Consider the following 230686-nt stretch of genomic DNA (forward strand, 5'->3'; position numbering starts at 1 on the left):
ACAAACTAGTATATGGTTAGTATATGTATCAAGAAAAAACAAGGAAAAAGCATAGTATACACTACTATGAATCTGAGTTATCTATTCCCTAAGGGATAGAATGTAGCACCTTCTTTAACAGATAAAGGGTTGCTAAGGCTTCGCAGGGTCTATTCCCTCCGCCTTTCTTGATAACATTTAAATATACTTAAGAACTAATCAATACAACTATTGATTTTATAACACAAAGTAAGGATATAGCTTTGTGTTATGCAACTTTATTTTGAATTATATAAATGCATAGTTTTTATAAACACTGCAATTATGATTCTGGTGCTAATTCAATCTCCAATCCATCCAGTTCCTGAGTAATCGGAATTTGACACCCTAAACGACTGTTATCTTCAACATAAAAAGCCTCTGCCAACATCATATCTTCATCGTACCCCATCTCTGGTAACGGATGATCTGATAAAACATAGCATTGACAAGAAGCACACATTGCCATCCCGCCACAAGTTCCTTCAACCGGTAACTCATACGCCTTACAAACCTCCATAATATTCATAGCCATATCGGTTGGAGCCTGCACTTCGTGTACCACCCCTTCTCTATCTTTTATTTTTATCGTGATATCTGACATCTAATAATAACTTGTAAGTAACTTAAATATTTTGATTTCTTATTCAAAGATACTGAACTCATCTTGACTTTTAGATTATTACCAAGAATGAGTTCATTAAAAAGAAGGATTCTGAGATAGAATCCATCTTGTATGTATGCTGGTATTTTATTGTCTAGTTGATAGATTTCACAACTTCTTTTTTGGCTTCTTTTTTAGTTCCATCAAAGCCTTCTACTCCACCAACTGTTGTATATTTCATCACATATTTTTTATCCGGAAAAATACGTTGGTAGGCGCTTTGACACATGATAGCAGCTTCATGAAAACCGGACAGGATTAGTTTCAGCTTTCCTTTATATGTATTCACATCTCCAATGGCGTATATTCCGGGAACATTGGTTTGATAATCGTACGAATTATCGACTTTGATAGCATTCTTTTCGATTTCTAACCCCCAATCTGCGATAGGTCCTAACTTTGGAGATAATCCGAATAAGGGAATAAAATAATCAGTCTCAAAATGAATATCTCCTTCAGTTTTATGACGAATTCCCACGGCGGTTAATTTCTCATCTCCCTTCAACTCCTTTACTTCTGCTTCAGTAATAAGATTTACTTTTCCTAGTTTTGATAATTCTGCAACACGTTCCACAGAATCAAGTGCTCCCCGAAATTCGTTACGTCTATGAACAAGAGTTACCTCACTGGCAACATCTGCCAAAAAAATGGACCAGTCTAATGCTGAATCACCCCCACCTGCAATAACCACTCTTTTATCACGATACACTTCTGGATCTCTAATAATATAGGCTACTCCATTATCTTCATATAGATCAATATTTGGAATCGGTGGTTTGCGTGGTTCAAAAGAACCTAATCCTCCAGCAATAGCTATGACAGGTGCATTATGTTTTGTTCCTTTATTTGTAGTCACAACAAAAGTGTCATCTTCCAGTTTCTCGATCGTTTGCGCCCTTTCGCCCAGTGTAAATCCAGGCTCAAAAGGTTTGATTTGTTCCATTAAATTGTTGACCAGATCTCCCGCTAAAATCTCAGGAAATCCGGGGATATCATAAATCGGTTTTTTAGGATAGATTTCGGCACACTGTCCTCCGGGTTGTGGTAAAGCGTCAATTAAATGTGTTTTAAGCTTAAGTAACCCCGCTTCAAATACTGTAAATAAGCCTGTAGGTCCGGCGCCAATTATTAATATATCAGTTTTGATCATTTTCAACTTCTTTTTTTCCTATTAATCCTTTGGTGAATTCGTTTAATATTTCAACTTTTTGTTCAAAATCACCTTGTATTGTTTTTCTGTATTCGTTTAAATTTTTTACCAGGTCATCTATGTTTTCGGGAATTACTTCCTCGAAAAATTGACGTAACCGCTTTGCTGTAGTCGGTGATTGTCCATTCGTGGATATTGCGACTTTGACATTCCCCTTGGTAACAATTCCTCCCATATAAAAATCACAATAGGGTGGATTATCTGCAACATTCACTAAGATAGCTCTTTTTCGACAATCTCTGTATACCGTCTTATTGACCTCTGGCTTGTCTGTCGTAGCAATCACGATATGCTTACTCTTGAGAAAACGTTTTTTGTAATTTTTGGTTATCAATGTAACTCCAAAACGATCTGCTAAAGTTTTTGTTTCTTCTCTAAATATGGGTGAAATCATAGTTACCTGGGCATCAGGACTTGATTTTAAAAGAAACGTAAGTTTTTCTAAAGCAACATTGCCTCCACCAACAATTAGAACTTCTAATTGCTTAACTTTTAGAAAGATTGGATACAAATTATTACGGCTAGAGTGAGAATCCTCTTGTAGTGTAGTATTTTTATTATGCTGTACAGCTTCTTTCATCACCAACTCCTTACATTACTATCATGATACACTTCTGCTTGTACATTCTGAAGAAATCTATCTTTCACAGACAAAAAACTTCTTTGCGCAACCACTTCTCCTATGACGATTATTGCCGGGGAAGACAAATTTTTATCTTCCACAATATGCTCAATAGAATCAATCGTTCCTATCCCAAACTTCTCGTGTATGGTTGTGCCATTTTGTATAACAGCGACCGGCATATTAGCTTTATTTTGGGCAGCAAAGATACTAACTATTTCACTCAACTTACTCATTCCCATCAAAATTACCACCGTCGCATTGGATTGTGCTGCCAATTGCACATCGCCAGATAGTTTATGAGATTTTGTAGTTCCTGTAATAACCCAAAAGCTTTCTGCTGCTCCGCGTTTTGTCAGCGGAATCCCCTGATACGCAGGAACAGCAAGGGCTGAAGAAATACCAGGCACTACAGCCGTCTCGATACCATGTTTTTGGGCTTCGTCAATTTCTTCGGCACCACGACCAAAGATGAAAGGATCACCTCCTTTGAGACGGACTACGTGTTTGAGGCTTTTTGCACGATCAATAATTAATTCATTGATTTGTGCTTGTTGATACGTATAACAACCTTTACGTTTACCAACAAAAATCTTTTCGCAATGCTTGGGCGCATATGCAAGTAACTCCTCATTTACTAGTGCATCATATAGTACTACATCTGCACTATGTAAAGCATGAATTGCCTTCAATGTGATCAGTTCAGGGTCTCCCGGTCCTGCACCAACAACGGTCAATACTCCTTGACGATCTTTATCCACGTTACCATTTATCTTTATTTTCATAGTCAATTGCTCTAAATTTTAGCTACGCGGTAATTTCTGATGTTCTCAAACTTCTAGCCTTTGCTATAAATTCCTGGGTTGCTTTTATATAAGAAAGTGCAAACTCTTTTGTCGGCGCATTCTCCTTAATTTGATATGCCAGCGATGAAAATGTAGTACTCAAGGAAATTTTACCGGTTGTTACAAACTCTTCATCAAATTGACTTATGATTCCTGCATGGGTATTGGTTTTTTTATTTTCTGCCAATAACAAGGCTTTTGCAGAATTTACCAACGCGCTATACGCGTGATAAATAGCGTCAGAATAAATAGTATCAACTAAAGATTTTTCTGCATTTTCTACTTTCTCTTCACTCTCCAGAAATAATGTTTCTATCAAATCGATTACTACACCTGCACATTCACCAATCCCTATTTCTTTTACATATTTATCTTCATTACCCCAGTCAATAAAATCCTCCTGCGTTAGATTCTCAATATTTGATAAATCGGTAAGTAACTCATAAAAGTATTTCTCTCCTTTCTCTTGATAATAGTCCATAAAAGGAATACCCGAACTATTTTTCTCAAAATCATCCAAAATTCGACGTAAAGCTTCCGGTCCTCTTCTACTGGGAATCTTAACTACTTTATCTGCAAAACGTCCGTTTCCATCACCCATATTTCCACCACCAAGCAACACTTGTAAGGCCGGTGCGACTAATTTATCTTTGGTACGAACAGACATTCCCTGAAAGCCAATATTGGCCATATTATGTTGTCCGCAGGCGTTCATACAACCACTGATCTTGATAACCATGTCATCTTTTTCCAGATATTGCGGGTACTCTAATTTGATTATACGCTCCAATTCCTCGGCGATCCCTGTACTACTTGCAATACCTAAATTACATGTATCCGTTCCAGGACATGCTGTAATATCAATAGCTTTGTTATATCCAGGAGCTGCAAAGCCGAGTTTTTCTAAAATTGTATAGACCACAGGTATCAAATCCTCATGGACATGCGGAATCAAAATATTTTGTCGTAAGGATAAACGTAACTCCCCCGCAGCATATTTATCAACTAAATCTGCGAGCAAGCGTGCTTTGTCAGTATAAAAATCCCCGAGAAGCGCTTTGATACCAATAGCAACGTATCCTTCTTGTTTTTGTCGTATTACATTGGTTGATTTCCAAAGTTCAAACGCTTTTTGGTCTGCAATTTCGACCACGGGAGCAACTATCTTTTTTGGCACTGAGATTTTATATGACTCAGCATCAATCTTCACACTTTTTTGCGGAATAGCAAGTTGTTCTTCTTCAACAAGTGTTCTAAAAGCCTCCAGACCTATATCCTTTATTAGAAATTTCATTCGCGCCTTCGCCCTACTTTTTCTTTCGCCATGACGGTCAAAAACACGTATGACGCCTTCCATCAAAGGGATTATTTTTTCGGTAGCTAAAAATTCATAAAAAACATCTGCATGACGGGGTTGTGAACCAAGACCACCACCTAACATTACTTTAAATCCTCGAACACCATTCTCCATTTTAGCTATAAATCCAAGGTCGTGCATGTAAGAAAGTCCTGTATCTTCATCGGTCCCGGAGAAGGAGACTTTAAACTTTCGCCCCATTTCCTGACTTATTGGATTTCTAAGAAAATATTGAAACACAGCGTGAGCATAAGGGGAAACATCAAACGGCTCGTTTGGATCTATCCCTGCGGTCTCTGAAGCGGTCACATTACGCACCGTATTACCACATGCTTCTCTAAGAGTAATGTCGTCTTTTTCTAACGCTGCCCACAATTCTGGAGTACGATCTAGATCCACATAATGAATCTGAATATCTTGTCGTGTAGTAATATGTAAGCGTCCCCGTGAATACTCGTCAGACACTTCACTAATTCTTCTTAGCTGATTAGACGTTACTTTACCGTATGGTAATTTGATACGGATCATTTGTACGCCTTCTTGTCGTTGTCCATACACCCCTCTGGCTAAACGAAGACTTCTAAATTTTTCTTCGTCCACCTTGCCGTTCTTGAAAAGTTCGATTTTATTGGCTAATTCCAAAATATCCTTTTCAACTACGGGATTTTCTATTTCAGTTCTAAAACTTTGCATTTTGCTTTGATATTTTTCCTTATAAAAGGACGTATGTATGACTTTTGTATATGAACTATTCCTACTTATAAATACATTAAAATACTTTGATTATCAGCATGATATTCTAATCAATAAAACCAACACCTGCAGTAGTATTTGTTTGTGCGTCAATAAGTATAAAAGAACCTGAAGCCTTATTGTTTTTATAACTATCAAAAGCCAAAGGTTTACTTAATTGAATTGTTATACTTCCGATTTCATTGAGCTGTAACGCATTAGTTGATTCATCAATGTTAGAGAAATCGGTGGCAACCTGTCCATGAATTGCTTTGATCTTAGACAGTATTCTGTTACTTCCACTCTGCAGAAAATAATTAGCTCCGGGAACAAGGTTTTTACTATCCATCCAACATACAGTGGCAGTGAGTTGCTTAGCTACTTGTGGCTTCTCCTCGAATTTAACAATCATATCCCCTCTACTAACATTCACATCATCATCTAAAGTCAGCACAAAGGAGCTGCCACGACTTGCCGTATCAAACTGCTTATCAAAAAAATGAATTTCTTTGACTTTTGAAGTTGTCAAAGAAGGCAATACGGTAATATCATCCCCAACAGAGAGATCGCCCCCATATAATTTACCGGCATAGCCTCTAAAATCATGAAATTCATCCTTTTTGGGACGAATAACGGTTTGTACCGGAAAACGCACCTGCGATACTTCGTAAAGATCTTGAGCGTTCAGTTCTTCTAAATGCTCTAGTAAGGTTTCTCCAGAATACCAAGGTGTATTTGCTGATTTTTCAACTACATTGTCGCCTTGTAGAGCGCTGACAGGAATAAACGTTATATTCTGCTCGGCGTAGGCACTCTTGTCAATCAATTTTTGAAACTCTGCTTTTATAGCCTTAAATGTATTTTCAGAAAAATCTACTAAATCCATTTTATTAATGGCAACAATAATATCTTTTACGCGCAGTAAATTATTAATAAAGAAATGTCTGTAGGTCTGTTCGATCACTCCCTTTCTTGCATCCACCAAAATGATAGAAGCTTGAGAAGTAGACGCTCCCGTAACCATATTACGTGTATATTCGATATGACCCGGTGTGTCGGCGATGATATAACTTTTTTTACGTGTAGAGAAATAAATATGAGCCACATCAATCGTTATTCCTTGCTCACGCTCTGCAACCAAACCATCGGTTGCTAATGAAAAATCTAAATAATCGAAACCATTGGCTTTACTCTTAGTTTCAATGGCTTCCAGTTTATCAGTAGTTAATGATTTGGTATCATATAAAATTCTACCAATCAAGGTGCTTTTACCATCATCTACACTACCAGCTGTCGCTATTTTTAATACGTCCATAGCTTTTTATATTAGTACTCTATTGAGTTTGTATTTATAAATATTTGTTGGAGATTTTCTGTTCTTATAGAAAAGAGGATTCTAGAAGTATCCTTGTTGCTTACGTTTTTCCATTGCAGCCTCAGAGCGTTTATCATCGATTCGTGCACCACGCTCAGAAATTTTAGAATCTCTTATTTCGGCCACCACTTTTTGAATGGAAAAAGCATCAGAGAGTACAGCTGCCGTGCATGACATATCACCCACCGTTCTAAATCGAACCATTCGCTCCTCTACCACTTCATCAGATTCCCGATATACAACTGCATCTTCCGCAGACCAAATCATCCCATCCCTAAGAAATGTTTTACGGGTATGAGCAAAATATATTGATGGAATTTCAATGTGTTCTTCTTCGATATAGCTCCAAACATCAAGCTCTGTCCAATTACTAATTGGAAAAACGCGTACATTTTGACCTAACTCAATTTTTCCATTTAGATGATCAAATAACTCGGGGCGTTGATTTTTTTCATCCCACTGCCCAAAATCATCCCGTACCGAGAATATACGTTCTTTGGCTCGTGCTTTTTCTTCATCACGTCTTGCACCACCAATAGCAGCATCAAATTTAAATTCTTCTAATGCATCGAGCAGCGTTGTAGTTTGCAAACTATTACGACTTGCATACTTCCCTTTTTCTTCGACTACTTTGCCTTGATCAATGGCATCCTGAACATTACGTACAATAAGTTCGACACCTAATTCTTCAACTAATTTATCGCGAAACTCTATGGTCTCAGGAAAATTATGTCCGGTATCGATATGAAGTAAGGGAAAAGGAATTTTTGCGGGATAGAAGGCTTTCTGTGCCAAGCGAACTAAAGTAATCGAGTCTTTTCCACCAGAAAAGAGCAACACAGGTTTTTCAAACTGAGCTACAACTTCTCTAAATATATATATCGCTTCACTCTCAAGATGCGCTACATTTAATCGGGTACGTGTATCTGTTTGAGCCTCTAAAACTTTTTTTTCTAATACTTCCATAGTTGGTCTGTTCTTCATCTTGGTTAGTTGGTGTGTATCCCACATTCTCTATTTTCTAATACTTTGGTTGGATCAAAATATTTAAATTCATTAGGTAAATTATTCTTTGACAAGTAGACATCTAGCTCGGCATCGCTATAATGATAAAAAGGGCTCACTTTGAGCACGCCATCTCCCCCGTAACTCAAAATATCTAAACTATCTCTCAACGCGGTTTGACCTTTTCTCAAGTTCGTAAACCAAACATCAGGCACATACTCGCTCATAGCACGTTTAAACGGCTCTAACTTTACTTGTTCCGTAAACTTTTGATGTTTTGGATCATCAATTCCGGGAACTCCTAAAACAACATCACGATGTGCAGTTGTTTGTTTGGGTACGTATAATTTAATATTCAGTCCGAGCTGAGCGATTACTTCCTCAGCATGCCTATATGTTTGAGGCGTATTGTAACCTGAATCGCACCATATTACAGGAATATCTTTTTTAGCATCCACGCATACCTGTAAAATTGACGCTTCATAGGGTCTGAAATTAGTGGTAACAACGGGGCGATCCGCATGACTAATGGCCCATTGTACTACTTCTAAAGGTGTTTTATTCCTAAAACTTTCATTTAATGCTACTAATTCGTTTTCAGTAAATTTCATGCTGTTTCTTTTTCTTTCTTTTTCTATGCAATTTATTTCCCAAGGTGTTTCAGAAAATCAAAAAAAATGGATTCTTCTTGTTTTTGCTAAAGCAATTACTTCCCCCATTTTATCAAGTTCCATAAACGTTCGTGAAAAAAATATAAAATCATTTTTGTAACAAAATCAACGGATGCAATAGATGTTGCCAAAACTATTTCTCCCGTCAATATATAGGATATCAATAAGGTATCTAAAGTTCCAATGACCCGCCAACTAACTGCTTTCGCAATACTACGCACCGGAGATTCTGAAACGCTATCCTTTTGATAGGTAGTTTTTTTTGCAGCTACTTTTTCTAATATCATTTGATCTAAAATCATTCTATTTTTTCATTAACCCTATTATCCTATCGGATTAGTAGGATAACAAATGTAGTATATTTTATTTGAAACTCTTTAGGAAAATAAAAAAAATCGATCCCTACCTCAAAGTATGTAGGAAAAATCGATTTTTCAACTAATTTTGGAGCTTTAAAAATTATTTATGATGAAAAAATCAACTTATCTTATTACTTTATTCTTAGCATTAACTTTTATTTCCTGTAGTAAAGATGATGGAGATTCTGCATCGGAGCCTGAATCTTCTGCTTCACTAATTGCTGGAGATTGGGATCTTACAAACTTTGAAATTGCTGATGGTAAAAGTACGCTAAGCGTTCAAGGCCAAACATCGGTAACGGATTATTCCTCTACCGGTAAGAATTTTGCCAGTGTAATCACTTTTTCTGAAAACCCGAACACACTTGTTAGTAGTGGAAGTTTTGATACGGTTATAGAAATGTCAGTAGATGGAGTCACAACATTTACCCAAGTGGTCCCGGGAGAAGACTATCTTGTCACAGGTACCTGGAAATTAGAAGGAGATGAACTCACTATTACTAATGAAGCTTTGGAGCAAACAGATATTGCAAATGTTTTGACATTGGACACTACTACTTTAATATTTGAAATTAATCTGAACCGAACGTTACAAGTATCTGGTTTCCCTTTTGAACTTGAGGGAACAGCAGTTTATACTTTAAAAAGAAAATAAAATTTACCAATGATATAAAAAAGGTTGGGTTATACTCAACCTTTTTTTATGCCTTGTAACGCCCGATCAATATCTCCAATAATATCATCAATATGCTCTAAGCCAACAGAGCATCGTACCAAGCCGTCAGTAATACCAACGGCATTTTTATCTTCCTGTGCTAATTTACTGTGCGTTGTTGACGCGGGATGCGTGACAATGGTTCGGGTATCTCCTAAATTTGCTGATAACGAACATAGTTGGATGGCATCAAAAAAAGTTTTACCGCCATGTACACCTCCTTTTACTTCAAAAGAAATAATATTACCCCCTAAAAGCATTTGCTTCTGAGCGATTTCAAATTTGAGATGAGACGGTAGAAAAGGGTACTTCACCCAATTAACATTAGGATGTTGTTCTAAAAACTTAGCTAATTCATGCGCGTTCTGACAGTGTTTTTCAACACGCACTGCCAGTGTTTCCAAACTTTTTGATAACACCCAAGCATTAAAAGGGGATAATGCCGGACCTGTATTGCGAGAAAATAAATATATCTCCCGAATTAATTCTTTACGCCCCACGGTAACCCCTCCTAATACTCGTCCCTGACCATCAATCAGTTTGGTAGCCGAATGGATAACCAAATCTGCTCCAAACTTGATAGGTTGTTGCAAATACGGCGTTGCAAAACAATTATCAATAATCAGTAGTAGATTATATTTTTTGGCTATTCTCGACAATAACTCCAAATCTACAATATCAACCCCTGGATTCGTGGGTGTTTCAGCATATAACACCTTGGTGTTCGTCTGAATTAGGGTTTCCATCTCATCTACCTGATCAATAGTATAATAGCTAGTTTCTATATTCCATTTTGGAAAATATTTAGTAAACAAGGTATGTGTAGACCCAAAAACAGATCGACAAGAAACAATATGATCCCCACTACTTAGTAATGCTGCGAACGTCGAAAAAACGGCTGACATACCCGTAGCAAAAGCAAAACCATCTTCAGCACCTTCTAACTGACACATTTTTGCCACAAACTCTGAAGTATTTGGGTTGCTAAAACGGCTATATAAATTGCGTTCTTTTTCTTCGGCAAATGCTGCACGCATTTCTTCAGAATCTTCAAAAACGAATCCTGAAGTTAAATATAGCGGTGTCGAGTGCTCAGCAAATTGTGTTTTTTCATTCTGTATACGCACTGCCTGGGTTTCAAAATTGTCATATTTTAATTTCATACTTCCTTCTTATTGAGCACTGTTTTATATATTATTTTAGCTGTTGGTTCCAGCGTTTTAGAAACTGAACAATATTTATCAAAAGATAATTGGGCTGCTCGCTTTGCTTTTTCAGGATCAATATCTCCTTCAAGAAAAACAGTCACTGTAATTTCTTTGAAGGGAGACGCTCCTCCAATTTTTTCTCTTGCCCCCTCGACCTCGGCACTATAGGATGTGATATCTTGTCGTTGTTTTTTAAGAATAGAAATCACATCAATCGCACTACATCCTGCAACCCCCATTAGCACATATTCCATCGGACTTGGTGCTAGATCATGCCCTCCTGTTTCTGTCTTGTTATCGATGTAGGTCACATGTCCTCTTTCATTACGCAATTCAAAGTGATAATCCTCATTTAATCGTTTCAGTTGTATTTTCATGTGTTTAAATTTTATAGGGAGTAGTACCCAGATGTATAGTTATTGTGAACATCAAAGTTACTCTTTATTATCCTCTTTCTGCCAATCGTAAGATGTCACCAAATACACCTCTGGCAGTGACAGAGGCTCCTGCTCCGGCACCCTGAATTACAATAGGTTGATCCCCATAAGATTCTGTGAATATCTCAAAGATAGAATCTGAGCCTTTTACTTGCCCCAAAGCACTCTGTATAGGGACTGATACTAGCTTAACTTCTAAGATTCCTTTTTCTCGAGATAAATCTCCATGCAATTCTCCTAAATACCGCAATACATGCTCCCTCTTTTGAACATTTTTGATTTGCGCAAATTCTGCATCGAGTATCTGTAAGTTAGAGAGGAAATCTTTAACCTCACCGCCTCGCAACGATTCTGGAATCAAATTTTCAATCAAAACTTCATCAAGTTCATTATGCAAATCCAACTCTCTGGCTAATATTAAAAGTTTACGCCCTACATCATTACCAGACAAATCTTCTCTCGGATCGGGTTCTGTAAAACCCTTATCAATTGCCTCTTGTAATACTATACTAAAGGATTTGTCCTGACTTGAATATGTATTAAACAGATAGCTAAGGGATCCGGAAAAAACACCTTTAATTCTCGTGATATTCTCACCTGAAAGATGTAATAATTTGATGGTATCTATTAAAGGAAGTCCGGCGCCTACATTCGTTTCATACTGATATTGTTTTTGATTTTCTTCTAAGATTTGCCTTAACTTTCTATAAGAATCAAAGCTCAAGGTGTTAGCTATTTTATTAGAAGATACTAAATCAAACCCATTGCAGACGAGTTGTGCATAATGATTCGTAAAAATTTTGCTTGCTGTATTATCAATCGCAATCAAATTCGCTAAATGATGCTTCTTAGCATACTCAATGACATCTGTTACGCTATAGCTCCTCCCATCGTTCTCTATTCGTGTTTTCCAGTTTTCGTCAATTCCATGCTTATCAAGCACTATTTTCTTTGAATTTGCAATGGCTATAATATTTAGACTAATCCCTTTTCGCTTTTGGATTTTCTTTGTAGAGCCCAATATTTGATTAATTAACGCTCCTCCCACCAATCCATGCCCGAATATAGCAAGGTTAATTTTTTTAGCAACCCCAAAAACCTCACTATGCATTACATTTAATGCTTTATACAACTCATTACTTTTAACAACTAAGCTTACCGTCGAGCCCGCTAGGGTATTACTAAAAAGTAAAGGTGTAATTTGATTTTTGATTAATGCGGTATAGGGTTTATGAAAGGTACTAAGTTGTTGTCCAATAATCGAAATAACTGAAACATCTTTTTCAACGGTGATTTTATGCACATCACGTTTATAAAAATCATTCTCAAACTCTTTTTCCAAAACTGTTGCTGCCTGATGGGCTTTATTTGTTTTTACAGCAAACCCAATACTACGCTCTGAAGAGCCCTGAGACACCAAACTCACACTAATATTTTCGGCTGCCAAGACTTTAAAAATTCTTGCATCAACTCCAACTTTATGCAGTAATCCTCGACCTTCGAGATTTATCAATGTCATATCTTCAATTACTGAAAGTGTCTTGATACCGGTATTATTTTGAGAAGCGGTTATTAAGGTCCCCTTATTTGAGCGGTCAAAAGTGTTTAATATTCGCAAAGGAATATTCTTATTAAGCAGCGGTATGATCGTCTTTGCATGAAGAATGTCTGTTCCAAAAGATGCCAGCTCATTAGCCTCTGCAAAGGATAACTGATCGATCTGTTTCGCGTCAGCAACAAGCTCGGGGTTTGCAGTATAAATTCCGCTAACATGTGTATAATTTTGAAGCTCTTCTGCATCCAGATAATTTGCCAACAAGGAAGCGGTGTAATTACTTCCATTCCTACCTAAAGTAGTCGTGTCATTATTTACACTAGAAGCAATAAAACCAGTTACAACATTAACCGTTGTCCCATTATACTGCTTAAAATGTTGGAGGACATTGCTTTTCGAAATTGCATCCAATGGTTGCGCTTCACCAAACCTTGCATCTGTTTTTATTAAGAGTCGGCTATCCGTATAATTTGCATTAATTGCTCTCTCCTTAAGTAAAAAGGTCACCGTCTTTGCGGAAATCACCTCTCCCAGTGACAATACCTGATCTTTTATACGCTCACTATAATCTCCTAAGAGTTGAACTCCATCAAAAATTTTTTGCAGTAACTGAAAATCTTCTTCCAGCAACTCTTCATCTAATATGATATTTTGATAAATTTTAAAACATTCCCAGTCATTTTTATAATCATATCCTTTTGCTGCCTTATCAAGAATCTTTTCTAACTCATTAGTTGCATTTCCCCTAGCGGACAAAACCACCGCAATTCGCTTCTTATTAAGAGCATGTTCGGCAATAATCGAAAGTACTGTATTGATACCCTCACCATTTGCTAAGGATTTTCCTCCAAATTTTAAAATTTTCATTTTTTAATTTTTAAATATTGTATTCAGGCAAATACTCAATTGTTCAAACTCTATAAGAAAAGCATCATGTCCATGAATTGAATCTATAATATGATGTGTAATATTTTTATTCAACGATCTCAATCTTTCTACCGTTTCTACATCCTCCCCCAGTGTAAAAAACACATCCGAATTGATGCTTACTATGTGTATATCACTTGTAAGATTGCTAACAGAAGCTTCAAAATCATCGGTTCCTTTGGTTATATCAATAGATGATAAAATGTAATTTAACATTTTGTAAGAAGCTAAACCGAAACGTGATTTTAATCTTTCTCCATGATGAAATAACCAGCTATCTACCGTATCCTTTCGTTTACTTTCCGTGTTATTTTTAGAAAATTTAGCTTTCATCGATGCCGGTGTTCTGTAAAGCGTCATGGCATGTAATCGGGCGTCATGTACGGGATTTGCAGAATTCAGTAAAATCTGTTCTTGTATGGTGCAGTTCGCCCTTAACCAGTTGGTTGCTTTCCAATCAGTTGCTATTGGGATCAGGTTCTTAATTAAATCCGGTTGCAACACAGCTAATTCCCACGCAATTCCCCCGCCTACAGAGCCTCCAATAAGTGCAAATAACTCAGATACTTCCAAAATTTGTAATCCCTTCGAAAAAATAGAAGCGACATCATATGCTGAAAGGACTTTATAGTCAAGAAAGATATCAGAGTTTTCTTCTAGATAACCATTTCCCGGTATGTTAAATGACAGAACTGTAAATCGATTGGTGTCAATGCACTTTTTGGACCCTACAAAATCGTTCCACCATCCGTCAAATCCGCATACTGTACTATTTCCGGTTAGCGCGTGATTCACCATTACTACCGGAGCGGTATGCAATGGTTTCCCAAATATTTGATACGAAAGATTAAATTCGGGCAATATGATTCCTTTGGACGTTTTGTAACTTTCAATTGTAACACTGTTCAATTTAACGCTTGTTATTTGATCTACTCCACTCATCCTGATCGCTGAAACTTGTTTAAACACTCACTTTTAATTTTCCAAAAGCGACCTTAAGATCTTGTTTAAGATCCTCTATATCCTCTAAACCTATCGATAGACGAATCAAATCTTTGGTTACTCCTGTAGTTTTTTGTTGTTCTTCATCCAACTGTTGATGCGTAGTGCTTGCCGGGTGAATGATTAGCGATTTGGAATCTCCAATATTTGCAAGTAATGAGAAAACCTGTGTTTCATTAGCAATGATCTTGGCCGCTTCAAACCCGCCTTTACTACCAAAAGTGATAATGCCGCTTTGACCCTTTGGCAAATACGTTTGAGATAGCTTGTAAAACTTGTTAGTTGGCAACCCAGGATAATTAACCCAAGCCACTTCATCTTGCTCTTGTAACCATTGTGCCAGTTCTAGTGCATTTTGACTATGCTTCTGTATACGAATAGATAAGGTTTCAAGTCCTTGAAGAATTTGAAATGCATTAAACGGACTCAGTGCAGCGCCATGATCCCGCAATCCTTCTATACGTGCTTTTGCGATAAATGCAGCGTTACTCAAGACTTCGTGATACACCAATCCGTGATATCCTTTTGACGGCTCTGTAAACTCAGGAAATCTACCGCTCGCCCAATCAAATGTTCCTGCATCGATAATTGCCCCACCAAGAGAAGTCCCATTGCCACTTATATACTTTGTTAGCGAATGAATTACAATATTTGCTCCGTGTTCAATGGGATTCAGTAGTGCCGGAGTTGCTACAGTATTATCCACAATAAATGGAATCCTAGCCTGACTGGTCACCTCTCCGATCGGTTTGAGATCTAAAACGTCCAGTTTTGGATTCCCCAAGGATTCCACAAATACCACACGTGTATTCTCCTGAATAGCTGCTTCAAAATTTTCTGCTTCTGAAGGATCTACAAATGTCGTTATGATTCCGAATCTTGGCAAGGTGACATTTAACAAGTTATAAGTGCCTCCATATAAACTATTTGAAGCAACAATATGGTCTCCGGATTTTAACAAGGTTAATAATGTTGTACTGATTGCAGCTGTCCCCGATGAAGTAACTACGGCGCCAATGCCTCCCTCGAGTGCAGCTAATCGTTTTTCCAAGATATCATTGGTAGGATTATTTAATCTGGTGTAAATAAATCCCGGTTCACTAAGATTGAATAAGTTGGCCGCATGGTCGGAATCCTTAAAAACGTATGAGGTAGTTTGATAAATAGGAACTGCTCTGGTGCCTCCATTGGATACTACATCATGTCCTGCGTGTAGCGCTTGGGTTGAAAAATTTTGTGTACTCATGATTTTCTAACTTTTAAATTTTTTAGTTTAGGCATATGCCAAAATAACAAGGACAATATTTTCATTTTAAGACTTTGCACAGTCTAACTGAAAAAATGTCAAAAAAAACTCAAATACAGTCAACACTCTTAAAAGTGTAAACGCGTAGAAAATTAAAAAGAAAGGAAAATCAATTACCAGAAAAGTAATTGTTTCGTGTTATCTATTCCAAAAACGCCTCAACGGTTTGGATAGAATTTAGCACCTTCTTTACGAATAAAGGGTTGCTAAGGTTTCATAGGGTCTATTCCCTCCACCTTTCTTGATAACTTACTAAGTATGTATAAGAAACTTATAGCAAAGCTAGTAATTATTTTTATATATGAGATATAAGTGATCATATTTTATTTTTACTATGTACTCATAAAAATTAATGATACGTTAAATACTTTTGGGTCTAATCATTTTTCATAACTTTGCCCGAATTATTAGCAGGGAAAGATTTGACTGATTGCAACCCTAAAAAGCCAAAATATTTTGGTTACACTGTATTACACAGTATAAAATGCTAAAGCAGTTATCAACCTAAGGTTTGTTGATATGTGTTTTTGAGCAATCGTTTCAAGATCTTCCCATTAAACAAATATAAATGGCATATTTATTTACCTCAGAAAGTGTTTCTGAAGGACACCCAGATAAGGTTGCTGATCAAATCAGTGATGCATTATTAGACAATTTTTTAGCTTTTGATGAAAATTCAAAGGTGGCTTGTGAGACTTTGGTTACTACCGGTCAAGTAGTGTTAGCCGGAGAAGTAAAATCACAAACCTATCTGGATGTACAACAAATTGCTAGAGAAGTAATCAATAAAATTGGATATACTAAAGGTGCATATCAATTTAGTGGTGATTCCTGCGGAGTAATATCTTTAATTCATGAACAATCTCAGGACATAAATCAAGGTGTTGATCGAGAATCTAAAGAGGAGCAAGGAGCTGGTGATCAAGGAATGATGTTTGGATATGCTACCAAAGAAACTGCTAATTATATGCCTTTGGCACTTGATATTTCACACAAAATACTTATCGAATTAGCACAATTACGAAGAGAAGGCAAAGATATTTCATATTTACGCCCTGATTCTAAAAGTCAGGTTACTATAGAATATAGCGATGATAATATACCTCAACGTATTGTAGCTATTGTCGTCTCTACGCAACATGATGACTTTGACAGCAATGATGATGCTATGCTTGCGACTATTAAGGAGGATATTATAAAAATTTTGATTCCGCGTGTTAAAAAACAATTACCGGAATATGTGCAAGCATTATTTAATGATGAAATCACTTATCATATCAATCCTACCGGAAAATTCGTTATAGGTGGACCTCACGGAGATACCGGTTTAACAGGACGTAAAATTATAGTAGATACCTATGGTGGTAAAGGAGCACATGGTGGAGGGGCCTTTTCTGGAAAAGATCCAAGCAAAGTAGATCGATCTGCAGCCTATGCTGCCAGACATATTGCCAAAAATCTTGTCGCCGCTGGCGTAGCTAACGAAATTTTGGTGCAAGTTTCTTATGCTATCGGTGTTGTAGAACCAACCTCGATTTTTGTAGATACTTATGGTACTAGTGCTTTGGACCTTACAGATGGTCAAATCGCAGCACAGGTTAAAGATATTTTTGACATGCGTCCTGCTGCTATTGAAACACGCTTAAAACTACGTAATCCAATTTATACGGAGACTGCTGCCTACGGTCATATGGGTAAAGAACCTCAAATTATCACCAAGGTATTTGAAAGCCCGTATTCTGGTAGAATTGAAAAAGAGGTTGAACTATTTACGTGGGAAAAACTAGACTATGTAGACCATGTAAAGAAAGCGTTTAAGCTCAACTAGCCCTAAGCCAATTCTGATAAAATTAAGAAAATCTTAGTTATTACAAAAGCTGTAATATGCTGACAATTTGTAACTTGTCGCGTTTTACAGCTTTTACATAGTATTAAACCGAAATTATGAAGAATCTATTATTTTATGCGTTTCTGATCATGTGCTTCTCTTCAAATTTTGCCCAAAATATTCAAAATGAATTCTCTGTCATAAAAACTGTAGATTCCCAAATTCAAGCAGAAAATTTTGAAATTTCATCCACCACATCCAATTCTATCCTGCTATGGACTGAAAATAATTCACGTACAGTACAAGCTCCCATTTCTGATGAAGCTTGGAAAATGACACTTCAAAGAATAAAACAGTCTAAAGAAAGATTTGTGCAGGATAAGAGCAAGAGTATTAGCATACGTATATTAGATACCATTATACTTCCCATTCCTGAAGCTTCCCAAGAATCCAGATTATCCGGATGGTAATCAAACATTACTGATTTACCTATCTGGTAATACCATCGAAATTTAGAACCACACCTCAAGTTTCAATAACTTTAACAAGCATTAAGATTAGCGTTAAACTACCGCTAAACTTGAATAACAGATTTTTATCTGCATTCGAATAACCGTAACTTTAGTGAAAAGAGAATTACGCTCATTTGATTTGTTTGAGCCCAAAAAAACTAGTGTTATGAATATAAAAGACAAAGTAATTATTATTACCGGTGCCTCTAGCGGTATTGGTGAAGCAACTGCCATCAAATTAGCTAAAGAAGGTGCAAAAGTTGTACTAACCGCTAGACGAGAAGATCGGCTTAAAGAATTAAAAGATAAGATTGAAGAAAAAGGCTATGAAGCTTTAGTTGTTACCGGAGATGTAACAAATAAAGATGACTATAAAAAAATCGTAGATGAAACGTTGAAACATTATAACACTATTGATGTTATTGTAAACAACGCCGGCTTGATGCCATTATCTTATATTAAAAATTTACATACGGATGAATGGGATAAAATGATAGATGTAAACATTAAGGGAGTTACTAATGGAGTGGCTGCGGTCTTACCCACGATGATGAAACAAAAAAGCGGCCATATCGTCAACATATCATCAAGTGCCGGTCGTAAGTATTATCCCGGTGGAGCTATATATTGTGCTACAAAGGCAGCTGTCAAAATGTTCTCTGAGGGATTGCGACAAGAGCTAGCACCAAAATATGGAATTAATGTGACTTCAATTGAACCGGGATTTGTAGATACTGAACTTACTGATACTATCACAGATGAAGAGATTAAGGAAAAATTAGCTCCAATGATTAAAAAGGTTACTACCCTTGAACCCGAAGATATTGCGGAGGCTATCCATTATGCTATCGCACAACCTAAACGTGCCAATATCAACGATGTGTATATCATGCCGACAGAACAAGAGAGTTAATATAGCATAAACCAAATGTTTCAAATCCGTAGCTTAATTGTTAACCTACGGATTTTTCATTTTTTATCTTGCTGTAAATTAAATATCCTACAAACAAAAGAACACTAATTATAGAGATCCATAACAAAACTATTTTGAGCTGATCCATATACCCCCCGGTAATAGCAATTAGAATAACAAGTGGGGTTATCCCTATCAAAGTTGCTCCTATAAATTTTGGGTAACTGATATCTACGATACCCGCCACAAAACTAATGGCATCATTAGACAAAAAAGGGTTCAATCGTGTAACAATTACAGCCCAAAACCCATAGTTGGCAATAAACTTTTCAATATTCTCTTCAGTAGCAGATCCCAATACGGCTGAAGTAATAAATTTTGCGAAATATTTTCCAATATAAAAACCAACCGTGGATGCTATGCTAACTGACACATATATAAGCACGCTACCCCATAACGGTCCGTAAGCGATTACTGAAACTATCATCAACGCAAGTGAAGGTATTACAATCAAGAACATTTGCAAAATCATTGCTACAATTAAGATAATAGGTCCCCACCAACCAAACGTAGCTATCCAAGAATTTATGTCATCACTGTTACCACTGGACAAAACGCTCCAAGCCTCATCAAAGAATTTAGTAACCTGAGGTATAAAAATATAAGAACCTACCACAATGCATGCAACAATAAATGTTACCAACTTGGTCAAATGTTTTTCAAGCATATTTTAAACTTCGAAGAAAATTCCTGAACAAACATGAACCTCAATAAACTTTCACCAGCATTTTGCCTTTATTCTTACCATCAAACAAATCGAGAAATGCTTGCGGAATTTGGTCAAATCCTTCTACTATGGTTTCAGAAAACGTTATTTTTCCTTCGTTTAACCATGTTGACAATTGACTGATTGCCGGGCCGAACTCTTTTACAAAATCTCTAACAGTGAATCCTTGCATACGTACACTCTTTTTTATCAGAGTACCCTCGTGCCGAGGCCCAGTTGGTGTTTCGCTTTCATTATAAAGTGAAATAGCGCCACAGTTGATAACTCTCCCATATTTATTAATATTATTCATTACCGCATCAAGAATTTCTCCTCCTACATTATCAAAATACACATCTATACCATCAGGACAATGTTTTTTAAGTGCTTTAGACATATCCTGAGTAGTTTTATAATTGATACCCTCATCAAAACCAAATTTATCCTTTATGGTTTTAATCTTTTCATCACTTCCTGCGATACCAATAACATTACAACCTTTAATTTTACCGATTTGTCCAACGATACTTCCCACAGCTCCTGATGCGCCGGATACCACCAACGTTTCCCCTTCTTTCAAATTACCTATTTTTTCTAATCCGAGATAGGCTGTTATACCAGTAAGCCCCAAAACACCCAAATATGCACTTAAGGGCGCAGTTTCTTTATTCACCTTATTCAAACCATTACCAGATGAAGTTTGATATTGTTTCCATTGAAGCATCCCATTCACAAAGTCACCTTTCTCAAAATTAGAATTGTTAGATTCAATCACTTCAGCAACTATCCCGGATTCTACAGGTTCATCGAGTTTGAAGGGTTCTATATAGGATTTTGTATCTCGCATGCGCCCTCTTAAATACGGATCTACAGAAACATATTTAGCTTTTAAAAGCAACTCTCCCTCTTTTGGAGCTGGTTTTTCTTCTTCAATGAAGGCGAAATCAGATGTGGAGGGACGTCCTTTAGGTCGGTTTTTTAATAGTATAGTCTTATTCATTTGAACATTTTTTTATAAAGTTAGTGGATTGTTATTTAAGTAAAAATTAATCCAGTACGCTTTGTTTCGTTTTTCAGAAAACATTAACGGTTGGGGCTTTACAAGGTTCTTCTTATGAAACAACACAAAACATACGTTTCATATTTTATTATAGTTTTAACCTTTGACACATAAGAATTTAGAGGTCTTTAACGCCTTATGCGTTCTGCAATAAGTACCTTTAAATTTATATTTAAAACGAAATGTTATGCATCATTTAGATACTTTATCACAGCAAATGAATTCCTTAAAGGAAGAGGGTTATACAATCGAATTCGATTTAAAAAATAATAAAATATTGGATCACAAATCTGACAAAAGTTATACTATAGATGAGTTCGATGTAGTACAAACATTTAGATTTGAAGGTGCTAGTAACCCTGCAGATAATTCAATTTTATACGCTATAAAAACTACTACCGGTGACAAGGGGGTGCTTTTGGGAGCATATGGAGCAGATGGTGAAGAGGTATCTAAAGAGATGATTGATAAATTACGCGCAATAAATTCCTAAAGATTTTCAGTAAAATTAGTCAAAGTGTTAATATCAGTAAGGATGCAATGTATTTTTTCATTGTGTCCTTTTTATTTACTCAAAAAGTTTTATGATCTTGTAAATTTTCTTCGAAGTAAAAAAGTAATTTTTTCAAACTAAGGAAATCCATTATATTTACGATTTTACAAAACAAACGATCCTTTGCTAAACCCCATAAATAAAAATCTATGCATGTTGCAATAGCCGGAAATATCGGTGCAGGAAAAACGACTCTAACCAAACTTTTGGCCAAACATTATAAATGGGAAGCTCAGTTTGAAGATGTTTTAGAAAATCCATATTTAGAAGATTTCTATAATAAAATGGAGCGTTGGTCATTTAATCTTCAAATTTATTTTTTAAATAGTAGATTTCGTCAAATATTAGAAATCCGAGAAACTGGTAAAGATATCGTCCAGGATAGAACTATTTATGAAGACGCCTATATATTCGCCCCCAATTTACACGCTATGGGATTGATGACAAATCGCGACTTTGAAAATTATAAATCACTATTTAATTTAATGGAAAGCGTGGTTGAAGGACCTAATCTTTTAATATATCTTAGAAGTAGTATTCCTAACTTGGTTTCTCAAATCCATAAGCGAGGCAGAGAATACGAGAACACTATAAGCATTGATTATCTGAGTAGATTAAACGAGCGTTATGAAGCATGGGCGCACGACTACGATAAAGGGAATTTATTGATTATTGATGTAGACAACTTAAATTTTGTTGATAATCCCGAGGATCTGGGAACTATTATAAACCGCATAGATGCCGAACTAAACGGGCTATTTTAATGCAAAAAACTCATCGCATGCGATGAGTTTTTCTTTATATTTCTATTGACGATTAGTTATCGTCTGTACCACCGGTACCTGTATTTTCCTTTACTTCATCCACTCCTTCTTCGACTGCATCACCTACATCGTCTGCAGCATCTTCGATAGCATCACCCATATCATCGGCTGCATCTTCAATATCTCCTTTTTCCTTGTTTGTATCTCTACATGAAGTAAATGCCGTACTAAATGCAAATACAAGCATAAACATTACTAATACTTTTTTCATCTTAATTTATTAATTAGTTACTATTGCTTTTATTAATTATCGTCTCCGATTCTTTCGATTTCTTCGTTAACCTCTTCATTAACTTCCTGGTCTACTTTTTCGGCAGCACGCTCGAGCATACCTTTAGACTCCTCTTCTTTTTCTACTTGAACTTCTTTTTCTTTAACGATAACTTCTTTTTTAGTTTCTCTACAAGAAGTAAAGGCAGTACTTACGGTTAATAAGATTGCCGCAATAAAAATTACTCTTTTCATACAATGGTTGATTATAAATGTTAAAACAAAGATATAATAGCAAGAACATTCATGATTAAAATAAATATATAATGTTTTCACAAAAAATGCTAAAAATAGCATGTCAACGTAGTATGTGCTGACGAGTAATTAAACGGTAGGTCTAGGTGCTTCCAACAGCTGTTTTCTCCGTATGTGATCCATAACTATAGCAGTTGCACCGGTGTTACTATTCACAAAGTGACCAGCAATCATGCCCGTTTTTTCCCGAAATGCTTTATTCATTATAAGATTATTTGCCACCTCTCCAAATTCTTCTTTGGTAGCAACCGAAAATAATCCTGCAAGCTTTTGAAGTTGTTTGGCTTCTCTGAAGTTATCAAAATTCTTTCCGATGAGGATTGGTACGCCAAAAGTAGCGGGTTCTAAAATATTATGTAGTCCCGAAGTACCCATAGCCCCACCCACATATGCTATATCTGCGTAGCTATAAAGCTTGGTTAAGTAACCAATTGCATCAACAATACATACTTGAGCAGAGGCTTCTTGACCTGAAAAAACATGCTTCTCTGAGAACAACACCTGTTTTTGTTGAATCCTAGATTGTAAATTTTTAATTTTTTCAGTTTTGATTTCGTGAGGTGCGATTATAAAGCAAACTGAGGCTGGAGCATTATTTATGAAATCTATAAATATTTCTTCATCCTCGGCCCAGGAGCTACCTATTACAATACACGTTCGTTTTTGTTTGAACTCTTCAATAAACTCAACTGTATTATCCATTTCTATTTGATGACTCACCCTATCAAACCGTGTATCGCCACTCATAGTCACATTATCAAATCCAAAAGACATTAAAATGTTTTGTGAAGGCACATCTTGTACAAAAAAGTGCTCGACCAAGGCTAGTTTATCTCTTAAAAATTTACCATATGACTTAAAAACCGCCTGATTTTGTCTAAAAGTTGCAGATATTAAGAGCAATGGGATCTTTCGTTTATAAAGTCCGGAAATAAAATTTGGCCAAAATTCGTATTTTACAAATATCGCCAGTTCAGGTTGTACATTAGTTAAAAAATGGCTGACATTTTTTGGCGTATCCAGCGGCATATACACAATGTGATCGGCAAGTGTACTTCTTTTTTTTGCTTCATAACCGGAAGGAGAAAAAAAGGATATCAAAATTTTATAGTCTGGGTATTCCCGCTTCAATGCCTGAATAACCGGAACACCTTGCTCATACTCACCTAGCGACGCACAGTGCATCCAGATTACTTTTTGATCATTGAGATGTAAAGCTTCTAAGCGCTCAAAGATTTTGCTTCTACCTTCTGCAAATAATTTTAGCTTAGGAGACAATAAGCCAACCATTGGCAATACTTTTTGAAACATATTTATTAGGATAGTGTACAAGGTATTCAAAACAGCAAAATTAAAGAGATGCTAAAATACATTTCTTTTGTAAAAAATAGCGTTGTTGTTGGTTTCATTATTTTGTACTTTCGTGAAGTTTCAATACACACCTATGAAGAAGATACAAATGGTTGACCTCAAAGGTCAATATGCTGGAATCAAAGAACAAGTTGATTCCTCAATATTAGAAGTTATAAATACCACAACCTTTATAAATGGCCCTGAAGTACATAGTTTTCAAAAAGAATTAGAGGATTATCTTGGTATAAAACATGTCATCCCTTGCGCCAATGGAACCGATGCTTTACAAATAGCAATGATGGGACTTGGCCTACAGCCCGGTGACGAGGTTATTACTGCCGATTTTACCTTTGCAGCTACGGTTGAAGTTATCGCCTTACTACAATTAACACCTGTATTGGTCGATGTGGAAATAGATTCGTTTAACATCGATCCCGAAGCAATTCGTAAAGCTATAACTCCTAAAACTAAAGCGATCGTTCCTGTACACCTTTTTGGACAAGCTGCCAATATGGATGAAATTATGGCTATAGCCAAAGAACATGATTTATATGTTATCGAGGATAATGCGCAGGGTATCGGAGCGAACTATACCGATAAAAATGGTAGAAAAGAAAAAACAGGAACGATTGGTCATGTCGCATCCACTTCCTTTTTCCCCTCAAAAAATTTAGGTTGTTACGGGGATGGCGGAGCCATTTTTACGAATGATGACGCATTAGCTCATACCATCAGAGGCATTGTTAATCATGGTATGTATGAACGCTATCATCATGACGTTGTTGGAGTAAATTCACGATTAGATTCTATTCAGGCCGCAGTACTACGTGCTAAACTACCAAATCTTGATGCTTATAATAATGCCAGGAGAAATGCTGCCCGTAAATATAATAAAGCATTCAAAGGAATTGATAATATCATAACCCCCAAGGTGTCTAGCGGTTGTCAAACTAGTTGCGATGTTATTTGCGACACCTGCGACTGCCATGTTTTTCACCAATATACATTAAGAATACTTAATGCAGATCGTGATGCACTGGTTAAACACCTCAATGCAAATAATATACCTTGTGGTGTTTATTACCCGATACCTTTACACAGTCAAAAAGCATATACCAGTGATCGATATAAGGAAGCTGATTTTACAGTGACAAATCAATTAATCAAAGAAGTAATTTCTTTACCGATGCATACCGAATTAGACGACGAACAAATCGATTTTATTACACAACATATTATCGATTTTATATCTAAATAGAAACTAACACTCACAAGCTCATGACTCGTTTTAAACTTAGATTAACCACGCTTTTAATAGCCTTTTGTAGTTTTACGTACGCTCAGGACTTTTACCTCCATTGTGGTAAAATTCTAGATACAGAAAATGGTAAAATGCTTGCTGACAAAACTATTGTAGTATCAGGAAACACTATCCAGAGTATTGAGGATGGATATAAAAATGCTGATGGCAACATTGAGGTCATTGATCTCAAAAATAAAGTAGTACTACCCGGTCTTATTGATATGCACGTACATCTTGAAAGTGAAACAAATCCTAAACAATATTTAGAACGTTACACAAATAATGATGCCGATGTTGCTTTCAACGCAGTTGGGTTTGCAAAAAGAACTTTACTGGCTGGATTTACAACCGTTAGGGATTTAGGCGGAAGTGGTGTAAATATTGCCCTGAAAAATGCAATAGCCAAAGGTTCAATCGAAGGGCCTAGAATATTTACTGCAGGAAAATCATTAGCAACTACCGGAGGGCATGCGGACCCAACGAATGGTAGTAGTCGTAAATTGATGGGAAATCCAGGTCCTAAAGAAGGAGTGGTTAACTCAGTTGATGATGCCAAAAAAGCAGTAAGACAACGCTATAAAAATGGTGCCGATTTAATTAAGATCACAGCTACGGGCGGTGTTTTAAGTGTCGCTAAAAGCAGCTCTAATCCTCAGTTCACAATCGAAGAAATAAAAGCTATTACTGAGACTGCTAAGGACTATGGATTTCATGTAGCCGCGCATGCACATGGAGATGAAGGTATGCAACGTGCAATTTTGGGAGGTGTAAAAACCATCGAACATGGAACACTTATGAGTGAAGAAACAATGGACTTAATGATTAAACATAACGCCTATCTTGTGCCTACACTAACTGCCGGCAAAGAAGTCTCTGAAAAAGCTTTAATTCAAGGATATTATCCGGACATAATTGTGCCAAAAGCACTAGAAATTGGACCGAAAATTCAAAATACTTTCGGAAAGGCCTATAAAAAAGGAGTAGGAATTGCATTTGGAACAGATGCGGGTGTGTACCAACACGGACAAAATGCTAAAGAATTTGGTTTTATGGTTGAAGCCGGAATGCCAGCTATACAAGCGATTCAAAGTGCTACAATAACAAATGCGCTTATTCTCAACATGGCTAATAAGTTGGGTCAGATTAAGACCGGTTTTTTTGCAGATATTATCGCAGTGGATCAAAATCCTGTTGAAAATATTAAGATATTAGAAAAAATTTCTTTCGTTATGAAAAATGGAAAGATAGTTAAGCAGTAGTCTTTTTTCTTTACTCTAATCGTTTAAAAAGCCATCATTTAAATTCTGAATTTAAATGATGGCTTTTTTAATCTAAAGTTAACTTCAACGACATAAGTACCTCGAGAAATCTTTAAATCTTCATAGAATTAAAAGACAGAAAAGAATAAAAAATTTTGAATAATTCTTGATTAAATCTGTCTGATTTTAGTTTTTTCTGCAAAAATAATAAGCTATCCTGTAAGCATTTCTCTCCTAACATGACAAACCAGGTATTCTTATTAGATTACTAATAAGCTCACCGATCAAAACTAAATCTTTTTAACTCATGAAAATAATTCGTTTTTTCTACGCTTTTATTCTTCTTTTGGGCCTTGCATCCTGTATAAAAGAAGATGTTATAAGTGACGAAGTAAAACCAGCAATTAGGTTTACTAATCCTTTGCAATCACTCGCCTTAGACGACTCCTATTTGTTAAAAGCAACCTTTACAAATACAATTGGTCAGGAAGAATCTAAGATGTTCACATGGTCCAGTTCTAATGACTCTATTGTTACTATAGATATGGAAGGTAAAGTATCCGGCAAGAAAAAGGGAGAATCAATCATTACCGTTTCTACAACTCTCGACACCGAGATTATCGAAGCCAGTACAACGGTTAAAGTCAGTGATCAAACAATAGAGGCCAACGAACCTAAAAAGGGCACTATTGTCTCTACTAGCAGTTATGAACTGCAAGGTGACTTTACGCTAAAAAAAATTCAAGATCAAGAGTTTTTAGAACTATCAATCGCAAACAACTATGTTGCTTCTACAGCTTTACCAGGTTTATATCTATACCTTACCAATAACCCTAATAGTATAAATGGTGCATTAGAAATTGGCCCTGTTACAGTATTTAGCGGTGAACATTCATACAGTATAAGTACGCAGGATGCTACACTTAATCAGTATCAGTTTTTATTATACTGGTGTAAACCATTTTCTGTATAAGTTGGAGAGGGAGAAATAAAATAAGAATATAAAACTATGAAGAAATTTTACCTAACTATTGTAATATTAATACTAGCTATTCAATTTTCTACTGCTTAATGGACAAAGGGAAAAAACAAAGGATACTATAAACTTTCAGCATGGTCTCTGGTTGCTGATCAACATTATACGGATACCGGTGATACAGATCCAAATGCTACACGAGGTCAATTTAACGTTAATTTTTACGGTGAATACGGCGTCTCAGATAAACTTGATATCATCGCTTACATACCCTTTTTTGCCCGGGCTTACCAAAATGATCAGGTATCGGGTACTACAGGGGAAATAATTCAGAAAGGGGAAGCTATTAATAGTATTGGGGATAGTGATATTGGTATACGCTATGCTATTTTAAAAAAGGATCATCTGGCGTTATCGACTACTTTAAAACTGGGTATTCCAATTGGAGAAAGTGCCGGTGGTTCTGACAAAAGCTTCCAGACGGGGGATGGAGAATTTAATCAGTTACTTCAGGTTGATTTAGGAATCCCATTCACCATAAACAGTTTTCCTCTCTATGCAAAGACCTTTGTAGGATTTAATATCAGAACTCAGGATTTTTCAGATTAGCTGCATGCTGGTGGAGAGATCGGGTTTTCTTTTCTAAAAAATAAATTTTGGCTTATTGGCAGGCTAAGCACTGTGCAGTCATTACAAAATGGTAGTAAGTCAGCGCAAAATTCTCAAGGTAGTATCTTCGCAAATAATGTTGAATACACCAGCGTCGGTGGTGAAATAGCTTATTATATTACCAAGAAGCTTGGCATCTCCCTATCGTATGCTTCTGCGATTAGTGACAGAATTATTTATGCTAGTCCTTCCCTATCCGGTGGGATATTTATAGATATTAAATAAAACTTAGGAGACTTAGAATTAAAAAGTGTCAAGAAGTAATGCTCTCGACACTTTATAACTTTATTTAAACCTACCTAAAGCGTTGCAGAAGAAGTTTCCATCGCACGATCTACTTTTTTAACTAATCCAGATAACACTTTACCCGGTCCTACTTCGACAAAAGAAGTAGCGCCATCGTTAATCATGTTTTGAACGCTTTGCGTCCATTTTACAGGCGCAGTTAATTGCGCAATAAGGTTATTCTTTATTGACTCAGGACTGGTAACTGCAGTTGTGCTTACGTTCTGATAAATCGGACAAATTGGATTGCTAAATAATGTCTCTTCAATGGCAGCAGCCAATTCTTCTCTAGCCGGCTGCATCAATGGCGAATGAAATGCTCCCCCGACAGGTAATAACAATGCTCGTCTGGCTCCTTTTTCTTTCATAATTTCACATGCTTTCTCAACAGCCTCATTTTCACCGGAGATCACAAGTTGTCCCGGACAATTATAATTTGCAGCAACCACCACACCATCAACCGATGCGCACACATCTTCGACAATTGCATCATCCAAACCAAGTACTGCAGCCATCGTTGAAGGATTCATTTCGCATGCTTTTTGCATAGCCAACGCTCGTTTTGAGACAAGTCGTAAAGCATCTTCAAATGTCAGCGTTTGGTTAGCCACGAGCGCAGAAAACTCTCCCAACGAATGACCTGCAACCATATCCGGTTTGAAATCAGCACCAAGAACTTTAGTCAAAATAGTCGAATGTAAAAAGATAGCGGGCTGTGTAACTTTAGTCTCTTTAAGTTCATCAGCTGTTCCCTCGAACATAATTTTAGTAATTTCGAACCCTAAAATTTCATTAGCATTTTCAAATAGTTCATTTGCAACTTTAGAGTTTTCATAGAGATCCAATCCCATTCCACTAAACTGAGCACCTTGTCCAGGATATATATATGCTTTCATTATTATTGTTATTAAATTTTGACAAAAATATAAATTCTAAAATGAAAGACCTCATACTTTAAGCATGAGGTCTGATAATATGACATTTCAATAATTACCAAATTACATCTTAAGAGCGCCATCGACGCCAATATCCGCCTCATCTTTAGTAATAGTGGCTATTCCGATTTTAAATAAAGCGACGTATTTATTGTTTTTCGTATTCCCAATAATAAGCTTCCCGAGGGTAAAATTGAATAGCTGTAAGTCGTGGATCCTCTAAACCATCAAACCACACATCAGATTTTTTATCATAGAGCTCTGCTAAAATTTTACGATTTTTAGTAATTACTGCCTCACCATATACACTCAGGTATCTCATATCAGATGGATCACTGTAAATAAGCTGTACCCGTTCGTCATTTTCAATATGCTTATTGTGATCACTATCGGCTGCACTTAGAAACCAAATATTTCCTTGTTCATCCACTTTTTTGGTTGTCATTGGGATAGCATTCAATGGCTTTAGATCCAAAGCAGTTACCATCATGGTAAATTTTATATCTTCAGCTAAATCTCTAAGTTTGGCTTTTGCTTCATTATCACATAGATCTTTTGTACTCATTACTTCCTTTTTAGGAAAGATACGTTTACGTTATACAAATTTGACGTAAAGAAATATTAAAGAATACCTTTTTTGTTGTTAAGAATTAGCTCTGAGTATAGTAATCTATAATTTCAATCACCTGATTATAGTATGCGTCACCAAAAATATTGAGATGCACCAATACATAATAAAATTGATACAGAGGTATTCTGCGCTCCCAACCTATAGCTAGTGGATAAATTTCCTCATAACTATCCATTGCTGAAAAATCAAAACCTCCAAATAATTTCATCATTGCTATATCCATTTCACGAGAAGCAAAACAAACCGCAGGATCTATAAGACAAGGAGAAGCATCGGAGGTTACTAAGAGATTACCTGACCACAAATCACCGTGAATCAAACTAGGTTTTTCTGGTGCAGTATTATTCTCTATCCACTGAAACAGTTTCTCCTTATCACTAAATATATACCCTTTAGATTCGGCCCATGTAAATTGAGGTTGCAACCGTTGCGTTATGTAAAAGGTCCCCCAATCTGATATGGGCTTGTTATATTGTGGTAAGGAACCTATAGAATTATCCTGATGATATCCGAAATTAGGTTGAGAAGTTATATGCAATTTTGCTAGATTTTGCCAAAACCTAATCCAAAAAGAATGGCTTTTGCTTCCGCTTTCCACATATTCAAGTATCAAATATGAAATCTTATTATAAACACCGGTGGTAAGTATAGAAGGAGTAATAAAGGTGCGAGTTTTTCTTATGGTGGAAAGTCCATCTACTTCACTTTGGAACACGTTTTTAATAGCATGGGATAGGTTTATTTTTAAGACATAAGTATTCTTGACACATGTTACCTTGTATACACTATTGGTGTCACCCCCAGAGAGTTGTACTATTTGCACAACTTTGTCAGTTACAGTTTTCTGAATTATCTTTATAATATTATCATCAATCACATATTATTTTTTATTCCTAAAGTAGGTATAATATGTGAATGCATAACTGTGTCTTTCATCCATCGGGTGAAACTCCTCTTCCTGTTTATCCCAAATATCACTAGCTATACTAGGAAAAAAGGTGTCCGCCTCAAAGGTCGCGTGCACACGCGTCAATTCAATTTTTTCAGCATAATCCATTCCCATTGCATAAACCTCACCCCCACCTATGATAAAAGGTTGATTATCATTTTTCGCTATTTGTAGAGCGTCTTCCATACTGTGAACCACAATAGCGCCCTCAGCCTGATACTCTTTGTTTCTCGTTATAACGATATGTATGCGATTAGGAAGCGGATTGGGAAATGACTCAAATGTTTTGCGTCCCATAATGATATGATGACCCGTCGTAAGTTTTTTAAACCTTTTGAAATCATCCGGCAAATGCCAAACCAAGTCATTATTTTTTCCAAGTGCATTGTTCTCTGCAGCCGCAGCAATCATTGTAATCATATAATCATTTATTTCTAAGAATATTTATTTTCTTCCATATTGAGAATCTAACGCCTGATCGTCAGAAACATTTGGTATAGATTGATTAAAACCCATTTCACGTTCCATCTTCTCTATTTGAGCCTTTTGTTTCGCTACCAATTTCAACATTTGCCTATCTGTCCATTCCTTTCCCATAAACTTACTAAACAGCACTACCTTACCCGCGTGAATAAGCAAAATAAATACCCAAATCAAAATAACATACACAAACCAGTCAACATCAAACAACCTAATATCTTTTCCAAATCCAAACACTAGATTTAAAACAATAAAAAAAATTGCTCCAGCCAGAAAAAAAATAAAATGGTGAAGCAGCCTCTTTTTCTCTAAAATGCGAATACGAGCGTTCTCGAACAATTCTCGTTGCTCTGCATCAATATGGGGCATTTCTTTCTTTTTTGAAAACATATAATAGTATCTTAGTAATCTATAGTAAAGATACCGGATTTGTAAAAAATCAGCCTTAATACTTATGAAGAATTTAAGAAAAGAGTTTCCTGTGGTGAATCAATATACCTATTTGAACACCGCCTATTCTGGCCCCTTGTCCACTCAACTAATAAATCATCGACGCACTCAAGATCAACTACAATTAGAACGTGCAAGTTTATATCGGATTGAAAATGACTCGATTTTTTCTACGGTCAAAAGGACAATTGGCTCCTGTTTTGGGGCACAAAATTCAACGATTGTATTAACTCAAAATTTTTCCGTAGGAATTAATACTATTTTTAATGGTTTATCTACAAAGAGCAAGGTTCTACTCTTAGAGAATGATTATCCTGCTATGCAAACCGCAGTGGCTAGTAAGGGTTTTGATACGAAGTATGTAAGATGGGACAAAAATATTCGCGAAAATATTAAAAGTGTAATTGATTCGTATACGCCTGATATTTTTGCGTTTAGCATAGTGCATTATATCAGTGGGGCAAAAATGGATCTTGCTTTTATAAAAGATCTAAAAGAAACATATCCCAATATTTTATTCATCGCGGACGCCACGCAGTTTTGTGGCACAAGTGCTTTTGACTTTGAGAATTCTGGCATTGATATTTTGGGCAGTAGTGGATATAAGTGGTTGTTAGGTGGCTACGGCAACGCTTTTTTTGCCTTTCAGAAAGACACCCTTGAAGCAGTAACACCAACACCTTATAAAAAAAACATATCAATCTCATCGGCACCGGACGATTATAAAAGCTTAGAGGCACGTTTTCAACCTGGACATTTAGATACTTTTAATTTTTCCAGTTTAAACTATTCTCTAAAATTTCTACAAGGTATTGGATTTGATCGGATCGAAAAAGAATTAGAAAAACTAAAGCGTAAGCTCTGGTTCGAATTAGCAGATCTTAATTTAATTGACACTACTAATTTTTGCGTACAGGAACACAGCAGTATCCTTAACATATCAGGCGATAAAAAACTTTTTCAAAGTTTAAATAAAGAAAGAATAGTTTGCTCCCAGCGCGGCACCGGTATTCGTTTCAGTCTACATTTCTTTAATTCTGAGGACGATATTGAGCATGTGATAGCTGTGTTGAAAAAAGTACTATAAGCCTACCTTATTCTACTATTTCAACCCCTCGCCAAAATGCTACGTAGTTCTCGATTTGCTTAGCAAGATCACTTGTTTCGGGGTAAAACCATGCCGCATCTAAATTTTTTTCTCCGTCTACCTCTAGTGTATAATAAGATGCTGTTCCTTTCCATGGGCATTTAGTATGTGTATCACTAGGCTTAAAATATTCTGTGTGTATAGATGATGGAGGAAAATAATGATTATTTTCTATTACTTTGGTTTCATTGCTTTCTGCCACTATCTTATTATTCCAAATAGCTTTCATAAGTTTATTTTTTACTGAAAATATAATTTTTGTATAACATTTGTTCGTCAGAAAAAGATTCACTGATTTGCAGACCAGATTCTGACGCTAACCATGCTACTATTTCGTCATCATATTTCTGTGAGATTTCCGTATGAATACTTTCCCAAGCTTTAAAATGCACTTCTAATTCCAGTTCATTAATTGATACTGTTTGTTTTTTAGTACTAACCAAATAACTTTTTGCGGTACCGCTCTCAGGATCGTATGTTTCCCAATGGTTGAAGGCATCCAGATTGAAATTACCGTTTAATTCTTTGTTAATTCTGGTTAATATATTTTTGTTAAAGGCTGCCGTAACACCGGTTTTATCATTATAAGCATCCAAGACCATTTGAGGATTTTTTTTCTGATCAAATCCCATAAACAACAAATCGTCATCATTCATGCAATTGTTAAGTCTTTTTAAAAACTCAATAGCTCGAGGATGTTTCAAATTCCCAATATTTGAACCTAGTACCATGATTATTTTTTTACGTGAACTCAAACTTTGCAATCGATCTAAAACCTCAAAATACTCCCCTATCTGACCCTGAACCTGAAGGTTAGGTAATTCTTCGTGCAGACTATTTACCAACCCCTCAACAGCGTTTTCACTTATATCGATAGGGTGGTACGCAAATTCTTTATTTGATTTAAGTAGTTCTTTGAGCAATACCTTGGTTTTCTTACCATCACCTGCACCTAGTTCAATAAGATCAAAACCATCCGGATTTTTGCTAAAGCTATTAATTATATCCGTGCTGTGTGTAGTTAAAATAGTATGTTCAGCATTGGTCAAATAATACTCTGGCAGCGCCATGATTTTTTGAAATAAAGCATCACCTTTTTTGTCATAAAAAAATTTTGATGATAAATATTTAGGAAACGCTGTTAAGCCTTCGTGTACTTCTTTGGCTAACGAAGACACGATAATATTCTGTTGGTTAGAATTCATTTTTGATGATTTGATCTTATTTATCTTTAACTAATCGGAAGCCATTAAATTGCCACCGTAATGTTGGATGAAAAAAATTACGATATGTCGAACGTGTGTGATGCTTTGATGTAGCTACTGAGCCACCGCGTAGCACCTTTTGATTTACCATAAATTTGCCGTTATATTCACCCAAAGCACCTGGGGCTTTACTGTATCCGGGATAAGGTAAGTAAGCACTCTCCGTCCATTCCCATCGAGAACCCCATTCAAAAAGGTGTTGTGCAGATTCCCATTCGAACTCCGTTGGTAATCTTTGCCCTTTCCATTGAGCAAAAGCAAAGGCTTCATAGTAAGAAATGTGAGATAGAGGAGCATCTAAAACAAGTTCTTTAAGACCTTGCATAGTATACTGTTTATATTCTGAATCAACCTTGAACCAATATAATGGTAAAGCAATATTATTTTGACCTATCCAATCCCATGCCTCAGCATGCCAAAGTAAAGGCTTGTTGTAACCACCCGCATTGATAAATTCTAAATACTCTCTATTAGTAACTAATGAATCAGCAATGTGAAAGGAATGCAAAAATACTTTATGATTATTTTGTTCGTTATCATAACAAAATCCTTCCCCAGAATATCCTATATCATAAATTCCCTCTTCTATCTTTAGATATTTTGTCTTACCATAGGTTACAGGATTCTCATTAAACGTGTCGTTATATTTGGGCAGGAGTGGATTATTCCCCAGAATATACTTGATATCGGTAAGCAATAATTCTTGATGTTGCTTCTCGTGATGGATCCCTATTTCTATCAAATCATACACTTCCGGATTATCCGTTTCTTCCATAAAACTTTGGAGATGACCGGTTACATAATCTCTATATTCGTAAACTTCTTCGACTGTTGGCCTGGACAAATTACCTCTATCGGTTCTCACTACGCGCTCACCAAAGCTTTCATAATAGCTATTGAAAACAAAATCATATTCCGAATGAAAACGTTTATAATTATCGTTAAATTTAGCTAAGATAAACTCTTCAAAAAACCAAGTAGTATGACCCAAATGCCATTTAGGCGGCGATACATCCACTATCGGCTGAACAACATAATCTTCTGTTTGTAAGGGAGCACAAATCTCTTCTGAGTGCGAGCGCGTTTCTAGAAAATCGGCTAATAAATTCTTGGTAATACTCATAAAAAAAGTGCACAAGCTTTTCGACATGCACACTCAAATTTAAGTATTTTTAAAATGGATCGAGTTCAATCCAGCGTTAATCAGTTGTTAAAAGATGCTTCTATTGAGGCTTAAGAAAAGTAATAGGTACTTTATACACAATAGCTATAGGCTTATTCCCCCATTTGGCAGGTTCCATCTTTGGTATTCTACGTATTATACGAATCCCCTCCTGTTGCAAATATCTATGTGCTCCGGTAACCTCTAAAATCTCCACTTTTCCTTTCTTATCAATCATAAACTCAACGTTCACAGTTCCTTCCAGAGCCTCTTTTCTGGCTACTTCAGGGTATTCAAAATTTTTAATAATATGAGTTCGTAATTGATTATTAAAACATTGAATTGGTGTTTGCCTAGAGCGATCACATTTGGGCCACATAGGTGTTATTCCCTTTTCATTTGCATTTTCTTGGGACAACATAATGCCATCTTGTGAAAAAGCATTCGTTGTTAAAAGTAGGGTTAAGATGAGGAAAAGTTCTTTCATAATTCTTCAGTTTTAATTGGGGTCAAACTGCAACCGCTCCTTTAATATGTGGATGCGATTCATAGTCTTTTAATTCAAAGTCATCAAAAACGAAGCCAAAAATATCTTTCACCTTAGGATTGAGCTTTATAGTAGGTAACTTATAAGGTGTTCTAGACAGCTGTAATTGTAGTTGTTCTATGTGATTATCGTATATATGAGCATCTCCAAAAGTATGGATAAATTCACCCACTTGTAAATCGCAAACCTGCGCGATCATCATGGTAAATAAAGCGTACGAAGCGATATTAAAAGGAACCCCTAAAAAAACATCTGCACTGCGCTGGTAAAGCTGGCAAGATAATTTATTGTCAGCAACGTAAAATTGAAAAAAAGCGTGGCATGGAGGTAATGCAGCTTTTCCTTGTGCCACATTCTCGGAAAAGGATTTTGAAGTATCCGGCAAGACACTTGGATTCCATGCGGAAACTAGCATCCTTCTGCTATTTGGATTAGTTTTCAAAGTATGTACCAGCTCTTTAATCTGATCTACCTCATCTCCATTCCAATTTCGCCATTGATGTCCATATATCGGCCCTAAGTTACCATACTCATCTGCCCAGTCATTCCAAATTTTAACTCCGTTATCTTTTAGGTATTCTATATTAGTTTCTCCTTTAAGAAACCATAACAATTCATGGATTATTGACTTTAAATGCAATTTTTTGGTAGTCACCATTGGGAAACCTTCGCTAAGATCGAAACGCATTTGATACCCAAAAACACTTAGTGTTCCTGTTCCGGTTCTATCTCCCTTTTCATTGCCATTTTCAAGTACGTGCTGTACGAGATCAAGATATTGCTTCATACTAAACGGGGCATTCTTTTTTAGTTATTACCTCTATTTCCAAATATACAAAAATATGAATACCAGACCTTATTATTTATAAGCTATAGAAAGAAAATTATTTTACTGTCTTGACTAGCCAATAATCATTCCTGCAATGGTTGCTGACAATAGCGACGCAATCGTACCCCCGAGCAAGGCCTTCATTCCAAATTCGGAAAGCGCTTTTCTTTGACCCGGTGCCAAGGAACCTATTCCTCCAATTTGAATTCCTATAGAAGCAAAATTTGCGAATCCGCATAACATATAGGTAGCCATGATTACCGATTTATTATAAGTAAGATGAAGAGGGTTTAATGGGTTTTTTAAATCTGCAAGCTGGATGTAACCAACAAATTCGCTAGCCGCTAACTTTATCCCTAATAATTGCCCCATTAACATCATATCTTCTTTTGCTATTCCGATCAACCACATCAAAGGTGAAAATATAATTCCCAAAATAGATTCAAGTGAAAAAGCACTATAGGGAGTGTTCTCTGCTAATACAGTGTTTAAACCTGTCCAAACCCCTATTTTATTAAAACCATAATTGATCATTGCAATAAATGCGATAAAAACCAAAAGCATAGCCCCCACATTTGCTGCTAATTTTAAACCTTCAGTCGTCCCATTGGCGATTGCATCCAGAATGTTTGATCCTATTTTCTCAGAAGAAACCTCAACATTTGTATCAATAGCTTCTTGCTGTGGGTACAATAGCTTAGAAATCACAATTGCCCCGGGTGCAGCCATTACAGAAGCAGCCAATAAATGCTTAGCAAACTCTAATCGCAATACAGGATCTTCCCCTCCTAAAAATCCGATATAGGCGGCTAATACTCCACCTGCAACAGTTGCCATCCCACCAATCATAACCAATAAAATTTCAGATCGCGTCATGCGTTCCAAATATGCTTTGATCATAAGAGGGGCTTCTGTTTGCCCAAGAAATATATTACCAGCTACACTCAGACTCTCTGCTCCAGAAATCCCCATCAATTTGGTAAGTACCCATGCCATACCCCTTACTACTATTTGAATTACTCCCAAATAGAACAACACAGATGTTAAGGCTGAGAAAAAAATTATAGTCGGTAAAACTTGAAATAAGAATATAAAGCCAAAACTATCTACATCCATCATACCACCCAATAAAAATTCGCTTCCTGCTCTGGTAAAATCCAGAATAAGGACAAATATCTTACCTACAAATTCGAAGGTATTTTGTACAAATTCAATCTTCAAAACACCAATAGCTAATAATAATTGAGCGACCAGTCCAATCCCAACTGTTTTCCAATTAATAGCTTTACGATTGCTGCTAAAAAGGAAAGCTATGAATAGTAAAACGAACATGCCTAACACGCCTCTCCAAAAACTTGTAAAAGTAAATCCCTGATTTGGCTGTATAATCGATTCTTCAGTTGAGTTTTCAGACAAAAGCATTACCTCCTCAGCTATAAAAGAAAATTTATCTCCCGCTTTAGTTAGCACTAATGTCGAATCACTTAATGTTGTGATCTTATATCGTATGATTGAGTCCTGAGCTTTTTCAGGAAAAAAAAGTAATACCTTGTTTTGTTTTATATAATCACCACTCAACTCTTCGCCGATAGCGCTATAGGTGTATGAAAAAGCACCTTCTTTAAACTCTAAATGATCTACCGTATCAGTCTTAAATAATTTTTCAACTCCTCTTGAAGCATCTTGTAGTAACCATTTTTTTTCTATTGATTGCGCTGTAGCAATTGCACCAATAAGGAATATAAATAGACCCGTGAGTAATCCTTTTTTCATAAAAAGTTTGATCATTTGTAGTAGAATAGATAAAATATCTAAAGTATAACAACTATTCTCGTTTTGAAATTTCATCTCTTATTCTAGCAGCAAGCTCATAATCCTCACTATGCACTGCTTGATCCAGCATTTTGTTCAGCTCCTCAATTGAAAGGTCTTTATAACTAGTTTCTTTAGCCTCAGGTTCAATATCTTCCGCTACTAACTCATCAACTAAAAAATTCTCGACGTCGCTATCCTCATCTTCCTTTTTAGGATTGACTTTTAGATAAATACCTGCTTGGTCTAAAATATTTTTATACGTAAATATAGGCGCTTGAAAGCGTAAAGCCAAAGCAATTGCGTCGCTAGTTCGTGCATCGACAATCTCTTCAATTTCATCACGCTCACAAATTATACTAGAGTAAAATACACCATCAACTAATTTGTGAATAATTACCTGTTTTACCTTTATAGTGAAGCGGTCAGCAAAATTTTTGAAAAGATCGTGCGTTAATGGTCGAGGTGGTTTAATTTCTTTTTCTAAAGCAATAGCTATTGATTGTGCCTCAAAGGCTCCAATAACTATTGGTAACTTTCGCTCCCCATCTACTTCGCTTAAAATCAGCGCATAAGCGCCATTTTGCGTTTGACTATATGATATTCCCTTTATGTTCAGACGAACTAAACTCATAATGTGTTTTAATAGAAAAAGGCTGTTTGAACAATTGGACTTACACAAAGGTTCAAACAGCCCTCAATCGGGGCACAATTTATGAAAATTATGCGTTATTCGCCTTAAATTCCTTTAATTTTTCAATTAACTGAGGTACGACCTCAAAGGCATCTCCGACAATCCCGTAATCTGCTGCTTTAAAAAACGGAGCTTCAGGATCATTGTTTATCACTACTTTAACTTTACTCGCGTTGATTCCCGCCAAGTGTTGAATTGCTCCTGAGACACCTACTGCGATATATAAGTTAGAAGCTACCGGCTTACCTGTTTGACCTACGTGTTCGCTGTGAGGCCTCCATCCCATATCACTCACAGGTTTTGAACATGCTGTTGCCGCTCCTAATACCTGTGCTAAATCTTCAATCATCCCCCAGTTCTCCGGACCTTTCAATCCTCTTCCTCCAGAAACAACAATCTCGGCATCAGCTATAGATACTTTATCAGTAGCTTTATCTACCGATGTAACCTCTACAGTAAAATCGTTGTCTGATAAGGCAGGATCAAAACTTTCCACCTTTACATCCACCTTGTCCTCATGAAGACCGAAAGCATTATTAGACAATCCGATAACCTTTTTATCTGTGTTAATTTCAGTTATATTAAAAGCTTTGTTTGTAAATGCCGTGCGCTTTACTGTGAATGGAGAAGCGCTTTCTGGTAAGGCAACAACATTAGAAGCATACCCCGCATCCAAATGGACAGCTAATAAAGGAGCGATAAATTTACTATCTGCACTTGAACTGATTACAATAACTTTAGCACCCTCCTTTTCGGCTGCTTGTTTTAGAACATCTGTATATGCCTTGGCGTTAAACGTTCCTAATTTATCATTCTGAACATGTAACACTTTATCCACACCATACACGCCCAATTCTTCATTCTGATCGGCACCAATGCTCACCGCGGTAACGGTGGTTCCAAGCATTTTTGCGATAGCTCTAGCGTAAGAAGCTACTTCAAAGGCTGCCTTCTTAAAATTGCCGCCTTCATTTTCTGTATAAACTAATACTGACATATTATATATTTTTAAAAAACCCTCTTTCAGAAAGATTTATTTTTTCAACAATTACTTATTTATATAACTTTTGCTTCGTTGTGTAGCAAATCAACTAGCTCTCCGATATTATCCGGAGCTATTAGAGTAACCTCTCCCTTAGGTGCCGGCTTCTCAAACTTAACAGCTTTGGTCTCATTCTGCACATCTGCAGGCTCCTTTACCGTAAGTGGCTTCTTTCTAGCCATCATAATCCCTCTCATGTTAGGAATACGCAAATCACTTTCTTCAACCAAACCTTTTTGCCCGCCTATAACCAAAGGCAATTTAGCTTTTGATGTTTCTTTACCCCCATCAATTTCACGTATTGCAGTAGCTGTATCTCCTTCAATTTCAAGACCTATACAGGTATTTATAAAGTTAGCTCCTGTAAGTGCTGCTATCATCCCAGGCACCATTCCTCCATTATAATCAATGGATTCTCTCCCGGCAATAACTAAGTCATAACCGCCTTCCTCGACTACTTTTGCAATTTGTTTTGCTACATAAAAACCATCCGTCGCTTCGGTATTTACACGAATTGCATTATCTGCACCAATAGCCAGTGCTTTTCTCAACGTTGGCTCTGTCTCAACTCCTCCTACATTTACCACATCAACTGAGGCACCTTGTTTCTCTTTGAACCACATTGCACGTGTTAAACCAAACTCGTCATTAGGGTTTATCACAAATTGAACTCCATTCGTATCGAATTTTGTATCTCCTTCAGTAAAATTAATTTTTGAAGTAGTATCCGGCACATGGCTAATACAAACTAATATTTTCATTTTATAACTGGTGTTTTTTTGAGTAATAATTAATTAAGACGAAGGTACAAATAAAATGTCAAATTTACTATGCGTGCATAATAAATTTTTTAGCATTCAACCTTTCTCAAAGGGTATTAATTGCTATTTTTGCCTTTCGAACAGGACAAAAATAATTCTTTATAAATGAAAACGATACAATTCAGAGAAGCAATTTGCGAAGCAATGAGCGAAGAGATGCGCCGAGACGAATCTATTTATCTAATGGGTGAAGAGGTTGCAGAATATAACGGAGCTTATAAAGCGAGTAAAGGAATGCTGGATGAATTTGGTGCTGAACGTGTAATTGACACTCCAATTTCGGAGCTTGGTTTCTCTGGCATCGGCGTAGGTAGTGCTATGAATGGGAATCGGCCTATCATAGAGTTTATGACGTTCAACTTTTCTTTAGTAGGTATTGACCAAATTATCAATAACGCTGCAAAAATGCGTCAGATGAGTGGAGGTCAATTTAATATTCCAATCGTTTTTAGAGGCCCCACAGCATCAGCAGGGCAATTAGGAGCTACGCATTCACAAGCTTTTGAGAATTGGTTTGCCAATACTCCCGGGCTTAAAGTTGTGATTCCATCAAATCCAAAAGACGCAAAGGGATTACTAAAATCGGCTATTCGTGATAATGATCCTGTTATTTTCATGGAAAGTGAACAAATGTACGGTGATAAAGGAGAGGTTCCTGAAGGAGAATTTACTATCCCCTTAGGCGTTGCGGAAATAAAAAGAGAAGGTTCTGATGTTACAATCGTATCTTTTGGTAAGATAATTAAGGAAGCTTACAAAGCTGCAGAAGAATTAGAGAAAGATAATATCTCCTGCGAAATCATTGACTTGAGAACAGTAAGACCCTTGGATCTGGATGCAATCTATAAATCTGTAAAAAAAACGAACAGATTGATAATTTTGGAAGAAGCATGGCCACTTGCCAATATCGCTTCAGAAATTACGTATCAAGTTCAATCAAACATATTTGACTACTTGGATGCTCCTGTAATTAAAATTAATACAGCAGACACTCCAACACCCTATTCTCCGGTTTTATTTGAGCAGTGGCTTCCTAATAAAGAGGATGTAAAAATTGCGGTAAAAAAAGTAATGTATAAATAAAACTAACGACTACCCCCAAGTTTGCCTTAGTTATTCCTACCCAAATTCTTAACAGAAGCTTCGTAGATCTGAAAAAGGTGATTTGTAATTAAAGTATAATTTTATCCTTTTTTAAATATAACAGATGAAATATTGGATCTTAGGGGTTTTTGTGATATTTGTAAGCACATATTCTCTTGCGCAAACCAAAGTAAGTGGTCATGTACGTGACACCAACCAACAACCCATTCCTTTTGCTAACGTAGTTTTTGAAAATTCAACAATCGGAACCATCACAAATGAAAACGGTAAGTTTTATATTGAATCAGATGATACGTATGATGCAATAAAAGTGTCGTTTATAGGCTTCCAAACTCAAACCATTACATTAGATCGCAAAACTAATTATGAAATAGAGATTCTCTTAGAAGAAGAGACGAATTCCCTTGACGAGGTAGTTATATACAAGGGCAAGACTTCAAAAAAGAACAATCCGGCAATTGATATTCTTAGAAAGATATGGGAGAACAGACGAGATAATGGAGTTAAAAAATTTAAGCAATATTCGTATGACAAATACGAGAAGTTAGAATTTGATTTAAACACCATTGACAGCGCCCTTATCAATAGCCGTGTTTTCAACGGAATGGAATTCATATTTGATGATATCGATACGTCAAGAATTTCAGGTAAAACATATTTACCCATCTTTCTTAATGAAGCAATCTCCAAAGTTTATGGAGACAACATTCTCAACGAGACTAAGGAAGTTTTAACTGGTAATAAAAACGCAGGATTTAGCAACAATCAAACACTTATTGCATTTGTAAAAGACCTTTATTCTGATTACAACATCTACGATAATTATTTAAAGTTTTTTGACAAGAGTTTTACCAGTCCGCTATCAAGAACAGGTATTGGCGTCTATAATTATGTGCTTTCTGATAGTGCTTATGTAGATAATAAATGGTGTTATAATATTGTATATTATCCGAGGCGTAAAAACGAACTCACTTTTAAAGGAGATTTCTGGGTTAACGACACCACTTGGGCTGTAAAACAAATCAGTCTTGAGGTGACTAAAAGTGCCAATATCAACTGGGTAAAGGATCTTTATATCGAACAAGAATTTGATGTACTTAATGATTCCACCTTTTTAATAACTAAAGATTACTTTCAGTCAGATTTTGCTTTTAGCAAAAAAGAAAAATCACGAGGTGTATACGGAAAGAGAACAACACTATATGACAACTATAAATTTGACATACCGAAGGATAAAAAATTCTATCAAAGTCAAATTGATCCTTATAACGAGGATGTTTACAACCGAGATGATCAATTTTGGTCGGATGCTCGTATGGAAGCTCTCAACAAAGATGAAACAAAGGTCTACACGCTGCTTGACACTTTACGCACGGTAAAAGCATTTAAGCGTCTTTATAATATAGGTACAATTTTGGCTTCAGGATATGTCGAATTGAATGGATTTGATTTCGGACCTTTATTCTCCTCGTTTGGCTACAATACTATTGAAGGCTTTCGTCTGAGGGCTGGAGGTAGAACTTATTTTACAGCTAATGACCAGTGGAGGATCGAAGGGTATGGTGCCTATGGATTTAAAGATGAAAAATTCAAATATGGAATTTCGGGAAAATATTTATTAGACAGGAAATCGCGACTTATCGTCTCTGCAGGTAATCGTAGAGATGTAGAACAACTTGGCGCCAGTCTCACCAATACAAATGATGTTGAAGGTCGCAGTTTAGCATCCTCATCCGTTATAGCCACAGGTGACAATAATCGCCTAACATCAATTAATCTGACCGCACTTTCTCTGGAAATTGAACCTCGTAAAAATCTAACAATTGGTATCACAGGATCTTTTAGGAAATTGAAACCTGCCGATAGAGATTTATTTAGTTTAGATTTTTATGACCCTGAAACTAATGAACTAAAATCCGAGATTAAGCAAACCGAAATCTCTACCAAGATTACCTATTCCCCGGGACGTAAAACTACCGGCTATGGTGTGGATAGAATTATCGTGAATGACGGAGACTACGCTCAGCTCTTTTTAAATTACAGTGCAGGGCTTAAAGGTATTGCTGAAAGTGATTTTGAATATGAAAAACTACAGTTTTTTTATAGACAACCATGGAATGTTGGTGGGTTTGGGAAGTTAAATAGCTCCTTAGAAGTGGGTAAAACCTTTGGTAATGTACCATTAGGTTTATTAAGTGTGGTTCCGGGAAATCAGACATATCTCTCGATCTATAATACTTTTCCATTACTTAATTTTTATGAATTTGTAACAGATACGTATACATCCCTTCATTTAGAACATAACTTCAACGGCCGAATTTTTTCAAGAATTCCGCTATTAAGAGAACTCAATCTTAGAGAGCTTGTAGGCGTTAGAGGTGTTTGGGGAGAATTATCCGATGAGAACAGATTACTTAGTGAACCCTCTGAGCTACTCCTAATTGCTCCTGACGAGGAAATTTACTGGGAATATAGTGTTGGTGTTGGAAACATTTTTAAAATTTTCAGAATTGATTTTCATTTTAGGGGTAATTACTTTGATAACCCTGATGCTCGTAGTTTTGGTGTTACTGGATCCTTTGGCTTTTATTTCTAAAAAAAAACAATAATTAACTGGTTTCAAATTAGTTAACCTTGCACTCAAACACCTCATAGGTCTGAATATTGCTTATCGTACTTTAAAAAATTAATAATTTTGGATAAAATTTAAGTTTAACCTTTATCCAACCCCCTGTAATTGTTATATTTGCCGCCCATTAAAAGTAGAATAAATATGAGCGCAGCAACACGCGAGAGTTTTGACGTTTTGATCGAAATTCCAAAAGGAAGTAGAAATAAATACGAATACGATTTTGATATAAAGAAAATACGATACGATCGTATGATATTTTCTTCTATGATGTACCCGGCAGATTATGGTTTCATTCCTGAAACTTTAGCCCTAGACGGAGATCCTTTGGATGTTTTGGTATTAGTTACAGAACCTACTTTTCCAGGTTGTGTGATGGAAGTTAAACCAATCGGAGTATTTCACATGGCAGATGAAAAAGGTCCGGATGAAAAAATCATTTGTGTTCCTATCTCTGATCCGATAGCAAATAGCATTTCTGATCTTAGTGAACTAAACCCTCATTTAATCAAAGAAATTGAACATTTTTTCCAGGTTTACAAAGATCTTGAAAAGAAAAAAGTTGATGTTGGGGATTGGGGTAATCAAAGTGCCGCCAAAGATATTATCAAAGCTTGTGTAAAACGCTTTGAAGATTTGGCAGACAAACCTAAAGGACTTTTTAGCATCAGCTAAAAACAGTATATAATTATCCTAAAAGCGCAATATTTTACATAAAATATTGCGCTTTTTGTATTTAAATGAATTTTACTACATTTAAACTTCATTAACTAAATACAAACTATATGCAATCAAACATGATCCTAATCCCCATAGCCTTAGCTATACTGGGATTGCTCTTTATGCTCATAAAAATGTCCTGGGTAAAAAAACAATCTCCGGGAAGCGAAAAAATGCAGCAAATCTCTAAAAGTATCAAAGAGGGCGCCCTAGCATTTCTCTCTGCAGAATATAAATTACTTCTGATTTTTGTACTTATCGCTTCCATCGCACTTTTTGGGATTTCAATGTTTGTTGAAACTACCAGCTGGATGATCGTCCCTGCGTTTGTAATAGGAGCTATTTTTTCAGCGCTTGCAGGTAACATTGGTATGCGAATCGCTACCGAAGCAAATGCAAGAACTGCAGAAGCTGCAAAAACAAGTTTACCGCAAGCTTTGAAAGTTTCTTTCGGTGGCGGAACGGTAATGGGTTTAGGCGTAGCCGGTTTGGCTGTTTTAGGTCTAAGCCTGTTCTTTCTTTTCTTCACCAACCATTTCATGTCATCAACCGGTGATTTCTATGGAAACATGACTATTGTTCTGGAAGCACTGGCAGGTTTCTCTCTTGGTGCAGAATCCATTGCGCTATTTGCACGTGTTGGTGGGGGCATCTATACTAAAGCAGCAGATGTTGGCGCTGATTTGGTTGGAAAAGTAGAAGCCGGAATTCCTGAAGATGATCCTAGGAACCCGGCAACTATAGCTGACAACGTGGGTGACAATGTGGGAGATGTTGCCGGTATGGGCGCAGATTTATTTGGTTCCTATGTCGCTACAGTTTTAGCCGCAATGGTATTAGGTAATTATGTTATTCGCGATATGTCTGCCACCACTCAGTTTACAGATGACTTTAATAATATGGGACCTATTTTGCTTCCTATCGTTATAGCCGGAGTGGGTATCTTAGCATCCATTATTGGAACATTTCTAGTTTCTATTAAGAATAATGATGCTAAAGAAGCTCAGGTACAACGTGCACTAGATATAGGAAATTGGGGAGCTATATTAATAACCGTTATCGCCAGTTACTTTTTGATTCAGTACATGCTTCCGGAGACGATGCAGATGAACTTTTTTGGCGAAGGATCAAAAACAATTCCATCCATGAATGTTTTCTACTCCTGTATTATCGGACTAGCGGTAGGGGCGTTAATTTCTATGGTAACGGCTCATTACACCAGTTTAGGTAAAAAGCCGGTTTTAGACATCGTTAAAAACAGTTCTACAGGTGCTGCTACCAATATTATTGCAGGATTAGCCGTTGGTATGAAATCGACGTTTTTATCTGTTTTGTTATTCGCTGCTGCAATTTATGGATCTTACGAACTTGCCGGATTTTACGGGGTAGCTTTAGCTGCTTCGGCCATGATGGCAACGACAGCCATGCAACTAGCAATCGATGCCTTTGGTCCTATCGCGGATAATGCTGGCGGAGTTGCAGAAATGAGCAATTTGGAAGATCATGTAAGGGAACGAACAGATATTTTAGATTCTGTAGGGAATACCACCGCGGCCGTTGGTAAAGGGTTTGCAATTGCTTCGGCAGCCTTAACTGCTTTAGCTCTATTTGCGGCATATGTGACATTTACCGGAATTGATGGTATTAATATTTTTAAAGCTGATGTCTTGGCGGCATTATTTGTCGGAGGAATGATTCCTGTAGTATTCTCGGCTCTGGCAATGAAATCTGTAGGAAAAGCTGCCATGGAAATGGTTCAGGAGGTCCGCAGACAGTTTAGAGAAATTCCAGGGATTCTCGAAGGAACGGGTACTCCGGAATATGCAAAATGTGTAGATATTTCCACAAAAGCAGCCTTAAAAGAAATGATATTACCAGGATTAATAACCATTATCAGCCCTATTCTTATAGGGGCATTCTTTGGTGCAGAACCGCTAGGAGGTTATATGGCTGGCGTATGCGTATCTGGTGTGATGTGGGCTATTTTTCAAAATAATGCTGGTGGTGCTTGGGATAATGCCAAAAAATCATTTGAAGCTGGCGTGGAGATTGATGGAAAAATGACATTTAAGGGATCTGAAGCTCACAAAGCTGCTGTTACAGGTGACACCGTAGGAGATCCTTTTAAAGACACTTCTGGTCCATCAATGAATATCCTAATTAAATTGACATGTTTAATAGGATTGGTGATTGCGCCGATACTAGGTGGTCATCATTCGGATGCTGAGTTATCTCCCAATCAGGTAATTGAATCAATCGAAGCTCTTAATGTTGCCAATTTTGAAGTGGAGATCAGCGTGATAGAAGATAAAGCTACCGCTACGGTTCTTTATGTAAAAGATGGAAAAAGTTTTAAAGAGACCTATGCAGGTTCAGAAACCTCGGTTAGGGCGGATATTGAAAAACTTAAAAACTCCTTAAAATAAATCAAAAATTGATTGATAACCTCGTCTCTCGACGAGGTTTTTTTATCTTTAGCCCTACAAGATATTTCCATGTTTAGAAGAAAACCTTTACGCATCAATTCTTATTTAAGTTACGGTACACCTTCTCATTTTAGAGCATTAGGAAGAGCTTTAGAGTTTCGAAATGTTGAATTCATCAATGATTTAAATCAGTGGCGTACACTAATTAATATTTATAAGCAATTTGAAAGTGACGAAATTCGTAATACTGAACTCCTTCTAAAACTATCTAATGGTTTAAAATTCTCTACAAAGACGGATAAAGAAGGATATTATGTTTTTGATCGTGATATTGAAAAATTACATGAACTGGCAGATAATCAAGGTTGGGTCAAGTATGTGGCATCCTTTGATGATGATTCCTCACCAATCATAAAGAATAATATTTTTGAAGGTGAAATGATTATACCATCGTCAAAAGCCAACTATGGAATTATAAGTGACATCGATGACACCATTTTACATACAGGAGTTGCATCCTTTATGAAGTGGCGACTCATTAGAAACACATTTTTTAGAAATTTTGATAAGCGTATGCCGCTGGAAGGGACTTCACAGTTCTACAAAAAACTTCAATTGGGTACACTTAAAGAACCATTGAATCCATTTTTTTATATTAGTAACAGCCCTTGGAATTTATATGATTATCTAACAGCCTTCTTAAAACGACATTATTTTCCTAAAGGACCAATATTGCTGCGGGATTTTAGAAATCCATTTGAAAGAAAACCTAAAGTCAAACTTCCGCACAAAGAACGAGAGATTATAAATTTGCTCCGGATATACCCTGATTTAAAATTTGTTTTGATTGGTGACAGCGGAGAAAAAGATGCAGACATTTACACCAAAATTGCTAAGCAATTTCCTGATAGAATTCTAGCAATTTATGTACGAAGTGTAAATCATGCAAAGCGCTTTCAACGTATTCAAAGTATTGTAGACAATTTTAAGACTACGCCAATGCTTCAAGTAAAAACCTCTGAAGAAGCCGAGGAACATGCTCGCAATATAGGACTGATCCTATAAATTTAATTTTTTAGACTTCGAACCTCAGATGTAAGTGTCTTCATTGCTTCTTGCAGTTGCTTCAAGCTAGCACTATCGGTCTGTGAATCTACATTAAAACTCAACTTGCTATTCACTTCCCATAACTCCATGATCTGATGAGATTGTATTGGGTAAGGTAAATATTCAGGATTCAAGGAGACCAAGGTAAGCGTACTTGCATCAGGGCTTTTACGAATCTTTTTTACCAACACACTATCCTCTAAAACAATGACATACATGTTATTATCCGTCACTTCAGATAAATTGGAAATGGCTTTTCCTATGACCCACTCTTTAGGCTCTAAAACGGGCAGCATACTATCCCCTTCAACCTGAAAACCTCGGTATGTAGCATTGCGATATTCAGACAAGGGTATGTTAAACGCCGGCAATTGTTGATACCACTCCACATCCTGCACATTTTGTGGATACCCCGCGGCAGCCTTCACATTCACCAATACAATATTCTCATTATCCTCTGCATCAACAGTCACCACTTTTGGTGCTACATCCACAGCAGATAATTTGATATTTTTTTGTTCACTCTCACCAAACAACCATAAAGGATTTAAACTAAATTCACGTAATAAATTAGCCACCACTCTACCAGAAATTTTCGTTTTTCCACGTTCTATATCTGCCGTAGAATTTTTAATTCCCAGCACCTTGGCGAATTCAGACTGCGTATAATGTTTCTCCTCGCGTATCTGTTTGAAACGCTTAATGGTTTGGTTGGTTGAATGTTCCATAATAAAATATATGTTTTTGGAAATGCTCGTAACAAATATATCAATTTTTGGAATATTTCCAATTTTAACAGTTATAAATTTTTATTTTAATGGAATATTTCCATAAATTTGGAATCTTTACAAAATAGAACAAAATGAACGTAGTATCAACTCATATTCCCGTCAAAGAGCAAGTAGTAAAATATTCCTTGAATAATACAATGGGTGCTCTTGATCAACTAGCCCTTGCATTTACTCAAAAAGGGTTTTCATTTAAAAGAAATTATAAAATAGGCAATTATACTTTTGACTTTTACCATCCGTCGTTGCGTCTGGCTATCGAAATTGATGGGTACGCTCATGAATTCCCAGAAATTGTGAATCAAGATCGTCCTAAAAAACTTCTAATTCCTTCTTTAAATCTTCATGTGCTGCGTTTTACTGATCACCAAATCTTGGTAGATAGTGAAGAAATTTTTAGAGCTATAAAAACGCATAACCCATTGGATAAGGAAATTAATTATGTCGTTTGATCGTATTGAAGAAAAGTTGTCTATCCTGGCGGACGCAGCAAAATATGACGTTTCCTGTTCCAGTAGTGGTGCAAAACGTACAAACGCTACCAAAGGATTAGGAAATGCTACGAATAGTGGAATATGCCATAGCTACACAGAGGATGGTCGCTGTGTATCTTTGTTAAAAATTCTGCTTACTAATCACTGTATTTTTGATTGTGCATATTGCGTAACAAGAAAAAGTAATGATATTAAACGAGCAGCTTTTAAAATTCAGGAAGTTGTAGATCTCACGATTAATTTTTACCGTCGCAACTATATTGAAGGGCTTTTTCTAAGTTCCGGAATTTTCAAAAGTGCTGATTACACGATGGAACGGTTGGTTCAAGTGGCTAAAAAATTACGCTTGGAGGAAAACTTTAATGGCTACATTCACCTGAAATCAATTCCGGGTGCCAGCGATGAGTTAATGAGAGAGGCCGGGTTATACGCGGATCGCCTAAGTGTTAATATAGAAATACCTACGATATCCGGTTTAAAATTATTAGCTCCTGATAAAGACCATAAGGACTTTATCAAGCCCATGCTGAAAGTAAAAAATGAAATTATTCAATATAATACAGAGAGAAAAATCATAAAAAAAACACCGAGGTATGCCCCTGCCGGTCAAAGTACTCAAATGATTATTGGCGCAACAGGAGAAAGTGATAGGGATATTATGTACTCAGCTTCACATTATTACAAAAATTATAATATGAGACGGGTATATTACTCAGGTTATATTCCTATTAGTACCGATAACAGGCTTCCCTCTATAGGTTCCGAAGTTCCAATTTTGAGAGAAAACAGGTTATATCAAACCGATTGGTTGCTTCGTTTTTACGGTTTTAACGTGTCTGAGCTACTTAATGAAGACCATAAGAATTTAGAGTTAGATATTGATCCCAAATTGAGTTGGGCGCTTCGTAATTTACATTTGTTTCCTATCGATATTAATAAGGCCGACAAACGTCTGATTGCTAGAGTTCCAGGAATTGGTATGCAGTCTGTTAATAAAATAATTCAAGCCAGACGTTTTAGAAATCTGGATTGGTCTCATTTAAAAGCAATTGGTATCGCTTTTAATCGTGCTCAATATTTTATAATCTGTAATTCGCGTGAGTTTAATAGAAAAGAATATACTGCTGATCACTTAAAACAATTAATTCTTCTAAACTCTAAAAGCAAGTATCAAAAACACTTTGACCAACAATTGAGTTTGTTTTAATGTTCATTTACTATTAATATGCTAATAAAATTATTATATGACGGAAGTTTTGAAGGTCTCCTAACATGTATATTTATAATCTTTGAAGAACGATTAAACGATTTCTCTATTGAAAGAAATGGAGAAGCTACTTCTGACCTCTTTGGAAATTCACAGGAGGTTTTTACGGATGCAATAAAAGCTGATCGCGTATGGACCGGTTTTAAAAAAAATAGTACAAAGAATCAGCAGCAACAGATTTTAAAAGTATTTCTTAGTGAGATCAAAGGGATGGAAAATACTTTGGCGACCTACTTTATCCATAGTTTTAAAAGTAAGAAAGGTAAGGGAAATGATTATAGTAATCCAACCATTTTAAAAATTAGTCAAGTAGCCAAAATGGTTCACAGAGAAAAACACCGAATGGAGGCTTTCGTTCGTTTTCAGCATACTATAGACGATGAATATGTGGCGTATGTAGAACCGGATTTCAATGTACTACCCTTGATTTCGGCACACTTCAAAGATCGATACGCAGATCAAAAATGGTTAATTTATGATGTCAAAAGACTGTATGGAATTCATTATGATTTAAGAGAAGTCAAGCTAGTGACCATCGACATGCTTACAAAACCTCAGCCTAAGATTCATACAAATTTATTAAGTTCTAAAGAATTTAAGTATCAAAAATTATGGAATACCTACTTTGAAAAGGTAAATATAGCTTCGAGAAAAAACATAAAGTTACATGTGCAACATATTCCTCTAAGGTACTGGAAATACCTTACTGAAAAGACCATGATTCCTTAATTCAACAGTCATGCTTCTTATATTCATAGATGCTATTGTATTCCTAAATAAAGTAGCTGAAGCTCAATTTTTTAATTAATTTTATTATGTATGCGTAATAAAATTTTAAATAAATAAAATAATACACTAGATTTGGCGTTAAATAACCCATTAACTATATCTATCAATTATGAAAAATTTATTTTTAGGAGCAGTAGCTGTATTATTATTATCAGTTACTTCATGTAAAGAAACTGCAAACAAAGCCGAAGAAGCTGGTGAAGCAATCGAAAACGCAGCTGATGAGGCAACTCAAGCAGCTACTGATGCTGTTCAAGAAGCAGATAAAGCTTTAGAAGAAGCTGGTGATGCTTTAGAAGAAGCAGGTGAAAACGCTAGTGATGCTGCAAAAGAAGCAGTAGAAGAAGCTGACAAAGCTATCGAAGAAGCTGGTGATGCTTTAGAAAAAGCTAAAGAAGACACTAAAGATGCTATGAATCAATAGTCATAGTATTTCAATAGATTACAATGAACCATCCTTGTTACCAAGGATGGTTTTTTTATTATACATCAAAACTGCACCCATTCTGTTTTATTGAGAATACTTCCTCTTTTAGATTCTCCTTTTTCATCCTTTTTATAATACCCCATATAGAAAAAGCCTAAACATCGTTCCCCCTCCTCTAAGGTAAGCAGATCTGACAGGTAATCTTTTAGCGCCGGACTACTCCAATAACAACCTACATCATTCACCTCACAAGTTAACCACATATTCTGCACTGCCATAGCAACTGCTGAGACCTCTTCCCATTCGGGAACTCTTTCCTTTGGGTCGCGCTGCATACATATCGCAACAATTGTATCTGTTGCTTTACATTTATCTACTATTTTTTTATATTTAAAGGGAGAGAATTTATCATCAGGAGTAATATCTAAGTAAGTATTAGCTAAAAATTCTCCTAATCTATCCTTAGCTTCCTCTCTAAAAATTTTAAATCGCCAAGGTTCTGTTTTTTTATGGGTTGGTGCCCAGTTTGCATTTTCCAATATTTGATCAATCAATGCTTTGTCGATTGGCTTCTCAATATATTGGGCGGGAAAAACAGAACGTCTTTCCCTAATAATATCGTTAATATCTCGTGTCATCTTTCTGCATTATTTTAATATAGGCAAACTACAGTTTTGAATTATCTTTTGCACTCTTGAAATTAATCTTATGAAAAATTTAATATATCTTAAGCTTCTTCCAAATCAAAATAGATTGATCGATCATTAATTCGCATCCAAATAAATTCTTAAAAAAATCTACCAGGTAATTGTTAAGCTAAAACTTATTTACGTTGAAGCAAATATTGTTGCTTACCCTGCTTAACCAGTTTATAGGTATCCCTTATGTGCGAAGCACCTCGAACATTTAAGGAGTCCGAAAGTATGCTGAGCCAGTCGCTTCGGTGTACGATTGCATTATCTAAAATTACATCTTCCAAATTGGCATTGATAATATTTGTACCCCATAGCTTTGCTTCAGAAAGATCTGCACCTTTTAAATTGGCCTGTGTAAGATTAGTATTGGTTAAGTCTGCACTTAACAATTCAGCCCTTTCTAGATTTGCACGGCGCATTTTAGCATTTTTAAGGGTTGCATCCGACAAATTTATGCCGCTTAAAATGGCATTATTCAACTCTGCCCGCTCAAGATTTGCTGCCGGCATTTGGGCGTTGCTGAAATCAGAAAAATCCAATCTAGCATACTTTAATCGCGCATCTCGCCCCAGATTGACCAATTTTAAATCTGTGTAGTGAAAATCAGCGGAATTTAGAATATCTTGAGAAGATTCAGCACTCAAATCGCTTTTCAATAAGCTAAACAGCAATTGTCCACGCTCAGGACTAATAGGGTCCTTTATCAGCGCACCATCATCAATATAACGATAGGGCTTCATAGCCATACATAAGCTGACTATACGAGCTTCTAAGGTTTTACTAATATTACGGGCACCGGATCCTTTATACTTTAGCTCTTCATTTAGGTCCCCCAATACATCACCCATCAAAAATACTAAGGATGACCTTCGGTCTGCTTCGATCAAACTGGTTTGATTATTAATGTACTTGTTCTGATTATACAATAACGAGGTCTGAAAAATCAGGATCAAAGAGGGAACTACCGTCATAAAAAATGCAAAGATACCGATACGTGTAAACCGATAAATGATATTTGATGATACATCTGCTACGGTGTCCACAGACAACGATTTAGAATGTTTATATTCAACTATTGCGTTTTGTATACTTTTTTTTAATCGGATTCCTAAAAGTGGAATACTTGATTTTTTAAGTAACCAGAAGCCCATCTTTTTTTTGCGCTTTTTTTCAGCTTCAATTTGATTAAGTCTATTCTGGAGAATCTCTTTTTCATTCTCTAATTGTTTAATATATGTTTCTTGGGACACAGATAGTAATTTTGAAGGTTAAGAATAAGGGTTAAAATAGTTCAACGCTTTAAAGATAAACTATATTTCAAAACCAATTTATAAACTCAATCCATATCGATATTAAAATCTTGTTTAATACGTATGGAATAGTGTTTCTTTAATTGTCTCTTATTTTACTAACTGCTTTATATAGTTTTATATAAAAATCTTCTTTTGATCGGCTCCGTCAAAATTGTTGCTTTCTAAGATAACAAAGGTTATCAAGTCTCGAATTTTTCTTCGAAGTTCATGAATATCTAAAATTGTATACTGTTCTTTCATTCAGGTTTTATTAGTATCCAAAAAGTACTAACAAAAAACGCTTCCGATTACTTTATAGAATAACTATCAGATCGATTTCCGACCAGTGACAGAAACCTTCGTTTCTCCGCATTTTAATTAGTATAAATAGTAAGCTGCCTACTTCAAAATCAATAACCTATTTAGTACGAATTTAATCAGACAGGGTTAAACTTTGTTAAAGCAACACTCAGAGCTGAACCCCTTTCTTAATTTTAAAAAAATAGATTAATGAAAAAGTATACAGGATTACACTTGCAATATATCAATGGTTCGTGGGAAGAAAGTAAGAAGTCATCATCCGATATAGAAAACAGAAATCCCTAATCGGGCGATAAAATCGACACCATAAAAGGAGCCACTCAAGCAGCAGTGGACAAAGCTTACGCAGCCGCAGACCAAGCTGCTAAAACATGGAGTCAAACGCTACCTCAAGAACGATCAGAAGTTCTCCATAAGCTTACCCATGTGATGCAAGATCGAAAAGAAGAAATTATCGAATGGTTGATAAAAGAATCAGGTAGTACCTTTACAAAAGCATCCATAGAGTTCCAAACATGTATTAGCATTTAGAGAAGCTTCCTCTTTTCCGTTACGATCTCACGGATTTATCTTTAATTCGGGAATCCCGGGAAAAGAAAGTCGTGTATATCGTAAACCTCTAGGTGTTATCGGTATTATTCGTCCGTGGAACTTCCCCTTGCATCTATCCATGCGTTCTGTTGGCTCTGCTATCGCATTGGGTAATACTATAGTTATTAAGCCGGCATCGCAAACTCCCGTTACAGGAGCAACCCTACTCGCCAAACTTTTTGAAGAAGCAGGACTACCAAAAGATGTGCTTAATGTAGTTATAGGCAGAGGATCTCATATTGGTGATTACTTTGTCAAACATCCAACGCCAAAATTGATATCTTTTACCGGTTCTACTCCTGTTGGAAAAAATATTGGTAAGCTTGCCGGGGAAGCATTAAAGCGCGTGTCACTAGAATTAGGTGGAAATAATGTTTTTATTGTTATGAAAGATGCGGGCATTGAAAAAGCGGTCGATGCAGCGATTTTTGGAAAATTTATACATCAAGGACAAATATGCATGTCCATTAATCGGCTTGTTATCCATGAGGAAGTTGCGGATGAATTTGTTTCTAAATTTGTCAAAAAAGCCAAAGCTTTAAAATCAGGCAACCCCATGGATCAAGAGGTTATTATTGGACCTTTAATTAATAGGGATCAGGTAGCACGAATTCAAAAAGATATTGAGGCCAGTAAGAAAGCCGGCGCAAAAATTATTTTGGGTGGAAATGCAAAAGACGCCTTATTAGAAGTTACCGTTTTAGATCCTGTAACAGATGATATGCCAATTGCAGAAAATGAAATTTTTGGACCGGTTGCACCTATTATTCGCTTCAAAACTGAAGAAGAGGCGCTAAGTATAGCCAACTCCAAGGATTTTGGCTTAAGCGGAGCCTTGCACACCAAGGACATAGAAAAAGGAACAGCCTTTGCCAGAAGTGTAGAAACCGGTATGATCCACATCAATGATCAAACAGTAAATGATGAAGCAAACGCTCCTTTTGGTGGTGAAAAAGGATCAGGATTGGTCGTTTTAGTGGCGACTTTGTGCTAGAAGAGTTTACCAGATTACAATGGGTAACAGTACAGCATGAACGAAGAGATTATGCGCCTTTTGCTTAAAATAAATAGCAAAAGAGACATTTAACATTTCGTTATTAATTCTAATGGAAATTACTTAAAATAAGATCAAGCCTTAAAACGCTTTCGTTCAAAAAAAAGTATTTTTGCAACACACACACACATCTTTTAATTTTTTGTACCCCCTGTATGATTTCTCCTTTAAAGTCTGAAAACGAGAACAGCCGTCTTATTGCATTAAAAAATCTTCAAATACTGGATACACTTCCAGAAAATGAATATGATAACATTACGGAACTAGCTGCTTTTATTTGTAATACAAATACCTCTTTAGTATCTCTCATAGATGAAGAACGACAATGGTTTAAGTCCAGAAAAAACATGCCTCTGTCCGAAACCCACAGAGATCATTCATTTTGTGCGCATGCTATCAACAACCCTCGAGAAACTTTTATCATTCCGCATGCAACCAAGGACGAGCGTTTTCATGACAATCCCTTAACACTCTCAGACACACCTGTCATATTTTACGCAGGTGTTCCCTTGTTGGATAAAGAAGGTCATGCTTTAGGAACCTTATGTGTCATTGACGATAAGCCTAATACCCTTTCGCCTGAGCAAGAAAAAGCGCTCAAGAATTTAGCGTTACAGGTGGAAAAGTTATTTGAATTAAGAAAGGCAAATAATGAACTGAAAGAAACCAAAGAAAATCTGGAAAAACACAATAATTTACTGAAGGATTTTGCGGGTGTAGCATCTCATGATATGAAGATGCCATTGTCTAATATGATCATTACTTCCGATCTATTACAGCAAAAATATGGAGCTAATCTGGATGAGTCCGGATCTAGATATCTATCATACATTAAGAAGTCCGCGTTATCGTTAAGTAATTATATTACAAATATATTGGAGCACTATGAGAGCACTGCATATAACAGAAGTAATGTTGAATCTTTTGACGTAAACACCCTTTTAGAAAATATTGTTGAGCTGTTACATATAAAATATGACTGCGAAGTACACTTACCAGACCTTAATATAGAAGCTACTTGTAATCGAATTGCCCTAGAACAGATTTTTTTAAACCTCATTGCTAATAGTCTTAAATACAACGACAAGGACCCTATTCAAATCTTCATCGATGCCTCCGTGTTCCCTGAGTTCTATGAATTCAGCGTTCGTGATAATGGTATTGGTATAGAACCTAATCAAATAGATTCTATTTTTGAATTATTTACGACCGTTGGTCACTTAGACAGAGATGGAAACAAAGGGCATGGGATTGGACTCTCAACAGTACAGAAACTGGTGGAAACATTAAAAGGAACCATTACTGTTGATTCCCAAATTGGTAGTGGGACGACTTTTACCTTTACAGTAGCAAAATAAAAATATTCTTTTGTTCTTTTATTACCTCAGAATTATTGAGCGACTTTCAGGGGCTGATTTTCCTGTTATCGATTATTTGATACGTTAATCCGAATCTCTTAGTTTTTCTTTCTCTATAATCAGTTCAACTAATTGATTATTATGAGCTTTGAAATAGATAAAAGCACAAAATGAAGACACCGATTGGACATACTTTTTTAATTGATGATAATAAAACGACCAATTTTTTGAATCATTATTTATTGCTAAAACATGGAACGTTTGGAAAAATCCATAAGTTCAATTGCAGCAAAGAAGCTATTTCTTATTTCAAAGAGTATTATGATTTTTTTCGTCGAGATATCAACTTAATTTTTCTGGATATTCACATGCCTCATATGGATGGATGGGAGTTATTGCACTGTTTGCAACAACTTATCAAAGAATATTCACTCAGCCTTAAAGTTGTCATATTAAGCACAGCTAACGAAACTTGGTTTCAGAAAAGACGTCTACAATTTGACTTTGTGGTTGCGTGGATCAAAAAGCCTTTGTCCATTGAGAAATTGGATGGTGTTATGGCGCAACATTTCGCTTTGCGGATTTCTAATAAAAACATTTCAAGAAGTTAACCTATATATGAAGAACTGTTTGGGATGGTTTTAGCCTCTCCAAAAAAATCTATCAGATAAGTATATCTCGTTTTAAGCAGGCTTTTTAGCCAGTCATATTACAATATCACACTAATAAATTTATTTCTTAAACCTTACATAGGTGGCATTAGAGAGCCAACGAAGCAATTTTAGATGCTCAAAAATAATCTTAAAAAAGTGATCCGGTAAGAACCGGACCACTTTGAATGTTTTCACAACGGAATAATCCTTATTGTGAATTGCTTTCAGTATTTCAAAGATAATATAATCTCTGATAATAACAATATGATTTTCCGTAACATAAGAAAAAAATAAATTCTTAAATTAGGGAAAATTTACTTTTCATGAGAAGAATTCTAGGATTAGACCTGGGGACAACATCCATTGGCTGGGCATTTGTTCAGGAAGCAGAAAACAATCAAGAAGAATCTAAGATTATCCAGACAGGGGTTAGGGTTGTACCTCTTAATACAGATGAACAAACTAGCTTTGAAAAAGGACAGAGTATTACCATAAATGCAGATCGAACCCTTAAAAGAGGTGCAAGACGAAACTTGCATCGTTATAAAATGCGCCGCGAGGCGGTTATCAACCTCTTTAAAAAAATAAATTTTATAAATGATAGCTCAACTTTCTCTGAAGAAGGAAAGCAAACTCATAGTACCTACGCCTTGAGAGCTAAAGCTACCGGTGAGAAGCTAGAAAAGGAAGATCTGACAAGAGTTTTTTTAATGCTCAATAAAAAAAGAGGCTATAAAAGTAGCAGAAAGGCCAATAATCAAGAAGAAGGTCAACTTATTGATGGCATGGCTATTGCAAAACGCTTGCACAAGGAGCATTTAACTCCTGGAGAGCTTTCCTATAAGTTACTTCTAGAGGGAAAGAAAAACATACCTGATTATTATCGTTCTGATTTACAAACAGAATTTGATAAAATTTGGCAATTACAAAAAACATTTCATCCTGAGATATTCACGGATGACCATTACGAAGCGATTGAAACACTTAACAAAACTAAAACTGGTCAATATTTTGAAAAATCCATAGGTACTCCTCGAGCAGAATGTAAGGGTAAACGGAATGAAAAAAAGTTACAGTTCTACCGGTGGCGAAATGATGCTGTACATAAAGAACTTGAGCTATCAAAAATTGCTTTTGTCCTGACCGAGATTAAAGGTGAAATTAACAGCTCTAGCGGGTATTTGGGAGCTATCAGTGATCGAAGCAAAGAACTCTATTTCAACGATGAAACTGTCGGTCAAAACCTTTACAAGCAACTTCAAAAAGACCCCAATGCCTCTCTAAAAAACCAAGTCTTTTATCGTCAAGATTATATGGATGAATTTGATGCAATTTGGCAAGAGCAATCAAAACATTACAAAGAACTTACAGAACAGGTTCGTAAAGAATTACGGGATATTACTATTTTTTATCAGCGTAGACTTAAATCTCAAAAAGGTCTTATAAATATATGTGAATTAGAAAGTAGAGAACTCGAAATTCTTGAAAACGGAATCAAAAAAAGGAAGTTAATTGGTCCAAAGGTAGCTCCAAAATCTTCACCTGTTTTTCAACAAGCAAAAGTATGGCAAAGTATAAACAATATAGTCCTAACAAACGAAATTACTAAAGAGATAAAATATCTAGATGACGAACTAAGACAACTCCTCTTTGAAGAACTTAATTGGTTATTTTATTTTAGTAAAGCACAATTACTTAATTTTCTGAAAAAACATTCAGACATAAAGGGCAAGAATTGGAAAGTGAATCTTGAAAAAATTGAGGGTAATAAAACCAATGCCACGCTGCTTGCAATTTACAATCAAATCTTACAAATTGAGGGATATGAAGCCTTAGACTCCAAAATATCCATTTCACAAAATATGGAGCAATTAAAATACTGTTTTGAAACAATTGGCATTAATAGCAAAATCCTCTCAATTGACTATAGTTTAAAAGGAGACGAGTTCGTACAACAACCTTCCTATAAGCTTTGGCACTTATTGTATTCTTATGAGGATGATTCATCCTCTACAGGTATTGAAAGTCTAATAAAAAGATTGCAAGAACATTTCAATTTTAAAGAAGAACATGCAAACCTCTTATGCGGCGTGGCCTTTACACAAGATTATGGTAGCTTGAGTGTTCGTGCACTTCGTAAATTAATGCCTTATCTAGAAGAAGGAAAGATTTATAATGAAGCTTCTGAACTTGCTGGATATAAGCATTCTAATTATATGACAGCAGAGGAAAACAAAGATCGTCAGTTACTTGATAAATTGGAAGTTCTGAAGAAGAATTCTTTACGTAATCCCGTAGTAGAGAAAATCTTGAACCAAATGATCAATGTGATAAATGCAATCATAGAAAATCCTGAATTAGGAAAACCTGATGAAATACGGATTGAGATGGCAAGAGAGCTAAAAAAAACAGCCAAACAACGAAAAGAAATGACCGCTGCTATAGTAAAAGCTACAGATCAACATAAAAAATATCGAGAAAGAATTCAAAAAGAGTTTGGACTTTCTTATGTAAGTAGAAAGGATTTAATAAAGTATAAATTATATCTCGAACTCAAAGCAACCGGTTTTAAAACTCTTTATTCTGGAACATATGTTAAGCCGGAAGAACTCTTCACAAATAAGTTTGATGTAGAGCATATCATTCCACAATCCATATTATTTGATGACTCTTTTTCTAATAAAACTATAGAGCTGCGAAGTGTAAATCTTGAAAAAGGAAAAGAGACAGCATTTGATTTTTGCGAGAGAAAAGGATGTTTAAACGATTTCAAAAATCGATTGGAAGAATGTTATAGCGACGGAAAAGGAGAATTAAGATATGGGAAAAGAAGTAAACTCTTAATGTCTTTCAAGAACATACCAGAAAACTTTCTTAACCGTGACTTAGGAAATACAGCTTATATAGCTCGTAAAGCAATTCAAATACTACAACCCTTAGTGAGACAAAAAATAGTGTCAACTTCTGGTAATATTACAAGTAAGTTAAGAAGCGATTGGGAGTTAATTAATGTACTTCAAGAACTAAATTGGAAAAAATATGAGGTTCTAGGCTATACATATTATGATTATAATAAAGATGGTAAAGCATTACCAAGAATAAAAGATTGGAGTAAACGGAATGATCATAGGCATCATGCAATGGATGCTATCGCTGTGGCATTTACACGTCCTGCTTTTATACAATACCTGAATACCATGCATGCCAAAAGCGGTAAATCGGGAGAAGTAATTGGGATAGAGAAAAAATATACATATCGAGACGCAATAGGCGGACGCAAGTTCAAAAAACCTTACGACACTATCAGAGAGGATGCAAAAGAACACATGGATAAAATTTTAATATCTCATAAAGCTAAAAACAAGGTAGTAACCTCCAATAAAAACAAGATAAAAATTAGTGGTAAAAATAATTATAAGACTAAAATAGAACTGACTCCCAGAGGCCAATTACATAAAGAAACTATTTATGGGCAGTCCCTTGTTTACCTTGTCAAAGAAGAAAAGATTAGTGCGTCCTTTGATGAGGAAAAAATAATGACAGTTACCAAAGCTAAATACAGAGATGCTCTTTTAAAGCGCTTAAACGACAATGAAAATGATCCTAAAAAAGCTTTTACAGGTAAAAATTCAATAACTAGAAACCCCGTTTTTATATCAATAAATCAAAATGTCCCCGATAAAGTTAAAACGCAATCTTTGGTACCGAGATTCACTATCAGAAAAAACATAACACCGGATATAAAATTGGATAAAGTTGTTGATTTAGGTGTTAAGCGTATCTTGGAAACAAGACTGAAACAATATAATGGCAAACCAAAAGTGGCATTTGCTGATCTAGATAATAATCCTATTTGGTTAAACAAAGAAAAGGGAATTACTATTAAAAATGTAACCATTACTGGTGTTAGCAATGCAGAACCACTTCATACTGCCAAAGATCATAATGGAAAACAAATTATAGATCCCTCTGGCAAACCTATACCCATAGATTATGTAAGCACTGGAAATAATCATCATGTAGCTGTTTATAGAGATAGAAATGGAAATTTACAAGAGGAAGTGGTCTCGTTCTATGAAGCGGTCATCAGAAAGAATTTAGAGCAATCGATAATTAAAAAGAATCATGAAAAAGGATGGAAATTTCTCTTCACACTAAAGCAAAATGAGATATTTGTTTTCCCTTCACTAGATTTTGAGCCTTCAGAGGTTGATTTGTTTGATACAAATAATAAGAAAATTATAAGCGAAAATCTATTTAGAGTTCAAAAAATATCCTCTAAAAACTATGTTTTCAATCATCACTTAGAAACTAAAGCCGCAGGATCTGATACCTTTAAAAATAAAAAAGAACTTTCAGAATTAACCTATAAATTCTATCAAAGTGAAAAGTATTTAGAAGGAATAATAAAAGTTCGACTAAATCACCTTGGAGATATAGTGCATATTGGAGAATATTAAGAATCATACCTATAAAATGATCAAACGCACCCTTTTTTTTGCTAATCCAGCTTATCTAAGCACAAAGAATGATCAATTGTTGGTACAGTTTCCTGAAGAAGAAAAACAAAAAGCAAAAGTAGCTATTGAGGACATAGGGTATATTGTTCTTGAGCATCCACAAATCACCATCACCAACGGCTTATTGATGAAACTTATACAAAATAAAACGGCTGTTATTACTTGTGACCAACAGCATATGCCTTGCTCTTTTTTACAACCTCTAGTGGGTCATAGTGAACAAAGCGAGCGTATACGCTATCAATTGAGTGCCAGTCTCCCGCTTAAAAAGAATCTATGGCAACAAACGGTTCAAGTCAAAATTGAAAATCAGGCACGGCATTTATTGGAACGAGGGAGAAATGCCTAAAAGCTAAAACGCTGGGCAAAACAGGTAAAAAGTGGAGATAGTGAATTTCACGAAGCTATTGCCGCAGCGTATTATTTTCAAAAAATATTCGATATCCCGGGATTTAGTCGCAATCAAAAAGGAATCGCCCCCAATAATTTACTTAATTATGGATATGCAATTTTACGTACGGTTACGGCAAGAGCCTTAATCAGTAGTGGTATGTTACCTAGCGTTGGGATCTTTCATCATAATAAGTACAATGCCTATTGTCTGGCCGACGATATTATGGAGCCGTATCGACCCTTTGTGGACACACTAGTTTTTGACATTACAAAAAACAAAGAAAATTTTGAAAAACTAACCAGTGAATTAAAAAGTATTCTTCTAAAAATACCGGCAATGGATGTAATGATCGATGGCAAACAAAGTCCGCTAATGATCGCGATGAGTCGTACTACACACTCACTTTTTGAATGTTTTGAGGGGAGCAGTCGCAAAATTTTATATCCGCAGTATGGAGAATAATCATTTTTCACGCCTTAATCAATACCGTAGTATGTGGGTACTTGTATTTTTTGACCTCCCGACAGAAACTCGGACTGAACGCAAAGTAGCTTCTGGATTTCGTAAAAGATTACTGAATGATGGCTTTGCTATGTTTCAGTATAGTATTTATTTGAGATTTTGTGCCAGTCGAGAAAATGCAGTAGTGCATATAAAACGAACCAAAAACATCTTGCCTAAAAAGGGAAAAGTCTGTATTCTACAAATCACTGATAAACAATTTGGACAGATTGAACTGTATCATGGACAACAGGAAGTAGCCCCTGAAAAACCCTCCCAACAGCTGGAACTCTTCTAGAAAAAGCGCTTATTTTTTTATTCTACATATAGATTTAAATAACAGAATACCAGTATCTTACAACAGGTATCCTGTGAATTCTCCTCTAAAATAAAGAACTGAAAGCAATTCACAACTTTGATCAAGTTCAAATACATCTGTACGGGCCTGTGAATTCTCCTCTAAAATAAAGAACTGAAAGCAATTCACAACCTAGCGTGCTTTACTGCTTCTTCTTTTGTGCCTGTGAATTCTCCTCTAAAATAAAGAACTGAAAGCAATTCACAACTGTAAAGAATTATAAGAAGCGTTTCTGTTCCTGTGAATTCTCCTCTAAAATAAAGAACTGAAAGCAATTCACAACTTCATCAGTTGTAACTACTAATTCCCTTTTCCTGTGAATTCTCCTCTAAAATAAAGAACTGAAAGCAATTCACAACGGAATATGTCGGTTAATATTGATCAAAGAACCTGTGAATTCTCCTCTAAAATAAAGAACTGAAAGCAATTCACAACAAGCCAAGCTGTATATCCTAATCCCTTTAGCCTGTGAATTCTCCTCTAAAATAAAGAACTGAAAGCAATTCACAACCCCCCCCTTGCATATAAACCCCAATATAATCCTGTGAATTCTCCTCTAAAATAAAGAACTGAAAGCAATTCACAACTCCATTACTATTTTAATGATGAGTGTAATACCTGTGAATTCTCCTCTAAAATAAAGAACTGAAAGCAATTCACAACTAAGCAAGATCAAAGCATTAAGAGACAATACCTGTGAATTCTCCTCTAAAATAAAGAACTGAAAGCAATTCACAACTAATAAATCCTGCTTCTGTCGGAATATTAGCCTGTGAATTCTCCTCTAAAATAAAGAACTGAAAGCAATTCACAACTAGGGTAGGTAAAAAAGATGACGATAAATACCTGTGAATTCTCCTCTAAAATAAAGAACTGAAAGCAATTCACAACTCAGAGATTATACAAAAATCAACCTCACGTCCTGTGAATTCTCCTCTAAAATAAAGAACTGAAAGCAATTCACAACACTTTCCGCAGCTTCCTCTTCGATGTCTTTCCTGTGAATTCTCCTCTAAAATAAAGAACTGAAATCGACCTTTTGGGAGATTCAGCGACTCCTAAAACAATAATAACAGGAGCTAAAGCAATTCACAACATTCCTTCTGCGCCCATTGCCAATGCTATCCCTGTGAATTCTCCTCTAAAATAAAGAACTGAAAGCAATTCACAACCAGAAATCATTTTCATGTATTTCTTCATCTCCTGTGAATTCTCCTCTAAAATAAAGAACTGAAAGCAATTCACAACTAATTGGTCACCAAAAATAATTAATTCGATCCTGTGAATTCTCCTCTAAAATAAAGAACTGAAATCGACCTTTTGGGAGATTCAGCGACTCCTAAAACAATAATAACAGGAGCTAAAGCAATTCACAAAATTTACTCAATAGAATTACCTAACTAACAAGAACGTAGATCATCCTCTCATTGCGTTTCATGCCACTCGTAGGTGATCACAAATTCTCCTCTAAAATAAAGAACTGAAAGCAATTCACAACTCAAATTATGCGTATCACCTCCCGTGTCTGCCTGTGAATTCTCCTCTAAAATAAAGAACTGACATCGACCTTTTGGGAGATTCAGCGACTCCTAAAACAATAACAACAGGAGCTAAAGCAATTCACGAAATTTACTCCATAGAATAATCAAACTAACAAGAACGTAGATCATCCTCTCCTTGCGTTCCACTGCACTCGTCGGTGATCACGAATTCTCCTCTAAAATAAAGAACTGACATCGACCTCTTTTGGGAGATTCAGCGACTCCTAAAACAATAACAACAGGAGCTAAAGCAATTCAGAATAAAGTTACTCCATAGAATAACCTAACTAACAAGAACGTAGATCATCCTCTCCTTGCGTTTCACTCCACTCGTCGGTGATCACGAATTCTCCTCTAAAATAAAGAATTAATATGCAAACACTAAAATTTCAGTCACTTCAAAATTAATACCGTATCAAATACTTTATCACCATTGGCTATTTAGAAAAATAGATCTAGAGAATTGCTAAGTAAAGATAGCTTGACAAGTTGAACACTACGATCATTCACAAATACACTCTTAAACTTGCTTCGAATGGCACTGGTGGCATTAGAAAGCCAACGAAGCTGTTTTTTATTAGAAAAATTATAAGTCAATCGATACTTATAAAACAAAAAACCCTCCTGATCAATGATCAAGAGGGTTAAGTACTGAAGGCGGGACTTGAACCCGCACGGGCCTTACAGCCCATTGGATTTTAAGTCCAACGTGTCTACCAATTCCACCACTTCAGCATGGTATATTTTCTCAGAGCGAAAGACGGGATTTGAACCCGCGACCCTCACCTTGGCAAGGTGATGCTCTACCCCTGAGCTACTTTCGCAGTTTATTTAAGAACGTTGCAATACCTGATTGCGGATGCAAATTTAAAACATTTCTATAAACGACAAAGCTTTTTGATGAAAAAGAATAAAAAAAATTACACCTGTGAAGCTTTCTTACTGGTTAACATACGTTTAATTTCATTTAATTTCATCAAAGCTTCTACGGGAGTTAAGGTATCAATGTCAATATGCAGGATTTCTTCTTTGATTTGTTCTAATAACGGGTCGTCCAGATTGAAAAAACTTAACTGTACTTTTTCTTCTTCCTGTAAATTTTTGATCTTACCGGTTAGCTCCTCACTACTATGTGATTTTTCTAGTTTTTTCAACATTTTATTAGCTCGATGTAATACTTGTTGTGGCATACCGGCCATCTTTGCTACATGGATACCAAAACTGTGCTCACTGCCGCCGGGAACCAACTTTCGCAAAAACAACACAGTATCTTTCAGCTCTTTTACAGAGACATTATAATTTTTTATTCGCCCAAAGGTTTCGCTCATCTCATTGAGCTCATGATAATGTGTCGCAAACAGGGTTTTGGGTCGTGCAGGATGCTCGTGTAGAAATTCACTAATTGCCCAAGCAATAGAAATTCCGTCATAGGTACTTGTTCCTCGTCCGATTTCATCAAGTAACACTAAACTGCGATCAGAGATGTTATTCAAAATACTGGCGGTTTCATTCATTTCAACCATAAACGTTGACTCGCCCATCGAGATGTTATCACTCGCCCCTACTCTTGTAAATATCTTATCAACTACGCCAAGATGCGCGGCTTCTGCCGGCACAAAGCTTCCCATTTGTGCGAGCAATACTATAAGTGCTGTTTGTCGCAAAATTGCAGACTTACCACTCATATTCGGTCCTGTAATCATAATCATTTGCTGATTTTGATTATCAAGCTGAACGTCATTAGCAATATAGGGTTCTCCAACCGGTAATTGTTTTTCTATCACAGGGTGACGACCGTTTTTGATATCCAAAGCATAAGAATCATCCAAAACAGGTCGGCAATAGTCGTTTTCTTCAGCTAACTGTGCAAAAGATGCCAAACAATCCAATTCTCCAATCAACGCAGCATTACGCTGTATCGGCTGTATATAATCTGCCAACCAAAGTACCAATTCACTAAACAGTTGCTGCTCAAGTATGAGAATTTTTTCTTCTGCACCTAAAATTTTTTCTTCATATTCTTTCAACTCCTCAGTAATATATCGCTCTGCATTCACCAGGGTCTGTTTGCGAATCCAGGTATCCGGAACTTTATCACGGTGTGTATTACGTACTTCAATATAATATCCAAACACATTATTAGATGCTATTTTAAGAGAGCTTATCCCCGTAGCTTCCGTTTCACGGGCTAGCATCTTATCCAAATAATCTTTACCGGAGAATGCAATGGCTCTCAATTCATCTAATTCACCTACCACCCCATTAGCAATGGTATTTCCTTTTAAAATATTTACAGGTGCTTCTTCGTTTAGGGTACTTTTTATTTTTGTTCGTAAGAGTTCACAGTCATGCAACTGTTCTCCCATTTTTTTGAGTGACTCATTTTTACTCTTTGTTGCCAGTATTTTAATCGGTGCGATGGCTTCCAGAGAGTTTTTGAGCTGTACCACCTCTCTCGGACATACTTTACCGGTGGCGACCTTTGATATCAATCGTTCGATATCACCAATACGCTTGAGTTGTACAGTTAATTTTTGTTTTTCATCGGCTGTTGATTTTAGGTATGCTACCACCTCCTGTCTTCGGTATATTGCATCACTATCCTTTAATGGAAGTGCTAACCAACGTTTTAAAACACGACCTCCCATAGGAGAAATAGTTTTATCAATTACATCCAGTAAGGTAACTGCATTCACCGCTGTCGAATGATATAATTCCAGGTTACGAATCGTAAAGCGATCCATCCAGATATAACGCTCTTCGGCAATACGCTGTAGTGAGGTAATATGCTGAATATTGTGATGCTGCGTTTCGCCTAAATAATGTAAAATTACGCCGGACGCTATGCTACCTTCGGTTAAATGATCCACTCCAAATCCTTTTAACGAAGTGGTTTTAAAATGTGCATTTAAAGTTTCATAGGTATAATCTGTCTTAAACACCCAGTCTTCTAAAAAGAATACGTGATGATCTTCTCCAAAATCCTCCACAAAGTTTTTCTTATTAGCTTTAGAAACTAACACTTCGCTAGGATTAAAGTTCTGTATCAACTTATCAATATACGCTACATCCCCCTGAGCAGTTAGAAATTCTCCCGTAGAGACATCCAAGAACGCAATACCCAACGATTTTTTACCATAATGCACAGCACACAAAAAATTGTTGGTTTTACTGTTTAAAACCTCATCATTTAAAGCTACACCAGGCGTTACCAATTCCGTAACGCCTCGCTTAACAATCGTTTTAGTTTGTTTAGGATCTTCTAATTGATCACAAATAGCAACACGCTCTCCCGCCTTAACTAATTTGGGTAAATAGGTATTAAGCGAGTGATGTGGAAACCCTGCCAAGGCAGTTTCGGTCTCACTTCCATTTCCTCTTTTTGTTAATACTATATTGAGGATTCTTGCAGAGCGTATAGCGTCCTCGCCAAATGTCTCGTAGAAATCTCCCACTCTAAAAAGCAATAATGCATCAGGATACTTAGCCTTAATGGCATTGTACTGCTTCATTAAAGGTGTCACTTTTTTATTCTTACTTGCTGCCAAAAGTTGTATCTTTATTTGAATCCTGCTAAAGTAAGTATTCCGTATTCTTTTAAAAAATTCACTCTTGCTGAGTTATACTTTTTTTATTCACAATAAAAGCAGTTTACCAAAGGGCTTGGAACGTGAGAAATCCATTTTCCTATTCCGACATTTCTATACCCGTATTTTAAATTGCTTCCCTTATTTTTGTAGCATGCATGCAAAAAGAAAATTAAAAAATAGCGAGTTAGATCGCAAGACTGTCGAAGAATTTAAATCCGCATCCAAAACACCTATTATTGTTATTTTGGATAACATTCGAAGTCTAAACAATATTGGATCTGTTTTTAGAACAGGTGACGCTTTTATCATTGAAAAAATATATCTGTGTGGCATTACAGCTACTCCGCCGCATAAAGACATTCAGAAAACCGCACTTGGTGCTACTGACACCGTTTCCTGGGAATATAAAGAGGATACCGTAGCCTTGGTAGAAGCATTGAAAGAAGACAACATCAAAATCCTCGCAATAGAACAGGCAGAACAAGCGATTATGTTGAATGATTTTGCTCCAGAAGTCAATCAGAAATATGCCGTTGTTTTTGGTAACGAAGTTAAGGGGGTACAACAAACCGTAGTTAACCAGAGTGACGCAGTCATCGAAATTCCGCAATATGGCAGTAAGCATTCCTTAAATATTTCAGTAAGTGCCGGAGTTGTTTTATGGGATTTGTTTTGTAAGTTTAAAGCGTTGTAACAACCACTTAACATCTCTATTTATGAAAAATCTTGTGCTTTTTGCTACAATTATCCTGTTCTTTCTTTCGTGTAAACAAGAGAAAAACAACACAGGAGAACAGAAAGATCCCTTGTACTCAAAAGCAAAAGCTATTCATGAAAAAGTAATCACATTGGATACACACTGTGACATCAATGTGGATAATTTTACAACGCTAAAAAACTATACTCAAAATCTGGATACTCAGGTTACCTTGCCCAAAATGAAATCCGGAGGATTAGACGTGGCATGGTTTATCGTGTATACTGGACAAGACAGCTTGACTACCCAAGGCTATGAGAAAGCGTATAAAAATGCAATTTCAAAATTTGAAGCTATCCATAGACTAGTGGAAGATATTGCTCCTAATGAAATTGAGTTAGCCGTAACCTCTGCTCAGGTTCGTGAGATTCATAGCAAAGGCAAAAAAGTCGCTATGATAGGAATCGAAAATGGATATCCCGTGGGTACCGAGATCGAAAATGTACAACGGTTTTATGACTTAGGCGGGCGCTATATGTCATTATCGCATCAAGGACACAGTCAGTTATCAGATTCGAACACCGGTGAGAATGATAGCATCTGGTTGCACAATGGTTTGAGTGAACTAGGTAAAGAAGTTATTGTCGAGATGAATCGTGTCGGAATGATGATTGATATCTCTCATCCATCCAAAGAGGCTATGAGACAAATGATTGAACTCACCAAAGCTCCAATCATCGCCTCACACTCCTCGGCTAGAGCACTTTGTGATCATAGTCGAAATCTTGATGATGAGCAATTGCAATGGATGAAAGAAAATGGTGGCGTGGTTCAAACCGTAGCATTTCGCACCTATTTGAATACTGAAAAATCTGATCTGCGAATAGCCAAAGAAAAAGAAATTGCAAAAGAAATCGCTGATTCGATGGGCGGTACTTGGTTAGAGCGTAAAGAGGTAGCAGCCCTAAAACAGGAAGAAAAAGATGCTTACCTGAAATTCATAGAAAAACTACGCCCTATACATCTGAAAAAGATGAATTCTATGAAAAATCTTCCTCCCAAAGTGGATGTTGTCGATTATGTAAATCACATTGACTACCTGATTGAGAAAATGGGGATTGATCATGTAGGTATCAGCTCAGATTTTGATGGTGGCGGTGGTATTGAGGGTTGGAGCGACGCATCAGAAACGTTTAATGTTACACTCGAACTTGTCAAAAGAGGCTATACCGAAGCGCAAATTGAAAAGTTATGGAGTGGCAATTTGTTAAGAGTGCTGGACGAAGTACAACAAGTCGCTAAAGAAATACAATCCAAAAAATCAGTTTAGGCTAATATTTTCTCTAGAATCCAAATATAATCGGATCGGTTGCTCACAAAATCACGATCAGAGATATCGATAATTTTTACATTGCGATCTTTTTGAGATTTTATGAATTCAAAATAACCTTTGTTTATCTTTTCAAGGTACTCCGGAGCGATGTCTTTTTCGTAAACACGCCCTCTTTTCTTGATGTTCTCAAGTAATCGCTCAGTGTTTTGATATAAGTAAACGTATAAGCCGGGTTTAGGGAGGTTTGAATACATAATATCAAACACCTTTTTATACAGACCATACTCTTCTGGTTGCAGCGTTACTTTGGCAAAAATCAAGGATTTGTAAATATCATAATCACTCACCACAAAATCTTTAAACAAATCTAATTGCCCAATATCATCCTGAAGTCGTTGGTATCGATCTGCTAAGAAGGACATTTCTAACGGAAATGCATAGCGCTCCATATCCTCATAAAACTTTGGCAAAAATGGATTATCTGCAAAGCGCTCAAGTACGAGTTTGGCATTAAACTCTTCGGCAATCTGATTCGACAAGCTCGTTTTACCTGCACCAATATTTCCTTCAATAGTAAGATATTGAAAAGAAGATAGTGCAAATTTAGATTTGGGTGCAAGCAGCGTATCCTCTACCTTTTTAATGATGGATGTGTCCGAAGTGCTTTTTAAGAGTTCACCTATTTCTTTGTTAAAAATTGGGTGTAAAGCGGATGAGGCAATTTCATTTAAAGGTACCAACACAAATTTGCGATCCTGCATTCTGGGGTGTGGTACAATCAAATCGTTTGTAGCTACATTCCCTTCGGTCGACAAAATAATATCTAAATCGATAGTTCTTGCCTCGTAATCTCCTCCCACACTACGATGACGTCCTAATTGTTTCTCAATACTTAAAAGTTTGTCCAGCGTTTCTTGAGTAGTCAAATACGTAGTCACTTCGATACAGCTATTGTAAAAGTCATCGCTCTTAAAACCTAAGGCAGGTGTCTGGTATACTCCCGATATAGTAATGACAGCGCCCACACGAGTAAATATTTCATCTACCGCTTTTTGTAAAAAACTTAGCCTATCGCCCTTATTGCTCCCGAGGGAGATATAAATTGTGTTTGGTTTACTCAAAATGAATGTTCGAAATAATTTAAGAATGCAAAAGTAATGAAACCTTTATCATTTCCACGACTGAATGTACATCCGTTGTCGATCATTTTTCAGTATATATAAGATTTATTTATAAAACGATTTCAAGATGATTATTGTTTTGAATAAAAACTATAAAGCATCTCATTATATTTGTCTTAATTTTAAACGAGTATTATTGGAACTGTCCGTATTATCACAAAAAAAAGCATTTGATGCCTACCGCATCTACCTTATCTTCAGCGCGCTATTTATTGCCTCTCTGGTAGTTTCTAATTTAATTTTTCAAAAATTCTTCTATTGGGATTTTTTTGGCCTGTACACTTTTGAGATTTCTGTGGGCATACTTCCTTATCCTATAACTTTTTTAATAACCGATTTGATAAGTGAAATTTATGGCAAAAAGAAAGCCAACCAAGTGGTTACCGCAGGCATATTTGCTTCTTTTTTTTCATTATTGATCGTTTATGTAGCCGGGGAAGTTCCGGCGACTTCATGGTCTCCAATTGGGAATAAGTTATTCGATCAAGTTTTTGGCGCGACAGCCATAGCTGTTTTTGCATCCATGATGGCGTATCTTCTGGCTCAGTACATTGATATCCAGATTTTTCATTTTTGGAAACGTCTTACCAAAGGAAAACATCTATGGTTGCGAAATAATTTTTCTACCTTTTTGTCACAATTTGTAGATACGGCTACAGTGTTATTGTTGCTTTGCAGTTTTGGCAAAATTGAATGGGACTTGTTCGGAACGCTACTTTTGGGAGGATTTTTATTCAAAGTATTAATTGCTATACTAGATACTCCCTTACTGTATCTTGGTGTTTACCTTCTAAGAAAACGATTTGGCCTTTCTGAAGGTGAAGAATTACTCCTACATTCGAATTCTAACAAATAGTTAACCAATTTAAAATACGTAAGTTTTTAATAAATCGTTATTTTGCTATTGTATATCTTTAACAGCCATATTCAAATATGGTATTAAATTAAAAAGACCCTTCAAGCTTATTGCTAACTAACAGGATTACTAATTGTACTATAAAAATGAAAAAAGCCCTTAAAATAATCGGAATTGTCATTGTTGTGATCATCATTGCTTTAATTTCGATTCCTTTCTTATTTAAAAATACTATCAAAGATAAAGTTCGCTATGCGATAAATAGAGAAGTCAATGCCACTGTCGATTTTAGCGATATTAGTCTCAGCCTATTTCGTAGTTTCCCACAGGCATCAGTCATTGTTAACGAACTCTCAATAATTACAGCTGCACCTTTTGCAGGTGACACCTTAGTATTTACTGATCAGCTAAGTTTAGAAATGTCTGTAAAAGAATTATTCAAAGATGCTTCAGAACCTATTGCTATTAATCAAATTAAAATAGACAAAGCCTTCATCAATATCAAAATCGATTCGTTGGGAAGGTTTAATTATGACATTGCCAAAAAAGATAGTATTGTGGCTTCACAAACACCCCAAGATACTCAGGGAAAACCCTTTATTTTCGATTTGCAAAATCTTGAGATAAACTCAAGTAGGTTTGTGTATGATGATCAAGTAGCAAAAACCCTTTTTACACTTGATAGTTTACAACTTACCGGTAGTGGCGACATATCAGAACAACAATCAGAAGTGACCTTGGAAGCTTATTCAAAAATAGCTATGGCAATTAACGGTGTGGAGTACTTATCTAATAACAACTTGGCACTTGAGGCAGTGGTAGGTATTGATTTAGAAAAACAACGGTATACCTTTAAAGAAAATACCGGTTATATCAATCAATTACCCCTCACTTTTGATGGGTATGTAGAAGTTCATGACAAGGATACCGAAGTTGATATACAATTTAAAACACCAAGTTCGGATTTTAAAAATTTTTTAGCGGTAATTCCACAGACCTATTCTAAAAATCTGGACGGAATTACAACAACCGGTGATTTTATGGTAGATGGTAAAGTGAAAGGAACGGTAGATGAAACCACTATTCCAACCATGGATATTAAAATAACCTCTACTAATGCTTCTTTTAAGTATCCGGATTTACCTAAAAGCGTTCGTAACATTAATCTTAAAACAAGTTTGATGAACACTACGGGCAAGGTAGATGACACCTATATCAACCTGGATCAATTAGTATTTACCATTGATCAGGATGTATTTTCAGCAAAAGGTAATTTTAAAAACATTACAAAAAATATGCTGGTTGATATGGCTGTTAATGGCACGTTGAATCTTGCCAATTTGGAGCAGGCCTATCCTATTCAATTAGAAGAAAAGCTTCGAGGAGTTGTAAAAGCGAATATAATTACAGCTTTTGATATGGAATCGCTGGAAAAAGAAAATTATGAAAAAATTAAAACTAGCGGAAAAGCTACACTTTCAAATTTTGAATATACAACACCTGAGTTACCTGATGCAATAAAGGTAAACGAAGCTTTGGTAAACTTTAAGCCTGGAACCATTACATTGGATAAGATGGATATCGCCTCAGGAAAATCTGATATCAAAGCCACAGGTACCATTAATAATTTACTTGGTTTTATATTCACAGAACAAAAGTTAAAAGGAAATTTCAACGTCCAGTCGAATACTTTTTATGTTAGCGATTTCATGAGTCAGGAAGAAGCTGCCTCTTCAACAACAAAAAAAGCGGCTGAAAAAGAGAGTTCCTCTTCTTCTCCTTCATCTTCGGACTTTAAGATCCCTTCATTTTTGGATGCAACCTTAGCTTTTACAGCAAATACGGTTGTATATGACAATCTCAATCTCAAAAACGCTAAGGGCGTTGTTAAAATTAAGGAAGAAACTGCTTCTCTTGAAAACGTAACCTCAAGCCTTTTTGATGGTGTTATTTCATTAGACGGAAACGTTTCTACTAAATCCCAAACTCCAACATTTGGCATGAAGCTAAACCTGGATAATATAGACATTGCAAAATCATTTGAAGGAATGGAACTTCTAAGAAGCCTGGCGCCCATAGCAAAAGCACTTACCGGTATGCTCTCAACGGATTTAGAACTTAAAGGAAATCTAACCTCGGATCTTAGTCCGCAATTAAACACTTTAAAAGGAAACGCTTTAGCAGAGATTCTCAATGCAAAGGTCAATAGCAGTGAGACCAAGTTATTGTCAAAACTTGACGGAGCATTGAGTTTTATTGACCTAGATAATTTAGATTTAAAAGATATTAAAACCGCACTCAACTTTGATGATGGGAAAATCAATGTCAAGCCTTTTAATTTTGAGGTTAAGGGTATAAAAATAACCGCACAAGGAAATCATAGCTTTACTAACGAGATGAATTATACAGTTGCCTTAGACTTGCCTGCCAAATATTTAGGAGATGATCTTGGTAGCACCATCAGTCAATTAAGTGAAGAAGATTTATCAAAAATGACGGTAGCCTTACCGATAGGAATTAGTGGAAATTTTTCAGATCCCGTTATCAATCTTAACACAAAAGCTGCAGTAAAACAATTAACACAGCAAATTGTAGCAACGCAAAAGGACAAAGCAAAAGACAAACTTGTTAATAAAGGAAAAGGTGTACTTTCTGATGTTTTAGGAGGCGCATCCACAAAAAAGGATTCTACCACAAGCACACCGGTTAAAGTCGAAGATAAGGTGAAGGAAGCAGCTAAAGATATTTTGGGAGGTTTTTTTGGCAAAAAGAAAAAGAAGGATACGGTAAAAAATTAACAGTCATCCCAATGTTCATGGCAAAAAAGAGATCTCATTTATTCTAATACCATGCATCACTTACTAGTAAGTAAGTAAGTCAAAGTTATTACCATTTATTTTTCAGAAAGCATCTCTTCGCAAAATGACGAGATGCTTTTTCTATAGTTATCCACTTAGTATGAGCTTCACAACAATCTGATACAAAATAAACTACACATAGCTACAGATTATTACAAGTATAAAAATCAACATAATTTGTTGTTTGCCAACCAACTAGACCTCCTTAAAATGTAAGAAAAGTAATGTTAATTTATCTTTGAAACACACAAAACATCGATAAACGTACAAATTTTACGGTAAACACGTAAGTTTTTCTGAAAAAAGCTTTGTAATTTAGTAGACCCAAAAAAGAAAAGTTCTTTTTTATATGTAAACCCCAAAATACATATTATGAAACGTTTTCGTTTTATTATCGTTCTGTTTTTAATTCAATCATCATTATCTTATGCTCAAGATTTCAACATTAATGATGATAAATGGGCTCGTGGCTGGACGAATTTTGAACCCAACGCTACAAATTATCCCGATGCAGAGGAGCGCATCCCGAACATCATCGTTGAAAACACCTTTTTAAGAAGTGATATCGTATATAAATTATCAGGTGATGTATATGTAAGTAATGGAGCAACGCTTACGATACAGGAAGGAACCATCATACGATGTGATCATAAAAATATTGGAAATTTAATTATATCAAAAGGTTCAAAATTAATTGCAGAAGGCTCAAAGGTAAATCCTATAGTATTCACCTCTGATAAAGCTGCTAAATCACGCACAAGAGGAGATTGGGGTGGTATCGTAATTATTGGCTCCGGAAAAGTAAATACGGTTTCAGGTAATGGTATCATCAAAGGTAACTACAATCCTCAATTCTCAATGTATGGTGGAAAAGCTTACGATGAGCAAACTTCAATTATGAAGTATGTGCGTATTGAGTTTGCCGGCAATAAAACCAAAAGAACCGAAGGTGCCAACGGGCTTTCCTTATATGCAGTCGGTAAAAAATCGATCATAAACAACATCATGATCAGTCACTCAGGACAAGATTCCTATAGTTTTAACGGCGGAACATTGAAAACTCAAAATTTAATTTCTTACAAAGCTAAAGATGATGATTTTGAAATTTCGGAAGGTTTTAAAGGAACCTTAAATCAACTTATAGCGATACGTCATCCTTTTATCACCTGTGCCATTGGTTCCTATGCACTTGAAATTAACGGATATCACAAAGAACTGGGTTATGTGAATGCAGAGGATATCACTGACGTTACAATCACAAATGCTACATTAGTCAACTTGTCTGACAAATCAAATTATAAGCACACAACTTCAGCCATATCAGCGCGTAATACAGCAAGGGTCTATATTCATAATTCAAAGATTTCAGGGTTTTCTGATGTCGTTCGTTTTGATCGCTCTTACACAGCTTTAGCTATGATTGAAAAATCCTTTATGATGGACAACAGCTTTTTTAATATCCATGGAGATGGTGTTAGAGCCTCTCGAAAAATCAGCGAGAATGTTGTAAATATTCTCAAGTACAATAAGTTTACCAAAGAATTTATCGCGGCCAATGAGCTTTTTCAAGATCCGGATAATAAAGTGATACCTAAATTTCACCTCAAAAAATCATTAAACAACTATATGGTTATGCAGTAATACGTATATTTTCTACTTTTTTTGCCCCTAATCAATACATTTAATTTGCATAACCATATAAATTTTACACCTACCATGCGTCATTTATGCCTATCCTTTATTTTGTTTCATTTTGTAACAGCAATTTTTGCGCAACAAAATAATGATGCTGTTTTCTTTACTCAAAAAGCACACATTGATCAATTTCATACCATTGACGATTTAGAAGAATTAAAAAAAGGAGAGTTGATCGAACTATATGCCGATCGCGTTACGGAAATATTAACCGTACTACCTTTACTTTCTCTATCCTATGAACCCGGAGTGCGTTTATCAGATGTGGGAATTAAAGAAGATTCCCATCATCTTAAAATTTTAAAGAAGGCAAAGGACTCGCAACAAGAAAACATAGAGAAAACCCATGAAACGGTCGAAGAACTAATTCCATACGCTGATACTGATCAAATCGTTTGGACCATATTATATTTTGAAGAAGTGATCAAAAAAATGAGGATGGGAGTTAAGGGTAACTTCTAGTTTTTAGATCCTACATGACGATTAGAGAGAGGCTAACACCTCTCTTTTTTAATTTCTAACCACATTAAAATCATTTTATACCGAAATTCTGTGTATTTATCCAAGTACAATCTATCACATTGTAGTAATTTTGCATCGCTAAATCAAGCGTCATGCAAAAAGATCCTAAAAACCTCAACACTACCTTAGAACTATCAAAAGAAGATATGCGCGCCTATGGGTATAAAGTAATTGACCATATAGTAGCACATTTTGATACGCAAAACGACAAAAAGCCCGTTACGCAAGCCTCAAGAGCAGAAATGGATGATTTGCTAACAGAGGATATTCCACTCTTCCCTTCGCAACCCGATGATGTGCTTGATTTTGTGATGCGAGATATCATACCTAATAGTAATATTGTATCGCACCCAAAATCCTATTCTTTTGTTCCGGGACCAAGTAATTATGTAAGTGTCATGGCCGATACCATTGCCACAGGTTTTAATATTTTCTCAGGAGGTTGGGCAGCATCACCCGCGGCAGCCGAATTAGAAATTGTAACCATGAACTGGTTATTAGAGATTTTTGGTTTTCCGACCAAGCAAGGTGGTGGCATTTTTACAAGTGGTGGCTCGATGGCAAATCTTACTGCTCTGGTAACTGCAAGACGTATAAAATGTAAGGAGGATTTTTCTAAAGCGGTGATTTATTTATCGGATCAAGCGCACTCTTCTAATATAAAAGCTATAAAAGTTATTGGTTTTAAAAAAGAGCAAATCCGAATCATTCCTACAGATCTTGAATTTAAAATATCGCTCAATAAACTTAAAAATGCGATTGCAAAAGATCGCCTTGAAGGACTGCAACCCTTCTGTATCATCGCATCAGCAGGAACCACGAATACGGGAACGGTAGATCCATTGGATGCTATCGCTACAATTTGTGAAGAAGAATCGCTCTGGATGCATGTAGATGGTGCGTATGGCGGTGCTGCGATTTTATCAGCTTCAGGAAAACAAACACTTAAAGGTATTGAACGTGCTGATTCCCTTACCGTAGATCCTCATAAATGGTTTTTTCAGCCTTATGAAATGGGTTGTTTATTAGTTAAAAATCACAATTGGTTGAGTGGTACCTTTAGTGAAAAACCGGAGTATTTACGAGATATAGAGGGTAACGAATCCGAAATTAATTTTTATGATCATGGTATTCAATTGACCCGACGCTTTAGAGCGCTTAAATTCTATATGAGTTTAAAAACATTTGGTTTAGAAGCATTTAAAACCGCAATCACCTACAATATTGATCTTGCCAACTCAGTAGAAAAAATTCTGCGTAAAAGTGCTTTTTGGGAAGTTGTTTCTCCCGCAACCTTAGGTATCATAAACTTTAGATACCATCCTCTGGGACACAATCTAACCGAAAAAGAATTAGATCACATCAATCAAAATATATCTCGACAAGTAGTAGATTCCGGAGAAGCCTTATTGGTCACGACGGTGTTACTCGGTCAGGTTGTTTTACGTATGTGTTTGATTAATCCGCGTACACAGCTCAAAGACATAACCGATACCTTAGCCTTGTGTGAAAAATTTGGTGAAAAGGAAATCGAAAAACTATCAAACAACGTGTAACACTATTCAATCCCAAAATTCACCACATACCCCTCATGGTTACGAACATTAAAAACAGTATTATCTTCAAAAATAAGATATTGCCCTTTGATCCCTTTTAAGACACCTGTATACTCAGGTGTTTTTTCTAAGGTAAGACTCTTTACTTTTTTAGGATACGCTAACACTGGAAAGTGAAGTTCAGTCTCGGTATTATTATCTATAAAATACGGTTGTGCTTCTTCGGGTAAGAATTCTTTTAATTTATGTTTGACAGCATTTAAGTCCTCATCTACCACCTCATTTTTAAGCATGGTACGCCAATTGGTTTTATCACCTACATGATCTTTTAAAGCTACTTCAGCAATTCCGGCTAAATAGCGATTAGGAACTTCGACCACTTCTATCGCTTCATGCGCCCCCTGATCGATCCACCTTGTAGGCACCTGAGTTTTGCGGGTAACTCCTACTTTTATATTACTAGAATTGGCCAAGTATACAATATGCGGTTGTAACTGTACTCTTTTCTCATAGTCCAGATCGCGATCCTCAACATCCAGGTGTGCCGTGCTAAGTTCAGGTCGCATGACCCAGTCTCCTACCTGCGGCTGATTATAAAAATCATCGTAACAGTACCCTTGTCTAAAAATTTTTTTATCCTTACCACAGGCGAGACATTGATAATGGTCAAACTGAATAGTAATTTTTTTATCCAAAAGTTGGTTTATGTGTATAAAATCATTCTCAAACACTAAAAAGTACTGAATAGGATCTCCGATTTCGGTTTTCATTTTGGTAAGTACGCCGGTATACTGCATAAATGGTAAGCTATCTTTTAAATCAGTAAACAAAATGTAATTTTTTTATTACTTTAGATTTTTTGAGGACTGATCATCTTTAAATTAGTAATATTACAGCATAAAGATACATTAAAAAATGCCAATCCCACTAGTCAACTCTATTGCCAGTTGGTTCTTAAAAAAGCGGTTTCATCAGATGGAACTATTTTTAAAGTACCCCAACGAAGTTCAGCAGGAACTCCTTCACATCTTGCTAGAAACTGCCAAAAACACCGAAGTCGGTAAGGCTTACGACTTTAACACTATTAATGACTATGAGACTTTCAAAAATCGAGTGCCGATTCGTTCCTATGAGGAGTACGAGCCCATGATTGAACGTAGCCGATTGGGAGAGCATAATATTTTTTGGCCTACCCCAATTAAGTGGTTTGCCAAGTCCAGCGGAACCACCAATGCCAAAAGTAAGTTTATTCCGGTAAGCCAACAGTCGCTCGAAGATTGTCATTTTGCAGCAGGCAAAGATCTGTTGTGTATGTATCTCAATAACAACGAAAACTCCAAGCTGTTTACAGGCAAAAGCTTACGCTTGGGCGGAAGTAAAGAATTGTATAAAGAAAACGGTACCTCGTTTGGTGACTTATCGGCAATTATTATTGATAATATGCCGTTCTGGGCAGAGTTCAGTTCGACACCCAGTAATGAGATCTCGCTAATGAGTGATTGGGAGACTAAAATGCAGGCGATTGTGAATGAAACCATTCTGGAAAATGTAACCAGCTTGGCCGGCGTACCTTCATGGATGTTGGTATTGCTCAATCAAGCGATGGAAACAACCGGAAAATCACATCTTTTTGAAATCTGGAATAATCTCGAAGTATATTTTCATGGCGGAGTTAGTTTTGAACCCTATCGTGAACAGTACAATAAGATTTTACCTCGTGAAAACTTTAGATACTACGAGATTTATAATGCCTCTGAAGGATTTTTTGCTATTCAGGATCAGAATAGCTCCTCAGAATTATTGTTAATGTTGGATTACGGGATCTTCTATGAATTTATCCCGATGACCACCTACGGTACCGAAGGTGCCACTGCTATCCGTTTGAGCGAGGTTGAAGTTGGTGTCAACTATGCAATTGTTATCACGACGAATGCCGGTTTATGGCGCTATAAAATTGGAGATACCGTGCGCTTCACTTCTGTTGCTCCCTACCGTATCAAAATTACGGGAAGAACTAAGCATCATATCAATGTTTTTGGCGAAGAACTTATTATTGAAAACGCTGAAGCCGCCCTACGCAAAGCTACGGCAGAAGTTCCCTGCGAAATTGTAGATTATACGGTTGCCCCTATTTTTATGCAAGGCAAAGAAAAAGGTGCCCATGAATGGATCATCGAATTTAAGAATGCTCCCGGCGATTTACAAGCTTTTACGCAAAGTTTAGATCTCAATTTGCAAGCAATCAACAGCGATTATGAAGCTAAACGTTATAATAACACGACTTTAAATGAACTCACCATTCATCAAGGACGTAGAAATCTCTTTTATGACTGGCTCAAACAACGCGATAAACTGGGTGGTCAACATAAAATTCCGCGTTTATCCAACACGCGTAAATATGTTGAAGAGCTGTTACTACTAAACCGCACTGCTTAGTTTGTTCATGTATAAAAATTAGTCCTTTTTAGTTAGAAATTAGTCTTTTACCTTCACAAAAACTATCAAAATATACGGTTTCCCCTTCAAAAAGTTACGTAAGAATCCGTCTTTTTTGCCGAAAACTGAGTAGTTCATCGGTCAAAAAAAACGCTTTATCTAAAAATTAAAGAATCTCTTTTTGGCTAGAACGTTTCGTATTAAATTTGTTACCAGTAAGTTATAAAACTGTTAACGTCCCATCTTATGAAAAAGTTGATTACAGGTTTCGCATTTTTACTTTCGGTTGTAGCTGTTAACGCACAAGACGCAGTAACACCTACCACGGCCGAGCAAGCTGTCACACAATCATCTAGCGATATAACAAACAAATCAATCGATCAGGATAAAGTTTGTTATAGTGAAGTCTCCAAAATAGCTTTTTATGAGGCGTTAATCAGTCATAACGAATTGAATATTCATCTTAAGGATAGCGACCGCGTAGCGATCAAAAATACTGAAGAAATTATTTCAAATAGCGGAAAACAAACACTGTATACTGATAACAATTAATTTTTCAGGAATATACTAAGCTAACCAACCAGAATTAGATAGCCGATCTTAACTTTAGATCGGTTTTTTTGTGATAAAAGTGTATTGTATCAAACACATTAGAAGCATAATTCAATTATAAGTATATTCATAACATATTTTACAAAAAAATTAACGCTCTGAATTGTAGATTGTTAATTTTATCTTAATTTTGGTCTCAGTTAAACCAACGCTATTGAAACCAACTTTACTCCTTCTATTTTTTAGTATTTCATTATTAACTTTTGGGCAAGACTTAACTCAGATAGGAAAAGCCCCTTTGTTAAAGGTCAACGGGGGAGTTTCTGCCAACGGGATTTACTATGATGGTTCAGCCAACAGAGAACCTTTTACCTATTTCTTAAATGGTAATCTTAATTTCAATATTAGTGGCATCTATAATATCCCACTATCCTTTTCCTACACCAATCAGGAGTTTGGATATAGCACGCCTTTCAAGATAAACCGTTTAAGCATCCACCCTTCTTATAAATGGGTAGCTACTCATATTGGGGATGTCTCTATATCGTTCTCTCCCTATACGGTAAGTGGTCATCAATTTACAGGCTTTGGAGTAGATCTTACTCCAAACAAACCTTATAAATTGAGCGCTTTTTATGGTCGATTGCTCAAAGCTACAGAATACAATGATGAATTTCCGGAAGCACTACCCGCCTATCGGCGTATGGGATATGGCGCTAAGGCTTCGTATGAACTTGATAGAGTAACGGTTGGAGTCATTGCATTTGGAGCCAAAGATGATGAGGAATCTATTGAACTTCCCGTTCCTTCAGATTTAAATCTTACACCTAAGCAAAATATAGTACTTAGCTTAGAATCATCTATTCAAGCTACCAAAAATTTAAACTTTCATGTAGAAATAGCGCAAAGCGCCATTACAGAAGATACCGAGGATCAAGGCAGTTCGAATAAAGGTAATGCCATGAATATTCTGATTAATGATAATAGCTCTACTTCATATTACACAGCTTTGAACGCAAATTTCACCTACGCCATTGGTAAAGGTACTGTTGGTGCCGGCTACGAACGTATCGATCCTGAGTATCGTACTTTTGGTGCTTATTATTTTAATAATGATCTCGAAAATATAACATTAAATGCATCCCAAACCTTATTTGGTGGAGTAGTTTCATTGGCGGCTAACGTAGGACTGCAACGTGATGATTTGAAAGATAAAAAAGATACGCAATCCAATCGCGTAGTATCGTCATTTAATAGCACCATAAATGCTTCCGATCGGTTCAATATTGCTGCCAGCTATTCGAACTTTCAATCATACACCAATATTCGTAGTGTATTTGATGAAATCAATGAGGTCGATCCTTTAGAAAATCTGGACACCTTGGATTTTAGACAGATTTCTCAAAATGCTACCCTTCAACTGGGATATATCCTTTCGCAAGATCCACAAAAACAACAAAATGTGGCACTGAGCTTAACCTATCAAACCACAAAAGATGAACAAGGCACGGCTGCAAGCACCAACACCCAATCGAATTTTTATAACGTCGGCGCCAACTATAGCATTGGCTACCCGGAGCATGCACTTACCATTAGTAGCGCATTGAACGCTGCTTATAATGAACTGGAAGAGAACAGAGGCTTAACTATAGGTCCTACTATTAATGCGAATAAACAATTCTTCAACAAACAACTTAGAACCGGACTTTCTGCTTCTTATAATGAGACGCTCAACAATGGCACTTCTCAAGGAAGTGTAACCAGTATAAGAGCCAATGCCGGTTATACGTATAAAGAAAAGCATAATGTTATGCTGAGTGCCCTTTCGCAATTGCGCAAAACCGAAACAAGCGACACCAAAAATGATTTTACCCTTACTTTTGGCTACTCGTATTCATTCGATATCAAAAAGGCTGAGATTCGTTTTCAGAAGCGCACTAAAGCTCAGGGGAACCAAGTGCTCGATTCAATATCCAAGCAAAACTTCACACGCTTTAGATATCGTGATAAGATTTATGAAGGCAACCCGGTAGTCATCGTAGAACAATTAGAGACTCTTACCAAAAAAGAATACCTTGACGAGGAGAAAGCTTTTTCAAAAGAGCTGATCAAAAGCCAGTTAGCAAACCTTAAAATAAAAGCTATCAAATCCGTTGATTTAAAAAACCTGGCGCTGGATTATCTTGATAGCCTATATGTGCGCAAAGATTTTATACCTACCTATCGCGAATCGCTATTATTTGTAACCTTAACACTTAAAAAAGAGCTGTTTGAAAAAGAGGAGGTAATGAAGGAGCGTTTTAGTTATGCCAAAAGTCAAATGGAGCAACACAAATTGCATACTGTACCTAAAGATGAACAGATAGTTGCAACAACAGATGAGCAAACTCTTTACAATGAACTTCAAACCAAGTATACCGAAGAGGCTGATCGTATGGAAGCGTATTTATATTTGAGAGTTGCTGTAGAGGAGCTGCGCAAAGCGGTATTATCGCAAGCAAAATCACACCAACCACTACTCCAACTACAGGCTCAAACAGCTGAATCTGTGTTTGATATCGCGCAAAAAACTAAGAATTTAGAAAAAATTAACATATATTTAGAGGAACAAATCATTGCCTTTTTTGATGATCGTTATCAAAACGGAATCGATTAAGCTTTGATGCCCCCAAAGAAACCTTATGAAAAAACAACTACTCTTTTTCCTATGTCTGCTTCAGGTTGCACTTGTATTTTCTCAAAATTATCCTGTACGTGTTACGCCGCAAGGTATTCCTCCTTATCCAAATAGCTTATCCGCATATGATAATACCGATCAGTTAAGAAGTCCGATCAACCTGCTGATAGAGTTTAACGATTTGACCGCTGCAAGTCGTGCCGTGCAGTTAAAAATTTCTATCGAGGGCACCAACATTACAGCAACAAGTAAAGCTGTGATCACAGGTGTCCCCAATATAATACTCGATGCCGGATTTCCATTACGTCTAACCAATGCAGAGCTTGCCCCCTATTTTGCCTTACAAAATTTACAAGGCGTTTCTGCACAGCAATACAATAATACACTGCCCGACGGTCTCTACCGTATTTGTTTTGAAGTTTTTGATGCTTTTAACGGTAACAAGTTATCCAACACAGGCTGTACAAACATCTTTTTAGTGAGTAGCGATCCTCCGTTTCTTAACAGACCGGAGAACCGCACGAATCTAACCGAACAGAATCCTACCAATATCCTCTTTCAATGGACACCAAGACATGCCGGAGTCCCAAATGTATCTTATGAATTTAGTCTGGTAGAAATTTGGGATCGCTATGCCGATCCTCAAGCAGTATTTTTAGCCTCTCCGCCGATATATCAGGATATTACCACCGCGACTAATTTATTGTATGGTCCTATACAACCACTCTTACTACCCGGTAAACGTTATGCTTGGAGAGTACGGGCGATAGCTACCAATGCCGGTGAAGAGGTATCTGTTTTTAAAAATAACGGCTATAGCGAAATCTTTTGGTTTGATCACGCCAGTGATTGTACACCGGTCACGGCTGTCCAAGTACAGGATGCTACGCTAACCACGGCAACTATCAGTTGGATTGGACAACCAGAGCATCTAGATTATACTATCAAGTACCGCGAAAAAGACGGCAACCGTTGGTATACTAAGACTACGCCTCGAGATTATATTACCATAGAAGAGTTTAGGCCGGATACTGTGTATGAATTTGTGGTGTTGGGTAATTGTGATAGTGAGAGCTATGGCGAATCTCCGCTAAAAGAATTTAGAACCCTCACCCAAGAATTGGCAGAATATACGGATTGTGGCATCGCACCAGAGGATGTGGATCTATCCAACCAGGAATTGCTTACTGAGCTGCGTAAAAACGATGTCTTTACCGCAGGAGATTTCCCGGTATATGTCAAAAAAGTATCCGGCTCAACCACCTTTAGCGGAGAAGGATATATTAGCACCCCCTGGCTGGCAACCGTACGTATCCCGGTGACCTTTGATAACATTAAAATAAATACAGATAAGAAACTGGTCGATGGATTTGTCATTACTACCTATGACCCTAATTGGGGGAGTATTCTGGATGCAGATGCGGTGATCGAAGAGGCTACCGGAGATCCGGGAGACAAAAACGTGATCAAAGTTGATTTTGATATTATTGATGTTCAAGTCAGTAAAGATGGTAAAACAGTTACACTGATAGGTAGCGACGGACAAGAGGTTGTACGCGAAGGCGGCAAAGATGTTGTATATCAAGATAGCAAAGGTGAGAACTGGGAAGTTAGCGCAGATGGTACGGTAAAAAATAGTCAACAAGCTGATGGCGGTCCTGCAACTAAGGAAACTACCGCAGGTATGGGCGGCAGTGGTGTGAACGAAATAACCTCGACCGATGTACGTGTTGATTTTGAAAAAGGAAACGGTTATTATGCCTTTGATCCCTATCCAACGGTCACCACCGGTACGTTGAAGGATGCCTATACTACGATCGATATTGCGGGTGGTGGCACCTATTACCCTCCGTACAAAGCAATCTCCAACCTGCCCGGACATCCAACAGATATCCTTCTTGCTACAGCTACCTTTCAAAATAGCGAGTATACTACCGAGGATATTGTTTTTAAGACTAAAGAGGGAACAGAGATCCCGGCCGAATGGGTGGATACTACAGCGACACTTACGTTAGAAAAGAAATTTGATTTTGTTAAAGAAGAGATCATTGCTACCGTAAAACCTAAAGATACTACTCAACAATATACAATCGCAGGTACGGCGAATTATTGGCATTTGGCCTCGCAAGAAGTAACTGATATCAACGTAAAATTAATTTCTGTAAATGGCGCCAGTTTAGATGGTATTAGAGAGCGTATCAACCAGATTTATAATCCTGCAGGAATTAATTTTGAAGTGACTGAGGCTTCTACTTTAGCTATATCAGACCCGACCATTGATGTGGGTAACAGCACCTTATTATCCCAATATACAGACGGAGAAAAAGCCTGGATTGAACAGTTTAAGGCACTCGGTACCTATGAACGCGACACCTATTACTTATTTGTAACGGACATCCCTCCTACAGATGCTGATACAGATGGTTTTATGCCATTAAAACGGCAGTTTGGATTTGTATTTGCCGGACAGGACAAAGGTCGAACGGCGGCACACGAATTAGGACACGGAGTTTTCGGACTAGAACACACCTTTACCGAATATAACACCGATCAAGCAGCTACCAATCTTTTGATGGATTATGGCAATGGTACAGCGTTTACCCATATGGATTGGGAAAAAATGCACGCGCCAGGTTTACAACTTTATTGGTTCCAGGGGGATGAGGATGGGGAAAACAGAATTAACGATGGTATTGATATTCTTGGTAATATAATTACTAAAGTCGAATACGATAAAAGTAAAATTAAATTAATTGGTGTTACAAGTAATACGTATCCTTATTTGAGAGGTGGCTATCGTTCATTTTCAATTGATAAAGAAGAACTAATTGATGAATACAAACCAAAAACTAAAGGAAATAAAGTTGTTTATGTAAATTCAGAAGGAGAACTAATGCCATATTCTGTGTTAACAACTACTTCCGGTGTAGCTAAAATTAAAGTACTGAATGATAATTGCTCCTACAATGCCGCTGAATTATACTGGGAAAAAGATCAAATCTCTGGTGTTGAAAAAATTATTAATAAAATAAAACAAGAGATAACAAATCAAAAACCTAAATGGAAATCCTATCCTCTTTATAAACCAGATCCCTCTTGTTTGGTTGTCAATTCGCTAACAGACTTAATAAAGAAAGACCGTGACCAGTCAAAATGTTCCCCAGAGTATATTAAAGAAGGAGTAGAAAAGCTCGGTAGTCTTTTTTCAAATCCAGATTACGAAATCGAAGACCTGGTTAGCTTAATAGCTGAAGAAGGATTGTGCATTTCATCCATTAGAGCAGTTATAACTCAGGATAAATTTTCTGCTATAAGTAAAATTGGAAATTCTGACGAATTTTTCTGGGAAAATAAGGAAATAGCCATTTTAAGATTAATGGCAGCAATTAGTAGTCAAGATTATAAAGAATTCATTTCACTATTAGGAGAAGACGATAATCAGCTCTTATTAAATCTCATTGATAAGATTCAGGATAGAAGTATTAACCCTTGGGATGGTGATAATTTCACCTCGTTTATTGGAGCTTTATGTAGTATATACGCAGTTTATCCTGATGTATGGAAAAGTAAAGTTGCAAATGAAGAAAATAATAAAATTTTTGGTCAGATTATATCTTTAAATCCTTTTGAATTTAAATATGAGAGTTATGGTAATTCTATTCCATTGCTAACCGCTTTGAATAAAGCAAGATTTGAAGGAAAGTTTAATAGTGTAAAGGATATAGAAATAACAAGATGGAAATATTTCTTACCTTCTAGATCTATACCAACGTGGGCCAAAGATACAGATTTTGAACCTATACTTCTAGACCCGTTAGATCCAGTAATTATCTATACTGATAATAATCTACTTCTTGTGTCCACTGTTTTAGACTCTTCAGCAGAAATAGGAAATAATATATATATAGTTCCTGCCTTATTCTTAGAGTTTAAAGATCAAAAAGAATTTAACGATGCAGTAGAAAAAGGTTCAATAATTACTCTTGACGTAGCAACTATTTTTCTAAGTGGTGGAACTGCTTTGGCAACAAAAGTACATTGGGCAAGAAGAGTTTGGGCTTCCATGGAGGTAGCTGGTGCTATTGGTAGTATTGCAACCAACACTATTCCTAACTTATCACCAGAAGCAAAAAAAGCAGTTGATGCCTATAACATAGCAATGTCTCTAATAGGTTTTAAAAACTTAGGTAAAGGAATTTATAATTATTCCAAAACATTACCAACTACTATTAAAGAAGCCTTTAAAAACAATAAAAATATAAGGGCTATAGTATTGGCGAAATACTTGGACTGGAAAACAGCTACAAAAAATCTAGACAATCTTAGCTCTGCAGAAAGAGAGTTGATTTCTGATCAGGCTAATGTATGGAAGTCCCTAGGTTTTGTAGATGATATTGATGATTTATTAAAAAGAATTGATGACTTCAAAACTCGAATTAAAGGGCTTAATGAAGGTCAAGGTTTACCCAACTTAGTCAACAAATTTGACGATTTAGATGATATTACAAAAAGTAAGTTCTTAGGTGATTTTGAAAATGCTTCTGATTGGGCACTTAATGAAATTAACAAAAGTAGTTCTTCCGCATTTGAGGGATGGAAAAAATATGCCTCAGAAATTAAGGGAAGACGTCAATACACCGCTCCAAATGACAAAGATATCTCAGATGTAAAAAAATCATTAACTGACCCTCAGGAAATTAGGTTGGTAGAAAACGTTGATGATATTGAGATGCCATTTAAAGACTCGTCTTTTGTGTGTGCAGGAGGTTACCATCCAAGCATTGATAGTGGAGAAATTATCACCCATTATAATCTTAAGGGAGTAGAAAACGAATATGTTGCAACACAGAAGTATAAAACTTTCTTAGAAAATGAACTAACATCTTTTATAATATCAGAAAAAATTGATCTTTTAAACTTGATAAGAACGGACAAAAGTAAAGGTGGAGAATTGTATAAAAAAATATATGAAATAATTCCAGAAAAATTTAGTAAAATAGATGGTGCTAGCCAAGCAGGAAGTCACGCCGAAGTTAGAGTTTTTAATGAAATTCTTAAAAAAATGACTGCCAATGGTATTCCACTTAATGATACTGAACTAAGTAAAATCAGAATATTCATTAAAAATAAAAATGGAAGAAACATGTGCCGTTGTCCACATTGTTATTATTTAATTGGTGATAAGGTAAAAATCATTGGAAATGAGTAGCAATTATTATAAGTTTCAAAGAAAAAACGAATTAGTTTTTAACAACCTGAATCTTCATGAGTCAGTTTCGCCAAAGAAATATTTGGACACTTTGTTCTCTGGCGTTCTAGAAGAGAAATATAATAGTGGCGAAATGATTTCAAGGAGGACTTATGTTGCAGGCTATTTATATGGTTTATATATCTACGAAGACTCCTTTGAAAGAGTATATGGTTCGATGTGTTTTGAATACTATAATGGATATTTATTAAGGTATTATAAGAATACTAACAGCGTTTCTTTTGAAGTTTATGATATGGGGTTCCCATTGGAATCTGTTTATAACGATAAGGGTAAAACAATAGAAGCTAGGAAAATTGAAGTTAACGACACATTTCAGAATAAAAATATTGCAGATTTTAATTCTATTGTTGAAGATATGGAAAAAACATATGATGTAGCCATAGACGATGCGGACTCTATATTGGGATGGACACTTTCGAATTACGTTACTGATGAGATAAGCATAGAAGATCTTCAAAAAGGAATTTGGAAAATTTATAGAAAGGATAAAATGGAAAAAGGCTTGTATAACGACGATTTTTTAAAGTTCTATTCTGAACAAGAAAAACTCAAAAATAGAATAATAAAAGAAGATCAATTTGAGAATAAAGTAAAGCTTATAGCTGGAGTGGATGTAGCTTATAATGAAATGGAACAAACAATGGTCGGAGCGATTGTCGTTCTAAATATTGATACACTTGAGGTAATAGAACAAGCTCATCATAAAATGAATATTACATTTCCGTACGTGCCAGGTTTGTTTTCTTTTAGGGAAGTTCCTCCCATAATCGAAGCCTTTAATAAATTAAAAGTAAAACCAGACTTAATAGTTTGCGATGCTCAAGGAGTTGCTCATCCAAAAAATGTTGGAATGGCGACACACTTAGGAATCCAATTGAATATTCCCACTATTGGATGTGCAAAAAAAAGACTTGTTGGATATTATGATAAAGAAAAGCTTGGAAGTAAAAGAGGAGATAGGCAATCTTTAATCTGGAATAGTGAAGAAGTCGGAGTTGCATTAATAACTCAAGATGATATAAAACCAATGTTTGTTTCAATTGGTCATAAAATTAATCTGGGAACAGCTGTCGATTGGGTGCTTAAATTAACTCCAAAATATAGATTACCTGAGACAACAAGACAAGCCGATCAACTAGTTAATAAAATTATCAAAAACAGGACTGAGTTTGATTTTTTATATGATAATGATTCCGAATAAAATTCTCGCTAGCACCCCCCGCTCGTGCCGGTAAGAGTAAGAAGATTGAGATAAAATAGAATAATAAAACCATGAGCAGAAAATATAAATTCCATAATCCATCAGCAGCGTATTTCATAAGCTTCGCTACTGTGTATTGGATGGACGTGTTTACGCGTCAGGAATACTTTTCTGAATTAGCTGACAGCTTAGCGTATTGTAGAAAAGAAAAAGGAATGGAAGTTTTTGCATATTGTTTTATGCCAAGTCATGTGCATTTAATTTTTAGATCATCGAAGGAAGATCCTTCTGGTTTACTAAGAGATTTTAAAGGATTTACTGCTAAAAAATTAATCAAAACTATACAAGAAAATCAACAAGAGAGCCGAAAAGAATGGTTACTATGGATGATGGAAAAAGCTGGAAAAAAGAATAGTAATGTAACAAAATATCAATTATGGCAACAACATAACAAACCGATTGAATTATGGACAGATAAAGTCATACAACAAAAGATCGATTATATTCATAAGAATCCTGTAGAATCAGGTTTTGTAACTGATGCTGTAGATTGGAAATATAGCAGTGCAAGAAATTATCAAGATGATCATACAATTTTAAAAATTGACAGCGATGGATTTTTACTTGGATTGGCATAACAATATAGAAGTCGGCACGAGCGAGACGCTCGCGCTAGCGGGGGAATGTAATTAACATTAAAGGTCAGACTGCTGAAGTTTTTGAAGATTTTATTGAGCTAAATTTAAACCTATCTCAAGTTAGTGGAAAAGGAGTAGGTAAAATAATTTTTGAGGATGCAATAAGATATTATGACAACACTGGGATTCCCAATAAGGGCTTTAGAGGGCGGTGGGAAGGAAATGATCCTCAATATAATAATGGAAGTTCTGACAATTTTAAGAAATATTGGGAGTATAGGGAAACATTGGCTGATGTGGAAGCGGCTAAAAAGACCTGGTCAGGAAAACGTGCTGTTGAAAATGGTTACGAAACCGCAAAAGTAGTAGAAGAGTCAGAAAGTTTAATTTTGGTAGAATTCACAAAATAAGCCTATGAGCAGAAATTGTTATAATGAGCTGGATATTTTTTTTGAAGCAACTAAGAATCGTTGTTATTTGATTTTTCAACAATTATATATTCTTAGAGAAAACATCCAAAAGCATGATGAAATAGAAGAAAGTATAATCAAGTTAAAAAGCCTCTTTTTTGAAGAGAGAAAAAAATTTTCTAGTGATAGTTTTTCGATTAACGATAAAAATTCTATAAATGAAAAATGTGATCTTTTTTTTGAATCCTATTGGATTTCTAGAGGACAAGTAAGTAAAGGCAATGTAAATTTCTTTGAATATTCAATTGAAAACATTGAACACTTAGGAGTAATTGAAAATTATTTGTCAAAAATGAGAAGAACAATGGAAATTGCTTGGTACGGCTTTTTACAACAATATGGAAGGTTAATTATAAAATCTTCCAAGGAAATATAACAATTATTTTTTAATCTATCGAGAATAAATGAATGACCTTTTAACCATATTGATCATATCCAGTTTAATGGGAGTTTTCTTTACCTACAAGGTATTGAAGGGAATCATAAACCATATAGATTTTAAAAATGGTACAATGATAAAGGCAAAAGTTATTAAAACAGAGTGGATAAAAACACCACTTATTAAGTTTAGTTATTTATTCCCTGACAAGCAATTGAGAATATTATATCGTTTTGTTTTAGATAGTGATATATATGAAAAAGAAGATGATGATATACATTTTGCATTTAAAAGATTTGGTCCGAAACCTATACCAAATAAGAATGATGAAATAAATGTATTTGTTCCAAAAAGTAAAAACCCAAATAAAGTAACATTTAATGAAAGTAGTAATACAATCAAGCCTATAATTGGGTTTGCTTTTTTAGCCATTCTTAGTTTTGGCATTACATCATTAATCATTTACAATTGGAAATAGATTTATAAAGATTCAAAAAATAGTTAACTAAGTGTTAAAACTATTAATCAATAGCATGACCAATCCCTCTGGCGCTCGTTTAAGCAAAGCGAAAACGAGTGACAAAACAAAAAAAAGCGTTTGTAACGCGATAAGTGATGAAAAATAATTAAGTAAAAAAGGCACTCGTTACAAACGAGCATCAGAAAAGAAAAAGATAAAAAACCAACATACCAACAAAGCCCAATACGCATGAAACACTTCTACCTACTTATACTTACCTTACTTCTTACGTACACTACGTTTGCCGGTATTGGTGATAAAGAAAAAACGAAATCCAGCACAGCCACAACCACTACGCCAGTATTACCGCCGGTGCAGTTACAACGGTCTTTTGGAGCGTTAGATCTGGCAGTGGACACCCAACTTAAAGAGTTGTCCGCAGCGCCAACGGTTCGTGATTTTGCACAGAGCGAATTATATACCCGCTTTGAGATGGATACGACGGTCAACGCCTTACGATCAGAAGCAAAAACAGTGATTGATGAGTTGGTTGCAGAAAATAAGTTTTTGGAGAGTTTAACCGATTATTTAACCGGAGAAACTCCGGTTACCCTCCCCATAGGAATCAAAAAAGAGATTGGTAGCTCTGAGTTTATTATGGGGGTGAGTAAAATCAAATTGGGTAAGGACTATTCGGAGTTAGAAATTTTTGTACGTCTTAAACTGCCTCAAATTGATGAAACCGGGCAACAAAAAGAATTATTTTTCGGTGCCAGCGGCGTAAAACTATCCCACAAAGGTGGGTTGTTTGGTTCGGCAGATTTAGTGCTACTGGGTGATTTTCCGGTACGACTACAGGGTAAAAGTGTATTGATGGTCTTACAAGGTGGGTATGATCTTAAAACCAGTAACCTTAATAAAAAAACCTATGTAACCATTGATTGCAATGGTTTTAAAGAATTAGGAATTGCCGCAAATGTAGAGTTTTCCAGAGAAAAAATACTCCCTGTTACCGCAGCTAATGAGATTGACCACTCCACTATTGGTAAAACCAACATAAAAAAGAAAGTTACTACTAGCTTTGAACTCGTAGCCAGTGACTGGAACGATATTTTGGTAGAGATCAACTTACCAAGATTTCAAATCCCTTCTTTAAAAAATACCATTTTTGAGGTAAATACCGCCGTATTGGATTTTAGTGACGTACGTAACTCAGCTGCTATAAAATGGCCGGAGGGCTATCAGGAAAAGTATATGATTTCGGGAGAAGAGGATATCTGGCAAGGAGTATATGTCGAATCTTTGACTGTGGTACTTCCCAAACAATTTGAAAAACAAAATAACAGCGAACGTATCAGCTTTGGTGCCGAAAAATTGATTATTGATAATAACGGAGTGTCGGGTACTTTTTCTGCCAATAACGTCTTACCGTTGGATAAAGGAACCGCCGGAGGATGGCAATTCTCGGTAGATAGTTTTAAAGTAATATTTGTAGCCGGCACCTTTGCCGGTGGTGGTTTTGGAGGTAAAATGGTACTTCCTGTTTCTACTTATCAAGGAGGAAGTTCTGATAAAAGTGACACCACTGCCTTAGACTATACCGCATTAATTGACGCATCAACTAATGAATATACCTTGACCGCCAGTCCGACAGAATCTTTAGGATTTGACCTCTTTAAAGCGCGGGCAACCATTACCGAGAATAGTATCATTGAGCTTAAACTAGACGATGGTAAATTTCGCCCAAAAGCTGTTTTACATGGAAATTTAGCGATTAAGGGCTCCAACAACGGATCCAGATCATCAACCGCAACCGCCGATTTTGAGGGTATTCTCTTTGAACACTTTCAACTACAAACCGTTAGTCCAAAACTAAAAATTGGCTATGCGGGCTATAAAGGCGAAGTAAAAGTAGGGAGTTTCCCTGCATCGATATCAGAAATTGCGATTCGAGCCGATGGCGAAATTGCAGCATTGGACTTTACTATTGCCATCAATTTGATGGATAGTGATGGTGGTTTTAGCGGTGCAACAAGCCTCTCTGTAGAAGGTGAGCTCGGTGAAAATCAAGGCCTGGAAAAATGGAAATTTAAACGTATTAGATTACGCCGTATTGACATCGCTGCCGATGTCGGTTTTTTAATCGAAGGCTTTGTTGAGTTTAGAGAAAATGATCCGGTTTATGGCGATGGTTTTAGCGGACAAGTTAAAGCTACGTTTAAAGGAGGTATTGCGGTTACTATTAATGCAACTTTTGGTAAAACAACCTTTAGGTATTGGTATGTAGATGGATTAGTAGAAGGGCTGCACTTAGTTATACCCACCGGGTTTGTCGTCACCGGATTTGGCGGCGGCGCTTCGTATCGTATGCGTAAAGATGGGTATAGTTCCAATATGGGCATCGGTACTTCTGGTGTAAAATATGTTCCTGATGAAAACAGTGGTCTGGGCGTTAAAGCGATGATGTTATTTGAAGTCACAGGCGGTGGTAATGCTGTCAACGGTGGTTTTGGATTCGAAATTGCCTTTAACCGTCATGGCGGTATCAATAGAATAAGCTTGTATGGCGAAGCGCATATGCTGCAAACCCCGGGCTACGATGATGCAGGTGATGAAATGGGCGAAAATCTTGGAGGTATTGTAGAAAATGAATCTCAACTTCCTGATGGTGTTGAAAATCAACTGAAGGAATCAAACTTAATCGAAGCTTCTAAAGCAATATATCCGGCTACTATGACCGGTCAAAAAGGGTTAAATGCCTATGTCGCTATAGAATTTGACTTTACGCAAGATACTTTTCACGGTACTTTTGAATTATACATTGATGTTTTTGGTGGAGTGTTCAAAGGTGTGGGTGCCGGCGGACGTGCCGGTTGGGCAGTAGTTCATTTCGGTCCGGGCGAATGGTATATCCATGTGGGAACCCCCACTGATCCTATTGGTTTAAAAGTAGGAATTGGTAGCGTAGCTCTTAGGGCCGAGAGTTACTTTATGATGGGAGATTATATGCCGGCTTCTCCTCCACCTCCAGCTCAGGTTGCTAAAATTTTAGGTATGGACGCCGCAGAGTTGGATTATATGCGTGATGAAAATGCCTTACGCGGGGGACGCGGAATCGCATTTGGATCCAGCTTTGATTTTGATACCGGCGACATGACGTTTTTGTTCTTGTATGCACGTTTTAATGCAGGATTTGGTTTTGACATTATGGTAAAAGATTATGGAGATACCATCTGTAGAGGCAGCGGTCAGATCGGTGTCAATGGATGGTATGCTAATGGTCAGAGTTATGTCTACCTACAAGGATCGATGGGTATAAAATTTAAACTTTTTGGAAAACGTAGACGAATTCCGATTATCGAAGCCGGTGCCGCAACGCTGATGCAAGCAAAACTACCTAACCCGGTTTGGATCAAGGGCTATCTAGGTGGTTATTACAACGTCTTAGGAGGTCTCATAAAAGGACGCTTTAGATTTGAAATGCAGTTTGGAGAAGAGTGTGATATCATTAGTGGAGGATCACCCCTTGGTGATATCAAAATAATTGCTGATGTGAAACCTAGAAAAGATATGCGCGATATCGATGTATTCGCTGTACCGCAAGTATCTTTTAATATGGCGGTAGGGAGTACCATTCGTATTGAAGATGAAGAGTATAAAGTGCATGAATATCGTTTTAAACTAGATGATTTTTGGTTAAAAGATAATTCCGGACGTATTTTGAGAGGTGAACAATCCTGGAATGAATACAATGACTTGCTCAGTTTTACTTCGACAGAAGTATTACCGCCGGAAGAACAACTAAGTTTATTTGTATCGGTAGCCTTTGAAGAAAAAATAAATGGCAGATGGACACCGGTAACACATAACGGGGAGCTTTTAAAAGAAGAAGAAAGTTTAAGTTTTACGACGGGTACAGCCCCTGATTACATTCCGTTAACCAATATTGAGTATTGTTATCCGGTAATTGAACAGCAATACTTTTTACCAAAAGAACATCCAAATGGGTATATCAAATTAAAACGAGGACAAGGGTATCTCTTTCAATTACAAGCCGGATGGGCACAACGTGCTTATCTTATTGACGACAATGAAAAAGCTACAGAGAGTAATCTATCGTATAATGTAGGACAAAAGCAAGTTAATTTCAGCTTACCTGAAATGTCAAACTCGATGCAGTACCAAGCAGTGCTTCTCACCTTACCCCCTGCGGCAGCCAAAGGAAGTGTAAATAGTAATTATAAAAGTAAAGATGTAGGTAACGGAAACACTGTAGAAACCAAAAGCAATACGATTGAAGGATTAACTACCAATCCTGAGACCATAGAAATGCTTAGCTATAGTTTTGCTACCAGCGAACACGATTCGTTTAGCGCAAAAATGAAAGATAAAAAGTTTCGTTCTCCCTTACGTGAAATAATTTACGCAGATGTACACAAGCTAAAAGCAGTGGTGCGTAAAAGTGAACCTTTTGATAAAGTTGAATTATCAGGCACTCAATATTCAGGTGGTAAGGCATTGGTAAAAGTAGAAGCCATCCTTTCGAACAACACCTATTATGAGGAAGAGGTGTATCCACTAGTTTATAAGGATTATCCGATCAATGATTCATTAACCGTGGATCGGGACATCTCCCTCATGGGATTACCTCCCAAAAAAGGGATGGATCAATTAACCTGGTATCATTCGTATCTCGAGAGTCAGCCAAGCAGTGACTACTTGGATACCCGAATGCCACATACCTATAATTTACCCATTTATTTTAAAAGAGATTTTATTGATATACAATATAAGGTGGTGAATGCCTACTTAAATGATCCGGACACCTATGCGACACAGGTTGCAAAATATGATTACATCATCAATGGTCGTTTTCCTTATATAAAGAAAGGCAACTACAACTCCAAATACCAATATGTACTGCCGGGCGGAAAAGCAGGAACGCGAAGCAACTTTATGTATGTGAATCCAAATTAATTAAATAAACATGTCAATTTTTAAATTATCATATAAAACATCCGTCCTTCTTGTCCTTTTAGTACTGGGTACTCAGTACTTCACATTTGGCCAGACCAAAGAAGCTACGCACGAAGTAAAAGTGATCTCCAGACCTCAAGAAGATCGAATCATGTTACGATGGGTTGCCAATACACCCATCTCATGGATCAAAGGAAATCGTTACGGGTATACATTAGAGCGTTATACCATTTCGCGAGATCGAAAAACGTTGCCTAAACCGGAAAAACTAATTATAGGACAAAATTTTAAACCTGTGCCGATGATGGAATGGGAAAGTTTATCCGAAATTAATGATTTTGGTGCTACGATGGCACAAGCCTTATGGGGAGAAAGTTTTGTAGTACAAGGCGGGGGTGGTATGGCTTCGATAATTAATAAAGCCGAAGAAACACAACAACGTTTTGCTTTTGGATTGTACGCAGCAGATCAAGACTTTAATATCGCACAAAAAGCCGGATTAGGGTATATTGATACTGCTGTAAAGCCTAATGAGAAATATCTTTATAAAGTAATCGCCAATACACCAACTACGGAGTTAAAAATAAAAGAAGGTGGTGTGTTTACAGGTATTATAGATTATGAACCTTTACCGGAACCTGTAGATTTTGTTGGTATTTTTCAGGATAAAAGCACTCTGTTATCGTGGAATTCTACCTTGTTAAAGAACACTTATAACAGTTATATTATCGAACGCTCAGAAGACGGCGAGCGGTTTAGCAAACTAGGAGATCTACCATATACAGCTATTCAAAAAGAAAAATCTGAAAATGATCGAACGATCTATATTGATTCTATCGCTAATGACAAAGCATATTTTTATAGAATTAAAGGCGTATCCTCTTTTGGAGAAGTAGGCCCTATGTCCAATGTGGTAACCGGAGAAGGAAAGAAAGTACTAAAGTTTGTACCCCATTTACTCTCAAAAACATTCAAATCTGAAAGTGAAGTTGAACTCACCTGGGAGTTTCCTGAAGAAGGAAATGTAGATATAAAAGGATTTACCTTAAAACGATCCGATACAGATCGTGGAGCCTATATTCCTGTAGTCGAAAACATTCCTCCTACTGCTCGTAAAATTAGTTATACAAAACTTCGGGCTTCAAATTATTTTAAAATTACGGCGAATGGTAAAAATAATAATTACCGTGATTCTTTTACCATGCTGGTACAACCCGTAGATTCAATTCCGCCGGCGAAACCTGAAAAATTAGAAGGTCGTGTAGATAGCACGGGAGTTGTTACCCTACAATGGAAGGCAAACAATGAAGAAGATTTGCTGGGATATCGCGTTTTTCGCGGAAACTTAGCTAAGGAAGAGTTTTCTCAGCTCACACAATCTCCGCAAATGAATCCGACCTTTGTGGATACAGTTAATATAAAAAGTCTAAACAGTAAGGTGTTTTACAAAATTGTAGCGGTGGATCAACGCTACAACCTGTCTCCGGCTTCTGAGGTATTAGTGTTGAAAAAACCGGATATCATTCCGCCGACCCCACCGGTATTTAAAACCTTTACTACAGATGAGGGAACCGTAGAATTAAGCTGGGCAAATAGTTCCAGTGATGATGTAGCTGCACATTACATTTATCGCAAACAATTAAGCGATCCTACTTGGCAATTAGTTTTTCAAGCCGATGACCTTACAGACCGTTCCTATGAGGATACCAATGTTGAGGAAGGGAATTCGTATAGTTATATTATTATTGCCAGAGATGAGAGCGGCTTAGAATCTCAACCGGGATCGCCGGTTTCTTTGCGTGTTTCTAGTACTGGGCCAAAAAATAGTATTCGTGGTTTATACGGGGCGATAAATACTTTTGAAAAATCAATTGTTTTGAGTTGGGGAGCAAAAGGAGAGCAAATTACCTCGTACGAACTCTATCGTAAAGTAAATGACGCCCCCCTTACCTTGTACAAAGTTTTACCCAAAGGCACCAAACTATTCACCGATACGAAGCTCACCATTAACTCTACCTACACCTATAGGATTCGTGCGATTTTTGAAGATGGAAGGTATTCTAAGTGGAGCTCGGTTAAATTAAAATATTGATGGTATGAAGAAGGTAGTATGTTTTTTAGTGTTTTTATTGTTTTGTTTGAGTGGAATAGCACAAGATTACACCTTAAACTTGAAAGGCACAATAAATAATAGTAGAACTAAAGGAGGAAGCGTAAATATTGTCATTAACAATTCTTCTCCTAATTTCCGAACATATCAAAATAGTTTTAATGAGACAGTAATAATTTCAGGTTTTAATAATTTAGATTTAATAGAATCTTCATATGAAAATATTGGAGGATTGCCGGTGGAATGTCAGTCAAGAAATACAGATCTTAACAACACTCTCGAACATTGTATACGAGGCATCCAATCTGTTTCAGGATGTGCAACATCAGCAGAAGTTACATTAATTCCAAACATGAGAATATCTCGAGGTTCCTTAGGAGTATCTCCAGATGCTAGCACCTTATGTATGGGCGATCAATTAATATTAAATGGTTTACCTACCTCTGGTAATGGACGTTTTCCTATTGAAGCTTATCATTGGGAATATTCGTTGGATAATGTAGATTGGACAAGTGTACCTACTAATTATAATAATACTTATAGCCTATCGGCGACCATGCAGGAGATTATAGGAGCTAATCATCGAAATTATTTGCGTAAAAACATTTATTTTAGATTAGGACGCGGCAGGGCGTTTTCCTCAACCTATACGATTTTATACTCTCCATGTGCTCCCCTTTTAGAACTGGTAGAGCCCAAAGATGTAAGTTGTCCGGGAAATGATGATGGATGGTTTGGCTTATACTTTGATGAGTTAATTGACACAAATGATAGTATCGATCTTTCATTGTATCCAATAGAGAGCAACGGTATTTTAGGTCCTCAACATCAAACAGAGATTAAAAGAGGTCAGTTTAGACAGGTAGGAACACGTTTTGTGTATGATTGGAAACCAACGGTTATTGATACATCTTATGAAGTATTTGCTAAAACATACCGTATCAGATATCAATATCGAAAAAATGGAAACCAACCGCAGGGCTTTGAAACCTATCCAAGTGATATAACAGTTGGTACACCCAACCCATTAACTTTTTCTACCACTTCTTCTGATGCACCTTGTGTAAATGGCCAGGGATCAGAAACCAAAGGAAGTATTACCATTACAGTACCTAATCAAGCCGGAACTCCGCCCTATCGATATATAATTGATGGCGGAAATGAGGTTGCGTTTTCGGGAAATACTGTTACCATTGATAATATTGATGTGGGAACTTATACGATTCAGCTAACAGATGCCGGTGATTGTGAAGGAACATCTGGAGGCAATCCGTCTACTACAGAAACCATCAGGCCTGCCACTCCTATTGTTATAAACGGACTTACCAAGGATGCTACTTATGCAGGACGTGCTAATGGAGCTATCATCGCAACTGTGCAAGGCGGCACTCCCGTGAGTAGCGGACCTACCTATACGTACAGCTGGCGTAGTGATCCTGTGGTTACTATCCCGCCTGCAACTACGGCAAATCCCGATACCGCTACCTTTGAGATCTATCTTGAAGATTTGCCTGCAGCTACCTATACGCTCGACATTACCGATGGGAAAGGATGTACTGAAAGCTCCGAATTTATTGTAAGTGAGCCTCCACCACTAGTTTTTGATACACTACTTAAAACCGATGTGATTTGTGGAGATAATAATACTTCTAATGATGATGGTACGATTAGCGCCAAAGCTATCGGAGGGATTCCGCCTTATCAATATCAACTACTACGTAAAAACGAACTAGACGTCTTTGAAGCTTATGGAGCGCCTGTACTCCTTGATGAAACGCAAACTTTTGAAGCAACCATGCTTTCCGGTGGCAACTATCAAGTACAGCTTGCTGATAATACGGAAGATCCGCAGAATACCAATCCTGTGGTATTGTCAACCGAAATCGAGATTATACAACCGCAACCTTTCTTTATTCAAAACATCACGCTGGAGGAAGCTCGTTGTATCGGACAAGCCTCAGGAAGTATGACTTTTGATATTCTGGGGGGAACCGGTACCTATACTCTCGAACTTCTTAAAGAGGGAGATCCTGCTTTTCAACAAGTGTTAGAGAACATTCCTCATAATAGCACGGGCGTTACGGTGGATGATTTAAGTCGCGGAGTGTATACCTTAAATATTATTGATGAAAATCGATGTGCACTGATCAATCCCTTTTTAGAACGTATTGTAACCATCAGTGATCCTTCGCTGCTCTATACTATTGACTTGGGCGATAACAAAGTATTATGTAAAGATCAAACCCATACAGTCGATGCTTTTATTACCGATCCAATGGCTCGCTATGTATGGCAGGCTGATAACGGGTTTAGCAGTCAAAACTCACAAATCACTATAGACAAAACCGGACTTTATAGTGTTACGGTAACTACAGCGCTAGGGTGCGAAATAAATAGTAGTATTGATGTAGTCGTATTAGACCAGGCTATTCTACCGGAATTTGTCGTGCCATCTGACCTTTTTGCTACAGAAAGCTTTATCCTGGTCGATGTAAGTAACCCCTTGCCGGATACCGTAGAATGGCTATTACCCAAAGAAGTGATCATTACAGAAAGTACAGAAGGTTATGCAGAAATTGCTTTTGAAAAGGCAGGGACGTATGAGCTGATCATGAAAACAACCATTGGCGCATGTGAAGCTTTCGCTACGAAAACTATCGAAGTACATGCCGCTTCTTTTGATAAAAAAAATAATGGAAACGCCGAGCTAAGTCTCTACCCTAATCCCTCACAAGGAGATTTTACAATCGACCTGACCTTTGAGAAAGAAGCACCGGTGGATATCAAACTGTTCAGCATGGTAAATAATTCGTTGCTTTACTCCGCATCCAACACAGGGAGCAAAGCATATACCATTCCGATCAATCTTAAAGGAAACTTAGCAACAGGAGTCTACCTCTTACTTATACAATCTCCTGAAAAAAATTATGTACGAAAGATTGTGGTGGAATGAATTATAAATTATCACCTTCAGCGTCAATTCAAACAGAACAGAAACGAGTGACGAGATATCATTATACGTTTGTAAAGCACAAAAAAATGAGCACTTCTCGTGAACGACCCTTTAAAATAAGATTAAATCATTAGAATACCCCCTGTTATACTAGCTGTATATAGCACATAAGTAATGCGAAGCGTTACATTACTGCTTCAAAGCAGTTGATTAAGGGCTAAGAGGCTCCAAAATTGAGTAAGAAAGCGATAATTTAAGCCTCCAAGGGCTGCTATATATTCAAATAACCGCTTGTTATAAGGCTAACACCCTTAATTGTGATCCATCGAAGTATTTAATCGATCCTTATATCTACCTCATTAAGGGGTAACACCTATTGACGCATGGCTAACTCTCAATTGCAGAAGGTCTTTTAGCCATCAATTAAGAATGTATCTACTGTAAAACAAAAAAACGAAAGCTCTGGCTTTCGTTTTTTTAAATGGGTATAATATAGTTAAATCAAGTACTTAAGAAACTGCTTTTAGTTTTTTAATTGTTGATTTATTTAACTTCTTATCTGCGTAATCTTTAGTTACTCTAAATTCTGTATCCTTGCTATCCGGCATTTCATACATAGCATCTGTAAGGATTGCCTCGCAAAGCGAACGTAATCCACGCGCACCAAGCTTATACTCCACTGCCTTATCAACAATATAATCTAAAGCACCATCAGTAACGGAAAACTCAATATTATCCATCTCAAACAGTTTTTGATATTGTTTGATGATTGCATTTTTGGGTTCTGTTAGAATAGAACGCAAAGTTTCATTATCCAAAGGATTCATATGCGACAATACAGGCAAACGTCCAATAATTTCTGGAATCAACCCAAAATCTTTTAGATCCTTAGGAATAATATATTGCAACATATTATCTTTTTCGATCACATCTTCACTTTTTGAAGCGCTAAATCCAACCGCTTGCATATTAAGACGTTTCTGGATGATCTTTTCGATCCCATCAAAAGCTCCTCCAGCTATAAAAAGTATATTTTCGGTATTTACCTCGATAAACTTTTGATCCGGATGCTTACGCCCACCTTTTGGCGGAACGTTTACTACAGTTCCTTCCAAAAGTTTCAGTAAGGCTTGTTGCACACCTTCTCCCGATACGTCACGTGTAATACTTGGATTATCACTTTTACGTGCTATCTTATCGATTTCATCGATAAATACAATACCTCGTTGCGCTTTTTCCAGATTGTAATCTGCTGCTTGCAAAAGACGTGTCAAAATACTTTCTACATCTTCCCCCACATACCCGGCTTCAGTAAGAACTGTAGCATCAACAATTGCTAAGGGTACATTTAACATTTTGGCAATAGTTTTGGCAATCAGCGTTTTTCCTGTACCGGTTTGCCCAACCATGACAATATTACTTTTCTGGATTTCGATATCATCATCAGTTACCGGTTGTAATAAGCGTTTATAGTGATTATAAACCGCTACAGACATTACTTTTTTAGTAAACTCCTGACCGATCACATAATCGTCCAAGAACTTTTTGATAGCCATTGGCTTACGTAGCATGAGTTCACTACTCAGCTCTCCTGTGTCTTCATCTTTAGCCTCTTCAACCACAATCCCGTGAGCCTGCACGATACAACGATCACAAATGTGAGCATCTAATCCTGCAATAAGCAGATTGGTTTCAGGCTTTTTCCTCCCGCAGAATGAGCATTCTAAGTCTTCTTTCGGCATAATGTATTATTTCATTATTAGTGGTACTTTACTACTGTAACTTACACAACGTAGCAAAATAGCGCATATTTGTTAATCTCTGGTAAGAATTTCGTCAATCATACCGTATTCTAATGCTTTGTCTGCCTTCATCCAGTAATCTCTATCACTATCTTCATATACCTTCTCATAGGTCTGACCAGAATGTTTTGCGATAATTCTATACAACTCTTCCTTCAACGTTAGGATTTCTCTTGCTGTAATTTCTATATCACTGGCTTGACCCTGAGCTCCTCCAAGCGGTTGATGAATCATCACACGACTATGAGGCAATCCGGAACGTTTTCCTTTTTCACCGGCACAAAGTAATACAGCTCCCATAGAAGCAGCCATACCCGTACAAATTGTTGCTACATCAGGTTTTATAAACTGCATCGTATCATAAATTCCAAGACCTGCATACACACTTCCTCCGGGAGAATTGATATAGATTTGAATATCTTTTGCAGAATCTACACTTTCCAGAAACAATAGCTGCGCCTGAATAATATTAGCAACCTGGTCATTGATTCCTGTGCCCAAAAAGATAATTCTATCCATCATAAGACGAGAAAACACATCGAATATCGCAACATTCATTTGACGTTCCTCGATAATATTTGGAGTCATCCCTACAGGATACATACTACTAACTATTTGATTGTAATAGTTACTATTTATCCCGTGATGCTGGGTGGCATATTTTTCAAATTCTTTTCCGTAATCCATAGTATTTTTTTGAGTAATTTATTTTTAAAAAAAGGCGCAAACCTATACCGGTTAAACGCCTTAAATATAAGTATAAATTCTTATAGTTTGGTCGAAGAATTATTTGTAAACCTCCTTAACAAACTCATCAAAAGTAACCTCTTTTGTCTTTAATTTAGCATTCTCTTTGTAAAACGTTAACATTTTCTGACTCATTAATTGTTCAGAAATACGTTTTACCTCATCCTGATTTGACAAAATACGTGCAGCAATATCTTCAAGCTCTTTATCCTCTGGAGACATTTGACCGAATTGTGCCATTTGAGACTTAATTAAATCCTTAGCAAACGCTTTTAATTCATCAAAGGTAACCTGTAGGTTATTCTCATTAATAATTTTCCCTTCGATCAGTTGATAACGCAATCCTTTTTCGCTCTTTTCATACTCATCTTTTGCTTCGTCCTCTGATAAAGCATTCTCCCCGGTTACCTGAATCCATTTTTTCAAAAACTCAGCCGGTAATTCAAATTTAGTATTCTCGAGCATACTCTCTGTCACAGCATTCAACAATTGTTGATCAGATTGCTGCTCAAACTGACGTTCAGCATCTGCTTTGATTTTGTCTTTAAGCTCTGAAACGGTTTTTACTGTCCCAGGACCATATAGTTTATCAAACAACTCCTGATCTAACTCAGCAAGCTCTTGCGTATTAACCTCAGTTACTGTAAATGTAACCTCAATATTCAAATCATGTGCTTTGTCATGGTCTATTTTTAAAGCAGCGATAAGATCGTGATCATCTTCAAATAAACCTTTAGTCTTAACCGTAATCACATCGCCTACCTTAGCTCCGATAAATTTGTCCAGATTTTTCTTTCCTTTAATTTTATCAAGCTCTACAGTCGTAGTATTCTCAATAGCCTCTTCTTCATTCGCAAAAGTACCGGATAAAACATCACCAGCCTCAGCAGCATCCTTAGCAATCAATTTTCCGTATTGTTTTTGCATAGTAGTTACCTGATTATCGATCATCTCCTCTGTAGGGACGATCTTATAATGCGTGATAGCCTCTTTACCATTGATATTCACTTCAAAATCAGGAGCTAAGCCTAATTCAAATTGAAATGAATAATCATCTGCATCCCAATTAAAATCTTCTTGCTCCTTAGGTAAAGGATTTCCTAAGACGTCAAGTTTTTCTTCGGTAAGATATTTATTTAATGCATCCTGCAATAGTTTATTTACCTCATCAACCAGCACTGCTTTACCGTACTGCTTCTTTACAAAGCCCATAGGCACATGTCCTTTTCTAAAACCAGGAATGTTAGCCGTCTTACGGTAGTCTTTCAATATTTTTTCTACTTTATCACTGTAATCAGCTTTAGCAATATCTACAGTAACTACAGCATTTAATTCGTCTAATTGTTCTTTTGAAATATTCATTATCTCTACTTTTTCTACTTAAAAATCGGGATGCAAAAGTAATACTTTTTTATATCCCAACAAAGTTTTAACTAACTGAATAACAGTTGCCTTTATTCTTTATTTAGAAGTGAATATAAAATAGATTGGAATATTGAGAGTAACACGCTAAAGATCAATGCCCACAACCACCCACTCACATTAAACCCTCCAATAAAGTGATCTGCGATTAGAATTATTGCGGCGTTTATTATTAACAAAAACAACCCAAGTGTCAGAATCGTAACCGGCAAGGTCAATACTACTAAGATGGGTTTGAGTACAGCATTGAGGACTGCCAAAACTACAGCTACGATGATAGCACTTACATAATTTACAACCATAACGCCCGGAAGAATCTCTGCCAGTATCATAACAGCTAACGCACTAAGAATAATTTTTAATATAAATTTCATGATATTGAATTTAAAAAAAACGAAAGATACAAAATCTGTCCAATAAAAAAACCTGCTAAGAAAGTGTCTTAGCAGGTTTCATTATAAACTTAAGGAACGTTTTAGTTCACATCATTACTCACGGTAACCGTACCATATGTACCGGCTTTTACCTTAGGTACATTTGTTTTGTACTTTTTCTTTAACACATCTAATATACCATTAGCCAATATTGCATGTGCACGCGGTGTTGGATGCACACCATCCAATGAAAAGGCGCCACCAGTTGCAAACTGTGAAGTGATTACACCACCATCATAGGCAATACCACCATTTGCTATTTGTGATAAAGCAGCATTAGCATCGTAAAACGCCAAGTCGTTAGCATCTGCGATTGCTTTTATCGTTGCGTTAAACGAAGCTTGCGCTGAAGAAACTAACGCTTGTTCTTCTGGCGTTAATACATACTGATCTGTTAATGGAAGCGTTACTCCATTCACTGAAAATTCACCTGCCATTTCCTCTGTCAATCCAAGACCTACTAATTCTGCTAACCTATCAGTGTTAACCTGTCCGATAATGCTAGAGCTAGTTAAAACTAGTAAATCTGCACTTGTAGCTTGACGCGCCTGACCAAACTGAGCTGCTAAGATCGGAGCTAATGGTCCGAACGAAGGTGTTAGCACCTGTGTAAGCTGAGCTGTTAGATCTGTAAGATTTTCATCTTTAACCACCACAGCACTAGCAGCAGTTTCAGAAAATACTATTGATCTTTCTGGAACACCTAAAAAGGCAAATGCTTGATTCAAGCCAGCATAAGTTTCATTAAGCGTCGGTATTTGAGGCCCAAAATTAGGGTCTAACGGACTTAAAGGCGCAAAAGGAACTGTTGTAAAATAAGGAATAGAAGTTACATCAGGTATATTTAATACCACACCTTCAGCTCCATTGGCTGTTAAACCAGCAACTAACTGACTGTATACACTCCCAAAAACATTGATATTGGTAATATCGTTACTCCCATAAGTTGTCGGATCCAGGTTTCCTGTTTCATTATGATCTACACCCACACCTCCTGAGGTTGCATACCCAAGAATATCATTATTACCAATCCAAAGACTAAAAAACGTTGGGTTTTGTGATACAGCATCTCCAATAATAGAAGCGTTTGCACTTGAGGCAAAACGTGCATAATACGGATTTGCTAAACCTGCTGCTACTCCGGCAACATTCCCATAGCCTTCAGCCACTAAATGAAAGCTTTTTGCTCCAGGGGCTCCAAGATTATTAAAGGGCCCGGTTAAAGTAGTCGAAACATCGGTCGAAGCCTGTCCGCCCGTATACACAGCAGGACCAGGGTTTCCTTCGGCATCAAAAGCCAACACCAATCGATTGGGTTGAATTTGAGTTCCGCCCAAAAGCAATCCTCCTGTATTATCCGCCATTAACGGCTGTTTGAATTCGCCACCACCGGCAAACTCGAATTGCTGTGCCAAAATATTCGGATATGAATTTTCCTGACCTGTAATATACAATGAGGCATCAGCATAACCGGCTGTTAGAGAATTTCCTAAAGCTACATAGTTTGAGTAATCAGCCTCTCCACTTACATATACGTCTGATTCTTCTATCGGATTGTCAAATTCTGGCTCACAAGCCACTATTCCAAGCGCTAGAATAGCAAGATATTTTATATTATTTTTCATCATCTTCTTAATATTTTCAATTACAATTTATACGTTAATCCTAAACCAGGTGAGAATGCACTTGACTTATAAGTACCTTCAAACGGAACTGCCTGTCCATTGGTATCTGCATTAAAGTCATAGCTCGCATCAACTTCTTCAAATCTCAAGTAGAAAAATGAGGCATCGATTGCTAGTTTAGGTGTGATTGCAAAACTTAAACCTCCTGTAAATCCATCTGAATCATTACGTGGTGTTTCCGGAGCGAAATATCCAGGGCGCACAGGTGATTCATCACGATAGTATCCAGCTCGTAAAGTAATTTTTGAAGTTGCCTCGTACTGTAAACCAAAACGGTATACTGAAGAATCCTTATAGTTACGTGGATTTTTTGAATCCGGATTAGCATCCGTATTTTTGAAATCTATATCTAATGATTCATACACACTCCAATATTGTCTGTTAAAATCAAAAGCAAATAACCATTTGTCACAGAATTCATACGCTAATCCAACCGTTAACTCAGCAGGTAAAGGTAATTCTGCATCAAAAGTAGTAGTCCCGTTAGATGCCGGGACAGCCGGAGAGTTAGGCACGTTTTCAAAAACAGCCTCTCCGTCTTCAGCTTTTAAAATGATTTCACTACGATACGAGAATCCTAAACGTAGTTTTTCTGATGGGTTAAACATGGCACTCACGCTCCATCCCCAATTATTCACTCCGCTATCATCAATGGTTACTTCAGATCTGTTTCCATCAATATCCGTTAGCGTTCTACTTAGATTACGGTTAAAATTCACCGAACCGGTCACAAAAATAGGTCCTCCACCAATACTAAAGTAGTCTGATAATTTAAACGATACTACTGGCTGAATATAAACTGCCGCAAGATCAATATTGTTTACTAAATGTGATCCTGACCAATCATCTGGCCAAATTACTTCACTTCCGTAAGGTGTATACACACCTAAACCAAGTGCCATCCAATCATTCACTTTGTAAGAAGCATATACGTTAAAAGGTGTTCCTACAGAATTATCTGTTTCTGAAGAAATACCCAGGGCTTCATTTTGATAAATAACATCGGTAAATACCCCACTGGCACCTACACTAACATTTAATTTGTTTTCTAGATATACAAGACCCGCAGGGTTAAAAAACACTAATTCAGCGCTATTCACAACAGCCACTCCTGCATGACCCATGGCCATAGCTCTCTGTCCTTGCACACTAACTCTATATCCGCCGGCATAGGTAAGCGAGCTTACCAAAACGAATAGAACTAATAATAATAGTTTTCTCATAATTGATCGGAATTGTTTTTTTGAATTTTGTAAAATAATAGTTTCAAATTTAATAGAAAATACCAATTATCCAACGAAATCAACAAAATATTATGCATACATAGCTTTTTAAAGCTATTTATTGACAAATTCCAATACTTCAATTAAAAAATCTTTGGGGTTCTCGGCATGCAACCAATGTCCTGACTTTGAGATTTCTTTGATAACTGAGTTTGTAAAGTGTTTTTTAATACCTTCCTCATCAATGGGCAAGATATAATTGGAGCGATCTCCTTTAAGAAATAAAGTTTCTCCTGGATACTTGTATGCTGTCGGAAGCTCCTTACCAATCTCATTAATGTTTTTGGTAAGTGCTTCAAGGTTCATTCGTAACCCTAATCGTTCTTTTGACTTCCAGTATAAATTCTTTAATAAAAATTGTCTTGTCCCCATTTCAGGAACAAACTCACTTAACATAGTATCCGCATCCGTTCTACTGGTCAACGCTGTCGTACGAAGGTTCTCTAATCCCATCAAAATATCCTGATGATGCTGCGGGTAAAATTTAGGCCCTATATCTGCAATAATCAACTTGCGTATTCTCACATGCGTTTCACTCGCAAAAAACATAGCCGTTTTTCCTCCCATGGAATGCCCCAATAAAATTATATCGTTCAGTTCGTTGTCATCACAATATTCTTCGAGATCCTGAGCTAAAATTGGATAACTAAATTGATCACTATGGGGGCTTCTACCATGATTACGTTGGTCTATTAAATGAACCTCAAACCCATGACCAGCAATTTTCTTCCCTAGTGTTTTCCAGTTATCCCCCATTCCCAGGAAGCCATGCAGAATTATAAAAGGCTTTCCGGATCCGATGATATTAGCGTATAATTTCATACCGTATTTGGTTTACAAGTTTATAAGTGAATGCGCACCCTTATTTGAGACGGTGTAAATACATATTAATTACATTTTCTATCCCAAGATATAAAGCTTCACAAATTAAAGCATGTCCGATGGAGACCTCTAAAAGTTGCGGGACATTTTCTTTAAAGAATTTAATGTTATCCAAAGACAAATCGTGTCCTGCGTTTATACCTATCCCCAGTTCAATCGCTTTTTCTGCACAAATCGTGTAGGGTTCCACGGCTTCCTTATTCCCTTTTTTAAATTCTTCTGCAAACATTTCGGTATATAACTCTATGCGATCTGCACCAGTCGCTTTGGCTCCCTCAACCATTGCAATATCGGGATCAACAAATATGGATGTTCGAATGTCATTACGCTTAAACTCCTGAATAACTTCTTTTAAAAAGGATACGTGTTTAATTGTGTCCCAACCTGCATTACTCGTGACCGCATCAACTGCATCAGGCACCAACGTTACCTGAGTTGGTTGTATTGCCAGTACCATATCCACAAATTTTGGAATGGGATTTCCCTCAATATTATATTCTGTAGTCACAATAGGTTTCAAATCGTAAGCATCCTGATACCTGATATGACGTTCATCGGGTCGGGGATGGATGGTAATACCTTCGGCACCAAATCGCTGTACGTCTGTTGCTACTTTTAACAAATCGGGAGTGTTGCCTCCACGCGAGTTACGCAATGTGGCAATCTTATTTATATTAACACTTAACTTTGTCATAGTTTTTGATGTAATTATGGTAATTAACAAAAATACAAAGTTGAAGCCGCCACGGTTACATTTTTTTGATTATTTTGCATGAAATAGCGCTATCAAATATGAAAACAGAATTTTACATAGTGAAGGAAATTGCCCCGCTGTCTACCACATCAACTGTAAAAGAAGCGCAGCAGTTATTTAATCAACTCACCTACACCCATTTTCCTGTTGTAAAGAACTCTATTTATTTGGGTTGTGTATCTGAGACGGATATTCGTTGTTTTGAAGTTGACAAGTCATTGGATTTCTATCAATACGCCTTGGAGGGTTTTTACACCAGAGAAGATGCAAATTGGCTGGATATCTTAGAACTCTTTGCACAAAATGACAGCAATATCATGCCTGTACTTGATCAAAATAATGCATTTTTGGGCTTTTACGAACTTAATGATATTATGAGCATGTTTAATGAAACCCCATTCTTAAGTGAACCGGGTAACATTCTGGTAGTAGAAAAAGGAACTAAAGACTATAGTTTTAGCGAAGTTGCTCAGATTATAGAGTCCAATAACGCAAAAATATTAGGTCTTTTTATTTCCAGTTTCACGGATGATCGTGTTCAGGTTACAGTTAAAATTAATGATACCGACCTCAATAATATTGTACAAACCTTTAGAAGGTATAGTTATGAGATTGTTTCAAAACATAGTGAAGATAGTTTTTTGGAAAATTTAAAAGAGCGTTCTAAGTACCTTGAGAAATATTTAAACATTTAATTTTTAAACACCCTTCGCATAATGAAGATTGGTATTTACGGTCAGTTTTATCATCCTAATTCGAGTATTTACATTCAGCAATTATTAGAAACATTAGACAAAAACAATGTAGAGGTTGTCATTGAAAAAAACTTTTTGGAGCTTATTCATCTTCATGAAGACATTGATAAATCGTATTCACATTTTAGCACCTTCGAAGAGCTGGATCATAGTTATGATTTATTTTTTAGTATTGGTGGCGATGGAACGATTTTAAAAACAATTACCTACGTGCGTGATTTAGGGATCCCCATTGCAGGTATAAATACGGGGCGCTTAGGCTTTTTGGCCACCATTCAAAAGGAAGAGATCAAAGATAGTATAGAGTTGATACTTAATCAGCGGTACTATATCTCTCCGAGAACTTTGGTGACTATAAAAACCATACCCGAAACAGAGGAATTTGGTGTTCTTAATTTTGCAATGAACGAGATCGCGGTTAGTCGTAGAAACACCACCTCGATGATTACAGTACACACCAGTCTTAATGAAGAATTTTTAACTTCTTATTGGGCAGATGGTCTTATTGTATCCACCCCAACCGGATCCACAGGTTATTCCTTGAGTTGTGGCGGACCGGTGATAATGCCTGATGCAGAGAGTATGGTTCTTACCCCTATCGCACCTCACAATCTTAACGCCAGACCCTTAGTTATACCTGATAATACAGAAATCAAGTTACAGATATCAGGTAGAGAAGATGACTACTTAGTGTCCTTAGACTCGAGAATCCATACGCTACCCAATGATACTACGGTAATCATTAAAAAAGCCCCATTCAAGATAAATATGGTAGTTTTGGAAGATGATAATTTTCTAAAAACGTTGAGAAAAAAAATGCTTTGGGGAGAAGATAAACGTAATTAGACAATAAACTGAACTAAAAAATGTTTTAAAATCATACTATTTAGCACAAATTCTTGTGTCGTTGAGTTTATTGTTATATTTGCAAACTTTTGAAAATCTATGAGATACTTACTAGTCCTTATTTTCATGTCGTGTTTTACACACTTAAGTCTAGCTCAAACCTATGAGGTTGGCCTCATGGCGGGTGGCGCTAATTACATCGGTGATGTCGGAGCTTCTACCTATATTGCTCCTAATGCTATTGGTATTGGAGCCATCGGAAAATGGAACCGGAGCAAAAGACATGCCTTTAGAGCATCTTTTTTATACGCTAGATTACAAGCCAATGACACAAAAGGTGATGATCGCCGGGCACAACGCGGCTATAGTTTTTCTAATACAGTAAAAGAACTCTCAGTAGGAATGGAATATAACTTTTGGGAATGGTATCTTTATGATGGCAGACCCCAGTTCACCCCCTACTTGTATACAGGTATCACCGCCTTAAACTACAACAATTTGGCACTTAATACAGATGACCAAATCAATAAAATAAACGACGCCTGGACCTTTGCAATTCCTATGGTGCTTGGTATAAAGAAAACGTTAGGCCGTAAATTTGTTTTAGGAGCAGAAATTGGAGCGCGCTATACGTTTACAGATAATCTTGACGGAAGTAATCCTAAAGATGATATAGGAGCCAGATTTGGTAACCTTGATAATAATGACTGGTATGTATTTACAGGATTGACATTGTCATTTACCTGGGGAAGAATGCCATGTTACTGTGTTTTTTAAAAATGATTACAAAAGAACAACTATCCTCTAACATCCCTAAACACGTCGCCATCATCATGGATGGCAATGGACGTTGGGCCAAAAAGAAGGGGCTTTTTAGAGCAATAGGTCATGAAAATGGCACGAAAGCGGTACGAGAAGCGGTAGAAGGCGCTGCAGAAATTGGAGTAGAAAATCTTACACTATACGCCTTTTCTACAGAAAACTGGAACCGACCTAAACTTGAAGTAGACACCTTAATGAAGTTGTTGGTGAGCGCATTGAAGAAAGAAATAAAAACGCTTCAAAAAAATAATATTAGTTTATGCGCTATCGGGAACTTAGAATCCTTACCCGATAAAGCGAGACACGAATTGCTCGAAGTTATTGAAAAGACTAAGGATAACAACCACATGAAGCTCACCTTAGCACTCAGTTATGGAAGCCGAGAAGAGCTTATAAAAACTATCCAAGAAATAAGCATTAAAGTTAAAAATAATGTAATTTCGCCACATCTCATAAATGAAGCCGTCATTAATGAGCATTTGTATACTAAAAACTTACCAGATGTTGATCTGTTAATTCGCACCAGCGGAGAACAACGCATCAGTAATTTTTTACTTTGGCAGATTGCTTATGCAGAACTGTATTTCACAGAAATACTTTGGCCGGATTTCAAAAAGCCACATTTATTTGAAGCTATTTACAATTATCAACAAAGAGAAAGAAGATTTGGAAAAACTAGTGATCAGCTTAGTTAACAAGAAGACAAAAAAATTACCGGTTACGTATTTTGTATTACTTACCTTTTTATTAAGTACATTATCATTGTCAGCACAAAGCTTACCCGGAATTAACGGGAAAGAATACACCATTGGAGACATCACAGTCACAGGAACTACTACCTATAATGAAAATACGGTAATTACCTTTACCGGTTTAAAAAATGGAGAACGTATATTCTTGCCCGGTGACCGCATTAGTAAAGTCATTAAAAAATTATGGGATTTAGAACTTTTTAGTGATATTAATTTGTTTATCACTAAAATAGAAGGTGATGTGGCGTATCTTGAATTAAATATTCAGGAAGTGCCGGAACTCAACAATGTACGTCTTGAAGGTGTCAAAAAACGTAAAGCTGAGGATCTTAAAAAGGACAATGGCCTAAATAAAGGTATAAAGGTTACCGAAAACCTTATTACCACTACGCGTAATTTTATCATTAACAAATACAAGAAAGATGGTTTTCTCAACACTAAGGTAGTTGTTAACACCACCCCCGTTGAGGACACAGTGCCAACTAACAAAGTGAATATGCTTGTAAGAATTGATAAGGGCGACAAAGTTAAGGTCGATAACATCAATATTGTTGGTAATGAGCAGCTAAGTGACGCTAAGTTAAAGCGTGCAATGAAAAATACGAAAGAGAAAAAGTTTTGGAGGTTATGGAAGCGTTCAAAATTCATTCAGTCCGATTATCAAGACGATAAGGATGCTTTAGTTTTAAAATATAAGGAGAAAGGCTACAGGGATGCCCGAATCATTTCTGATACACTAATTGTTGAAGATGATGATGACATCACCCTTAATCTTACCGTAGAAGAGGGAAACAAGCATTACTTTGGAGATATTAGATTTTTAGGTAATAGTGTTTACACAGATGCTCAACTGGCGAGACAGCTAGTTATACAAAAAGGCGACGTGTACAACGGCGTATTGCTTGAAAAACAAATTGCGGACAATACAAAACCCGATGCAAATGATCTCACGAATTTATATCAGAATAACGGATATCTTTTCTCAAGTATAGATGCGGTAGAAACCAAAATTCAAAATGACACTATTGATTTTGAGATCCGTATCAGAGAAGGTAAACTAGTACACTTTGACAAAATTACCGTTACCGGAAACGATAAAACCAATGATCATGTAGTATATCGTATTTTGCGAACTAAACCGGGAGAACGATATAGCAAGGAATTGGTAGTGCGTACTGTTCGAGAAATTGGTCAACTGGGATTCTTTGATCCGGAGCAATTGGAGCCACAATTTCAAAATCCGGATCCTAATGCAGGAACTATTGACATTAATTATCCAGTAGTAGAAAAAGGAGCCAGCCAAATAGAATTACAAGGTGGTTTTGGTGGTGGTGGATTTGTTGGAACGCTCGGATTAGCTTTTAATAACTTCTCCATTAAAAATATTTTCAATAAAGAAGCTTATAGCCCATTACCGATGGGAGATGGACAAACGCTGCGTTTGCGAGCACAGGCCAGTAGATTTTACCAAACCTATAGTTTATCTTTTATAGAGCCTTGGCTCGGGGGCAAAAAACCATATCAGTTTTCTACTTCGTTTTCTCATACGATCCAGTTTTTATTTGATCAAAGAACACGAGACGTAAGTAAAGATCAAAAATTCTTTATTACAGGTGGATCAATTGGTATTGCAAAACGTTTAAATTGGCCGGACAACTACTTTACCTTGTCACAGGCAGTAAGCATACAGCACTACAATTTACAAAATTACAATACAGGCTTATTTACCTTTGGTAATGGATCAGCGAATAACTTAGCGTATACTATCGGTATTAATCGAAATAACACCTCGGTAAACCCAATTTTCCCAACTGGTGGATCTGAGTTTAATCTGGTCGCTAAACTAACACTGCCCTACTCACTTTTTGATGGAGTAGATTACAGTGAATTGGCTGAAGAAAGAAATACAATTGAAAGTGAACAGGACGCTCTAAGAGACCAAGGAAACACTGAGCAAGCTAATATTGGTATTTCCCTGTTGCAAGATAGAATCGGAGAAATCGATCAGGAGCGTTTTAAATGGTTAGAATATTATAAAATTAAATTCGATGCTTCCTGGTACACGGCCTTGTTTAGAATCGGAAATCAACCTTTAGTACTTAAAACAAGTGCCGAATACGGTTTCCTAGGAGCTTATAATAACAATAGAGGAAACGTTCCTTTTGAACGTTACTATTTAGGTGGTGATGGTCTTGGAGCTACGAGCCTGGATGGTAGAGAAGTTGTAGCCCTAAGAGGGTATCCAAATCAATCTTTAATACCATTGAGTCGAGCTAATTCGACTGATTTTGAAAATGATGGGGCAACAATCTATAATAAATATTCGTTAGAGCTACGTTATCCGATAACCTTGAAGCCCTCGGCTTCAATTTATATGCTTGGTTTCTTAGAAGGTGGTGCGTCTTATGATAGCTTTAGAGGATTTAACCCTTTTCAACTTAATAGATCTGCCGGAGCAGGACTAAGAATTTTTATGCCTGCCTTTGGACTTTTAGGTATTGACTTTGGATATGGATTTGATCCAATTCCAGGAACAAATGACTCAAATGGATGGGAAACACATTTCATTATCGGACAGCAATTTTAAATTTGGCATGATTATTTCAATAACACAAACCAAACTATGAAAACTAAAGTTCTCGGATTAGCGACAGTAATTATCTGGTTATGTTTTTCTACACCTGTACAAGCTCAAAAAGGTGTTCGTATCGGTTATATTGATATGAATTATATTTTAGAAAATGTTCCTGATTATAATGAAGCGGCTGCAGAACTTGAGTCTAAAGTGCAAAAATGGAAAGTTGAGATCGAAGCTGAGCTTAAGGTGGTAGATCAAATGCGAGTTGATTTAAATAATGAACGCGTGCTATTGACTAAGGAGTTGATTGAAGAACGCGAAGAAGATATACTGTTTAAGGAAAAAGAAATTTTAGAATATCAACAAAAACGTTTTGGACCTAATGGTGATTTATTCTTGCAAAAAAGAAGGTTAGTGCAGCCAGTACAGGATCAAGTATTTGTTGCTGTTCAAGAAATTGCAGAAAATAAAAAGTATGATTTTATTTTTGATAAATCTTCAGATTTATTAATGTTGTACTCTGCTGATCGTTGGGATGTAAGTGATCAAGTACTGTTAAGGATCAACAGAGCGGCTAAAAGGAAACAACTAACAAGTAAAAGGGAAAAACAAGCCGTACAACAAGCTGATGATCGAAGTGTCGAACAGGAAAACGAGGTGAGTGACCGTGAAAAAGCGATTCAGGAAAAGCAGGAAGAACGAGAAAAACTGATTGAAGAACGCAGAGCACTGCGTGATTCATTGAGAAATATAAAGAAAAAAGAGTTTGAAGCGAGACGTGCAAAATTAATTGAAATGCAAGAACGCAAAAAAGATTCTTTACGGAATCTAAAAAAAGATAATAATAACGATTAGAAAATAAATTTTAAATTAAACACCCTTAATATTACTAGAAATGAAACAATTTAGAACCTTATTAGTAGCTTGTGCATTGTTTATTGGAGCAACAAGTTTTGTGAATGCACAGTCTAAAGTAGCACATATAGCGTCTCAAGAATTAGTTGAAGCCATGCCTGCTTTTAAAGCTGCCAAAAGCGAAATAGAAAAATTGAATAAAACCTATGATGCCGAAATTAGAAATATGGTGTTAGAACTACAAAATACCATCAAAAAATATTCTCAAGAAGCAGAAACCAAAACTGACGAAGAGAATATGAAGAGACAACAGGAAATTCAAACTACAGAGAAAAGCATCAACGATTATAGAACTAACGCTTTACAAGATCTTCAAAAGAAAGAGATTGAGTTGATGAAGCCTATTTATGAAAAAGCGCGTACTTCTATTCAAAAGGTTGCTAGAGCTCAAGGCTTTCAATATGTGTTAGATTCTACTACTGGTACCGGTGTTATCATGGCAGACGGAAAAAACTTAATGGCAGATGTTAAAAAAGATTTAGGTATTTAATCATTTTTATATCTCCATAAAATTTTGAAAAAACAGTGACATTGCGTTCACTGTTTTTTATTTTTGGACAAACCCTATTTTATTATGCAGTATCCCATTGGTATTTTTGATTCCGGAATCGGTGGAACCTCGATATGGAAAGCGATAACCACATTGCTTCCTAATGAGGATACTATATATTTGGCCGATAGCTATTACGCACCCTATGGCAAAAGAAGTAAAGATGAAATTGTAGCGCTTAGCATAAAAAACACGGAAAAGCTGATTGCCTTGGGTGCCAAAATGATAGTTGTAGCATGTAATACAGCCACTACAAATGCTATCGAATATCTACGTACTTCGTATGATGTACCTTTTATTGGTATTGAACCTGCCATCAAACCGGCTGCGCTGCGCACTAAAACAAAAAATATAGGTATCCTTGCTACCAAGGGAACTTTATCCAGTGATCTGTTTGCTAAAACCTCAAACAAATACTCTGATACGATTAACATCCATGAAATTACTGGCTCCGGCTTGGTAGAGCTTATAGAAGAGGGATCTATCAATTCACCCGAAATGGAAGTCTTACTTCACTCCTATACCGATTCTTTTATCGAAAAAAATATTGATTGTCTCGTTTTGGGATGTACCCACTACCCTTATTTGATACCGCAGCTAAAGAAGTTGCTTCCTGACCATATAGATATCATTGATTCGGGAGAGGCCGTAGCAAGACAAACTAAAACTATCTTAAACGAGCATACACTACTATCAAAATCAGCCTCGTTTGAAAGGAACTATCAGTTTTATACGAATGGCAAAGTTGAACCGCTTACACAAGTTCTTACTGCGTACACAAATAAAGTAACAATTGAATACATGAATTTTTAAAACAATGCGTCTTTAATGTACAGGCAAGTCTTAATTAACCGCAGGACAATTACAGTTCCATCGTTCTTTTCTTTTACCAAAATCATAGCCCAAGGTCAATTGATGAAACCCTCCATCTGATAAGACGACAGAATTAGATTGATAACTATAGGTGTACCCAAACATAAATTTCTTATAATTTCCGCCTATAAAAGGAGTAATATATTGCAATTTCTGATTTTGAACGGTACTGCCATCTGAAGAAAATTGAGCACCATCTAAACTTCTTCGATACGATAAACCACCCCATACTTTAAAAGTTTCAAAACTATGATACAGCTTCAAATTTGTATCAAATGAGCTTTCCATAGTGCCATCGGTTGCCTGATATAAAATAGAAGGTTCGATTTGCCAATCCGGCATAAAACCAAGTTCAAAAACATATCCCAAAGAAAAAACATAACGTCTTTGATTATTGGATTCTCTTATGGGAGTAGGGTTATCAAAAATTTTGCGAGTACTCGGCAAAACATTCTTTACGGTAAAATGCGCATACCATTCTAAAAAGTGATAAGAGAAACCAAGATCTATATTAAAATATCCCTCTTTTTGCTCGCGATCAAGTACAACAGGATCAGGATCAGATCCTAATGGATCCTGTAAACCTCTTAAGTCGACATTAGATTGAATAAAAGCGGTGCTCAATCCAAAAGACAGCATATTGAGGTCTGTTCGATCCCTGGAGAACAGTAAGTGATAGGCCATGGTTGTATAGATTCCTGTTTGCGAAAAATTGCCATTGGCATCCTTATAGATTAAAGCACCAAAGCCAAGCTTATCCCCTGATCTAAAATTTGCGTTTAGTGTTTGCAAATTTGGTGCGTTGTCTACATCAAACCATTGTTTACGCGCAGTCAATCTAATTTTATTAGCATTAGAAGCTCCGGCCATTGCCGGATGCACAAGATATAAGTTATCAGATAAGTAATCCGTGTATACCGGTATTCCCTCTTGCGCACAAAGTATACGACAAAAAATGATACCTATAAAAAGGATAAGCGATCTTATGTTCATTGTATAATAAAATTTGGGGGCGTACACAAAATCTATCACAAATTCTTATACATACGTATAGTTTCAAGATGAAATCGCATTACGTATCAAATATATAAATTTTTACTTCAACTCGCTTTATAAAACTCAGAACATACTTAATATGTATGAAATAAAGAATACATAACCAGATCATTACTGTATTAAACTTTGATTTCTTAACGTTCATCAACTAAACAAGCACTCTATTATTTAGCTAAGTCCTTATCTAATTTAGTAAATTTGCAAAAATTAAAGTCATGGAAAAAAATTTTGAGATAAAAATTGAAAGTACCTCAAACCCAAGTATCATAAAATTTGAAGCTAACTATTTTTTGACGCAACATACAAGTTACGAGTTTGACAATATAGACCAAGCGAAAAATGCCCCGCTTGCGCAGCAATTATTTTATTTACCCTTTGTAAAAAAAGTATATATCTCACAAAATTTTATTGCTATAGATAAGTACGACATCGTAGCCTGGGAGGATGTGCAACAAGAAGTAGCAGCCCAAATTGAAGATTATTTAAACAGTGGAGATCCGTTGATCATTGAAGATGCTGCTACGACAACTAAAAAGTCTCCAATTACTGTCTACGCAGAAAGCACCCCGAATCCTGCTGTTCTTAAATTTGTAGCCAATAAAAAACTGATTGGATCTGTACACGAGTTTAAAAACATTGATGAGGCAACCGATGCACCGCTCGCTAAGGCACTCTTTCATTTTCCCTTTGTAAAAGAAATTTTTATTGATGAAAATTATATTTCCATTAGCAAATATGACATGGCGCAATGGGAGGATATTACCCTCGAGTTACGAGAGTTTATTAAAACCTACTTAGAGGACGGCAAAGAGGTTCTTTCTGCTAATGCCACAGTTTCAAAGAAAGAATCAGAAGCAGTGGCTGACAGTTCCTTTGAACAGCTAGACGACGTGTCCAAAGAGGTAGTTAATATAATAGAGGAATATGTAAAACCGGCGGTAGCAAGCGATGGTGGAAATATTATGTTCGATTCCTATAATCCAGACACCAAGGTGGTTAAAGTTATTTTACAGGGAGCTTGTAGTGGTTGTCCTTCATCTACTTTTACACTCAAAAACGGTATCGAAAATATGCTGAAAGAAATGCTAAACGGTAAAGTGGAATATGTAGAAGCAATAAACGGTTAATCAACCATAAAGCTATGAACCACTAGCTGCTATAATTGTGTAATTATTTTATTAACCCAATAAGATCTTGTATCTTAGGGTAACAATAAATATTAATTAAATTTTCACACAATGGCAATAGTTAAAGTAATCGAAGTGCTTTCGAGCTCAGAAAAAAGTTGGGAAGATGCGACTAAGAAAGCAGTCGCACAAGCGTCAAAAACTGTCAAAAACATTCGTTCGGCTTATGTAAAAGAACAAAGTGTTGTGGTTGATAATAGTCAAGTGACACAATTTAGGGTGAATGTCAAGATTTCTTTTGAGATTAGTTAATCAGGAAGCATCCAACAAATGCATTAGCACCTCTTCTCGAGGTGCTTTTTTATTTCAGCTTATACGTTGCCTCGTAACAGTCTCTATCATTAGGAACAATTGAAGCTCTTCACTACCATAGACCTTTTAATTTGAATGAAAATTTAAACATTCCTACTTCGTAATTTCCTGTAAATAAGCAAAAAAACATTGTATAGGTGGTTTAGCCGTAAAAATTCGATGCGAAATACTCATCAAAAAGTATTATAATTGAATTATTTGATAAATAAACTACGTTTTTTTATCAAATAATTATTTTTTTAACAAAAATTTAGTGATGTTTTTTGTTTGAGTTGATTTTAGTTAGTTTTACTCTATTCCTAAATCACTTATTATGAAGAAATTACTACTCCTCAGCTTTGTACTATGTTCTTCCATACTGCAAGCACAATTGCCAACCTCCTTGATAAAACCAGTTCAACGTGTATTTATTTTTGATGATTATGAAGGATCGCTCTACATTAATTCTTCACTAAAAGATGCAAGTGTCATAGATGAAAAATCAGGCACCTTTCAAGCCAAACTCCGTTATAATATATATAATGATGCCATAGAATATAAAGTTAATCAAGATCTTTTTGAACTCGATAAGCGGGTTTCTATGAATGTTCGTATAGATGACGATTATTTTTATTATTGTAATTTTGAAACCACTCGTGGTCAAGAACGTTCAGGGTATTACATTTTAGTAGATTTAAACGATTCCTATAGAATTTATAAACGCTATAGTCTAAACATTACTGAACCACAAAAATCAAAAGCTTATGCACCGACTGTGCCTGGCAAACTTACACCTGAATTAACGTATTATCTTGAAGAGAAAAATATGATTTTGGAAATTCCAATAAACAAAAAGGAACTTCTAGCCGTGTTTAGTGATAAAGAAGACGGCCTAAAATCATACATAAAAAAAGAAAAGATTCGGCTGCGTAAAGAAGAAGACCTTATACGCTTGGTTTCTCGCTATCACGCCTTGAAAAACATGGATACTAGCCCGTCACGAAGTCTTTTAAGTAATAGGGATCGAAATAGGTGACATCCTCAAAATCTTGTTGTTTAAATTTGCTATAACTTTGTAATGCCATCTCCTTTGTTGACGGCATTGCATTTTTAATAAAAATAGCATTGGGATGATCGCAAATCTCAGCAAATTTTGCCACTCCACTGCCTATAAAGCATACTATTCCTTCATTTAAATACCCGAGATAAGAAGTTGGATCTAAAATTTCTGCACGTGTTTCTCTTATTTCATGATAATCATGCGTATATACCGAAGCATATACCTCCATGCGTCTTGCATCTATCATAGGAATGATTGTGGATACTTCTTTTTTATCGGCAACCTGAAGTGCTAATAATGCTAAGGTGGGAATCGCTATAAGAGGAATGTCAAGTGCAAAACACAGTCCTTTTGCTGCAGCCACACCTATGCGTAATCCAGTGTAAGAACCTGGTCCTTTACCCACTGCAACGGCATCCAACTCTGAAGCTTTAACCCCTGTCTCCGTTAATACTTCCTCAATAAAAACATGAAGACGTTCGGCATGCGAATAACCACCGTCTATATCTTCGCGTATAGCTATAACTTTTCCATTTTTAGTTAACGCTACAGAACAATTAGTAGTTGCAGTTTCTAAGCAAAGTATGTATCCCATTCCACAAATTTAGACTACAAAGATATTGAAATAGGAGAAAGTATTACTTGGTATTTTCTTTGTTTTCAATCTTTACTTTATCTCCATTTTTGAGAGATTTTGTCACTAAAGTATAAGGCCCTGTAATTACTTCATCTCCTTCACCTAAACCACTTGTAATTTCGATATTTGAGTCGTCCTGAATACCGGTTTTCACAACTCTTAGCTTAGCCACCTCTCCTTCTTTAACAAAAACACACTCGAATTTTTTATCACTGTCTGAAGTGAGCGCTTTATCGTTAGAAGGTTTTCCTGAAGTAGTATCGTTCTTTATAACGATTGCGCTTATCGGAACTCCAATACTCTTAACACGTTGATCTGTTATTATATCAACCGTGGCGGTCATTCCCGGTCGAAAAGGTGAATAGAATTCTGATTTTCCTTCCGTTAAATCCTGATAAGATGATTTTAAAACACGCACCTTTACTTTAAAATTGGTCACCTGATCAGCACTCAGTGTATTTTCAGCAGAGTTAGCGATTTCAGTTACCAGGCCTTTAAATTCTTTCTTTAGATACGCATCAACTTCAACGATGGTTGAGTCTCCAACTTCTATCTTAACAATGTCATTTTCATTAACATCTACCTCAACCTCCATATTGTCCAAATTGGCCACACGCATAATTTCCGTACCGGCCATTTGCTGTGTTCCTACCACACGCTCCCCTAGCTCGACATCTAATTTAGAGATGGTCCCACTCATCGGTGCGTAGATCGTTGTACGATCCAAGTTATCCATAGCTTCATTAACCGTAGCTTGTGCACTACGCACACTATAAAATGCAGATTGCTTTGCGGCTTCTGCCACTTCATAAGCCGATATACTACGATCCCATTCTGCTTTTGATATTACACCTTTGTCGAACAATGCCTTGTTTCTCTCATAATTTGCTTGCGCCTCCTTCAAACTAGCTTCTGCTTGTTGCAACCCTGCTTTTACATTGAGTAAGGCAGCTTGTGAACGATTTAATCCTGATTGAATAATGTCCGGGTTTATTCGAACTAATAAATCCCCCTTATTAACCTGCTGCCCTTCAGTGACCGGTAAATCAATGATTTCACCAGATACTTCAGAAGACAGTTTTACTTCCACTTCCGGCTGAATTTTACCGGTTGCGGCAACAGTTTCAGTAATGTCAATTCTGCTGATTTCTGTAACCTCTACAGTTTTATAATCGCCTCCTTTACCGAACCAACCTGCTTTTTTTCCGTAAATCAACCCTCCAATAAGTAGGATTACAATAATAACGATGAAAATGATGGTCTTTTTACTCATAATTCTGTAGCTATGATAATTATAATTTTATATCGGCTAGTTTGATTCCAAAATATAGTTCAAGTACTTTAATCTTAAATATATAATCAAACTTTGCTTGTACTGCATTACTCTGTGCGTTTTCTAACCTAAATTTTGACTGACTAAAATCAAAGGCATTTGTTAAGCCTACATCATAGCGATCCTTGGCATATTCGTATGCTCTTTCTTGAGCATTCACTGCCACCTGAGAAGCTTCAAATGCTTCTGCAGCTCCCTTTGCATCCAAATAAGCCTGATACACATTACTATCCAGATCTAAGGCAGCTTGCTCAAATTGAAAAGCAGTACGTTCAACATTTATCTTACTACGTTTTACATTATTTCTGGCAGCAAAACCATTAAAGATAGGTACTGACAACGAAAACCCATAGGATATTCCGTCATTTAAATACAATTGTTCAATAAAAGGAGTGGGTCCAGACTCAACCAATAGTAAATTTGGTCTACTTGAAAATACTGACTCTCCTGTGCTCCCAACAAACCCGATCTCTTCTGTAGTTACGGGATTATCCGGATCAATACCACCACTTGAAAAGGTGTTATTACCCACTTCACTGGTTCCATAATTAAAAGATCCATTTAATGTAGGATAATACGCCCCTCTTGCAATTTGCAAATCCTTTTCGGCTAATATTTTATTTTGTTCGGCTATTTGAACTTCGTATCTAGATTCTCTAGCTGTGGAACGAATCTCTTCGATGGATTTATTTAAAATTTCTGCGGAAGGCACTAAATATTCCTGTTCGGCTATATCAAAATTTTCATAATCCTTAATCAACAAAGTTTGTGCAAGACTTACTCTTGCAATTAAAACTGCATTTTCTGCCTGCACAATTCGCGTTAATTCATCAGCTGAAGTTGCCTGAATCTCCAAAAGATCCCCCTGAGGTAATACTCCTGCATCTACCAAATCTGTGGTTCGTTTTAACTGTTCCAACGTAATTTCATGCTGCTTTTCTATGACTTTAAGGGACTCCTTATTCAGTAACACCTGCAAATAACTGTTCGCCACAAACAGTGCTATATCATCTTTGGATTTACCGAGGTTATATTGGCTTAAGACACTATTTATTTTTGCTCGTTGTAATTGATAAATATTTCGTAATCCATCGAACAACGTTACGCCAACGTTCACTCCGTAACTTGATGTTCTAAAAGTTTGTGTACTGTTTACATTCGTAATTGGGTCGGTTGCCAAACCTGATCTCCACGTATTTGAGGCAGAAGCGTTAAGTGATGGAAGAAAATTACCAATTGCATCGCTTTTTTCAATATCAGCAGCTGCTGCATTGAGCTCAGACTGTTTAATGGTAATATTATTTTCTAATGCATATTCTACACATTCTCTCAGTGTCCATTGTTTTTCTTGTGCTTGAGAAGCAAAAAGCCCAAGAACACCACAGCATAAAATTAAAAGCTTTATTTTCATAATATCTATTTGTATCGTATTTAATGTTGTTGTTACATGAATTTGAAAAATTAATTTGAAAACTCTGGTTTTTTAATTTGATTCCACACTTTTATTTCATCATCCTTGGTTATTCCACTTTTAACCTCAACATTTATCCCGTCACTAATACCGAGCTCTACCTCCTTTTTCTCAAACTCTTGTTCCCCCGTTGCCACTTCGACAAATGGTTTTTGCGTTTTTGAATCATACTGTATCAAGGCTTCTTTGAGTGCTACTACACTGTCTACCTTAGCCAAAATAATTGAAGCATTTGCACTAAGTCCTGCGCGTATAAACGTTGTATCTCTGTCATCTAACGTTCCTTTTATTTCAAACTGAATGGCTCCGTTCTCTTCTTTTCCTTTTGGTGCAATATAGTCTAAGGTCGCATCAAATGTTTTGTTTTCTATAGCTCCTATAGTAATTTCTAACGGCAATCCTTCTTTAATTTTACCAACTTCACTTTCATCTACATTACCTTCAAATATCATATGACCTACATCTGCAATAGCAGCTATAGTTGTTCCGTCGTTAAAGTTATTAGATTCAATTACTTGGTTCCCTACTTTTACCGGAACTTCTAGCACCATTCCAGCGACCGTAGAACGAATCATAGTATTAGCAGCACTGCCTAAACCTCTCGCTGTTCCGGTTTTTACAATTTGATAATTTTGTTTTGCTGATTCATACTCTTGCTCTGCTTGTTTGTAATTTACATCCACTGCATCAAACTCGTTAGCAGAAATGACACCTTTATCAAAAAGCTCTTTTTGTCTTGCATAGACTTTCTTCTGATTCTCCAGAAGAATTGACGCCGATTGCACAGCATTTTTTGCGCTTTGCAAGGAGGAAACATTTGGAATTACTCTAATTTTGGCAATAAGATCTCCTGATTTGATGATCTCTCCCGCTTCTATATAAATCTCATCGATAATTCCTGAGATATTAGGCTTAATAAGTACTTCTTCTTTAGGAACTATACTTCCGGTCGCTACTGTCTTTTTAACTATACTTTCTGTCGAAGGCTTTTCTGTTTTATAAGTCACCGGATCTTCTTGGTTTTTTTGATACAACCAATATAGTGAGCCCATAAAAACGGCGGCCACAAAAAGCAATATTAAGATGGTAATTGTTTTCTTCATGATGATGTACTATTTATTTATTCTTTAAATATGATTTAGGTTACTCTGTGCGCAAGGCATCTATTGGTTTTGTCCTAATTGCCACCTGCGCCGGTATGAGTCCCGCCAATAGTCCGCTTGTGATCAAAATCAACAAAGCAATACATACAACCATAAGATCTACACTTGGATTGGCAAACATTGTTTCATTAGTATCCGGCATGCCATCAAGTATTGCATTGACCACATAAATAACTCCTGTCGAGGCCGCTATCCCTGCCATTCCCGATACAATCGTCAAAAAAATTGATTCTAATAATATTTGCCCCCGTATAGCCCATGGTGCCGCACCCAATGCTCGTCTAATACCTATTTCTTTGGTGCGCTCTTTTACCACAATAAGCATAATGTTACTAATTCCAATAATACCCGACAGTAGCACAAGCGTACCTACAAAATATGCTACTCCTTTCAATGCCACAAAAAGTCCATTTACCTTATTAAACTCTTCATAGAGATCAAAATTCCCCACAGCGCGGTCATCGTCAGGGTCTATTGTATGATTTGTCTTCACAACTTCGATCACATCCTTTTTTAAGCTCGTAATGGAGTTATGATCTTCGGCGGTTATAGCCATCCAACCTACACGGTCTCCTGAATTGAAGGCTTGAGAAAAAGAAGTAAAGGGTACAAAAATTTCTTTTTGTCCTTGTTCTCTATCTCCGTTGTTAGACTTCTTAGTATAAGTACCTATAACCATAAAACTAACTCCTTGTATTTTGATATAATCTCCTATAGGATCCTCGTCAGGTTTAAATAGTTCTTTTTTTACACCATCTCCAATGATGGCCACTTTTCTCTTTTCATCGATATCACCATAATTCAGAAATCTCCCCGAGGTGATAGTAATCGGATCCTGTTTTATGATTTCTGGAAAATCTCCATACACGTTGAATGCACCGGTATTCAAACCTCGTACTACATTATTAGCACCTCCAAAACCTCCTAGTTGATTACGCGGAGAGATATAAAGTAAGCCCGGAACTTGCTGTCGTATAGAAGGGACATCGGTAATCTTGAAGTTGTACCTTCTCCCTTTTGGTAAACCCTTATACGGCTTAGAGATTGTTTGTGTCCACATAAACATGGTATTGGTTGCAATGTCCCCAAAACCTTTCTTAACTCCATTTTCCAAACCTTTACCTGCCGCTAGAAGAATTACCAAAATGAAAATTCCCCAAAACACTCCAAACGCAGTCAATACAGTTCTAAACCAATTGGCAGTTAGCGCTTCAATAATTTCGTTCCACTGATCTTTATTAATCATCTTATTCGTCTCTAAGTGCTACAATGGGTCTAATTCGTGCTGCTCGCCAAGCCGGAAAGAAACCGGCAATCGCTCCTGCCAAAATTAAAATGATAACCGTAGTTAATGCTACATTAAAATTCACAGAAGGATTTGCTATAAATTCGGTCTCTACAAAGGGTCCTACAAGTTCCAAGAGTAAAAGTCCTCCAATGAGTCCTGTGAAACCGGCAATAGCTGTTACAAAAATAGCTTCGTGTAAAATCATTCCAATAATGGAAATCGGATAGGCTCCTAATGCCTTGCGAATGCCAATCTCTTTGGTCCTTTCTTTTACTATAATCAACATAATATTGCTTACCCCTACTACACCGGCTATGATTGTACATACACCAACCCACCAGAAAAAGGCTTTGATCATAAAAATCAATGCATAAAAACGTTTAGCGTTTTCTAAAGAATTATTAACACCTATAGCGCGCTCATCTTCGGGTGCTATGACATGTTTTGACTTAAGATAGGCAGTCATCGAAGCTACAAACTCTTCGGATTTTGCAACCGTAGCTTCAAAATTGTCTTCAGGTTGAAGTGTATAGGATAGATTGCTTATCGTTTGCCCCCGATTGAATACTTGTTGCGCAGTGGTAGATGGAATAAACACACGATCTTCTTCACGCTCTCCTCCTTTATCAGAATACACACCTACTACTTTGAAAGGGATATTATTTAATTGAATAAAAAGTCCCGTGGGATCCTCAATCGTTTTGAATAAGTCCTTTTTAATTTTATAGCCAATAATAGCGACTTTACCTCGCTCCTCTATATCGTTCTGATTTATATATCTACCGGATACCATATCCTCATTCTCAATTAGCTGAAAATCAGGGAAAATTCCTTCGATCGAATAACTACCTGATTCCTTTTTATGAGAGACTACAGCACTCCATATCCTTACTCTTGAGGATTGAAACTCGATTTGATCTTTATGCTTACGCTGAATAAAATCATAATCATCATTTGTTAACGTAAACATACGTCCGGGATTTAACCCTTTGTACTCAACTGAAGTAGGTCGTGTCCAAACCCAAATACTATTGGAGGCATCATCTTCGAACTCTTTAGAAATACCATTTTGCATCCCTTGCCCGACTCCAAGAAGCACTACCAGTATAAATATACCGGAAGCCACAGACAGACCCGTCAAAAAAGTACGTAGTTTATTCTTGCGAATTGTGTCAAAAATCTCTTGCCAGCGCTCTATATTAAACATAAGACTTTGCTCTTACTTGTTCAACTCGTCTATCGTCAATGATCAATCCATCCTTTAAATTCACGATCCGTTTGGTCATTTGTGCTATATCCGGTTCATGAGTAACAATCAGAATAGTTTTGCCTTCATCATTAATCCCTTGTATTAACTCCATAACCTCATAAGATGTTTTGGTATCCAAGGCCCCCGTTGGCTCATCGGCAAGTAATACTTTGGGGTCAGATGCCAAAGCTCGCGCAATTGCTACTCGCTGTTTTTGACCCCCTGATAATTCGTTTGGTAAGTGTGTGGCCCAATCTGCCAGCCCAACTTTCTCTAAGTAGTGCATAGCACGCTCATTACGTTCTTTGCGCTTTAATCCCTGATAATATAATGGTAACCCTACATTATCAATTGCATTCTTATACGTAATTAGATTAAAGGATTGAAAGATAAAACCCAGAAATTTATTGCGGTAGCGGGCTGCTATTTTTTCATTTAGATTCTTGATTTGTACGCCATCCAAGGTATAGGAACCCTGATCAGCCTCGTCCAGCATTCCGAGGATATTAAGAAAGGTTGACTTACCTGAACCTGATGAACCCATAATGGATACCAGTTCCCCTTGACTCACCTTAAAATTAATTCCTTTTAACACATGGAGCGAATTGCTCCCCATTTGGTAAGACTTATGAAGATCTGTAATTTCAATCATGGTTAGTAGTTTTTGAGCTATAATAAACAACTTACACAGTAAAGAACCTAATATTCAGTTTACTGCCAAATGCAAACACAACTCGTTTTCCTACTATAAGACCTATCTATTAAAATTAAGTTACAGTCATAAATGTTATAGAAATGTTAAACCGTAGTGTTTTTACTGTTTTTTTTGCTTCGATATATAAAATAGCCTACTCCCGCAATTAAAATATAAGGGATTATCATAAGGTATACGATACCGTTATTAATTCCTTCAGCAGCTTTTTGACCTTCTTCACTTTCTAAAACCGCACGACACATAGCGCATTGCGCATAGGCGTCTGTAAATGAGACATACACCACAAGGATCCAAACGATATATTTTTTGAAACAAATCATCATTGTGCGTAATAAGGAGAAATCATCAGATATACTACAACCCCGGTGATTGCCACATATAACCATATCGGGAAGGTAATTTTTGCTATTTTACGATGCAACTGAAACCTACCGGTTATAGCACGTACATACGTTACCAAAACAAAAGGAATAACTACAATGGACAATAAAATATGGGAAATCAATATAAAATAATATACATAACGTATTGCTCCGATTCCTCCATACACGGTGGAATCACTAGTCATGTGATATGCGACATACATAACTAAAAACAGTACTGAACAACCAATCGCAAGTTTCATCAAGCGCTCATGAAGTACGATCTTTTTATTTTTAACGGCCCACAGGGCTGTAATTAGAAGTATTGCTGTAATACCGTTAATCGTAGCATAAATTGGAGGTAAAAAAGTTAAAGGCGCTACATCAAAACCAAGTTTTCTTAAGTTAACACTAAATAGTAGTGCTACGGCTAAAGGAATAGCAATGGAAAGTAGTATAATCCACCCCTTATATTTACTACCTGCATCTTCTGTTATCTTATTCATCTTTTTCTAGTAATTTTTTAATATCCTCTAACAAGATAGAAATTTGTTCTTCTTCACCATTTTCATCTTCCTTCACCTCAATACCGATAGTCCCTCTATAATAAATCAACGGATTCCCTGAAGCATCGTAGCGAGATCGGATATATCCATCTTGATCAATCAATGCAAAGAACCCATTATGTTCAAAACCTCCAGGTAAATTGGGATTTTCTGCGGCATAGATATTAAAGCCTGCATTCGCAAGGTCGTAAATCTCCTCACGACTTCCTGTTAGCAAGTGCCAATCAGGATCAGTAATACCGTAATTTTCGGCGTATGCTTTTAATTTCCTAGGTGTATCCTGCTTTGTATCTATGGAAAAGGAAGCAACCCCAAAATCTGGATATTCCTTCAGTTGGTTTTGTAAGAATACGAGGTTTCGACTCATCTTAGGACAAATAGTAGGGCAACTTGTAAAGAAAAAATCCACCACATATACCTTACCCTTGTAGTCATGATTAGTAATTAGTAGACTGTCTTGGTTTAAAAGCGCGAACTCGGGAACTCTTCTCGGTTCTCCATTAATCTTAAGATAAGCCAATTTTTGGTTTGCTGTTGGGTTATCTGCACTCATTCTATCATTTTTTACAATAGAAGTGCTTTGCACCCGACTTACAATCCTAGGAATAAATATAATTCCGAAGAGCAGTATTATAAAGGATATTCCGACATACGAGTATTTTTTCATCCGTTCTTTTATTGATTTTAGCTTGAGTAGATAGTTTGCTACTACAAGCGTTCTTACTTAACTTACAAATTGTGTTTTTAATTAGATGTACGATCGGCTTTATACTTCTTTAAAGCTAATCGGTATTCTGCCAAGATAACTTTGACATCATCGTTCATAACGTTTGCTAAATCTGCTACCGAACTGGTATCATAACCATATACCTTCTGCTCATCATCTGACCCGTCACGACCCCTCAAATTAGTGTCTTTATCTATAATATACACAAAAGAAGATCCTAAGTTATCGTCGAGTACATAAGGTGACTGTAAAGTAGCGTAGAAGCGCTGAATCTGTTCTGGTGTCCCGAACAGAAATTTCCAGCCTTCAATATCCGCAATAACCCCTAACTCTTGCATAAGATTTTTGGCCGCCTTCTCACTTCCAAAAGGTAAAATCATTACAAATTGAAAGTCTTTAAAACCATGATTCTTTTTATAGATTTTTTGATTCAGGTTAAAGGCATATCCTTCTTTGTTTTCAATATTTCTACCTAAAAAGCCTAAAACTGTGATTCTATCTTTTAACTGTATCAGAGTTCCATCCAGACTTTCAAACCCATCCAAATTACCGACCTGATCATGTAAAACAGGTAGTTTAGCAAAATTATGAACGCCAGAAGCAAAGAAAAGATAAGCTACCAATGGAAGGACAAACAATACACCTAAAACTAAGAATTTTTTCATTACCATCTACTTAAACACGTGTGCTACAAAAATAAAAAAGACGGTTCAAACGAACCGTCTTTTTGCTATATATTTGAACTATAATTAGTCTATGAATTTAAAAATCCCAACTTTTATGTCCGCTTTTAAAAACTTCATAGATGTAGTCTCCTTCTGTAAGCAAAATAAAAATTAAATAACATACAAGAAAGATCCCAGTCCAAACTACGGATCTACGTAATCCAGCTGTCTCACCTTCCATATGCATAAACGCCCATGTAATATAGTAGGCTTTCCATATTGTAAGTATGATAAAGATCCAGTTAAGAAGCTTCATGCTAATTACTGTAGTCTCAACTAAAAAAGCAGGTTTAATAATCCCTAAGATTACCTCTACAATTGTAATTGCCGACAGTAACCAAAAAACGTTCCAGATTCTTTTTGTATTCGATTCGTGATGTGCTGTATCGTGTGCCATAAGACGCTAATGCTTTTAAATATATTATACCAAGTAGAAAAATGTAAATACAAATACCCACACTAAATCTACAAAGTGCCAGTATAACCCAACCTTTTCTACCATTTCATAATTTTTTCTTCTCTCGTAGGTTCCTAAGATCACATTAAAGAAGATAATGATATTGATAATTACTCCGGAAAAAACGTGAAATCCGTGAAATCCTGTGATGAAAAAGAAAAAATTTGCAAACAAGGGTGATCCATACTCATTGTGTCTCAAGTTAGCACCTTCAACAATACCTATTACATCCTTATTCAATTTATCCAAAGACGCTTCTCGAGATAAGATTGTTTTTTCACCAGATTCTGTTAATATTTGAGTACGAATCAACAAGTCTTTGCGTTGCATAAACCCTTGCTGAATCTCTTCTACCGTATAACTTGGCAGACCCTCACCGGATTTATACCAGATCCCATTTTTGTTCTCATGTTCAACTCGAACACTTGGCAAGGTCACTGCGATATCTTTGAGCGCTACGCGATGTCCCTCATTATCTACAAATTGTAAAATCTGACCTCCTTTAGTTTCTACCGCACCGTATTCACCTTTTATAAAATTTTTCCATTCCCATGCTTGAGAACCCACAAATATTGCTCCTCCGATAATCGTAAGAAACATATAGATGATAACTTTGTTTTTCTTCATATGATGACCCGCATCAACTGCAAGCACCATAGTAACAGATGAAAATATCAAAATAAATGTCATCAATGCAACATAATACATCGGCGCATCTACACCATGTAAAAACGGAAAGTGATTAAACACCTCATCAGCGATAGGCCAAGAATTTATAAACTTAAATCTTGAAAAACCATAAGCAGCAAGAAAACCAGAAAACGTGAGTGCATCTGACAGGATAAAGAACCACATCATCATTTTACCGTAACTCACCTTTAGTGGCTCATTACCACCACCCCAAGTTTTATCATCTGTACCTGTTTTAATAACAGTTGTCTCCATAAAAAGAATTTGGTATTGTTAAATTTCCCACAAAAGTAAGCAATTTTATTATCTAAAGAAATATAAAAAGAAAAAGAGGTAGACCCATAAAAAGTCAACAAAATGCCAATACATAGCACCGAGTTCTAAACCAAGGGTTTGAGCGGGCTGATACTTTTGTTTAAAATGATTATAAATAACTGTAAAAAGCACCAACAGACCTCCAACAACGTGTGCAAGGTGTGTTATTACAATCGCATAAATAAACGAGGTAGTCACCGTAGACTCGCTACCGGTAAAAAAATATCCTTGCGCTATGATATCTTCAAATCCTTCAAATTGAAGAATAATAAAAACAACTGCCAACACCAAAGCTCCTAGTAAAAGTCCCGTAGCTAATGCTCTGTTCGATTTCTTAATTGCTCTGATCGCTATATGTAAAAACAAACTACACACCACAACAACCATTGTGCTATAAATAAATGCTGACGGAAACACTAAGTCCGACAACCAATCATTACGGCTTTTACTAACAACATAAGCACTCGTAAGACCTGCGAATACCATCCCCATGCTCACCATCGCAAACCACATCATGGTTTTTTTTGAACGATTAACTTTCTCTTTTAAGGTTCCTTGTGTTAAATCCATGTACGTAAAAATTTATCTGCAACATATATAATCTGCAACAACGTGATATAAGACACACTTGCTAACATCAATTGCTTAGCAGTTTTTGCATCTCTAATCTTATAAAGTTTAATGGCATATTTAAGTAAAAACACTCCCAGAAGTAAAATTAAGAGCGCTGAAACCGGAGTGATGTACAATGATCCTGTAACACCAAATGCAGGAATCAACGAGGTTACGACAGTCCACAAGGTATACACCAAGACTTGTACCGCTGTACCTTTATCACGTTTTCCGGTAGGAAGCATAAAAAACCCACCCTTTTTGTAGTCATCGTACAAAAACCAACCAATAGCCCAAAAATGAGGAAACTGCCAAAAAAATTGTATCATAAAAAGTGTCCCAGGCTCTATGCCAAATTCATTGGTCGCTGCCACCCAGCCTAACATAAAAGGAATCGCTCCAGGGATCGCACCGACAAATACAGATAGCGGTGTTTTGGTCTTTAAAGGGGTATAAAGACTCACGTAAAAGAATATAGAAATCGCTCCAAACATCGCTGTTTTAGGATTGATAACATACAGAACAGTTATTCCCAAAATTGTAAATATCGAAGCAATGATAAAAGCCGTGCTTACTGACATCCTACCAGATGGAATCGGTCTGTTCTTAGTTCGATCCATTAATGCATCCAAATCCCGTTCAATAATTTGATTGAAAGCATTTGATGCACCTACCATAAAATAGCCACCGATAGCGAGGAGTGATAACGTTTGCCATGATATTGTCTGAACACCTAGCAGATAGCCTGCGAGCGAAGAAAATACCACACTCAATGCCAAACGCATTTTTGTGATTTCCTTAAAATCCTGAACTATAGAAACTTTTGCTGTGTCGATCTGGGGTATACTCAAATTTTGCACGTTATCTTACTGCTTTTCTTAAAGTTGTGCAAAGATATATCTTAAAAGCATTTTAGACAACTTATCCCTCGGCAATATTCTTCTTTTAACAACTTGTAATTCAGTTAGTACTTGAAGTGGCACCATATATCCCAACTTCCTATAAAATCTCACCTTACTGATTTTTAATTTTAGTATCTTCAAAATCAATACATAATTCTCATAAAGCAATACGTAATGAAGTCTCTATAATTTATTAGCTTATTCGCTTGCACTGTTCTTTTGAATGCGCAAGAGAAAGAAGTCATTATCAAAATCGACTCTTTAGCACAAAACATATATATGATTACCGGTCAGGAAGGTAACATTGGCGTCCTAAACGACGAAAAAGGTTTATTTATTATAGATAATCAATTTGCGCGATTATCAGAAAAAATTCTGCGTTCTCTGAAATCAATTAGCAATCAACCCGTAACCATGGTGGTCAACACTCATTTTCAACGTGATCATACCGGCGGCAATGAAAACATGACCCGTCAAGGAGCAACAATTTTTGCACAAAAGAATGTTCGCACAAGATTGCAAAGCGCTCAACAAGAAAAGCAACTGAATACACCTCTCGTACTTCCCATAATTACATTTGACCAAGGGCTTCAGCTTTACTTTGATAAAGAGGCAATACAAGTTTATCACGTAGATCAAGCACATACCGATGGCGATGCGCTAGTATATTTTACAAAAGGCAATGTTTTACATATGGGTGACACGTTTTTTAATGGCAAATACCCATACATTGATTTGAAATCAGGTGGAACTATCAAGGGATATATAAAAGCCTCCGAAAGGGCTCTATTATTAATTAATGATTACACAAAAATAATTCCCGGTCACGGTAAGTTAGCACAGAAAAAAGACTTAGAAACTTTTTTAGATATGCTTAAGGTTTTGTCCAGCAAGATTCGAAAAGAGATTAAAACAGGAAAAACACAAGAACAGATTATTAAGGACACTTCTATAACAGCAAAATATGACGCAAAAGGATATGGTGATGGTTTCATTAATTCAGAACGGATTAGAACTACCATATACAACAGCCTGCATTCAGAAAACTAAAGCGGATCATGATTAGGTAGATGAGCCAAGTGACCATTTGAGTATATTATATAATACACTTAGCCCATCAAACTTTCTTCTGATAAGATTACATATGTACTTTAAAAACTATCGGTATTTGATAGTTTACGCTAACAGGAATACCTCGTTGTCTGCCCGGAGTCATTTTAGGTAAGAGCTTGATAATACGCCTAGCCTCCTTTTCAAGTTTTGGATGTGGCGCACGTATTAGCACATTCTTAACCACTCCATCTTTACCAACTTCAAATTGAGTATAAATTCTTTGCACACCCTTTAAACCATATTTTTCTCCAATACTGGTGTCAAATTTCCGGGAAATAATTTTACCTATTTTTTCAGAAAAACAACTACCTTTTTCTTCATTGCTTAAAAGTGTTTCGCATCCGGGAAAAACAGGAACAGCCTCCACTTTAATAAAAGGAAAACTTTCAGGTTCATTATCGGGTTCATCTGGAAGCATTGCAGAAGTAAGCGGCTGAGTCGTCGCGGGTTCATTTATAAATTCTTTCTCCACAGTACTCACCACCTGTTTATCATCAATTACCTTAAATTTTTGTGGATCAATTGAGATAGCACGCTTTATTAAATTTTTCGCAGGTTCCGGCTGCTTATACACCTTGAATGCAATCGAATTCCATTCTGTTGAAGGTTCTTCTCTTGTATAGGATGCAGTTTCTGATGGTATAACCGGAACAGCAGCATACATTTCGAACATTAAATACGTAAATAAGAGACTTGCGATAAGTCCGATCTGAAAGTTAAAAAGTGAATTTATTCTGATATTTACTTCTTTTTTGTTGCTCATAATATAAAATTTTAACACTTATACAAAAGCTTTACCAATAAGCATACCACAAAAAAAATCCCGTCTACAAAATTGTGACGGGATCTTCAATATATAAAAATTTTTTCTTAATCCTGAACCTGGAATACTATAGGAAGTGAGTATAATACACCTACCGATTTACCTCGCTGCTTACCAGGAGTCATCTTCGGTAACATATTTACCACACGTTGTGCTTCTTTTTCAAGTCTCGGGTGCGGCCCACGTGCCTGAACACCTACGATATTTCCTGATTTATCAATCTTAAAACGTACATAGATTCTGTTTACACCAGAAAGTCCTAATTCACTACCAAGATCTGTATTAAATTTACGGTTAATAAAGGTTTTCACTTTATCACTCATACATTTCTTCTTAGCGTTGTTTCCACTTTCGCCTTCACAGCCAGGAAAAACAGGAACATTTTCAATTACGGCAAAAGGAACATCTGCTATCACCTCATCCTCTTCAACATCAACAACTTCTTCTACTTCTACAATTTCTTCTTCCTGATTCGTTTCAGTAGATTCAATTATAGTTTCTTCCACCTCTTCTTCATCCTCTACAACATCAATAATCTCTGGCGCTGGTGGCGGCGGTGGTGGCGGTGGTGGCACACTCATATCTTGAGTAATTGGCACATCCTCCTCTTCAAGCTGATCCATGTCAACCTGACCTATATCGATGTTACTTTTATCATACGTCTTCCACTCTATACCTTGCCAGGTAATGAAAAGCACCAAAATAAGACCTAGTTGTAAAAACAACGTACTTCTTCTGGTTAAATCTGCTTTAGGATTTTTCTTCGGTTCCATATTACAATATTATTATAGGGTTGCTAAAATAGCTAAATTCTTTTAACTTTTCCAAGTCCTAAGACGTTTGTCATGCAAAAATTAAAATTTTTAACATTTACGGATAGCTCGTTAAAACATTCACTAAACCGTATACACTTCCAAATCAGCACGTGATACAATTAAATTCTTACCAACGTATTCTTCAATATTCTTATAAATATAACCGCAATAACAATGCCACTGGTGTTAGCTACAATATCAAATAGCTCCACGTATCTGTAGGTTGTAAACACTCCTTGAGACACTTCCATCAAAACTCCATATACAAAACAAAGCACTGAAGCGTACAACAGACTTTTAACAAAGCTCAATTGAAATTTCTCTGAAAAATAAAAAAACACAAACCATATCCAAGTAAAAACAAAATAAGCAATACTATGTGCAATTTTATCGCTATTCGAGACAGTCATCATTGGGGCGCTAATATTACCTAGCGATAGGTATGTTAACACCAATGTAGCTGCAGCAGCTAAAAAACTAAGGTTCTTATGCCCCAACAAGTTCTTTATACGCATCTGCAGTCATTAAACCATCAACTTGCGAGGTATCGGATATTTTTATTTTAACCATCCAACCAGCGCCATAAGGATCACTATTCACAGTCTCAGGATCGCTTTCTAATGCATCATTAAACTCTATAATTTCACCAGAAAGAGGTAAAAATAAATCGGATACAGTTTTTACAGCCTCTACTGTTCCAAAAACTTCCTCTTGATCCAATGTCTCCCCAACAGTCTCTACTTCTACATAGACGATATCACCTAATTCACTTTGAGCAAAATCAGTAATACCTACCGTAGCTACATCATTTTCTATTTTGATCCATTCGTGATCTTTTGTGTACTTTAATTCGGAAGGAATATTCATTCTAGTATAGTTTTTTATGTAATTAGTATTTCTGGACGAAAATAATTGTAATTTCTTTAAAAAAATAAAAAAGTACTGAGAAAAAGATGTTAGTTACCAAAATTATATCGCAGGGTAAACCCACCTCGTATCGTTGTTTGTGGAAATGCTGTAGATATGGAGTATTTTGAAAAGGTATGATCATAAAAGAACAAAGCGGTCAAATTCTTACTCAGCGCATAATCCGTGGTGAATTTTATTCCATAAATATCTTGTCCGGCTGTTACCTGCGTATTATTAACATCCAAATATCTGATAATCGTTTCATTTTGTCGCAGCGATAAATCCGCTCTAAAATTAAGGTCACTTTTAATGACTTGTTTTCGCCCTGCAATACGCGTAGTAAAAGTTAAATCACTTAATCGATATCCAAGTCCAATAATATATTCATTCCCTCGTATTTCTGTCAATAAATTATTGTCAAAACTCAAGGATAGTGCACGATCCTTTTTCCATTCGGCCAAAATTTTAATCGAATTTCGCATTTCCATGTCAAACCGCATCAAAGGACTAAATTGCTCTGTTAAATTTACGTTTGCATATAATTCGGGGTTTTTGAAGTTTCCGGATTGATCTGTTTCTTCGGGCGCACCCGCATTATAATCCAAGTTGGTCTGAAACTGATTTATAGTATAATTTGCCCTATAGCCATGCGTTAATGAAAAGCGCTTAAATCTTTTTTTGAACCACTTTAAGTTCATTAATCCGGTATATTTAATATCCCAGTTAGGTAATGGCGTATCTCTAAAGGCACCTTTTTGAACTTCGTTAGCGTCTGTTCCTGCATAGGCTGCTAAAAAAGCCGGCAATAATACTGCTTGATTTGTTTTTCCAAATCCGGCAGGATAACGATAGCCATCAGCCTCTGCTTCCTCCTCTGGCTCTCTCGGTATGTTTTGTCCTTGATAATGATCCCGCGCCAAACGTTCTGCTATGATCCTGCGATTACTTCTAAATTCATCAAAAGACTCTGAAGTAAATTGATCACTCTTGTTAAAAGCGGTTTTAATCAGTAAAGTTGAAATTGTAAAATTACCAAATGTATTTGGGGCTAAAGATTTGTATTCCAAATCTTCATTCACATCTACACGAAAATTCTCACTATAGGTTTCAGAATAATTACGTCTAGCACTGATATCTATTTTTAAGTCCTTAGCCAAGTCTACAGTTGCCTGAACATTAAATTCTCTTCCCTCTACTTCTCTATATTGTTGATTGAATTCCTGATACAATGTCAGCCATCCATTGCGTGCAGCCAGATCCCGTATCTCTGATTGGCTACCAAAGGTAAAGCCTACTGTAGGTTTCAAAGTACCTGCAAACCCCGGTTCTCTCAAATATCCGGGCAAAAATATACCATTATCTTGTTGATAATTCACGTTGATTTTTCGAACAGCCGTCACTAAGCCTATCAATGTATTATATGCCTTATTCCCAACACTTAACTTACGCTTCTTAGGTTTTTCCTTAGGATTCAAAACGGTTGCTGCCTGTTCAGATTTCTTTTTGTTTTTTGTCTTTTTCCTATTAGACTTCACCTTTGTAAGCCCGACGTACTTATAAAAAGATCGCATATCTAGGGATCCATTTACGGTATGTACATTAGCATTTTGAATGGAATTCCCTAAGTCAGGAATATTATCCAAAGAATTAAACACTTCACTGCCCTTGGTCCATTGAAAATCTCCGGTATAAGAATAGGTGGTTCTTAGAAACTTAAAAATTGGAAGTTTGTTTAATGGTATTTCATAATTGACCTGTAACTGCTGACTATGCGTATTCGGGTCTCCTATATCCAAAAATCCGCTCCAAAGGCCTACAGAGTTATCTACAGCATTAGTTTCTTCGTCAATAAAGTTTTTTACAATCCGATTATTTGCCGAAGTAAAACTAAAATTGAGTGATTTTGTAAGGTTATGATTGATACCATACTGCCAATCGAACAAATAATTACGTTGATACAGCGGATCTATCCCTATACTCTCTGCTGTCAATGTAATATCGCGGAAAGTTTGTTTGTTGTACTGACGGTTTATATTAGAATTGACTGAAATACTTGTGGGTAGTAAATTTAAGTTGAAGTCTTTTAACAAATCAAAATACTTACTTTTCCCTAGAAATTTCACTTGTTTGAGGGGTGTAATTTCTTTTGGCTGAAAACTAAAATCATAGGTTCCACCTACTCGTACATTTTGATCTATTGACCTTTCAATCTCGTAATCACGATGGTCTGTTTGATTGTAAGTTCCTGAAAATGCCAAGTTTTCCACATCATAGGGCATGGGTTTAGCATCACCGGTACGTTCTTTACGTAAACCAATAACACTAAAACTTTGTCTTTTGGTATAATTTGTATTGACATTGAGAATGGAATCACGGGCTTGATCAGATACAGCATTATCCAAATTGGATTCTAACTCCAGATCTTCAAAAAAGTTATCAAATTGAGGTGTAATTAACTCTTCTCCTCGACTATAATTAAACGGTACTTGAATACCCCATTTTTTAGGCAATAGCTGTCCTACGTTGATGTTAGTAGTTAAATCATATTGTTTATGATCTTCGCGACTACGCTCATTAGGTCCTTGCTCAATACTTCCAAAACCTATAGTACTTATCTTACCGGATGCACTTAGTGTAGCAAAATCAGCAATGTTTGCATCCATACTACCAACTGCTGCCCAACCACCTTGGTTTTTAAGGTCACTCAAACGCATTTCATTAAACCAAACCGTTCCGGATTGAGTCTGTCCGCTTTGATTCTTAATCCCCACCATCATCACACGTATGTTTCCAAAACTCGGATTTCCTTTGATTCCCGCTTTTAAATTCGTGCCTTCTACATCAAAAATATTGAGCTGATTATTCTGAAAGCCACTACCATTGGCAAAAACTCTAGCTTTGATGTCCTGTAATGCGGATAATGGTAAATTGAGTCTATTAGCCTCTGGCCATACCCCATTAGGAGTGTTGTCACTGCGCGAGGATACTTGTAAAGGAAGTTCTATTTGATAGAAGTTATCTGTAAAATCATTCCCCATTCGTATAAAAGCAGTTAAATCACCATCATCGAGTGTTGCGTTACCGGGAACATTTTCTGCATGCAAGAACATCTCCAGATTTTCATACTGACGCATGTCAACATTAAAATTCTTGTAAACCCCACGTGCGTCGTTATTCTGCAATCCATTTACAGTTAACGCTAAGGCCTGTTCGTCTTCTCGTATGGTTGTATTATTATTTAACAACTCTTCGCGCTCAACCCCCGGAGGCGTTGTATAATTAACGGTTTGTTCCTGGCTAACTGACGTTACAATTATTTCGCTATCCCCAAAAACGTTTAATCCGCTGGTGGGATCATTGGTCGTATTTCCTATTTGCACGTAACGTCTGTAATCACCGCGAACCAGGTCTAAGGTTCCAAAACGTAAGATCGTTTCTTGTTCAAAATCAGTTAAAAACAAGCGCATAAAGCGAATGGATCTGAAATCACTAATATTAAATGCTTGCGTTGGTTCATAAATAGGAACTTTAAAACGCACCCATCGTGTTCGTAAGCGCTGTCCATTTAACACCTCAACTTCTCCCTCCCGGACATCTGTGATAAAACCCGTGTTATTATCAGCACCAATATCCATCCCCGGGAAAATCGGAATTTCATATTGATAATAACTATTAATCGTGTTCATGGTATTATCACGATTAATATCCTCGGCGGTAGGAAAGGTGGTATTCCCACGATTATCATTCGTAACTTCTGTAGGAGAGTTCCCCTCAACCCCATTATAATCCAGGTAACGCTCTAAAATTCCGCCTTCGGCTTGTAAAAAATAGGTGTAATTATCTCCCGCAGGATCAGATAAGCTACTATAATCGCTAAACTCCTCTTTGGATTTCTCATCAGAATCTCCTAATCCATCAAATCCAACATCCTGATTCACTCGTGCCTGACCTTCACTATCAAAGGCATAGATCAATGATTGATTTACAGGAACACGCCCATAGTCTGTAGCTACTGTGGCGTTATCCAAATCGTCTGAAGGAAGTCCGTTTTCGTATTGTTTACGACCATCTGCTAACACATCTTCACTAATATTACCTAGGTTAAAAACAATCGTTCCTCCTGGATTTGTTTCATCATCGATAAAAGGATCCATCAACCAGAATTCAATGAATTCAACATTGGATTGTTCAAAATTGGTAGAGGTGAGCTGTCTTGTAATACCTCCAAAATTTTCTTTTGGATCGGGCTGCGCACTTGTACTGTTTGGTGCGTAGGCCGGATTAAAGTTATAAGGGCCTCGTATCGTTGGATTATATTGTAAATCTAAGGTAAATAGCGCGAGAGTTTGACCCTGTACTATATCGGTCTCGGGAAAAATTTCATTATTGAATACTCGACGTGTCGCATTAGAAGCCAGATCCTGATCCGAGATTCCGCTAGGTCGACCACTACTATAAAAAATCGGATCAATAGTATACCAAGCCAGTTTTGATCTTTTGTAGCCTGTTGCCAACACCTCGCTCGGATTGGCCGGGTTTATTGGATTGTTCTCAAAGCCTAAGGGAACACTGGATAGCTCCCAGGAGATTGGCGAAGAAACATCAATCATAGTCTGTGCTCCTTCAAAATCATCGATATAGGTAGTAACCTTACCATCAAAATCAGCCCCTTTTGGCGCACCAGCTATCAAATAGGCTCCCTCACCTCGAATAGAAACATTAGATGGTACGTCTGTATCAATATTTGGCAACTTATTGACCATTCTCGTCAAAAAAGGAACTTCGGTAGCGTAGTTGAAATTAAAGCCCAAAATTGTGTTATTTATAGGCTCATAACTATAACTGGATTTCTGGGTAATAGGACGTTCATTTAAATTGAGATAGGTACCACCAATCAATAATTCGTCACTAAATTTATGTTCTATATTCAATCCTGTAAAACGCTTTGTTTGCTGTCCGAATACTGCATTGTTTTCTGTAGAAACCTGAATAGGTGTATTTGAAGCCAGTAAGGCTTCATCCAGAATATTAACACGCCCCAACTGATAATTTACAGTGTAGTCCACACCCTCTTGCAGGACTCTACCTCCGGCAGTTACCGTCACGGAACCCTGCGGAACATTAAAAGCTCCTAAAGGAATCCCACCTTGCCCTGAAGATTTATAACTTCCTTTTAATTGAAAATAATTTTTGTTGGCAGCTTGTTGTTCTGCAATTACCTTCGTTTGTGTATATAATTCTCTAAAAACGTACTGTTTCTGGTTGGGATTATAGCTATCTGGATTACTATAATTTGAAGTTGACCCTCCATTTTCTAACTTATCAAATAAATGAGATCCAAAAGGTTCTACCGTGGTAAAAACGATTCGGCCATTTTCAGTATCCACAGTAATCCCCGGTACGTAATCAAAAAATCCATCCCCTCCTGCTACCGGGTCATTATTTGGATTGAGACGATCCAGGTTAAATACTTTAAGTAGCGTTGTCTGTGCCACATCATCAGGTAGTGTAGTCCCTTCTACGGGTCGTATAAAGTTGACCGGTGACGGACTGGTATAGAGGATATTCATCCTGAAATCATTCTGTTCCAAACGAAAGGCTCCTGTGCTATAAATATTCTTCATCATTAAATCCCAAATGGGACGATTGATATTGACAATGGAGCTCTTAAGCATTTTTACCACCAAATTCTGACTGGAACCCGCATCATTCGAAGCGTCGGTATTTTCTCCTACCGTAGCTTCTATTCCGCCACCATTAGCAAATTCACCTACCTGATACACCTTATTTCCGACTGTATATTGAAAAGCAATTGCTAATACTTCATCATTATTGAGTCGTTGATTTAATGAAATATATCCTAATTGTGGATGCACCGTATACTCATTCGGACTCAATTGCCTTGCGTTTTCTAAAGTAACAAAATCAAACCCTTCTTGAAAACCTGAGATCGGACCTATAAAACTCTGATTTACTGTAGCAGTTTGTCTTATCGCAGGAGTGACGGGACCGCTCCCACTTATAGTTAATGGATTTAGATCATTGTTGGTGTTATCCGGATATGCTCCCGGCGCGGTATTAAAAAGAGATGATGGGATCGTCGAATTACCCTGAGCCGGGCCTTCTCCCAAATCTTCGAGTGCTACGATGTTTCGAGCATTTGAAATGTTTTGTGAACTTGTAGCTCTATTTGTTATCCATACTTCGGTACGTGTAATTTGTACATTACTATTGATGAACGGATAGTTACGCAAGGACTGATCGTAGGTATCCCTAAAATAATGAGCTAGAAAAAAATGTCTATTTTCATCATAGTCCAACGCAAAAAACTCAAAATCCTCAACAGTTCCGCCACCTTCAACATTTACAGATCTTGTTTCAGAGCGTTGTTCTGAGAAAACTCCTGTGATTGTCGTCTTCCCGAATTGCAAGCCCATTTTGACACCAAAAAGGCTTTGTGCTCCTTGTATAAGCGAACTATTCAAGGGCATACTTACATTACCGACTTCTATACTTTGAATAATGTCATCTTCGGTCGGAGTATATTCTAGTTTTAGCTGATTCTGAAAATCAAAAGTGGATTCAGTATCATAATTAGCCGTTATCTGGAGCCGTGTTCCTATCTTACCCAACAAGCTAAGACTTATTCGCTGATCAAAATCAAATGTGAAATTACTTCTATTGCGTGGAGAAAATGCAGGGTTATCTTGTTTGGTATAAAGCATACCTAAATCCATTTCTACCGATCCTTGCGGAATGATTTCAATCTCATTTCCTCCAAAAATTGATTCGAAAAAATTAGAGTTGACATAAAAAACAGGAAGTAAATTTTTTCTCTTTTCTTCACTGCCTTCCTTTCTGCCACTGAAGGCGTCTATCTTATCTCTAAAGTATAGTCTTCGCTGTTCTTCGTTTACTAAAGCTTCATACTCATCTGGAGTTAAGAACCGAGGATAACGCACATTAAACTGACCAAGCATCTCTCTATATATATAGCGATTAGTTACCGGATCGTATTCATATTTGGAAACAATGCTGTTGGGATCATCTAATGCGATACGACCAAGAGAAAAGGTAGTACTAGTAGAATCTCGTACCGTTTCAGTTTCTTGCCCAAAAATTACTCCCGCATATATAGCTATTATCCAAACAAACCTTCTTAAAAAACTAAAATGTAGATTCTTAAACACACTCAATGTTTTATAATTTTTTCAAAGCTTGCTTAATGATATTTTCAACTGTTTCTTGTGGGGCTTCTTTGAGTACACGGTCTACTGCTTTTTCGGCAAGTTTTCTATTAAATCCTAGGGTTTCTAAAGCTGATAACGCTTCATCTTTGTTTGTATTGCTTTGTGAAACAGAAACTTCGTCTAAATTGTAAACTTTAAGAATTTTATCTTTGAGATCAATAATAACTCGTTGTGCTGTTTTAGCTCCAATGCCTTTTACTGACTGAATAGTTGCCACATCGCTGGATGCGATAGCATCTTTAACCTGATCCGGATGCAGAGAAGATAACATGGTTCTGGCAATACTGGCTCCAATACCGGAAACGGATATCAAGAGTCTAAAAATCTCACGCTCCCCTTTTTGATAAAATCCATAAAGGGTATGAGAATCTTCTTTTACCTGAAGGTGCGTATATAACTGAAGCACTTCTCCTTCAGGCAATAGTGAATAAGTATGTAATGAGATATGCAATAAATATCCAACACCATTGCATTCAATAACGACATCAGTAGGGTTTTTCTCTACTAGTTTCCCTCTCAGGTGTGTAATCATCAGGCTGTTTTAAGATTATTGAACCAAATGTAATAAAATTAATTGTCAATAATGACGAATCCCAAATATTGAGTCAATCTCCACAAAAAAATAACAAAAACAGCAATGCTCACTAAACTTTACACATCCTGTTGAGATACGGTTATGAATTAGATAAAAGTTCGTGATTGCGATCTCTTTTTTCTTTTTCTTGTGCATCGATCACCGCCACTGCAGCCATATTTACTATTTCTTCGACACTCGCTCCCAATTGCAAAATATGCACCGGTTTACGCATACCCATCATAATGGGACCAATGGATTCAGAGTTGTTTACTTCTTTAAGTAGCTTGTACGTACTGTTAGCAGAATCGAGACTTGGAAACACCAGCGTATTCACCTTCTTCCCATTGAGTTTTGAAAATGGGAATTTTTCTTTTCGCATCTTTCTATTGAGTGCAAAATCCATTTGCAACTCTCCATCAACTAATAAGTCAGGATAATATCTATGTAAGTACGAAACCGCCTCCTTAACTTTGGATGCATTTGGGTGTTTTGAAGATCCAAAATTCGCATATGAAATCATAGCCATGACTGGAGTAATTCCAAACATTTCAACCGTTTTGGCAGTCATCTGAGCAATTTTTGCCAGTTCTTTTGAGCTTGGATCAATATTAATAGAGGTATCACTTATGAATAGCGGTCCTTTGTTGGTCATCATAACGTTCATGGTGGCAATTCGGGTAGCTCCTTTAGCTAAACCTACAAGCTCTAGCATAGGTTTTACTACCGATGGATAACTACGTGAATATCCTGATAATAAAGCATCTGCATCTCCTTCATTCACCATCATAGCTGCAAAGTAGTTACGCTCACGCATTAGTTTTTCTGCGTCATATAAGGTTATTCCTTTACGGTTATTTGTCTCCCAGTATTTTTTTGCATACCTATTTTTACGTTCTATTTCTTCATCTGCTTTCGGATCAATAATGGTGATATCATTCGGATCAAAATCCAGCTCACTCATAAGCTCCAAAATGATGTCTTTACGCCCTAATAGTATTGGAAAAGCAATCCCTTCTTCCATCACGGTTTGCGCTGCTTTGAGTACATCTAAATGATCTGCTTCTGCAAATACTACTTTTTTAGGATTGGTTCTTGCTCTATCCAACAGGAGTCTAACAAGCTTGTTGTCGTTACCCATTCGCTCCAGCAATTCATCCTCATACTTTTCCCAATCATATATTGGCTCAGTAGCCACTCCACTCTCCATGGCAGCTTTAGCTACCGCCGGAGGTACTTTGGCAATCAATCTTGGATCAAAAGGCTTCGGTATGATATAATCTCGCCCAAAATTAAGACGTGTCTCACCATATGCGATATTTACTTGTTCGGGAACGGGCTCTTTGGCCAAGGCAGCTAATGCTTTTACCGCTGCCATTTTCATTTCTTCATTTATCGAAGTGGCACGTACATCCAAAGCTCCTCTAAAAATAAAAGGGAAACCCAATACATTATTCACCTGATTAGGGTTATCACTCCTTCCGGTAGCCATAATCAAATCCTCTCGTGTTTGAATGGCAAGGTTATAATCTATCTCCGGATCCGGATTTGCCATCGCAAAAACAATGGGATCCTTTGCCATAGACAACAACATCTTCGGCGTTACCAGATTTGCCATGGAAAGACCTACAAAAACATCGGCGTTAACCATAGCATCTTCCAGTGAATGTAAGTCTCTAGAGGTAGCAAACTCTTTTTTCTCTACAGAAAGATGATCTCGATCCGAACGAATGACTCCTTTGCTATCGGTCATTACAATATTTTTTGGATCTGCTCCTAAAGCTTTATATAACCGCGTACATGAAATTGCCGCTGCTCCAGCTCCGCTAATGACAATTTTTGCTTCTTCTACTTTTTTATCAGTAAGTTCAAGAGCGTTGATCAAAGCTGCTGCAGAAATAATTGCAGTTCCATGCTGATCATCATGCATCACAGGAATATCCAGCTCTTCTTTGAGACGTCTCTCTATTTCAAAAGCTTCTGGAGCCTTAATATCCTCTAAGTTGATACCACCAAACGTGGGTGCTATGTTTTTTACAGTTTCAATGAATGCGTCAACATCTTTGGTATCAACCTCAATATCAAAAACATCTATGTCTGCAAAGATCTTGAATAAAAGACCTTTACCCTCCATTACCGGTTTTGAGGCCTCCGGTCCAATATCACCTAGTCCCAAAACTGCTGTACCATTAGAAATTACCGCCACAAGGTTTCCTTTAGCCGTGTATCGATACACGTTTGAAACATCCTTTTCAATTTCTAAACAAGGCTCAGCAACTCCCGGAGAATACGCTAATGAGAGATCTCTTTGCGTTGCATATTTTTTGGTAGGTACTACTTTTATTTTGCCCGGAGTTGGTTTTGCGTGATATATTAAGGCTTCTCTTCGTTTACTTTCAATACTCATAGTCTATAAGGTTTATTAAAAGACAGTACAGCATTCTCTTTTACATCGCTACTAACAAGCTTTCTGTAATCGAAGCATGCTAATAGTTCTTTACCATCTAATATGGAATTCACAAAGGTACAAGTCTCTGCGAAATGTCATAATGAAAATGATTATTCTTTGACAGGATTATGTTTTTCCTTTTAAAAATTCAATATTTCGTTGCAAACCAGAAAATTTAGTGCGCTTAACTGCGGATTTTTGAAAGACCTTAGAAAAGACCTCCTGCGTAATTTCCTCCCAGTCTTTTTTTGTCATTTCAAGTAACTCAGGTTTGGGGTTAAATAGTGGCTCGCTATGAGGCTTTGAAAATCGATTCCAGGGACAAACATCCTGACACACATCACAACCAAACATCCAATTATCCATAGTATCCTTAAACTCGCTAGGCAGTGCATCCTTTAACTCAATAGTGAGGTATGAGATACATTTACTCCCATCCACAACATAGGGGTCAACAATTGCTTGTGTAGGACATGCATCAATACATTTTGTGCAGGATCCACAATGATCTGTCGTTTGGTGATCATAATTTAATTCTAAGTCAACGATCAGTTCTGCAATAAAATAGAAAGAACCTACTTTTTGGGTAATCAAATTACTATTCTTCCCAATCCACCCTAAGCCACTTTTTGCCGCCCAAGCTTTATCAAGCACAGGAGCAGAATCTACGAAAGCGCGACCCTTAACTTCTCCAATATTTTCTGCAATAAACTCGGTAAGTTCTTTTAATTTTGTCTTGATTACGTGATGATAATCCTGACCATAGGCATATTTTGAAATTTTAGGAGCATCAGCATCTTGCTGCGTATGCGAGGGAAAATAATTGAGCAATAATGAAATTACACTTTTTGCATCATCTACAAGCAACGTAGGATCTAATCGCTTATCAAAATGGTTCTCCATGTACTGCATTTGTCCATTCATGTTATCAGAGAGCCATTTTTCCAGACGCGGTGCCTCTTCTTCCAAAAACTCAGCTTTACTGATTCCACACGATAAGAAGCCCAAGCGTTCTGCTTCAGCTTTGATCATCTCTGAATATTGGTTTTTTGATGCATTCATGAAAAACGACTGAGAAATTAGTGCCTTGCCGGCAATCTAAAAGAGTCCGCCCTGAACACTTCCTTTGTTTCTGCCTAGGTGTTTATAAGCTGCTTCTGTAACTTCCCTTCCTCTGGGGGTTCTCATTATAAAACCTTGCTGAATAAGAAAGGGCTCATAAACTTCTTCAATAGTTTCTGCACTTTCGCTAACAGCAGTTGCAAGCGTTGTTATACCAACAGGACCTCCTTTGAATTTATCAATGAGCGTAAGCAAAATTTTGTTGTCCATTTCATCCAACCCATGAGCATCCACATTTAATGCCTTCAAAGCGAATTTGGAGATTTCTATATCAATGCTACCATTTCCTTTGATTTGAGCAAAATCACGAACTCTACGAAGTAACGCATTGGCAATTCTTGGCGTACCTCTGCTTCGTCCGGCTATTTCTATGGCAGCTTCCATCGTGATAGCAACATTGAGTATATGTGCACTACGCTCCACTATAGTAGATAATAACTCGGTAGTATAATATTGAAGACGAGATTGAATACCGAATCGAGCACGCATAGGCGCTGTAAGCAATCCGGATCTGGTTGTAGCTCCAACCAGTGTAAATGGATTTAAGTTAATTTGAACTGTGCGTGCGTTGGGACCACTCTCAATCATTATATCAATCTTATAATCCTCCATCGCAGAATATAAATATTCTTCAACAATAGGACTTAATCGATGAATTTCATCTATAAAAAGCACATCACGACCCTCTAAATTAGTTAGTAGTCCGGCTAAATCCCCCGGCTTATCCAAAACAGGGCCCGAGGTAACTTTTATACCCACTCCTAATTCATTAGCTAAAATATGAGCTAAGGTTGTTTTACCAAGACCGGGAGGACCGTGAAACAGGGTGTGATCCAAGGCTTCGTCTCTCAAATTAGCCGCTTGTACAAAAATTTGCAGATTTTCAAGTACCTGATCCTGTCCGGCAAAATCTCCAAAAGACAAAGGTCTCAGAGCTCTTTCGATATCTAAATCGTCTTTTGAAAAGTTATCAGCTGAAGGATCAAGATTTTGATTCATGTATAATTAAATTTCTAACGTGCTTCTATTTTTAACTAATAACAAAGATAACACACTAATCCAGAAAAATCCTTTTGATTCTATATTTAGTCTACATCAATCATAAAACGCGTATGCAATAGTCTAGTATATTTATTCCTACTGAAAAACCACTTATGGCATAGTTAATAGCTAAACTATCAGAAGTCATTCGGTTTATCCAAAAACTACCTTCTTAAGCTGTTTGACAGATCTAAATAAATTCTGGCTTGTCAGATTTCCTTATTCCTTGAGCCCTTATTAAGAATTTTAGATAAAATAACATAGCTATTACATCTGTAGAATATATAAAGGCATCTAAAAAGGAATTATTGTAGTAAAGTTCCTGAACAGGAAGCATTGCATTAACCATAGTACAACCTATTGCTGCTATCAATATATAGTAGCCATGTGAATATTGGTTTCTTATATAAACCATGAAACAGCAACCTAAATAATAAAATAAAGAAGCAATTATTAAAATAGCAAATCCAATGGAGTTTTTGAGGACATCGATCACCAAGCTAAAAATTGAAAACGTTAGATATAAAACCAGAAATGTCCCTATCAAAACGGACGGGCTAAACACCTCTTTGTACCTAATTTTGCTGACTGACACATAGCTTAATAGGAGATATGAAGATAGAATATAGTATAGAGGGAGAAGAACACCTATAAAATTAAAATAACGATCAAAATCGCTAAGAACCAATATGTCATTTATTATTATAATAGTTATGATCAAGGGGTACATAGAATTAACTTTATGTCTATGTTCGAAATAGAGCCAAATGAGAGCAAGAGATGAAAGAGTTTTAGCATATATCAATTCTGTGCCCTCAAAAAACAAACCAACTATAAAAACGGAAACAATCGATAGGTAACAGGTAATATATGCTGGGGAAAAGATTTTCAATATAGAATAGTTGTTTATAACCCTAAAATAGGATATATCTTCATCTTATCAAATAAATAATTTGCTACAGCCGTTCTCATCAAAGCGATAATGCAACTATAGAGTAAAAAGAAAAAGCCTTTTCAAGATATTGAAAAGGCTTTTGTATAAATTTTATGCAATTCTAATGATGCATTTCTTCTTCGTCTTCTTGCAAGGGTGTAATCTGACTAACGTAATCCTGTCCAGCAATTACATATTCTCCGTTTTCCTTCGTCTTGCTATAGTCATATGGCCATCTGTAAACAGTTGGTAAAGCTCCTGGCCAGTTACCATGAATATGCTCTACTGGTGTTGTCCACTCCAAAGTATTCGATTTCCATGGATTTTGAACTGCTTTCTTTCCGTAAAACATAGAACTGATAAAGTTGTATAGAAATACTAATTGAGCCGCTGCTGTAATAAGTGCAAAAACGGTAATTAAAATATTAGTATCAGCTAAATCATCAAAGTATGGAAAGTTAGAATTTGTATAATAACGTCTTGGTAGTCCAGCCATACCGATAAAATGCATAGGGAAAAACACACCGTAGGCTCCAATAGCAGTTACCCAAAAGTGAATATATCCTAAGTTTTTATTCATCATTTTACCATACATCTTAGGGAACCAATGATATACCCCGGCAAATAAACCGTATAATGCTGAGATACCCATTACCAAGTGGAAATGTGCTACAACAAAATAGGTGTCATGCACATTGATATCCAATGTACTATCTCCTAATATGATTCCTGTTAGACCTCCAGTAATAAAGGTAGATACTAAACCTATAGAGAATAACATGGATGGATTAAGTTGTAGGTTACCTTTCCATAAGGTGGTGATATAGTTAAACGCTTTTACCGCCGACGGAATCGCAATTAATAGGGTTGTAAATGTAAATACAGAACCTAAGAAAGGGTTCATCCCTGACACAAACATATGGTGACCCCAAACGATCGTAGATAAGAATGCAATCGCTAGTATGGAAGCAACCATCGCTCGGTATCCGAAAATAGGCTTACGTGCATTTGTTGCAATAATTTCTGAAGTAATCCCTAGTGCAGGTAAAAGAACAATATATACCTCAGGGTGTCCAAGAAACCAAAATAAATGTTCAAAAAGAACCGGTGAACCTCCCTGATTATGTAGAACCTCTCCTTGAATATAAATATCACTTAAGAAAAATGAAGTTCCAAAACTTCTGTCCATTATAAGTAATAACGCAGCAGATAACAATACCGGGAAAGAAACCACACCAATAATAGCGGTCACAAAAAATGCCCAAATCGTTAAAGGTAACCTGGTCATAGACATTCCTACCGTACGTAAATTAATTACAGTAACTACGTAATTAAGAGATCCCAACAAAGAAGAAGCGATAAAAATAGCCATAGAAACCAACCAAAGCGTCATTCCTGTACCAGAACCACCAATAGCTTGTGGTAAAGCACTTAGCGGTGGATAAATTGTCCAACCTGCTGATGCAGGACCTGCCTCAGCAAATAACGAGAGCACCATTATAATACTACTTAAGAAAAATAACCAATAAGAAACCATGTTAAGGAATCCCGAGGCCATATCACGCGCACCAATCTGTAATGGAATAAGTAAATTACTAAAAGTACCACTCAATCCTGCTGTTAATACAAAGAATACCATGATCGTACCGTGAATTGTAACCAACGCTAGATAAATACTTGGATCCATTACTCCATCGGTTCCAAATTTACCAAGCAATACTTCATAAATAGTAAATTGATGATCCGGCCATGCTAATTGCATTCTAAACAATAGTGACATTGCAATACCGATAATCCCCATGATTAATCCGGTGATTAAATACTGCTTAGAGATCATTTTATGATCTTGGCTAAATATGTACTTTGTAATAAAAGTCTCTTTGTGATGATGTCCGTGATCATCTCCATGATCATGTACGTTTGCTATTGCTGACATATCGCTATTTTTTTAATAAAATATATAAATTTTTCTTTTTCTTTTCTAGTTACTGGCTTGTGCAGAGATTTGCTCTTTGAACTGAGTCTGTGTTGCCAACCATGCATTATAATCCTCTTCAGATTCAACAATAATCTTCATCTGCATGTTGTAGTGTGATGTTCCACAAATTTTATTACATAATAAGTAGTAATCAAACTCATAGTTCTCTAAAGCTTCATCACCAGCCGCTGTAAGGGCTTTGCTTTTTTCTCTACGAATTTTATTAATCGTAGCAACCTTTTCTACCATAAATTCGCTTGTACGCATTTCTTCGGTAGTTAAGGTCGGTGTGTATGAAAACTCCGTAATCATACCCGGAACAACATTCATTTGCGCTCTAAAAAATGGCATATAAGCAGAATGCAATACATCCTGAGATCTCATTTTAAAAATAACCTTTCTGTTTACCGGTAAATGTAGTTCATTGGTAATCTTATCATCCATAGCATACGTATCAGACGCATCAAGACCCAAGGTGTTAACTCCTTCGATAAAACGAACATTTGCCTTTCCAAGAACATTATCCTCACCAGCGTATCTTGCTCTCCAGTCAAACTGATAAGCATACAGCTCAATTATTAAAGGATCGCCATCTTCCTCATCAATATTCATGATATCAGTCCATGTGAATAGCCCGTAGATGATTAATCCCGCTAAAACAATTACAGGAATAATTGTCCAAATAAATTCTAATTTATCGTTATCAGCATAAAATAACGCTTTATTATTTTTATTTCCTCGATACTTATAAGAAAAGAAATGTAACAATCCCTGAGTGATAATCTGAACAAACATAATCAACACCATTGATATCAACATCAGCTTGTCATAATCCTCACCATGCGCTGAAGCAGACTCCGGAAGAAAAAAACTATGATATTGTGTAAAACAATAAATGGTAAGTACGTATAAAAAGATAACAAAACCCAACATCAATTTACCTTGTAAATTATTGTCTTCATCATTTGCTACCTGAGAACCATCGGCTCTTTTACCTTGAGACAATTTGAAAATCTTGGACATTTGCCAAAGTGTAATTCCAAAAAGCGCTACAACTACTATAATTAAGAATACAGTCATTTTTCTCTATCTTCTTTTATACAATTCTATTTTTAATAATGAAAGTGCTTACTTTCTTTGATATAAGGATTTCCTTTGGCCAACAGCGGAGCTTTTGTAAGTGCTCCAAAGACAACGAATAGGAACAATCCTAAAAACAACAGTACCGCACTAATCTCACTTAAACCAATGAACCAGGATTCTCCAACCGTAGCCGGCATAACCATATTAAACACGTCTATATAATGTCCACATAAAATCATGATTCCAGCCATTACAACAAACCAGTTAAGACGTTTGAAATCGCTATTCATAAGAATCAATAATGGAAATATAAAGTTCATTATTAACATACCAAAAAATGGTAGTTTATAGTCTTCAATTCGTGTTATGAAATAGGTTACCTCTTCAGGTATATTTGAGTACCAAATCAACATAAACTGAGAGAACCAAAGGTACGTCCAGAAAATACTAATCCCAAACATAAATTTAGCCAAGTCATGTATATGGCTATTATTAACAAACTCTAGATACCCTCTTGATTTCAAGTAAATAGTAATTAATGCGATCGTCGTTATACCAGAAACAAATAAACCTGCAAAAACATACCATCCAAATAGCGTACTAAACCAATGTGGATCAAAACTCATAATCCAATCCCATGACATCATAGATTCGGTATAAATAAAGAATACCAAAAAGCCGGCAGATATCTTAAAACTTTTCTTATACCATTTGTTATCTACAGCATCTTCATCTTGCTTTCTAGAATATTTAACAGCAAACTGACGGTATAAAATCCAACCACCCATAAAAATAGCTGCACGAATGATAAAACCAGTACCATTAAGCCATCCTGATTTACCCTGTATTAGAGCATCATGTGCTACAACTTCGGGATCTGCCCATACAAAAAGATGGTTTACATGGAAACCGGATAAAGCCAGTATAACAAACAAAATCAGTCCTCCAGGAACTAAATAGGCAGTTATCGCTTCCATCACCCTAAACAAAACAGGTGACCATCCAGCTTGTGCTGCAAATTGAATAGCATAAAAAGCAAGAACTCCCAGAGCAATCATAAAGAAGAAAAAGGCAGCGATATACAATGCAGCCCATGGCTTATTTTGCAATTGATGAAGAATATGCTCGTAATGAGCATCACCTTCATGAGCATCCTTATCTAATGGTGCTTCTGCATGAATCGTATTCCCTGCGTGCACCTCATTCTCGGCAGCAACACTTTCTCCATGACCTGCGCCATGATCATCGTGTGATGCCATCATTTCCTTTACTTCTTCTATAGAACCTGGGGTCGTTGCAAATCCAGCAACAAGCCCTATAAGTCCAACAACAACTAGAATGATAGAAAATAATCTTAGTCTATTTGATAGCGTATACATATTTATAAAATATCGTTATTCTTAAATTTAGTATTTACTAGTGTGCACTAGCTGTGTTTTCTTCTGGTCTTGCCTCAACAGCAGGAATAAGATTTTCTTGTATCTCCACTCCTTCTGTATCAATACGTGGAGCACGACCTTCTAGCTCTGCTTTAAGTTTCTCAACATACTGAACAATCTGCCAACGTTCATTTTCATCTGTCTGTGCGGCATAAGATCCCATTGAGTTAATTCCGTAGTACATTACGTGATAGATGCTCCCTTCGGTAATAGCTCTTCCAGCATCATCATAACTTGGTACTCCAAGGATTTTTTCTCGCTGTACCAACGTTCCTTTTCCATCACCCTTATCTCCATGACAAATCGCACAGTAGATCGTATACAATTGCTGTCCGGCAGCTTCATTTTCTTTTGTATACGGCAAAGGATTTTTCAGCTCAGTTTTTGCGCTCTGATATCCATCATTTGAATTATCATAGTCGTAGGGCATCCATCCTCTCGGCACAGAACCATCAACTGGTAACTTCGCCTCTTGTTCATTTTCAAAAACAGTATACTCTCCATAAGCTTCATATCCCACCGATGTATACATGTTTGGCATGTACTGATAATTAGGTTTTGAATCTTTCTGACAAGAAACACCTGCGATCAATACAAATGCAACTGCTATATTTTTTATGATACTCTTCATGTTAATTGTGCTTATCAATTAAACTAACCTCTACAGCTCCTGTATTACTCAAAAACTTCGACAACTCCTCTACATTATGTCCAGTTGTATCAACTTCCATCAAGAAGTGATCATCTGTGGTTCTAACATCAGGATTCTCTGCTTGTTTGAATGGCCACAATTTACTTCTCATAAAAAAAGTTATAACCATTAAATGCGCAGCAAAAAACACTGTAAGTTCAAACATGATGGGTACAAAAGCCGGCATATTTTCAATATAACTGAAGCTTGGTTTTCCTCCGATATCCTGAGGCCAATCTTCAATCATAATATAGTTCATCATAGTAATGGCAACTGTTAGCCCCACACATCCATATAAGAAGGAGGTTATAGCTAATCTTGTTGGTGCAAGACCCATGGCCTTATCTAAACCGTGAACCGGAAAAGGCGTATACACCTCTTCAATATGGTATTTTGCTTCACGAGTCTGCTTTACTGCTTGCATAAGCAGATCATCGTCCTTATATAAAGCGTGTATTACTTTTGAAGACATACTCTAGTTGTTTTTTAATTTTAATGCCTGACCTGCCCAATCATCTCTTTGTGCTCTACCTGGGAAAGCATCTATGATACTATCTAACAAGTCGTATTCTCTAGCGGTCATTCTACTTACTTGATCGTACGTATAAATTCCTAACTGATGCAGTTTTTGTTCCATTATTGGTCCAATACCGCTTATCTTTTTTAGATCATCAGGAGTTTGCGTTTTTGGATCATACACTCCAATAGTTTGCAGCATACTATCAATTTGATCTTTTTGCATTTCAGTATCCACTAATGCATCAGCGTTAACTGTTGGTTCATGACCTTTGTCATTTAGCATAGTATCATCTGTATTCGTTGCAGAATTAGATACCGGTTGACGTGTTATTGAATCAAAATGATCTACATCATCCCCATGCTCTGCTCTCAATTTCTTATACTTTTCACCAGACGATTTAAGTATAGATTTCACCTCTGCTTGTGCTATAACAGGAAACGTTCTAGCGTATAATAAGAATAATACAAAGAAGAACCCAATTGTTCCAATAAAGATTCCTACATCAACAAAGGTTGGCGAAAACATCGTCCATGATGATGGTAAATAATCTCTATGCAATGATGTAACGATAATCACAAAACGTTCGAACCACATTCCAATATTTACAACTATTGAAATAAAGAAAGAGAACATGATACTTCTTCTCAATTTTGGAAACCACATGAATTGTGGAGAAAACACGTTACAAGTCATCATTGCCCAATATGCCCACCAATATGGTCCGGTTGCTCTGTTTAAGAACGCATACTGTTCATACTCTACTCCAGAGTACCAGGCAACAAATAATTCAGTTATATAAGCCACCCCCACAATAGATCCGGTAATCATGATAACTATATTCATCAACTCAATATGTTGGATGGTTATATAGTTTTCAAGATTTGAAACCTTTCTCATTATAATTAACAAGGTATTTACCATTGCAAAACCAGAGAAAATCGCTCCTGCCACAAAGTAAGGAGGGAAAATTGTGGTATGCCATCCCGGTATAACTGAGGTTGCGAAATCAAATGATACAATTGTATGTACAGATAGTACCAGTGGTGTTGCCAAACCGGCTAATACCAATGAAACTTCTTCAAAACGTTGCCAATCTTTTGCTCTACCGCTCCATCCAAAAGAAAGGATACCGTAAATCTTTTTATTAAAAGGTGTAATCGCACGGTCTCTGATCATTGCAAAATCAGGTAAAAGACCCGTCCACCAGAATACTAAAGAAACTGATAAATACGTAGAGATCGCAAATACATCCCAAAGTAATGGCGAGTTAAAGTTCACCCACAAAGAACCAAATTGGTTAGGAATTGGCAGTACCCAATAGGCCAACCAAGGTCTCCCCATGTGAATGATAGGAAACAAACCTGCCTGTATAACCGAAAATATGGTCATGGCTTCTGCAGATCTGTTAATCGCCATTCTCCATTTTTGACGAAAGAGTAAGAGTACCGCAGAAATCAGTGTTCCGGCATGACCAATACCAACCCACCAAACGAAGTTAGTAATATCCCAAGCCCATCCTACTGTTTTGTTTAATCCCCAGGTTCCTATACCCGTTGATATTGTATAAGTTATACAACCTAAACCCCAAAGGAAAGCAATAAGCGCGATAGAAAAGACTATCCACCAAGATTTATTTGCTTTACCCTCAACTGGTGCTACTACATCCACAGTTACGTCGTGGTACGTTTTATCGCCAGTTATTAAAGGCTTTCTTATAGGTGCTTCGTAATGAGACATAATCCTTTATAATTGAATTGATTCTTGATTAATTTAATTAAGCTTCTGTTGTGTTTCTAACTTTTGTGTGATATATCACATTAGGCTTAGTACCAACACTTTCTAACAAATGATACATACGATCATCCGCTTTAAGCTCTGCTATTTTACTATCCTTATCGTTTATATCACCAAATGCAATAGCTCCAGAAGAACAAGCTGCCGAACAAGCGGTCTTAAACTCACCATCCTTTATAGCTCTACCGTCTCTTTTGGCATCAAGAATAGTTTTTTGTGTCATTTGAATACACATTGAACATTTCTCCATAACACCTCTCGAACGTACAGTAACATCTGGATTTACAACCATTCTTCCTAAGTCATTGTTCATGTGGTAATCAAACTCATCATTACCATTATACAAGAACCAGTTGAAACGTCGAACCTTATACGGACAGTTGTTCGCACAGTATCTAGTTCCCACACAACGGTTATATGCCATATGGTTCTGCCCTTGTCTACTATGTGACGTAGCTGCTACAGGACATACAGTCTCACAAGGAGCATGGTTACAATGTTGACACATTACCGGCTGAAAAGCCACTTGTGGATTATCTGAAGGTAATTCCATTTCTCCGAACTCGGATAAGGAACTTCCTAAACCTGAAATATTATCTTTTTTAGTATCATCACCTTCAAAGCTATCCTCTGAAGAATAATAACGGTCAATTCTCAACCAGTGCATATCTCTCGATTTACGCACTTCGTCTTTACCTACAACAGGCACATTATTCTCTGCGTGACAAGCAATTACACAAGCCCCACATCCTGTACATGCATTAAGATCGATAGATAAATTAAAATGATGTCCTACGGAGCGATCAAATTCATCCCACAAATCCACCTCTGGAGAGGTAACTTCATATTCAATATGATTTTTACTTACTTCCGGAACTGCATTCCAAACATGCTTATCCTTTGTATTAAAAATCTCTAATGTCGTTTCTTTTATAATATCTCCACGACCCATTAAAGTATTGTGCAATTGTACACAAGCAAACTCATGCACTCCTTCTGCAGGAGTTACGGTTACCGTCTGGGTATCGTTTTGATTTACATATAGCGGATAAGCGTTTACTCCTACCTGCATTTCTTCTTTTAAAGCTTTTGACTTACCATAACCTAGTGCTAAACCTACAGATCCTCTAGCTTGTCCGGGCTGAATAAGCACAGGAACAACAACTGAACCAACACCATTTAATTCAACTTTTGCGTAACTCCCGTTAAGTGCACCATTTGCCACATGTTCATTCATCAAACCTAACGCATCTGCATCAGCTCTAGAAACTGTCAAATAGTTATCCCACGAAACTCTCGAAATAGGATCCGGCATTTCTTGCAACCACGGGTTATTAGCCTGTTGACCATCTCCTAAAGATGTTTTAGTATACAACGAAAGCTCCATTCCAGAAGTTTGTGCAGCTGACAAACGTCTAAAGGCAGCACCTGCATTTAAAGAAGCTCCTTCTGATGTCGCTACCTGATCTCCCTCAGTTGATGCAATCGCATCTGTAAGCGCCTGTTTAGGCATCGCCGGAGTAACCAATACCCCATCATGAAGTGCTTGATTCCAAGATGTGTTTCCTAAAACTCCGGTCCAGGTATTTTCGATATAATCATTATATTCCATTGTATTACCCAACCATTTCAACAAAGTAGATTGAAACTGTCGTGTATCAAACAACGGACGTATAGTAGGCTGTGTTAAGCTGTAACTCCCTCTCTTTAACTCTACATCGCCCCAAGACTCCAAATAATGTGGGGTTGTAGCGATATAGTTACAAAGTGAAGCTGTTTCATCATCGTGCATTGTAAATGCTACCGAAACATCGACTTTTTCTAAACCTGCTTTAAACTCTTTTGCGTTATATAAAGAATACATCGGATTCACACCAGCAATAAGAATTCCTCCTACTTTACCAGCATTCATATCAGCTACAAGTTGTGCAACCGCCTTTGTACTTCCTTGTCTTATTTTTCTTGGTGTGTCCTCATTAAATGCTTTTGTATTAAGCGCTTTGTTAATAGCCAAAACCACCATCTGTGCATCCACATCAGCAATTCCGGAGACAACCACCGCATTACTACCTGCTTTTTGCAGTTGCTTAGCAGCACTTACCACCGCTGCATCTATCTTAGGCCCTAAAGCACTTTTTGACCCAGCACCTGTAACATATGCATACAATGCAGCCAATACTTGCTTTTGTTGCGTTGGAGTAACCGGCACTCGCGTGTCAGCGTTAGCTCCACTTAGCGACATATTGGATTCAAACTGGATATGCTTTGACATTTTTCCGTTTTTTGGAACACGTCCTTTTGCATAACCACCATCATATCCACCACCTTGCCAATCTCCTAAGAAATCTGCCCCAACACTTACTATTGTTGAAACCTTTGAAAAATCATAATCCGCCAAAGCACGCACTCCATAAACAGCCTCATAAGCATCTAACGCTTCTGAAGATGAGATTGCATCATATACAACATGTCGTGTGTTCGGATATTGCGCTTTAAATTCTGAAAGCAAACGATCAGTAGAAGGACTTGCAAATGTTTGTGTCAACACTGCAATATCTTTTCCTTGAATCGCTTTTAATTTTGCAGGAATCTCTTTATCCAAGACGTCCCAAGAAGCACCTTTTCCCTCTGCTTTTGGACCTTGTAAACGTGTATTATCATACAATGACAATACCGAAGCATGAACTCTGGCGTTCGCACTTCCATTGGTTTTTGCAAGATCATTATTTTCTATCTTGATAGGTCGACCTTCTCTAGTTTTCACTAAAACGCTAGCAAAATCGTACCCATCAGCTATTGTTGTCGCATAATAATTTGCTACTCCCGGCACAATTCGCTCAGGTTGTACAACGTAAGGAATGGATTTTACCACAGGCCCCTCACATGCTGCTAAAGATGCAGCTGCTGTACTAAAACCTACATATTTAAGAAAATCCCGACGCGTAGTCGATGAATTTTCCAACGAGGATTTGTCCCCCAAAAATTCATCCGTAGGTATTTCATTTACGAATTCATTTTGTTGTAGCGTCTCAACAACAGAACTATTTTCATTTAGCTCTTCAACACTTTTCCAGTATTTCTTGTTTGATGACATATATATCTAATATTAGCTTCTTACTGTTGCCGAATTCACATTCGGTAAAATTTTAATTAATAGTGACATTTACCACATTCTAACCCGCCCATCTGAGCTGCAGTTAACTGATCAATACCATATTTCTTAGAAAGTTCCTCATGAATCTTTTCATAATACTCATTACCAGCCACCTTGACATTAGTCTCACGGTGACAGTTAATACACCAACCCATTGTTAACGGAGCGTGTTGATACATGATTTCCATTTCCTCTACCGGTCCGTGACATTTCTGACATTCAACACCAGCTACCATAACGTGCTGAGAGTGATTGAAATATGCGAAGTCAGGTAAGTTATGGATTCTAACCCATTTTACCGGCTCGGTTTTTCCTGTATACGATTGACTGGTTTCATCCCACCCTACTGCTTTGTACAGTTTTTGGATTTCCCCGTCGTAAAATTCTTTAGAATACTCTTCGGTTGCTGTAGTTTCCGCAACTTCACCAATAGATTTATGACAATTCATACACACATTAAGCGAAGGTATACCAGAGTGTTTAGACACTCGAGCAGAAGAGTGACAGTATTTACAGTCTATTTCATTTTCACCTGCATGAATTCTATGTGAATAGTGTATGGGCTGAATTGGCTCATATCCTTGATCAATACCAACTTGCATAAAGTATCCATATACAAAATACCCACTAGTTAATAACAAGAATACCACAGAAACCAATACTAAGAATTGATTTTGTATAAATGCCTTCCAAATAGGAGTTCTTTGCGTAGCAGTTTCTTCATAAAGTTCTACACCATTTGCCGCAGCAAAATTACGAAGGGTCTTATTTACCAAGAAAAGAATAACAACTAACATCAAAAACACTACTGCCAAAGCTACTAGTACAATGTCAGTTGACACACCTGAACCAGAAGAGACGGCAACCGACTGCACACCACCTTCTGGTGGCATAGGAGCTGCTTTTGGCACCATTACATATGCCAAAATATCATCGATATCAGCATTTGATAATTGCGGAAAAGCATTCATCGCTGTTTTATTATACTCTTCATAAATAGCTACTGCCTGAGGATCACCAGCAGCAATCATCGCAGCACTATTTTTTATCCAAGAATACAACCACTCTCGATCTCGCCTATCCGTAACACCATACAGCGCCGGACCGGTCATTTTTTTATAACGTTTGTGACATGCTGCACAAAGCGAATTAAACAATTCTTTACCCTTGGCCACATCACCGCCATCAGAGGTTTCTTCTACAGCAGTGTTCGCTACAGCAGCTTCCTCCTGTGCAAATGCAGGACTAAATAAAGTGAATAAAAAAACAGTTCCTAGGATAAGGAGTCTGGAGGCTGAATGTCGGTATTTCACCTGTTTCATATTATAAGTAGAATTATCGTCAAATTTTTGGTACGGTTTTTTCTTAATTAGATAAAAAATACTACGGACCAATGCTAATTAATTCGACGACAAAAGTACTATAATAAGTCGATTTTGGAAATGTTAGCGATCTGTTAAGTATTAATTTATAACAATTCTAAATAATAATTTTTTATAAAATTGAGTTATTAAACTTTACCTTTACCGCAAATATATTGTAATGAGAATTTTAAACAAAAATAGCTATATAACCTTTTCGGGAATTTGTCTTTTAAGCAGTTTTAATCTAATGGCTCAGGACACCTTGAGAACGAATCCGGACGTTGAAAATCAGTTAAAACTACTTGTAGAAAATCAAATTGAGCGTCCTCAAGGTCAAATTACAATCAATCAAGATCCCAAAATAACACATCTATTGGATGTGAAATCAAAAATGGATAAAGACGGTGCCTTCAGTGACCGTTATAAGATTCAATTATATTACGGTAACCTGAATCAGGCCAATGATATTAAAAAATCTGCTGACACAGCGTTTCCCGAATGGAGAACCTCCATTAAATGGGAAACTCCTAACTACAAAGTGTGGCTAGGCAATTACAGAAGCCGTTTGGAAGCAGACAGAGCCCTTATGCAAGTACGCAAGGAGTTTCCATCAGCTTTCATCTTCAAACCAGAAAAATAGGCAATTAACCTAACCCTGATATTACAAACAAAAAAAACCCGGTAGCATTTATGCTACCGGGTTTTTCATATCTATTTTAACCTGTCTATTTCAATTTCTTTTTGACAGCTACTTCTTGATAAGCTTCTACCACATCACCTTCTTTAATATCATTGTAGTTCTTAATTTGTATACCACAATCATATCCTTTACTTACCTCTTTCACATCATCTTTAAATCGCTTTAACGATGCCAACTCTCCAGTATAGACAACTACACCTTCGCGAATTAGGCGGATTCCAGAGTTTCTAAAAATCTTACCGCTTTGAACCATACAACCTGCAATCGTTCCCACTTTAGAAATTTTAAAGGTCTCACGAATCTCTGCCGTACCTGTAATCTCTTCTTTCATTACCGGCGATAACATACCTTCCATAGCGTCCTTAAGATCATTAATCGCATCATAAATGATAGAATACATTCTGATATCGATTTCTTCTTTATCTGCTAACATTCTAGCATTACCTGCTGGTCGAACATTAAATCCGATTATAATTGCATCCGAAGCTGATGCTAATAATACATCACTCTCGGTGATGGCACCAACTGCCTTATGAATAATATTTACATGTATCTCCTCGGTAGATAATTTCTGGAATGAATCGGTCAATGCCTCAACAGAACCATCCACATCTCCTTTAAGAATAATATTTAATTCTTTGAAATCACCTAAAGCGATACGACGTCCAATCTCATCCAATGTAATATGACGTTGCGTACGTACAGATTGTTCTCTATGTAATTGCGCTCGTTTTGCCGCAATATCTTTGGCTTCTCTTTCATCTTCAAGGACACTAAACTTATCCCCTGCCTGCGGCGCCCCATCGAGTCCTAATATAGAAACTGGTGTAGACGGCCCAGCTTCCTTCACGTTTTTACCACGCTCATCCTGCATTGCCTTTACCTTACCACTATTACGACCCGCCAGTACGTAATCTCCAATTTTCAACGTTCCGTTTTGAACTAAAATTGTCGACACATAACCACGTCCTTTATCCAAGAAAGCTTCCACCACAGTACCTGCCGCCATACGGTCAGGATTCGCTTTTAATTCTAAAATCTCTGCTTCAAGCAATACTTTTTCCAGTAACTCTTTAACACCAAGACCCGTTTTTGCAGATATATCATGGGATTGAATCTTACCTCCCCAGTCTTCTACCAATAAATTCATAGAAGCTAACTTCTCCTTTATCTTATCCGGATTAGAGGTTTGCTTATCAACCTTATTGATTGCAAACACTATAGGAACTCCAGCAGCCTGCGCATGACTAATTGCCTCTTTTGTTTGTGGCATCACATCGTCATCTGCTGCAATTACAATAATAGCAATATCTGTTACCTGAGCACCACGAGCACGCATCGCTGTAAATGCTTCGTGACCCGGTGTATCTAAGAATGCCATTTTCTGACCGTTCTCAAGTTGCACTCCATAGGCACCAATATGCTGCGTTATACCACCGCTCTCACCAGCAATAACATTCTCTTTACGAATATAATCCAACAAGGATGTTTTACCATGATCCACATGTCCCATTACAGTAACTATAGGTGCACGTGTTTGTAAATCCTCCGGAGCATCTATAACCTCTTCAATTGATTCCTCAATATCCGATGTAACAAAATCAACCTCATAACCAAATTCATCTGCAACGATAGATAATGTTTCGGCATCCAGACGCTGATTCATGGTTACCATGATACCCAACGACATACAGGCAGAAATCACCTTTGTAGTTGACACATCCATCATCGTAGCCACTTCAGACACAGTAACAAATTCAGTTACCTTAAGAACTTTATTCTCCTGTTCTTGCTGCGCTACATCATCCTCCACTTTTTGACGGTGTTGATCACGTTTATCACGACGATATTTAGCTGCTTTAGATTTTGAGGTTTTACCTTGAAGTTTTTCAAGGGTTTCTCTAACCTGCTTTTGAACTTCTTCTTCGCTAGGCTCTTCTTTAACAATCGGAGTACGTTTCCCTTTTACAGGACCGCGACCTCTTGCAGGACCTCTGTTAGGACCTCCTCCTCTATTACCAGGTCCAGAACCACTGCCTGTACCTTGCTTACTTATACGACGACGACGTTTCTTAGGATCTCCCGAAGTCTTATCAGTCTTATCATCCTTCTTCTTAACAGGCTTTTTAAACTGAGAAAGATCAATCTTTTGACCTGTGAAATTAGGGCCGTCTAATTTTTTATACTTGGTTTCTACCAACTCAGATTCTGAAGAAGCTGTTTCTTCAGACTCTTCCTCCGCTTTTGCTTTTGGAGCTTCAGGACCCTTTTCAGCTTTTTTCTTTTCCAAATCAATAGGAGCTTGCTTTGTAATCTTAAGACCTTTTTTGACAGGCCTATTAGATACAACCTCAGGTTCAGAAACTTTCTTTTCCTCTTTCACTGGTTCAGATTTCTTCTCAACAACCGGAGCCTCTTTTTTACTCTCCTCTTTTTGAGCAGATTCCTCAACTTTTTCGGACTGATCGGAGGCATCTTCTTTCTTTTCAAGTTCAATTTTACCGACTTGCTTAGGTCCGCTTAACTGAGCTTTGGCTTTTATTACTTCTCGGGCTTCTGCTTGCTTACGCTTTTCCTCCTGCTCATTTTCAATCTGTACACGCAGCGCTTCCTTCTCTTTCTTCTTTTCTTCACCAACCTCTTTAGAAGCGACCTTTTTACTCTTATCGGTTTGAAACTCATCAAATAAGAGCTGATAGATCTCTGAAGAAATTTTTGTGGTAGGACGCGAGTCTATCTCATGACCTTTTGAATTCAAAAAGTCAACGGCCCGATCTAGCGAGATATTGAATTCGCGTAATACCTTATTTAATCTCATTGTTTTTGCTTCAGCCATAAATGCCTTTTATTTTATGCTCAAATATAATTTAATTGTATTTATTAATCTTCGAATTCTGATTTTAATATTCTAAGAACTTCGTTTACAGTTTCTTCTTCAAGATCTGTACGTTTAACCAAGTCGGCTGCGTCTTGCTCAAGGATACTCTTTGCTGTATCCAAACCAATTTTGGCAAATTCCTCAATTATCCAAGAATCAATTTCATCAGTAAATTCTGTTAATTCTACATCTTCTTCAACACCTTCTCTAAATACGTCTATTTCATAACCCGTTAGCTGTCCTGCTAATCTAATATTATGTCCACCTCTACCAATTGCTTTAGACACCTCTTCTGGTCGAAGCATCGCTTGTGCTCTATTGTTTTCTTCATCAATTTTGATGGAAGTAACTTTTGCCGGACTTAACGCACGGGTAATATATAATTGTACATTATTCGTATAGTTAATAACGTCAATGTTTTCATTTCCTAATTCACGTACTATTCCGTGAATACGAGAACCTTTCATCCCAACACATGCTCCAACAGGATCAATTCGATCATCATAAGAGTCCACAGCAACTTTGGCTTTTTCACCCGGAATACGTACAACCTTTTTAACTGTAATCAAACCGTCAAAAACTTCAGGAATTTCAGATTCAAAAAGTTTTTCAAGAAACAATGGAGATGTTCTGGACATTATAATTGCAGGTTTATTACCCTTCAATTCTACCGACTCAATTACACCACGCACATTTTCTCCTTTACGAAAGAAATCTGAAGGAATTTGTTTTTCCTTCGGAAGGATGATTTCATTTCCTTCGTCATCTAATAATATAATGGCTCTATGACGAATATGGTGCACTTCTGCTGTATATATATCGCCTTCTAAATCCTTAAATTGTTTGTAGATATTGGTATTGTCATGCTCATGAATTTTAGAAATAAGATTCTGACGTAGCGCTAATATAGAACGTCTTCCTAAATCTATAAGCTTTACTTCTTCAGAAACATCTTCACCAACCTCAAAATCAGGTTCAATTTTTCTTGCAGCAGTAATAGATATTTCTTGATTATCATCTTCTACCTCACCATCAGCAACAACAACACGGTTTCTCCAGATCTCCATATCTCCCTTATCTGGATTAATAATAATATCGAAGTTATCATCGCTTCCAAATTTTTTCTTCAAAGCGTTGCGAAACACATCTTCTAGGATCGCCATCAGGGTCACACGATCTATTAATTTATCATCCTTAAATTCTGAAAATGACTCTATTAATGCGATATTTTCCATATCAATTATATTATTAAAATGTTATCATAACTTTAGCGTTCTTAATCTCGTCGAATGCAACACGCTGCTCTTTTACAACAGTCACCTTACCTTTACCTACAGGCTTAGGTTCTCTTGCTTTCCATGTCAACGTTATTGACTCATCATCTGTTGCAATCATTTTACCTTCTATTGTATCCTTTTCGGTAACAACTTTTACGGCTCTACCAACATTTTTTGGATATTGTCGTCGGTGCACGAGTCCTTCACTCACCCCAGCTGACATAACCTGTAAGGAAAAATCCTCTTCTTCACGGTCAAGATTATGCTCAATAGCTCTACTTACTTCAATACAATCTTCTACTGTAACCCCCTCATCGCCATCAATGACTATTCCGATTTGATTATCAGCATTAATTTCACAACTAATCAAAAACAACTGCTCATTTTGTTGCAGTGCTTCTTCTAATAAGCTATTTACTTTCTCTTTTAACGACATACATAGATAAAAAGAGGGGACTTTTCGTCCCCTCAATTTGGTTTTTTAATTTCAACGCTGCAAAGATAGTAATAATATCTTAGATACAAAATCTAGTTGATAATCAATTTATTTGTAAATTTAAGTAATCATATAGCGCCCCCAAAACGCCAGACTAATTATCTCACATTATGCAATAGCATCTTATGTATTCTCTTTGCTGGTGTAATGTGTAAATTTTATTTATTAATCTTTTAAATACTATTATTATGATAAGAAGTATACTGGTTCCCACTGATTTTTCTACGCAAGCTGAAAGCGCTTTACGAGTTGCTGCGCAAATTGCAAAAAAAACAAATGCAAAAATTTACCTACTTCATATTTTGGAACTACCGCTGCATTTGACAGATTTGATGTCAACAGGTAATCCTGCACCAGCTCCCGAAGCGGTTTTCTTTATGAAACGCGCACATCAAAAGTTTGAGGAGATTATGGAGCAACCCTATCTAGAGGGTCTAGAAGTTATCGAAACAGTTAGTTTTGAAGGCATTCTAGATGGTATCATTGACGCAAGTGATAAAAATGAGGTTGACATCATTGTCATGGGCTCTCACGGATCCTCAGGATTTGAAGAATTGTTTATAGGCTCCAACGCCGAAAAAGTAGTAAGAACTTCAAAAAAGCCGGTACTAGTCATCAAAGAGGATTGCAATATATTTGAAGTCAATGACTTTGTGTACGCAACTAATTTTGATGACGAGGATAAAAAAAATCTAGTGGCTGCCAGTAAATTTGCTAAACAAATAGGCGCAAAACTTCATTATGTCTGGATCAATACCGCCAACGGCTTTAAGACAACTTATGAGATTGAAGAGAAAATGAACAACTTAATTAAAGGGTTAGCTATAGAAAACTACAGTTTGAATATTTACAATGATGACTCGGTAGAAAAAGGTATTTTACATTTTGCAGCGTCCATGAAAGCCGGACTTATTGGCATCAGTACGCATGGCAGAAAAGGAATTTCTCATTTTATCAATGGTAGTTTAAGTGAGGATGTCGTAAATCACGCTAAGCGTCCTGTTCTTACGTACCAAATATAAAATTCATTTTCACCCAAACAATTCAGCAAAGGTTTATTACACATAGAACATTTGCTGAATTTTCTTATTTTATAACATTTTATTGGCAAATTGACAGAAAACGGGTTAAAATGATCCTAATTTTGTGCTGGTTATAATTTTTTTAACAACACTCTCTTCTAAATTTATAGTATTAAAAGCTACAAATATGAAGGACAACCACACAAACCAGATTCTTAGCGAAATGAGAAAATTGATCTCATCCAGCCTAAACATGCCGCTAAAAGAAAAAGAAACTTTACAAGCTGTACATATTAGTGTATTAAAAATGTATTTCAATGCTAAAGAAGTAATCTACAATCCTGAGACCTCCGAAATACAGTTACAAATAAATGATCCTGAATCTAACGATATTTTTGTAAAGCTGTCCTGCGAAAATCTAGAAGAACTCCTATACTCCTGCCTATTAGATGACGCTAAAAGCATCTATTTTTATCGTAACATGATTTCTTATTGCAACATGAAATACTCTGCGTAATAGCAAATCAAGCAGTGACGGATTGCTATAAAACCTAATAAAGACAGACCCCATATAAACAAAAAAAAGAGTAACTAAAACAGTTACTCTTTTTTGTTGGTCTACTAGGGCTCGAACCTAGACTCTTCTGGACCAAAACCAGACGTGTTGCCAGTTACACCATAGACCAATACCTCATTGCGGGTGCAAATTTAAGACATTCTTTTTCCTCTGCAAACATTTTTTTAAAAAAAATTGAAAAATTTTATAGAAATCAATAAATCCTCCTAAAATCAAAATAATGGTGATTGGTTAATCGTTAAGAAAAAAATTAAGGTGTGACTATTTTTATTACTAAATTCGCCTTTTTGTTACTAATCTATTTGACTGTATGAATTCTTTTAACTTTGCTAAATGGAATAAAATTTTAGGGTGGTTGGTTTTTGTTATCTCTCTATGCACCTATTGGATGACAGTAGAACCCACCGCAAGCTTCTGGGATGCAGGAGAATACATAGCAACATCATCAAAGCTTCAAGTGGGTCATCCTCCCGGAGCACCATTATTCCAAATGATTGGGGCGTTTGCGTCCATTTTTGCTTCAGATCCAACACAAATAGCCTTAATGGTAAACCTCACGTCAGCATTTGCCAGTGCTTTTGCCATACTTTTTATGTTTTGGTCTATCACCTTATTATTGCGTAAACTAATTGTAATCGAAGAGAAGTTTACTACAAGTAAGGGAATGGCAGTCTTGGGCAGTGCATTTGTGGGTTCACTGACCTTCTCTTTTACAGATAGCTTTTGGTTTAACGCGGTCGAAGCCGAAGTGTATGCCATGGCAACCTGTATTCTCTCTTTACTATTCTATCTCGGATTATTATGGGAACGTGACATCCACAAGCCCAGAGGTAATAAATGGCTTATTCTAATTTGTTTTATCGTAGGACTTTCATTTGGAGTGCATTTTATGGGACTACTCTCTATACCTGCCATAGGTCTTCTTTATTACTTCAAAAACTATAAAGAGGTAACTATTAAAAGTTTTGTTATAGCGAATATTGTAGTTGTTGCAATCCTGCTATTCATTTTTAAATTATTACTCCCATCAACACTCAAATTTTTTGGTGCGGCCGAAGTGTTTTTTGTAAACTCTATGGGAATGCCGTTTAACTCGGGTACCATTATTGCCGGATTACTAATCATAGCTGCATTCTATTTTGGTCTTAAATACACTCGAAAAAAGGCATATACTCAAATCAATACCTTACTATTATGTATCCTCTTTATTTTGATTGGATTCTCAAGTTGGATCATGCTCCCAATTCGAGCTAATGCTGGTACTGTAATCAATGAAAATAACCCAAATAACGCCAGAGAGTTGTTGGCATATTACAATCTGGAACAATATCCGGAAACCCATTTGTTTTACGGACCTCAATTTACCGAAATTTACGGTCAGCTTGATGAGAATCAACCTTACGTGGATGACAAGCCAAAATATGAAAAGGACGAGAAATCCGGGAAGTATGTAATTGTAAATGACTGGAAAAATGCCAAACAAAACATTGATGATGCTCACAAGGCCTTTTTACCGCGTATGTGGAGTACCGAGCATATCAAAAACTATATGGAATTCACCGGACCCATTAAATTTACTATTAAACCGGAATATCAGAACGAACAAGAATTATTAAGTGCTGTCACACAGTTTAGAAGAGAATACGCACGCGGTAAGCTGGATAATGACGACTACGATAAATTTTTAAGATCTTTCGGATCCTATATTAATGTCCAAAAACCTTCGTTTGCTGATAATGTACGTTACCTCTTTGAGTATCAAATCGGGTACATGTACTGGCGATATTTTATGTGGAATTTTGTTGGAAGACAGGATGATGTACAGGGTGAATATACTGACCTGCATGGTAATTGGCTAAGCGGTATTAAATTTATTGATGAAGCCCGATTAGGGTCGCAGGATAATTTGCCTAGTGATGCGCTTAAGAATAAAGCGCGTAATACCTATTATTTTTTACCACTCCTTTTGGGTATACTTGGCTTTGTTTTCCAATTGAAAAGAGATAAAAAGAATTTTTGGGTACTGTTTATTTTCTTTTTATTTACCGGACTCGCTCTAAAGATTTACCTCAACGAACGTCCATTCGAACCCAGAGAGCGTGACTACGCACTAGTAGGTTCCTTCTATGTATTCGCTATTTGGATAGGTTTTGGGGTATACGCATTGTTCGACCTGCTTAAAGGTTACCTCAAACCAAAAATTTTGGCACCGATCGTAACCATGGTATGTTTGCTTGCGGTGCCCGTAGTACTAGCCGCCCAAAACTGGGACGATCACGATCGTTCTAATCGTTATACAGCACAGTCTATGGCCAAAATGTACTTGCAATCCTGTCAAGAGGATGCCATTTTATTCACCATTGGTGATAATGATACGTTTGCTCTATGGTATGCTCAAGAAATTGAAGGGTATCGTACTGATGTAAGAACAGTTAACACCAGCCTTTTTGCAACCGATTGGTATATCGATCAGATGAAGCGTGCTGCATATGACAGTAAGCCGATACCATCACAGCTAACTCATGATTTTTACAAATGGGGTAATAATGATGCTATTTACTATAAGCAGGTAACTACAGACACCATGCTTATTAAGAACTGGATTCGCTGGATAGAAACCGACGATCCAAGAACCAAAGGAGATTTACAGAGTGGAAAGAAAGTTAATACCTTCCCTACAAAACATATACGCATACCTGTAGATAAAGAAGCGGTTTTAAGCAATGGTATTGTAGCTGCAGAAGATGCGGATCTTATTGTTCCTTATATTGACATTCATCTTAAAGGTGATTTACTTTTCAAAAACCGCCTTTTAATGTTAGATATCATCGCAAACAATAATTGGGAACGTCCAATTTACTTCACCGGCGGTAGCTTTGGAGATGATGATTATTTATGGATGAAGGAATATTTGCAACTGGATGGAGTAACTTACAAACTTGTTCCGATTCGAACTAAAATAAATCCGCGTAATCCATACGAAATGGGTCGTATTGATAGTGAATTGATGTATAACAATGTGAAAAGCTGGGATTGGGGTAATAGTAATGATCCCAACATCTATCACGATCCTGAAACGCGACGTAACTCAATTACCTATCGCAGTAACTTGGCTCGCTTGGTAGAACAACTTATAAAAGAGGATAAGCTTGACAAGGCTAAAGAAATCCTAGATTTAGGAATGGAAAAAATGCCTATTGAATATTACGAGTTTTACACCTTGCTCGAACCGTATGTTACCGGTTATTACCAAGTGGGAGAAACAGAAAAAGCCAGAGCGCTTTGGAATAAAATAGCAAAGAAATATCAAGAACAACTCAATTACTTTGGAAGTTTAACCCTTGAAAAGCAATATGAATATGCCGAAGAGATTGTGTTGAATGTAGAACGTTACAGAAGCGTAGTTGATTTACTTCTTATGAATCAGGATAAGCAATTGATCGAAGAGAAAGCGCGTGAATTTAATGAGTACTTAAAGTTGTTTTCAAGATTATATTCGAGCGAAGATCAGTATAGTGATGAGCAACATTTGGATCTAGAGAAACAAGAACAAGACTTGTTACGAGAAAACACCAATGCCGAAGAAGCTTTAGACTCTCTTGACAGTATAAGGTAAAACTAACAAAGCCGGTGTTTTCTTAAAATATCGGCTTTTTATTGAAACATCGGTGCATTTAATCCCCTCTAAAATACCGGAATTCCTTCAGTCATTATTTCCAAATTATTGTGTGTTGAACAAACCTGTCGAAGGAAAAAAAGAAATATTTTTAACCTTTGATGATGGTCCTGTTCCGATCGTAACCGAATTTGTTCTTACTCAATTAAAAGCCTATAATGCAAAAGCAACTTTCTTTTGTGTCGGTGACAATATCAAAAAGAACCCTGACGTCTTTAAAAAAATTTTAAGCGCAGAACATACAGTGGGTAATCACACCATGAACCACATGAAAGCCTGGTCTTGCAATCATAGTGCTTATATACAAAATGTGAACGCTTGCGCACAGGTTATTGAACAACATTCTTTCAACACAAAGGCGCAAACACTTTTCAGACCGCCATATGGTCAAATTAGTCCTGCTAAATTGAAGAAGCTACATGAGATGGGATATAAAATTATACTTTGGGATGTGTTATCAAAGGATTACAACTCAAAAGTTACACCAGAACAATGTGTGTCTAATGTAGTGCAGAATGTTCAGAATGGCAGTATCGTAGTTTTTCATGATAGTTTAAAAGCGTTCACGAACTTACAATATGCTTTACCAAGAGTTCTTGACTTATTAAGCAAACAAGGCTATAGTCTTAGATCACTTACCCATGCAAATAGTTAAAGAAATTCTTTCATCAAGCCTATTAGTGTATTAGCATCCTGCTCCCCACTTTGACGCCAAACCATCTCCCCGTCTTTGTAGATCATTAGGGTCGGTAATCCTTTTACGCGCAAGGCGGTTGCCAATTCCTGATTCTTGTCAACATCTATCTTAATAACCTTTCCTTTATCCCCCAACGCAGCAGCAACATCACGTAATACCGGATGCATTGCAGTGGATGGTTCATTCCATTCTGTATAGAAATCCAATAACACAGGAATTTCCATACCAATTAAATCTCCGAACTTTGACATCTTCAAAAACTTTGTGTTCAACACTTGATCCCTTTGATCTTTACACTATGGTAAATATACTATTTTCTTAGCAACTAAACAGGCTTAGCACCCTTACGCAATTCGATTACGGTAACTTCTGGCCAGATGCCAACTCTCCCGGGAAAAGCATGATAACCAAACCCACGATTTACATTTAGATAACGTCCGGTTTCCGAATATATTCCCGCCCATTGCTTATAAACATATTGTACCGGACTCCATTTGATCCATCCGGGGATCTCAATACCAAACTGGAATCCATGTGTATGTCCACTTAACGTTAGATGATAATGGTCGGTATGGTTTTTAACTTCATACTCCCAGTGAGAGGGATCATGACTCATTAAAATCTTAAAGTCATCACTTTTAATAGTTTTTGAAGCCACATCCAGATCACCAGCCTTTTTAAAATTATGTCCCCAATTCTCTACCCCTACCAACGCTATACGACTCCCATCTTTTTCAATATACGTACTATCATTGAGCAACAATTTAAAGTCAATTTTTTTATGCACATCTTTTATTGCTTCAAAATTAGCTCGTTTATCAGCTTCATTATCCCAAGTCACATATTCGCCATAGTCATGATTGCCCAACACCGAATACTTCCCATAAGTCGGCGTTTTTAATTTTTTAAAAGTCGGGATCCACGCATCCATTTCGGCTGCGACCGTATTTACAATATCTCCGGTAAAAAGTAATAAATCTGATTCTTGCGCATTTATCAGGTCCACCGCATATTCGATTTTGTTTGAATCATCAAAGCTACCGGAGTGAATATCCGAAATCTGAGTTACTTTGAATCCATCAAAAGATTCTGGTAAGTCTTCAAAAAACAGCGTATGCTTAATCACCTGAAAATTATATTTTCCTTTCCAAATACCATGAAGCAGACCTGCAAACGGAATCGCGGCAATACCTAATGCTATCTGACTCACGAATTTACGACGATCGGGAAGATACTGCGTTGCCTGACCTTCAAAAAAGGTATTAGTTAAATACGTATATCCTGCTACACATACCCTGATAATATCTTCTCCAAACATAAAAAGTACCATGATCAATTTGGGTACTAGTGTCAACAACAATAGACCACTGGCACGCAATGTGTATTTTGTAGGACCTACGCTACGATCATAATTTGCAAAAATATAGATAGCATACGCGACAATTATAACAGAAATAGCAAGGTATAGGATTTGTATCCAGTAATTTCTTGTTATGGTTTTGATTGCCTGATAGGCATAAATTTCAATGAGTAAATATAAGCTGATAAGAATGAGCCAACGCATAAGGTATATTTCGATTTAGAAGAACAAAACTATCTTTACAATTTCAATTCACTTCACAATTAAGGGAATATTAACGTGTTCAAAAACATTTTTAAAAAAAAATTATATTCTTACGACTATTTTCTATTCGAATCTCCAAAAAATAATTGCATAGCATTATAATAAATTTGTACCTTCGTTTAACACTACTTAAGATCGATACCGATTATAATATTTAAAGTAATTGATAACATTGTTATCAATTTTATTTTGGGGCGAAATGCCGTCATTTTTGACGGCATTTCTTTTATTTATCCACTAGGGAACCCATTATAATTTTTCTTCTTTTTATATTGCATCTCTAAAATTAAGCTTACACTATCATGTCACAAAAACGCCTTTTCCTTCTGGATGCTTACGCTTTAATATTTCGTGGGTACTATGCCTTAATAAAAAACCCACGTATCAATTCAAAAGGACAAGATACCTCCGCCGTTATGGGATTTGTCAATTCTTTATTCGATGTAATTAAAAGAGAACAACCGGATCATCTTGCTGTTGCTTTTGATAAAGAAGGCAGTAAAGATCGTGTGGAGATGTTTCCCGATTATAAAGCGAATCGTGACGAGACACCAGAAGCTATTCGTATCGCAGTTCCAATAATTCAGCAGATTTTAAAAGCCATGCATATCCCTATTATTGAGCGTGCAGGGATTGAAGCTGATGATTTGATCGGAACTATTGCAAAACAAGCAGAAAAGGAAGGCTATAAAACCTACATGGTTACTCCTGATAAAGATTACGCACAATTAGTCTCTGAAAACATTTTTATGTACCGTCCCGCACGTATGGGTAATGGTATTGAGATTTGGGGTATCCCCGAAGTCCAGAAGAAATTTGAAGTTGAGCGACCAGATCAAGTAATCGACTATCTGGGGATGATGGGAGATGCTGTAGATAATATTCCGGGATTACCAGGAGTAGGTGACAAAACGGCAAAAAAATTTATTGCTCAGTTTGGCTCCATGGAAAATCTGCTTGCTAATACCGATCAGCTAAAAGGAAAAATGAAGGAAAAAGTAGAAGCTAATGCTGAGCTTGGGCTACTTTCGAAAAAACTGGCTACTATAATCATTGATTGTGATGTCACTTTCAACGAACATGATTACGAACTCTCTGAGCCGGATACAGATAAAGTACAAGAAATTTTTGAAGAGTTGGAGTTTAGACGTCTAACCGATCAATTCATAAAAATATTCTCTGGTGAAGCAGGAGCCTCCACACAGGTGAGCGGTACAGCTACGGCAAAAAAACAAGCTAAGGAAGCAGGAGCAGGACAATTTTCACTTTTCGGAGATACTGCAGCCCCTACAACCGAGATTGAAACTTATTCTAGCAGAAAAACGATCGAGAATACTCCTCATTTTTATCAAAGTGTAGCTCCTGGAATGGCCATAAATCTGTTTGTAAAAAATCTTTTGAAGCAAACGCAAGTGTGTTTTGATACTGAGACTACCGGACTTAATCCGTTGACCGCAGAATTAGTTGGTATTGCCTTTTCCTGGGAATCTGGCAAAGGTTTTTATATCCCTTTCCCCGAAGATCGACAAGAAGCACAAAAATTAATCGAAATACTACGTCCCTTTTTTGAATCAGAGGACATTGTGAAAATCGGTCAAAATTTAAAGTACGATATTAAAGTATTACACAAATATGACATTCAGGTACACGGTCAACTTTTTGATACGATGCTTGCACATTACCTCATCAATCCCGACATGCGCCATAATATGGATGTGTTATCTGAAGCATACCTTAATTACACCCCGGTATCCATCACGGATCTTATTGGTAAAAAAGGAAAGAATCAGCGCTCGTTTAGATCGGTTCCCGTAGAGAAGCAAACTGAGTATGCAGTTGAAGATGCAGACATCACTTTTCAGCTCAAGGAGCATTTTGCACCTGAGCTAGAAGAAGCCAAAACCTTATCATTGTTCAACGATATTGAAATTCCTCTCTTACGCGTACTTGCATCAATGGAGATTGAAGGTATTAATCTTGACGAAGAATTTTTAAACAGTCTTTCTCAAGAACTGGACAACGATATTAAGTTGCTAGAAGAAAGTATCTATAAAAAAGCCGGAGAAGAATTTAATATTGCTTCGCCTAAACAACTTGGAATTGTATTATTTGAAAAGCTGAAGCTTGTAGATAAGCCGAAAAAGACCAAAACAGGTCAATACTCAACTGCCGAGGATGTATTATCATACTTAGCAAAAGATCACGATATCATTCAGAATATTTTGGAGTATCGTGGCCTTAGTAAATTAAAAAGTACCTATGTAGATGCCTTACCTACTCAGGTAGACCCTACCACCAAGCACGTACATACAGATTATATGCAAACCGTAGCTGCCACCGGTCGTCTAAGTTCGAACAATCCGAATCTACAGAATATTCCCATTCGAACAGAACGCGGGAGACAAGTGCGAAAAGCTTTTATACCACACAATGAAGAGTATAATTTACTCGCAGCAGATTATTCACAGATTGAATTGCGTATCATTGCTGCATTGAGTGAAGAAACCACGATGATCGATGCTTTTAAGAATGGAGAGGATATTCATGCGTCAACCGCTGCCAAAGTATTCAACGTGCCGCTGGAAGAAGTAACCAGAGAGCAGCGAAGTAATGCTAAAACTGTGAATTTTGGAATTATCTACGGAGTTTCAGCTTTCGGATTAAGCAATCAAACCGATTTATCGCGTAGTGAAGCCAAAGAGTTGATCGACACGTATTACAAAACTTATCCAAAACTACGCAACTACATGAGTGAACAAGTAGATTTTGCCAGAGAAAATGGATACGTACAAACAGTTTTGGGCAGACGCCGCTACTTAAAGGACATTAACTCAAGAAATGCAGTAGTACGTGGTGCGGCAGAGCGTAATGCGGTGAACGCCCCTATACAAGGTAGCGCCGCCGACATTATCAAAATTGCTATGATTAATATATACAATAAACTATCCCAAGGCAATTTTAAAACAAAAATGCTTTTACAGGTACATGATGAATTGGTTTTTGATGTATACAAACCAGAGCTAGAAGAAATACAGACCCTTATTAAAACAGAAATGGAAAGCGCCTATACCTTATCTGTACCCTTAGATGTAGATCTGGGATTGGGTGACAATTGGTTGGAGGCACATTAGGCTTACCATATATATACTCCGATTAGAACTGTAGTTTCTCCTGTTAGTAAACCTAATATAGCTTACGAATAGGAGAAACTATATAATCCATATTATAGAGTTTAGCACAATACTCTAATACACTATAGTTGATATTTTAAAACAAATCGACTTACTCCTTCATATCATTGATTGCGTAAAAATGCATTCCTAGCATTCATAAAATTCGAGAAGACAACTTTTGTACATCCCTAAAACTGTAAATCATCAGGGGAAAAACCCCCTGTCCTCTTTTCATTTTCAAAAAAAATTGAATTTAAAAAAATAAAATTTTCGGTTCGTTAAATTTAAAAATAAACCAAAATAAATACTTGAAAAACAATGTTTTAAACTCTTATAAAACATTGTTTCGTTATTCATAAAACGTCTATTTATAACATATTCAAAAAAACTCGATACTATAAATTTTTGTCAGTTTAAGTGGTGGACATAGTTTTGACGCCATATTTAAACCTCTAATTTATTAATTTAATAAAATCAAAAATGAAAAAAAATTATTTTAAAATCTTATTAGTCTGTGCATTAAGTATAACCCTTGCCAACTGTGATGGTGAAGACGGCGCTAACGGACTAGACGGTACAAACGGTATCAATGGAGAAAATGGTGCTAATGGAGAAAATGGAGTTAACGGAGAGAATGGCGAAGGTTTTGATGACCTTGTAAAGTATGGAAATATCACTGTTAGTTTAGAAGGGAATCGACCAGATGGAGAAGCTTTCATCAAAGAAGAAGACTTTAGATTCACTGCTGTTGAAGGTTCGGATATACAAGGATTTAATTCTATTGTAAAAAACCCTTCTTCATTTAATTTCTCCGTAGTACGCTTTCTAAGTGCACCAGATGATGTTTTTCAAGAATCTTGGGCAGAAATAAATCTAACAGTTAATAATCCTGGTGAAGCAACAGAAAGCCTTGATTTGGATTTTCAATTGCTTAACTATGCTGTTATAACAGAGGATAATAAATACTTTACTATGTCTGATTTTTTCTCTGAGACAAGCACAGGTGTTACTAACTTTACCGTTAGTGATTATGCTTTCAATGAGGAGACAAATAATTTAACTCTAACGTATTCTCTGGATGTGGCTGCAGCAAATAACGACACAGGAAACGATCTTTCAATATCTGGAACGGTTGATGTAATCGTATTAGAGAGAATTTCTCCTCCTGCTCCATAATTAGAAAACATTTTTTAAATCACAAAAAAGGCAGCAAGCATATCATGCATTGCTGCCTTTTTGAAATCATTATATAGAGAACCGCTACTCTATAATATCGCTCGCATCTCCTTATAAAAATCATAATAATTTAGAAACGTAGGTACCACAGGCCCATTATAGGAGTTAGGTGCATTAAAAAGCACACACATGGCAATGTTATTAGTAAGATCAACGACCAATTGCCCTTTGTACTGATTTACATTTCCTCCGTGATACACAATCGTCCTCCCATTGTAATGTAACACCCGCCAACCTTTAGCATAAAAAGAATCACTAACCCCTTGCCATAAATTCACATAGGTATCATCTTCACTCGTACAAATTACCGGATTGAATATTTCAGCCAAACTTTCCCTACTAATGATGTCCGGTCGGTTACCCAATAAAATTTTGAGATACTCCCCCATATCGGTGATCGAGGCATTAATTCCACCGGCAGCTATAACATTATAATAATTTTGGTGCAAACTGGTCAAATAATACTTTTTTGAGTAGTGATTATAACGATGTGGCAACGCTACATTATTATGGTTTTTGATGGTGTTGTAATCCGTAGACGCATCTTGCATACCCGCCGGTGAGAAAATTCGTTCTCTTAGCAATGCATCAAACGACACATTAGTTCCGTGTTCCATTGCCTTTTCTACCACAGAAAACATAGCGTTTTGGTAAGCATAAGCCGTCCCCTCTTTCGCAACTACTCCATTTTTCCTGAAGCTTGCTATGATGTTTGGCAATGACATTCCCCGATGGATAAGTTTCGTATTTGTATACTTATATAAGCCGGTGGTATGAGACAAAGTATGACTAATAGTTAAACGCTTAGCTTGTGCTTTATCTCGTAAGGTGAACGAAGGTACTGATTTTCTTATTTTTTGATTCCACTTTAATTCTTTACGGTCTACCAAATTCCCCGCCAAAACCGAGGTCACCCCCTTAGATAGGCTCGCTATCCTAAAAACAGTATTAACATCTACAGAATCCTGCGTGCCGATCTCCTTGACGCCAAAACCTTTTTTATACACGACAGTAGAATCTTTGACAATCACGACGGCTGCTCCCGGACATTCAGAAATATTAAAGTTTGTAGTAAAAAATTTATCATAATGCTCTAAGAAGAAGTCTAAAGATTTTTTGTCCTGGTCTACTGCATTGGCAGCAGGATTTTCTTTGAATTCCGGTAGTTGTTCTTTGGAGGTGCATCCTAATAGTAAAACAATAATACCTAAGGTTGTAAAAAGCTTCATAGCAAGAAAATAAATGTCCCGCAAAATACAGCTAATAATATGGTTTTTAAAAAACTTTAACCCCTTCTTTTAAGCTAAGTTTAAGTTCCTATTATAAAGCTCTTTTAATTATAATCATAGGACATACCTTAAAGAAATCTATCACGAGAGCTACAATATGAAACGATAGGTCACTTTCAAAACAAAAGTATTTTCAGGCTTTTGACCTAAAATCTGATTATCTAAACTTTTAAACAGCTTATTACCAGCATCACCATCGCCGTTTATTCCTTGCGACCAAACCAAGAATATTTCTGAACCGGGAATATACTCCCATCGCAACACCAAATTGGATCTAAATTGTACAAAGGCAAAATCAGGATTATCAAAATCATAATCCTCTAGTCCGTCACGATTTTCATCAATACTATAATCATCATCTCTAGTACTTACTTGATCAGGGCTATATAATGTTATCCGGTCACTCAATTTTTTTGCCAAGGGATTATTTACGTAATTAAAATTTGAATAGCGTCCTCTGGAGATAAAAGGTTGTCCATAGTATTGTATGGTCAGATTAGGATTTATGGTATAGTTTATTCTAATACTGGCGCTCAGTGTATTTTGTTCAATATTTCCCGTTATATAGCGCGGAGTTTCCCCAAAATCCTCTGTAGCTACATATTGAGTCTTATCTTTATTTATTTGAAATTCGGGGTTAAAAGAAACGCTTAAGGCATCCAAGGGTTGATAATTGAGTCGCACAACAAATCGATCGTAGGTATAATCATTATGTGCAGCTCTGGATCCATCATAACCCACTGTAAAATGGAACTTTTTACGACGGTCTGAACCAAAAAATAAAAAAGCATAATTATCATCCGAGAAGCGCCATCTTGGTCCACCTCGCAATACCGTATTACCATAAATTCTGGGTTTATGTCCTAAACCTACCTCAGTCCACCAATTATTTTTATAATTAATAAATCCAAACAAACGATATTGTATGCGATTGTAATTCCCCTCAAAATCAAATGTAGCAAATTGATTGAAAGCAACCTCTGCTCTTCGATACAACTTGGTGGGCTTTAGAAACAAATACCGTAGGTTAGAAAACTGCTGAATTTCGTCTGCTTGCCGCAGAAACCCAATATCGTTCAATTCCAACTCCGGTGAACGCCAATAGAAGCCACCATCATAACGCCAGTTGCCCCCTCCCGATTTCCCTGCCGTAAGCTTACCTCCGGTTCCGGTAAGTGAAGTTCTTGAAGAATCAACCTCCACATGAGAAGCATCTGATCTTTGAAAAAGATGGGTAATAGAAGTTTGTGTTTCGGTTATTGCTTCTTTTGATCCGGTGACATGACTTGCTACGATATTACCTTCAATAAAATATTTTCGATCCTTCCAATTATGTCGAAAATCAAAACCACCGGTATACGCACTTTGACGTAAAGAAGATTCCAAAGCATTCTCACGAAGCCCCACTAATTCCATAGATTCGTCTGAGGCCGGATTATCAAGATCGATAAGCAATTGATCGCCCAAATCCCTATGCACACCTGTAAAAATCCCCCCAACATAAGTATTACGTTCGTTGAAATCTTTTTGTAATCTACCGACAAAATAATTAGTAAGTGGTTCTACTACCGCTTCTCTTCGATTGCCCAATACATCCTCAACTGTAGCTATTTCACGCGAAGTAACACTTTCCAAAACCCCAATCGACCAACCATCCTTAGTTTTACCACTAAACTTTGCTGCACCGAGGATCGTTGAATTCTTTGGAACATCTGCAAAATCATCGTCGGTGGTAGAAATATTTCCCTGAGGACTACGACCGATTCGACGAGAATAAAATAGATTATCAGCATTATTCGCAAAGCGATAGTCAAAAATATTTTTGTTCTCGACAAAAAACGGACGCTGTTCTTCAAAAAATATTTGAAATCCATCCAGGGCAATGGCCGCCGGATCAGCTTCCACTTGTCCGAAGTCCGGATTAACGGTAAGATCCAACGTCAAATCATTAGTTATACCAATTTTTGCATCGATCCCGGCGTTCAGTTTAAAATCTTCACCATCCCGAAAACTATTTCCATCCTCTGCTTCGTAGGTATCCAACTGCGTAACGCCAAACGGCTGAATTTCTAATTGTTTTTGTGGCTCAATATTAAGTAAACCATGCAACTCTCCAAATTCACTCACCCAACCCGGCGCATCTTGCGGTATACGTTGCCAAACCGAGCGCTCTTCTTTTCTAAAAAGTCTACGTGTCACCTGTAAGCCCCAGATTTGTTCTTTGCTTTTCCCAAATTTCAATTGACTTAGCGGTATTTTAATTTCTGCCCACCAGCCCTCATCATCGATGGTCGTTGCCGTATACCAAATAGGATTCCAACTCCCATCCCAATTGTTTCCATTTCTGGAAATAAATTCATCCCCCTTTACTCCCGCAGCAGTTATGGTAAATGAAAAACCGGTACGCTTATCATGATAGGTATCTAAATTAATTTCTACCCAATCTCCTTGAAACCCATCCCGACGAGACAATCGTTTTTCAATTTTATCCGCTTCGGTATCCAGACATCTAAAGCCCACATACAAATGCTTCTGATCATATACTATTTTAAACTTTGTTTGCTGACTTGGCGGCGTGTTTTCATCCGGTTCTTTTTCAATGAAATCGGCTGTCCATGGTACCAGATCCCAAGCTGCTTCATCCAGAACACCATCAATAGTAGGTGCATCTTGATCTTGGATCGAATTCGTTTGATAGATGCGTTTAACTACTTTTATAGTGTCATTAGATTGTGAGAAACCACATATAGATAAGAAAAAGAAACAGTGAATTAGCGTATTACGTAACATAATGATTTTTTGATTGATGCTATTATGTAGTAAAGACAACAAGGTCGTAAGGCTGTCACATATAACTTCAGTGTTAACAAAAAATTAACATTAGATTGAGGCAAAATTTAACGATCGTACTATTTTCTTTTATTTCAAATTAAGAGCACTGATTACCAACAACTCAACTTCTTAAAATATTATGAGACACCTATTTGCTATATAAATATATAATTGTACATTTGCACCCCTATTTTATGATAGGAATGGAATGTTTAATAAGTAAAATTAATTAGTGTGGACACATTAAGTTACAAAACAGTATCTGCAAACAAAGCAACCGTTACAAAAGAATGGTTACATGTTGATGCTGAAGGACAGACTTTAGGCCGTCTATCTTCTGTAGTTGCAAAACTATTGAGAGGAAAACACAAGCCTAGCTTCACACCACATGTTGATTGCGGCGATAACATTATCGTGACAAACGCAGAAAAAATCAACTTAACTGGTAAAAAGTGGACTGATAAATCGTATATCCGTCACACTGGCTATCCAGGTGGTCAAAGAAGTCTTACTGCTCAGGAATTGTATGACAAAAACCCAGAGCGTTTAATCGAGAAAGCGGTAAAAGGAATGCTGCCTAAAAACAAATTAGGAGCTGAATTATTCCGTAATCTTAAAGTGTATGTAGGTGCAGAACACAATCAAGATGCTCAGCAGCCTAAAACTATTAACTTAAACGAATTTAAGTAATGGAAGTTATTCACAAAATCGGTCGTAGAAAGACCGCAGTAGCTCGAGTGTATCTTAAAGAAGGTTCTGGAAAAATCACGATCAACAAAAAAGATCTTAATGATTATTTCACTACAGGTACTTTACAATACAAAGTGAATCAGCCTATCACATTGACTAGTAATGACGATAAATTTGACGTTACAGTAAATGTATATGGTGGTGGTATCACTGGTCAGGCAGAAGCTGTACGCTTAGCGCTTTCAAGAGCTATGTGCGAACTAGACGAAGAAAACAGGTTAATCCTTAAACCAGAAGGTTTATTAACGAGAGATCCAAGAATGGTTGAACGTAAGAAATTCGGTCAGAAGAAAGCTCGTAAGAAATTCCAGTTCTCTAAACGTTAATTTATTAAAAACAGTATTTGTTGTTACTTTAATGCACTATACTTTGCCGTATAGCGTGTTCCTTACAAAAGGAAAAGGTTAGTTTAGCATCTAAATGCTTGAGGCCGTACCACTTGGTAGCCACTCAAACATTGCTAATTCAACAGAACGTAAACTATTACAAAAATGGCAAACAATATCGAAGTAAAAGAATTACTTGATGCAGGTGTACATTTTGGTCACCTTACCAGAAGATGGGATCCTAACATGGCCCCATACATCTATATGGAGCGTAATGGCATCCACATCATAAACTTATATAAGACAGCTGCAAAAATCGACGAAGCAAGTGAAGCTTTGAAGAAAATAGCTGCATCCGGCAGAAAAATCCTTTTTGTCGCTACAAAAAAACAAGCAAAAGAAATCGTTGCTGAAAAAGCAAATAAAGCTAGCCAACCTTATATCACTGAAAGATGGCCTGGTGGAATGCTTACTAACTTTGTTACTATCCGTAAAGCTGTTAAAAAAATGGCCTCTATTGATAGAATGAAGAAGGACGGTACTTTTAATACGCTTTCTAAAAAAGAACGTCTTCAAGTAGATCGTTTAAGAGCTAAATTAGAAAAGAATCTTGGTTCTATTTCTGATATGACTCGTCTACCTGGAGCATTATTTGTTGTAGATATTACTCGTGAGCACATCGCAGTAAAAGAAGCTCAAAAATTAAACATTCCAATTTTCGCTATGGTGGATACCAATTCTGACCCACGTCAGGTTGATTATGTAATTCCATCTAACGATGATGCTTCTAAATCTATTGATAAGGTAATGTCTTTCGTATCTGACGCGATTGTTGAAGGTCTTAGCGAAAGAAAAGCTTCTAAAGACACTCCTAAGGATTCTCCAAAAGAAGCTTCTAAAGATGCTCCAAAAGAGGCTCCTGCAAAAGCTAAAGCTCCGGCCAAAGCTGTTGCTGAAGACGCTAAACAAGAGGAAGAATAGACCGTCGTTAATTTGAGATTTAACGATTATACGTAAAGAAGTCTTCTGATCTCTTAACGGTGTTTCAACACCTGATTTGATCACGAAAAACTAACTTTACCATAAAATTGATGAGTCGTTTAGTTCTTTACTTTTGTAGTACTGACTAAACGACTCTTTTTTTTAAATAAAACATAAAATTATAAAGATATGGCTAAGATTACCGCCGCAGAAGTAAATAAATTACGTAAGGCCACAGGTGCCGGAATGATGGATTGTAAAAAAGCTTTGGTTGAGGCTGACGGAAATTTTGATACAGCAATCGAGGTATTGAGAAAAAAAGGTCAAAAAGTTGCAGCTAATCGTGCAGACAGAGAATCTTCAGAGGGTGCTGTTATCGCAAAAGTAAACGGAGACAACACTAAAGGTGTAATCGTTTCTTTAAACTGTGAAACTGACTTTGTTGGGAAGAATGACACTTTCGTTGCACTTGCAAATGAACTTGCAGATCTAGCATTAACTGCTTCTTCAAAAGAAGATTTATTAGCAAAGGATTTTAACGGTATGTCTGTTCAAGATAAATTGACTGAGCAAACTGGTGTGATTGGTGAAAAAATAGAAATAGGTGACTTTAGAAGTCTGGAAGCTCCTTTTGTCGGATCATATATTCACGCTGGTAACAAAATCGCTGTCCTTACAGGTTTATCTCAAAGTGCTGATGGTGCAGAAACTGTTGCAAAAGACGTATCTATGCAAGCAGCAGCAATGAATCCGGTAGCATTAAACGAAGATGGTGTTGATCAGAGCGTAGTTGATAAAGAAATCGAAATTGCTAAAGATCAATTACGTCAGGAAGGAAAACCTGAAGCTATGTTAGATAATATCGCAAAAGGTAAAATCCAACGTTTCTTCAAAGATAATACCCTGGTTAATCAGGCATTTATTAAAGACAACAAACAAAGTGTAGCCGATTATGTAAAAACACTTGGTAATGACGTAACGGTTGTTGCTTTTGAGCGTGTTGCATTAGGATAGACACAAAACAATTTACGCTTCTATGAAGCATTTAAAAAGCCGCCTTGTTCTACAATGCGGCTTTTCTTCCTTTTAAAATACATCGAAAAAACATATCCCTTTTTCTTCAATAGCTCAGAGATCTCTGCCCTATTATCCCAAAAAACCAAATACTTAGCCTCAAAAACAATCATGCAGTGCTACTCATGATGTCTTCAAGAAAAAAGAAATAAATTTTTTCAACATACCTCTCTATCTCCCTCATTCTCAATTTCCCTATAGCAAATATAGTGATAAACAATACAAAAATAAGGGGAAAAAACCCCTAATTTTGTGGGAAATAACCCTATTTGCCTTACTCAAAATATTCCATGAACACCTTTGAGCGTTAAAATATTTTGATAATTGAGAATATCATTATATTTGCATCTCACTCACACTCAAAAATGAAATACAAAAGAATATTATTAAAGCTATCCGGTGAAGCTTTGATGGGAGAACGTCAATATGGCATCGATCCTAATCGCTTAGCCGAATATGCTGAAGAGATTAAGCAAATAACTGATAAAAATGTAGAGGTTGCTGTGGTAATAGGTGGCGGAAATATTTTTAGAGGTGTTGCCGGTGCAAGTAAAGGTATGGATCGCGTACAAGCTGATCATATGGGAATGTTAGCCACCGTCATTAACGGTCTGGCGCTACAAAGTGCATTAGAGGATGCAGATATTCCTACTCGCTTACAATCCGCTGTTAAAATTAACGAGGTAGCTGAGCCTTTTATCCGACGAAGAGCTATTCGTCATCTTGAAAAAGGTCGCGTGGTTATTTTTGGTGGAGGAACGGGTAATCCTTATTTTACTACAGATTCAGCAGCAGTATTGCGAGCAATTGAAATAAATGCTGACGTTATTCTAAAAGGAACTCGCGTTGATGGTATTTACACAGCTGATCCGGAAAAAGATGCCAAGGCAACAAAATTTGATTTTATTTCGTTTGATGATGTTCTGAGCAAAGGTTTGAAGGTTATGGATACTACGGCTTTTACCTTAAGCCAAGAAAACGAACTGCCGATAATTGTTTTTGATATGAACAGAAAAGGGAATCTTTTGAAAATTATTTCTGGTGAACCCATTGGAACCAAAGTCAATCTATAAATTTTAAACTCATTATCTCATTATTCAAATAAAGCATTAAAAGATGAATGAAGAAACCGACTTTATTATAGCTTCTGCCAAAGAATCAATGGAAGCTGCACTTGTACACTTAGAAAAAAAATTATTAAACATCAGAGCTGGCAAAGCATCTCCCGCTATGCTTGGTGGTGTTATGGTAGATTACTACGGATCCCCCACCCCATTAAATCAAGTAGGAAACGTATCTACTCCCGATGCCCGTACAATTACAATTCAACCATTTGAAAAATCCACTATTCCGCAAATAGAAAAAGGGATCTTGATTGCAAACCTTGGGTTTAACCCAATGAATAATGGCGAAAGTGTTATTATCAGCGTTCCACCACTTACTGAAGAACGACGCCGTGAGCTTGCTAAGCAGGCCAAAGCTGAAGCAGAAGACACAAAAATAGGTGTTCGCAACGATCGAAAACACGCAAATAATGAAATTAAAAAATTAGAGAAAGACGGGCTTTCTGAAGATTTAGCAAAAAACACAGAGGTTGATATTCAGCAACTAACTGACAATTATATCAAAAAGATAGATGACATGCTCATGGTTAAAGAAAAAGAGATCATGACGGTATAAATATTAAAAGAATCATAATCCAACCCAAACCCCTATTTCACATAGGGGTTTTTTGTATATTGACCCCGATTAAGAATATAATTCCCTAATGCAAATAAAACTTTTTAGTTTATTTTTTTTCTGTCATTTACTGGCTTTTTCGCAGTTACAATTATCCGGAAAAATTCAAGACAGCAAAACCAATGCGCCTCTTCCTTTTGCTACCATCTCCATAAACAATGTAGCTAACATCATGACATCCTCTGACGGTTCATTTACAATTCTAGCAACCCTACCAGTAACCCTTACAGTTTCTTATTTAGGATATTTAGAAAAAAAAGTAACAATCACAGATCCGTCTATTACGTATCTTACAATTTCAATGTCCTCAAAGACCGAAAAACTAGGCACCGTATCTGTAAACAGTGAAGGGAACAGAGCCCATACTATCATATCCAAAGCAATAGAAAATAAACTTATTAATGATCCTAAAAAATCTATTGATGCGTACACTTTTAAATCGTACGAGAAGTTCAAAATTACAGAAGACAGAACTGCTCGCCTCAAGAGTCGCGATACTGCAGATGCTGCCATCGAGAACATCTTTAATAAAACGCATTCCTTTCTGAGTGAAAAGGTTACAGCACATTACGTTCAAAAAAATGTGCCGGAAAAACAAAAAGTTCTCGGCACAAAGATGGCAGGTTTTGAACAACCCGTGTATCCTGTGCTAGGAAAGACTATTCAATCCTCCTCACTGTATGGAGAAGAGTATACCATTTTTAATGAGCGTTTTGCAGGACCATTAAGCAAGAAGTCCTCTAGGCTATATTATTATAAAATATTAGATACGCTTGATGGAAATCACCCAGCTTATGTTGTGTTATTTCAACCCACAAAAACTTCATCAATCGCTCGATTAGAAGGTTTGCTATACATAGACACCACGACATATGCCATCCAAAAGGCAATCCTCGAACTCAAAGGAGAACTGGACATTAAGGCAACTCATCTGTACAAGAAATCAGAAAATAATGGATTGTGGCTTCCTGAAAACAATAGTATTAGTATTAAGTCAGGAAACGGAAAACAGAAAATTTCATTATTTGGAGGCAGAATATCAGTAGGAAATTTAGATCAAAAAAATAACCAACAAAGCAATGACGATTTCTTACTCTCTAAGACAGACTTTTTTGATTATAACTTTGAACCAAGCAAGCTTGAACTTGCCACGCAACCTGCTATTCTAGTTGACACCGAAGCAGAAAACAGAGATAACGTCTTTTGGGAAAGCTATCGTACAGCCGCGATTACTGAAAAAGATTTAGCCTCGTTTCCAGTAATTGACAGCATCGTAAAAGCTCAACATATTGAACGCAGGATCAATGTAATTCAAAGTTTTAACCAAGGTTTTTATCCCCTAGGATTTTTTAATTTAGACCTTACCTACCCAATTAAATATAATAATTATGAGGGTTTACGGCTTGGACTTGGCGGTATTACAAATTCCTCTTTTTCTCAACGCTTTAGAATCGAAGGATATACAGTATATGGTTTTATCGATGATCGATTTAAGTATGGAATTGGTGGTGGTATCTTACTTAATAAAAAGCATGGCGCTTGGCTAAATTTTAATTTTAAAGATGACTTAAGCGAGGTTGGGAGTTTTCAATACTTGACCGATCGTCGCGTTTATTCGCTCTTCGAACCCCGCCTTGTAAATATAGACTTTTATTATAAGCATCGCACATACAGTACTAGCTTGCAATACGAATTATTTCCCAAGCTCCTTTCCGAAACTCAAATTTCACTAAGTGAGATTGATCAAACAAAAGATTATCAATATAAAAAAGATGACATTTGGCGTTCCAGTTATAAGAATACCGAAGCTAAAATAGCATTGCGCTGGAGTCCTTTTAGTAATTTCTTGAAGACTCCTAGTGGTACCAAGGAAATCTATGATGGATATCCCAAATTTACTGCACAATATACGCAAGGTATATCTGATGTATTTGAGAGTGATCTTACCTATTCTAAAGTTGGTTTAAAAGCAGAATATAACATTGACCGTTTAAACTTGAGTACAACAAGCTTCTTGTTAGAGGGCAATCTTGGTTTTGGAGAACTCCCGCTCACCCATTTGTTTCATGCCTATCCTAATGCCCCAACCAAAGAAACAATCTTACAACGCTTTTCTGTTGCCGGTAGACGCAGTTTTGAAACGATGTATTTTAGCGAATTTTTTAGTGACAAACTGGCAACCTTTCAAATGAGACATACGTTTCAGCCAATACGTATTGCCAGTTGGCTGCAACCGGAGCTCGTATTAATCTCTCGACATGCTATTGGCACGGTACGAGATAAAGAATTACATCAAGGCATTGAATTTAAATCTTTAGAGCATGGTTATCAGGAATCCGGATTCGAAGTTAACAAACTGATTGCCGGTTTTGGACTAAGTTTTGCATTTCGTTATGGCGCCTATTCCCTCCCCCAGTTTGAAGATAACATCGCTTTCAAGTTCACTTTTTATCTTAAGTTGTAAGTTAACTTCTTCAAATGGTTTTTAAATTATAAAATTTCAAAAAAATTAAACGCTCAATCCTTACATTTGCACAAGCAAAAAAAGGAGATGGCAAAATTATTTAGTTTCGGTTTTTGGAATGCTTTAGCAGGAGTTATACTTCGTAACAGACTGGTAATCTTTTTAGGAATCATTGGTATAACTGTGTTTTTAGGGTTTCAATGGAAAAATATGCGATTTTCCTTTACAGAAGCTAATCTATTACCAGATGACCATGAGGTAAACGTACAATATCAAAAGTTCTTAGATACGTTTGGCGAAGAGGGAAATCTCATCGTAATGGCTATACAGGACAGTACACTATTTACACCATCAAAACTAAAAGCCTGGAATGAATTCAACGATTCTTTTAAAAAGTATGAAGAGATTGATCTTGTAATCTCGCTTAGTGATCTTAAAAAATTAGAAAAAAAGGATAACCCAGCCAGATTTGAACTTGTTGACTTTATAAATGACACTTCATATACAGAAAAACAGGTTGCTCGTTATGAGCAAGAATTATTTGCTAAATTACCTTTTTATGAAGGGCTAGTTTACAGTAAGAAGTCAAAAACTGTTCAAAGTGCTCTGTATCTTAAAAAGGATATTGTAAATACAATTGTTCGAAAAAAATTCATAGAAGATGTTCTCAATCCTAAGGTAAAAGCTTTTGAGGCCAAATACAATATGGATGTAAAAGTTTCTGGTATGCCCTATATACGTACCATGAACTCTCAGAATATAATGGACGAAATTCAAGTCTTTATTCTAGCTGCGCTTTTAGTTACTTCGTTGATATTTTTCTTCTTTTTTAGATCCGTCAGAGCAACAATCATTTCTATGACCGCTGTAGTCATTGGAGTAATGTGGGCCTTTGGTCTCCTAGGATTGTTACAATATGAGATTACCGTTTTAACCGCGATCATCCCCCCACTGGTAATCGTTATTGGTATTCCAAATTGTATTTTTCTTATAAACAAATATCAACAAGAAATTAAAAAACACGGTAATAAAGCTAAGTCGCTACAAAGAGTGATTACTAAAGTTGGCAACGCAACGCTTATGACCAACGTAACAACGGCTGCCGGCTTTGCTACTTTTGCTCTGACAGAAAGTAAGTTATTACGGGAGTTTGGTATCGTTGCTTCTATCAATATCATAGCGCTTTTTATTCTCTGCTTGTTAGTGATTACCATCATTTATAGTTACATGCCACAACCCAAAGAACGCCATCTCAAACATTTGGGGAAACGTTGGATTGAAAGTCTTGTAGATTGGATGGAGCATATGGTAAAAACCAGAAGAGTAACCATTTATATTGCTTCAATTATAATTTTGATTGCAAGTATCATAGGTATTTATACCATAAAAGTCTCTGGAAGTCTATTGGAAGATATGCCTAAATCAACCGGTTTCTTCCAGGATATCGAATTTTTTGAAGAAGAATTTGATGGTATTATGCCTTTAGAAATTCTTATCAATACCAAGAGAAAGCAGGGTGTTTTGAAACTACCTACTTTAAAGCGAATGGCAGAACTGGAAATTTTACTCGAAGAGACTCCGGAGCTATCAAAGCCAATTTCTATTGTAAGTCTCGTTAAATATGCAAAGCAGACCTATTACAATGGAAACCCAAAATATTATCAAATACCCACAAGTCAAGAACGTAATTTTATATTGCCCTATGCCAAGAGTTTTGAATCTGAGGCGGGAATCATGAAAAGTTATGTTGATTCTACAGGTCAATACGCACGCATCACAACATTTATGAAAGATGTTGGAACAGAGCAAATGGAGCGTATTGAAACTACCTTAGGACCCAAATTGGAAAAAATCTTTCCAAAAGACCGATACGAAGTTACGTTTACAGGTAGAGCTTTAATTTTTCAAAAAGGAACAAATTACCTTGTCTGGAATTTAGTGTTCTCCCTTGGATTGGCTATAGTTTTAATTGCATTGTTTATGGCTTGGATGTTCCGTTCTTTTAAAATGATTGTAATTTCGCTTATACCTAACTTACTACCATTACTTATGACGGCAGGGCTTATGGGATACCTTGGGGTACCTATTAAACCATCGACTATTCTAGTTTTTAGTATTGCGTTCGGTATATCAGTGGATGATACCATTCATTTTCTTGCCAAATACAGACAAGAGCTCAAGCAAAATCATTGGAGAATACGCAAATCTGTTTTTGCTGCTGTACGAGAAACAGGCGTAAGTATGTTTTACACCTCAACAGTACTCTTCTTTGGTTTTTCGGTTTTTATGATTTCTAGTTTTGGAGGCACAAAGGCTTTAGGTGGATTAGTCTCGACTACTTTATTGTTCGCCATGTTATCCAACTTACTGTTGCTCCCTTCTCTTTTACTTTCATTAGAAAGAAGTATCGCTAACAAAAAGACACTTAAAGAACCTTCTTTACGTATCATCCCGAATGAAGAGGAAATTAATTCTGACGATGATTTTAAGGAGTCAAACTAGCTTAACGATTATTTTCTCTAGTTCTCATTCTTTTGATAATAATAAATAGGCTCGTTCGATACCATCAATTGTTATATAAAAAAGCCCCGTTAGATAAATCTAACGGGACCTTTGTAAGATAGATTACCCCAAAACCTATCAAACTAACTTAACGTAAACACAAACTCGTTATAGTTTTTTTAATTCCTTTATTGTAATTGCATTTGCAAGATAGCGCTGTACGTTCGTTCCTGAAATACCTCGCATAGGGGAAAAACCCCCTTTTTGTATTTAAACCAGATCAGGAGATAGCAATGTATTCGAATTGAAAGATAACCGACTGATCAGCAGGTTGTTGGAAAGTTAAAATAAAGAGGTATGTACAAGCTTTTAACCTAAAAATTTATTATTAAGCGCCTTATTTAGACTAAAAGCATAGAATTCTACTTTCAAATAACATCATTTTTACGCTTTTTCCATAATTGAAAGCGATGTTTTCCATGGATTTTTTTGAGAAGATACAATTTGGAGCTGCTTAGATATATATGATGATTATGGATAGCACATAACATATAGATCAACCTCATAAATTCATCGGGTATTTTGCTAAAATTCTATAGGCAACAGTCCGATTAAAAATTTATCTTTGCGTCCCTTAAAATTGCTTAATAATTAAAGCAATTGATTTTTGTAGAAAGAAATAGAAACGTGATAAGATGAAACATTCTAAAGTAATAGAAGTACTTAAAAGCGATAAATTATTACAGCCGGTGGTTGTTAAAGGATGGGTACGCTCTTTCAGAAACGATCGATTTATAGCTATCAACGATGGATCAACAATTCATACTATTCAATGTGTACTAGAAGATGACACCTTTGACAAGGCATTAACCGACCGTATTACGGTTGGAGCGGCTGTAACGGTTTCGGGTACTTTGGTAGAAAGTAAAGGCTCAGGACAACGTGTGGAGATTCAAGCAAATAGCATTACAATTGAAGGAGATGCTGATCCCGAAGAGCTAAAACTCACCATATTATCACCAAAAAAACATAGTTTAGAAAAATTACGGCAGCAAGCACACTTACGTGTGAGAACCAACACTTTTGGCGCTATCATGAGAGTTCGTTCTAAATTGTCTTTTGCTATCCATGAGTATTTTCAAAAAAACAACTTTTATTACGTAAATACACCCGTAATAACAGGAAGTGATGCCGAAGGTGCTGGAGAGGCATTTAAGGTAACCAATTTTGAACTAAATAAAGTACCTACCACTCAAGAAGGAGGTATCGATTATAGCAAAGATTTTTTCGGAAGAGAAACCAATCTAACCGTATCCGGTCAGCTTGAAGCAGAAACCTACGCAATGGGGTTAGGACAGGTATATACGTTTGGTCCAACCTTTAGAGCCGAGAACTCTAACACTTCCCGCCATTTAGCTGAATTTTGGATGGTAGAGCCAGAGGTAGCCTTTTGTGACCTTGACGGCAATATGGATCTTGCTGAAGATTTTATAAAATATGTACTTCAATATATACTTGATAACTGTCAGGATGATCTTGAGTTCTTAGAAAAACGCTTGGTCCAAGAAGACAAAAGTAAACCCCAGGCAGAACGTGAGGAAATGTTATTACGTGATAAATTAAAATTTGTTTTAGAACACAATTTTAAGCGTGTAAGTTACACTGAAGCAATTGATATCTTAAAGAACTCTAAACCGAATAAGAAAAAGAAATTTAAGTACCCTATAAACGAATGGGGTGCTGACCTACAGAGCGAACATGAACGCTTCTTGGTAGAAAAGCATTTTAAGTGTCCCGTAATTCTTTTTGACTATCCGGCAAAAATTAAGGCTTTTTACATGCGTCTGAATGAAGATGGAAATACGGTGAGAGCTATGGACATTCTCTTTCCCGGGATCGGAGAAATCGTTGGAGGCTCTCAACGTGAAGAGCGCTTGGATGTTTTAAAAGAAAAAATGGCTGCTTTGAACATTCCCGAAGAAGAATTATGGTGGTATCTGGATACCAGAAAATTCGGAACTTGTGTTCACAGTGGATTTGGATTAGGATTTGAGCGCTTAGTACTATTTGTAACAGGTATGTCTAATATTAGAGATGTAATACCGTATCCTAGAACTCCTTTAAATGCAGAGTTCTAACATTTAATTACTATGTTTCTTTGATAAAATCTCAAGAATCAGCGCTTTTATCACATGATAGCTATCTGACTCTTGAGATTTTTTTTGTCTTATTTTCATTAGTTTATCCGAATGTGGAAGCACTCTGTTGAGTTCTAAATATTTTAAAACATCTTCAAAATAGCGGTCCAGAATCGGAATTATGTACTTGCTGTTGCTATGCAGTTCTTTGATTCTTACAAATTTTTTACTATAGGCAAGAAAAATTTGAGGATACTGTGAAAAAGTTAGCAGCGCATCGCAAAATGCCTGATATACGAGATGCTCTTCATTATTGTTCTCAAACCTCAAATCGTCAATATTTGTTTTCTTTAAACAATAAAATTTTACAGCTTCACTAATAAAATCAAAATAATCTACAGTTGTGTAATAGTATATTTCTAACCCGAAGTTCGTACTTATAATAATCACCTCATCATCAATACTATCGCTAAGAAAATCCTCTAACCTCAGAACACCAGCATTTTGCAATAACAAACGTCGGTGCGAATTGGACACCAAGGTAACCCGTACCGATTTAATGGGCTTTATATTGCTTATGTTTTCCACTAGGAAGTCGTAAGAAGTTTGGAAAAATCAAGTCCTTGATTACGCGCGTGCATAGCCGCTGTAAACCCCTGATTATCCTTTAATTCAGGGTCTGCTCCATTTGCCAGCAGAAGTTCAATAATTTCTTTCTGACCAAAAGTCGCTGCATAAATAAGAGCCGTAGCATCATTATAATTTTTTTTATTAACGGATGCCCCAGCAGTTAATAACATTTTGACTATAGCCTTATGTCCTTTAAAACTAACACCCATTAATGCAGTATTACCAGAAGCATCCTGAGCATCGAGATCAGGTTGCAGCGTCAGTAAATAGCTTGTGATATCTTCAAGTCCGTAGTAGGTGGCTAATAGAAGCGGTGTACTCCCTCGTTGATCTTTTTCATTAATAAGTTCCGGATAAGAACTCAACAATTGTTTTACTACAGGTAATTCTTCTGATCTAATAGCGTTAAAAAGTGCATTTGCATTCATATATTACGAAATTAAAGGAAGCCATATGTCTCAATCAAATGAACTTTATGGCTTCTCCATTATATTATTATTTTTTTATTGTACCTCTGAAGGAATCACATTGGAATTAGGATCTGGATTACTTACTTTATGTTCACGAATAGCGTTTTCAACGCCGGCACCATAGGCAGGATCAGCAGCATAAAAATGCTTTAGCTGTCGTTCCACGATATGGTCAGATACTCCGTCAATGGCCAATGCAATATTCTGAAAGAGTCGTTCTTTCTGATCCTCATCAAAAAGTCTGAACAAATCCCCAACCTGTTTAAAATCTCCTATTTGATCCTGATCTTCATAGCGATTAATATCTCCATTTATACTTAGTGGTGGTTCCTCAACACTTGGGACCTCGGTCGGACCGTTTTTGGTGTTTGGTTCATAGTACGCATCAGGATTGTCACTGTTATTATCAAAAAATCGCATAGGTCCGTCTTTATGATAGTGATTTACTTCAGATTTAGGAGCATTAGCGGGAAGTGCTTCATAATGCGTACCCAATCGATATCGGTGCGCATCTGCATAAGAAAACACACGCGCCTGTAACATTTTATCCAAAGAAAAACCAATTCCCGGAACTTTATTCGAAGGAGAATAGGCGGCATTTTCTACATATTGGTAATAGTTATCAGGATTTTTATTTAACTCAACCTCTCCGACTTCAATGAGCGGATAATCACCATGAGGCCATACTTTTGTCACATCAAAAGGATTATATGGTGTTTTTTCAGCATCTTGTTCCGGCATTACTTGCACCATCATTTTCCATTTAGGAAAATTTCCCTCTTCAATTGCTCCAAATAATTCTTCCTGATATTTTTCTCGAGTTTTTCCGATAATATCGGCAGCTTCCTCATTAGTATAAAATTCATGTCCTTGCTGCGTTTTAAAATGAAATTTCACCCAGAAACGCTCTTCGTCATGGTTCCAAAAGGAATACGTATGGGACCCATAACCATTCATATGCATAGGTGTAGTCGGTATCCCACGATCAGACATCAAAATGGTAACTTGATGAAGACTCTCCGGCACCTGAGACCAAAAATCCCACATAGCTTCGGGTGATCTTAAGTTGGTTTTAGGATGACGTTTTTGCGTTCGGATAAAGTCCGGAAATTTCCAGCCATCTCGTACAAAAAAGACTGGAGTGTTATTACCCACCATATCCCAGTTACCTTCTTCTGTATAAAACTTTAAGGAGAATCCTCTAACGTCCCGCTCTGTATCTGCAGCACCTGATTCTCCAGCTACAGTCGAAAATCTTGCAAGCATCTCTGTCTTCTTCCCAACTTGAGAAAAAATCTTAGCTTGAGTATATTTGGTTATATCGTTAGTAACGGTAAATGTTCCTAATGCGCCCCACCCTTTTGCATGGACCACACGTTCGGGTATACGCTCCCTGTTTTGATGGGCTAATTTCTCGATCAGTTGATAGTCTTGTAATAGTACAGGCCCACGCTTGCCTGCTGTCAACGATTTTTGATTATTAGGTACCGGAGCACCTGCTGACGTGGTAAGTTTTTTATTGCTCATAATATAGAAGTGATTTAATTTCAGTATAATAAAGATACGATATTACATCCTGCATCTTCAATAAATAAAATTGATTGTTTTGATGTATAAATAAACCCTATCTATTTAAGATAATTTTAAGATTAGAAAAATTTATGGTGTTGATAATTGATATGCTGCTCTAAGAAGTATGTAATTATTCAAAAAATGACTTACTGAATTTGAAAAATTCGTATTTTTGCATAAGCACTTATATAAATACTTATGATTGATGCACTACAGTATATTGGCGAGCTTGGCCTTGGCTCGAGACTTAAACGACTTAGTGAAACTCTGATGCGAGAAACTAACTTAATTTACGATGCTTATAATATTGATTTTGATCCTTATTTATTTCCTGTTTTCAAAATACTTATTGACAATACATGTGTTACGACTACAGAGCTACAAGAACAGCTTCAATATACCCAACCTGCCATTACACAAGCGTTAAACAAGCTAAGCAATAAAAAATTAGTTGTTTACTCAACTGATAAAGTAGACAAAAGAAAGAAGAATTTTCGCCTAAGCAAGAAAGGAGTAGAACTGCATAAAGAACTCACTCCAATATGGCAAGCTATTGACCAACAAATTAAATGGCTTACACAAGGGAGTGCTACTAACTTATTACATCATATTTCATATATCGAAAACCAATTATCCAAAAAATCACTCAGCAAAAGAGTCTTAGAAAATTTGTAAACCATGTCCAATACCGAAAGAATTATTGAAATTATACCATTTGAATCACAATATGCGGCTGATTTCGCCAAATTGAATATAGAATGGCTGGAAAAATATTTTATTGTAGAGCCACATGATCAAGAACTATTAGAAAATTGCGAAGCCACTATTATTGATAATGACGGCTATATTTTCTTTGCTAGAATAGATAATGTAATCGTAGGCACTTTTGCATTAATAAAAATGAAAAGTGGGGGGTATGAGTTAGGCAAAATGGCGGTCTCCCCACAATATCGCGGACAACAAATTGGCCAACGACTCATGACACATTGCTTAACATTTGCCAAGACTAAAAAATGGAACAAGCTTACCTTGTATTCAAGCACCAAATTAGCAAACGCACTACATATTTATAAGAAATTTGGGTTTAGAGAAGTTCCCTTAGAAAGTAACGCTCCTTACCTGCGCAGTGATATCAAAATGGAACTTGAATTCTAGTTTTTACACAGAGCACAGATCTCATGAAAAACAAGCGTGTTTTACCTAATTAATCAGGGGGGTTAATTCCCCCCTCCCTCGACATCTATCCTACGTAATTAGGACTCCCCTATCGAGCAACAACTATTGAAAATCAACACCTTGCGTGGTTGGCAATTAATGTAATTATAAATTATATTTTTAATTACAAACTAAGAGTGGTACATTTATTTAACATAATCACCTTAATATCAATAAAATGAAACAATCCAATCTAATCGGGTATCCAATCGTGATCATCTTAACGGCTATAATTACTTTTTTTACGCTTAACAATTGTAAAGGTCCAGATCGACCAATAGCCAACAAGCCCACTGAGATAATTTCTTTTAGTGATGCTTTAGAACTCTATCAAACCTATACTGATAATCGTTCTTGTGTTATTAAAGCTTTTGAAGGCAAACGTGATAGTACGTTAATCAAATTATGTCCTTCAAACCGAAAAGCGAATGAAAAGTTTAAACCTTCTCGATCGTTCTTTTTGAGTAAAAAGTTTCTAGATCAATATATGGCATATGTTAAAAGTATAACCCCAGATTCTGTTGACATCACTGGATATCGAATGTACCTTGGTAACTATCCGGATAAAGAAAAGTTTGAAAATGGAAAACCGATTCCTGATCCTAGAAGAAATACATTTTTTATGGCTCCCACCACCATAACCGGAAGTGAAAGTATACATCGTGGCTTTACGTTTGTCGATAAAAATAAAGATGGCACCCCAGAACTGGTGTTTTTAGAAAACGAGTTAGCTGATCCAAAAAATCCTATACGAGGAATGAATAGATCAAAAATAAATACAGCAAGTTTCTTCTCGTTTGCAAATATTTTCCAGGAAGAGTTGAGCACTATTGCAAATGATTTGGGTAGCCATCCATAAATTTATAAACCTTATAATTATACAGTGAAAAATGAAAATCTACTATTGATTATGTACATTGGTATGTCATTCGAATTGATAACCGCCATTGTTGGTGCGTTCTATTTGAAAAGTTACAAAAATAAATCATTGAAGTATTTTATAATCTTTATTTGGTATACATTCATTAATGAAATTTTTACCGGTATATATCTGAAAAGGCACTTAAAAATCGAGGAAGCTGATATACTATACAACTTATATTACTTAGTTTACTTTTTCTTTTACTTTTACCTATTTAGAAATTCAATTTCGAGTCGAAAATACAAATTGACCATCAACATTTTCCTGTATATCTATTTAATTTCTTTAATATTTAATGGCTTTTTCATGAACTATTTTACTGAAATTCAAATACTACCACATGTTATTGCCTCGAGCTGCTTGATTGTTGCTATAGTATTTTATTACATAGAAGTGCTGAAATCGGAAAGAGTATTAAAAATAGAAAAAAGTCTATTATTTTGGATCAGCATAGGCGTTTTGGTTTATAGTATAGGTCTCATCCCGTTTAGAATTTTGAGAAATTATTACACCAATTTAGTGGATGACATGGTACCATTATTAGCCACCTTTATACTTACAATCTTTATGAACACCTGTTTTATAATTGGATTCACATGGAGCGACAAGAAACAGCTATATTAATCGCTAGTATCGTACTAGTTTTTATCATTATTGTGATGATTTTTTTGTTTCTTATTTTTCAAAAAAGGAAAAACATTCTATTACTGCAGCAAAAAGAAGCTTCAAAAAAATTTGAAAAAGCCATAGCACAAACTCAAATAGAAATACGTGAAGAAACGTTACGTAATATAAGTTGGGAGCTGCATGATAATATCGGACAATTACTCACACTAGCCAAAATACAGGTAAGTGTAGCGCATGAGCAACCGGAAAAATTAAAGGATGTTACCGAGACGATCACAAAAAGCCTTGTGGAGCTCAGAGCTTTGTCAAAGTTGATCAATCCTGACGCGATAAAACAATTATCACTAACGGAAGCTATAGCTTTAGAAATTGAACGATTTAACCGCTTACAATTTATCAATGCAGCAATGACCAGTACGCCGGAAATCCGAGCCATGGATCCAAAGGTAGAGATCATAATTTTTAGAATTTTACAAGAGTTTTTCTCTAACACTATAAAACATTCAAAAGCTTCTAACTTAAGGGTCGATGCAATTTTTGATAAAGAGAAAGTGCAAATTACCGCCTCTGATGATGGCATTGGATTTAGCAACTCTAAACAAAAAACCGATCAGGGCATCGGACTTTGCAATATTAGAAGTAGAGGTAAATTAATTGATGCTGCCATCGAAATTAGATCCGAAGTAGGTAGAGGAACCATTTTAAAGCTCGAATATTACTATAAAGAGAACCAAGTATGACACACTAATTACCACAACTCAACATACCCCAATATCGACAACAACCTAGATTAAATCATTGTTCTTAAGAACACAATTATCATAGCATGAATTATTCTGTAGTCATCGTCGAAGATCACGTACTGCTTTCACAAGCCCTTGCCGGACTCGTGGATGGATTTTCAAAGTTCAAAGTACTTTACGTTTGTAAAAACGGAAAAGAATTGGTAACCCGCTTAAAAGATCCAAAAAACATTCCTGACATTGTACTAATGGATATTAATATGCCCATAATGAATGGCATAGAAACGACACAACATCTTAGAGAGCAGTATCCTCAAATAAATGTATTGGCTCTTTCTGTTGAAGAAGACGAAATCACAATTCTCAAAATGCTAAAAGCGGGAGCGAAAGGGTATTTATTGAAAGATACTGAAAAAAGTATCTTAGAAAATGCGTTAATTGAAGTTCAGGAAACTGGTTTTTATCACACAAAAAGTGTTACTGATTTACTGTTGGGCTCGTTACATCCTAAAAAAGACAAACAAACTGTTCTTAAAGAAAGGGAAATAGAGTTTATAAAACATGCATGTACCGAAAAAACGTATAAAGAAATTGCTAGCGACATGTGCTTAAGTCCTAAAACGATCGAAGGATATCGTGATTCTATTTTTGAAAAACTAAATTTAAAAAATCGAACAGGTCTAGTAATTTATGCTATTAAACACAAAATTTTTACACCTTAACATCTTGATATAAATTTGAATAAAAACTCAAGGCTATTTGAATGAATACCATTTGAAATTTAAATATTCTTCTTAACAACATTTTATGACAACTGAAGCATAGAAGATCTTTAAATTGAGGGGTTTTACTTATTTTTGTATTTGAAGAATTTTACTTTATGCTTAAACAACAATTAAATTTTAAATTATCTCAAAAACTATCTCCGCAACAGATTCAGTTGATGAAGTTGATACAGCTCCCTACGCAAGCTTTTGAACAAAGGTTGAAACAGGAAATGGAAGAGAACCCTGCGTTGGATAGTGGTAAGGATTCTGTTGATGAGTATGAAGATTCGTACAGTGAATCAAATGCAGATGATGATTATGGTAATGAAACCATCGAAACCGATATCAATGTTGATGAATATTTAAGCGACGATGAGATTCCTAATTACCGATTAAGCTCGAATAACTATAGTGCTGATGATGAAGAAAAAAATGTTCCTTACGCTTCAGGAACTACCTTTAATCAATATCTTTTAACCCAACTAAATACCTATCGCTTAACCGATGAAGAAACACAGATCGCTGAATTCTTAGTTGGTAGTATTGATGAGAGCGGCTACATACGCAGAGCATTACCTGATATCTTGGATGATTTAGCCTTTACCCAAAACATTTATACGTCTGAAGAAAAGATAGAAGAAATTCTACATATTGTACAGCAGCTCGACCCGGCCGGGGTTGGAGCTAGAGGATTGCAGGAGTGTTTAATTCTGCAATTAGAAAGAAAAGAGTTGACAATACCCATTAAACTGGCTATTGATATCTTAAAAAAATCTTTTGACCATTTTAGCAAAAAGCATTATGATAAATTGATTGCCAAATTTGACGTAAGCGAAGAACAGTTAAAAGAGGCTATAGAGGAGATCGAACATCTTAACCCTAAACCCGGTGGATCATACTCTGGTAACAACCGGATGGTGGAGCATGTAGTTCCTGATTTTACGATCAAAATCGTAGACGGTGAACTAGAGCTGACTTTAAATGGACGTAATGCTCCAGAGTTACATGTATCTCGCGAATATAATAATATGCTTCAGGGATACAAGGACAGCAAAGAGAAGTCCAAATCTCAAAAGGATGCAGTCATGTTTATTAAGCAGAAATTAGATTCTGCCAAATGGTTTATTGATGCTGTAAAACAACGACAACAAACCTTATTTGTTACCATGAGCGCTATCATGCACTATCAGAAAGAGTTCTTTTTAAGTGGTGACGAACGTAATTTAAAACCTATGATTCTCAAAGATATCGCCGATGAGATAGGGATGGATGTGAGTACAGTTTCTCGTGTTGCCAATAGTAAATATGTCGACACTCCCTACGGAACGAAATTAATTAAACAATACTTCTCAGAATCGATGACCAACGACCAAGGTGAGGAAGTATCCACCCGAGAGATCAAGAAGATTTTGGAAATCACTTTGAGCGAAGAAGATAAACGAAAACCGCTTACCGATGAAAAATTAGCTCAAATACTTAAAGAAAAAGGGTATCCGATCGCCAGAAGGACTGTTGCTAAGTACCGAGAGCAACTGGATATTCCAGTGGCCAGATTACGTAAAAAAATCTAATGAATTTCTTTAAAACCGTATCATATCTGTTTCATCCTATTGTAATGCCTATCACGGGTGCAATTATATATTTTATAGTGGCTCCGCGTTTTCTCCCTGAAGAAGTAATTCAATCTAAGATTTACGGATTATTTATCATCACAGTATTGATACCAATTGTATGCTATTTTCTGCTCAAAACTATAGGCGCGGTAACATCAATCAATCTAGACACTACAACACAAAGAAAAATACCTCTTGTTATTCAATCAGCGCTTTTCCTTTTGGTTCTTAGAACGATTGTGGACAGCTATAATTATCCGGAACTTTATTTCTTTTTTGTAGGCACTCTGTTTTCTGCGCTTTGTGCTTTTTTTATGGCCATGTTTAACGTCAAAGCCAGCCTGCATATGATAGGAGTCGCATCGGTAACCATGTTTTTAATAATTTTGAGTATTCATTTCGGTGTCAATCTAACTAACAGCATAGCCATAGCTTCTATCAGCACCGGGTTGGTAGCTACTTCACGACTTTTTTTAAAAGCACATAATCCTCTGGAGCTTACCTTAGGTATATTTATTGGTGTATTTCCACAAATACTTCTAGTGAATTTTTGGCTATAAAATATAAAACATTAACCCAATTTTTGCCACCTCTATTCCCACAGGTTCCTCTCCTATCCGGGCATTCTTGTCAAACAAACTGTTTAAACTATAATAAAAGTGAAAATTAAAGGTGTTCCACCCAAAGGTAAAGGTTGCCCCAGCTCTAAAACGATTAAGCTCATCAATTTTGGTTTGACTCACCGAATTATCAGTTTGCTGAAAGTTTGAATTAAAGTAAAACAAATACCCTAACCGCAAACCTGTATACACCCTGTAGAACTTGTGAGACTTGGCAGTAGAGGTACGCCATCTTAATTCTAAAGGACTTTCTATTAAATGTGTGGTAAATCGGTTGGAATCATAAGAAACATCATCCAACGAGGCAAAAATAGTTTTTTCATTTTCCTCCTCTTCTCCTATAAATAACGTTTGACTAAAAGAATTAACAGAGTATCCTAACCCCAAACCAACAGCCAAATTACGTCGTTTGTTTATAGGCATATCTCTTGTATAGCCCAAATGCAATCCTCCAGAAAAACCGGATTGACTCACTCCTTTGGGCCGATTAAAGAGTAAATTAAAAGTAAAACCAACATAGAACTGATCTTCGCGGTACAAGGAATCAATAACCCGTTCGTCATTAGGCAAACTCTCAATAGTTTGCTGTTGACCAAAGATACTTTCTGTTGTAAGTAAACAAATACCGATAAGAATAATACGTTTTATCATTAGTACGAAGATAGCTGCTTTCCTTTATAATTAAAAGGTTAGTGCCCTGTAATACTAAAAGAAATATCTGGCAACAAAACAGCCTACAGGGTATAAACCAAAAAATCCTGTTCTACGAATAAAACAGGATTTTCTTACTTATAAAAAAGTGTTACTTTAGATTATCCATTGCTGACCCAGTTCTGGTCGTATAGTTAATCTTTAATGCTTGTACTTCTCTCAATTCTTTTTTAATGTCACCTACGAGACCCATGTTGGTATCACCATCTACTTTTAGTGCAGTTGTCAAAAAAGGAATAAGCTCCTCTCTTTTAGCTGCTCTTTCAGCAAGAATAAATGGTTTGATCTCACTTACATCGGCAAACTTATCATTCAACTGAATTTTAGCTTGTGTACCTGCAGTCGATCTGTATCTTGCGCTAGGCTTACCAGCGTAAATATACATTACCAAATCTTTTTTATCCAACTTCTCTACCTGATCAGCGGTTGGCAGTCTATTCTCAATCAACAAGGTGTTTTCACGCATTGTTGTGGCCACCATAAAGAAGAACAATAACATAAATACAATATCTGGTAACGATGCTGTAGAAATAGCAGGTAATTCACCGCTCTTTTTCTTTTTAAATTTAGACATAGTTGTTTGTTTTTATGTTATTCAATTATTTCTTAGGCTCTGCTTCTGAAAGCTTTTCCGGATACAAAGCTTGAATAGTCTTAATCTGCTCTTTCAAATTTTCTTTGGAACCAGAATAGTTAACATCCTTCAAATCTTTTTCCATTTGGACAAAGCTCTTACCAAAACGACGTTGTGCTTCTCTGTTTCTTAACTCAGTATACGCCGCAACCAATTCATTTTGAACTGCAATATAGGTTGCATATGTAGTCTCACGGTTATTTCTTAGAGAGATAACTGCTTTATCCGGATTGTCGGATGAACTAGGGTCTTTAGCTCCCTGGCAATAACGACACGCATCATCTCCTTGTCCACCACCGTTATCTAGAAAGGCAATTGCTGCTTTACGCAAATCCTTCAATTCCATCGGTGTTTCCTCCACCAATAAATCATTATTTCTGTTCAACTCAACAACAAAAATGTTTTTCTCCTTCAACACAGGAGGCTCAACATCTTCTAATTGTGGAGGCGGGAGTTTTCGGCTAATACCGCTATCTGTTTCGATAGTCGTAGTAACCAAAAAGAATATAAGAAGTAAAAATGCAATGTCAGCCATTGATCCCGCATTTACCTCTGGTGCTGCTCTTTTTGCCATAATTTTTATTTACCTATTAATTTCTTTAATCCCGAGATCACCATTAAACCAACAGCTATTACAGCTAAAAAGTAAAAGGCATATAATCCCGTTCCTACCCATCTAGATCCATTCTCAGAAAGAACTTCACCATCTTTCAAAGGTGTTTCAATACCTTCAGCTAACACAAATCCTATACCGATTATTACTACAAAAGCTACAATGCCAATAGCAGTATTCTTAAGTCCAGCCGGATTTTTAGCTAGTGCCGTCAACACAGTAATTAATGTCGCGATAATAGCTATTACGAAGATAACCAATGTAAGACTGTAAAGCGGATTTACCGCTGCACCTGATACATCAAGAGGTAACTCACGAGCCTCAGACACACCATTGTCATTCATTAGGCTATCAATCGTGCTGTTCATAAGAAACCAAAGGATAATTCCCACAGCTCCAATTGCCAGAACAGCATATGATAATATTTTTGAAATTTTCATGTGACTATTTTTTTATGGGACACCAAAGGTGCCCCTTGATTCAGTGAAATAAGTAATGCTCCAGACACTCAAAACTAGTGTCTAATAGAGTGTACTACTTATCTTTTATTCTTATAAGCTACCAACATATCGATCAAAGTAATCGAAGCGTCTTCCATATCATTAACAATACTGTCAATTTTTGCTACGATGTAGTTATAAAAGATCTGAAGTATAATTGCAACAATAAGTCCAAATACTGTAGTCAAAAGTGCCACTTTAATACCACCTGCCACAAGAGAAGGTTGCATATCACCAGCTGCTTCAATTTTATCAAAGGCTTGAATCATACCGATTACCGTACCCATGAAACCAAGCATTGGTGCAAGTGCGATAAATAACGACACCCATGATACATTCTTTTCTAATTGTCCCATTTGAACACCACCGTAAGCAACAACAGCTTTTTCTGCTGCGTCAACGCTTTCGTCTGCTCTGTCTAAACCTTGATAATAGATAGATGCAACAGGACCTTTTGTATTTCTACAAACTTCCTTAGCCGCTTCTACACCACCATTGTTTAAAGCATCCTCAACATTTTGCTGAAGCTTCTTAGTGTTTGTAGTAGAAAGGTTTAAAAAGATAATTCTTTCAATTGCAATGGCAAGTCCAAGAATTAAACATAATAATACAATCCCCATAAACTCTGGTCCACCTTCAATAAAACGTTTTTTTAATTCCTGGTGGAAGGATAATTCTTCGGAAGTGTCTTCTGCCACTTCATCTTGTACTGTTGCAGTAGCTATAGGTGCAATAAATAATTGCATGTTTGTCGATAATAACTGAGCAGGAACAGTAGCCGCTTTTACATTAGCAAAACACATTACTGTAGCGATTGCCAGAATAGAGAATAATCTTTTCATTGCGCTGATTCTTAATTTTAATTAGTTAAAGGGTTAAAGATAAAAAAATAATATAAATTCTATTAAAATTTTGATAATAATGCAGAGAGGAAGGGATTCGAACCCTCGATACGCTTGTGACGTATACACACTTTCCAGGCGTGCGCCTTCGACCACTCGGCCACCTCTCTATGAAATTTTTCCCAAAATTTGGTTGGCAAATAACAAAAAAAAAGTTAGCTGATAAAATTTGAGGCGTTAATTTTCTGACATTTCCCCACGCAGAGAAGTTTCGAATATGGTTTTAAGGACTTTAGCCGGAATTTCCTCTCCTAGCAAATACATCAATTTTGCTACTGCAGCCTCCGTAGTGCAATCATTACCCGATATCACACCTGCTTTTTGGAGTGCAACACTTGTGCTATATTTACCCATTTCGACAGATCCACCGGCACATTGCGTGACATTTACCACGGGAACACCCCGCTTAATTGTTTCAGAAATTAAATCTATAAACCATTCTTTAGTCGTGGTATTTCCAGAACCGTAGGTTTCTAGAATAATTCCTTCTATTGCTTTTGAAGCGAAAATTTCACTCAAAATCGACGATTTTATCCCCGGAAACATCTTTATAATAAGCACATTATTGTTAAAATGTGTGTGGTATTGTAATTTCTTACGTCGATTTGCTGCCCGAAGAACAGAATAATTCACCTTTAAATGCACTCCTGATTCTACTAAAGCAGGGTAATTATAAGATTTAAAAGCTTCAAAATGCTCTGCATTAATTTTAGTCGTTCTGTTTGCTCTTAATAATTTGTACTCAAAATATAACCCAACCTCGGTTATAACCGGTTTCGATTTTTCCTGCAAAGCAGCGATCTGAACAGCGGTAATCAAATTCTCTTTGGCATCTGTTCGCAAGTCCCCGATTGGAAGCTGTGATCCTGTAAAAATTATTGGTTTTGCCAGGTTTTCAAACATAAAGCTAATAGCCGAAGCTGTATACGACATCGTATCACTACCATGTAAAACTACAAATCCATCATAGGCTTCATAATTGTGATAAATTAAATCTCCCAGAACCTTCCACTGTTCAACGTCCATATCAGAAGAGTCAATGGGTTCTTTAAAGCTAAGAGTTTCTATTTTACATTCCAGCTGCCTGAGCTCCGGTATTTTTGATAAAAGTTCATCAAAATTAAAGGACACCAACGCTCCTGTCTCAAAATCCTTTATCATACCTATAGTACCGCCCGTATAGATAAGCAGTATTGTTGGTGTAGTTATCATATCTATCTTATTATACTTCCTTATTTAACTTTCCAAGCAATTTTATATTCCAAATATTTCTTTAGAATTGAGTGTGGTTTGCTTCGCAATCTCTTTTATTGATAACTGATAAATATCAGATAAACGATCGGCTACCTCCACCAGGTAAGAACTCTCATTTCGTTTACCTCGATAAGGAACAGGTGCAAGATAAGGTGCGTCTGTCTCCAATACCAGATGTTTTAGATCAATTTGATTAAGGAATTTATCGATTTTTCCGTTTTTGAAGGTAACCACACCTCCGATTCCCAGCTTTAGATTAAGATCAATTGCTTGCTTGGCATGTTCCAGTGTTCCTGTAAAGCAATGAAAAATCCCTCTCAGCGCTTCAGATTTTTCTTCTTCCAAAATTTCAAATACTTCATCAAAGGCATCACGACAATGAATTACTATCGGTAACCCAAACTCCTTGGCCATTCGAATCTGTTCTCTAAACCCTTCTTGCTGTTGTTTCAAAAATGAGGTATCCCAATATAAATCAATCCCAATTTCGCCTACAGCATAAAACTTAGCGCCCTCATCGCTCCCATTACGAGACATTAAAGCCTTTTTAACCTGAGCTAGTTCATCTAAATAATTTTCTTTTACATGTGTAGGATGAAGTCCTGCCATCAAAAAAACATGTTCAGGAAAACGCTTCTCGATAGCAAACATTGCTTCGGTATACGTAGAATCAATGGCAGGTACAAAAAATCGCTGAACGCCACGATCTATAGCACGCTGCATCATTTCTATCTGATCCTCTTCAAAAGACTCGCTATATATATGTGTATGTGTATCTGTTAAAACCATGCGGTAAAATTAATTAATTTACTTGCCAGAGCAGCAGATTTCATCTAAATATTAATTAAATCGATCCTTGCCAAAAGTAATAATCTTATTTTTACTAAAATTCTACAACAATTCATGACTACGTTACGGAAATTCTTAGTTAACCAGGGGTATACCAAAATTAAACTTACACTAACCAAAACTAATCACTTTGAAGCAAAGGCTATTTTGAACACGGTGGAAGGAAACTTCATAATTGACACTGGCGCTTCTAATTCGTGCGTCGGTTTTGAAGCATCAGAAAAATTTGATTTATTCACGCAAGAAAGTGAAATTAAAGCTGCCGGAGCCGGAGCTAATGATATGCTTACACAATTATCGAATAACAACACACTCAATTTAGGTAAATGGAACACCCGCAAAGTGTCTTTGGTACTTTTTGACCTGTCCCATGTAAATCAGGCTCTAGTGACACACAATGCCGATCCCGTGGATGGGATTATTGGTGCAGATATTCTTAAAAAAGGAAAGGCCATTATAGATTATGCGAACAAGGCCCTGTATCTTAAATAAACCAACTACATACCTGTCCTAATGGCCTCTACAGGATCCAGACGTGAAGCGGAGATGGCCGGCAGAATACCGGATATTAATCCGATAATTGAGGATACCAAGGTACCTAACGCTATATTCCAAGGCGATAATATAAATTCAAAATCTCCCGTAAATTGTGACGCGGCTAAGGAGATAAGATATACCAGAAATAGTCCGATTAATCCACCTATCAATGAAAGAATTACCGCTTCAAACAAAAACTGAAACAAAATAAATTTATTTTTTGCGCCCAGTGATTTTTGAATTCCAATAAGGTTTGTTCGTTCTTTAACACTCACAAACATAATATTTGCAATACCAAATCCCCCAACAAGTAAGGAAAAACCACTAATCATCAAACCGATTATATTCATTTGTCCTGTAATATTATCGATAAAGTCTGTAAATCCTTGTAATTGATTAACAAAAAAATTATCAATTTCATCGGTTTTTATTCCCCGAAACGCACGTAGTCTTTGCGTTACACTCGCCACAAATTCTGCCACGTCAGTGCCGGACTCCGGTTTAATAATTATTGCGGGAAATGTAAATTTATTGTTATTCCCATAAATTCGTCGCACCATATTTACAGGAACAATTGCGGCTGTATCTTTTGAATTACCAAAAAGCCCTGCTCCTTCCTTTTTTAGAACGCCTAGAATGGTAAATTTTCTTCCGTACAAACGCACCTTCTTACCAATAGGATTCGTATCACCGAATAATTGCTTTGCGATTTCATCTCCCACTACCATAACAGGTGATCCTGCCATGGATTCTTGCTCGTTATAAAAACGACCGTCAACAACCTGCAATTCCTCAATATTATAATAATCGTGAGAGACCGGCACTATTTCTACGTTGCTTATACTCTTGTCTTGATGTTTAATCGTTTCCGGTCCTACATTCAGCACAAAGCTTGCAGCTTTTAAATCTGGAAGGTTGCGATTCAAATATTGATATTCCTCATACGTAACATCAGGAAATTGCTCTCTTTTCCATTGTGGAATATTAGAAGGCCCAAATGAAAAACGCATAAGATAAATCGTACTATTGTCTAAAGAACTAATACTACCTTTAATTTCTTTTTCCAGAGAATCCACTGCAGCTAAAACGCCAATTATCGAGAAGATTCCGATAGTAACCCCTAACAGTGACAAAAACGTACGCAATTTATTATTAGTAAGTGCACTTACCGCAAAATTAAAGCTCTCTTTTAAAATTCTTAAATAAATCAGCATAATCCGCGTTTTAGCAATCAATTATCAACACATACATGATAGGACGTTGAAGATAAAGTTTTGTTACAATCTCTACAAACAAATCCCTGTATGAGATTGTTAATATGAGAACTAAATTGCTATTTTTGCGTTTTTACTAACTAAATGTACTCATGAGCAACACAACACTTGCAAAATCAGCATTAATTTCTGTCTTTAGTAAAGACGGACTCGCTCCAATTGTCAAAAAACTAGACGAACTTGGTGTGACTATTTATTCTACCGGAGGGACTGAAAAATTTATTAAAGATCTTGGTATACCTGTGGTTCCTGTAGAAGATGTAACCTCCTACCCTTCTATTCTGGGCGGAAGAGTAAAAACGTTGCATCCAAAAGTTTTTGGTGGTATTTTAAATCGTCAAGACAATAGCAGTGATGTGGCAGAATTAGAGCAATATGAAATTCCGCAAATCGACATTGTAATAGTTGACTTGTATCCATTTGAAAAAACAGTAGCCTCAGGAGCATCAGAACAAGATATTATTGAAAAAATAGATATTGGTGGTATTTCTCTTATTAGAGCTGCTGCTAAAAATTTTAAAGATGTTACCTGTGTTTCATCCATGAATGACTATAAAGAGTTTTTGGATATTTTAAACGAAGGAAATGGTAAAATTTCACTTACTGAACGAAAACGCTTTGCAGCTAAAGCATTCAATGTTTCGTCTCATTATGACACCGCTATCTTTAATTATTTTAATACAACTGAAGAAATAGCTTCCCTTAAGTTAAGTGAGTCTGAAGGAAAAACACTTCGTTATGGTGAAAACCCACATCAAAAAGGAACTTTCTTTGGCGATTTTGACGCAATGTTTGAAAAGTTACACGGGAAAGAGTTGTCCTACAACAATCTTTTGGACGTAGATGCAGCTGTGAATCTTATGAGCGAATTCAAAGGAGAAGCCCCAACCTTTGCTATTTTAAAACATAATAATGCTTGTGGTCTTGCGCAACGCAACACTATTTTTCAAGCCTATACCGATGCCTTAGCCGGGGATCCTGTATCAGCATTTGGTGGCATACTGATATCAAATACCGAAATTGATCGTGATACGGCAGAAGAAATTCATAAACTATTTTGCGAAGTTGTAATTGCACCTTCTTACAGCAAAGATGCGGTCTCAATTTTACAAGGTAAAAAGAATAGAATTCTATTAATTCAAAAAGACATTAAACTTCCAGAAAATCAGGTGCGAACCTGTCTTAATGGATTTCTGTTACAAGACAAAGATCTTAAAACAGATACTGTTGAAGATCTCAAAACCGCTACCAAAATAACTCCAACCGCCAACCAAACTGATGACCTGTTATTTGCCTCAAAAATTTGTAAGCACACAAAATCAAACACTATTGTTTTTACTAAAAACAAACAATTATTGGCAAGCGGAACTGGACAAACATCTCGTGTAGATGCGTTAAAGCAAGCTATTGAGAAAGCTACTTCTTTCAATTTTGATCTTAATGGGGCGGTTATGGCCAGCGATGCCTTCTTTCCGTTTCCTGATTGTGTTGAAATTGCAGATCACGCAGGGATAAAAGCAGTCATTCAACCCGGAGGTTCCATCAAAGATCAATTAAGTATTGATTACTGTGATGAGAATGGAATTGCGATGGTTATGACAGGAACGCGTCATTTTAAACATTAATTTTAGTACATTTACTCCAACTCTAACCCTTTTTAATACAGTATATGGGATTTTTTGACTTCTTCACCGAAGAAATAGCTATAGATTTAGGTACCGCAAACACCCTTATCATACATAATGATAAAGTTGTTGTAGATAGTCCATCTATAGTCGCCCGGGATATCATGTCGGGTAAAATAATTGCCGCTGGTAAGCAAGCCGCGATGATGCAAGGTAAAACCCACGAAAACATAAAAACTATACGCCCTTTGAAGGATGGTGTGATAGCAGATTTTGATGCTAGTGAAAAAATGATAAGTATGTTTATCAGGGATATTCCGGCATTGAAGAAAAAGCTGTTTACTCCTGCATTGCGGTTAGTTATTTGTATTCCTTCGGGAATTACGGAAGTGGAAATGCGCGCCGTAAAAGAAAGTGCAGAACGTGTAAATGGTAAAGAAGTATACTTGATCCACGAACCTATGGCTGCTGCTATTGGTATTGGTGTAGATATTATGCAACCCAAAGGAAATATGATTGTTGATATCGGTGGGGGTACTACTGAAATTGCAGTTATAGCACTTGGTGGAATTGTGTGCGACAAATCTGTCAAAATTGCGGGAGATGTTTTTACCAATGACATCATTTACTACATGCGTACCCAACACAATCTTTATGTAGGAGAGCGCACTGCTGAAAAGATTAAAATTCAGATTGGTGCTGCTACCGAAGATTTAGAAATTCCGCCAGAAGAAATGAATGTTCAGGGTCGTGATTTACTTACTGGTAAACCGAAACAGGTGCAAATATCTTATAGAGAAATCGCAAAAGCTTTAGACAAATCTATCTTACGTATTGAAGATGCTGTCATGGAAACCTTATCGCAAACACCACCAGAGCTTGCGGCAGATATTTATAATACCGGAATTTATCTAGCGGGTGGAGGTTCGATGCTAAGAGGTTTGGATAAAAGGTTATCTCAAAAAACAGATCTCCCTGTATATATTGCAGAAGATCCGTTAAGAGCCGTTGTACGAGGAACAGGAATAGCGCTTAAAAATTTAATCAAATTTAAAAGTGTATTAATAAAATAAAAAAAGTAAATATATACCTTATTGTAAATTCTATCGTTATCCTGCTTCATTATGCAGGATAACGATTTTGCATACATAGGAATTTAACGTATAATATTAAGAGACCCCCTATCATATGCAGCAGATCATTAACTTTTTATTACGCAATAAAAATTTTCTGCTTTTTATATTTTTATTGCTTGTAGCTATCGGCTTTACTATACAGTCACATAGCTATCATCGCAGTAAAGTTATAAGTTCTACAAATTTTGTAAGTGGTGGTCTTTATAAATGGCAGCATTCAATTGGAAAATATTTTAATCTCATAAGTGTAAATGAACGTCTGCTTATAGAGAATGAATATCTGCGAAATCAACTTACCATAGCAACCGCGGATACGAGTAGCTCAAAAATTATTGACACAAGTACTTTTGCTACGCCATACTCCTACTTTCGCGCAAATGTCATTCGAAACGATTATCAAAAACGAGATAATTACATTTTGATTGATAAAGGTGCAAATGACAGTATTAAAATTGATATGGGCGTTATAACTGATAAAGGGATTGTTGGAATCATAGAAGACACGTCTGCTAATTATGCAAGAGTGATCTCTATCCTTAATAGCAACTCCAGAATTAATGCAGGTCTTAAAAACTCTGATCAATATGGCTCCTTACTATGGGATGGCAAAGACCCTAATATGGTTCAACTGGCAACCATCCCAAAACAAGCGATTATTAAAAAAGGTGATACTATCATTACTCATGGACGTTCTACAATATTCCCCAAAGGCATTGGCATTGGTGTGATAAGTAACTACACAATGAATCAAAATAATAGTTACTACCTCATTGAGGTAAAATTATTTAATGATATGACAGATATAGGGTACGTATATGCAATTGAAAATCACAATGCTGAAGAAATTAAAACATTACAAACTCTTGATGAATGAGTAACTCTATTTTAGTCCATATCGGAAGGTTTATAGTTTTAATATTGGCGCAGTCCCTCTTATTAAATAACATTAATTTCTTAGGATATCTCAATCCATACATTTATATTATTTTTATCCTTCTAGCACCAATTAACATTAACAGAAGCCTTTTTTTGATTACCAGCTTTTTCCTAGGGCTTTGTATAGACATTTTAGGAGACTCAGGGGGTGTACATGCTGCTGCATGCCTAGTTGCAACTTATGTGCGTCCTTTCATTTTGAGAACTGCTTTTGGGCTGAGTTATGAATTTCAGACGGTGAAATTGAGCAAGTTACGTTTTGGGGAACGCTTTATGTACGTAACTTTAACAGTTGTTGTTCATCATTTGGTATTGTTTTCGCTAGAAGTTTTTAACTTTATGCATATACTAATAATCCTTAAAAAAGCTTTATTTACTAGTCTGTTCACAATTTTGATGACGATGCTGATATTGGTTTTATTCCGAAAAAATGATACATGAGAAAATTGTTGCTTTATTTAATAATTATAACCACAGGAATAATTTTTATTGCCAGGTTATTCTACCTTCAAATTTATAATACTTCCTATGCCTCATTATCAGAAGATAATGCAATTAAAGTAATTTATGACTATCCGCAACGGGGAGCGATTTATGATAGAAATGGTAAGTTACTGGTTACTAATCAACCTTCCTACGATGTGATGGTAATTCCCAGAGAATTGAAGCCATTTGACACCTTGGAATTTTGTTCTGTTTTGAATATTTCAAAGGATAAACTTATTCGCAGACTTCAGAAGGCCAGATCTTATTCTCCCAGAGTTCCTTCTATAGTAATCCCTCAACTCACAAAAGATGAGTACGCCTTTCTTCAAGAAAAAATGAGGAAATTTGAAGGATTCTATATTCAAAAACGATCGCTACGTGATTATCAAACCTACCATGCATCCAATGTTCTTGGCTACATAGGCGAAGTAAACGATGCTGCTATTAGAAAAGATCCATATTATCTTTCTGGGGACCTTATCGGGATCGATGGGGTTGAGAAACAATATGAACAGGAACTCAGAGGTATTAAAGGAGTAAAAAGAATACAAAAAGATCGTTTCAATCGAGATATAGGTCCCTATAAAGAAGGTAAGTTTGACACCTTGCCCGTCAATGGTAAAGATCTTCAAATTACTATTGATATTGCTTTGCAAAAATATGGAGAACGCCTGATGGTCAATAAAAGAGGTGGTATTGTCGCGTTGGAGCCTAGTACCGGAGAAATCTTAGCACTGGTAACAGCACCAAGCTACAAACCGGAATTATTAGTTGGACGTAAGCGTTCCAGAGAGTTTACTAAGTTATTTTATGACACTATCGGAAAGCCTCTTTTTGACAGAGGAGTGAAAGGCGAATACCCCCCAGGATCCCCATTTAAAACAATTAATGCCCTTATAGGTCTTCAAGAAGGTATTGTTGATACTCAGGAACGATTTTCCTGTCATATGGGTTATTACTATGGAAAAACCAATAGACGATTGGGCTGTCACTCACACCGTAGTCCGTTAAATATGATTCCAGGAATTGCCCATTCTTGCAATGCGTATTTTGCCAATGTGTATCGACGAATCATTGAAAAATATGATACCCCTCAAGAGGGAGTTGATAACTGGAAAAAGCATGTTGAAAGTTTTGGCTTAGGTAATTATCTAGGTAATGATTTATCAGCAGGTCGTCCGGGGAGGGTTCCCAGCGCCGCGGATTATAATAAACAGTATGACTACCCTACATATAAGTGGTATGCAACCGGTACTATATCTAATGCCATCGGCCAAGGAGAAGTGCTCGCTACCCCCATTCAACTAGCAAATATGACAGCGGCTATTGCAAATCGCGGGTATTTTCACACCCCGCATATTATAAAGGCAATTGACAATAAACCAATCGAAGATAAAAATTATACGGTTCCAAAGAAAACCTCTATTGATAAAGAACATTTTGAACCAGTTATTGAAGGTATGCATCAAGTATACACACAAGGAACCGCTAGCTTTTTGCAAGTTGAAGGTATTGACATTTGTGGTAAAACAGGAACTGCAGAAAATTACACTAAGATAAACGGAGAACGCGTTCAACTTACAGATCATTCTGTTTTTATTGCCTTTGCACCTAAAGAAAATCCCAAAATAGCGCTTGCTGTTTTTGTTGAAAATGGATATTGGGGTGCTCGGTATGCAGGAAGAATTGCTTCTCTTATGATAGAAAAACATTTAAAAAACAGTATATCGAGAAAAGATCTTGAAGACTGGGTGCTTTCACATAGTTTAGAAGATGAATATGCCAAGCCCTACAGTAAAGAACCTTTTAAAATTAATCAATAGATGGCAAAATCGAGCATCGCCTCAATCGATTGGCTGACTGTATTTTTATTTACCCTCCTAGTGCTTTTTGGTTGGTTAAACATTTATTCTGCTTCTTACGGGGATGAATTTGCTTCTTGGACCGATTTTTCAAAAGTATATATTAAGCAGGGATACTGGATTGCCTTAAGTTTACTATTAATTATAATCACCCAAGCGATTGAAGCTAAATTTTATGAGCGTTTTGCCAGTGTGATATATGTATTTTCACTTGCTTCACTTGTCGGTCTTTTTATTTTTGGAAAAACTATATCCGGAGCAACTTCCTGGTATAATCTTGGATTTATGAGCATTCAACCTTCGGAATTTGCAAAAGCGGCTACTGCCTTAGCTCTCGCAAAGTTTTTGAGCGATATGCAAACTAATATACGATATCTCAATCATCAACTGAAAGCATTTCTAATTATAGCGTTGCCAGCTTTAATCATTATACCACAACCAGACCCTGGCAGTGCTTTGGTTTATAGTGCTTTTTTATTTCCATTATATCGTGAAGGTCTAGCAGCAACCTATTTAATTATTGGCGCATCTGCAGCATTTTTATTTGTATTAACCTTGTTATTCGGTCCGATCTGGGTAGTTGTAGGTCTAGCAGTCGCCATGTTTATGTTTTTACTAAAGAACCGAAAACGAAAACCGAAATATTCGAGATATTTATTAGTCCTTTTAGTTGTCACAGGGTTTTGCTTTTCAGTAAACTATATTTTTAACAACGTATTTGAACAACGGCATCGTGATCGATTTAATATTGTTTTGGGTAAAGAAGTTGATGCCAAAGGTATTGGATATAATACAAACCAAAGCCAGATCGCTATAGGAAGTGGCGGCTGGACTGGAAAGGGATGGAAAGAGGGAACCCAAACTAAAGGAGGCTTTGTTCCAGAGCAACATACTGACTATATCTTTAGTACTGTAGGTGAAGAATGGGGCTTTCTTGGTGCCACTGCCGTAATTTTATTATTTATTTTTCTCCTTGCCAGACTATTGTTTATGGCTGAGCGTCAAAAGTCTACATTTAGCAGAATTTATGGATATAGTGTTGTTGGAATTCTATTTGTCCATTTTGCGGTAAATGTTGGTATGGTTACAGGATTGTTACCTACTGTGGGTATACCCTTACCCTTTTTTAGTTATGGTGGTTCAGGACTATGGGGTTTTACACTACTGCTCTTTATCTTTATTAAACTGGATGCAAACCGGGTTAACGAATGGTAACTATTTTATAGACTCCAACTTTTTCTATCAATTGAAGATTCCAATATTTCTTCCATTGAATTATCCATTTTTTCAAAAAAATCTATACCGGTACGCATCTCTATTTGATCAATAGTAGTTTGATAATGATTTAAAGCCTTAGCTACGTCTTTATTAGGAATAATAAAAGCTGCCAAGCGATACGTATTACCTTCTTCACGAAGAATTATTTTATAAAAATAACGAGGAACAGATACTGCTTCATATCCAATACTTTCCAGACCCTCATCTAAAATACCTCCTGTGATTACGATGAGTGAATTATATTCCTTCGTCCAATAGCGCACTCGTTGTTCTAATTGATTCCAAATTCCCTGATTAAATTCAGGCAATTGAGGTGCGATATTCGAAGTTAGAAAAGTCTCCTCAAAGGCTTTATACGAAAATTTGCGATCCCCTGCAGGACATAAATGCCCTCTATCATACCCGGATTTCTTATAATTTCTCCAGTCTGCTGAATGGGTACGTACTTTAGGATCCTCAACAAAGTAAGGCCGCTTATACTTATTTGGACTCAATTGATTACGGTTTAACCTATATAAAACCCACTCCGCTTGTTCATGATCCTCGTGGTAGGACAGCGTGTAAAAATCATGGTTAATAATTATTCCGGTAGTAGAACTGGGAAGATATGGTGAAATAGAGTCTGACGTTGCTGTTACCTCTTGATCAGATACGACTAAGCTATCAAGCCAATACTCAATATAATAGAAACCTATGGCACATAATAGTACTAATGCAGGATATATAAATTTTCTTAATTTCAAAACTAGTTCAATTAAAATTTGGTAGCCAAATATAAGTCAACTGTTTAAATAGTGGCGTGAATAGAAAAACTATGTTTTAAAAGATTATGCCGTCTTTAAAACTATGACGAATAATAAACTTAATTAAGAAATAGCGAAAGATTTTTTACCAATTCTCAATAAAAAAGAAAATTATGATACATTTAACTATATGTAGTGCATAACGTTAAATAAGCTAGTTTGAAGGTATTTTCATCAGTTACCAATTCATGCCTGACAACAATGAAATCAAGCATTGCCAAACAAATTACGTGAATGCCATAATTGTTTCAGGTAATAACAGTCGTTCGCTTTCAAAAACTTCTTTTACATTTACAAAACAATTAGCATTTGCTTTCATACACAAATCATCTTCATTTCATAAGGGATTAAATAATGGGTATTCAACCTCATTTATTTAAGAGCTTAGTTTCAAACTAACATTATTTTAGATTAAACAGAAAACAGACATAGGTATGAGTGTCTTTAACTGTTCATACAACTATAAACCTAAATCTAATTAATGATGTTAAAAAACATTTTACAACTAAACGGAGTTCAGGAACTGAACAAAGAGCAAAAAAGTAAATTATCAGGAGGTGGAAGAGATCCAAGACCACCTGTAACAGAAGGCGTTTGTGTAGACAATCAAGGATACTTTTATTTTAGACCATGTACAGAAACTTGCGATGACGGTACAGTTCCACAAGATTGTCCGATATAATATATAACACTAAAAGAGGTATGTACAATACCTCTTTTTTTTATCTCTTAAATGAAAAAACTGCCTTTTTTATTACGGAATTCACTTTCAAATCATACGTCTTTTCTTTACCAATTTTTCACTTGAAAAATGTATCTTAGAATATCAAAAGTTTACTCTAAAACCAATGGATAAACTCTAAAATCTATGACTAATACTATCGAACAGATCACCAATTCTTTACTTATTAAAAATAAAATAAATGGTTTTGATAAGAAAGACTTAGAATTACAACTGCAAATACACCCAAACTATCCAAGTTTTCAATCCATTACTGACACTTTAGATTACTTTACTATAGAAAACATTGCTGTCGAAGTTCCTCCGAATGCATTGGATCAATTACCTAAAACATTTGTCACAATACTGGAGCATGATGATAAGACGGAAATAGCTTTGATTGTTAAAACTGACAAAAAAATTACAATTAAGCACACGTCTGTATCTCAATCTAGTATGAGCTACGAAGAATTCAAGGAGATATGGATTCCTAAAATAATCGCCGTCGAAGAAGGTGAGCCAGAACAAAAAACTAAAAAGCATAGCAACTTTTTGAAACAAGCTATTCTAGCTGTTGCCGGTATTGCTATTGCAGTTCAGTTATACGTCTTACAATTAACACTGCTAGATGCTTTGATTATTGGACTTAGTGTTGCCGGCGGAATTTTAAGCTTCTTTGCAGTAAGAGAAAGTCTTGGTTATAAATCTCAAGTGCTGCAATCTTTCTGCACAACCATCAAACAATCCAATTGCAACCAAGTTATTACCAGCAAGAAAGGTGAACTTTTACCAGGCATTTCCTTTGCAGATACCGGTATCATATTTTTTACAATTTTAAGTACTTATATTCTACTGTTTGGTGTAGATAGTATTCTTATCATTCCATCGCTGCTTGGATTTCCTTTTATTCTATACTCCTTGTATTCACAGCAATTCATTATTAAACAATGGTGTATGCTTTGTTTGGGGATTAGCGCAATAACAGTTCTTTTGAGCGGAATTCTGTTTTTAAATTATGCATTTCATTTCAATCTAGACGATTTACTAGCTCTTACCCTAATTTCTTCTGTAATTTCTCTGATCTATTTAAACTTGAAAAATTACATAAAGGAAAACAGAACTCTCAAAACCAACAATCTCAAATTACACAAATTCAAAAGGAATCCTGAGTTGTTTGAACAACTCTTATTCAAATCGTCCCCTGTTCAACAGCAAACCTTTAATCATGAAATTATACTAGGTAATCCTAAAGCTCCTTTTGCGATAACAAGCTTAACAAACCCACTCTGTGGTTTTTGTAAAGCGGCATTTGAAAGTTACATCAAAGTGCTTAAAGCTTCAGGAGAAAACCTTAAAATTATAGTAAGAATGCCTGTTAATACTGAAAAAATTGAAGCTCCTGCAAGCAGAATTGCGTATCGTTTACTAGAAATATACGAAAAAGAAGGTCAAAAAGGTTTCATTGAGGCATACGCCAACTGGTTTGAAAATCGAACAATCGAAACATGGAGTAAAAAATACGGGCTTCCGGAATTTACTGCTCAACACACCGAACTCTTAAATAAACAAAAAGAGTGGGCTACAAAGAATAACCTAAATTATACTCCGGCGACCATCATAAATAATAGACTCTATCCTAAAACCTATGATTACGAAGAGTTTTTTTACTTTACACAGCATCTTCTGGAGAACTACGAGAGTGAGCCAATAGAAACTCGTGAAGTTGTCAGTGCTACCTAATAATATCAGACATAAAGCTTGAGTGCCCTTAATAGTTCAAGTACTATTATAATTACCTTAAAACTGTAAGTATGTTAAACAAAATCAAAAATTTGAATGGAGTCCAAAAATTTAAAAAATTTTAAAAATCTAAAGTACTGGGAGGACGAATACCAACACTAAAAGAATTCTGTTGCGGTCCTCGATCTCAAGGTTGGTGGATACAACAATATCCTTTTTTAGGCAATGATCCATATTATACATGCGGCATTGACACTTGCGGAAATCAATAATTGAACTGATCTTCACTATCTTATATGAACGTGGTAAGCTTTGTCAGTTATCTAAATACTTCACTTTCCACGTTTTATTAGTTTAAAATTAACCCTTCACATCAAGGGCATCTCTCAAAGCATTCCCGATCAGCATAAAAGCCATAACTAGGCTCATGATTCCTAATCCGGGAATAACGGCCAAATAAGCCTTACCCAAAATTATGTATGAATAATGATCCTTAATCATTGCTCCCCAACTTGGCATTGGAGGTTGTGCTCCTATTCCCAGAAAACTTAAACCACTTTCCAACAAAATTGCACTTGCAAAATTTGCAGCTGAAATAACGATCACCGGAGCCAAACTGTTAGGTAACACATGTTTTAAAATAATACGTTTATTCGTATAACCCAGCGCTCTGGCAGCAGTTACATACTGCATTTCCTTTATACTAAGCACTTGACCTCTTACCACGCGCGCAACCTCCACCCACATCGTAATACCTACGGCTATAAACACTTGCCAAAAGCCTTTACCTAATGCTAAGGTAATTGCGATCACTAATAGAAGCGTCGGTATCGACCAGGTTACATTAATCAACCACATGATTGCCGCGTCTATCTTACCCCCATAATACCCGGCTACCGCTCCAAGTGATATTCCTACAAGAAGTGAAATAAACACCGCCACAAAACCAATAGAAAAGGATATTCTTATTCCGATTAGCATTCTACTTAATAAATCTCTGCCATATTTATCAGTTCCTAATATAAAAGTTTTTTCTTTTATATAAGTTCTAACAATTGCTTCGTTCGATAAACCAGAGGGAAAAACATCAAATGGAACTACTTTTGTCAAACCCTGCAATTCCCCTTCGCTATAAGGAACAATTTCAATTCCTTGCTCACTAATATTATAACTTTCGATGGGGAGTTCAGAATCAGTATTGCTAATTCCGAAAAAAAAATTATTTAAAAAAAAGTTTTCCTCCCTGTTCTTTGATGGAACGGTAAGTATTTCTACTGTAAACCCCGGTGCTTTTGAATGAATAGATAAATGCATTTGATTAGCATTCTTAGAATTGTCCGGAGCAATAGCATAGGCAAAAATTGCAATTAAAGCACAGATGATTATAAAGGATAAACTAAAAACGCCCCAAAGATTGTTTTTAAATCTTTGGAGCGCCTTATTACTTAAACTCTTAGACGGTTTTGATGCCATTCAGTATTATTAATTCTTTAAAGATAAAGTGGTAGTAGATTCATGCTTTATCGTATTGACTTTCATGTCTTCTAAAACACTTATAGCCTCTTCTATATACACATCTTTACTCAAACTTTGATGCCATCTGTTTCTCTTCTCTTTAAGCACTGTATCTTTATTCATCAATTGCTGCTCATATGGCAACGACTCATAGGTGAGATTTGTTTTATAATCGCTAATAGCCTCAAAACGTTTCGCCTGACTTTCATTTTCTTCTATATTCTTTTTATACTCTTGATAGTTTAAAGAATATCTGTTAACATCACGCTTTTCTCTTACCCATTTAGCATTCTCTTCAATCAGCTTTAACTGACTATTTTGCTGCATACGTGCTTTACTATTATCAATAGTTTTGTCAAAATTAATATATCCATTCCACGGCGTATACTCAGCAGCTGCAATTTTATCCCACGGTAGAGGGTTTTCCTGATCCTTCTCGCCGATGTCGATATAGCTATAACGATCTGGTACTACAACATCACTTTTAACACCTTCTAATTGTGTAGATCCACCATTTACTCTATAGAATTTCTGAGTGGTTAGTTTGAGAGCCCCTAAATCTCCAAAATCATTGCTACGCATCCAACGATTTAAATCCATAACATTTTGCACGGTTCCTTTACCATATGTTTGCTTACTACCTATTATTATAGCTCTCTTATAATCCTGCATTGCAGCCG

Annotated in this window: 192 protein-coding genes, 4 tRNA genes, 1 pseudogene, 1 CRISPR repeat array and 2 riboswitches (1 of these 200 running past the window's edge); of the genes and pseudogenes, 91 read left to right on the forward strand and 106 right to left on the reverse strand. The window is 36.6% G+C overall.

Annotated features, from left to right (window positions below; translation table 11 throughout):
- Positions 1–74: 74 nt before the first annotated feature.
- Positions 75–177, reverse strand: a riboswitch (SAM riboswitch).
- Positions 178–301: 124 nt separating this feature from the next.
- The 9 genes from BD809_RS03230 to BD809_RS03270 form a co-directional block, all read right to left on the reverse strand.
- The gene (locus BD809_RS03230) at positions 302–622 is read right to left on the reverse strand and encodes a 2Fe-2S iron-sulfur cluster-binding protein (protein ID WP_148781521.1); all 321 of its coding nucleotides are present in this window, start codon (positions 620–622) and stop codon (positions 302–304) included.
- Between the two features lie 154 nt (positions 623–776).
- Positions 777–1832 carry an NAD(P)/FAD-dependent oxidoreductase gene (locus BD809_RS03235; RefSeq protein ID WP_148781522.1) on the reverse strand — a complete coding sequence of 352 codons (1056 nt, stop codon included), beginning with the start codon at positions 1830–1832 and terminating at the stop codon, positions 777–779.
- Complete coding sequence (locus BD809_RS03240; protein ID WP_148781523.1) at positions 1819–2472, reverse strand: precorrin-2 dehydrogenase/sirohydrochlorin ferrochelatase family protein; 654 nt, start codon at positions 2470–2472, stop codon at positions 1819–1821. The genes BD809_RS03235 and BD809_RS03240 overlap by 14 nt, the downstream gene beginning before the upstream one ends.
- Positions 2472–3299: a uroporphyrinogen-III C-methyltransferase gene (gene cobA, locus BD809_RS03245; RefSeq protein WP_148781524.1), complete on the reverse strand. Its 828-nt coding sequence runs from the start codon at positions 3297–3299 to the stop codon at positions 2472–2474. The genes BD809_RS03240 and cobA overlap by 1 nt, the downstream gene beginning before the upstream one ends.
- 22 nt (positions 3300–3321) lie before the next feature.
- The gene (locus BD809_RS03250) at positions 3322–5409 is read right to left on the reverse strand and encodes a HEPN domain-containing protein (protein WP_148781525.1); all 2088 of its coding nucleotides are present in this window, start codon (positions 5407–5409) and stop codon (positions 3322–3324) included.
- 106 nt (positions 5410–5515) lie between these two features.
- The gene (locus BD809_RS03255; protein ID WP_148781526.1) at positions 5516–6763 is read right to left on the reverse strand and encodes a sulfate adenylyltransferase subunit 1; all 1248 of its coding nucleotides are present in this window, start codon (positions 6761–6763) and stop codon (positions 5516–5518) included.
- An 81-nt stretch (positions 6764–6844) separates the two neighbouring features.
- Positions 6845–7789 carry a sulfate adenylyltransferase subunit CysD gene (gene cysD / locus BD809_RS03260; RefSeq protein ID WP_211356695.1) on the reverse strand — a complete coding sequence of 315 codons (945 nt, stop codon included), beginning with the start codon at positions 7787–7789 and terminating at the stop codon, positions 6845–6847.
- Positions 7790–7812: 23 nt separating this feature from the next.
- Positions 7813–8439: a phosphoadenosine phosphosulfate reductase domain-containing protein gene (locus tag BD809_RS03265; protein ID WP_148781528.1), complete on the reverse strand. Its 627-nt coding sequence runs from the start codon at positions 8437–8439 to the stop codon at positions 7813–7815.
- Between the two features lie 95 nt (positions 8440–8534).
- The gene (locus BD809_RS03270; protein WP_211356686.1) at positions 8535–8801 is read right to left on the reverse strand and encodes a DUF2061 domain-containing protein; all 267 of its coding nucleotides are present in this window, start codon (positions 8799–8801) and stop codon (positions 8535–8537) included.
- 166 nt (positions 8802–8967) lie between these two features.
- Here BD809_RS03270 and BD809_RS03275 point away from each other — a divergent pair, with 166 nt between their 5' ends.
- Positions 8968–9513 carry a lipocalin family protein gene (locus tag BD809_RS03275; protein WP_148781529.1) on the forward strand — a complete coding sequence of 182 codons (546 nt, stop codon included), beginning with the start codon at positions 8968–8970 and terminating at the stop codon, positions 9511–9513.
- Positions 9514–9548: 35 nt separating this feature from the next.
- Here the strand turns inward: BD809_RS03275 and BD809_RS03280 are convergent, their stop codons facing one another.
- The 5 genes from BD809_RS03280 to BD809_RS03295 form a co-directional block, all read right to left on the reverse strand.
- Entirely contained in the window at positions 9549–10736 is a 1188-nt protein-coding gene (locus BD809_RS03280) for a trans-sulfuration enzyme family protein (protein WP_148781530.1), read from the reverse strand.
- Positions 10733–11158: an OsmC family protein gene (locus tag BD809_RS03285; protein WP_148781531.1), complete on the reverse strand. Its 426-nt coding sequence runs from the start codon at positions 11156–11158 to the stop codon at positions 10733–10735. Before BD809_RS03285 ends, BD809_RS03280 begins: the two co-directional genes overlap by 4 nt.
- Before the next feature lie 67 nt (positions 11159–11225).
- On the reverse strand, positions 11226–13640 hold the full coding sequence (gene thrA, locus BD809_RS03290; protein WP_317130844.1) for a bifunctional aspartate kinase/homoserine dehydrogenase I: 2415 nt from the start codon (positions 13638–13640) through the stop codon (positions 11226–11228).
- Between the two features lie 3 nt (positions 13641–13643).
- Entirely contained in the window at positions 13644–14669 is a 1026-nt protein-coding gene (locus tag BD809_RS15985) for an alpha/beta fold hydrolase (protein ID WP_317130845.1), read from the reverse strand.
- Positions 14662–15948 (reverse strand): O-acetylhomoserine aminocarboxypropyltransferase/cysteine synthase family protein, encoded by a 1287-nt coding sequence (locus BD809_RS03295; protein WP_148781532.1) that lies wholly within the window; start codon positions 15946–15948, stop codon positions 14662–14664. The genes BD809_RS15985 and BD809_RS03295 overlap by 8 nt, the downstream gene beginning before the upstream one ends.
- 195 nt (positions 15949–16143) lie before the next feature.
- Positions 16144–16259, reverse strand: a riboswitch (SAM riboswitch).
- Positions 16260–16576: 317 nt separating this feature from the next.
- On the opposite strand from BD809_RS03295, the gene metK reads away from it, so the two are divergent.
- The 3 genes from metK (at position 16577) to BD809_RS03310 (ending at position 19261) form a co-directional block, all read left to right on the forward strand.
- Positions 16577–17836 (forward strand): methionine adenosyltransferase, encoded by a 1260-nt coding sequence (gene metK / locus BD809_RS03300; protein WP_148781533.1) that lies wholly within the window; start codon positions 16577–16579, stop codon positions 17834–17836.
- A gap of 116 nt (positions 17837–17952) precedes the next feature.
- Positions 17953–18306, forward strand: coding sequence for a hypothetical protein (locus tag BD809_RS03305; RefSeq protein WP_148781534.1), 354 nt, complete (start codon positions 17953–17955; stop codon positions 18304–18306).
- 208 nt (positions 18307–18514) lie between these two features.
- Positions 18515–19261 carry an SDR family oxidoreductase gene (locus tag BD809_RS03310; RefSeq protein ID WP_148781535.1) on the forward strand — a complete coding sequence of 249 codons (747 nt, stop codon included), beginning with the start codon at positions 18515–18517 and terminating at the stop codon, positions 19259–19261.
- A gap of 40 nt (positions 19262–19301) precedes the next feature.
- Here BD809_RS03310 and BD809_RS03315 read toward each other — a convergent pair whose 3' ends face one another.
- A complete protein-coding gene (locus BD809_RS03315; RefSeq protein ID WP_148781536.1) occupies positions 19302–19988 on the reverse strand; it encodes a TVP38/TMEM64 family protein in 687 nt (228 codons plus the stop codon).
- Between the two features lie 40 nt (positions 19989–20028).
- On the reverse strand, positions 20029–21027 hold the full coding sequence (locus BD809_RS03320) for an NADP-dependent oxidoreductase (RefSeq protein WP_148781537.1): 999 nt from the start codon (positions 21025–21027) through the stop codon (positions 20029–20031).
- A 247-nt stretch (positions 21028–21274) separates the two neighbouring features.
- Here BD809_RS03320 and BD809_RS03325 point away from each other — a divergent pair, with 247 nt between their 5' ends.
- On the forward strand, positions 21275–21580 hold the full coding sequence (locus BD809_RS03325) for a phosphoribosylpyrophosphate synthetase (RefSeq protein WP_148781538.1): 306 nt from the start codon (positions 21275–21277) through the stop codon (positions 21578–21580).
- 209 nt (positions 21581–21789) lie between these two features.
- Positions 21790–22404, forward strand: coding sequence for a deoxynucleoside kinase (locus BD809_RS03330; RefSeq protein ID WP_148781539.1), 615 nt, complete (start codon positions 21790–21792; stop codon positions 22402–22404).
- Between the two features lie 52 nt (positions 22405–22456).
- Here the strand turns inward: BD809_RS03330 and BD809_RS03335 are convergent, their stop codons facing one another.
- From BD809_RS03335 to BD809_RS03345, 3 genes are all read right to left on the reverse strand, one after another.
- Complete coding sequence (locus tag BD809_RS03335; RefSeq protein WP_148781540.1) at positions 22457–22675, reverse strand: hypothetical protein; 219 nt, start codon at positions 22673–22675, stop codon at positions 22457–22459.
- 32 nt (positions 22676–22707) lie between these two features.
- Entirely contained in the window at positions 22708–22929 is a 222-nt protein-coding gene (locus BD809_RS03340; RefSeq protein ID WP_148781541.1) for a hypothetical protein, read from the reverse strand.
- Between the two features lie 129 nt (positions 22930–23058).
- The gene (locus BD809_RS03345) at positions 23059–24300 is read right to left on the reverse strand and encodes a 3-deoxy-D-manno-octulosonic acid transferase (RefSeq protein WP_148781542.1); all 1242 of its coding nucleotides are present in this window, start codon (positions 24298–24300) and stop codon (positions 23059–23061) included.
- Positions 24301–24433: 133 nt separating this feature from the next.
- Between BD809_RS03345 and BD809_RS03350 the strand changes: the two genes are divergently transcribed.
- The 4 genes from BD809_RS03350 (at position 24434) to BD809_RS03365 (ending at position 28774) form a co-directional block, all read left to right on the forward strand.
- Complete coding sequence (locus BD809_RS03350; protein ID WP_148781543.1) at positions 24434–25600, forward strand: DegT/DnrJ/EryC1/StrS family aminotransferase; 1167 nt, start codon at positions 24434–24436, stop codon at positions 25598–25600.
- A 20-nt stretch (positions 25601–25620) separates the two neighbouring features.
- Positions 25621–26904: a metal-dependent hydrolase family protein gene (locus tag BD809_RS03355; protein WP_148781544.1), complete on the forward strand. Its 1284-nt coding sequence runs from the start codon at positions 25621–25623 to the stop codon at positions 26902–26904.
- Positions 26905–27211: 307 nt separating this feature from the next.
- Positions 27212–27877, forward strand: a complete 666-nt coding sequence (locus BD809_RS03360) for an Ig-like domain-containing protein (RefSeq protein ID WP_148781545.1) — start codon at positions 27212–27214, stop codon at positions 27875–27877.
- A 684-nt stretch (positions 27878–28561) separates the two neighbouring features.
- Positions 28562–28774 carry a hypothetical protein gene (locus BD809_RS03365; RefSeq protein ID WP_148781546.1) on the forward strand — a complete coding sequence of 71 codons (213 nt, stop codon included), beginning with the start codon at positions 28562–28564 and terminating at the stop codon, positions 28772–28774.
- Positions 28775–28848: 74 nt separating this feature from the next.
- Here BD809_RS03365 and fabD read toward each other — a convergent pair whose 3' ends face one another.
- The 5 genes from fabD to BD809_RS15820 all read right to left on the reverse strand — a co-directional run bounded on the left by fabD (position 28849) and on the right by BD809_RS15820 (position 32219).
- Entirely contained in the window at positions 28849–29730 is an 882-nt protein-coding gene (gene fabD, locus BD809_RS03370; RefSeq protein ID WP_148781547.1) for an ACP S-malonyltransferase, read from the reverse strand.
- 187 nt (positions 29731–29917) lie between these two features.
- A complete protein-coding gene (locus tag BD809_RS03375; RefSeq protein WP_246131415.1) occupies positions 29918–30334 on the reverse strand; it encodes a pyridoxamine 5'-phosphate oxidase family protein in 417 nt (138 codons plus the stop codon).
- A gap of 85 nt (positions 30335–30419) precedes the next feature.
- Complete coding sequence (locus tag BD809_RS03380; protein WP_246131416.1) at positions 30420–31277, reverse strand: fructosamine kinase family protein; 858 nt, start codon at positions 31275–31277, stop codon at positions 30420–30422.
- A gap of 3 nt (positions 31278–31280) precedes the next feature.
- Complete coding sequence (locus BD809_RS15815; RefSeq protein ID WP_246131417.1) at positions 31281–31769, reverse strand: dihydrofolate reductase; 489 nt, start codon at positions 31767–31769, stop codon at positions 31281–31283.
- Positions 31770–31793: 24 nt separating this feature from the next.
- On the reverse strand, positions 31794–32219 hold the full coding sequence (locus BD809_RS15820) for a 2TM domain-containing protein (protein WP_246131418.1): 426 nt from the start codon (positions 32217–32219) through the stop codon (positions 31794–31796).
- A gap of 64 nt (positions 32220–32283) precedes the next feature.
- On the opposite strand from BD809_RS15820, the gene BD809_RS03390 reads away from it, so the two are divergent.
- Positions 32284–33366 (forward strand): aminotransferase class V-fold PLP-dependent enzyme, encoded by a 1083-nt coding sequence (locus tag BD809_RS03390; RefSeq protein WP_148781548.1) that lies wholly within the window; start codon positions 32284–32286, stop codon positions 33364–33366.
- A 7-nt stretch (positions 33367–33373) separates the two neighbouring features.
- Here the strand turns inward: BD809_RS03390 and BD809_RS03395 are convergent, their stop codons facing one another.
- The 9 genes from BD809_RS03395 to BD809_RS03435 form a co-directional block, all read right to left on the reverse strand.
- Entirely contained in the window at positions 33374–33655 is a 282-nt protein-coding gene (locus BD809_RS03395; protein WP_148781549.1) for a DUF427 domain-containing protein, read from the reverse strand.
- A 4-nt stretch (positions 33656–33659) separates the two neighbouring features.
- The gene (gene egtD, locus BD809_RS03400) at positions 33660–34631 is read right to left on the reverse strand and encodes an L-histidine N(alpha)-methyltransferase (protein ID WP_148781550.1); all 972 of its coding nucleotides are present in this window, start codon (positions 34629–34631) and stop codon (positions 33660–33662) included.
- Between the two features lie 16 nt (positions 34632–34647).
- Positions 34648–35814 carry an ergothioneine biosynthesis protein EgtB gene (gene egtB / locus BD809_RS03405; protein WP_148781551.1) on the reverse strand — a complete coding sequence of 389 codons (1167 nt, stop codon included), beginning with the start codon at positions 35812–35814 and terminating at the stop codon, positions 34648–34650.
- A 100-nt stretch (positions 35815–35914) separates the two neighbouring features.
- Positions 35915–36340, reverse strand: a complete 426-nt coding sequence (locus BD809_RS03410) for an energy transducer TonB (RefSeq protein WP_148781552.1) — start codon at positions 36338–36340, stop codon at positions 35915–35917.
- A 22-nt stretch (positions 36341–36362) separates the two neighbouring features.
- A complete protein-coding gene (locus BD809_RS03415) occupies positions 36363–37187 on the reverse strand; it encodes a thymidylate synthase (RefSeq protein ID WP_148781553.1) in 825 nt (274 codons plus the stop codon).
- 114 nt (positions 37188–37301) lie between these two features.
- Entirely contained in the window at positions 37302–39002 is a 1701-nt protein-coding gene (locus BD809_RS03420) for a NupC/NupG family nucleoside CNT transporter (protein ID WP_148781554.1), read from the reverse strand.
- 52 nt (positions 39003–39054) lie between these two features.
- Positions 39055–39675 carry a bifunctional nuclease family protein gene (locus BD809_RS03425; protein WP_148781555.1) on the reverse strand — a complete coding sequence of 207 codons (621 nt, stop codon included), beginning with the start codon at positions 39673–39675 and terminating at the stop codon, positions 39055–39057.
- An 88-nt stretch (positions 39676–39763) separates the two neighbouring features.
- Entirely contained in the window at positions 39764–40732 is a 969-nt protein-coding gene (locus tag BD809_RS03430; protein WP_148781556.1) for an electron transfer flavoprotein subunit alpha/FixB family protein, read from the reverse strand.
- Positions 40733–40791: 59 nt separating this feature from the next.
- A complete protein-coding gene (locus BD809_RS03435; RefSeq protein WP_148781557.1) occupies positions 40792–41538 on the reverse strand; it encodes an electron transfer flavoprotein subunit beta/FixA family protein in 747 nt (248 codons plus the stop codon).
- A 165-nt stretch (positions 41539–41703) separates the two neighbouring features.
- Between BD809_RS03435 and BD809_RS03440 the strand changes: the two genes are divergently transcribed.
- From BD809_RS03440 to BD809_RS03460, 5 genes are all read left to right on the forward strand, one after another.
- Complete coding sequence (locus BD809_RS03440) at positions 41704–42681, forward strand: pyruvate dehydrogenase complex E1 component subunit beta (RefSeq protein ID WP_148781558.1); 978 nt, start codon at positions 41704–41706, stop codon at positions 42679–42681.
- Positions 42682–42805: 124 nt separating this feature from the next.
- On the forward strand, positions 42806–45298 hold the full coding sequence (locus tag BD809_RS03445; RefSeq protein ID WP_148781559.1) for a DUF5686 and carboxypeptidase-like regulatory domain-containing protein: 2493 nt from the start codon (positions 42806–42808) through the stop codon (positions 45296–45298).
- 177 nt (positions 45299–45475) lie between these two features.
- Positions 45476–46006, forward strand: coding sequence for an inorganic diphosphatase (locus BD809_RS03450; protein ID WP_148781560.1), 531 nt, complete (start codon positions 45476–45478; stop codon positions 46004–46006).
- 110 nt (positions 46007–46116) lie between these two features.
- Positions 46117–48477: a sodium-translocating pyrophosphatase gene (locus BD809_RS03455; RefSeq protein WP_148781561.1), complete on the forward strand. Its 2361-nt coding sequence runs from the start codon at positions 46117–46119 to the stop codon at positions 48475–48477.
- A gap of 69 nt (positions 48478–48546) precedes the next feature.
- Entirely contained in the window at positions 48547–49542 is a 996-nt protein-coding gene (locus tag BD809_RS03460; protein ID WP_148781562.1) for an App1 family protein, read from the forward strand.
- Between the two features lie 2 nt (positions 49543–49544).
- Here BD809_RS03460 and BD809_RS03465 read toward each other — a convergent pair whose 3' ends face one another.
- Positions 49545–50312 carry an XRE family transcriptional regulator gene (locus BD809_RS03465; RefSeq protein WP_148781563.1) on the reverse strand — a complete coding sequence of 256 codons (768 nt, stop codon included), beginning with the start codon at positions 50310–50312 and terminating at the stop codon, positions 49545–49547.
- A 134-nt stretch (positions 50313–50446) separates the two neighbouring features.
- Between BD809_RS03465 and BD809_RS03470 the strand changes: the two genes are divergently transcribed.
- The 4 genes from BD809_RS03470 to BD809_RS03485 all read left to right on the forward strand — a co-directional run bounded on the left by BD809_RS03470 (position 50447) and on the right by BD809_RS03485 (position 53346).
- Positions 50447–50824, forward strand: a complete 378-nt coding sequence (locus BD809_RS03470) for an endonuclease domain-containing protein (RefSeq protein WP_148781564.1) — start codon at positions 50447–50449, stop codon at positions 50822–50824.
- A complete protein-coding gene (locus tag BD809_RS03475; RefSeq protein ID WP_148781565.1) occupies positions 50814–52073 on the forward strand; it encodes a putative DNA modification/repair radical SAM protein in 1260 nt (419 codons plus the stop codon). The genes BD809_RS03470 and BD809_RS03475 overlap by 11 nt, the downstream gene beginning before the upstream one ends.
- An 18-nt stretch (positions 52074–52091) precedes the next feature.
- The gene (locus BD809_RS03480; protein WP_148781566.1) at positions 52092–52862 is read left to right on the forward strand and encodes a TIGR03915 family putative DNA repair protein; all 771 of its coding nucleotides are present in this window, start codon (positions 52092–52094) and stop codon (positions 52860–52862) included.
- A gap of 169 nt (positions 52863–53031) precedes the next feature.
- Positions 53032–53346, forward strand: coding sequence for a hypothetical protein (locus tag BD809_RS03485; RefSeq protein ID WP_211356687.1), 315 nt, complete (start codon positions 53032–53034; stop codon positions 53344–53346).
- A gap of 65 nt (positions 53347–53411) precedes the next feature.
- Here BD809_RS03485 and BD809_RS03490 read toward each other — a convergent pair whose 3' ends face one another.
- From BD809_RS03490 to BD809_RS15935, 3 genes are all read right to left on the reverse strand, one after another.
- Positions 53412–53987, reverse strand: a complete 576-nt coding sequence (locus BD809_RS03490; protein ID WP_148781567.1) for a nitroreductase family protein — start codon at positions 53985–53987, stop codon at positions 53412–53414.
- Positions 53988–54172: 185 nt separating this feature from the next.
- A complete protein-coding gene (locus BD809_RS03495; RefSeq protein ID WP_148781568.1) occupies positions 54173–55294 on the reverse strand; it encodes a pentapeptide repeat-containing protein in 1122 nt (373 codons plus the stop codon).
- 177 nt (positions 55295–55471) lie between these two features.
- The gene (locus BD809_RS15935) at positions 55472–55597 is read right to left on the reverse strand and encodes a hypothetical protein (RefSeq protein WP_262712874.1); all 126 of its coding nucleotides are present in this window, start codon (positions 55595–55597) and stop codon (positions 55472–55474) included.
- A 357-nt stretch (positions 55598–55954) separates the two neighbouring features.
- Here BD809_RS15935 and BD809_RS15940 point away from each other — a divergent pair, with 357 nt between their 5' ends.
- The 7 genes and pseudogenes from BD809_RS15940 (at position 55955) to cas2 (ending at position 65026) form a co-directional block, all read left to right on the forward strand.
- Positions 55955–56188, forward strand: a complete 234-nt coding sequence (locus BD809_RS15940) for an aldehyde dehydrogenase family protein (protein ID WP_262712879.1) — start codon at positions 55955–55957, stop codon at positions 56186–56188.
- 52 nt (positions 56189–56240) lie between these two features.
- Complete coding sequence (locus tag BD809_RS03500) at positions 56241–57242, forward strand: aldehyde dehydrogenase family protein (RefSeq protein WP_317130854.1); 1002 nt, start codon at positions 56241–56243, stop codon at positions 57240–57242.
- 215 nt (positions 57243–57457) lie between these two features.
- Positions 57458–58660, forward strand: a complete 1203-nt coding sequence (locus BD809_RS03505) for a GAF domain-containing sensor histidine kinase (RefSeq protein WP_148781569.1) — start codon at positions 57458–57460, stop codon at positions 58658–58660.
- A 170-nt stretch (positions 58661–58830) separates the two neighbouring features.
- Entirely contained in the window at positions 58831–59271 is a 441-nt protein-coding gene (locus BD809_RS03510) for a response regulator (RefSeq protein ID WP_148781570.1), read from the forward strand.
- Between the two features lie 365 nt (positions 59272–59636).
- The gene (cas9, locus tag BD809_RS03515; protein ID WP_148781571.1) at positions 59637–63773 is read left to right on the forward strand and encodes a type II CRISPR RNA-guided endonuclease Cas9; all 4137 of its coding nucleotides are present in this window, start codon (positions 59637–59639) and stop codon (positions 63771–63773) included.
- Positions 63774–63789: 16 nt separating this feature from the next.
- Positions 63790–64689 (forward strand): annotated as a pseudogene (gene cas1 / locus BD809_RS16020) (type II CRISPR-associated endonuclease Cas1).
- The gene (cas2, locus tag BD809_RS03525) at positions 64679–65026 is read left to right on the forward strand and encodes a CRISPR-associated endonuclease Cas2 (protein ID WP_148781572.1); all 348 of its coding nucleotides are present in this window, start codon (positions 64679–64681) and stop codon (positions 65024–65026) included. Before cas1 ends, cas2 begins: the two are co-directional and overlap by 11 nt.
- Positions 65027–65096: 70 nt before the next feature.
- Positions 65097–66054: a CRISPR direct-repeat array (repeat unit 46 nt; unit sequence CCTGTGAATTCTCCTCTAAAATAAAGAACTGAAAGCAATTCACAAC).
- 1222 nt (positions 66055–67276) lie between these two features.
- Here the strand turns inward: cas2 and BD809_RS03530 are convergent.
- The 3 genes from BD809_RS03530 to mutS form a co-directional block, all read right to left on the reverse strand.
- A tRNA-Leu gene (locus BD809_RS03530) sits at positions 67277–67362 on the reverse strand.
- Between the two features lie 17 nt (positions 67363–67379).
- A tRNA-Gly gene (locus BD809_RS03535) sits at positions 67380–67451 on the reverse strand.
- Between the two features lie 96 nt (positions 67452–67547).
- Positions 67548–70139, reverse strand: a complete 2592-nt coding sequence (mutS, locus tag BD809_RS03540; RefSeq protein ID WP_148781924.1) for a DNA mismatch repair protein MutS — start codon at positions 70137–70139, stop codon at positions 67548–67550.
- A gap of 229 nt (positions 70140–70368) precedes the next feature.
- Here mutS and BD809_RS03545 point away from each other — a divergent pair, with 229 nt between their 5' ends.
- A complete protein-coding gene (locus BD809_RS03545; RefSeq protein WP_148781573.1) occupies positions 70369–70911 on the forward strand; it encodes an RNA methyltransferase in 543 nt (180 codons plus the stop codon).
- Between the two features lie 22 nt (positions 70912–70933).
- Positions 70934–72244, forward strand: coding sequence for a dipeptidase (locus BD809_RS03550; protein ID WP_148781574.1), 1311 nt, complete (start codon positions 70934–70936; stop codon positions 72242–72244).
- Here BD809_RS03550 and folK read toward each other — a convergent pair.
- Entirely contained in the window at positions 72241–73368 is a 1128-nt protein-coding gene (folK, locus tag BD809_RS03555; RefSeq protein ID WP_148781575.1) for a 2-amino-4-hydroxy-6-hydroxymethyldihydropteridine diphosphokinase, read from the reverse strand. The genes BD809_RS03550 and folK overlap by 4 nt on opposite strands.
- Positions 73369–73495: 127 nt before the next feature.
- On the opposite strand from folK, the gene BD809_RS03560 reads away from it, so the two are divergent.
- The 5 genes from BD809_RS03560 (at position 73496) to BD809_RS03580 (ending at position 80915) form a co-directional block, all read left to right on the forward strand.
- Positions 73496–74284: a queuosine precursor transporter gene (locus BD809_RS03560; RefSeq protein WP_148781576.1), complete on the forward strand. Its 789-nt coding sequence runs from the start codon at positions 73496–73498 to the stop codon at positions 74282–74284.
- 146 nt (positions 74285–74430) lie between these two features.
- Positions 74431–77082, forward strand: a complete 2652-nt coding sequence (locus tag BD809_RS03565) for an AsmA family protein (protein WP_148781577.1) — start codon at positions 74431–74433, stop codon at positions 77080–77082.
- 432 nt (positions 77083–77514) lie between these two features.
- Complete coding sequence (locus BD809_RS03570; RefSeq protein WP_148781578.1) at positions 77515–78783, forward strand: hypothetical protein; 1269 nt, start codon at positions 77515–77517, stop codon at positions 78781–78783.
- A 45-nt stretch (positions 78784–78828) separates the two neighbouring features.
- Positions 78829–79299 (forward strand): hypothetical protein, encoded by a 471-nt coding sequence (locus BD809_RS03575; RefSeq protein WP_170251741.1) that lies wholly within the window; start codon positions 78829–78831, stop codon positions 79297–79299.
- A gap of 152 nt (positions 79300–79451) precedes the next feature.
- Positions 79452–80915: a pyridoxal phosphate-dependent decarboxylase family protein gene (locus tag BD809_RS03580; protein WP_148781580.1), complete on the forward strand. Its 1464-nt coding sequence runs from the start codon at positions 79452–79454 to the stop codon at positions 80913–80915.
- A 2-nt stretch (positions 80916–80917) separates the two neighbouring features.
- Here the strand turns inward: BD809_RS03580 and BD809_RS03585 are convergent, their stop codons facing one another.
- Entirely contained in the window at positions 80918–81712 is a 795-nt protein-coding gene (locus tag BD809_RS03585; RefSeq protein ID WP_148781925.1) for a DUF2797 domain-containing protein, read from the reverse strand.
- Positions 81713–81830: 118 nt separating this feature from the next.
- Between BD809_RS03585 and BD809_RS03590 the strand changes: the two genes are divergently transcribed.
- The 12 genes from BD809_RS03590 (at position 81831) to BD809_RS03640 (ending at position 105040) form a co-directional block, all read left to right on the forward strand.
- Complete coding sequence (locus BD809_RS03590; RefSeq protein ID WP_148781581.1) at positions 81831–83351, forward strand: GH3 auxin-responsive promoter family protein; 1521 nt, start codon at positions 81831–81833, stop codon at positions 83349–83351.
- 246 nt (positions 83352–83597) lie between these two features.
- Positions 83598–83903 (forward strand): hypothetical protein, encoded by a 306-nt coding sequence (locus BD809_RS03595; RefSeq protein WP_148781582.1) that lies wholly within the window; start codon positions 83598–83600, stop codon positions 83901–83903.
- 214 nt (positions 83904–84117) lie between these two features.
- Positions 84118–86559 (forward strand): TonB-dependent receptor, encoded by a 2442-nt coding sequence (locus BD809_RS03600; protein WP_148781583.1) that lies wholly within the window; start codon positions 84118–84120, stop codon positions 86557–86559.
- Positions 86560–86584: 25 nt separating this feature from the next.
- Complete coding sequence (locus tag BD809_RS03605; RefSeq protein ID WP_148781584.1) at positions 86585–91789, forward strand: fibronectin type III domain-containing protein; 5205 nt, start codon at positions 86585–86587, stop codon at positions 91787–91789.
- A complete protein-coding gene (gene nfi, locus BD809_RS15745; RefSeq protein WP_211356689.1) occupies positions 91782–93053 on the forward strand; it encodes a deoxyribonuclease V in 1272 nt (423 codons plus the stop codon). The genes BD809_RS03605 and nfi overlap by 8 nt, the downstream gene beginning before the upstream one ends.
- A 71-nt stretch (positions 93054–93124) precedes the next feature.
- Positions 93125–93691: an REP-associated tyrosine transposase gene (locus BD809_RS03615; protein WP_148781585.1), complete on the forward strand. Its 567-nt coding sequence runs from the start codon at positions 93125–93127 to the stop codon at positions 93689–93691.
- 287 nt (positions 93692–93978) lie between these two features.
- Positions 93979–94101, forward strand: coding sequence for a hypothetical protein (locus tag BD809_RS15945; RefSeq protein WP_262712875.1), 123 nt, complete (start codon positions 93979–93981; stop codon positions 94099–94101).
- Positions 94102–94105: 4 nt separating this feature from the next.
- Complete coding sequence (locus tag BD809_RS03620) at positions 94106–94537, forward strand: hypothetical protein (protein ID WP_148781586.1); 432 nt, start codon at positions 94106–94108, stop codon at positions 94535–94537.
- Positions 94538–94673: 136 nt separating this feature from the next.
- Positions 94674–95018, forward strand: coding sequence for a hypothetical protein (locus BD809_RS03625; protein ID WP_148781587.1), 345 nt, complete (start codon positions 94674–94676; stop codon positions 95016–95018).
- 231 nt (positions 95019–95249) lie between these two features.
- Positions 95250–99977 carry a hypothetical protein gene (locus BD809_RS03630; RefSeq protein ID WP_148781588.1) on the forward strand — a complete coding sequence of 1576 codons (4728 nt, stop codon included), beginning with the start codon at positions 95250–95252 and terminating at the stop codon, positions 99975–99977.
- A 10-nt stretch (positions 99978–99987) separates the two neighbouring features.
- Positions 99988–102069 carry a fibronectin type III domain-containing protein gene (locus BD809_RS03635; protein ID WP_148781589.1) on the forward strand — a complete coding sequence of 694 codons (2082 nt, stop codon included), beginning with the start codon at positions 99988–99990 and terminating at the stop codon, positions 102067–102069.
- Positions 102070–102073: 4 nt separating this feature from the next.
- Positions 102074–105040, forward strand: coding sequence for a T9SS type A sorting domain-containing protein (locus BD809_RS03640; protein WP_148781590.1), 2967 nt, complete (start codon positions 102074–102076; stop codon positions 105038–105040).
- Positions 105041–105549: 509 nt separating this feature from the next.
- On the opposite strand, the gene clpX is transcribed toward BD809_RS03640, so the two are convergent.
- The 8 genes from clpX to BD809_RS03680 all read right to left on the reverse strand — a co-directional run bounded on the left by clpX (position 105550) and on the right by BD809_RS03680 (position 113989).
- A complete protein-coding gene (gene clpX, locus BD809_RS03645; protein WP_148781591.1) occupies positions 105550–106782 on the reverse strand; it encodes an ATP-dependent Clp protease ATP-binding subunit ClpX in 1233 nt (410 codons plus the stop codon).
- Positions 106783–106854: 72 nt separating this feature from the next.
- Positions 106855–107529, reverse strand: a complete 675-nt coding sequence (gene clpP / locus BD809_RS03650) for an ATP-dependent Clp endopeptidase proteolytic subunit ClpP (protein ID WP_148781592.1) — start codon at positions 107527–107529, stop codon at positions 106855–106857.
- A 99-nt stretch (positions 107530–107628) separates the two neighbouring features.
- Entirely contained in the window at positions 107629–108951 is a 1323-nt protein-coding gene (gene tig, locus BD809_RS03655; protein WP_148781593.1) for a trigger factor, read from the reverse strand.
- A gap of 92 nt (positions 108952–109043) precedes the next feature.
- Positions 109044–109385, reverse strand: a complete 342-nt coding sequence (locus tag BD809_RS03660; protein ID WP_148781594.1) for a phage holin family protein — start codon at positions 109383–109385, stop codon at positions 109044–109046.
- 101 nt (positions 109386–109486) lie between these two features.
- Positions 109487–111073, reverse strand: a complete 1587-nt coding sequence (locus tag BD809_RS03665) for a G-D-S-L family lipolytic protein (RefSeq protein ID WP_317130848.1) — start codon at positions 111071–111073, stop codon at positions 109487–109489.
- Between the two features lie 17 nt (positions 111074–111090).
- On the reverse strand, positions 111091–112353 hold the full coding sequence (locus BD809_RS03670; RefSeq protein WP_148781595.1) for an OmpP1/FadL family transporter: 1263 nt from the start codon (positions 112351–112353) through the stop codon (positions 111091–111093).
- A 114-nt stretch (positions 112354–112467) separates the two neighbouring features.
- Entirely contained in the window at positions 112468–113235 is a 768-nt protein-coding gene (locus BD809_RS03675; protein WP_148781596.1) for an alpha/beta fold hydrolase, read from the reverse strand.
- A gap of 40 nt (positions 113236–113275) precedes the next feature.
- Positions 113276–113989 carry a pyridoxine 5'-phosphate synthase gene (locus BD809_RS03680; RefSeq protein ID WP_148781597.1) on the reverse strand — a complete coding sequence of 238 codons (714 nt, stop codon included), beginning with the start codon at positions 113987–113989 and terminating at the stop codon, positions 113276–113278.
- Between the two features lie 98 nt (positions 113990–114087).
- Between BD809_RS03680 and BD809_RS03685 the strand changes: the two genes are divergently transcribed.
- From BD809_RS03685 to murI, 8 genes are all read left to right on the forward strand, one after another.
- On the forward strand, positions 114088–114744 hold the full coding sequence (locus BD809_RS03685) for a CBS domain-containing protein (protein ID WP_148781598.1): 657 nt from the start codon (positions 114088–114090) through the stop codon (positions 114742–114744).
- A 21-nt stretch (positions 114745–114765) separates the two neighbouring features.
- Positions 114766–115650, forward strand: coding sequence for an NAD kinase (locus BD809_RS03690; protein ID WP_148781599.1), 885 nt, complete (start codon positions 114766–114768; stop codon positions 115648–115650).
- A 99-nt stretch (positions 115651–115749) separates the two neighbouring features.
- Complete coding sequence (gene porG / locus BD809_RS03695) at positions 115750–116427, forward strand: type IX secretion system protein PorG (protein WP_148781600.1); 678 nt, start codon at positions 115750–115752, stop codon at positions 116425–116427.
- 2 nt (positions 116428–116429) lie between these two features.
- Positions 116430–117167, forward strand: a complete 738-nt coding sequence (locus tag BD809_RS03700; protein ID WP_211356690.1) for an isoprenyl transferase — start codon at positions 116430–116432, stop codon at positions 117165–117167.
- Positions 117100–119811 (forward strand): BamA/OMP85 family outer membrane protein, encoded by a 2712-nt coding sequence (locus BD809_RS03705; protein ID WP_148781601.1) that lies wholly within the window; start codon positions 117100–117102, stop codon positions 119809–119811. Before BD809_RS03700 ends, BD809_RS03705 begins: the two co-directional genes overlap by 68 nt.
- Positions 119812–119847: 36 nt before the next feature.
- Positions 119848–120657, forward strand: a complete 810-nt coding sequence (locus BD809_RS03710) for an OmpH family outer membrane protein (protein ID WP_148781602.1) — start codon at positions 119848–119850, stop codon at positions 120655–120657.
- 40 nt (positions 120658–120697) lie between these two features.
- Positions 120698–121207 carry an OmpH family outer membrane protein gene (locus tag BD809_RS03715; RefSeq protein WP_148781603.1) on the forward strand — a complete coding sequence of 170 codons (510 nt, stop codon included), beginning with the start codon at positions 120698–120700 and terminating at the stop codon, positions 121205–121207.
- Positions 121208–121291: 84 nt separating this feature from the next.
- Entirely contained in the window at positions 121292–122080 is a 789-nt protein-coding gene (gene murI, locus BD809_RS03720; protein WP_148781604.1) for a glutamate racemase, read from the forward strand.
- 30 nt (positions 122081–122110) lie between these two features.
- Here the strand turns inward: murI and BD809_RS03725 are convergent, their stop codons facing one another.
- On the reverse strand, positions 122111–123133 hold the full coding sequence (locus BD809_RS03725; RefSeq protein WP_148781605.1) for a PorP/SprF family type IX secretion system membrane protein: 1023 nt from the start codon (positions 123131–123133) through the stop codon (positions 122111–122113).
- A gap of 278 nt (positions 123134–123411) precedes the next feature.
- Between BD809_RS03725 and BD809_RS03730 the strand changes: the two genes are divergently transcribed.
- The 3 genes from BD809_RS03730 (at position 123412) to BD809_RS03740 (ending at position 125710) form a co-directional block, all read left to right on the forward strand.
- Positions 123412–124323: a NifU family protein gene (locus tag BD809_RS03730; RefSeq protein ID WP_148781606.1), complete on the forward strand. Its 912-nt coding sequence runs from the start codon at positions 123412–123414 to the stop codon at positions 124321–124323.
- A 111-nt stretch (positions 124324–124434) separates the two neighbouring features.
- A complete protein-coding gene (locus BD809_RS03735) occupies positions 124435–124635 on the forward strand; it encodes a dodecin family protein (protein ID WP_148781607.1) in 201 nt (66 codons plus the stop codon).
- Between the two features lie 373 nt (positions 124636–125008).
- The gene (locus BD809_RS03740; RefSeq protein WP_148781608.1) at positions 125009–125710 is read left to right on the forward strand and encodes a hypothetical protein; all 702 of its coding nucleotides are present in this window, start codon (positions 125009–125011) and stop codon (positions 125708–125710) included.
- On the opposite strand, the gene tsaB is transcribed toward BD809_RS03740, so the two are convergent.
- The 15 genes from tsaB to cyoE all read right to left on the reverse strand — a co-directional run bounded on the left by tsaB (position 125664) and on the right by cyoE (position 138895).
- The gene (tsaB, locus tag BD809_RS03745) at positions 125664–126329 is read right to left on the reverse strand and encodes a tRNA (adenosine(37)-N6)-threonylcarbamoyltransferase complex dimerization subunit type 1 TsaB (protein ID WP_148781609.1); all 666 of its coding nucleotides are present in this window, start codon (positions 126327–126329) and stop codon (positions 125664–125666) included. The two genes, BD809_RS03740 and tsaB, sit on opposite strands and share 47 nt — an antisense overlap.
- A 43-nt stretch (positions 126330–126372) precedes the next feature.
- Entirely contained in the window at positions 126373–127644 is a 1272-nt protein-coding gene (locus tag BD809_RS03750) for an efflux RND transporter periplasmic adaptor subunit (RefSeq protein WP_148781610.1), read from the reverse strand.
- 19 nt (positions 127645–127663) lie between these two features.
- The gene (locus BD809_RS03755) at positions 127664–129115 is read right to left on the reverse strand and encodes a TolC family protein (protein WP_148781611.1); all 1452 of its coding nucleotides are present in this window, start codon (positions 129113–129115) and stop codon (positions 127664–127666) included.
- A 50-nt stretch (positions 129116–129165) separates the two neighbouring features.
- Positions 129166–130278 (reverse strand): efflux RND transporter periplasmic adaptor subunit, encoded by a 1113-nt coding sequence (locus BD809_RS03760; RefSeq protein ID WP_148781612.1) that lies wholly within the window; start codon positions 130276–130278, stop codon positions 129166–129168.
- Positions 130279–130318: 40 nt separating this feature from the next.
- Positions 130319–131584, reverse strand: a complete 1266-nt coding sequence (locus tag BD809_RS03765) for an ABC transporter permease (RefSeq protein WP_148781613.1) — start codon at positions 131582–131584, stop codon at positions 130319–130321.
- Between the two features lies 1 nt (position 131585).
- Positions 131586–132833, reverse strand: a complete 1248-nt coding sequence (locus BD809_RS03770) for an ABC transporter permease (protein WP_148781614.1) — start codon at positions 132831–132833, stop codon at positions 131586–131588.
- On the reverse strand, positions 132826–133527 hold the full coding sequence (locus BD809_RS03775) for an ABC transporter ATP-binding protein (RefSeq protein ID WP_148781615.1): 702 nt from the start codon (positions 133525–133527) through the stop codon (positions 132826–132828). Before BD809_RS03775 ends, BD809_RS03770 begins: the two co-directional genes overlap by 8 nt.
- 146 nt (positions 133528–133673) lie before the next feature.
- On the reverse strand, positions 133674–133910 hold the full coding sequence (locus tag BD809_RS03780; protein WP_148781929.1) for a hypothetical protein: 237 nt from the start codon (positions 133908–133910) through the stop codon (positions 133674–133676).
- Positions 133910–134458, reverse strand: a complete 549-nt coding sequence (locus tag BD809_RS03785) for a DUF420 domain-containing protein (protein WP_148781616.1) — start codon at positions 134456–134458, stop codon at positions 133910–133912. Before BD809_RS03785 ends, BD809_RS03780 begins: the two co-directional genes overlap by 1 nt.
- Positions 134451–135185 carry an SCO family protein gene (locus tag BD809_RS03790; protein WP_148781617.1) on the reverse strand — a complete coding sequence of 245 codons (735 nt, stop codon included), beginning with the start codon at positions 135183–135185 and terminating at the stop codon, positions 134451–134453. The genes BD809_RS03785 and BD809_RS03790 overlap by 8 nt, the downstream gene beginning before the upstream one ends.
- A 77-nt stretch (positions 135186–135262) precedes the next feature.
- Entirely contained in the window at positions 135263–135910 is a 648-nt protein-coding gene (locus BD809_RS03795; RefSeq protein WP_148781618.1) for a hypothetical protein, read from the reverse strand.
- 97 nt (positions 135911–136007) lie between these two features.
- Complete coding sequence (locus BD809_RS03800; protein ID WP_148781619.1) at positions 136008–136367, reverse strand: cytochrome C oxidase subunit IV family protein; 360 nt, start codon at positions 136365–136367, stop codon at positions 136008–136010.
- A gap of 24 nt (positions 136368–136391) precedes the next feature.
- Positions 136392–137372, reverse strand: a complete 981-nt coding sequence (locus tag BD809_RS03805) for a cytochrome c oxidase subunit 3 (protein WP_148781620.1) — start codon at positions 137370–137372, stop codon at positions 136392–136394.
- Between the two features lie 48 nt (positions 137373–137420).
- Positions 137421–138002, reverse strand: coding sequence for a cytochrome c oxidase subunit 3 (locus tag BD809_RS03810; RefSeq protein WP_148781621.1), 582 nt, complete (start codon positions 138000–138002; stop codon positions 137421–137423).
- Positions 137993–138895 carry a heme o synthase gene (gene cyoE / locus BD809_RS03815; RefSeq protein WP_148781622.1) on the reverse strand — a complete coding sequence of 301 codons (903 nt, stop codon included), beginning with the start codon at positions 138893–138895 and terminating at the stop codon, positions 137993–137995. Before cyoE ends, BD809_RS03810 begins: the two co-directional genes overlap by 10 nt.
- A gap of 330 nt (positions 138896–139225) precedes the next feature.
- On the opposite strand from cyoE, the gene BD809_RS03820 reads away from it, so the two are divergent.
- Complete coding sequence (locus BD809_RS03820; protein WP_148781623.1) at positions 139226–139996, forward strand: MBL fold metallo-hydrolase; 771 nt, start codon at positions 139226–139228, stop codon at positions 139994–139996.
- Between the two features lie 88 nt (positions 139997–140084).
- Here the strand turns inward: BD809_RS03820 and BD809_RS03825 are convergent, their stop codons facing one another.
- The 17 genes from BD809_RS03825 to BD809_RS03905 form a co-directional block, all read right to left on the reverse strand.
- Entirely contained in the window at positions 140085–140822 is a 738-nt protein-coding gene (locus tag BD809_RS03825; protein WP_148781624.1) for an energy transducer TonB, read from the reverse strand.
- A gap of 107 nt (positions 140823–140929) precedes the next feature.
- The gene (locus BD809_RS03830) at positions 140930–141655 is read right to left on the reverse strand and encodes an energy transducer TonB (protein ID WP_148781625.1); all 726 of its coding nucleotides are present in this window, start codon (positions 141653–141655) and stop codon (positions 140930–140932) included.
- 161 nt (positions 141656–141816) lie between these two features.
- Positions 141817–142212, reverse strand: coding sequence for a VanZ family protein (locus BD809_RS03835; RefSeq protein WP_148781626.1), 396 nt, complete (start codon positions 142210–142212; stop codon positions 141817–141819).
- Positions 142184–142564, reverse strand: coding sequence for a glycine cleavage system protein GcvH (gene gcvH, locus BD809_RS03840; protein WP_148781627.1), 381 nt, complete (start codon positions 142562–142564; stop codon positions 142184–142186). The genes BD809_RS03835 and gcvH overlap by 29 nt, the downstream gene beginning before the upstream one ends.
- An 89-nt stretch (positions 142565–142653) precedes the next feature.
- Complete coding sequence (sov, locus tag BD809_RS03845) at positions 142654–149796, reverse strand: T9SS outer membrane translocon Sov/SprA (RefSeq protein ID WP_246131419.1); 7143 nt, start codon at positions 149794–149796, stop codon at positions 142654–142656.
- Between the two features lie 10 nt (positions 149797–149806).
- Positions 149807–150388 (reverse strand): Holliday junction branch migration protein RuvA, encoded by a 582-nt coding sequence (gene ruvA, locus BD809_RS03850; RefSeq protein WP_148781628.1) that lies wholly within the window; start codon positions 150386–150388, stop codon positions 149807–149809.
- Positions 150389–150530: 142 nt separating this feature from the next.
- Entirely contained in the window at positions 150531–152837 is a 2307-nt protein-coding gene (locus BD809_RS03855; protein ID WP_148781629.1) for an NADP-dependent malic enzyme, read from the reverse strand.
- A gap of 168 nt (positions 152838–153005) precedes the next feature.
- Entirely contained in the window at positions 153006–153941 is a 936-nt protein-coding gene (gene queG, locus BD809_RS03860) for a tRNA epoxyqueuosine(34) reductase QueG (protein ID WP_148781630.1), read from the reverse strand.
- 36 nt (positions 153942–153977) lie between these two features.
- Positions 153978–155000, reverse strand: a complete 1023-nt coding sequence (ruvB, locus tag BD809_RS03865) for a Holliday junction branch migration DNA helicase RuvB (RefSeq protein WP_148781631.1) — start codon at positions 154998–155000, stop codon at positions 153978–153980.
- 1097 nt (positions 155001–156097) lie between these two features.
- Entirely contained in the window at positions 156098–157912 is a 1815-nt protein-coding gene (locus BD809_RS03870; RefSeq protein WP_148781632.1) for a cytochrome c oxidase subunit I, read from the reverse strand.
- 45 nt (positions 157913–157957) lie between these two features.
- Positions 157958–159034 carry a cytochrome c oxidase subunit II gene (locus BD809_RS03875; protein WP_148781633.1) on the reverse strand — a complete coding sequence of 359 codons (1077 nt, stop codon included), beginning with the start codon at positions 159032–159034 and terminating at the stop codon, positions 157958–157960.
- Between the two features lie 32 nt (positions 159035–159066).
- Positions 159067–160416, reverse strand: coding sequence for a quinol:cytochrome C oxidoreductase (locus BD809_RS03880; RefSeq protein ID WP_148781634.1), 1350 nt, complete (start codon positions 160414–160416; stop codon positions 159067–159069).
- Positions 160417–160453: 37 nt separating this feature from the next.
- Positions 160454–161107, reverse strand: coding sequence for a c-type cytochrome (locus BD809_RS03885; protein ID WP_148781635.1), 654 nt, complete (start codon positions 161105–161107; stop codon positions 160454–160456).
- Between the two features lies 1 nt (position 161108).
- Complete coding sequence (locus BD809_RS03890; RefSeq protein WP_148781636.1) at positions 161109–161639, reverse strand: DUF3341 domain-containing protein; 531 nt, start codon at positions 161637–161639, stop codon at positions 161109–161111.
- Positions 161640–161642: 3 nt separating this feature from the next.
- On the reverse strand, positions 161643–163424 hold the full coding sequence (nrfD, locus tag BD809_RS03895; protein ID WP_148781637.1) for an NrfD/PsrC family molybdoenzyme membrane anchor subunit: 1782 nt from the start codon (positions 163422–163424) through the stop codon (positions 161643–161645).
- Between the two features lie 37 nt (positions 163425–163461).
- Positions 163462–166575 (reverse strand): TAT-variant-translocated molybdopterin oxidoreductase, encoded by a 3114-nt coding sequence (locus tag BD809_RS03900; RefSeq protein WP_148781638.1) that lies wholly within the window; start codon positions 166573–166575, stop codon positions 163462–163464.
- Positions 166576–166631: 56 nt separating this feature from the next.
- Positions 166632–167957 carry a c-type cytochrome gene (locus tag BD809_RS03905; protein ID WP_148781639.1) on the reverse strand — a complete coding sequence of 442 codons (1326 nt, stop codon included), beginning with the start codon at positions 167955–167957 and terminating at the stop codon, positions 166632–166634.
- A gap of 220 nt (positions 167958–168177) precedes the next feature.
- Here BD809_RS03905 and BD809_RS03910 point away from each other — a divergent pair, with 220 nt between their 5' ends.
- Positions 168178–168639 (forward strand): SPOR domain-containing protein, encoded by a 462-nt coding sequence (locus BD809_RS03910; RefSeq protein ID WP_246131420.1) that lies wholly within the window; start codon positions 168178–168180, stop codon positions 168637–168639.
- 85 nt (positions 168640–168724) lie between these two features.
- Here BD809_RS03910 and infB read toward each other — a convergent pair whose 3' ends face one another.
- From infB to rimP, 3 genes are read right to left on the reverse strand one after another with little or no spacing between them, the layout of a single operon-like run.
- The gene (gene infB, locus BD809_RS03915; RefSeq protein WP_148781640.1) at positions 168725–171535 is read right to left on the reverse strand and encodes a translation initiation factor IF-2; all 2811 of its coding nucleotides are present in this window, start codon (positions 171533–171535) and stop codon (positions 168725–168727) included.
- 44 nt (positions 171536–171579) lie between these two features.
- Positions 171580–172812 (reverse strand): transcription termination factor NusA, encoded by a 1233-nt coding sequence (gene nusA / locus BD809_RS03920; protein WP_148781641.1) that lies wholly within the window; start codon positions 172810–172812, stop codon positions 171580–171582.
- 13 nt (positions 172813–172825) lie between these two features.
- Positions 172826–173290, reverse strand: coding sequence for a ribosome assembly cofactor RimP (gene rimP, locus BD809_RS03925; RefSeq protein ID WP_148781642.1), 465 nt, complete (start codon positions 173288–173290; stop codon positions 172826–172828).
- A gap of 248 nt (positions 173291–173538) precedes the next feature.
- Here rimP and BD809_RS03930 point away from each other — a divergent pair, with 248 nt between their 5' ends.
- Both BD809_RS03930 and BD809_RS03935 read left to right on the forward strand, forming a co-directional pair.
- Positions 173539–174372 carry a universal stress protein gene (locus tag BD809_RS03930; protein ID WP_317130849.1) on the forward strand — a complete coding sequence of 278 codons (834 nt, stop codon included), beginning with the start codon at positions 173539–173541 and terminating at the stop codon, positions 174370–174372.
- Between the two features lie 187 nt (positions 174373–174559).
- Positions 174560–174889 (forward strand): hypothetical protein, encoded by a 330-nt coding sequence (locus BD809_RS03935; protein ID WP_148781643.1) that lies wholly within the window; start codon positions 174560–174562, stop codon positions 174887–174889.
- Between the two features lie 96 nt (positions 174890–174985).
- On the opposite strand, the gene BD809_RS03940 is transcribed toward BD809_RS03935, so the two are convergent.
- Positions 174986–175058: transfer RNA gene (locus BD809_RS03940), tRNA-Gln, on the reverse strand.
- Between the two features lie 201 nt (positions 175059–175259).
- On the opposite strand from BD809_RS03940, the gene BD809_RS03945 reads away from it, so the two are divergent.
- Both BD809_RS03945 and BD809_RS03950 read left to right on the forward strand, forming a co-directional pair.
- A complete protein-coding gene (locus BD809_RS03945; RefSeq protein WP_148781644.1) occupies positions 175260–178565 on the forward strand; it encodes a glycosyltransferase family 117 protein in 3306 nt (1101 codons plus the stop codon).
- A 112-nt stretch (positions 178566–178677) separates the two neighbouring features.
- A complete protein-coding gene (locus BD809_RS03950; protein ID WP_246131421.1) occupies positions 178678–179280 on the forward strand; it encodes a polysaccharide deacetylase family protein in 603 nt (200 codons plus the stop codon).
- Here BD809_RS03950 and BD809_RS03955 read toward each other — a convergent pair.
- Together BD809_RS03955 and BD809_RS03960 are read right to left on the reverse strand one after the other, a co-directional pair.
- A complete protein-coding gene (locus BD809_RS03955) occupies positions 179277–179573 on the reverse strand; it encodes a thioredoxin family protein (RefSeq protein WP_148781646.1) in 297 nt (98 codons plus the stop codon). The genes BD809_RS03950 and BD809_RS03955 overlap by 4 nt on opposite strands.
- Positions 179574–179647: 74 nt before the next feature.
- Positions 179648–180886, reverse strand: coding sequence for a metallophosphoesterase (locus BD809_RS03960; RefSeq protein WP_148781647.1), 1239 nt, complete (start codon positions 180884–180886; stop codon positions 179648–179650).
- A 359-nt stretch (positions 180887–181245) separates the two neighbouring features.
- Between BD809_RS03960 and polA the strand changes: the two genes are divergently transcribed.
- Complete coding sequence (polA, locus tag BD809_RS03965) at positions 181246–184077, forward strand: DNA polymerase I (RefSeq protein WP_148781648.1); 2832 nt, start codon at positions 181246–181248, stop codon at positions 184075–184077.
- 522 nt (positions 184078–184599) lie between these two features.
- Positions 184600–185295 carry a collagen-like protein gene (locus tag BD809_RS03970; RefSeq protein WP_148781649.1) on the forward strand — a complete coding sequence of 232 codons (696 nt, stop codon included), beginning with the start codon at positions 184600–184602 and terminating at the stop codon, positions 185293–185295.
- 89 nt (positions 185296–185384) lie between these two features.
- Here the strand turns inward: BD809_RS03970 and BD809_RS03975 are convergent, their stop codons facing one another.
- Complete coding sequence (locus tag BD809_RS03975) at positions 185385–186584, reverse strand: serine hydrolase domain-containing protein (RefSeq protein WP_148781650.1); 1200 nt, start codon at positions 186582–186584, stop codon at positions 185385–185387.
- A gap of 150 nt (positions 186585–186734) precedes the next feature.
- Entirely contained in the window at positions 186735–189434 is a 2700-nt protein-coding gene (locus tag BD809_RS03980; protein ID WP_148781651.1) for a DUF5916 domain-containing protein, read from the reverse strand.
- Between the two features lie 276 nt (positions 189435–189710).
- On the opposite strand from BD809_RS03980, the gene rplM reads away from it, so the two are divergent.
- The 9 genes from rplM to asnS all read left to right on the forward strand — a co-directional run bounded on the left by rplM (position 189711) and on the right by asnS (position 201451).
- Positions 189711–190166, forward strand: coding sequence for a 50S ribosomal protein L13 (gene rplM / locus BD809_RS03985; RefSeq protein ID WP_148781652.1), 456 nt, complete (start codon positions 189711–189713; stop codon positions 190164–190166).
- Positions 190166–190552 (forward strand): 30S ribosomal protein S9, encoded by a 387-nt coding sequence (rpsI, locus tag BD809_RS03990; protein ID WP_148781653.1) that lies wholly within the window; start codon positions 190166–190168, stop codon positions 190550–190552. The genes rplM and rpsI overlap by 1 nt, the downstream gene beginning before the upstream one ends.
- Before the next feature lie 165 nt (positions 190553–190717).
- Complete coding sequence (rpsB, locus tag BD809_RS03995; protein ID WP_148781654.1) at positions 190718–191533, forward strand: 30S ribosomal protein S2; 816 nt, start codon at positions 190718–190720, stop codon at positions 191531–191533.
- A 189-nt stretch (positions 191534–191722) separates the two neighbouring features.
- A complete protein-coding gene (gene tsf, locus BD809_RS04000; RefSeq protein ID WP_148781655.1) occupies positions 191723–192547 on the forward strand; it encodes a translation elongation factor Ts in 825 nt (274 codons plus the stop codon).
- Between the two features lie 425 nt (positions 192548–192972).
- Positions 192973–193680 carry a UMP kinase gene (gene pyrH, locus BD809_RS04005; protein WP_148781656.1) on the forward strand — a complete coding sequence of 236 codons (708 nt, stop codon included), beginning with the start codon at positions 192973–192975 and terminating at the stop codon, positions 193678–193680.
- Positions 193681–193723: 43 nt separating this feature from the next.
- Positions 193724–194287 carry a ribosome recycling factor gene (gene frr / locus BD809_RS04010; protein ID WP_148781657.1) on the forward strand — a complete coding sequence of 188 codons (564 nt, stop codon included), beginning with the start codon at positions 193724–193726 and terminating at the stop codon, positions 194285–194287.
- An 88-nt stretch (positions 194288–194375) separates the two neighbouring features.
- Entirely contained in the window at positions 194376–196811 is a 2436-nt protein-coding gene (locus BD809_RS04015) for a DUF5686 and carboxypeptidase-like regulatory domain-containing protein (RefSeq protein ID WP_148781658.1), read from the forward strand.
- 87 nt (positions 196812–196898) lie between these two features.
- On the forward strand, positions 196899–199313 hold the full coding sequence (locus BD809_RS04020) for an efflux RND transporter permease subunit (protein ID WP_148781659.1): 2415 nt from the start codon (positions 196899–196901) through the stop codon (positions 199311–199313).
- Positions 199314–200008: 695 nt separating this feature from the next.
- Complete coding sequence (asnS, locus tag BD809_RS04025; RefSeq protein WP_148781660.1) at positions 200009–201451, forward strand: asparagine--tRNA ligase; 1443 nt, start codon at positions 200009–200011, stop codon at positions 201449–201451.
- 3 nt (positions 201452–201454) lie between these two features.
- Here asnS and BD809_RS04030 read toward each other — a convergent pair whose 3' ends face one another.
- From BD809_RS04030 to BD809_RS04040, 3 genes are all read right to left on the reverse strand, one after another.
- The gene (locus BD809_RS04030; protein ID WP_148781661.1) at positions 201455–202039 is read right to left on the reverse strand and encodes a hypothetical protein; all 585 of its coding nucleotides are present in this window, start codon (positions 202037–202039) and stop codon (positions 201455–201457) included.
- Positions 202039–202509, reverse strand: a complete 471-nt coding sequence (locus BD809_RS04035) for an ankyrin repeat domain-containing protein (RefSeq protein WP_148781662.1) — start codon at positions 202507–202509, stop codon at positions 202039–202041. Before BD809_RS04035 ends, BD809_RS04030 begins: the two co-directional genes overlap by 1 nt.
- A 75-nt stretch (positions 202510–202584) precedes the next feature.
- Positions 202585–204078 (reverse strand): catalase, encoded by a 1494-nt coding sequence (locus BD809_RS04040; RefSeq protein WP_148781663.1) that lies wholly within the window; start codon positions 204076–204078, stop codon positions 202585–202587.
- 243 nt (positions 204079–204321) lie between these two features.
- Between BD809_RS04040 and BD809_RS04045 the strand changes: the two genes are divergently transcribed.
- The 8 genes from BD809_RS04045 to BD809_RS04080 all read left to right on the forward strand — a co-directional run bounded on the left by BD809_RS04045 (position 204322) and on the right by BD809_RS04080 (position 210570).
- On the forward strand, positions 204322–204798 hold the full coding sequence (locus tag BD809_RS04045; protein ID WP_148781664.1) for a MarR family winged helix-turn-helix transcriptional regulator: 477 nt from the start codon (positions 204322–204324) through the stop codon (positions 204796–204798).
- Positions 204799–204801: 3 nt separating this feature from the next.
- Positions 204802–205278 carry a GNAT family N-acetyltransferase gene (locus BD809_RS04050; protein ID WP_148781665.1) on the forward strand — a complete coding sequence of 159 codons (477 nt, stop codon included), beginning with the start codon at positions 204802–204804 and terminating at the stop codon, positions 205276–205278.
- Between the two features lie 238 nt (positions 205279–205516).
- Positions 205517–206197, forward strand: a complete 681-nt coding sequence (locus tag BD809_RS04055) for a hypothetical protein (RefSeq protein WP_148781666.1) — start codon at positions 205517–205519, stop codon at positions 206195–206197.
- A 369-nt stretch (positions 206198–206566) separates the two neighbouring features.
- Complete coding sequence (locus BD809_RS04060) at positions 206567–206884, forward strand: hypothetical protein (RefSeq protein ID WP_148781667.1); 318 nt, start codon at positions 206567–206569, stop codon at positions 206882–206884.
- On the forward strand, positions 206857–207627 hold the full coding sequence (locus BD809_RS04065; RefSeq protein WP_148781668.1) for a sensor histidine kinase: 771 nt from the start codon (positions 206857–206859) through the stop codon (positions 207625–207627). Before BD809_RS04060 ends, BD809_RS04065 begins: the two co-directional genes overlap by 28 nt.
- 86 nt (positions 207628–207713) lie before the next feature.
- Positions 207714–208352, forward strand: coding sequence for a response regulator transcription factor (locus BD809_RS04070; protein ID WP_148781669.1), 639 nt, complete (start codon positions 207714–207716; stop codon positions 208350–208352).
- 158 nt (positions 208353–208510) lie between these two features.
- Entirely contained in the window at positions 208511–209968 is a 1458-nt protein-coding gene (gene rpoN, locus BD809_RS04075; protein ID WP_148781670.1) for an RNA polymerase factor sigma-54, read from the forward strand.
- On the forward strand, positions 209968–210570 hold the full coding sequence (locus tag BD809_RS04080; RefSeq protein ID WP_148781671.1) for a hypothetical protein: 603 nt from the start codon (positions 209968–209970) through the stop codon (positions 210568–210570). Before rpoN ends, BD809_RS04080 begins: the two co-directional genes overlap by 1 nt.
- On the opposite strand, the gene BD809_RS04085 is transcribed toward BD809_RS04080, so the two are convergent.
- From BD809_RS04085 to BD809_RS04120, 8 genes are all read right to left on the reverse strand, one after another.
- Positions 210565–211281 carry a porin family protein gene (locus BD809_RS04085; protein WP_148781672.1) on the reverse strand — a complete coding sequence of 239 codons (717 nt, stop codon included), beginning with the start codon at positions 211279–211281 and terminating at the stop codon, positions 210565–210567. The two genes, BD809_RS04080 and BD809_RS04085, sit on opposite strands and share 6 nt — an antisense overlap.
- Before the next feature lie 151 nt (positions 211282–211432).
- Positions 211433–211915 (reverse strand): ExbD/TolR family protein, encoded by a 483-nt coding sequence (locus BD809_RS04090; RefSeq protein WP_148781673.1) that lies wholly within the window; start codon positions 211913–211915, stop codon positions 211433–211435.
- 25 nt (positions 211916–211940) lie between these two features.
- A complete protein-coding gene (locus tag BD809_RS04095) occupies positions 211941–212549 on the reverse strand; it encodes an ExbD/TolR family protein (RefSeq protein WP_148781674.1) in 609 nt (202 codons plus the stop codon).
- Between the two features lie 5 nt (positions 212550–212554).
- The gene (locus tag BD809_RS04100; protein WP_148781675.1) at positions 212555–213028 is read right to left on the reverse strand and encodes a hypothetical protein; all 474 of its coding nucleotides are present in this window, start codon (positions 213026–213028) and stop codon (positions 212555–212557) included.
- A 98-nt stretch (positions 213029–213126) separates the two neighbouring features.
- Positions 213127–213930: a MotA/TolQ/ExbB proton channel family protein gene (locus BD809_RS04105; protein WP_148781676.1), complete on the reverse strand. Its 804-nt coding sequence runs from the start codon at positions 213928–213930 to the stop codon at positions 213127–213129.
- 82 nt (positions 213931–214012) lie between these two features.
- Positions 214013–214100: transfer RNA gene (locus BD809_RS04110), tRNA-Ser, on the reverse strand.
- Between the two features lie 67 nt (positions 214101–214167).
- Positions 214168–215202: an asparaginase gene (locus tag BD809_RS04115; RefSeq protein ID WP_148781677.1), complete on the reverse strand. Its 1035-nt coding sequence runs from the start codon at positions 215200–215202 to the stop codon at positions 214168–214170.
- A gap of 42 nt (positions 215203–215244) precedes the next feature.
- Complete coding sequence (locus BD809_RS04120) at positions 215245–216033, reverse strand: TatD family hydrolase (RefSeq protein WP_148781678.1); 789 nt, start codon at positions 216031–216033, stop codon at positions 215245–215247.
- 114 nt (positions 216034–216147) lie between these two features.
- Between BD809_RS04120 and BD809_RS04125 the strand changes: the two genes are divergently transcribed.
- Complete coding sequence (locus BD809_RS04125; RefSeq protein WP_148781679.1) at positions 216148–216585, forward strand: retropepsin-like aspartic protease; 438 nt, start codon at positions 216148–216150, stop codon at positions 216583–216585.
- Positions 216586–216590: 5 nt separating this feature from the next.
- On the opposite strand, the gene BD809_RS04130 is transcribed toward BD809_RS04125, so the two are convergent.
- A complete protein-coding gene (locus tag BD809_RS04130; protein ID WP_148781680.1) occupies positions 216591–217844 on the reverse strand; it encodes an ABC transporter permease in 1254 nt (417 codons plus the stop codon).
- A 152-nt stretch (positions 217845–217996) separates the two neighbouring features.
- On the opposite strand from BD809_RS04130, the gene purH reads away from it, so the two are divergent.
- The 6 genes from purH (at position 217997) to rodA (ending at position 225164) form a co-directional block, all read left to right on the forward strand.
- Positions 217997–219529, forward strand: coding sequence for a bifunctional phosphoribosylaminoimidazolecarboxamide formyltransferase/IMP cyclohydrolase (gene purH / locus BD809_RS04135; protein ID WP_148781681.1), 1533 nt, complete (start codon positions 217997–217999; stop codon positions 219527–219529).
- 44 nt (positions 219530–219573) lie between these two features.
- On the forward strand, positions 219574–220602 hold the full coding sequence (locus BD809_RS04140) for a rod shape-determining protein (RefSeq protein WP_148781682.1): 1029 nt from the start codon (positions 219574–219576) through the stop codon (positions 220600–220602).
- Positions 220603–220717: 115 nt separating this feature from the next.
- Positions 220718–221539, forward strand: coding sequence for a rod shape-determining protein MreC (mreC, locus tag BD809_RS04145; protein WP_148781683.1), 822 nt, complete (start codon positions 220718–220720; stop codon positions 221537–221539).
- Positions 221536–222042, forward strand: coding sequence for a rod shape-determining protein MreD (gene mreD / locus BD809_RS04150; RefSeq protein ID WP_148781684.1), 507 nt, complete (start codon positions 221536–221538; stop codon positions 222040–222042). Before mreC ends, mreD begins: the two co-directional genes overlap by 4 nt.
- A complete protein-coding gene (gene mrdA / locus BD809_RS04155; RefSeq protein ID WP_148781685.1) occupies positions 222039–223910 on the forward strand; it encodes a penicillin-binding protein 2 in 1872 nt (623 codons plus the stop codon). The genes mreD and mrdA overlap by 4 nt, the downstream gene beginning before the upstream one ends.
- Complete coding sequence (gene rodA / locus BD809_RS04160) at positions 223911–225164, forward strand: rod shape-determining protein RodA (protein WP_148781686.1); 1254 nt, start codon at positions 223911–223913, stop codon at positions 225162–225164. It abuts the gene before it with no gap.
- A 5-nt stretch (positions 225165–225169) separates the two neighbouring features.
- Here rodA and BD809_RS04165 read toward each other — a convergent pair whose 3' ends face one another.
- Positions 225170–225970: a DNA/RNA non-specific endonuclease gene (locus BD809_RS04165; protein ID WP_148781687.1), complete on the reverse strand. Its 801-nt coding sequence runs from the start codon at positions 225968–225970 to the stop codon at positions 225170–225172.
- A 541-nt stretch (positions 225971–226511) separates the two neighbouring features.
- Here BD809_RS04165 and BD809_RS04170 point away from each other — a divergent pair.
- Both BD809_RS04170 and BD809_RS04175 read left to right on the forward strand, forming a co-directional pair.
- Positions 226512–226712: a hypothetical protein gene (locus tag BD809_RS04170; RefSeq protein WP_148781688.1), complete on the forward strand. Its 201-nt coding sequence runs from the start codon at positions 226512–226514 to the stop codon at positions 226710–226712.
- A gap of 186 nt (positions 226713–226898) precedes the next feature.
- The gene (locus BD809_RS04175; protein ID WP_148781689.1) at positions 226899–228491 is read left to right on the forward strand and encodes a vitamin K epoxide reductase family protein; all 1593 of its coding nucleotides are present in this window, start codon (positions 226899–226901) and stop codon (positions 228489–228491) included.
- Between the two features lie 360 nt (positions 228492–228851).
- Here BD809_RS04175 and BD809_RS04180 read toward each other — a convergent pair whose 3' ends face one another.
- Entirely contained in the window at positions 228852–229964 is a 1113-nt protein-coding gene (locus BD809_RS04180) for an ABC transporter permease (protein WP_148781690.1), read from the reverse strand.
- A 9-nt stretch (positions 229965–229973) separates the two neighbouring features.
- Positions 229974–230686, reverse strand: the final stretch of a protein-coding gene (locus BD809_RS04185) for a carboxy terminal-processing peptidase (RefSeq protein WP_148781691.1). It continues 1426 nt past the right edge of the window; 713 of the gene's 2139 nt are visible here — the last part of the coding sequence; the start codon falls outside the window, past its right edge; the stop codon is at positions 229974–229976.

Origin of the sequence: Aquimarina intermedia, from assembly GCF_008124785.1 — a bacterium.
In the GTDB taxonomy this organism is placed as follows: domain Bacteria; phylum Bacteroidota; class Bacteroidia; order Flavobacteriales; family Flavobacteriaceae; genus Aquimarina; species Aquimarina intermedia.

Bases quoted from the DNA above. Each gene is read 5' to 3' on its own strand.
- BD809_RS03470 (WP_148781564.1), top strand. From the start codon at position 50,447: ATGAACGTAGTATCAACTCATATTCCCGTCAAAGAGCAAGTAGTAAAA.
- BD809_RS03980 (WP_148781651.1), bottom strand. From the start codon at position 189,434: ATGTTACGTAATACGCTAATTCACTGTTTCTTTTTCTTATCTATATGT.
- BD809_RS03885 (WP_148781635.1), bottom strand. From the start codon at position 161,107: ATGAAGAGTATCATAAAAAATATAGCAGTTGCATTTGTATTGATCGCA.
- BD809_RS03455 (WP_148781561.1), top strand. From the start codon at position 46,117: ATGCAATCAAACATGATCCTAATCCCCATAGCCTTAGCTATACTGGGA.
- BD809_RS03275 (WP_148781529.1), top strand. From the start codon at position 8,968: ATGAAAAAATCAACTTATCTTATTACTTTATTCTTAGCATTAACTTTT.
- BD809_RS03390 (WP_148781548.1), top strand. From the start codon at position 32,284: ATGAAGAATTTAAGAAAAGAGTTTCCTGTGGTGAATCAATATACCTAT.
- BD809_RS03325 (WP_148781538.1), top strand. From the start codon at position 21,275: ATGCATCATTTAGATACTTTATCACAGCAAATGAATTCCTTAAAGGAA.
- BD809_RS04100 (WP_148781675.1), bottom strand. From the start codon at position 213,028: ATGAAAATTTCAAAAATATTATCATATGCTGTTCTGGCAATTGGAGCT.
- BD809_RS03350 (WP_148781543.1), top strand. From the start codon at position 24,434: ATGAAGAAGATACAAATGGTTGACCTCAAAGGTCAATATGCTGGAATC.
- BD809_RS04065 (WP_148781668.1), top strand. From the start codon at position 206,857: ATGGAGCGACAAGAAACAGCTATATTAATCGCTAGTATCGTACTAGTT.
- BD809_RS03255 (WP_148781526.1), bottom strand. From the start codon at position 6,763: ATGGACGTATTAAAAATAGCGACAGCTGGTAGTGTAGATGATGGTAAA.
- BD809_RS03420 (WP_148781554.1), bottom strand. From the start codon at position 39,002: ATGAAAAAAGGATTACTCACGGGTCTATTTATATTCCTTATTGGTGCA.
- ruvB (WP_148781631.1), bottom strand. From the start codon at position 155,000: ATGAATCAAAATCTTGATCCTTCAGCTGATAACTTTTCAAAAGACGAT.
- rpsI (WP_148781653.1), top strand. From the start codon at position 190,166: ATGGAAGTTATTCACAAAATCGGTCGTAGAAAGACCGCAGTAGCTCGA.
- BD809_RS03510 (WP_148781570.1), top strand. From the start codon at position 58,831: ATGAAGACACCGATTGGACATACTTTTTTAATTGATGATAATAAAACG.
- BD809_RS04040 (WP_148781663.1), bottom strand. From the start codon at position 204,078: ATGAGCAATAAAAAACTTACCACGTCAGCAGGTGCTCCGGTACCTAAT.
- BD809_RS03770 (WP_148781614.1), bottom strand. From the start codon at position 132,833: ATGTTTAATATAGAGCGCTGGCAAGAGATTTTTGACACAATTCGCAAG.
- BD809_RS03240 (WP_148781523.1), bottom strand. From the start codon at position 2,472: ATGAAAGAAGCTGTACAGCATAATAAAAATACTACACTACAAGAGGAT.
- gcvH (WP_148781627.1), bottom strand. From the start codon at position 142,564: ATGAATATTCCTTCCGAATTAAAGTACACAAAAGATCACGAATGGATC.
- BD809_RS03725 (WP_148781605.1), bottom strand. From the start codon at position 123,133: ATGAACATAAGATCGCTTATCCTTTTTATAGGTATCATTTTTTGTCGT.
- BD809_RS03835 (WP_148781626.1), bottom strand. From the start codon at position 142,212: ATGCGTATAAAGAACTTGTTGGGGCATAAGAACCTTAGTTTTTTAGCT.
- BD809_RS03805 (WP_148781620.1), bottom strand. From the start codon at position 137,372: ATGGAGACAACTGTTATTAAAACAGGTACAGATGATAAAACTTGGGGT.
- BD809_RS03875 (WP_148781633.1), bottom strand. From the start codon at position 159,034: ATGACTGTATTCTTAATTATAGTAGTTGTAGCGCTTTTTGGAATTACA.
- BD809_RS03450 (WP_148781560.1), top strand. From the start codon at position 45,476: ATGAGCGCAGCAACACGCGAGAGTTTTGACGTTTTGATCGAAATTCCA.
- metK (WP_148781533.1), top strand. From the start codon at position 16,577: ATGGCATATTTATTTACCTCAGAAAGTGTTTCTGAAGGACACCCAGAT.
- BD809_RS03320 (WP_148781537.1), bottom strand. From the start codon at position 21,027: ATGAATAAGACTATACTATTAAAAAACCGACCTAAAGGACGTCCCTCC.
- pyrH (WP_148781656.1), top strand. From the start codon at position 192,973: ATGAAATACAAAAGAATATTATTAAAGCTATCCGGTGAAGCTTTGATG.
- rpsB (WP_148781654.1), top strand. From the start codon at position 190,718: ATGGCAAACAATATCGAAGTAAAAGAATTACTTGATGCAGGTGTACAT.
- BD809_RS04070 (WP_148781669.1), top strand. From the start codon at position 207,714: ATGAATTATTCTGTAGTCATCGTCGAAGATCACGTACTGCTTTCACAA.
- BD809_RS04055 (WP_148781666.1), top strand. From the start codon at position 205,517: ATGAAACAATCCAATCTAATCGGGTATCCAATCGTGATCATCTTAACG.
- BD809_RS03670 (WP_148781595.1), bottom strand. From the start codon at position 112,353: ATGAGAAAACTATTATTATTAGTTCTATTCGTTTTGGTAAGCTCGCTT.
- BD809_RS03760 (WP_148781612.1), bottom strand. From the start codon at position 130,278: ATGAAGAAAACAATTACCATCTTAATATTGCTTTTTGTGGCCGCCGTT.
- BD809_RS03440 (WP_148781558.1), top strand. From the start codon at position 41,704: ATGAAAACGATACAATTCAGAGAAGCAATTTGCGAAGCAATGAGCGAA.
- BD809_RS03690 (WP_148781599.1), top strand. From the start codon at position 114,766: ATGAAGATTGGTATTTACGGTCAGTTTTATCATCCTAATTCGAGTATT.
- BD809_RS03930 (WP_317130849.1), top strand. From the start codon at position 173,539: ATGATAAGAAGTATACTGGTTCCCACTGATTTTTCTACGCAAGCTGAA.
- BD809_RS03585 (WP_148781925.1), bottom strand. From the start codon at position 81,712: ATGCAGTATACCGGCGTACTTACCAAAATGAAAACCGAAATCGGAGAT.
- BD809_RS03825 (WP_148781624.1), bottom strand. From the start codon at position 140,822: ATGAGCAACAAAAAAGAAGTAAATATCAGAATAAATTCACTTTTTAAC.
- BD809_RS03970 (WP_148781649.1), top strand. From the start codon at position 184,600: ATGAAAAAAAATTATTTTAAAATCTTATTAGTCTGTGCATTAAGTATA.
- BD809_RS03360 (WP_148781545.1), top strand. From the start codon at position 27,212: ATGAAAATAATTCGTTTTTTCTACGCTTTTATTCTTCTTTTGGGCCTT.
- BD809_RS03330 (WP_148781539.1), top strand. From the start codon at position 21,790: ATGCATGTTGCAATAGCCGGAAATATCGGTGCAGGAAAAACGACTCTA.
- clpX (WP_148781591.1), bottom strand. From the start codon at position 106,782: ATGCCGAAAGAAGACTTAGAATGCTCATTCTGCGGGAGGAAAAAGCCT.
- thrA (WP_317130844.1), bottom strand. From the start codon at position 13,640: ATGAAAATTTTAAAATTTGGAGGAAAATCCTTAGCAAATGGTGAGGGT.
- BD809_RS03905 (WP_148781639.1), bottom strand. From the start codon at position 167,957: ATGAAACAGGTGAAATACCGACATTCAGCCTCCAGACTCCTTATCCTA.
- BD809_RS04015 (WP_148781658.1), top strand. From the start codon at position 194,376: ATGCAAATAAAACTTTTTAGTTTATTTTTTTTCTGTCATTTACTGGCT.
- BD809_RS04035 (WP_148781662.1), bottom strand. From the start codon at position 202,509: ATGAATGCAAATGCACTTTTTAACGCTATTAGATCAGAAGAATTACCT.
- BD809_RS04090 (WP_148781673.1), bottom strand. From the start codon at position 211,915: ATGTCTAAATTTAAAAAGAAAAAGAGCGGTGAATTACCTGCTATTTCT.
- BD809_RS03635 (WP_148781589.1), top strand. From the start codon at position 99,988: ATGTCAATTTTTAAATTATCATATAAAACATCCGTCCTTCTTGTCCTT.
- egtD (WP_148781550.1), bottom strand. From the start codon at position 34,631: ATGAATTCTAACCAACAGAATATTATCGTGTCTTCGTTAGCCAAAGAA.
- BD809_RS03230 (WP_148781521.1), bottom strand. From the start codon at position 622: ATGTCAGATATCACGATAAAAATAAAAGATAGAGAAGGGGTGGTACAC.
- BD809_RS03780 (WP_148781929.1), bottom strand. From the start codon at position 133,910: ATGATTTGTTTCAAAAAATATATCGTTTGGATCCTTGTGGTGTATGTC.
- porG (WP_148781600.1), top strand. From the start codon at position 115,750: ATGAGATACTTACTAGTCCTTATTTTCATGTCGTGTTTTACACACTTA.
- BD809_RS03640 (WP_148781590.1), top strand. From the start codon at position 102,074: ATGAAGAAGGTAGTATGTTTTTTAGTGTTTTTATTGTTTTGTTTGAGT.
- BD809_RS15815 (WP_246131417.1), bottom strand. From the start codon at position 31,769: ATGATTACAATGATTGCTGCGGCTGCAGAGAACAATGCACTTGGAAAA.
- BD809_RS03595 (WP_148781582.1), top strand. From the start codon at position 83,598: ATGAAAAAGTTGATTACAGGTTTCGCATTTTTACTTTCGGTTGTAGCT.
- BD809_RS04125 (WP_148781679.1), top strand. From the start codon at position 216,148: ATGACTACGTTACGGAAATTCTTAGTTAACCAGGGGTATACCAAAATT.
- infB (WP_148781640.1), bottom strand. From the start codon at position 171,535: ATGGCTGAAGCAAAAACAATGAGATTAAATAAGGTATTACGCGAATTC.
- BD809_RS03560 (WP_148781576.1), top strand. From the start codon at position 73,496: ATGATTATTGTTTTGAATAAAAACTATAAAGCATCTCATTATATTTGT.
- BD809_RS03710 (WP_148781602.1), top strand. From the start codon at position 119,848: ATGAAAACTAAAGTTCTCGGATTAGCGACAGTAATTATCTGGTTATGT.
- BD809_RS03665 (WP_317130848.1), bottom strand. From the start codon at position 111,073: ATGATGAAAAATAATATAAAATATCTTGCTATTCTAGCGCTTGGAATA.
- BD809_RS04180 (WP_148781690.1), bottom strand. From the start codon at position 229,964: ATGGCATCAAAACCGTCTAAGAGTTTAAGTAATAAGGCGCTCCAAAGA.
- BD809_RS04140 (WP_148781682.1), top strand. From the start codon at position 219,574: ATGGGATTTTTTGACTTCTTCACCGAAGAAATAGCTATAGATTTAGGT.
- ruvA (WP_148781628.1), bottom strand. From the start codon at position 150,388: ATGATTACACACCTGAGAGGGAAACTAGTAGAGAAAAACCCTACTGAT.
- cobA (WP_148781524.1), bottom strand. From the start codon at position 3,299: ATGAAAATAAAGATAAATGGTAACGTGGATAAAGATCGTCAAGGAGTA.
- BD809_RS03790 (WP_148781617.1), bottom strand. From the start codon at position 135,185: ATGAAAAAATACTCGTATGTCGGAATATCCTTTATAATACTGCTCTTC.
- mreC (WP_148781683.1), top strand. From the start codon at position 220,718: ATGCAGCAGATCATTAACTTTTTATTACGCAATAAAAATTTTCTGCTT.
- BD809_RS03435 (WP_148781557.1), bottom strand. From the start codon at position 41,538: ATGAAAATATTAGTTTGTATTAGCCATGTGCCGGATACTACTTCAAAA.
- BD809_RS03340 (WP_148781541.1), bottom strand. From the start codon at position 22,929: ATGAAAAGAGTAATTTTTATTGCGGCAATCTTATTAACCGTAAGTACT.
- nfi (WP_211356689.1), top strand. From the start codon at position 91,782: ATGAGTAGCAATTATTATAAGTTTCAAAGAAAAAACGAATTAGTTTTT.
- rodA (WP_148781686.1), top strand. From the start codon at position 223,911: ATGGCAAAATCGAGCATCGCCTCAATCGATTGGCTGACTGTATTTTTA.
- BD809_RS03295 (WP_148781532.1), bottom strand. From the start codon at position 15,948: ATGAGTACACAAAATTTTTCAACCCAAGCGCTACACGCAGGACATGAT.
- BD809_RS03415 (WP_148781553.1), bottom strand. From the start codon at position 37,187: ATGAAGCAATATCTTGATCTCGTACAGCACGTACTTGAAAATGGCAAT.
- BD809_RS03800 (WP_148781619.1), bottom strand. From the start codon at position 136,367: ATGGCACACGATACAGCACATCACGAATCGAATACAAAAAGAATCTGG.
- BD809_RS03680 (WP_148781597.1), bottom strand. From the start codon at position 113,989: ATGACAAAGTTAAGTGTTAATATAAATAAGATTGCCACATTGCGTAAC.
- BD809_RS03280 (WP_148781530.1), bottom strand. From the start codon at position 10,736: ATGAAATTAAAATATGACAATTTTGAAACCCAGGCAGTGCGTATACAG.
- asnS (WP_148781660.1), top strand. From the start codon at position 200,009: ATGAAACATTCTAAAGTAATAGAAGTACTTAAAAGCGATAAATTATTA.
- BD809_RS04130 (WP_148781680.1), bottom strand. From the start codon at position 217,844: ATGCTGATTTATTTAAGAATTTTAAAAGAGAGCTTTAATTTTGCGGTA.
- BD809_RS04120 (WP_148781678.1), bottom strand. From the start codon at position 216,033: ATGGTTTTAACAGATACACATACACATATATATAGCGAGTCTTTTGAA.
- BD809_RS03335 (WP_148781540.1), bottom strand. From the start codon at position 22,675: ATGAAAAAAGTATTAGTAATGTTTATGCTTGTATTTGCATTTAGTACG.
- BD809_RS03910 (WP_246131420.1), top strand. From the start codon at position 168,178: ATGAGAATTTTAAACAAAAATAGCTATATAACCTTTTCGGGAATTTGT.
- cysD (WP_211356695.1), bottom strand. From the start codon at position 7,789: ATGGAAGTATTAGAAAAAAAAGTTTTAGAGGCTCAAACAGATACACGT.
- BD809_RS03570 (WP_148781578.1), top strand. From the start codon at position 77,515: ATGAAACGTTTTCGTTTTATTATCGTTCTGTTTTTAATTCAATCATCA.
- BD809_RS03755 (WP_148781611.1), bottom strand. From the start codon at position 129,115: ATGAAAATAAAGCTTTTAATTTTATGCTGTGGTGTTCTTGGGCTTTTT.
- BD809_RS03490 (WP_148781567.1), bottom strand. From the start codon at position 53,987: ATGACACGAGATATTAACGATATTATTAGGGAAAGACGTTCTGTTTTT.
- BD809_RS03545 (WP_148781573.1), top strand. From the start codon at position 70,369: ATGCATGCAAAAAGAAAATTAAAAAATAGCGAGTTAGATCGCAAGACT.
- BD809_RS04020 (WP_148781659.1), top strand. From the start codon at position 196,899: ATGGCAAAATTATTTAGTTTCGGTTTTTGGAATGCTTTAGCAGGAGTT.
- BD809_RS03375 (WP_246131415.1), bottom strand. From the start codon at position 30,334: ATGAGTACAAAAGATCTATGTGATAATGAAGCAAAAGCCAAACTTAGA.
- tig (WP_148781593.1), bottom strand. From the start codon at position 108,951: ATGAATATTTCAAAAGAACAATTAGACGAATTAAATGCTGTAGTTACT.
- BD809_RS03590 (WP_148781581.1), top strand. From the start codon at position 81,831: ATGCCAATCCCACTAGTCAACTCTATTGCCAGTTGGTTCTTAAAAAAG.
- mreD (WP_148781684.1), top strand. From the start codon at position 221,536: ATGAGTAACTCTATTTTAGTCCATATCGGAAGGTTTATAGTTTTAATA.
- BD809_RS03955 (WP_148781646.1), bottom strand. From the start codon at position 179,573: ATGTCAAAGTTCGGAGATTTAATTGGTATGGAAATTCCTGTGTTATTG.
- BD809_RS03410 (WP_148781552.1), bottom strand. From the start codon at position 36,340: ATGAAAGAACTTTTCCTCATCTTAACCCTACTTTTAACAACGAATGCT.
- BD809_RS03550 (WP_148781574.1), top strand. From the start codon at position 70,934: ATGAAAAATCTTGTGCTTTTTGCTACAATTATCCTGTTCTTTCTTTCG.
- BD809_RS03305 (WP_148781534.1), top strand. From the start codon at position 17,953: ATGAAGAATCTATTATTTTATGCGTTTCTGATCATGTGCTTCTCTTCA.
- BD809_RS03250 (WP_148781525.1), bottom strand. From the start codon at position 5,409: ATGCAAAGTTTTAGAACTGAAATAGAAAATCCCGTAGTTGAAAAGGAT.
- BD809_RS03395 (WP_148781549.1), bottom strand. From the start codon at position 33,655: ATGAAAGCTATTTGGAATAATAAGATAGTGGCAGAAAGCAATGAAACC.
- BD809_RS03945 (WP_148781644.1), top strand. From the start codon at position 175,260: ATGAATTCTTTTAACTTTGCTAAATGGAATAAAATTTTAGGGTGGTTG.
- BD809_RS03735 (WP_148781607.1), top strand. From the start codon at position 124,435: ATGGCAATAGTTAAAGTAATCGAAGTGCTTTCGAGCTCAGAAAAAAGT.
- nusA (WP_148781641.1), bottom strand. From the start codon at position 172,812: ATGGAAAATATCGCATTAATAGAGTCATTTTCAGAATTTAAGGATGAT.
- queG (WP_148781630.1), bottom strand. From the start codon at position 153,941: ATGAATGCATCAAAAAACCAATATTCAGAGATGATCAAAGCTGAAGCA.
- BD809_RS03270 (WP_211356686.1), bottom strand. From the start codon at position 8,801: ATGATTTTAGATCAAATGATATTAGAAAAAGTAGCTGCAAAAAAAACT.
- BD809_RS03580 (WP_148781580.1), top strand. From the start codon at position 79,452: ATGCAAAAAGATCCTAAAAACCTCAACACTACCTTAGAACTATCAAAA.
- BD809_RS03715 (WP_148781603.1), top strand. From the start codon at position 120,698: ATGAAACAATTTAGAACCTTATTAGTAGCTTGTGCATTGTTTATTGGA.
- BD809_RS04170 (WP_148781688.1), top strand. From the start codon at position 226,512: ATGATGTTAAAAAACATTTTACAACTAAACGGAGTTCAGGAACTGAAC.
- clpP (WP_148781592.1), bottom strand. From the start codon at position 107,529: ATGGATTACGGAAAAGAATTTGAAAAATATGCCACCCAGCATCACGGG.
- BD809_RS03820 (WP_148781623.1), top strand. From the start codon at position 139,226: ATGATTACCGGTCAGGAAGGTAACATTGGCGTCCTAAACGACGAAAAA.
- BD809_RS03625 (WP_148781587.1), top strand. From the start codon at position 94,674: ATGATAAAGGCAAAAGTTATTAAAACAGAGTGGATAAAAACACCACTT.
- BD809_RS03475 (WP_148781565.1), top strand. From the start codon at position 50,814: ATGTCGTTTGATCGTATTGAAGAAAAGTTGTCTATCCTGGCGGACGCA.
- BD809_RS04175 (WP_148781689.1), top strand. From the start codon at position 226,899: ATGACTAATACTATCGAACAGATCACCAATTCTTTACTTATTAAAAAT.
- BD809_RS03315 (WP_148781536.1), bottom strand. From the start codon at position 19,988: ATGCTTGAAAAACATTTGACCAAGTTGGTAACATTTATTGTTGCATGC.
- BD809_RS03810 (WP_148781621.1), bottom strand. From the start codon at position 138,002: ATGGATTTAACACAAGGAACCTTAAAAGAGAAAGTTAATCGTTCAAAA.
- BD809_RS03615 (WP_148781585.1), top strand. From the start codon at position 93,125: ATGAGCAGAAAATATAAATTCCATAATCCATCAGCAGCGTATTTCATA.
- BD809_RS03660 (WP_148781594.1), bottom strand. From the start codon at position 109,385: ATGAAATTTATATTAAAAATTATTCTTAGTGCGTTAGCTGTTATGATA.
- BD809_RS04115 (WP_148781677.1), bottom strand. From the start codon at position 215,202: ATGATAACTACACCAACAATACTGCTTATCTATACGGGCGGTACTATA.
- BD809_RS04080 (WP_148781671.1), top strand. From the start codon at position 209,968: ATGAATTTCTTTAAAACCGTATCATATCTGTTTCATCCTATTGTAATG.
- BD809_RS03935 (WP_148781643.1), top strand. From the start codon at position 174,560: ATGAAGGACAACCACACAAACCAGATTCTTAGCGAAATGAGAAAATTG.
- tsf (WP_148781655.1), top strand. From the start codon at position 191,723: ATGGCTAAGATTACCGCCGCAGAAGTAAATAAATTACGTAAGGCCACA.
- murI (WP_148781604.1), top strand. From the start codon at position 121,292: ATGCAGTATCCCATTGGTATTTTTGATTCCGGAATCGGTGGAACCTCG.
- BD809_RS03630 (WP_148781588.1), top strand. From the start codon at position 95,250: ATGAAACACTTCTACCTACTTATACTTACCTTACTTCTTACGTACACT.
- BD809_RS03445 (WP_148781559.1), top strand. From the start codon at position 42,806: ATGAAATATTGGATCTTAGGGGTTTTTGTGATATTTGTAAGCACATAT.
- BD809_RS03880 (WP_148781634.1), bottom strand. From the start codon at position 160,416: ATGTATACGCTATCAAATAGACTAAGATTATTTTCTATCATTCTAGTT.
- BD809_RS03700 (WP_211356690.1), top strand. From the start codon at position 116,430: ATGATTACAAAAGAACAACTATCCTCTAACATCCCTAAACACGTCGCC.
- tsaB (WP_148781609.1), bottom strand. From the start codon at position 126,329: ATGGGATACATACTTTGCTTAGAAACTGCAACTACTAATTGTTCTGTA.
- BD809_RS03975 (WP_148781650.1), bottom strand. From the start codon at position 186,584: ATGAAGCTTTTTACAACCTTAGGTATTATTGTTTTACTATTAGGATGC.
- BD809_RS15820 (WP_246131418.1), bottom strand. From the start codon at position 32,219: ATGTTTTCAAAAAAGAAAGAAATGCCCCATATTGATGCAGAGCAACGA.
- BD809_RS03465 (WP_148781563.1), bottom strand. From the start codon at position 50,312: ATGGAACATTCAACCAACCAAACCATTAAGCGTTTCAAACAGATACGC.
- BD809_RS03480 (WP_148781566.1), top strand. From the start codon at position 52,092: ATGCTAATAAAATTATTATATGACGGAAGTTTTGAAGGTCTCCTAACA.
- BD809_RS03565 (WP_148781577.1), top strand. From the start codon at position 74,431: ATGAAAAAAGCCCTTAAAATAATCGGAATTGTCATTGTTGTGATCATC.
- BD809_RS03345 (WP_148781542.1), bottom strand. From the start codon at position 24,300: ATGTTTCAAAAAGTATTGCCAATGGTTGGCTTATTGTCTCCTAAGCTA.
- BD809_RS03425 (WP_148781555.1), bottom strand. From the start codon at position 39,675: ATGAGTTTAGTTCGTCTGAACATAAAGGGAATATCATATAGTCAAACG.
- BD809_RS03355 (WP_148781544.1), top strand. From the start codon at position 25,621: ATGACTCGTTTTAAACTTAGATTAACCACGCTTTTAATAGCCTTTTGT.
- BD809_RS03235 (WP_148781522.1), bottom strand. From the start codon at position 1,832: ATGATCAAAACTGATATATTAATAATTGGCGCCGGACCTACAGGCTTA.
- fabD (WP_148781547.1), bottom strand. From the start codon at position 29,730: ATGAAAGCATATATATATCCTGGACAAGGTGCTCAGTTTAGTGGAATG.
- BD809_RS03485 (WP_211356687.1), top strand. From the start codon at position 53,032: ATGAAAAATTTATTTTTAGGAGCAGTAGCTGTATTATTATTATCAGTT.
- cas9 (WP_148781571.1), top strand. From the start codon at position 59,637: ATGAGAAGAATTCTAGGATTAGACCTGGGGACAACATCCATTGGCTGG.
- BD809_RS03685 (WP_148781598.1), top strand. From the start codon at position 114,088: ATGAAAACAGAATTTTACATAGTGAAGGAAATTGCCCCGCTGTCTACC.
- BD809_RS03730 (WP_148781606.1), top strand. From the start codon at position 123,412: ATGGAAAAAAATTTTGAGATAAAAATTGAAAGTACCTCAAACCCAAGT.
- BD809_RS03430 (WP_148781556.1), bottom strand. From the start codon at position 40,732: ATGTCAGTATTAGTTTATACAGAAAATGAAGGCGGCAATTTTAAGAAG.
- frr (WP_148781657.1), top strand. From the start codon at position 193,724: ATGAATGAAGAAACCGACTTTATTATAGCTTCTGCCAAAGAATCAATG.
- BD809_RS15935 (WP_262712874.1), bottom strand. From the start codon at position 55,597: ATGAAAGAACAGTATACAATTTTAGATATTCATGAACTTCGAAGAAAA.
- BD809_RS03765 (WP_148781613.1), bottom strand. From the start codon at position 131,584: ATGATTAATAAAGATCAGTGGAACGAAATTATTGAAGCGCTAACTGCC.
- BD809_RS03310 (WP_148781535.1), top strand. From the start codon at position 18,515: ATGAATATAAAAGACAAAGTAATTATTATTACCGGTGCCTCTAGCGGT.
- BD809_RS03265 (WP_148781528.1), bottom strand. From the start codon at position 8,439: ATGAAATTTACTGAAAACGAATTAGTAGCATTAAATGAAAGTTTTAGG.
- egtB (WP_148781551.1), bottom strand. From the start codon at position 35,814: ATGAGTATTACCAAGAATTTATTAGCCGATTTTCTAGAAACGCGCTCG.
- BD809_RS04060 (WP_148781667.1), top strand. From the start codon at position 206,567: ATGAACTATTTTACTGAAATTCAAATACTACCACATGTTATTGCCTCG.
- BD809_RS03285 (WP_148781531.1), bottom strand. From the start codon at position 11,158: ATGAAAATACAACTGAAACGATTAAATGAGGATTATCACTTTGAATTG.
- mutS (WP_148781924.1), bottom strand. From the start codon at position 70,139: ATGAAGCAGTACAATGCCATTAAGGCTAAGTATCCTGATGCATTATTG.
- BD809_RS03460 (WP_148781562.1), top strand. From the start codon at position 48,547: ATGTTTAGAAGAAAACCTTTACGCATCAATTCTTATTTAAGTTACGGT.
- BD809_RS03605 (WP_148781584.1), top strand. From the start codon at position 86,585: ATGAAAAAACAACTACTCTTTTTCCTATGTCTGCTTCAGGTTGCACTT.
- purH (WP_148781681.1), top strand. From the start codon at position 217,997: ATGAGCAACACAACACTTGCAAAATCAGCATTAATTTCTGTCTTTAGT.
- BD809_RS03870 (WP_148781632.1), bottom strand. From the start codon at position 157,912: ATGTCAGCAATAGCAAACGTACATGATCATGGAGATGATCACGGACAT.
- BD809_RS03775 (WP_148781615.1), bottom strand. From the start codon at position 133,527: ATGATTGAAATTACAGATCTTCATAAGTCTTACCAAATGGGGAGCAAT.
- rimP (WP_148781642.1), bottom strand. From the start codon at position 173,290: ATGTCGTTAAAAGAGAAAGTAAATAGCTTATTAGAAGAAGCACTGCAA.
- BD809_RS03750 (WP_148781610.1), bottom strand. From the start codon at position 127,644: ATGAGTAAAAAGACCATCATTTTCATCGTTATTATTGTAATCCTACTT.
- BD809_RS03900 (WP_148781638.1), bottom strand. From the start codon at position 166,575: ATGTCATCAAACAAGAAATACTGGAAAAGTGTTGAAGAGCTAAATGAA.
- BD809_RS03620 (WP_148781586.1), top strand. From the start codon at position 94,106: ATGAGCAGAAATTGTTATAATGAGCTGGATATTTTTTTTGAAGCAACT.
- BD809_RS03890 (WP_148781636.1), bottom strand. From the start codon at position 161,639: ATGTCTTCAAAAGTAATACACGCTTTATATAAGGACGATGATCTGCTT.
- BD809_RS03740 (WP_148781608.1), top strand. From the start codon at position 125,009: ATGAAGAAATTACTACTCCTCAGCTTTGTACTATGTTCTTCCATACTG.
- BD809_RS03830 (WP_148781625.1), bottom strand. From the start codon at position 141,655: ATGGAACCGAAGAAAAATCCTAAAGCAGATTTAACCAGAAGAAGTACG.
- BD809_RS03960 (WP_148781647.1), bottom strand. From the start codon at position 180,886: ATGCGTTGGCTCATTCTTATCAGCTTATATTTACTCATTGAAATTTAT.
- BD809_RS04105 (WP_148781676.1), bottom strand. From the start codon at position 213,930: ATGAAAAGATTATTCTCTATTCTGGCAATCGCTACAGTAATGTGTTTT.
- BD809_RS04045 (WP_148781664.1), top strand. From the start codon at position 204,322: ATGATTGATGCACTACAGTATATTGGCGAGCTTGGCCTTGGCTCGAGA.
- BD809_RS04085 (WP_148781672.1), bottom strand. From the start codon at position 211,281: ATGATAAAACGTATTATTCTTATCGGTATTTGTTTACTTACAACAGAA.
- BD809_RS03795 (WP_148781618.1), bottom strand. From the start codon at position 135,910: ATGAAAAAATTCTTAGTTTTAGGTGTATTGTTTGTCCTTCCATTGGTA.
- mrdA (WP_148781685.1), top strand. From the start codon at position 222,039: ATGAGAAAATTGTTGCTTTATTTAATAATTATAACCACAGGAATAATT.
- BD809_RS03785 (WP_148781616.1), bottom strand. From the start codon at position 134,458: ATGAATAAGATAACAGAAGATGCAGGTAGTAAATATAAGGGGTGGATT.
- nrfD (WP_148781637.1), bottom strand. From the start codon at position 163,424: ATGTCTCATTACGAAGCACCTATAAGAAAGCCTTTAATAACTGGCGAT.
- BD809_RS03855 (WP_148781629.1), bottom strand. From the start codon at position 152,837: ATGAGTATTGAAAGTAAACGAAGAGAAGCCTTAATATATCACGCAAAA.
- rpoN (WP_148781670.1), top strand. From the start codon at position 208,511: ATGCTTAAACAACAATTAAATTTTAAATTATCTCAAAAACTATCTCCG.
- BD809_RS03505 (WP_148781569.1), top strand. From the start codon at position 57,458: ATGATTTCTCCTTTAAAGTCTGAAAACGAGAACAGCCGTCTTATTGCA.
- BD809_RS03675 (WP_148781596.1), bottom strand. From the start codon at position 113,235: ATGAAATTATACGCTAATATCATCGGATCCGGAAAGCCTTTTATAATT.
- BD809_RS04050 (WP_148781665.1), top strand. From the start codon at position 204,802: ATGTCCAATACCGAAAGAATTATTGAAATTATACCATTTGAATCACAA.
- BD809_RS04095 (WP_148781674.1), bottom strand. From the start codon at position 212,549: ATGGCAAAAAGAGCAGCACCAGAGGTAAATGCGGGATCAATGGCTGAC.
- cas2 (WP_148781572.1), top strand. From the start codon at position 64,679: ATGGAGAATAATCATTTTTCACGCCTTAATCAATACCGTAGTATGTGG.